General features: G+C 51.8%; 108 protein-coding genes, 1 pseudogene and 1 riboswitch (1 of these 110 cut by a window edge). Of the genes and pseudogenes, 91 read left to right on the forward strand and 18 right to left on the reverse strand.

The genetic code is table 11. The features are described from left to right. The 7 genes from ABE504_RS28150 to ABE504_RS28180 form a co-directional block, all read left to right on the forward strand. Positions 1-121, forward strand: partial view of a response regulator transcription factor gene (locus ABE504_RS28150; protein ID WP_430095262.1) — the 3' end only. The gene continues 623 nt to the left of window position 1, outside the view; the window shows 121 of its 744 coding nt (coding positions 624-744); its start codon lies beyond the left edge, outside the window; its stop codon occupies positions 119-121. 124 nt (positions 122-245) lie between these two features. Further along, positions 246-1,562, forward strand: coding sequence for an ABC transporter substrate-binding protein (locus ABE504_RS28155; protein WP_430095264.1), 1,317 nt, complete (start codon positions 246-248; stop codon positions 1,560-1,562). Positions 1,563-1,632: 70 nt separating this feature from the next. After that, on the forward strand, positions 1,633-2,574 hold the full coding sequence (locus ABE504_RS28160) for a carbohydrate ABC transporter permease (RefSeq protein WP_430095265.1): 942 nt from the start codon (positions 1,633-1,635) through the stop codon (positions 2,572-2,574). Then, positions 2,564-3,406, forward strand: a complete 843-nt coding sequence (locus ABE504_RS28165; RefSeq protein WP_430095266.1) for a carbohydrate ABC transporter permease — start codon at positions 2,564-2,566, stop codon at positions 3,404-3,406. Before ABE504_RS28160 ends, ABE504_RS28165 begins: the two co-directional genes overlap by 11 nt. A gap of 314 nt (positions 3,407-3,720) precedes the next feature. Next, positions 3,721-4,245: a phosphatase PAP2 family protein gene (locus tag ABE504_RS28170; protein ID WP_430095268.1), complete on the forward strand. Its 525-nt coding sequence runs from the start codon at positions 3,721-3,723 to the stop codon at positions 4,243-4,245. 34 nt (positions 4,246-4,279) lie between these two features. Beyond that, a complete protein-coding gene (locus tag ABE504_RS28175; protein WP_430095270.1) occupies positions 4,280-4,903 on the forward strand; it encodes a DedA family protein in 624 nt (207 codons plus the stop codon). A gap of 197 nt (positions 4,904-5,100) precedes the next feature. Further along, the gene (locus ABE504_RS28180) at positions 5,101-6,207 is read left to right on the forward strand and encodes an acyltransferase family protein (RefSeq protein WP_430095272.1); all 1,107 of its coding nucleotides are present in this window, start codon (positions 5,101-5,103) and stop codon (positions 6,205-6,207) included. A gap of 143 nt (positions 6,208-6,350) precedes the next feature. On the opposite strand, the gene ABE504_RS28185 is transcribed toward ABE504_RS28180, so the two are convergent. Beyond that, the gene (locus ABE504_RS28185; protein WP_430095273.1) at positions 6,351-7,256 is read right to left on the reverse strand and encodes a helix-turn-helix domain-containing protein; all 906 of its coding nucleotides are present in this window, start codon (positions 7,254-7,256) and stop codon (positions 6,351-6,353) included. Between the two features lie 247 nt (positions 7,257-7,503). On the opposite strand from ABE504_RS28185, the gene ABE504_RS28190 reads away from it, so the two are divergent. The 8 genes from ABE504_RS28190 (at position 7,504) to ABE504_RS28225 (ending at position 24,065) form a co-directional block, all read left to right on the forward strand. Further along, positions 7,504-13,572, forward strand: coding sequence for a family 43 glycosylhydrolase (locus ABE504_RS28190; RefSeq protein WP_430095275.1), 6,069 nt, complete (start codon positions 7,504-7,506; stop codon positions 13,570-13,572). A gap of 101 nt (positions 13,573-13,673) precedes the next feature. Beyond that, on the forward strand, positions 13,674-15,401 hold the full coding sequence (locus ABE504_RS28195) for a cache domain-containing sensor histidine kinase (protein ID WP_430095277.1): 1,728 nt from the start codon (positions 13,674-13,676) through the stop codon (positions 15,399-15,401). Between the two features lie 16 nt (positions 15,402-15,417). After that, a complete protein-coding gene (locus ABE504_RS28200; protein ID WP_430095279.1) occupies positions 15,418-17,007 on the forward strand; it encodes a response regulator transcription factor in 1,590 nt (529 codons plus the stop codon). Positions 17,008-17,151: 144 nt separating this feature from the next. Beyond that, entirely contained in the window at positions 17,152-18,753 is a 1,602-nt protein-coding gene (locus tag ABE504_RS28205) for an extracellular solute-binding protein (protein WP_430095280.1), read from the forward strand. A 71-nt stretch (positions 18,754-18,824) separates the two neighbouring features. Continuing rightward, the gene (locus ABE504_RS28210) at positions 18,825-19,784 is read left to right on the forward strand and encodes an ABC transporter permease (protein ID WP_430095282.1); all 960 of its coding nucleotides are present in this window, start codon (positions 18,825-18,827) and stop codon (positions 19,782-19,784) included. Between the two features lie 12 nt (positions 19,785-19,796). Further along, positions 19,797-20,696, forward strand: a complete 900-nt coding sequence (locus ABE504_RS28215; protein WP_430095283.1) for a carbohydrate ABC transporter permease — start codon at positions 19,797-19,799, stop codon at positions 20,694-20,696. 53 nt (positions 20,697-20,749) lie between these two features. Beyond that, positions 20,750-22,273 (forward strand): sulfatase family protein, encoded by a 1,524-nt coding sequence (locus ABE504_RS28220; RefSeq protein ID WP_430095285.1) that lies wholly within the window; start codon positions 20,750-20,752, stop codon positions 22,271-22,273. A gap of 16 nt (positions 22,274-22,289) precedes the next feature. Continuing rightward, positions 22,290-24,065: a glycoside hydrolase family 2 protein gene (locus tag ABE504_RS28225; protein ID WP_430095287.1), complete on the forward strand. Its 1,776-nt coding sequence runs from the start codon at positions 22,290-22,292 to the stop codon at positions 24,063-24,065. A gap of 94 nt (positions 24,066-24,159) precedes the next feature. Here the strand turns inward: ABE504_RS28225 and ABE504_RS28230 are convergent, their stop codons facing one another. Both ABE504_RS28230 and ABE504_RS28235 read right to left on the reverse strand, forming a co-directional pair. Then, entirely contained in the window at positions 24,160-25,782 is a 1,623-nt protein-coding gene (locus tag ABE504_RS28230; RefSeq protein ID WP_430095289.1) for a response regulator, read from the reverse strand. Beyond that, positions 25,757-27,589: a cache domain-containing sensor histidine kinase gene (locus ABE504_RS28235; protein ID WP_430095290.1), complete on the reverse strand. Its 1,833-nt coding sequence runs from the start codon at positions 27,587-27,589 to the stop codon at positions 25,757-25,759. Before ABE504_RS28235 ends, ABE504_RS28230 begins: the two co-directional genes overlap by 26 nt. A gap of 66 nt (positions 27,590-27,655) precedes the next feature. On the opposite strand from ABE504_RS28235, the gene ABE504_RS28240 reads away from it, so the two are divergent. From ABE504_RS28240 to ABE504_RS28290, 11 genes are all read left to right on the forward strand, one after another. Beyond that, positions 27,656-29,095: an ABC transporter substrate-binding protein gene (locus ABE504_RS28240; protein WP_430095291.1), complete on the forward strand. Its 1,440-nt coding sequence runs from the start codon at positions 27,656-27,658 to the stop codon at positions 29,093-29,095. 106 nt (positions 29,096-29,201) lie between these two features. Beyond that, on the forward strand, positions 29,202-30,734 hold the full coding sequence (locus ABE504_RS28245; protein ID WP_430095293.1) for an ABC transporter substrate-binding protein: 1,533 nt from the start codon (positions 29,202-29,204) through the stop codon (positions 30,732-30,734). A gap of 103 nt (positions 30,735-30,837) precedes the next feature. After that, positions 30,838-32,865 carry an MGH1-like glycoside hydrolase domain-containing protein gene (locus tag ABE504_RS28250; RefSeq protein WP_430095294.1) on the forward strand — a complete coding sequence of 676 codons (2,028 nt, stop codon included), beginning with the start codon at positions 30,838-30,840 and terminating at the stop codon, positions 32,863-32,865. 144 nt (positions 32,866-33,009) lie between these two features. Next, on the forward strand, positions 33,010-33,933 hold the full coding sequence (locus ABE504_RS28255; RefSeq protein ID WP_430095296.1) for an ABC transporter permease: 924 nt from the start codon (positions 33,010-33,012) through the stop codon (positions 33,931-33,933). Positions 33,934-33,946: 13 nt separating this feature from the next. Further along, entirely contained in the window at positions 33,947-34,909 is a 963-nt protein-coding gene (locus ABE504_RS28260; protein WP_430095298.1) for a carbohydrate ABC transporter permease, read from the forward strand. A gap of 94 nt (positions 34,910-35,003) precedes the next feature. After that, positions 35,004-41,003, forward strand: coding sequence for a sugar-binding protein (locus tag ABE504_RS28265; protein WP_430095300.1), 6,000 nt, complete (start codon positions 35,004-35,006; stop codon positions 41,001-41,003). Positions 41,004-41,018: 15 nt separating this feature from the next. Further along, the gene (locus ABE504_RS28270) at positions 41,019-42,740 is read left to right on the forward strand and encodes an S-layer homology domain-containing protein (RefSeq protein WP_430095302.1); all 1,722 of its coding nucleotides are present in this window, start codon (positions 41,019-41,021) and stop codon (positions 42,738-42,740) included. Positions 42,741-42,882: 142 nt separating this feature from the next. Next, entirely contained in the window at positions 42,883-46,119 is a 3,237-nt protein-coding gene (locus tag ABE504_RS28275) for a hypothetical protein (RefSeq protein ID WP_430095303.1), read from the forward strand. Between the two features lie 167 nt (positions 46,120-46,286). After that, positions 46,287-46,949 (forward strand): prolyl oligopeptidase family serine peptidase, encoded by a 663-nt coding sequence (locus ABE504_RS28280; RefSeq protein ID WP_430095459.1) that lies wholly within the window; start codon positions 46,287-46,289, stop codon positions 46,947-46,949. 23 nt (positions 46,950-46,972) lie between these two features. Next, on the forward strand, positions 46,973-48,319 hold the full coding sequence (locus ABE504_RS28285) for a hypothetical protein (RefSeq protein WP_430095305.1): 1,347 nt from the start codon (positions 46,973-46,975) through the stop codon (positions 48,317-48,319). 313 nt (positions 48,320-48,632) lie between these two features. Then, positions 48,633-49,802, forward strand: a complete 1,170-nt coding sequence (locus tag ABE504_RS28290) for an MFS transporter (RefSeq protein WP_430095307.1) — start codon at positions 48,633-48,635, stop codon at positions 49,800-49,802. Positions 49,803-49,866: 64 nt separating this feature from the next. On the opposite strand, the gene ABE504_RS28295 is transcribed toward ABE504_RS28290, so the two are convergent. Continuing rightward, positions 49,867-50,412: a TetR/AcrR family transcriptional regulator gene (locus ABE504_RS28295; RefSeq protein ID WP_430095309.1), complete on the reverse strand. Its 546-nt coding sequence runs from the start codon at positions 50,410-50,412 to the stop codon at positions 49,867-49,869. Positions 50,413-50,582: 170 nt separating this feature from the next. Between ABE504_RS28295 and ABE504_RS28300 the strand changes: the two genes are divergently transcribed. The 3 genes from ABE504_RS28300 to ABE504_RS28310 all read left to right on the forward strand — a co-directional run bounded on the left by ABE504_RS28300 (position 50,583) and on the right by ABE504_RS28310 (position 54,057). Then, positions 50,583-52,313, forward strand: coding sequence for a Rieske (2Fe-2S) protein (locus ABE504_RS28300; RefSeq protein ID WP_430095311.1), 1,731 nt, complete (start codon positions 50,583-50,585; stop codon positions 52,311-52,313). Positions 52,314-52,491: 178 nt separating this feature from the next. Beyond that, complete coding sequence (locus ABE504_RS28305; protein ID WP_430095313.1) at positions 52,492-53,541, forward strand: NAD(P)-dependent alcohol dehydrogenase; 1,050 nt, start codon at positions 52,492-52,494, stop codon at positions 53,539-53,541. A 90-nt stretch (positions 53,542-53,631) separates the two neighbouring features. Then, positions 53,632-54,057, forward strand: coding sequence for a cupin domain-containing protein (locus ABE504_RS28310; RefSeq protein WP_430095315.1), 426 nt, complete (start codon positions 53,632-53,634; stop codon positions 54,055-54,057). 131 nt (positions 54,058-54,188) lie between these two features. Here ABE504_RS28310 and ABE504_RS28315 read toward each other — a convergent pair whose 3' ends face one another. From ABE504_RS28315 to ABE504_RS28325, 3 genes are read right to left on the reverse strand one after another with little or no spacing between them, the layout of a single operon-like run. After that, the gene (locus ABE504_RS28315; RefSeq protein WP_430095461.1) at positions 54,189-55,373 is read right to left on the reverse strand and encodes a CynX/NimT family MFS transporter; all 1,185 of its coding nucleotides are present in this window, start codon (positions 55,371-55,373) and stop codon (positions 54,189-54,191) included. Positions 55,374-55,408: 35 nt separating this feature from the next. Continuing rightward, a complete protein-coding gene (locus tag ABE504_RS28320; protein WP_430095317.1) occupies positions 55,409-56,101 on the reverse strand; it encodes a FadR/GntR family transcriptional regulator in 693 nt (230 codons plus the stop codon). A gap of 56 nt (positions 56,102-56,157) precedes the next feature. Beyond that, positions 56,158-57,069 carry an AraC family transcriptional regulator gene (locus ABE504_RS28325; protein ID WP_430095319.1) on the reverse strand — a complete coding sequence of 304 codons (912 nt, stop codon included), beginning with the start codon at positions 57,067-57,069 and terminating at the stop codon, positions 56,158-56,160. 157 nt (positions 57,070-57,226) lie between these two features. Here ABE504_RS28325 and ABE504_RS28330 point away from each other — a divergent pair, with 157 nt between their 5' ends. Together ABE504_RS28330 and ABE504_RS28335 are read left to right on the forward strand one after the other, a co-directional pair. Beyond that, entirely contained in the window at positions 57,227-58,471 is a 1,245-nt protein-coding gene (locus ABE504_RS28330; protein WP_430095321.1) for a hypothetical protein, read from the forward strand. After that, positions 58,472-58,609, forward strand: a riboswitch (cyclic di-AMP (ydaO/yuaA leader). A gap of 219 nt (positions 58,610-58,828) precedes the next feature. Beyond that, complete coding sequence (locus tag ABE504_RS28335; protein WP_430095323.1) at positions 58,829-59,986, forward strand: KamA family radical SAM protein; 1,158 nt, start codon at positions 58,829-58,831, stop codon at positions 59,984-59,986. Positions 59,987-59,995: 9 nt separating this feature from the next. Here ABE504_RS28335 and ABE504_RS28340 read toward each other — a convergent pair whose 3' ends face one another. Next, a complete protein-coding gene (locus ABE504_RS28340) occupies positions 59,996-60,565 on the reverse strand; it encodes a GbsR/MarR family transcriptional regulator (protein WP_430095325.1) in 570 nt (189 codons plus the stop codon). Positions 60,566-60,797: 232 nt separating this feature from the next. Here ABE504_RS28340 and ABE504_RS28345 point away from each other — a divergent pair, with 232 nt between their 5' ends. The 14 genes and pseudogenes from ABE504_RS28345 (at position 60,798) to ABE504_RS28410 (ending at position 77,603) form a co-directional block, all read left to right on the forward strand. Then, the gene (locus tag ABE504_RS28345; protein ID WP_430095327.1) at positions 60,798-62,021 is read left to right on the forward strand and encodes a quaternary amine ABC transporter ATP-binding protein; all 1,224 of its coding nucleotides are present in this window, start codon (positions 60,798-60,800) and stop codon (positions 62,019-62,021) included. Next, entirely contained in the window at positions 61,996-62,829 is an 834-nt protein-coding gene (locus ABE504_RS28350) for an ABC transporter permease (RefSeq protein WP_430095329.1), read from the forward strand. Before ABE504_RS28345 ends, ABE504_RS28350 begins: the two co-directional genes overlap by 26 nt. A gap of 2 nt (positions 62,830-62,831) precedes the next feature. After that, the gene (locus ABE504_RS28355) at positions 62,832-63,716 is read left to right on the forward strand and encodes a glycine betaine ABC transporter substrate-binding protein (RefSeq protein WP_430095331.1); all 885 of its coding nucleotides are present in this window, start codon (positions 62,832-62,834) and stop codon (positions 63,714-63,716) included. A gap of 106 nt (positions 63,717-63,822) precedes the next feature. Then, a complete protein-coding gene (locus ABE504_RS28360; protein WP_430095333.1) occupies positions 63,823-64,845 on the forward strand; it encodes a stalk domain-containing protein in 1,023 nt (340 codons plus the stop codon). A 206-nt stretch (positions 64,846-65,051) separates the two neighbouring features. Then, positions 65,052-66,098: a galactose ABC transporter substrate-binding protein gene (locus ABE504_RS28365; protein WP_430095335.1), complete on the forward strand. Its 1,047-nt coding sequence runs from the start codon at positions 65,052-65,054 to the stop codon at positions 66,096-66,098. A gap of 53 nt (positions 66,099-66,151) precedes the next feature. Next, positions 66,152-68,524 (forward strand): EAL domain-containing protein, encoded by a 2,373-nt coding sequence (locus ABE504_RS28370; protein WP_430095337.1) that lies wholly within the window; start codon positions 66,152-66,154, stop codon positions 68,522-68,524. A gap of 72 nt (positions 68,525-68,596) precedes the next feature. Continuing rightward, positions 68,597-68,761: pseudogene (locus ABE504_RS28375) on the forward strand (group II intron reverse transcriptase/maturase); the annotation flags it as partial. 76 nt (positions 68,762-68,837) lie between these two features. Next, positions 68,838-69,923: an amidohydrolase family protein gene (locus ABE504_RS28380; protein WP_430095339.1), complete on the forward strand. Its 1,086-nt coding sequence runs from the start codon at positions 68,838-68,840 to the stop codon at positions 69,921-69,923. Between the two features lie 27 nt (positions 69,924-69,950). After that, a complete protein-coding gene (locus tag ABE504_RS28385) occupies positions 69,951-70,874 on the forward strand; it encodes an ABC transporter permease (RefSeq protein ID WP_430095341.1) in 924 nt (307 codons plus the stop codon). Then, positions 70,874-71,749: a carbohydrate ABC transporter permease gene (locus tag ABE504_RS28390; protein WP_430095343.1), complete on the forward strand. Its 876-nt coding sequence runs from the start codon at positions 70,874-70,876 to the stop codon at positions 71,747-71,749. The genes ABE504_RS28385 and ABE504_RS28390 overlap by 1 nt, the downstream gene beginning before the upstream one ends. Before the next feature lie 19 nt (positions 71,750-71,768). After that, entirely contained in the window at positions 71,769-72,164 is a 396-nt protein-coding gene (locus tag ABE504_RS28395; RefSeq protein ID WP_430095345.1) for a Rieske (2Fe-2S) protein, read from the forward strand. An 81-nt stretch (positions 72,165-72,245) separates the two neighbouring features. Beyond that, entirely contained in the window at positions 72,246-73,733 is a 1,488-nt protein-coding gene (locus ABE504_RS28400) for a hypothetical protein (protein WP_430095347.1), read from the forward strand. 98 nt (positions 73,734-73,831) lie between these two features. Next, positions 73,832-76,141, forward strand: coding sequence for a helix-turn-helix domain-containing protein (locus ABE504_RS28405; protein ID WP_430095349.1), 2,310 nt, complete (start codon positions 73,832-73,834; stop codon positions 76,139-76,141). A 13-nt stretch (positions 76,142-76,154) separates the two neighbouring features. Further along, positions 76,155-77,603, forward strand: a complete 1,449-nt coding sequence (locus tag ABE504_RS28410) for a glycoside hydrolase family 88 protein (RefSeq protein ID WP_430095351.1) — start codon at positions 76,155-76,157, stop codon at positions 77,601-77,603. A 59-nt stretch (positions 77,604-77,662) separates the two neighbouring features. Here ABE504_RS28410 and ABE504_RS28415 read toward each other — a convergent pair whose 3' ends face one another. The 3 genes from ABE504_RS28415 to ABE504_RS28425 form a co-directional block, all read right to left on the reverse strand. Further along, positions 77,663-78,343 carry an ABC transporter ATP-binding protein gene (locus ABE504_RS28415; RefSeq protein ID WP_430095353.1) on the reverse strand — a complete coding sequence of 227 codons (681 nt, stop codon included), beginning with the start codon at positions 78,341-78,343 and terminating at the stop codon, positions 77,663-77,665. Then, the gene (locus ABE504_RS28420; protein ID WP_430095355.1) at positions 78,343-79,464 is read right to left on the reverse strand and encodes an ABC transporter permease; all 1,122 of its coding nucleotides are present in this window, start codon (positions 79,462-79,464) and stop codon (positions 78,343-78,345) included. The genes ABE504_RS28415 and ABE504_RS28420 overlap by 1 nt, the downstream gene beginning before the upstream one ends. Positions 79,465-79,602: 138 nt before the next feature. Next, positions 79,603-80,166, reverse strand: a complete 564-nt coding sequence (locus ABE504_RS28425; protein WP_430095356.1) for a TetR/AcrR family transcriptional regulator — start codon at positions 80,164-80,166, stop codon at positions 79,603-79,605. Positions 80,167-80,591: 425 nt separating this feature from the next. Between ABE504_RS28425 and ABE504_RS28430 the strand changes: the two genes are divergently transcribed. Both ABE504_RS28430 and ABE504_RS28435 read left to right on the forward strand, forming a co-directional pair. Beyond that, entirely contained in the window at positions 80,592-83,393 is a 2,802-nt protein-coding gene (locus tag ABE504_RS28430) for a cohesin domain-containing protein (RefSeq protein ID WP_430095358.1), read from the forward strand. Position 83,394: 1 nt separating this feature from the next. After that, complete coding sequence (locus ABE504_RS28435) at positions 83,395-85,194, forward strand: S-layer homology domain-containing protein (RefSeq protein WP_430095359.1); 1,800 nt, start codon at positions 83,395-83,397, stop codon at positions 85,192-85,194. Between the two features lie 69 nt (positions 85,195-85,263). On the opposite strand, the gene ABE504_RS28440 is transcribed toward ABE504_RS28435, so the two are convergent. After that, positions 85,264-86,862 (reverse strand): response regulator transcription factor, encoded by a 1,599-nt coding sequence (locus ABE504_RS28440; RefSeq protein ID WP_430095361.1) that lies wholly within the window; start codon positions 86,860-86,862, stop codon positions 85,264-85,266. 374 nt (positions 86,863-87,236) lie between these two features. Here ABE504_RS28440 and ABE504_RS28445 point away from each other — a divergent pair, with 374 nt between their 5' ends. From ABE504_RS28445 to ABE504_RS28535, 19 genes are all read left to right on the forward strand, one after another. Further along, positions 87,237-88,880: an extracellular solute-binding protein gene (locus ABE504_RS28445; protein WP_430095363.1), complete on the forward strand. Its 1,644-nt coding sequence runs from the start codon at positions 87,237-87,239 to the stop codon at positions 88,878-88,880. 80 nt (positions 88,881-88,960) lie between these two features. After that, on the forward strand, positions 88,961-89,866 hold the full coding sequence (locus tag ABE504_RS28450; protein WP_430095364.1) for an ABC transporter permease: 906 nt from the start codon (positions 88,961-88,963) through the stop codon (positions 89,864-89,866). Between the two features lie 12 nt (positions 89,867-89,878). Continuing rightward, positions 89,879-90,760, forward strand: coding sequence for a carbohydrate ABC transporter permease (locus ABE504_RS28455; protein ID WP_430095366.1), 882 nt, complete (start codon positions 89,879-89,881; stop codon positions 90,758-90,760). A gap of 43 nt (positions 90,761-90,803) precedes the next feature. After that, a complete protein-coding gene (locus ABE504_RS28460; RefSeq protein WP_430095368.1) occupies positions 90,804-92,039 on the forward strand; it encodes a TolB family protein in 1,236 nt (411 codons plus the stop codon). Between the two features lie 3 nt (positions 92,040-92,042). After that, entirely contained in the window at positions 92,043-93,539 is a 1,497-nt protein-coding gene (locus tag ABE504_RS28465) for a sulfatase-like hydrolase/transferase (protein WP_430095370.1), read from the forward strand. Positions 93,540-93,565: 26 nt separating this feature from the next. After that, positions 93,566-94,558, forward strand: coding sequence for a hypothetical protein (locus ABE504_RS28470; RefSeq protein ID WP_430095371.1), 993 nt, complete (start codon positions 93,566-93,568; stop codon positions 94,556-94,558). Continuing rightward, entirely contained in the window at positions 94,555-96,597 is a 2,043-nt protein-coding gene (locus ABE504_RS28475; RefSeq protein ID WP_430095373.1) for a serine hydrolase, read from the forward strand. The genes ABE504_RS28470 and ABE504_RS28475 overlap by 4 nt, the downstream gene beginning before the upstream one ends. Then, on the forward strand, positions 96,594-97,508 hold the full coding sequence (locus tag ABE504_RS28480) for an AEC family transporter (RefSeq protein ID WP_430095375.1): 915 nt from the start codon (positions 96,594-96,596) through the stop codon (positions 97,506-97,508). Before ABE504_RS28475 ends, ABE504_RS28480 begins: the two co-directional genes overlap by 4 nt. A 28-nt stretch (positions 97,509-97,536) precedes the next feature. Next, a complete protein-coding gene (locus tag ABE504_RS28485) occupies positions 97,537-98,760 on the forward strand; it encodes an MGH1-like glycoside hydrolase domain-containing protein (protein WP_430095377.1) in 1,224 nt (407 codons plus the stop codon). Further along, positions 98,757-99,569: a sugar phosphate isomerase/epimerase family protein gene (locus ABE504_RS28490; RefSeq protein ID WP_430095378.1), complete on the forward strand. Its 813-nt coding sequence runs from the start codon at positions 98,757-98,759 to the stop codon at positions 99,567-99,569. The genes ABE504_RS28485 and ABE504_RS28490 overlap by 4 nt, the downstream gene beginning before the upstream one ends. A 63-nt stretch (positions 99,570-99,632) precedes the next feature. Further along, a complete protein-coding gene (locus ABE504_RS28495; protein ID WP_430095380.1) occupies positions 99,633-100,595 on the forward strand; it encodes a hypothetical protein in 963 nt (320 codons plus the stop codon). 15 nt (positions 100,596-100,610) lie between these two features. Beyond that, on the forward strand, positions 100,611-101,615 hold the full coding sequence (locus ABE504_RS28500; RefSeq protein ID WP_430095382.1) for a hydroxyacid dehydrogenase: 1,005 nt from the start codon (positions 100,611-100,613) through the stop codon (positions 101,613-101,615). Positions 101,616-101,631: 16 nt separating this feature from the next. Beyond that, the gene (locus ABE504_RS28505) at positions 101,632-102,822 is read left to right on the forward strand and encodes a Gfo/Idh/MocA family protein (RefSeq protein WP_430095383.1); all 1,191 of its coding nucleotides are present in this window, start codon (positions 101,632-101,634) and stop codon (positions 102,820-102,822) included. A gap of 14 nt (positions 102,823-102,836) precedes the next feature. Further along, positions 102,837-103,556, forward strand: a complete 720-nt coding sequence (locus ABE504_RS28510; RefSeq protein WP_430095384.1) for a gamma-glutamyl-gamma-aminobutyrate hydrolase family protein — start codon at positions 102,837-102,839, stop codon at positions 103,554-103,556. Continuing rightward, the gene (locus ABE504_RS28515) at positions 103,553-104,677 is read left to right on the forward strand and encodes a mandelate racemase/muconate lactonizing enzyme family protein (protein ID WP_430095385.1); all 1,125 of its coding nucleotides are present in this window, start codon (positions 103,553-103,555) and stop codon (positions 104,675-104,677) included. The genes ABE504_RS28510 and ABE504_RS28515 overlap by 4 nt, the downstream gene beginning before the upstream one ends. Positions 104,678-104,782: 105 nt before the next feature. Next, on the forward strand, positions 104,783-106,390 hold the full coding sequence (locus tag ABE504_RS28520; protein WP_430095387.1) for an extracellular solute-binding protein: 1,608 nt from the start codon (positions 104,783-104,785) through the stop codon (positions 106,388-106,390). A gap of 22 nt (positions 106,391-106,412) precedes the next feature. Next, the gene (locus ABE504_RS28525; RefSeq protein WP_430095389.1) at positions 106,413-108,518 is read left to right on the forward strand and encodes a beta-galactosidase; all 2,106 of its coding nucleotides are present in this window, start codon (positions 106,413-106,415) and stop codon (positions 108,516-108,518) included. Beyond that, complete coding sequence (locus ABE504_RS28530) at positions 108,515-109,633, forward strand: type I phosphomannose isomerase catalytic subunit (RefSeq protein ID WP_430095391.1); 1,119 nt, start codon at positions 108,515-108,517, stop codon at positions 109,631-109,633. Before ABE504_RS28525 ends, ABE504_RS28530 begins: the two co-directional genes overlap by 4 nt. Before the next feature lie 75 nt (positions 109,634-109,708). Beyond that, positions 109,709-110,698, forward strand: a complete 990-nt coding sequence (locus tag ABE504_RS28535; RefSeq protein WP_430095393.1) for a Gfo/Idh/MocA family protein — start codon at positions 109,709-109,711, stop codon at positions 110,696-110,698. Positions 110,699-110,700: 2 nt separating this feature from the next. Here ABE504_RS28535 and ABE504_RS28540 read toward each other — a convergent pair whose 3' ends face one another. Next, positions 110,701-112,512: a sensor histidine kinase gene (locus tag ABE504_RS28540; protein WP_430095395.1), complete on the reverse strand. Its 1,812-nt coding sequence runs from the start codon at positions 112,510-112,512 to the stop codon at positions 110,701-110,703. 206 nt (positions 112,513-112,718) lie between these two features. On the opposite strand from ABE504_RS28540, the gene ABE504_RS28545 reads away from it, so the two are divergent. The 8 genes from ABE504_RS28545 to ABE504_RS28580 all read left to right on the forward strand — a co-directional run bounded on the left by ABE504_RS28545 (position 112,719) and on the right by ABE504_RS28580 (position 126,532). Continuing rightward, positions 112,719-113,858: a Gfo/Idh/MocA family protein gene (locus ABE504_RS28545; RefSeq protein WP_430095397.1), complete on the forward strand. Its 1,140-nt coding sequence runs from the start codon at positions 112,719-112,721 to the stop codon at positions 113,856-113,858. Positions 113,859-114,176: 318 nt separating this feature from the next. Further along, positions 114,177-117,155, forward strand: coding sequence for a fibronectin type III domain-containing protein (locus ABE504_RS28550; protein ID WP_430095399.1), 2,979 nt, complete (start codon positions 114,177-114,179; stop codon positions 117,153-117,155). Positions 117,156-117,207: 52 nt separating this feature from the next. Next, positions 117,208-119,280, forward strand: a complete 2,073-nt coding sequence (locus tag ABE504_RS28555; protein WP_430095401.1) for a sulfatase-like hydrolase/transferase — start codon at positions 117,208-117,210, stop codon at positions 119,278-119,280. A 26-nt stretch (positions 119,281-119,306) separates the two neighbouring features. Beyond that, the gene (locus ABE504_RS28560; protein WP_430095402.1) at positions 119,307-120,884 is read left to right on the forward strand and encodes a sulfatase family protein; all 1,578 of its coding nucleotides are present in this window, start codon (positions 119,307-119,309) and stop codon (positions 120,882-120,884) included. 1,062 nt (positions 120,885-121,946) lie between these two features. Beyond that, positions 121,947-123,260: a spore germination protein gene (locus ABE504_RS28565; protein WP_430095404.1), complete on the forward strand. Its 1,314-nt coding sequence runs from the start codon at positions 121,947-121,949 to the stop codon at positions 123,258-123,260. A 25-nt stretch (positions 123,261-123,285) separates the two neighbouring features. Further along, positions 123,286-124,377, forward strand: a complete 1,092-nt coding sequence (locus tag ABE504_RS28570) for a GerAB/ArcD/ProY family transporter (protein ID WP_430095406.1) — start codon at positions 123,286-123,288, stop codon at positions 124,375-124,377. Continuing rightward, the gene (locus ABE504_RS28575; protein WP_430095408.1) at positions 124,374-125,441 is read left to right on the forward strand and encodes a Ger(x)C family spore germination protein; all 1,068 of its coding nucleotides are present in this window, start codon (positions 124,374-124,376) and stop codon (positions 125,439-125,441) included. Before ABE504_RS28570 ends, ABE504_RS28575 begins: the two co-directional genes overlap by 4 nt. Before the next feature lie 125 nt (positions 125,442-125,566). Further along, entirely contained in the window at positions 125,567-126,532 is a 966-nt protein-coding gene (locus ABE504_RS28580; protein ID WP_430095410.1) for a GNAT family N-acetyltransferase, read from the forward strand. A 465-nt stretch (positions 126,533-126,997) separates the two neighbouring features. Here ABE504_RS28580 and ABE504_RS28585 read toward each other — a convergent pair whose 3' ends face one another. Next, on the reverse strand, positions 126,998-129,232 hold the full coding sequence (locus ABE504_RS28585) for a helix-turn-helix domain-containing protein (RefSeq protein WP_430095412.1): 2,235 nt from the start codon (positions 129,230-129,232) through the stop codon (positions 126,998-127,000). A gap of 210 nt (positions 129,233-129,442) precedes the next feature. On the opposite strand from ABE504_RS28585, the gene ABE504_RS28590 reads away from it, so the two are divergent. The 4 genes from ABE504_RS28590 (at position 129,443) to ABE504_RS28605 (ending at position 138,221) form a co-directional block, all read left to right on the forward strand. Further along, a complete protein-coding gene (locus ABE504_RS28590) occupies positions 129,443-130,348 on the forward strand; it encodes an ABC transporter permease (RefSeq protein ID WP_430095413.1) in 906 nt (301 codons plus the stop codon). A gap of 19 nt (positions 130,349-130,367) precedes the next feature. Next, the gene (locus ABE504_RS28595) at positions 130,368-131,228 is read left to right on the forward strand and encodes a carbohydrate ABC transporter permease (protein ID WP_430095415.1); all 861 of its coding nucleotides are present in this window, start codon (positions 130,368-130,370) and stop codon (positions 131,226-131,228) included. Positions 131,229-131,314: 86 nt separating this feature from the next. Next, positions 131,315-132,868 carry an extracellular solute-binding protein gene (locus ABE504_RS28600; RefSeq protein ID WP_430095417.1) on the forward strand — a complete coding sequence of 518 codons (1,554 nt, stop codon included), beginning with the start codon at positions 131,315-131,317 and terminating at the stop codon, positions 132,866-132,868. A gap of 73 nt (positions 132,869-132,941) precedes the next feature. Next, on the forward strand, positions 132,942-138,221 hold the full coding sequence (locus ABE504_RS28605; protein ID WP_430095419.1) for an S-layer homology domain-containing protein: 5,280 nt from the start codon (positions 132,942-132,944) through the stop codon (positions 138,219-138,221). Between the two features lie 637 nt (positions 138,222-138,858). On the opposite strand, the gene ABE504_RS28610 is transcribed toward ABE504_RS28605, so the two are convergent. The 4 genes from ABE504_RS28610 to ABE504_RS28625 all read right to left on the reverse strand — a co-directional run bounded on the left by ABE504_RS28610 (position 138,859) and on the right by ABE504_RS28625 (position 144,397). Beyond that, positions 138,859-140,121: a carbohydrate-binding protein gene (locus ABE504_RS28610; RefSeq protein ID WP_430095421.1), complete on the reverse strand. Its 1,263-nt coding sequence runs from the start codon at positions 140,119-140,121 to the stop codon at positions 138,859-138,861. A 442-nt stretch (positions 140,122-140,563) separates the two neighbouring features. Then, the gene (locus ABE504_RS28615; protein WP_430095423.1) at positions 140,564-141,751 is read right to left on the reverse strand and encodes a Ger(x)C family spore germination protein; all 1,188 of its coding nucleotides are present in this window, start codon (positions 141,749-141,751) and stop codon (positions 140,564-140,566) included. Continuing rightward, positions 141,748-142,851, reverse strand: coding sequence for a GerAB/ArcD/ProY family transporter (locus tag ABE504_RS28620; protein WP_430095424.1), 1,104 nt, complete (start codon positions 142,849-142,851; stop codon positions 141,748-141,750). The genes ABE504_RS28615 and ABE504_RS28620 overlap by 4 nt, the downstream gene beginning before the upstream one ends. 10 nt (positions 142,852-142,861) lie before the next feature. Further along, complete coding sequence (locus tag ABE504_RS28625; protein ID WP_430095426.1) at positions 142,862-144,397, reverse strand: spore germination protein; 1,536 nt, start codon at positions 144,395-144,397, stop codon at positions 142,862-142,864. A gap of 405 nt (positions 144,398-144,802) precedes the next feature. Here ABE504_RS28625 and ABE504_RS28630 point away from each other — a divergent pair, with 405 nt between their 5' ends. From ABE504_RS28630 to ABE504_RS28690, 13 genes are all read left to right on the forward strand, one after another. Further along, entirely contained in the window at positions 144,803-146,191 is a 1,389-nt protein-coding gene (locus tag ABE504_RS28630; protein WP_430095428.1) for a PLP-dependent aminotransferase family protein, read from the forward strand. A gap of 111 nt (positions 146,192-146,302) precedes the next feature. Next, the gene (locus ABE504_RS28635; protein ID WP_430095430.1) at positions 146,303-147,409 is read left to right on the forward strand and encodes a flavin monoamine oxidase family protein; all 1,107 of its coding nucleotides are present in this window, start codon (positions 146,303-146,305) and stop codon (positions 147,407-147,409) included. A 38-nt stretch (positions 147,410-147,447) separates the two neighbouring features. Continuing rightward, positions 147,448-148,755: an MFS transporter gene (locus ABE504_RS28640; protein WP_430095432.1), complete on the forward strand. Its 1,308-nt coding sequence runs from the start codon at positions 147,448-147,450 to the stop codon at positions 148,753-148,755. Positions 148,756-149,089: 334 nt separating this feature from the next. Continuing rightward, positions 149,090-155,104, forward strand: a complete 6,015-nt coding sequence (locus tag ABE504_RS28645) for an S-layer homology domain-containing protein (RefSeq protein WP_430095434.1) — start codon at positions 149,090-149,092, stop codon at positions 155,102-155,104. Positions 155,105-155,312: 208 nt separating this feature from the next. Then, positions 155,313-156,353 (forward strand): SGNH/GDSL hydrolase family protein, encoded by a 1,041-nt coding sequence (locus ABE504_RS28650; protein WP_430095436.1) that lies wholly within the window; start codon positions 155,313-155,315, stop codon positions 156,351-156,353. Positions 156,354-156,680: 327 nt separating this feature from the next. Beyond that, positions 156,681-160,016: a right-handed parallel beta-helix repeat-containing protein gene (locus tag ABE504_RS28655; protein ID WP_430095438.1), complete on the forward strand. Its 3,336-nt coding sequence runs from the start codon at positions 156,681-156,683 to the stop codon at positions 160,014-160,016. Positions 160,017-160,255: 239 nt separating this feature from the next. Further along, positions 160,256-161,215 (forward strand): carbohydrate ABC transporter permease, encoded by a 960-nt coding sequence (locus ABE504_RS28660; RefSeq protein WP_430095440.1) that lies wholly within the window; start codon positions 160,256-160,258, stop codon positions 161,213-161,215. Beyond that, positions 161,212-162,051, forward strand: coding sequence for a carbohydrate ABC transporter permease (locus ABE504_RS28665; protein ID WP_430095442.1), 840 nt, complete (start codon positions 161,212-161,214; stop codon positions 162,049-162,051). Before ABE504_RS28660 ends, ABE504_RS28665 begins: the two co-directional genes overlap by 4 nt. Positions 162,052-162,120: 69 nt before the next feature. Further along, positions 162,121-163,824 carry a cache domain-containing sensor histidine kinase gene (locus ABE504_RS28670; RefSeq protein ID WP_430095444.1) on the forward strand — a complete coding sequence of 568 codons (1,704 nt, stop codon included), beginning with the start codon at positions 162,121-162,123 and terminating at the stop codon, positions 163,822-163,824. A 23-nt stretch (positions 163,825-163,847) separates the two neighbouring features. Further along, positions 163,848-165,410, forward strand: a complete 1,563-nt coding sequence (locus ABE504_RS28675) for a response regulator transcription factor (RefSeq protein ID WP_430095447.1) — start codon at positions 163,848-163,850, stop codon at positions 165,408-165,410. A 121-nt stretch (positions 165,411-165,531) separates the two neighbouring features. Continuing rightward, positions 165,532-166,857, forward strand: coding sequence for an ABC transporter substrate-binding protein (locus ABE504_RS28680; RefSeq protein WP_430095449.1), 1,326 nt, complete (start codon positions 165,532-165,534; stop codon positions 166,855-166,857). A 76-nt stretch (positions 166,858-166,933) separates the two neighbouring features. Beyond that, a complete protein-coding gene (locus tag ABE504_RS28685; protein WP_430095451.1) occupies positions 166,934-169,024 on the forward strand; it encodes a glycosyl hydrolase 115 family protein in 2,091 nt (696 codons plus the stop codon). Positions 169,025-169,044: 20 nt separating this feature from the next. After that, a partial coding sequence (locus ABE504_RS28690; RefSeq protein ID WP_430095453.1) for a glucuronate isomerase occupies positions 169,045-169,266 on the forward strand: 222 nt, incomplete at its 3' end.

Consider the following 169,266-nt stretch of genomic DNA (forward strand, 5'->3'; position numbering starts at 1 on the left):
ATCCAGCCTGAAGATTCATGAAATAGCTCGTTTGACCGGGTATGTGAGCGCCAAACATTTTATGAACGTATTTAAGCAAAGAGTGGGAACGACCCCCTCCGATTACCGGAATCATGGATGAACACCTTAAAATTTCGCACCTTTTCACAATTGCCGGTGATTTCTGGTTTCCAAGAGAAGCTTTATAATTAACAATTGAAAGCGCTTTACAAAATGTTTGGAAAAACGGAAGGGGTTTTGAACAGATGAAAAAAGTTTGGACTGCACTCACAGCCAGCGTTATTCTCCTGTCGGTAACAGCAGGCTGTACCTCCGCGACAAATAGTAAATCGGCGACCCAATCAAATGATCAGTCGGGCACAACGAACAAACCGAAGAAAGATGTCACCCTCAAGCTGAGTATTTGGGGGGATGACAACCGTAAGAGAGTGTTTGAAGACTTAGGAAAAAAATTCACTGAGAAGCATCCGAATATTAAGGTAGAAGTGATGCTGATTCCGTACGCGGAATATCCGAAGAAAATGTCCATCATGGTTGCCAGTAAGACAGTGCCTGACGTTGCTTGGTTATACGATGCGATCATTCCTCAGTTGCGGGATTCGAATCAACTGATGGATTTGTCGGAGTTGGCTAAGGATGCGGATTATGATCTAAACGATATTTACCCTTCGAATATGGATATTTACCGTAAGAACGGCAAACTATATGGCATCCCGTTTTCAGCCGGACCTAAAGTTCTATACTACAATAAAAAGCTGTTCCAGGAAAAAGGATTGAAAACCCCGAACGAGTTAGCGAAAGAAGGAAAATGGACGTACGATGAATTCATCAATACGGCCAAAGCTTTAACTGATCCATCCAAAGGCATTTATGGCGTGAAGCTAGGTGACGGTGGGAACTGGAAAGATGCGTTCACTGATACGATCTGGTCTTACGGCGCAGATGTTTTCAATGAAGACGCATCGAAATTTTTATTGAATTCGCCGGAAGGCGCACAAGCTTTTCAAATGATTGATGACATGATGTTTAAAAATCTCATTCATCCGAAACCGGGCGATCAGCTTCCATTCGAATCCGGGAAAATAGGCATGTACCGCGGCACCTTCAGTTACTCCGCAAGCGCCCGTAAGGCAGAGGGACTGGAATTTGATATCGCTCCGATGCCGAAAGGTCCCAAGGCGGACGCCCCGTTCTATAATGGAGTCTCCGGCTATTCCGTCATGAACGATTCGGAGAATAAGGCAGAGGCGCTTGAACTGCTCAAGTTTTTCACAAGCAAAGAAGGGATACAAACGCTGCAGACCACGTTCCCGCCTACGCGTAAATCGGTGCTTGAATCCGCCGAATTCGCTAATTTGAATAAGCAGCCTTCCGCTGAAGGCATTAAGCTAGCCATGTCTCAACCGATGCTAGCAGGAGGACGTATCATACCTACCCCATCTAATTGGCAGCAGATTGATACAAAAATGCAAAACGCGCTGGATATGCTGTATACCCGGAATGCTACGGTCAAGCAGATGCTGGAGCAGATGGAAAAAGAAGTTGCCCCTCTCTTGAAGTGAGAAATCTGATTTACGTCCTTATCGCTAAAACAGCTGATTTTGGCGATAAGGACGAAAGGCGGGAATAGTTATGATAAGACTCGAGGCAAGTCAACAGATAAACGGTAAAACGCAGGCTCGTGAACGAAGCAATCGGCTGAACCGAAGTGAGAAGTGGTACGGCTACGCGTTTGTCTTGCCGATGTTGCTGGGATACATCCTGTTTCTATTTGGACCGGTCATCGCTTCATTCGCAATGAGCTTCACGAATTGGAATTTGATGGATGATGTAAAGTTTGTTGGATTGGCCAATTACCGGATGGCCTTTTTAGGGGATCCGGTGTTTCTGAAGACGATATGGAATACGTTATATTTTACCCTGCTCTTCGTTCCGCTAAATATCGTAATCACTTTGGCTTTGGCCTTGCTTACGCAAAAGGCCATTCCCGGAATCGGCTTTTTTCGGACGGCGATCTTTTCTCCGGTGGTCACATCGATCGTTGTATGGGCCATCATTTGGAAATACATATTTCAAACCGATAACGGATTGATCAACGCTACACTGAAAGTATTCGGTATAACCGGTCCGGCCTGGTTGTATAATTTGGATTTGGCGATTCCCGTGGTTGTTATCGTCTCCCTGCTCAAAAGCTTAGGGATGAATATGGCCATCTTTTTGGCCGCTTTAAACGGCGTTCCTGCCATGTATTACGAAGCTGCGCGAATTGATGGCGCTTCCCGTTGGCGATCATTCCTGCATGTTACGCTTCCGATGATTTCTTCGTCGATGTTTCTTGTTGTTATGATGACATTGATCAGTTCGATGAAAGTGTTCGGACAAATTTATATTATGACGAAAGGCGGGCCGGGAACGAGCACGAATGTCATGGTATTTTACATTTACGAGCAAGCTTTCAAATATAATGAGTTCGGTTACGGCTCCGCTATTTCATTTATCCTGTTTTTTGTCATTCTGCTGTTAACCTTGGTTCAGTGGTACGGGAGAAAGAGGTGGGTTCATTATGAAGAGTAGCTCCCGCAAAAAAATACTGAGCAGTTTACCGCAATATATCGTGCTGTCCGTCATCGCTTTCGTTAGTCTTATCCCGTTTTACTGGATGGCCGTCACTTCGCTCAAAGATTATTCACAGGTTTTTATAACGCCGCCGCAATGGATTCCAAATCCGGTCAAGTGGAGCAATTATGTGGAGCTTTTTCAGCGTTACCCGTATCATCTTTATTTTTTCAATAGCCTTTATATTGCTGTCCTGGTGACGGTAGGAACCATTCTGGTTGCCTCACTGGCCGGATATGCGATTGCCAAAATATCGTTTCCTTTCAAAAATGTGATTTTTCTTTTTCTGCTTAGCAGCATGATGATTCCGACCGAATCCACCGCAATCCCGTTATTCATCTGGTTCGGCAAGCTCAGGGTTGTCGATACTCATTTTCCGTTGATTGTTCCGGCTATTCTCGGGGCGGGGGGGACATTTGGCGTTTTCTTAATGCGTCAGTTCTTCGTCACAATCCCGGATGAACTGAGCGAGTCAGCCAAGATTGATGGATGTACGCCGTTTCGAATCTATTGGAACATGATGTTGCCTTTGGCCACTCCTGCTATTGCCACACTATCCATATTGACGTTTCTGCACAGCTGGAATGAATTTTTCGAGCCGTTAGTTTACTTGAATTCGAGTAATTTGTACACGATACCGTTGGCTTTATCCATGTTCACGGATGAAGGCGGAACCAAGGGGCACCTAATCATGGCTGCATCTATGGTGGCGACGGTTCCGCTGCTGGTTGTGTTTTTTTCGGCTCAGAAAAGGTTTATTGAAGGTATCACGATGACCGGGTTGAAATAGGACCTTGAGTCCTCTAGGAACTGCCCCCCAATCATTTGACCCCCTGTCAACAGGACTATACTGCGGACAGGGGGTCATCATGTTATTTTAGTTATTCGTAGGCATGCCCCGCTTCTTTCCAAAATGGACCAAGACCAAAGTCCAGCACTAAACTAAACCTCAGACAGTTATGGCTACTTTGTTTATTTGCTAATCTTAATGTTGTAGACAACAACAAGAGAAACAGCATATACGCTTGGTTGAGGGATACGAGTCCAGATGGAGGAACAATGAACAAACTGTATAGGACGAATGGATTTATGAGGAAGAGGAACATGCAAAGGTTAAGGAAGTTCGATCACAGCCTATTTATCTGGTGTAATCAAAGGGTAAATCACATTGTTCTGGACTGGTTGTTGGGATTGATTACTCATATGGGCGGCGCGACGTTTACGATTCTATGTACCGTAGTCGTCATATGGCTTGCACCCCATAATTGGGGACCGGTAGGTCTGCAATGTTTAGCGGCTTTGACTTTCAGTCATGTGATTGCCTTTCTCGTTAAGAAAAAGATGCGCAGAATTCGCCCATTCCACGCCCTGCAACAAGTGAAAGTAGGGAGATTTCCGCTTAAGGATTACTCGTTTCCATCTGGACATACCACCGCCATTTTTGCAATCGTCACCCCCTTTCTTTTTCTAGCGTCACAGGGAGTTGCCCTGTTTTTGATTTTTTGTGCAGGATTGGTTGCTTTTTCACGTGTTTATTGGGGGTATCACTATCCAACGGATTGCCTAGCAGGAGGCGCGATTGGCACGGGTTCTGCGATGCTGATGGTTTATATAACGAGTTCTCTATGATATGACATGAATGAAGCCCTTGAGGAGTGTAAATATGGAGTGGATTAGCAATCTCTTTGAGCAGTACGGATATTTCGTTTTAATTTTTGGCTTGTTTGCCGAATCATTAGCCTTGCCTTTCCCAGGAGAACTGGCAATGGCGATAGCTGGTCACATATCATCTTTTGGGAGTTTGAATATCCTAATCATCATCTTCTGCTCTTATTTTGGAGCTATAGCCGGTACAACGGTTACTTATTATTTGGGTTATAAACTTGGCACACCATTTTTTGAAAAACATGGAAGGTTCTTTTTTCTAAACCAAGAACGAATCGTAAAGATTACAAAATGGTTCAATAAATATGGGAACAAGCTCATCCTTGTCAGCTACTTTATCCCAGGGTTGCGGCACTTCACTGGCTATGTGTCCGGCATTCTAAGAGTTCGGTTAGGCACCTTTCTCTTCTTTAACTTCACGGGCGGGATAGTTTGGGTCTTAACTTATGTCATGATCGGTAAAATTTTTGGTGGACAAATTGAGCAAATGCTTCACATCGTTTCGAAATACGCCATAGCGGCAATTATTGTTGTGGTGGTTGGCGTCGTGATCGGATTTTATATTAAGCAAAATAAACAAGCAATTAGAGATTGGCTGCGAACATTAAGCTGGCATAAATGACAAGGACGAGTTGTTATCTGGAGATAAACAGCTCGTCTTTTGCTTGTTACCTTTTTTGATTGTGTAGCTTTTAAAAAATGATTGACCGGAATTCAACTCTAGTATAAAATCAAAATGATACAATTTGTATCAACTTAAAAAGTTTACAAGTAGGAGCAGAACGTCGCGCATGTCTTGAATCCCTTGAGGAGGTATTTATGAAAAGATATGAAGAACTCGACTCTCTTAGAGGCTTAGCCGCACTGACTGTCGTACTTTATCATCTAGCCGCAATCTTTCCTAGCTTTGATCAATGGGACAAGAATCCGTTGTTCCACTTGTTGTTCGCAGGTCACGAAGCTGTGTTATTCTTCTTTGTTTTAAGTGGATTCGTGCTTTCTATTCCTTTTTTTAGTGGAACTCAGCCACCCTATTCCATATTTATTTTAAAAAGATTCTTTCGGATATACATCCCTTATATCTGCTGTATTGTTCTAGCTATCCTATGTTGTCTATTGTTCTCCAGAGGTGGGATACCTGCATTAAGTGATTGGTTCAATCTCTTCTGGGTGACACCATACTCGAATGGGTTATTGTTGAATCACGTATTTCTTATTGGTAACTATGCTACAGATGCGTATAATCCGGTCATTTGGTCTTTAGTTCATGAAATGAGAATTTCCCTTATTTTCCCTCTCCTCATGATTTTTATCAAGAAGTCTCCCACGTGGTTCGTTATCATGGTCGGATGCTTCATAACCATCTTGGAGCTAGTTCTAAGACATAAATTCGGAATCAATAACTTAGGTCTAATGTATGTATTCATGTTTATGATTGGTGCCCTTCTAGTAAGACATCTAAGCTTACTTGTTTCGTTTATTTCATCTTTAGGAGCATGGCTTAAATTTATTGTTTTCGCAGGAGCCCTACTTTTATATAACTACTCGGTTTGGTTTTTTCCTGAAATTGCGTGGCTGCATCGAGGTGTTATTCAAGACGCCTTCACGACGATAGGAGTCAGTATGTTGATCATTCTCTCCTTGTCTTCGACGTTAGCGGGTAAGATGTTGCTCTTAAAGCCTGTTCATTTTCTAGGCAAAATCTCGTACAGTTTTTACTTATATCATTTCATTGTTAACTTACTAATTATAAATCTCTTGTATGGGATCTTACCGATGTGGCTCCTTTTAAGTATAAGCTTTGTTCTGTCAGTTTTAGTTTCCGTATTGGCTTATTATGTGGTCGAGAAATTCTCGATTGAAGCAGGTAGGAAGCTAAAAAGCATAAAACATAGAGATGTCATCGTTACAAGTCGCACAACCTAACAAGGAAAAGGATAAAGTTGTGTATGAAAAGGGATGGCAAGGCGTATTTGAAATATCACCAGTCTCGGGACGAAAGACCGGAGAAAGCTCGAAGAATTATGCGAGCCTTCTCCGGTCTTTTTTCATATGTCCAGTCCTCTCAGCTAACCCTGCATGTTGCCATAATAACGTTTTCTATACTGAAGAGCTGGAACGGACTCATATGTGCTGAATACTCGGCTGAAATGGTTCAACGATTCGAATCCGGATAGCTCGGCAATTTCCTTGAGTGAGTAGGAGGTATTGACAAGAAGTTCCTTCGCACGCTGCAAACGTAGCTGCCGCAAATAGGTGGAAGGCGATATGCCGAGTGTCTTTCGGAATAAAAGACGCAGGTGACTTTCACTGATGTACAGATACTGGGCTAGATCGGGCAGCGTAAGCTTCCTGTCTACATTTTTCTGCATATAGGCGCATAGTTTGCTGATGCGAGGGTCAATATCCTGGGGTTCGCCCGGCAAGTAACACAGCATCATTTCAAAAAAACGGGAGAACCAAAGATGAAACGACGCATTAACGGCGAGCAACCCGGCGGTTTCATACGTATTGACTTTACTGATGACCAATTCGGGCTGATCCAGTGCCTGAAGCTCTTTAATCATGTCAAGAGATTGCGTTAACAGCATCGAGGTTAAATTTATTAGATTTCGGAAGTTGACTGAATCCTTGATGCTTGTCACTAGAGGGAGCTTGTATAGCTCGGCAACATGTAAGGGACCGATTTTAAGATCACAGCCAATCGTATAAAAATGAAAGGGAACAGAAGCCGGGTCTCCGGGTAGGAGTGTTCTAGGCGTCAATGGCGGTATGACGACAATATCTCCGGCCTGTACCTCATACAGAGATCCGTTGACTTCAATCCTTCTTCTTCCTGTCATGACAACCCAAATAATCGTTTTCTCGTAACTTGCTCGAGTGAACTCGGTTTCGGCGTTCACTGTATGTTCAATGACCCAAGCGATCTGCATAAAAAGATCCTCGACAAATTTAATTCTGCTGAGTATTGCCAAACGGGCCGGCCTCCTTCATCAACTGCCAACTGCAGAAACATAATCGAAAATGCATAATAGTTAATCGGTTGGTCGACAACCTCCTATGCTACTATTCTATTGTAGCACATTCGCTCAGCGAAGCGTGGCAGCGTTTACAAGGACACGAGAAAAAGGGGAGGTAAACGGAATTAGCAATGTGAACGCGCATGGATACGCAATTCGTAGGGGAGAACGAAGAAACTTACGGAATAGGGGGCACAAAGGAATGAAGAGAAGGGCTAGTCTGCTGCTAATTGCGCTGCTAGTAAGCAATATGCTGCTGTTTGTTCTGGGCAATGAAAGTTATGCTGCACAAATCGAAAGCGGAAAATCGCTTACAGCGGTCGCGTATAACGGCAATAGCGACAATCCGGTGTATATTGCGGTGGGTGCGAGCGGGGTTATGTATAGAAGTGAAGGAGCGGACTTGTCCGCGAATCAGTGGGCTCCAATTCAGGCCAACAGCATTTTAAATGGAACGGGTCAGCCGTTAAGTACGTTTACAGCCAATCTGAATGGGGTTGTCTATGACCCGGATGAGGGCATCTTCGTTGCGGGAGGGCAAAATTCGACGATCTTGGTATCAGGGGACAATGGTCTTACCTGGCGGGATAAATCGACAGCTCTTCGTACCGCCAGCGGTTCGAGAGCTGTATGGGGACTAAGTTATCGCAAGCTGAGCAACGGGACGAAGGTCTTTATTGCGGTTCTTCCCACCAAATCGCCTGCGAATAACGAGCAAGCTTTTGTCGGACAATGGAACGGTTCAGGCTTTGTATGGAACGGCTTATCCCTATCTCCGAACAACTCGCATTCATTGGGCTGGAACGGAGATCAACTGCTGATCGGAAGCGCTTCACAGGGAGCACGGGGCATGCTTCATTATTTTGATTTTACCGGGTATACCGGCGGGACACCGCCTATCTCTCCAACCGGCACTTCACTTACGAATTTCAATGTATATCCTGGAGATACGCTCACAGGAGACGTCAGGCCGATTTATGGGATTGCCTGGTTTAAAACGAAATGGATCGCGGTTTCGGGCAATGGCGGTTCGGGACGAGCAGGTATTTATATCTCGAAGACAGGTGACGGAAAGCCAAGTGGAACGAACGGTGTTTGGTCTGAAAATGATTTTGATGTACGACAGTCAACGGACTACCCTGCACAATTCTATAGTGTTGCCAGCAGTGAGACGGCGGTCGTTGCTGTAGGATCGGCTGGAGCAGTCTTTTATTCAACGGATGGGGTCAATTTTACGAAAAAAACATCCGGCGTGTCCGCCGACCTCAAGTCAGTTATTTATGATGGCAGCAGATTTGTTGTCGTTGGCGCGAATGGGCAGGTCATTTGGTCAACTGACGGTGAGGACTGGTCGTCCTCGCAATCCCCCGGAAGCGTGGCAGAGCCCTATGCATATACGGGGAAAATGGACGGGAACCAAATGGTTGTGGACGAAACATTTGAAAATCTTGATTTCACAGTTTTAAGTGAAACGTATCGCTATATTCCGCCTCGAAATCCGAGCGGTTTGAGCAATACACCGCCAATTACGATTACCCCTTCGGCCGTTACGTTATATGATCAGGGGGACGAGGCGAACCTTCAAGCGACCACGGTCAAGCTGGCGTTAAACAACGATGTGTATTTGCAGCCGGCTGTCAGTCAAGCAGGAAGTACTTTTGTCAATCAGATTGAGACAGTAACGAGAAATAACGGAGCAGCGAGTAAAGCATTGAGAATTAAGTCTTCGGACGGTTATGGGAATGCTGTTCTAGGATTCGGTTTTCAGGAGCCCCAACAAGGCACGATTGATCTCGAACTTGACGTCTTTTACCCTAATGTCCAAGCTAACGATGCCAGGCTTCCGCGTTTATATGCCGAATCGAGTGTGTCAATCGGTACGAAAGATCAGCTCTCCGCACTGATTTCTCGTGCAGATATGCCATATTTTCAGCTTAATAACGATGGAACAGGAACGATTACCGGGGGATTGACAACGGGAGAATCGCTAACGGATGGCAAATGGCGCAGGGTGAGATTTATTGTCGACACAGAGACCGGAAAAGTCAGAACGATTATTTATAATCTGGATGGTCGGTATGCGCAGGATTTTGAAACGTACGAATTGAACCAACCCGGCAATATCAGCTATGACTTTAAAGACGGGTTGCTTCATGTAGGCTTTGCGGCCAATCAATTTGGCCACGAGGGCATTTTGATTGATAACCTGAAGATTTATCGGGAACTTTACTATAAAGATCCTGTCAAGCCAGGCACCATCAGTGTGTTCCAGATCGACGGGAAATATTATCAATACGCTGTTGACGGAGCGAATCAACTGATTAAAGTGCGCTCCTCCGAGGATATGATTGTATGGCGGGACGAACCTGATGTCCAATTAAATGGATCGTGGGCATCGTGGAACAATGTCTGGCATGATTTCTGGGCAGTTGAAGTATACAAATTCAATGGAAAATATTATTTGGTGTATTGTGCAAAAAAAGACACAACGTTACTGAATGAAAACTTTGAAAACTATGATTTTACGGCTTTTCCTGAGATAAGCAACAGCGATAACGGTTGGACAACGATTACGAAAACATCCCAGAAATTGGCCTTGACGGATAACGGCGCAGAAGATCATTTGGATGTTGCAACTGTCGAGTTGGAGTTAAATCCAAGTGTCCGGCTTAAACCGGTGCTTGGGACGGCGAACCGCACATTGAATGCTGAGGTGATTACAGCGCCAAAGGGGTCCGATTCAACCAATAAAGCGTTACATATTTACAATGATTCGGATGTGGCTGCGAACAGCGCTTTATCCTTCTTATTCAATACGAATTACAGAAGAGGAGAGACCGTATTTGAGGCGGATGTCCAATATCCGGGAGGTATCAACCGCAGAATGTACGCGGAGTCTTCCGTGCCGCTCTTGACACAGGATCAATTGACAACGGTTATCCATGATCCGGGCCGGCCCTATCTGGATTTTGGCGGATCAGGTAACGCCGTCATGTCGGGAGGTGCTACTTTGGGGAACTTCAATTCGGACACTACATGGTACCATCTTGTGCTTAGAGCGAATTACGAGACCGGAGTGGTGACAGCAACTGTTCGTGATGAATCCGGCAACAATGTTCTAGGGACAGGACAGTATACATTTTCACTCACAGATGCCATAAAAAATGGCGTGTTTCATCTCGGCTTCGCGGACTCCCAATTGGGCACAGCGGGAATGATTCTCGATAACATCAAGGTATGGAACACCGATAATAAGTCCTTTCACCGTATCGGGATAGCGGAAAGCGACAGCATTTCGGGGCCGTTCACAGACTCGGGCAGGCCTCTCTTTGATTCGTACGCTGCTATTGATCCGCATATCTTTCAAGACACGGACGGAAAGTACTATCTCTATTATTCCAAGGACGTGTCTGGAAATTACGTGATGGTTAACGGTGTCGAGGAGCGTCAGAGCAATATTTACGGCGTTGAGATGAGCAGTGATTTGAGGTCGATCATCGGGGAACCGGTATTGCTGTCGGCGCCGACAGAGCCTTACGAGCGCAAATCAACGGATGTTGGCGTGTACTGGAATGAAGCGCCTTGGGTGCACAAATATAACAACAAATATTATTTGTTCTACTCCACAAATAACTATAACTCCATGTATTATAATTTGGCTTATTCAACTTCGGACAGTCCGTTGGGACCGTTCACCAAGTACAGTAACAATCCGATTGCCCAGAGTGATGGTTTGTTCCCAAGCTCTTTGATGCGGGGCCTCGGACATAACAGCATTGTTGCCTCGCCGGATGGCAGTGAGTTGTTTATTACTTACTGTCCGAATCAGGGGGACGGCAGTTCCGGAAGCTTGTCGGTGCCGGAAGAAAACAAGGGGTCATTTTTTAATCGAATGGGTTTCAGAGAAGATGGAACCGTGTATGTGAACGGGCCGACGCTTCAGCCGCAGCCACTGCCTTCTGGGATATACGGGTACACGAATATTGCGCGTTCCGCTAACTTCACCGCCTCCTCCACCAAATCGGGCTACAGCCTTGAAAACCTGAAAAATGGAGAGATTGGCATCTATCCTAAGTTCGCCGACTTCTATGAGTGGATGAGCGATAACGAGAAGATCGGAGCCTGGACTCAGCTTGCTTGGCCGCAGGACAAAACGATAACAAGCGTAGCCGTCTATGACAGCGCTTCGCCTGATCGTAAAATTTCAACAGGAAAGCTAACGTTCAGTAATGGCACATCGATACAGGTGACATTTCCAAATGAGCATGGGGCAGCGGCTATTGCAACTTTCCCGCCGATGCACGCAAGTTGGGTAAAGTTTGAGGTGACAGGCATGCTCGGCTCCGGGGATGCAGGATTGTCGGAGATCATGGTTCTGGGTCAGAATGATCGCGACGTGGAGAAGCCTGTTTGGCCGCATGCTGAACTAACACCATCGGGCATTACGCAGACGGGACTCACGCTTGCCTGGCCTGCTGCAATGGATGATACAGGTACAGTCAATTACGCTGTGTATATGGATGGAACGTTGTATAAGACGGTTGAGGGAGACGTCTACCAAACCGATATAGACGGCCTGCTCGCAGGCAAAACCTACATGTTCAAGGTAGAAGCAGGCGATGCGGCAGGCAACTGGACAACAGATGGCCCTTCGGTTTCGGTTACGACTCAGGATGTATCGCAAGTTTCATTGCTAAAGCTTGCGTTAAGTGCTAACCATGGGTCAGCGGGGGATACGATTGGGGTGACAGGCACGACGGCTGCCCACACGGACGTATTTATTCGGATCGTGGATGCAAATGGAACACCGATTGCAGTTACGGCTGCTCCGACCTCGGATGCTAATGGCAGTTTTACCGGCTCGTTCGTGATTCCCTCAGATATGACTTCCGGCTTGCTCTACGGAACAGCAATGGCGGGAACCCGCCAAGCGGTTGCGAATGTGCTTGTGGTTCCTCCCGGTACGTCATACAGAGAGCCTGAACCGATCGAATCGAACGAAATTTCGGTGAGTGAAGCCAATAAGAACCTGGCGATAACAAGCGCAACATTCGCTCTGTCTGAGCCGGTCACGGTCGTTGTACCAGGTTCTGTCACCGACGCATCGATCAGCGTCACCCAACTGATCTACGCGCCGTCGGGTGGGATCGCCATTACCGCTGGGCTTCCGACGTTGAACACGTCGACAGCCACCTCCATCAGCTCATCGCCGATATGGATGGCCATTCCGCAAGGAACAACGATCAGCGCACCTGCAAGCGGCCTCTGGGACGGCACCGTTCATTTGCCGCAAGTCGAGACGGCTCAAACGATAAATCTAGTGCCCGACCCTGGAAAGACAGCAGCCGTACATGCTGTAATCGAAGTAGGTTTTGGTGACGTTCCGCTTACGTTAAGCAGGGCGGCTAGAATCGTCATTCCAGGCGCAGCAGGGAAAGAAGCAGCCTACGTCAGAGATGGAAATTTGACGAAAATTACAAATACAATCAGCGCGGATAACCAAGCTGCAGCTGATGCCGAAATCGCGGCAGCAGGGGATGCGGCGCTGGATGTCGGGGTGGATAAGGTGATTTGGACGAAGCACTTCACACGATTTGTCCTTTACACCCAAACCGCAATTGTACCCGATAGCACAAATAACGACGGTTCTGATAATATTGGAACAGGAGGAGCGAACGGCAGCGCTTCAACTGGAAATGAAACAGATGGAAATGAAACAGAGACGCCTCTTACACCCCGTGTACAGTTTTCGGATATTGCCCTACACTGGGCGAATGCGAATATTGCCAAATTGATTGCACTCGGGGCTGTAGAAGGTTATCCGGACGGAACCTTCCGGCCTGACAGCCGCATCACTAGGGCGGAATTCACAAAGTTTCTTGTTACAGCCTTGAAGCTTTCGCCAAAAATCGGTAACAACTATGCGGACACTGGCTCGCATTGGGCGAAAGATTATATCGCAACGGCAAGTGCCTATGGGATTATTGAAGGTTTCAGCGGTAACCGATTCGGGCCTGATGATCTGATCAGCCGAGAGCAGATGGCTGTAATGGTCGTCAAAGCTGCGAAGCTGCCAATGTCCGAAGAGGCTATCCCCTTTGCAGACAAGGCAGAAATCTCAGCATGGGCAGCGGCAGCTGTTAGTGCGGCGAGCAAGCAAGGTCTCATCGACGGCTATCCGGATCATCGCTTTGATCCTGCGGGACATGCGACGAGGGCGGAAGCGGTAACCGTCATCACAAAGTTGCTTCTCCTTCATATTCCATTATAATGAATTGAAGTAATGCCCAATTGAAACACAGTAAGCCACCTCTCCGAAATGTGTCGGTAGGTGGCTTTTCAAGGTTAGTGGAAAGCCGAGGTGAAGAGCGTATGCGCACAATTCAGGGGAAAATGTTTCTGGCCTTCAGTATCATGATCTGCTTGGCCATTATTCCGATTGCCTACAGTACTTACCATAATGCTTCAAATGTCATTGAAGATAATGCGACGACATTTATTTCCGATAGCATCCGCAGAGCAGATGAGAAGCTGCGGTCCACGATGGAGGAAGCGGATCAAATCGCTAAAGTTATCGTTACACGGGATATCGTCGCGCAAAGCTTGCTTAGCAGCACGGAAGCGCCTTCTTACGAGTGGTTTCAAGAGAAAAAGCTGATTGAGGATTACATTGCTTCCCTGACAACCTACAAAACGTATATTCAACGTATTTCCGTCATCGGTTATAACGGGAAAGTATTCCAGAGCGGATATGCGCAGATCAGCCAGTCGAAGCTGCAGGGGCTGCTGGAGAAGAAGGAGCTGCAGGAGAATCGAAGACATGTGCTGCTCGACGCTTCGATGGAGAATTCGATTCTGCTTGCTCGACCCTTGCTTGCGGGAGGGAAAAGCATCGGGCTGTGCGTCATCGAATTTCAACCCGATTTTATGAAGATGGTCTTTGAAATCCAACCGCTGAAAGGGAGTCTTATCGGGGTTGTTGATGACCAAGGCCAGGTTATTTATCATACGGGTTCAAATTGGGGCGGCACCCCTGATTTGTCCTCAGTTATTGAGGAAATCTACAGAGACCAAACAAAAGAAGAGGGAAGGAGCTTAAAAACAGTAAGCGGAGAAAAATACTTGACTGTACAGATTGTTTCGAATGCTATAGGCTGGACAACCATTGGTATGGTGCCAACGAAGGAACTGCTGCGCGAGGTGCATCAAATCCGAAACGACATCATTTTGGTTACGGTACTGGTGCTGTTGGCTGTACATGTCGTTTCCATGGTGCTTTCCAAGCAAATCACCAAAAATCTCAAGCGGCTGCATAATACGATGAAACGGGTGCGTGAAGGACAGTTGAAAGCGAGGCCACGTATTGACACAGAGGACGAGGTCGGGCAGCTCAGCGCGATGTTCTCTTCCATGATGACGCATGTGCAGGAGTTGATGGAAGAGACAGAAGAGCGGGGCAGACAAAAGCGGGAGGCTGAGTACCGGGCGCTGCAATCTCAGATCAACCCCCATTTTCTCTACAATACGCTGAATACGATTAATTATTTATCCAAAATTCAACAGGTGCCCAATATCGGCGAAGTATCGGCAGCGTTGGTGGAGCTGATGCGATTCGCGGTAGATCAAAAGCGGGATCTGATTCCGATTCGTGAGGAATTGGAGCTGCTGCAGAGGTATCTGAGTATCCAGAAATATCGTTTTCTGGATCGTGTGACCATAAGCATCGACGCAGAGGAAAGTACGCTGGACTGTCTGATCCCGAAACTGGTGCTTCAGCCGATTGTAGAGAATGCCTTGCTGCATGGCTTTGGCATTTCGCCGGAACGAGCGGGAAGCATTGCCATAAAGAGCTACAGTCAGGCGGATGCTACGGTGATCATTGATATAACGGATAATGGTGCGGGGATTTCGGAAGAGCAGATTGCTGCCATTTCCAATCCGGCATCCGAGCGGATGACGCAGGAGGGAACCGGTGTAGGCATTCGCAATGTACAGGACCGCATCAGGCTGACCTTTGGTGAAGAATACGGACTAACGATTGTAAGTGTCCCAGGTATATTGACGACTGTGGAGCTTCGGCTTCCGCAATACAGAGTGTGAAAGGCGGAAAGGATGTATGAACTGGAAAATCGCATTCATCGATGATGAGCCGCTTGTGCGCAGTCACCTTAGATCCTTGTTGGAATGGGAGAAAGAAGGTTTTGTGATCTGTGGGGAAGCAGGAGACGGCTTGCAGGGGCTGGAACTTGTCAGGGCTCAGCAGCCGGATGCCGTTATTGTGGATATGAGCATGCCGGGAATGAACGGTCTGGAGCTGACCCGATATTTGCTGGAAGAACTCCCTCGGTTAAAAATCATTGTGCTTAGCAGCTACGATTCCTTTGAGTATGTGCGAGGCTCCCTCAGCCATGGAGCTGTTGATTATTTATTAAAACACAAGCTTACTCCGGAAATGCTGCAAGGGGTAATCGGAAAGGTTCGTCGGCAGCTAGAAGAGCAGCAAGCGAAATCACGGGTGAAGGAGCAGGCGGACATCGCGCTGTCTCGCTCTGTGCTGGGCGATCATCTCATGGGGGTCGACATTGATCTGCAGCTCCTCGAGCAATATTTCTCCGGGGATAAAGCCAGCGTGAATAATCCGAGGTGGATGCTTATGCTCGTGCAGCTTGCCCATTACGACGTACTTCTTGCACGTATGAACGAACAGGAGCTGACCCGATATCTTCGATCGGTGACTGATTTATGCGACCAGGCGGCGGGAGGTTACCCTTGGAGTTGTACGGTTGCCATGGATCGCGGGCGTTGGGCGGTGTTGCTGACCTGCGGCACTGAGCGAAGCGAGCATGCGGTGGCCCAGCAGGTCGCTGCCAAGAGCGCGCGTTTAACTTCTTCGTTGAAGCTGTATATGAATCTGGCGGCTACGATCCTGCTGAGTCCGATTTTCTCATCGCTGCAATATAGTCGTGAGGCGTATCGCATCTTGATTGAGCAAGTGGAAGGAGAGGCGCGGCAGCCGGTCCAAGCCGGCCTGACCGTGAAATCACCTTCTGTGACCATTGGACAAGAGAAGCGCCTCCTCGCGGCAATGGAGGCGGCCGATGCCCGAGAGGCAGTTGTGATTATTCAGGAGACGATGGGAACCACCCCGCAGCGGCAAGAGAATGCGGTGCAGCTGGAGCGAGTGTCCGCGGAGCTGGTGCAGCTTGCCGCGAAAATTGCCCGAAAGGCAGATATACCGACCGATTGGATGGTGCAAGAACTTTCCATTTTCCAACGTCCTGGCTTGACAAGCGAGCAGGCGGTAACTGCGGTGTGCGACATCTACACACGACTGGCGCTGGAATTGCAAAAACTGAACGTCTCTCCTGGCCACTCGCGACATGTGAAGCAAGCCTTGCAAATTCTTGCGACCCGCTATCGGGAAGGCATTACGCTTGAGGAGACCGCTGAAGAGTTAGGCATCACATCTTCCTACTTAAGTCGGTTGGTGAAAGAAGAGTGCGGCCGCACGTTCACGGAGTTATTGACGGAGCATCGTATTGAACGAGGCAAGCAGTTACTGCTCGAAGGGGTTACACCGCTGAAGGAAATGCATGCCAAGCTGGGATTCAGTTCCAGCAGTTATTTTATCCGCGTATTCAAAGAAGCGACAGGGGAGACGCCATTCGCCTTCATGCAATCCAAGAGAGAACGTTACGACTCGTAACCGCTGCATAAATTTGATATGAAAGTGCAAAAATATGAAACGCTTTCACTTCGGTATACAGCTTATAATCAGATCAGATTCCTGAGTGAAAGCCTTTCCATAAAGGCAGAGGAGCCTAAGAATGAGAAAAGGGGATGAACGTTAATGAAGACAAAGACGAAAAAGCGAATGACTCTAATGCTTGCAGCCGTTTTGACAGTAACGGCACTTACTTCCGCCTGCAGTAGCTCCACGGAGGAATCAGGTGGAGACAAGGGCAGTGCAGATGAAGGGACAAACCTTGCGCAGACGGGTTTTCCTATCGTAAAGGAGCCCGTCACACAGAAGGTATTCGGCTGCAAAGACCCGAACCATGCGGAGTGGAAGGACGTTCTTATTTTCCAGGAATATGAGAAAATGACCAATGTCTCGCTGCAATTCGATCAGTTGCCATCGAATGCGCAAGGCTGTGACGAGAAGCGGAACCTGCTTTTTGCAGCCAACGAACTGCCGGATATTTTTCTGCGGGCTAACCTGACCAACACAGACATTGCGCGTTACGGCCAGCAAGAGCATATGCTGATCCCGCTGGAAGGCTTAATTGATAAGTATGCCCCGAATTTGAAAAAGATATTCGATGAGTATCCTGAGGTCAAGAAAACCGTAATGGCAGCGGACGGCCATATTTATTCTCTGCCCAGCGTTCGTCTGCAAAGCTCGGGCCGCTCGGAAAAGCTTTGGATCAACAAAGAATGGCTTGCCAAGCTAAATATGAAAGCGCCTACGACGGAAGATGAGCTGTTTACTGTGCTACGCGCATTCCGTGACAATGACCCGAACGGGAATGGCAAGAAGGATGAGATTCCACTTGGTCTAAGGGATATTGGCATGGTGTACTCGATGTTCTCCGGCTCTTTTGGCTTGGAGCAGCAATTGGGTTATCAGATCAACATCAAGGATGACAAGGTTAAAATCTGGCTGACGGACGACCGCTTCAAAGAACTTCTACAATTCCTTAACAAGCTTTACAGTGAAAAACTGTTGTGGCAGGACTTTTACTCCGGTGATTTGCCAAAGTGGAGAAGCAACCTGTCGCAGGCACTGATCGGTATGTTCCTTATTCAGGCTTCTGATCCGTTCTTGCAAGTGGAGAACCAGTTTACGGGAATGAATCCGATCAAAGGGCCTCACGGGGACCAGGGGCATTCAGCTACAGGCCCGATCGCGGCGCCGATCGGTACGTTTGCCATCTCGAAGGAGAACAAGCATCCGGAAGTCGCTATTCGCTGGGTTGACTATTTCTTCAGTGAAGAGGGCTCGAAATTTTTCCAATACGGCGTAGAAGGTAAAACGTATACGATGAAAGACGGCAAACCGGTCATTAACGATTCAATCAAGAATGACTCTCGCGGTTTCATGGCGGCGCTTGGTCAGGTGAATCTTGTGCCGGGCGGCAGCTTCCCGTTTGTCGTCACAGAGAAATTCGGCAACATTGTTGAGAACGACAAGGTACTGGAAGTTAACAAATTTATTGAAGACTACTTGCCTAAAACAGTCTATGGCGCTCCGATCTTCGACAAGGAGACCTCGGATCAAATTATCCCGATTAAAGCTGATATTGACAAATATGTGAAGGAATCGGTTGCTAAATTCATCATCGGCGAACTGAGCTTCGATAAATGGAATGAATATGTAGCGACATTGAAAAAAATGAAGATTGACGAGCTGGAGAAGGCGTATCAGAAAGCATACGACGCCAAGAAATAATGGAGGCTCGCCGCGGGCGGCAGATTAGGCGCCGCCCGGGCACTGCCTATGAGTGATAGGAGTGTGAGGTCATGCAAGCGGAGACTGCAAAAGCGACAACATCAACGGATGCCGAATGGAAGCCAAAGCATGTCCTGTGGAAGCGGATGAGGGTTCGATACGAGCTCTACATTATGCTATTGGTTCCTGTTGTCTGGTACATCCTGTTCAAATATGTTCCGATGTATGGGATCACGATTGCCTTCAAGGATTTCTCTGCAACCAAGGGGATCTTGGGCAGTTCTTGGGTGGGATTGAAGCACTTTGACCGCTTCTTCTCCTCGGTTTATTTTTGGGATCTGCTGTGGAATACGCTCTCTCTGAGCTTGTTTCAGCTGGTGGTGGGCTTTCCAATTCCTATTCTGCTGGCGCTGCTGTTGAACGAGATTCGAAGCCGGTGGATTCAGAAGTTGCTGCAAAATATGACCTATATTCCACATTTTCTCTCGATTATCGTGCTGGTCGGAATGATGAACATCTTTCTCGATCCCGATACAGGGAAGCTGAATCAAATATTAGCTATGCTCGGGCTGGATACAATTGATTTTATGAAAAAGGCGGAATGGTTCCAGACGATCTTCGTCACATCCGGGATCTGGCAGCATATGGGCTGGGGCTCCATTATTTATCTGGCAGCGCTCAGCGGCATTGACCCTACCTTGTACGAGGCGGCCAAAATTGACGGCGCTTCGAGATTTAAGCGGGTTCTGCATGTTTCGATTCCGGGGATTATGCCGACGGTCATTATTTTATTCATTTTGCAAATCGGTCAGTTGATGGATGTCGGCTTCGAGAAGGCGCTGCTGATGCAAAATCCGCTTAACGCCAGCCGAAGCGATATATTGCCGACTTTCGTCTACAAGAACGGGATTCAGGGGGGGCAGTTCAGTTATACGGCAGCTGCAGGCTTGTTCAATGCGGTAATCGACTTTACCCTTCTGGTGCTGGTGAACTGGTATGCACGGAAAAAGACGGAATCGAGTCTATGGTAGGGGGAGATACGAATGCATACAACCAACGAAAACAAACTGCGATCGCGCGATGACAAGCTATTCGATGCCGTTATGTATATCCTTGCCGCCGTGCTGCTGGTCATGGTCGGGTACCCGCTGCTGTTCGTAGTCAGCGCTTCATTCAGCAATCCGATCGACGTCGTGGAAGGGCGGGTTTGGCTGTTGCCTGAGGGCTTTACCCTGGCGCCGTATAAGCAGGTATTCGAGAACAGGAGCATATGGCAAGGGTACGGAAACACATTAATCTACGCGTTCGTCGGCACAGCGATCAATCTGGTGATGACGGTGTTGGCTGCATTTCCGCTATCCCGCAAAGATTTGCCAGGTCAACAACTACTCATGTTCTTCATCACGTTTACCATGTTTTTCAGCGGAGGACTTATTCCTACGTATCTGTTGGTCAAAAGTCTCGGCATGAACAATACGGTGTGGGCCATGCTGATTCCCGGCGCTATTGCGACCTATAATCTCATCGTCATGCGGAGCTATTTTCAGAACAGCATACCGGGCGAGCTGCAGGAGTCCGCTTGGCTGGACGGCTGTTCGTTCTTCCGAATGCTGTGGAGCGTGATTCTGCCGTTATCCAAGCCAATACTAGCTGTCATGGTGCTGTTCTATGGCGTAGGGCATTGGAACGCATATTTTAACGCATTAATTTATCTGAAGGATCGGGATCTCTTTCCGCTTCAATTGATATTGAGGGAAATTCTAATTCTGAATCAGGATGACATGGCAAGCGGCGGCGCCGCAGGGATGACGGAGCGTGTCATGATGGCGGAAAGTATCAAGTATTCGGTCATTATTGTCTCAAGCGTTCCGGTGCTGCTGCTCTATCCATTTATTCAACGCTATTTTGTAAAGGGCGTCATGATCGGCTCAATCAAAGGCTAGCTGACTGCATGGCCGGCGCCATCGCAAACAGCGCGCCAGAAAGGAGAATCATAATGGACAGCAAACCCAATTTACTTCTTATCCAGACGGATCAGCAGACGGCGGAGACGCTAAGCTTGTACGGCAACCCTGCCTTGCACACGCCGGCGTTGGAGAGTCTGGCCGAACGAGGAGTTGTTTTTGAATTCGCTTTTTGCAATTATCCGGCTTGTTCTCCATCCAGATCATCGATGTTTACGGGAAGATATGCTTCTACCATCGGCGTTCAAGCGAACCACATGATGATTAATCCTGCGGAGATAACACTTCCTCAAGTGCTCAAGCAAAATGGCTACCAGACGGCGATTATCGGAAAAAATCATGCTTTTATGGAAACGACCAAGACCTATTATCCGGCTGAAGTCGCGGATCGCGAACAAGCCAGCGTACTGAATCAAGTGTTCGATTATGTCCGCTTGGCCGATCACGGGCACATGGTCGACGGTTACAGGGATGACCCCGAATGCAAGGCAGCTCATGCCTGGTCCCACACTTGCTGGGTGAGCCCGATGGGGCATGGCACGAATCCAGGCCGACCGGAAAAGTGCGGCACTTATCTTCTTGGAGATACGATGATCGATTATCTGGAGAATCGCCGCGATCCTGCCAAGCCATTCTTCACCTGGCTGTCGTTTCCGGATCCGCATACACCGTATCAAGCTCCGGAGCCTTATGCCAGTATGATCGACCCTGCGAAGGTACCGCTTCCGCCAAAGGACTGTCTTGACGGGAAACCGGAGCGTCAGCGGGTGGCCTATCTGATGGATGCCATGGATACAGCGGACGATGAGCTGATTCGCAAGGTTCGGGCGATTCACTACGGGATGATTCGCTTTATCGACGATACGCTCGCTCGCGTGTTCGCCAAGATGGAAGAGCTGGGTCTCACGAATAATACCGTCGTTGTATTCACATCCGATCATGGCGATTCAATGGGCGCCCACGGATTAATCCAGAAGCACAACCTGTTCTACGACTCCTTCACCCACGTACCGTTTATCGTCTCGGTTCCGGGCTATCAGGGGGCAAAGAGAACAAAGCATCTTGTCGAGCTAATCGATATTATGCCAACCTTTCTGGACATGGCCGGTATCCCGATTCCTCCGGGCGTGCAGGGCAGAAGCCTGGCGTCGTACCTTAGCGGTCAGGCGTATACGCCGCGCGATTATGTCGTTATCGAAAGCGGAGAGGAAGGAGAGCCGCTGGGCATCGCTGATCTTACTGTCCGTCCGGAGCATCCGCTCGATGACCGCTATTTCGTCTGGTGTGCCTACCGCGAGGCATGGGTAGGGAAGGGCAAGAGCATTCGCACATTGGCGTGGAAGTTGAACATTTACGCCAATGGAGAGGGAGAGCTCTATGATCTGGTGAACGATCGCGATGAACTTCATAACTTGTTCGGCAACCCTGACTTTACGAACGTTCGCTCAGAGCTCGAACGCAAGCTGCTGCATTGGACAATGAAGAAGGAGGATCGCCTTCCGCTGAACACCACTGTGAAACTGCACTATGCGGATGTTAAAGCCAAGCATGCTTAAGGAGTGAAAGACCTAGATGACAACCAAGAAATATACAAAAAATTACCCAAGACCTCAATTTGTGAGAGAGCAATGGGTCGATCTGAATGGCGAGTGGCGCTTCGGTTTCGATGATGACAACCTCGGTGAAGCCAAGGGTTGGCAGCGCGAGTTCGCTGGAGACCGGAACATTATTGTCCCCTTTACTTACGAGACGAAGGCAAGCGGCATTGGCGAAGAAGCTCACCATCCATTCGTCTGGTACAATAGACAGCTCGATATTCCTGCGGAAGCAAGCGGCAAGCGGATTCTTCTGCATTTCCAAGCCGTAGATTATATAGCGAAGATTTGGGTGAACGGTGAATATGTCGGCCGGCATCAGGGCGGCTATGCGGCCTTTTCCTTCGATATCAGCCCGTATGTAACGCTCGGGGCTGTGAACGAGCTTACAGTCAAGGTGGAAGACAGCAAGGACGCTACGCAGCCTCGCGGCAAGCAGCGCTGGGTGGAGGAGAATTTTGAATGCTTCTATGTCCAGACGACGGGCATTTGGCAGTCGGTTTGGCTGGAGTTTGTAGAACGGGAGTACGTGGATGCAGTAAAGATTACACCGAATCTCGACGCGTCGACCGTTCGTTTCGATTACCAGATCAAGGGGGAGGCGAGCGCCGGCACCAAGCTTCGACTGGAAACTGTGATCTCGATGAAGGGGCGCCAGGTTAAGCAGGCAAGCCTCGCGATCGACAGGCCGTGGCTCACACTCGAGGTTGATCTCGTCCATGAAATGAACGGGCCATGGAAGCGCCGCTACTGGGCGCCAGGACGGCCGAACTTGTATGATGTCGAGTTTATTCTGTATCGTGACGATGTGGTAATAGATCACGTGTACACATATTTTGGCATGCGAAAAATATCAATTGAAAAAGGGCAGATTCTACTGAATAATGTGCCTATCTATCAGCGGCTGGTGCTGGATCAAGGATACTGGACGGATACCCATTTAACACCGCCATCCGAAGAAGCGCTGATTGAGGACATCGACCTTCTGCTTCAGATGGGGTATAACGGTGTGCGCAAGCATATGAAAATCGAGGATGCCCGGTTCCTCTACTGGTGCGATGTCAAAGGTGTGCTGGTCTGGTCGGAAATGGCGGCGACCTTTGAATTCAACGACCATGCCGTACAGAAATACACGGAGGAGTGGATGGAAATTGTCCGCCAACAGTACAATCATCCATCGATTATCACATGGGTTCCGTTTAATGAGTCTTGGGGCATCATGAACATTTTCAAAGATCGGCAGCAGCAGCAATTTACGGAATCCATCTATCACTTGACGAAGGCGTTCGACCCGCACCGCCCGGTTGTGACCAATGACGGTTGGGAGCATACGGTTTCCGATATTCTGACCCTGCATGATTACGTGGAAACGAAGGAGGAGTTCCTGGCTCGCTATGCGGATAAAGGTGCTATCGTGAATAACGAGAAGTCGTTCAACGCCTTCAAATACGCATTTGCCGACGGATATGGCTACAAAGGGCAGCCCGTGATCGTCAGCGAATTCGGCGGAATTGCGTTTACTTCTGACAAAGGGTGGGGCTACGGCGGCCAAGTCGCGTCGGAAGAAGCGTTTCTCGCGCGTTTCCGAGGCATCCACGAAGCGATCAAGGCAACGGACTATATTGTCGGCTACTGCTATACGCAAATTACTGACGTCCAGCAGGAAGTGAATGGTCTCTTGACCGAGGACCGCAGGCCGAAAGTGCCAATGGAGAAGATTCGGGAAGTGAATCTCTCCCAAGGCGAAAGATAGTTGTGCATCAATCATATATAAACAGACCCGCTTAATGCGGGTTTGTTTGCGTTTGCAGCGATCTCCAGCAAAGAGAAACAGCCTTGTTCCTCAATCAATCATGCGGGAACAGCGAGCGGTATTTTTGCGGGTGAATGCCCGTGTATTTTTTGAAGACGGTGCTGAAATAAGTGGCGTTCTCGTATCCGACCATTTCGGCGACTTCCAAAATTTTCAAGTCATTATCTTTCAGCAGCTCTTTGGCCGCTTCCATGCGCACCTTCGTCACGTATTCGGTAATATTTTCGCCGGTTTCCTGTTTAAAAATCAAGCTGATGTAGTTCGGAGACAGGAAGACTTCCTCGGACAGCCGGGCAATCGTCAAGTTTTCCATATACTTTTGCGCGATAATGTCTTTGATTTTTTTGATCGTGTGGCTGTTCTTCTGGCTATGTTTCAAGGAGAAGTAGTCGGTTAGGCGGCTGAAAAATGCTTGCATCATGTCCTGCAATTCGGCAGCGTCCCGTTTGTTGTACACCTCGCTGAATATCGCCGAGAAATTGTCAACGATCGATTCAATGTTTTCGCCGAGCTCGTACAACGTTTTCGACGCCATATTGATCAGCTCGATGCAGATGCTCTGAACATATCCCGCCGGACTGTTGTGGCTGGCGCAGACGGAGTCGAATATGTCCTGCAATTTGTTCGCAACTTCCTCATGATTGCCTAATTTCATGAAGTTCAGCAGCTTAATCTGCTCTTCGTATACCGAATGATATTCCGAGCCGACGCGATTCGTAGTGAAGTCGCTGATTTGGAGTACGGAATTTTTCCCTGTGAAAAAGCGGTACTCGATCGCCGAAGACGCTTCATGGCAGGAGTGGTGCAGCTCGAGAATTTTTTGCACCGGATTGCCGATGCCGGCGGAGATCGGAATTTTCAGAAATGTGTTGATGCAGTCGATCATTTCCTGGCACAAGTCGACATGTTGGCCGCTGCTCAGAGCGGTCTGGTTGAAAATAACGACGAACTCGTTCTCGCTCATGGCGAAGGCGACGCCGACCCGGCTGCGGTTCACGATTTCCTCCAAAATATTCGTGATCGAGAAGCTGAGCAACTGCTTGTACTCCTCGCTGTAGCGCTTGATCGCTTCCTCGTACTCGTCGACCCGCAAAACCGCCACCCGCCAGGAACCGACCATGGCGAGCGGGAGATTAAAAAAGATCAGCTTCTCCTGCACCTCTTGCTCGGTTTTGTAGATACCTTGCATCAGGCTGGCAAGGAACTTTTCGCGCAGCGCCGGCATATTTTCCTGCAGCTGCTGCTTTAACCGCAGCTCATGCTCCTCGCGATTGCGCTCCATCGTAATGGAGGAAACGACTTTGCTGACCGTTTCCTGCAGCTCATTGATTTTGATCGGCTTCAGAATGTAGCCGTCGGCATTCAACTGCAGCGCCGTTTTGGCGTAATTGAAATCCTGCGCCCCACTTATGATAATGAGACGGACTTGCTCATCCAGCTCCTTGAGCTTCAGAGCCGCTTCCAGACCGTCCATCATCGGCATGCGGATGTCCGTAAGCAAAATGTCGGGCTTCAGGGAGCGGCACAGATCGAACGCTTCCTGGCCGTCCGCAGCGACGGCTACGACCTCGATGCCCATGTCCTCCCAGGGTATAAGCTCCTTCATGCCTTCCCGCACGTTGTATTCGTCGTCAGCTATGATCATTTTCAGCGTCATGTTCCAAGCCCTCCAAAGTTGTTGTACACGGAAACGTCACAGTGACGGTAACGCCCGGGCCTTCGTGGTTGCTGTAACGAAGGCCGGAGCTTGAGCCGAACACTTGCTGGATCCGTTGATTCACATTTTTCATGCCGAACGAGTTGCTGTTGCGGTCATTCTTCAGCATGTCATTCAGCTCGTCGATATCGGCACCTACGCCGTTGTCGCTGATCTCAATGACAATCTGGTCGTCTTCTTTGCGCGCTTTGACGGTAATGACGCCATTTCCGCGCCTTCTTTCAATGCCGTGCAGCAGCGAATTTTCGACCAGAGGCTGCAAAATCAATTTGACCGCATAATGTCCATACACCTCCGGCTCGATCTCAATGCTGTATTCCAGTCTTTCGTTGAAGCGCACTTTTTGAATCGATAAGTAGCTATCTACCTGACGCAGCTCGTCCTCGATCGGGATGATCGTACGGCCATTGCTTAAGCTGTAGCGGAAAAAGTCCGACAGCGACGTGACCATCTGGCTGATCTCAGGCACGCGGTGCCGCAGCGCGATCCAGTTGATCGAGTCCAGCGTATTGTACAGAAAGTGCGGATTGATTTGCGATTGGAGCGCTTTCAGCTCGGCTTTCTTCTTCTTGACCTCGCTGATGTACAATTTATTGATCAGTTCCTTGATTTGCTTTATCATTTTATTATATTGGCTGAACAAATACGTAAACTCATCTTTGCGCTTGTACTGGATCGGGATGTCAAAGTTTCCTTCCTGCGCGTAGGACATCGTTTTGATAAATTTGCGGATCGGGTTCGTGATGTTGTTGGATAAGAGCAGCGCGATCGAAAAGGCGAGGATCATACACAGCGCCATCACGACGTACATCGCTCTTCGAATCGAAACCAGCTTGCCGTTCAGATCGCTGACCGGAGAAACGGAGACGATCATCCAGCCTAACGTATCGATTTGCCGGTACGATACAAGCTTGGATTCGTCCTGAATGTCTTCGGTGTAGGAACCGCTGTGGCTCGCCTTCTCGTTCAGCAGCTTTTGAATGTAAGGCTCTGCGGACAAATTTTTATTCACAAAAGATTGGTCCGGACTGACGATGACGTTGGCGTTGTCGTCGATCACGACGATCGTGCTGTGCGTCGAAGGCTTTAATTGATCAAGAATGCTGACGAAATTACCGATATCGGCTTCGACTGTCAGCAGGCCGACGTAAGGAATGATCGCGTTTTTCAAGCCGTACAGCCGCTTGGCCAACATAATCGTCGCTGTATTTTGCAAGGCCGATGCAGGACGCGGTCCGACGATCGTGTAGCGGGCTTTTGTGGGCAGCTTGACATACCAGTCCTCCGTCTCAATTTCGCTGATCGTCGAGATGTTGCGCGAGAAGTTATACTGCAAATATTCGGGCCGGTCTTGCATGTACAGTTTCGGCATGAACTTCCGGTCGTGATCGCCGGGCAGATCGTAGCTTTTGAGGATCTTATCCAGATTCGTCAGCTCGTTCACAACGGCGACCTGATCGATCGGGCGCTCGGCGGAGAGCAAATCCGTCATTTCCGGATTCAAATAGATGGAGTCGGCGATTCCATCCATCTCTTCGAATTTATTAATGAAGATCGTCTCCACCATGTTCAAGTTTTTTTGCACAGCCGTATTAATATTTTCGGTGATCGTCCGGTACGACTCATTGTACAGCGTAATCGAAATGATCGACGTGGGCAAAATAACGAGAAACAGGAAGTAGAGCAATAGCCGGTATTTGAGGCTAACATTGTAAAACGGCAGATAAGACGCCAATTTCCGCAGCATACGCAAGGCTCCCTTGCAATCAAGTGGGAATATCTTGACATCATTATAAAGGAAGGAAACTTAAAAATGAACTCTAGCTTTCGGTGTATTTCCGTGAACCTGATTTTGACCGGCGTCCTCGCAAGCTGCTTGGCCGGCTGCGACCGGCAGAGCGACAATGTTCAGATCGACGGACAGCAGGCTGCGGCTCAGGTGAAGTCGCTGACGCTGGCCGTGCAATCGTATGCCGACGAGAAGACGCTGGAAAGCTTGCTCGACCGGTTCCGGGAGACGCATCCTGGATACGAGGTCAAATTGCTCAATTTGCCCAAAGATCGTTATGACGAGTTTCTGAATATGCGGATGACTTCGGGCGAGGGTCCCGATGTATTCCAGCTTGCGACTGGTTGGCTGGCGGCGTATACGGATAAAAACTATCTGCTGGATCTGTCGAAGGTCGTGGATGAATCCGTTCTGAAAAAATTTCCGGAGTGGGCAGTGAATTACTCGATGGATAAAGGTGATCGCATCTATGCGATTCCTTCCGACGTAATGACGCTGCGGCTTATTTATAATAAAGATTTGCTGAAATACGCCGGGCTGAACCCGGACGTTCCTCCCCAAACGCTGCAAGAGCTGCGGAGCTATGCCAACAAAATTTCCGACGCGGGAACCGGCTACCGGAAATACGGATTCGCGCTTCCGGCTGGCGATGACGAGACGTTTCGCAAAGCGATGGAAATCGCCGGTACTTACAGCGGCGTGTACTATTACAATTTTGCCGACGGCCGGTATGATTTCAGCGGTTACGAGCCGTGGTTCCAAACGATGAGCGCCATGAAAAAGGAGGGCGGCTTGTTCCCGGGGGAAACCTCGCTGCAAACCGATACGGCGCTGGCGCAATTCGCGGAAGGGAACATCGGCATGATGCTGGTGACCAACCACGATTTTGCGATGCTGGGCCGCGTCAAGCCGCTGCAATTTGCGTGGGGAGTCGCGATGCCGCCGCTCCTGGACAAGTCCGGCCGGGGGCAAGGTGCTTTAATGGAATACCCCGAACCGCCTTTTGTCATCAATGCGTACACGGCGCACAAGACGGAGTCCGTGGAGCTTTGGAAATTTCTCCAATCGCCCGACTTTCTTGGCGCTTTGTACCAGCAGGGAGACGCCATTCCGACGCAGGCCGGCATTACGGCGGATCCGCAGTACCGGCCTTTGCTGCCCCAATTCAGCGCCTTTCTCCCGACTAGCGAAGAGTCGCCGTATCCAAGGGAGCCGAAGTTCATTTTGAAAAACTTTCCGACACTGTTCTCCCCCAAAAATTTGGGCGACGCGATGCGCATGAAAGCCTACAGGGAAGTGATGCAGGGCGTTCATTCGCCGGAGGAAGTGCTGGGAAGCCTTACGGCGCAGTACAATGAGTCGCTTGAGATTGCGATAGGTCAGCAACTGGTTAATATGCACGATTTCGTGGATCCGTCTTTCGATTTTCGATTTCCACTTAAGAAAAAAGTGATAGAAAATTGAATGTCGCTATAGATAATTTTATTCAGTTCCACCAAGTAAGCGTCTACAATGAAAACTGTAAAGCAAGCCACAACGCCAAAATTATTTATATCAGGGAGGGTTTTGTTTGAAAAACAGAAATAAGATCGCAACGTCACTTCTTTCCACTGTGGTCGTAACTTCCATCGCACTGACAGGCTGCGGCAAAAGCGATGAGGGGCAGAACGCACAATCTACGGCTGCGGCCTCGACGGCGCCTACAGCGGCAGCAGCTACGCAAAAACCTCTTGATCCGGTCGAGTTGTCCATCTACTATCCGGGTACGGCTCAGAAGGATGTCGCTGCTGTTGAGGAAGAAATGAACAAGCAGCTTAAGGACAAGATCAATGCCACTGTCAAGATCAATGCTGTTGACTGGGGGAACTGGGCACAAAAAATTAACCTGATGTCAGCTTCCGGCGAGCCGTTCGATCTCTTGTTTACGGCTGGCTGGGACAATTTCAGCGGCAACGTAGCGAAGGGTGCGTTCCTTGATCTGACTCCGCTGATCGACAAATATGCGAAAGAAACGAAAGCGCAAATGAATCCGCTACTGCTGTCCGGTACGGCCGTGAACGGAAAAAATTACGCGATTCCAGTAGAAAAAGAAATGGCTCAAGAGTTTGGTGTTGTGCTCAATAAAGACCTGGTGGACAAATATAAGTTCGACATTACGAAAATCAAGACACTTGCGGATTTGGAGCCGATGCTGCAAACGATCAAGGAGAAGGAGCCGGGCGTAACGCCGATGTGGGGCGGGAAAAACAATATTTCTCTGATTCCATTCGAGCAAATCGGCAACGGCGCCGTTCCTGGAGCTATCAAAAACAATGATGGATCGACGAAAGTCGTTGATCAGTGGGAAACTCAAGAAATGAAGGATCAGTTGAAGCTGCTCAAAGATTGGAATGCGAAAGGGTTTTTCCAAAAAGATCCTGCTACGCAAAAAGACGCTGGTCCGTCTAATAAAGCGGGTACGACATTCGCGCAATGGCAGCAGTTGACACCTGGGAAAGACGCCGTTCTTAGTCAGCAATGGGGGCATCCAATGGTGCAAGTTGTGCTGACTCAGCCTTACACATCCAGCGGTGACCTCAATGGCGCCATGACCGCGATTTCCAGAACGTCCAAAAATCCGGATCGCGCTATGATGCTGATCAATCTGCTGCATACGGATGCCAAATTGCTCAACACACTTGTTATGGGTGTAGAAGGCAAGCATTATGCGAAAGTAAACGATACGACGATCAAAGTTCCGGACGGCATGAAAGCAGGACAAACCGGCTACGTGCCAGGCAACAACTACATGTTCGGCAATCAGTTCCTGAACTATCTGTGGGATAACGAAGATCCGAAAAAATGGGATCAATACAAGCAATTCAACGCATCGGCGAAGCCTTCCGCGATCGTAGGTTTCAGCTATGACGCAGAACCTGTTAAAAACGAAGAAGCCGCTATCGTCAACATTTACAACGCGTATATCGATGGCTTGAGCACAGGTGTTATTGATTACGAGAAAGAACTGCCGGTCTTCATCGATAAAATGAAAAAAGCCGGACTGGACAAAGTTATCGCCGAGAAACAAAAGCAAGTTGATGAATTTTTGAAAACTAAAAAATAATCAGGTACGGGCACTGCGCGAGCCGGCAAATTGATTGCCGGCTTCTTGCGTATGCGCGAAAATGCCGGTGCGAGACATAGGTGCAGAGGGAGAGGGTATACAGATGACATACGAATTACAGGAATTTGCTTTAGATTTGCGAAAAAGCACGGCTCCAAGCAATTACATTTGGGTTAACAGTGGGTTTTCGACGGCAGCGCCGCTTGCGCACACGGTTATGGGCGTGAACGGCTGGTTTTCACCGCCGTTTGCGGCACGTGATTCCGTTCTGCATGTGCAAATCACAGCGGACGGACATGTGATTGAAGATACGGGGAACTTGGGCAAAGGCGATTGCGGCTTGCTGTTTGCCGGCGCCGAGTGGCGTCCGGACCGGATCGCGAGAAAAGGCACTTACCACTATTATGTGAACGATCAGCTGCTGTCGCTTGCGCTAGAAAGCGAGTTGACGCCGCTTTCCGATCAGGCTGGCTTCGTCTTGAGCGTTCGCGTGAAAAACAGAACGCAGCGCAAGCTAGACGTCACACTCACGCCTAAGCTGATGCCCGGCTGTCCGAACCGCGTCCCGCTGGACGAGTGGGACTTTGTCTTTCCACGGCAGGGGGAACCGGCGCAATTGCTTGAAGATTCCGTGTGGGAGAATGAGGCCGTACGGTTGACGTTGTTGGCCGATACGCCGGACAGTGTACCGTTGCAGCCGAACGAAGAGAGAATCGTGCGGTTTGCCGCTGTTGTTACACCTAAAGGAGAAGCGGTATCCGGCGCGTCTGATTTGGCCGCTTGGGTGAAGGCTACCGAAGCGTTCTGGCAGCAGCGACTGGATGCGGCGAATCGCCATGTGCCAACGCTGCGCAGCGACATTCCAGGACTCGAAGACTACTATCGCCGTTCGCTGATCAGCGGCATGGTTTGTCTATGGTACAAACCGGAGTTAGCGATGCAGCCGTTTCCTGCCGTAGCAGGTATGGAAGGTGCAGGCGTATGTGTGTATCCATGGGACGTGGGCGGCTATGCGGGCAAAGCGATCAATCTGCTGCTGGGCAAAGACAAGTCGATCGAGCTGGCTCGTCTGATGGCGGTTGGCGGCATCGATCGTCATTCCCGTTTTTCACCGAGCGGCAAGGGACTTGACGGCGTATATTCTTACAGTCTTTGGTCGTTCTATAACTTGATGTGGTGCGTGACAACGCAGCATGGCCCGATTACCGAGATGTTCCCGCTCTTGAAGGAGATGCTGCTGAAAGACGAAGAGCGACTGCCGCATCGCGGGGAGTTGCTTGATTACGGCGACCAGCGCCAACTGCTGGAAATGCGTACAGCCGCTCATCAGCATGTCGTCTCCAGCCCGAACGCGGAGCGCGCCTGGTGCTACGACCGGCTTGCCGATTTGGCCGACCATCTGGGCGAGGAAGGCGCAGCGGAATGGCGTGACAAAGCGGAACGCATTCGTGCGGCAATTCGCGAGCAGCTGTGGGACGCGGACAAAGGCTGGTTCAAATGTATTTACCCCGATGAACATATCGAATATGTGTATACCATTCAGGCATTCGACTCGCTGCGTATGGGTGTGTGCACGCCGGAGATGGAGGCTGCGCTGCTCTCCCACCTGCGGGAGGGCGCTTTCCTCGGCGAGTACGGGGTAAGCAGCATCTCCGCCGAAGACGAACTGCATTACGAGCTGAACGACCCTGACTGGTCGGGAGGCGGCAGTTACACGGGCGAAGCACCGGTGCTTGCGCATACGCTCTGGGAAATCCAGAAGCCCGAGCAGGCGTGGGACGTGCTGAAGCGGCTGTTCTGGATGGGCAAGCAGCTGCCTTACTACCCGCAGGAGCATTACAGCGACCGTCCGATGGCGCCAGCGCATAAGCGGGCCAATATCGTGGCCGGGCTTGCCGGCGTGGAAGCGGTTCTGTTCGGCATGGCCGGGCTGGAGCCCCGGTTGAACGGCGAGCTGTGGGTGTCCCCGCAGCCGCCTGCAGAGGGCAGCGTCTCCATCACCGGTTACCCGCATAGGGGCCAGCGTGTGGATGTGCACATGTCGCCTGGCATGTGCCGGATCGTCTGCGATGGGCAAACCGTGTACGAAGGCGCGCCGCAAAGCGTGCTGGCGTGCCAAGGCAATCAATGATCGACAAGCACCGGCGACCGATGGAGGGTCGCCGGTGTTTTTCAATTTCAAATAGATATTTTAAAGTTATCTTAGATTATTTTATTCATTAAACGCATGGCTGCTTTTACAATGGAAGAAACGACAGAAAGAGGAGTGGGCTTTATGAGAAGTACCCCGGGGTTCCTGCGCAATATAATCAAATATCGGGCCTTATTCCTGATGATATTGCTTCCGGCAGCCGTCTTGATTTTCAATAACTATATCCCGATGTTCGGTGTCATCGTCGCGTTCAAAAACTATAACTTTGTCGACGGTATTCTGGGAAGTCCATGGGAAGGATTTTCGAATTTCAAATATTTGTTCCAGACTGAGGACGCCTGGTCCGCTACGCGCAACACGGTGCTCTACAACGCGCTGTTTATCGTGTTGAACACGGTTTGTGCGATCTTCTTGGCCATTGCGCTCAATGAATTGAGAAATAGAAGGCTGGCGAAATTTTTCCAAAGCAGCTTGTTGTTCCCGTATTTCTTGTCCTTTGTTGTTGTCAGCTATTTGGCTTACGCGTTTCTCGGCGGAAATGGATATATCAACAAAGCGATTCTCGAGCCCCTCGGCATCGACACCGTTTCGTGGTACACAGAGTCGAAATATTGGGTCTTCATCCTGCCGCTGGTCAATCTTTGGAAAAATATCGGGTACAGCATGGTGGTGTATCTGGCCTCGATCGTCGGGATCGATCAGGAGTATTACGAGGCGGCCGTCATCGACGGGGCATCAAAGTGGCAGCAGATTCGCAGCATCACCATCCCGCTCATGGCGCCGGTTATCGTGATCTTGGTCATCTTGCAGATCGGAAGAATTTTCAATGCGGACTTTGGTTTGTTCTATCAAGTGCCTCTGAATACAGGTGTGTTGTATCCGACGACGAACGTTATCGATACTTTCGTATACCGATCCCTGCTCGTCAGCGGAAACGTCGGCATGTCGGCTGCGGCCGGTTTGTATCAGTCGACAGTAGGTATCGTGCTTGTACTGGTGACAAACCTCATTGTCCGTAAATTCAGCAAAGAAAATGCACTGTTTTAGGAGGAGACGCTAGATGGCTGCACATATAGATTCCCAAACGCAAACGATCGAATCCACCGGGCAAACCAGCAAGACGGAGTCGAACAATTACAGTAATCGGATTTCAGGTCTGGCGAACTTCCTGCTCGTTGTCATGTTTACGGTGCTCAGCATCGTCTGCTTGTATCCGCTGTTGCTCGTCATCGCGGTTTCGTTCACGGACGAGCATACGATTATAACGAGTGGTTATAACATTTTTCCCAAAGTGTTTTCCACTTTTGCCTACGAGTATTTGTTTCAGGATGCCGAAAAAATTTTTCGCGGATACGGCGTGTCCATTGTGGTGACGGTCATCGGGACGATCGTCAGCTTGCTGCTGACAGCGTTGTTCGCTTACCCGATCTCCCGAAAAGATATGCCGTACCGGAATTTTCTCTCGTTTGTCGTGTTCTTCACGATGCTGTTCGCCGGGGGGCTCGTTCCGTGGTATTTGACTTACTCGGCTGCGGGACTGAAAGATACGCTTGCAGCGCTCATCATTCCGCATCTCGTTGCGCCGTTTAACGTGATCATCATGCGGACATTCTTCGCCAATACGATTCCCGTTTCCTTGATTGAATCGGCCAAAATCGACCGCGCCGGCGAGCTGAGGATTTTCGCCCAGATCGTCATGCCGCTGTCGCTGCCAGTGCTGGCGACGATCGGCCTTTTCCAGACGCTGGTCTATTGGAACGATTGGTTCACTAGCTCGGTATTTATTAGCAACGACAAGCTGGTCAGCTTGCAGTACTTGATGTACAAGGTCATTTACAATATTCAATACTTGAATTCAGGGCTGGTTGATACGTCTGTAGCCGGTGAGGCTGCCGCAGCGATACCGAAAGAAACCGTACAGATGGCAATGGCCATTATCGGGATCGGTCCAATTATTTTCGTCTATCCGTTATTACAAAAATATTTTGTCAAAGGCTTGACCATTGGAGCCATCAAAGGATAGATATGAGTTTCCAAGCGGAGGTAACCAAAAAAGGGGGGGAGTGCTGATCGGAAAGTTAGGAGGGGTTCATATTCATATGAGGAGGATGAAAAGCTTGAAACGAACCGTGTTCCGAAGGGCAATCAGCGTCATGCTGGCGATGTTTATCGTGTTATGCGCTTTTCCAATATTACCGGCAAATGCTGCAGCTTCATCTGAAGTTTACGATTTGACGGTTTCCGGCACCGACCAGCAGACGGTCAAAGGATGGGGCGTGTTCCCATCCTGGAACCGTGCCGACTGGACCCGTAATTTTATTGATAAAACAGGGGCGCAGGATGCACTATTCAACGACTTGGGCGTCAATATGTTCAGGGTCATGATCCCGCCTCTGGCTGGGGATGGCAACGGCAATCTGGTCGATGCGAAAATGCAGGAAATTTCCGATCTGATTCAAACCGGGGAAACGAGAGGGCTTCACGATTTTATCATTTCCGTGTGGTCCCCGCCGATCGATATGAAAACGATTCCAACCGTGAACGGCTGGACAGGATCGGAGCATGTGCGTCTTAAACCTGAAAAAGAAGACGCTTACACGTCTTATCTGGTGAGAGCGATTCAATGGCTGACCGCTCATGGGGCAAGCGTGCCTAAGGCGCTTAGCTTTCAAAATGAGCCGCTTTCGCAAATCGTCAGCGAATGGTGTTATTGGGGCGGCGACAACGGCATGCAGTATCAGCGCGTCGCCAAATTGCTGCGTTCCAAGCTCGATGCCGCCGGGTTGACGAACATTCAAATTCTGGCTCCGGAAGGCGCAGCCTACTTTGAGAACGAGCTGCTGCTCGGTCAAAATTTCTCGGCGTTGAGCGCAGACCCGGCGCTGAATAATGCGATTGGCGCTTTTACTTCGCACAGTTATTTCTCCAAAGGCTATGACACGACGGAAGTGTACCGGGCGTACGTGGACGCATTGGATCATTTTCCGGAAAAGGACAGATGGGAAACCGAGTACAGTACGTTGATCGCCGGCGTTTCCGATATCGATATGGCGATTAACGCTTCCCGCAGATTGTCCAGCGACATGGCGTTCATCCGCAACAATTACTGGTTCTGGTGGCTCGGCTGGGCGGCGAACAGACATCCAAGCGATGTCGGTGAAGTGCTGCTGGATGGCGACGGCTATACAGTAACCAAATCCAAAACATTTTATGTGCTCAGCAAAATTTTCAATAATGTTCCTGCCGGTTCCAAAGTCCGACGCATTTCCGCAGACCCGGCCTCCGGCTTGACGACGGCGGATTCGGTCTGGATGGACGGCGTTGCCTTCGTGAATGGCAACAAAACGGTCGCGTTGGTCGTTAACCCGACGGATCAAGCTAAAACCGTAAATGTGAAAGGGCTTACGGGCTCGACGGCGAGCGTCTATCAAACGACTTCCGATATTCCGGTTGGGCAGGATATGAAGACAGCCGCTACAAGAAACGTTTTGGGAGGAACAGCTTCGGACATTCAATTGCCGGCCAAGAGCGTATCCGTCGTCGTCACTTCCACGACAGATACGGCGGCTCCGCATATCACCTTTGATCAAGCCAACAGCACGTCGACAACAGATGCCGGGTATGCGGTCAGAAGCTCGCAGTTTACAGTTTCCGGACATTTGGATGAGCCGGGCACACTGTTGATTAACGGAGAGGCTGCAACGATGGCGGGCGATCTTAGCTTCAGTAAAACGGTAACACTGCAGCCCGGGATGAACACGATCTCGGCCGTAGCGACGGATACGTTAGGCAACGCGGGTGCTCCGCAGCAACTGACGATTCGGTATGACTCCGCTTATTTGGGACTGACCTTGGATCAGAGCGGCTTAATTTATGTGAACCAAAATAATTATGCTGTAACAGGCAGAACGAACGGGAACGCAATGGTGACCGTCAAGCAGCAGGTAGGCGGTTCTACGGTGAGCCAAAGCACGTACAATATCGTGACGGAAGCGAGCACGCACCAAGTAGGGGATACGATCCGGCAAATTATCAATGACAACTACGTATCTTCCTCAGCCGGTTTGGCTACGGGTCAGGGCGGTTTCTCTGTCAACTCGCAAGTCGTTTGGGACAGCAGTACGGTGTTAACGCCTGCTGAGGGCGCCAAATCACTGCGCTTAAAATTAACGCAAGGGCTTGCGCGTGTCGGTCTCGCTTTTGTCGATACGGCGAATAAAGCGAAAACGGAAGATTATTCGGCAGCTGTAAGCTCAGCCGGGCTTCAGTTCTGGGTGTACACGAAAAGAAATGAGAGCACCTTCTCCGCTGTACTGGAATCGGACAATAACGGAACGATTGTGGAATCAAGGGTTCCATTGTCCAACTATTTGACCCCATCCGATTATGGGAACAAGTGGGTCAAAGTGACGATACCGCTTTCCGCTTTTGATGCGGCCGTACATTATGACGTCGCAGGAGAGATTACCAATACGCCAATACTATGGAACCAGATGAAGGGCATCGGATTTTTAAGTAACGCTGCGACGTACTATGATCCGAATGTGGACGATATCAAAATTGTATACACGAGCGTGCCGTCAACGACAATAACGCCTCCGACGTTCAGCGCAGGCATGGTCTTAAGCGTCGGGGAAAATGTGGTGAACGTCATGGCAAGCAATGAACTGGGCCAACAAGCAGCGCCTGCGTCCGTTCGCGTCGTTTATGATCCCGCAGCTCCTGTGCTCACGGTGCCGGCGACAGGATCGACGACAAGCACCAGTTATGTCTTAAACGGCAGTGTCGATGAAAACGTGACAATTAAAGTCAATGGCGTTCCGGTTACGCTTAAGGCAGACAACACGTTTACGGCTGTCGTACCGGTCACCAAAGGTGTGAACACGATTACCGTCGTAGCGGAAGATCTTGCTGGCAACGTGACGCAGTCGGTGGTCAGCGTGACCTGTAATCCTGTCGAGGACGGGGCCGTAGCGCCGGGTGTTGCGGTGGGCAACAAAACGGTGGCGGCTCCGACGATTGACGGCAATATTGCGGAATCCGGTTGGATTGTCAATAACCGCGTGGAAAGAATGATCACCGGCACATCTGACAACAATATTACATTCGGCACGATGTGGGATGCCGACAAACTGTACGTTGCTGTGAAAGTGTTGGACGCTGATTTGAAAAATGATTCCGAGCAATCGTATCAGGACGACTCGGTTGAAATTTACATTGACGGCGACAACAGCCGAAGCACCGTATACGGCAGTGACGACCATCAAATTACGCTCGGCTGGCACGACGAGCAGCTTTCCGTCGGCGGCAATATTACCGGAATCACCTATGCGCAGCAAGATATCGCAGGCGGATTTACGGTGGAAATGGCCATTCCTTGGAGCGGCATCGGCATTGCTCCGCCTAAGGTTGGCAGCGTAGTCGGCTTCGACGTCGCCTATAATGACGATGACGGCCGCAATAGCGGCAACCGCGAAAGCCAGCTCATGTGGCGGGGCACCGGCGACAACTGGCGCAGCACGGCCGCATTCGGCAGCTTGTATTTGAACGACGGGAAAAATGTGACAGTCGCCAGAGAGCCATCCGGCGCGCTGACGACGGACGGAGCGCTCGATGAACCGTATTGGTCGCTCAGAAGCAACGTCACCAGAAGCATCACCGGTTCGTCGAATAACAGCGTCCGCTTCGGTACGCTGGGCGATTCGCAAAACTTGTATGTCGGCATCGAAGTGCTGGATACCGATTTGAAAAACGATTCGGCGCAATCCTATCAAGACGACTCGGTAGAGGTTTATATCGATGCCGATCATAATCAAAGCACCGCTTATGATGCGAAGGATCATCAAATTACGCTGGGATGGCATGACAGCCAGCTTTCCATGATCGGAAACATAGAGGGAATCCAATATGCGCAGCGGGATATTAACGGAGGTTACTCCGTCGAGATGGCGGTTCCGTGGGCATCGCTCGGTATCACGCCGGCCCGTGACATTTCGTTAGGATTCGATGTCGGCGTGAATGACGATGACGGTCATAACGGCGGCAACCGCGAAAGCCAGATGATGTGGAACGGCAACGGTGACAACTGGCAGAACACGTCCGCTTTTGGCCATTTGCTGGTGCATAACTTAAGCTTGTCTTTACCGGTCGTTACCGTGCCGGAGCCAGAAGGATTGGTCGAGTTTACGGACGACAACTCCACGTTGAATAAAGTGTATGCGAAAACAGGGGCTATTGCCGTTCAGACCTCGCATCCGGAAAATTTTGCGAATGATGCGGCATCGTTCATTCATATTAATGACAACCCGGTGAACCCTGAGTATGTCATCTATAAATCACCTTATGGCAATATCTACTCGTTTGATATTGCGACAGGACTGTACTCGACTACGCCGCAATTTACGTTTTACGGTTCGGCCGACGGTGTGAGCTTTACGCCGATTACGGTTAAATCGAAGGTGACCGGCGGGGCCAACAGCTACAGCGTATCCAGCAACACAGCGAGCGGCTTGCCGGCCGGGACGCAATACCTGAAGATCGTATTCCCTGGCAAGCTCAACTGGTATGAACGGCTGCTGAACGTATCGTTCAAATATTTTGCCGAGCCGACACTGCCTGAAGATCCGATCAAGGTGCAGCTCACGGATGATGCAGTAGATTTATCCAAACTTTATGATAAATCCGCCCATATTGTGAAGGCAGTCGCCACTACAGGTTTGGATAAATACGGCTTCGACGCAACCCAGTTCAGACACACGAACGACGACATTATGGATCAGGAATACGTCGTTTACAAGTCACCGGCTAACGATATTTATTCGTTTGATATTAATGCCTCCGCATGGACCAGTTTGCCGTCGACGGTCGGCTTCTCGGTGTATGGCTCCGGAGATGGCGTGACGTATACCAAATTGACGCCTGAGCAAAAAATTATCAGCTCTTCGAACGGCTTTAACACGCTGCAAATTAAAGCGGACAGCATCGCCAGAGGCATCCGGTATTTGAAAGTGGTATTCCCGTACGGCGATGTCAATTGCGACAACTGGACTGCCACCATCAATAAGGTGTCGTTCGTTTACGGCATGCCGGGCGCGGATATCGACAAAACGGCGCTGAGTGCCGCAATCGAATCTGCTCAGTCGCTGCATGAAGCCGACTATACGCCGGCGACTTGGGCGGCACTGAGCACCGCGCTGAATGCCGCTTCCGCTGTGAATAGCGATGCGGACGCCACGCAGGAGCAAGTGGATGCGGCAGAGGTTGCCTTGCAGGCTGCCATTGCTGAACTGGCGCCGCAAGTTCAGGCGCAGAGCGCCGGCTTGTCTGGACCGGCTTCCGTTCAGGCAGACCAAACGCTGGATGTGACGTACAGCTTGCACAACGTGACGTCCAACGTGTATGCGAAAGAAGTCACCGTGAATTACGATCCTGCGCAGTTGGAATTCGTTTCGGCTACTTCGCTGCTGCCTGACAGCTTTAACGTTGTCGGAGACACCGAGCTTCCGGGCAGCGTGCGCATCCTGGAAGCCAGCACCAAGCCTAACAGCGCGGTGACAGGCTCGGTCGATTTGCTGACGCTGCGGTTCCATGCGCTTATTCCGGCGCAAACCGTAACCAGCACAATCGCTGTGTCGAACATCATGATTGCCGACCAAGATGGCAACCGGACGCAATTAAGCGCCAGCCCATCTTATGAGGTGCAAATCGTTGTGCTGCAAACCGACAAGACGGCATTGACGGCAGCGCTAACGGCAGCGCAGACTGCGGCGTCAGAGGCAAAAGTGTATGATGAACTTGAGCGTTGGGGTTACTACCCTCAAACGGCTCTTGATACGCTGAATGCGGCGATCACCAGCGCGAATACGGTACTGGGCAACGCCATGGCTTCGCAGACCGAGATTGACGCTGCGGCTGCGAGCCTAACGTCCGCGCTGCAAACGTTCAGCAATTCGGTCAGTACATCAGCGAGTGTCGGTGAATTGGCGATTATCGCGTCCCATTACGGTGCGACGACGGAGAGCGCCGATTGGGCAGCGCTGCAAATGTACGACTTGAACAGCGACGGCAAGCTGGACATTGCCGATCTGGTGGCGATGGCGCACAAAATTTTGGACTAACAGAGAGGTCGCCTTATGATTCGCAAACTTGTGGCAGTATGCATTGCTCTCCTGCTTGCCTCTGGGCTATCCATCGCTTCTGCTGAAGGGGCGCAAGCGACAGATGTGATTCGTCTGCAGCCGCTCGGCAGTACGCTTGAGCCGGGCGGCACGTGGACGGTCAACGTCCAAGGGGAACAATTAACCGATTTGTACGGATATGAACTTCAATTAACGTTCGATTCCAGCAGGCTCGCCTTTACGGGAGCCTCCAGCGGGATCGGTGAAGGATTCCGTTGGGAACCGATCGTCAAAGGAAACACGATAACGCTAATTTATACGCTGACCGGCAATAAACCCGGGAAAACCGGAGAGGTGGCGCTGCAAACGCTGCATTTTCAAGCGCTCGCCGCAGGCAGCGCAGCCGTCTCTCTGAGCCATGTGCAGCTCGTCGATCACGAGGGCGTGAGCCATGCGGGAAGCTTGGGCGGCAGCGCCTCCGTTGAGATCCGCACGGACGATTCTTCCTCCTCCGAGCCGACGCCAACGCCAACGCCAACGCCGACGCCGACGCCAACACCGGAGCCACCGACCAAGCCGGTCTCAACGATCGAGCTTCAAGCATCGCCGGACGCCCAAGGCGTCGCCTCGGTAACGGTCGATTCGCAGCAGCTGCAAGCAGCGGTCAACAACGCTTCAGGGAACAAGGTCGACATTGTCGTGAAGCCGGGCGAGGGGACCAAGGTAGTGCAGCTGCAAATTCCGGTCGCCCCGATAGCGGCAGCGCAAGAGAGCAAGATTGGCGCGATTGCGATCGATACCGGGCTGGCGACAGTTACGCTCAATCCGGACATTTTGAACAAAAATGGAGGCTCGGCTTCTGCGAATTTACAGCTTTCCGTCGCGAAGGTGGAGGCGTCCGCCTTGCCGAAGAGCGTGCAGGAGCAACTGGGCGGCAATTCGGTTGTGTACGACTTTAACCTAAGCGTGGACGGCAGCAAGATCAGCAAATTCGACGGTAACGATGTGTCCGTCGGGATGCCGTATACGCTCCAACCCGGCGAGAATCCGCATCAAATCGTCATTTACTACATGGCCGACGACGGCAGTCTGGCGATCGTCAAGAACGGTAAGTACAACTCGGCAACGGGGCAAGTCGAATTTAAGCCGCACCATTTCAGCACGTATGCCGCCGCTTACCATCCGGTCTCCTTTGGGGATATAGCAGGTGTGGCGTGGGCACAGGAAGCGATCGAAGGCTTGGCGGCCAGAGACGCGGTGAGCGGCGTCGGCGACGGGAAGTTCAACCCGGACGGTGAGGTGACGCGGGCCGAGTTTGCGACGATGCTGCTCCAGGCGTTCGACCTGGTCGATGCGGGAGCGGCTTCAGCGCTCAGCGATGTGCAGCCGGGCGCCTGGTACTACAGCGCGGTCGCCTCGGCGCAGCAGCGAGGCATCGTGCAGGGCAAGGACGACGGCAGCTTCGGCGCGGGCGACCCGATCAGCAGGCAGGACATGGCGGTGCTGATTGACCGGACGGCCCGGCAGCTGCAAGCGACGCTCGGCCAAACGGCGGCGCCGATTGCCTTCATGGATCGGGCTGACATATCCGCCTATGCCGCCGAAGCGGTAACCGCCCTGCAGCGGGCGGGGATCGTCAGCGGCGTGAGCGGCGGTGCGTTTGCGCCGCAGGCGCATTCGACACGCGCGCAAGCGGCCACGATGATTTACAGGCTTTTCTCGGTATGGAACGGTTGATCGAGGATACGAGAGGCATGAATGCTTGCTGGGCAAATCATGCCTCTTTTTTATGTGTAGGAAAGGAGGTGGTGGATGGGAAACGGGGGATTGGGACTTGGAATCTGACGTACCAGTCTAATCGAAAACAGGAGGATTGCTAATGAACAAACGGCTTCGTGTTGCGGTTCAGGTGTTGTGCAGCAGTATGTTTCTGTTCTTTTGCGCATTTGCAACAGTTTTGGTCCAGCCGGTGCAGCCGGTGTTCGCAGACGGAGCTTCCGACACACTAAGAGATATTTACAGCACGCAGCCGGGGAATGACCGGTTTTATATGGCGACGGCCGCCGATTTTGAGAACGCCCAGGCGGTGTCGAACAGCACAGCGCCGTATTACAGCGCGCCGTATGGCTTGCGCTTGAAATTTACGGCGGGCTTTAGTCGCAGCGTCGTCGGTGTCCGGTTCGTCAAGGCCGACTGGACGGCGGATACGTTCGCGATCACGCCGCAGATGCGCATCGCCGGCGGTTTGGAGATGTGGGTGAATCCGAAAGCGTCGCCCCGGGTTCCCAGCTTTTCGGTCGGGCTGGTGAGCGACAGCGGCGGGCAGTTGATCGAGACGCGGCTGCCGATCTCAAAATATTTGAAAGATGACGACTACGCCGACACATGGACGCGAATCGTCATTCCGTTCCGGGATTTTGCGGACACGGGATTTTATTATAATCCCGCCACCACGCTGTCCACGCCGCAGGCGTTCGACTGGAGCAAAGTGCGGGGCGTCAATTTTTTCGCGGATACGACTGTAAGCGGTTACTATGATCCTAGTGTCGACAACGTCCGCTTCCTTACAACGACGATCAAGCCCGTCCATGTACAGGGGCAAAATATGGTGACCGACTCCGGGGATACGATCCGATTTTGGGGGATGAATCTGGCTTCGGTGTACCCGACCCATCAACAGGCGGAGAACCTTGCAGCGAACCTGTCTGCGATGGGCGTTAACGCCGTTCGGCTGCATCACTTGATGAGAAACAGTCTGGACTGGAACAGGATTTCCAAAATCGGGGCGCTGACCGCCTACACGACGAATACGCGCGATCCGAACGTCGAGGCGTGGGATCGTTTCGATTACTTGAACGCTCAGTTGAGGGCGCGCGGTATCTATGTTCAGATCAGCCTCGATTCCAGTCGTAAATTTTTGCCGGGCGACGTGGACATTATGCAAACGACCGCCCAGGACCGCACGGATTGGATGGACGCCATGGATGCGCTGAACAAAGTGCCGAGCAACGTCGACATGGTGCGCATGCTGCCGATGATCGACGAGCGGGCGGCGAGGCTGATGGAAGAGTACGCGCGCAACATGCTGACGCACGTCAACCCGTATACGGGCATCGCCTACGGCAGCGATCCGCAGGTGCTTTACCTGGAAACGATGAACGAAACGTCATCGGAATACGCGGTCGTTGCCGGCAACAAATTTGAGAGCACGGCGTACCCGAAGGTGTCGTACTGGAAAACGCTGCTGAACAACAAATGGGCCGCCTACACTGCCGCGCATGGCATTGCGCCCGTCGATATTTACGGCTCTTTGACCCCAGCGCAAAGCGAGGCGCGCGTCGACTTTTTGCGGGAGCTGGATCAGAACTACTATAACCGGATTAAAAATATGGTTCGGGGTCTGAACGTACAGACGCCGATGATCTTCTCCAATCTATGGCGGGGCGAAAGCTTCCAAAAAATGCAGAACAGCATTTCGGATGTGATCGAAGACCACAATTACGTCAATCCGCAAGTCGTCAAAGATTTCGACGATGTGTTCAATGCGGCATCCCGTTCGATGATGGCGGGCAAGCCGTATTTTATCGGCGAGTTGAACCAGCAGGAATCGGATGCCAATCTAGCGGCGAATGCGCCGTACCGAAGCATGCTGCTGCTCGCTGCCAGCGCCTACGGCTCGTTCAACGACTGGAGCGGCATCGACTGGTTCGCCTGGGCGCATGGCGACCATATGCTCGGCAAGGACGGTTGGTCGATGTGGGAAGAGCGCACGCCGAACGTCTTGTCCGATATGGTGGGCGAGATCGAGTCGGACGGCATGAATATGGATCACCTGCGGACGACGGGGTTCCTCTTCAAGAACGGACTGACGGCGAAAAGTCTGAATCCGCTTACCCTGTATGTGGATGACCCAACAGACAAGACGACGTATTCGACGCTCATGACGCCCAAGTACCAATTCAAGCCGGGCTGGCAAAATATAAACAGCATCCGCCGGGCGTTCGGCCCTGTGCCGCCGTCGCAGCCGACGGCGACATGGATGACGACGTCGCCGACCAATCCGCTCGTCTCCGATACCGGTCAAATTATTAAAAACACGGCGCGCAAACAGCTTACCGTCGCTGCGCCGCAGGCGGAAGCGTTCAGCGGCAGCTTGGACGCGCAGGCGCCTGCCGGTTTGAGCCACCTTCAATTGACGGGAACGAGCGGCTCCGCCACAGTCATTGCGGTAACGAACGACGGCAACGACTTCGGCAGCAGCCAGAAGCTGATCGTCAGCAGAACCGCGCTGGATACGGCGAACAAAGAAGTGGCTGGGCCGACCGTCACGCTGAAACAACTCAAGGCAGCGAACACCAGCATGGCCTGGTACCTCAAGAGAACGCGCCCGCGCGGCGAAACGGGGTACGAAGAGCTGGCGATGACGGTGCCCGGACAGCTGACGCTTCCGGCCGACGCCTGGCATGAAGTCGAGCTGGAGTACGCGCCGAAAGGCAGCCTGCCGGTCCGTCAATCGACGCTGTATGTCGGGGATTCGATCCGGCCGGTGTTCGACGACAGCTTCCTGATCTCCGGCGTGCTGGGGACTGCAGCCGGGGGATATTCGCTCAATTCGGGCTACGCCATCGACCCGAACACGACGTTGGTTCCGGCAGAAGGCACCAAATCGCTGCGGCTGAAATTTACTGCCGGTTTCGATCCGTCGCGCGTCGGCGTGAACTTCACGAATTCCGCGTCCAAGTCGGTGATGCTCGATTACACGGCGCTGAAAACCAAGGCCGGGCTGCACTTATGGGTGTACACGAAGCGCAAGGTCAACAGCTTCTCCGTCGAGCTGGTGAGCGACAATAACGGGAAGCTGGTTGAAAGCCGTGTTCCGCTCTCCAACTATTTGACTACTACCGATTACGGCAACAAATGGGTTGAGGTGACGATTCCGTTCTCGGCATTCCCGAATACGGGCGTCTATTACGACACCGCGACCGGTCAGACGACATCCATGCCGTTCTTGTGGGACCGGGTCAAAGGGATCGGGTTTTACAGCTCGACCGTAACGGACGGCTACTATGATCCGTACGTGGACGACGTTCGCGTCGTTTACACTTCTGTGCCGTAAGCCATTTGCCATCCACAAGCCGCTTCGGGGAAACTTGAAGCGGCTTGTGCTTGCAAAAGGATAGAAATTTTAATGAAATCTTAGATTATTTCATTCAATAACGGTACAACCGGAGGTAATATGAAAGTGCATTTTTGTCAAAAGGGGGCTAGCCGCACGTGTCAGGCATGAAAACGATTGAAATTAACGAACGAAAGGTGATTTCGCAAGAGCGCGAAGTCCATTATAGAATTTATTTGCCAGACGGTTATGAAGATGACGCGGATCAGTCGTGGCCCTTGGTCGTTTTCCTTCACGGCGCAGGCCAGAGAGGTGCTGACTCCGCGGTGCTGGAGCTGCACGGGCCTCCGAAGGAAGCGGCAGCGGGGAGATCGTTTCCCTTTATTTTGTTAGCTCCGCAATGTTCGGAGGATACGGTTTGGATCATGCAAAAAGAGCTGGTCATGTCCCTTATCGGTGACATTCGGCAGCAATACAGCGTAGATGCGCAGCGCATATATTTGACCGGACTAAGCATGGGCGGATTCGGCACCTGGGAAATCGCTATGGAGCATCCGGATGTGTTCGCGGCCATTATGCCGGTTTGCGGCGGTGGCATGTCCTGGCGGCTGAACAACTTGCTGGACAAACCGATCTGGACGTTTCACGGCGCAAAGGACACGGTCGTTCCGATTTTGTATACGGATGAAATGGTGCGGGCATTGAAAGCGCTCGGTAATCCGGCGAAGTACACGGTATATCCCGACGCCGAGCATGACTGTTGGACGGAAGTATATCGCAGAGAAGACGTATATGCGTGGCTGCTCAGTCATGTTAACCCCAATAAGTAATAGAATCACAGGAGATGGTAGGAATGGATAAACGGATCAAGCTTGCCTATGTCGGCGGCGGAAGCTATCAATGGGCTCCAAGGATCATTAAAGATATTATGCTGAAAGAAGACTTGAAAGCGATCGATTTTATGCTGCTGGATCGGGAGCTGGAGAGAGCAGGCGACATTAAGCGTCTATGCGAGCGGATGAACGAGGAATTGAAAACCGATCATACGTTTACGGCGACGATGAGCGAAGAGGAAGCTTTTGCCGGATGCGACTTCGTCATCATTTGCATCTCTACGGGCGGCCTGGAAGCGATGCGGCACGATATTGCGATTCCGGAAAAATACGGCGTTTACCAGACCGTGGGCGACACGGTCGGCCCCGGTGGCTGGAGCCGCAACCTGCGCAACGTCCCCGTCTTCAATGCGCTGGCGGAAAAAATTGCACGGCTGTCAAACGACGCCGTCGTGCTGAATTACACGAACCCGATGGCCTGCCTGACCAAAGCGTTCGCGGCCAAAACGAATTTAAGAGCCGTGGGCTTGTGCCACGGCTTGTACGAGAACTACGAGGTGCTTCTGGACGTATTCGGGCTCCAATCGGAGAGCGAGCTGAACGTCCGCTTCGGCGGCGTCAACCATTTTTTCTGGATGCTGGATTTCAAGGTGAACGGTCAGGATGGTTATGCGCTGCTTCAGGAAAAGCTGGGGGCGGATAAACGGTTTATCGACCTGATCAACGAGGCGCATTCGGATGAAATCGGGTTTTCGTCCAATAAATATTTGACCAGTGAGCTGTTCGAGACTTACGGCTTTTTGCCGTACTTCGGGGATCGGCACACGTGCGAGTTTTTGCCGAACATCATTACCGGAACGGGAGAGCGGTTAGACACTTACCGCATCCATCGGACGACCATCGAAGAGCGGTACGACATGCTCCGCAAATGGAAGGACGAAGTGATGCAAATGATCGAGGGGACGACACCGATCACGTACGAGCGCACGCGGGAAACCGCGGCGGACATCGTGGAGGCGGTCGCGCTCGGCAAGACGTTCATCGATATCGTCAACATCCCGAATCAAGGGCAAATTCCGAATCTGCCGCTCGGCGCGATCGTCGAGACACTCGGCGTCGTCAATTCGCTCGGCTTTACGCCTGTATGCACAGGACCGCTGCCGGAACCAATCCGCCAAATGGTGCTGCCGCATGCGGAGAACTCGGAAACGATCTATGAAGCGGCGTCGACCGGCAATTACGAGCTGGCGCTGCAAGCGTTATACAACGATCCGACTTGCAAGCATCTGGACTATACCGACATTCGGCGCATGGCGCAGGAGCTGTTGGAAGCGAATCGGCCGTACGCGCCACAGTTTTTCAAATAGCGCGTTGTTCGTGCGGCCTCCCCTTTGAGTGTCATTTTAGCCTCAAAGACAACCGTTACGCATAAACCAACAAAAGGCATCAAATCCTTGTTCATATAAGGATTCGATGCCTTTTGTTTTATGTTTGGATATATATGGTCACTTTCTTAGATAATCGGCAATTCTGGAGGCGTTGTTGATTAATCCACATATCGTGAGGAATTGATTATTGCAAGCACCTGGATTCTGTTTACAATTATAAACAAGAGTTGATTAAACGATTTATGTCTTTTATTTAAGGGCAATTTTGTACTATGAAGAAGGAGCTGTAATTTTGCAAAAACGAAGTCAGCTGCTCATTTTTATATTAACTGTTGGCGTTTTCGGCATCTTAAATACCGAAATGGGTGTCATCGGGATATTGCCTTCCATTGCGGATCACTATCATATCAGTATTTCCCAGTCAGGATGGTTGGTGAGCTTTTTCGCCATCGCTGTTGCCGTTTCTGGTCCAACCATGCCGTTATTGTTTTCGGGAATCAATCGGAAGAAGGTCATGCTGCTCGTACTTGGCGTTTTCGTAGTGGGCAATGTGGTCTCCATTTTTGCTTCAAACTTTACCATTGCTTTAATTGCGCGTGTAATACCAGCTTTTTTTCATCCCGTTTATTGTTCGTTGGCGTTCACTGTAGCCGCTGACTCGGTCAATGAGGAAGAAGCGCCAAAAGCAGTTTCCAAAATTCTTATTGGCGTATCGGCCGGTATGGTCATCGGGGTACCCATCGCAAGTTTTATTGCGAATACAGCTTCCCTTCAAATGGCGATGGTCTTCTTTGCGGGTGTCAATGTTATTGTATTCCTCGCTACATTCTTATTTATACCATCTATGCCTGTTGAGAAAAGACTTTCTTACGGGGCTCAATTGTCTGTATTGAAAAAAACAATGACCTGGATTTCCATAGCGGCCGTCATTTTATTAAACTCAGCCGTGTTTGGCGTGTACAGTTATCTTGCGGAGTATCTGAAAACCGTGACGAACATGTCTCCCAATACCATTAGTTTCATGTTATTCATGTACGGTGGAGCCAATATCGTCGGAAATGTGATCGCTGGTAAACTGCTTACGAATCGTGCCATCAGATTTATCGTATCTTTTCCCTTTATTTTGGGGATTGTCTACATCATGCTGTTCTTCTTTGGAACGTTTAGCCTTCCAGTGGCGATCATTACTTTCATCTGGGGAATACTTGCGGGTATTGGAGGGAATATCAATCAATATATCATGGTGTCGGCAGCTCCAGAAGCGCCTGATTTTGCGAATGGCTTGTTTTTAACATCAGCGAATTTAGGGACAACCTTGGGGACGGCCGTGGGTGGGTTATTTATTTCAGGAATGGGTACGCAATACGTCGTAATCGTGGGAGTACTTTCATTAATATTAAGTTCAGTGACCCTATTGGTAAGAAGATACAGGTTTCCCCCTGCACAACAACCGGCTAGATAATTTCGCCGTTCACGACGCTAAGAGCGCCCTGACAATTCGGCAGGACGCTCTTGTTTTACATAGGCTACAGGCTTCTTTCTAACAGGGCTCCAACTTGTTTGGATATTGCTTGAGGCGGGGATGGCATGCCATTCCGGATCCACCATTCAATGACTGCTACATAAGCGTTGCCGGCATACTGGAGCATAACGTCTTCGCTTAAATCCGTATTTCTTCCACTTTCACGGTCAATCTCATTTTTGAATCCTTCTGTCACATAATCAAAAAGCCGACTTCTGAACGATGGGGCCCCTTGGCTCGCTAGCATGGTCGAAAAGAAGACATAATTTTTTTCGAAATATTCGAAAAAGGGTAGAAGAGCATTGCTCCAATCCAGTTTGCAGGCCCATTCCCCCATCTCTCTTAATTCGTTAATGTGTGCTTCTATGAGTTTGTCCAATAGATCATATTTGTCCTGATAATGCAGATAAATGGTGCCGCGGTTAATGTCGGCCTTGTCGGCAATATCCTGAATGGTGATGTCATCGAATTTTTTTTCAGCCATTAATGCAATAACAGCTTTTTTCATCGCTTCTTGTGATTTAAGAATTCTTCGGTCTACTTTGGCCATCGTATCTTCACCAAGCTTTCATAGATAATTAACGTTTCTATAATAATAGACAATAGTTGAGTAATCAATAAGGTTAGGTTTATGGGATGGTGTTTCAGAATCCAACTATGATAAGCGATAACCCAATGCTATATACTTAAGAGAGTACATATGGAAAGGAAGGCGACGTTATGAGCATGGAGGAATGGATTCACGCAGGTACTTTGGAGGAGTTGAAGCAAGTAAGTTCCAAGGTTATCAAAGGTGGTATCGCCGTATTTTACCATGAGGATGAAGTCAGAGCGTTAGACAATCGATGTCCTCATCTCGGTTTTCCGCTTCATTTGGGAAGCGTTTGCAATGGCATGCTGACATGTCACTGGCACCATGCTCGTTTCGATATTTGCAGTGGCGGGACATTGGATCCTTGGGCGGACGATGTTCCCGCTTACGACGTCAAGGTTGAGAATGAGATCGTCTGGGTCAACGCAAGACCTAGGAACATCGGCAATGCCGAGAAGCTTAAGCGCCGTTTGCGGGAAGGCCTTGAGCAGAACATCGGTATCGTGATTGCCAAGGCGGTGATTGGACTGGTCGAATCGAAAGTACCGGTTGATGAAATCGTCCGCATCGGCATCACATTCGGTACGTCGCAAGGGAATGGCTGGGGAGCGGGTTTAACCATTTTGACCGCGATGAGCAATGTGCTGCCCAAGCTGGATACCTCTGGGCAAATTCTCGCCTTATACCACGGCTTGGTTCAAGTAGCTAGAGCCAGCTCAGGACGTGCTCCCCGCCACCTGCTCGGGGCGCTGCCTTCCTCGCCGGCTTCCACGGAAAGACTGATGGCATGGTACCGCAACTGTGTCGAAGTGCGCGATACGCAAGGCGCGGAGAAGGTATTACTGACGGCAATAGCCAATGGTTCTTCATCCGAACAACTCGCCAACATGATGCTGATCTCGGTGACGGACCACTTTTATTTGGATGGCGGCCATACCTTCGATTTTCATAATAAAGCATTTGAGGCACTGGAAAGCTTGGGAGCTTCGCTCACGGAGCCCATCCTCGCTTCACTTGTTCCGCTCCTCAGATCGCCAACTCGCAGCGAAGAACTTCATCACTGGCAGGCGCCGGTTGATCTGGTAACTCCGCTTCAGAATGCTTTCGAGAAGCTGCAACAGCCTGCAACTTCGGAGCCATCCTTTCAGCTGAATGAACAAGCTTTCGTGGAACAACTGCTTAGTGATAATGCGCTAGTGACGATCGATCAATTATCCCGGCTTTTGCTGGGGGGAGCAGCCCCTGAACGGTTGGCTCAATTGATCTGTCTGGCCGCGGCTGAGAGAATTGTGCGGTTTCACACTCAAAATGAGTTCAGCGATTGGGTGGCGGTGCTGCATACCTTTACTTACGCTCATGCCGTACACGAGCGGCTGAGCCGTTCCAAGGAACCGCTTCTCTTTCGGGCGCTCTATTACGGGGCGATGGCCCTTTATCATGACCGTTTCCTTAATGTGCCGCGGGCGCCGAAACCGAGACCCGTTAGCGGGCGCAGCTTTGCGCCGGAGGAGCTGCTCGAGCTTATGGATCGAAGGCAGCAGGTGGAGGAGGCAGCTGGCTGGGTAGCCGGATACCTTGGGGAGCAGCGGGACCCTCATGTTCTGCTAGGCACGCTGGGCCTGAGTTTGCTTCGTGAGGACGCTGAATTTCACTCATTTCAACTATACGAGGCTGCCGTCACCGAATATGATCGTTGGGATCAGCGTTCGGATGATTTTGCCAAGCAAGCCAAGGAAACTTGCCTGCTTGCCTGTACCCGATATTTGGCAGCCCATGCCCCAAGTGCGCGGGAACTGCCGCATACGGCTAAGATTGCTTGGCGTTTGTACCGCGGCGAGAGGCTGTTTGAGGAAGAATAATCAAAATGAAAACCTCAAACCCTCTCAAAAGTTAATAGTCAATATGTCTCCATTTGTTTAATAATCAACGAATTCCTCTCTTTTAACCATTGATAGTATCTTCGTTTAACTTATAATTATAGACAGGTGTTGATTAATAATAGAGTGTTCATTTAACTGAGATTACAGGAGGCTATATATGATTACTGCTCATGCACGCGCTGCATTCAGTCCAGAAGGACCATTTAGACTAACTACGATCGAGCGTAGAGATCTTCAACCACATGATGTCCTCATTGAGATAAAATACGCTGGTATTTGTCACTCCGATATTCATACTGCCCGCGGCGAGTGGGGGCCGGTTCAATATCCGCTTGTTCCAGGCCATGAGATTGCCGGAATCGTCGCCAAGGTTGGTTCGCAAGTCACCAAGCATGCCGTTGGCGATCGAGTAGGAGTAGGCTGTATGGTTGACTCCTGCGGGGAGTGCGTGAACTGCCATAAGGGGGAGGAGCAATATTGTCTTAGTGGCAATACGGGCACTTATGCAGCTATTGATCGGTACGGACAATATACGCAAGGCGGTTATTCCACCCACATCGTCGTAACTGAGGATTTCGTGGTTCGAATTCCTGACGGTATCGACCTTGACGCTGCCGCACCACTCTTGTGTGCCGGCATCACAACGTACTCGCCCCTGCGCCATTGGGGTGTAGGCCCTGGCAAGAAGGTGGCGGTTGTTGGACTTGGCGGGCTTGGACATATGGCGGTGAAGCTTGCTCATGCCATGGGGGCGGAGGTAACGGTATTATCACAGTCATTGAAGAAGAAAGAAGACGGTTTGAAGCTTGGTGCGGACCATTATTATGCCACAAGCGATCCGGAGACGTTTAAGGAGCTGGCGGGTTCATTTGATCTTATCGTGAATACCGTGAGTGCGAAGATCGACATTAGCGCCTTCCTTTCGCTGCTGACGCTGGACGGTACCTTGGTCAACGTCGGTGCACCGGCAGAGCCGTTGTCGGTTAACGTATTCTCCCTTATCGGCCATCGCCGTTCGTTTGCCGGGTCGATGATCGGCGGCATTCGCGAAACGCAGGAAATGCTTGATTTTTGCGCTGAACACCGCATCGCTCCCGAGATTGAAGTGATTTCCGCCAAGCAGATCGATGAAGCCTGGGAGCGCGTACTAGCATCAGACGTACGGTATCGATTTGTCATCGACATCAGCACGATGGAGAATGAATAAGTCCTCCTTATCAAGATGAAAGGGCACGCCTAAACAGGTGTGCCTTTTCACTTGAAAGGGAGGGAAATTAAAGTAAACGGAGGAACCAACATGGCCAAGTATGAAGAAGTACAAAATGGCGTGATTTTCCCAGTGGGCGAAAAAAATGAAGCATTTGCCCAATATTTTGTGGGGCAGAGTTATCTGAAAACATTAGTTGCTGATCCTAACGTGAATGTTGGTGTTGGGAATGTGACCTTTGAACCAGGATGCAGGAATAACTGGCACATTCACCGCGGTGGATTTCAACTTTTATTAGTAACCGGCGGCGAAGGCTGGTATCAAGAAGAAGGCAAGCCTGCTCAATTCTTAAAAGCCGGTGATGTGATTGTCACTCATGATGGTGTAAAACATTGGCACGGCGCCGCAAAGGACAGCTGGTTCGAGCACATCGCAATCACTGCCGGTAAACCCGAATGGTTGGAACCCGTAACAGATGAGGAGTATAACAAATTAAAGCACGGTGAGTGCGATTAACGGACGCGGCGTCGGTACCTACGAGTACCGAGGTGAGTTGGTCAATGCAAGCGGAGTAACTTGCTGTAATTACCTTTACGCGACAGAAAAAAATCCCGATGCGACCCAAAGCCTGGGTACATCGGGATTTTTTATACGGAATCCACAAACCGATCGCGAGCCGCACCCACCCCAAATATAAAGATGAACACACTTGCAACAATAAGCAGCATGAGCGGCAAATCCCAGCCATGAGTCATGTCGTGCAGCCAGCCAAACAGCATCGGGCCAATCGCGGCCATAATGTAGCCGACCGTCTGAGCCATTCCGGACAGTTCCGCCGCTTCATGAGCTGTTCGCGTGCGCAGGCTGAAGAAAATCATGGCCAGCGTGAACGAAAAAGCGCCCGCAATGCCGATAATGACCGCCCACAATGGAACGAGCGCGTTGCTGTTGATAAATAAGCCACCAATGCCAATGATATACAGAATAACGGTTAGCAGGACCAGGGGTTTCTGGTTGCGCATGCGCCCAGCTAAGATCGGCACGATCAGGGTGAAAGGCAGCATGGATAGCTGCAAAAGGGATAGCATCCAGCCGCCCGCGCCCTGCGACATTCCGCGGCTGACCAAGATTTCGGGCAGCCAGGCCGCCAGCATATAAAAGATTAAAGATTGCAGGCCCATAAAGGCTGTGACCTGCCAAGCGAGCCCGGAACGCCATAAATTTGGCTTCTTGCGGGCTGCGGCAGAGGAGGTTGTCGCTGCTTCCAGTCCCGTCCCGCGCAGTCGAGGAGACCAGAAGATGATCGCCAGGACCGTCAACAGGCTCCAGCAAGCGAGAGCGCCTTGCCAACCGAGGCCGGTGCCCCGCGCAAGGGGAATGCTAATGCCGGATGCCAGGGCTCCGCATAAATTCATTGAAACGGAATACACGCCTGTCATTAATCCCACTTGCTTGGCAAAGTCTCGTTTCACGAGGCTCGGAATCAGCACGTTGCAGACGGATATCGCAAGTCCAATGAGTATCGTGCCGGCAAATAATTGTCCGGCGCCGTTGAGCGAGCGGCAGCATGTACCGAGCAGTAAAACGATGAGCGCAGTAAAGATCACCCTTTCCGTGCTGAAGCGCCGCGCCAGCCTTGCCGCGAAAGGTGACAACAGGGCAAAAGCAAGTAAAGGTACCGTAGTCAGCATGCCGGCGACGGTATTGGAAATTCCGGTGGATGCCCGGATATCGCTAATCAACGGCCCAACTGAGGTAATCGGAGCCCGCTGATTAGCGGCGACCAGCATGATGCCAAGGACAATCAACCATCTTCTGTTCGTGATGTTCATGCTGTCTTTGGCGTAGGCAAGAGATTGTGAGGTACTCATGATTGTTCATCCTTTTGCTGCTGAAAATGGTGTTTCGATTGTTCGATGTAAATGCGTACGGCTTCAGCCGCCAGAGTTTCGTCGTGCCGTTCAATCGCGTCCAAAAGCATTTCGTGGTTTTGCAAAAAATAGGCGGCGCTGCAAACTTCAGCGACGTCTATGATCGATTCGGACACGCCTTCGATAATATGGTCGTAAAGCTCGGAGAGCAACGGATTATGCGCAGCGGTAATTATGGAGCGGTGAAAAGCCGTATCTGATTGCGCATAAACGGTGTAGTCTTGCTGTTGCGCGGCTTGTTTGCAGGATGCTAAACATTGCCGAATGTCGTTCAAATCCTCCGCCGTTCGGCGGGCTGCCGCCAAAAGCGCTGCTTCCCGTTCGAGGGCATGGCGGACCTCCAGCGTTTGCAAGGCGTCTGTCTGTTGGACTTTCTTTTTTAAAACAGGCCCAAGCGCGCTCGATGCACATACGTAGGTGCCGTCTCCTTGCCTCGTCTTTAACAGTCCGGCATGCGTTAATGCACGCATGGCTTCTCTCAGTGTATTGCGGCTAACTTGCAGCTCCTCCATCAGTTCAGGCTCAGCTGGAATCTTCATGCCGACGGGCCATGCGCCAGTTTCGATCAGCTGTTCGATCTGCATGGACGCTTGCTCGGCTAGTGAAAGGCGTGTTGTTTTCTGTAGCAATGTTTTAGTCCTCCTCAAACGTAGGATGATTGGTCTTTTTGTATCATAACACAACTTTAGGATTTTAACAATTTCCGTTTATCGCCATCGCCGCTCCGATATTGCAACGGTGTGATGCCGAAAGAGGCCCGGAATGTCTTGGAGAAATAGCTGGGCGTAAATCCGAACAATTCGGCAATATACTGAATGGTTAACTCGGTTGTGCGAAGCAAGACCTTCGCTTGGTCAAGACAGCTTTGCCTTCTTTTATCTTTAAAAGAGAGCCTGTAGTACTGTTTCAGCACACGATCGACTTGTCGGGTACTAATCCGAAGCAGCTTAGCAAGCTCCACAGGTGATTTGCTCAGGTGAGGGGCGTTAAAGTATTCGTCAGTCAAATGACGCCGGGAATCGTCGAGTATTTTGGTCGGAATATGCTGTCGCGATTTTTGTCCGCTCAGCAGGCTCCGAATCGCATTCACAATAATTAAAGAAATAAGGCTGCGAGCAGCGGTGTAGTGCCCAATCAGTTCATTTTTAAACTCGGTGAATAACATCTCGAACAAAGGGATGCAGGCGCGGGCATCCTCACCGAACCAAAATGGATGCTCCCGCAGTGCTGTCAGAAATTCGCGGGTTTCCTCCCCTAGATCCATCTCCCCTTTACGCGAAGAGCGTTTGCGAACCGCCTTGATTTCAAAATTGATACAATACTCCGACATCGGGTCATGCAAATCTGCCTGCTGTTCGTGATATATACCAGGTCCCGTCAAGTAGAACACGCCAGGCACAATGTTGAAGTGCCGGCCTTCGGCCTGCAAAGTACCTAATCCATTCGGAATAAAATGCATTTCGTAGGAGCTGTGGCAGTGATTAGGGTACGTCCAACCAGGCGCAGAAGGCTCGTAAGTGATGTAAAGAACGTTAATATCCAACAGACCTAGAGAAAGTGTGATATTGAGATGGGTATAACGGACACTGCTCGTCACGGGTAACATCTCCTTTAAGAGATCCTAAAATATAGTGCTATAACAAATCAGACGTAACTTTAAATAGACGTCCTGGATGTCTCTTTTATTATAAGGCATCTCTCCCGTAAGATAAAAAAAGGAACTTGCCGACTATAAGGATAAAGGAGCAATAAGCATGACAATTCCTCAATTTCGATACTCGCCTCAACCAGCTTTGGTGCCGCTGGAAGGGTGCGATTGGGCGAACAAAATGGTTCTGAACCCGGCGATCGTTCAGGATCCGGCTGGCCCGCGTCTTCATATGCTTTTTCGGGCGACAGGTCCGTGGCCGCAGAAGCAGCGGGAAGGCAAATTGCCGCCTTACCCTATTTTCCTTGGTTATGCCTATAGCGATGACAACGGCGCAACCTGGGAAGCTGATTTCTCCCGGCCGGCGCTGGCACCTGCCCTGGGGTGGGAGAAACAGGAAATGTACATAACGGACATTCACGGGAATCGTGTTCTGAATTATGCGAACGGTTGTATTGAAGATCCGCGAATTTTTCCAGTTGAGGGAGAACTGTACATGTCTGTGGCTTGCCGCCTGTTTCCGCCGGGACCGTATTGGATGATTGATCAGGATCCGCCGATTAACACCAGATACGATTATGTGCCGGAATGGGTTCATGAGGGAGAGGGGCCCTTCTACGAGACATGCAGAACGAACGATACCGTGACTGTTCTTTTCAAGTTGAATCTTGACAGGCTGAAGCAGGGGCTGTACGAGGAAGCATTCGCTTATATCGGTCCCTTGACGGAAGGCCATATCAGCGATAATCGCGATGTGTTTCTGTTTCCCGAGAAAATGAAAATTGAAGGAAAAGAGCAATATGTGATGCTCCATCGCCCGATGAATTCAAAGCCTTTTCCTGGCGGGGAAGCGATAGGTCCTTCTATTTATTTGGCTGCAGCAGAGCGAATTGAGGACTTTGCTTCTCCGAAAGCAACGCATCGCCTGTTGGCGACTCGCGTGTTTGATTGGGAAGCGAATCGAGTCGGCGCGAGCTGGCCGCCCATTGCGATTGGTGAAGGCCAATGGCTGGTCGCTTACCACGGCAAGAAAGACGTTCACTTTGGCTACACGCAGTCGTTTATGATCGTGCAGGAGCGTGAAGACGACTTCCCGGAGGTGGTGCACCGCTGTCCGGACCGGCTGATGTATGCCCATCAGGATTGGGAGATGCCTTCGGATTATCCGACCCCATGCCTGTTTACGACGGCAGGCATCGTAGTGGAAGGCGAACTGATTATGGCCTATGGCGCTGCGGATCAGAAGATTGGCATTTCCTGGGTGAAGCTGGACGAGCTGATTGCGCATGTTCGTCAATATAATGCCGTCGGGGGAGGCCGCAAGTTTGACGAACCCCACCATGTTGTGTAAGATAGAGCTACGCTTAATTTCCGGTATCGAGCAGATCCGGAAAGCGGGGGAACCATTTTTTGGGGCGAATCAGTGATGTAGGGAACCATCTTTCCCGAGCCCGTCAGCTAACCTCGTCAGCAGTGGATGGGTCGAACTTTTACTCAGCATAACATTGCACAAATGACCCGTGGAACGGGTTAGCTGTGTCTATACACGCAGGCCCGTTTTGGAGTCTGGCCGCAACGTAAGTTGTGGTCGGTCTCCCGTACGGGTCTATTTTTGTTTGCGGCGATCACCCATCTAACTTACTGCGGGAGGAGGGACATTTTAGCTCTATCGAAGGACTTATCATCATTTATTCGAGGAGGATCATCTATGGCACAACCGAAATACATGACCGATATTGATAAAATTACGGCGATTCCGGAAGACGAACGCAGAAGGCTGAAAGTCATTACGGAAAAGTTCGTATTTCGTGTGAATGATTATTACTTGAATCTCATCGATTGGAACGATCCGGAGGATCCGATCCGCAAGCTGATTATTCCGAATGAAGGCGAGCTGTTGGAATACGGCAGATGGGATGCGTCCGATGAAGATACGAATTATGTCGTACCTGGCTGCCAGCATAAGTACCGTACAACCGCTTTGCTGCTGGTTTCGGAGGTATGCGGCGCGTATTGCCGCTATTGCTTCCGCAAACGATTGTTTCGCCACGATGTGAAGGAAGCGATGACCGATGTGGCGCCAGGGCTAGATTACATTGAACGCCATCCGGAAATCAACAATGTACTCTTGACGGGCGGAGACAGCTTAATCCTGGCGACACCGAAGCTGAGAACGATCATTGAACGGCTGCGGAGTATCGAACATGTGAAGATTATTCGGTTTGGCTCGAAAATTCCGGTATTCAATCCCATGCGGATTTATGAGGACGAGGGCTTGCTGGAGCTGATTAAAGCATTTTCAACGGTGGAGAAGCGGATCTATGTGATGGCGCACATCAACCATCCGCGGGAAATTACGAAGGAAGCCAAGCGCGCTTTCGAGGCGCTGCACCGCGCCGGCGCGATTGTGGTGAACCAGACGCCGGTGCTAAGAGGCATCAACGACGATCCGGCTGTACTAGCCGAGCTGCTCGACAAGCTGTCTTGGGCGGGCGTCACGCCTTATTATTTCTTTGTGAACCGCCCTGTCGCGGGGAATCGGGATTTCGTGCTGCCGCTCGAGCAGGTGTACCGGATCGTGGAGCAGGCAAAAGCCCGCACATCGGGCCTCGGCAAACGCGTACGTTTATCGATGAGCCATACGTCGGGCAAAATTGAAATTTTGGCAATTGAAGACGGCAAGGCGTATTTGAAATATCATCAGTCCCGAGATGACCATTACGGCAAGTTTATGATGCTGGACTGTCCGAAGGACGCCGCGTGGTTCGATGATTTGCCGGGCAGCGAGGAGATGTGGGAGAAGCCGAGCAAAAAAAGCGCGGATGTCGTGTCGGTTAACGAGCTGCCGGATTCGCCGCGTTTCTAAACGAGCTGCTTAGCCCTGCGGCGGCACATCTTTCGGCACATAGTTGAAAATATCGCCGGATTCGAAAGAATCGATCAGGCGGTCCAACCACATATAATAACGGATCGCCTCGTCAATTTTGGCCAAATCGACCTGAACAACCGCATGCAGCTGCGAATCCTCAGAGCCTGGCTGGAGCAATTGCGACAGCTCTGACTTGGATTTGCGCAGCGCGCTCAAATTAATTTCCAAGGCTTTGCGCCATTTTAACGAGAAGAAATCGGAAAAGGTCTGGAACCAGTCCATTTCAACCTCATACAGATCTTTACGCGCCCCTTTTTCCCATACTTTATTGACCATTTTCAAATCGACCAGCGTACGCACACCTGTGCTCATGCTGGTTTTGCTCATTTCCATGGCTTCTCCCATTTCATCGAGTGTCATGGGCTTATTCTGGAAGAAAAGCATGCCGTAGAGATGGCCGATCGACTGGGTGATCCCGTATAAATCCATATTTTTGCCGATAGAAGCGATGACGCGTTTCCGGGCATTTTGAAGGATCAGTTCCTGTTCTGCGCTGATCGAATTGGCTTGTTCCATTGACGTATTCACCCTGCCTTTATAGTTACATCGCTATTGTAAGAAACAATTGAACGAATGTAAAGATGGCCTTGCTATAGGAAGGAGCAGGGTTATGAAGGAAAACGTTTATTTTATACAGTTTTTTCTGTACAAACGGATTAAACGGTATTTAGTGTTGACATATCGCGAAGAGTTTCTTTACACTAGATAAGGAAAGCGGGAATGAACACATACAGAAAGGAGTGAGCGTATGGCCATCATTGATGTGCAGGGGGTAACGAAGATCTTCGGTTCCGATCCCAAATCTGTTCTGCCGCTGCTTGCAGACAAGGTTACGAAGGAACAGATCTACAAAGAGACCAAGCATACCGTAGGGGTCAACGAAGTCAGCTTTTCCGTACAGCCCGGGGAAATTTTTGTGATCATGGGGCTTTCGGGCAGTGGAAAATCTACGCTGGTCCGGCTGCTGAACCGGCTGATCGAGCCGACGCAGGGAAGCATCCGCATTCATGACCGCAATATCGTGGAGATGAATGAGGAAGAGCTGCGGCAGGTCAGGAGACAGTCGATTTCCATGGTTTTTCAGAAATTCGCTTTATTTCCCCACAGAACCGTCATTCAGAATGTAGAGTACGGCCTTGAGGTTCAAGGCATGGCCAAGACAGAGCGGCGTTCGAAAGCGCTGCAAGCGTTAGGTCTGGTCGGTCTTGAGCAATGGGCGGACAGTCCGCCTTCTCAATTGAGCGGGGGCATGCAGCAGCGTGTAGGGCTCGCCAGAGCGCTTGCCAATGATCCCGACATTTTGCTAATGGATGAGGCGTTTAGTGCGCTTGATCCGCTGATTCGCAAGGATATGCAGGATGAACTGCTTGATCTGCAGGAGAAAATGAAAAAAACGATCGTATTCATTACGCACGACCTGGACGAAGCGCTTCGTATCGGCGACCGCATTGCACTCATGAAAGATGGGAGCATCGTGCAGATCGGCAAGCCGGAAGAGATTATGATGAATCCCGCGAATGAATATGTAGAAAGATTCGTCGAGGATGTCGACCTGTCCAAGGTGCTGACCGCATCGTCCGTGATGCGCAGGCCCGAAACCATCGCCGTCGACAGGGGCCCGAGGGTGGCGCTGCAGTTGATGCGCGAAAGCGGCATTTCCAACCTGTTTGTCGTAGACCGAGGGAAAAAGCTCATCGGCGTCATTACGGCAGAGGACGCTTCCGAGGCGGTGAAAGCGGGGCAATCGCTGGAGCAGATCGTGATTCGCGAGGTGCCGACGGTTGAGCCTGAGCAGCTGCTTCATGAATTGTTCGAGGTGTGCAGCCAAGCGAAATACCCCGTCGGCGTCGTGGATGCCAACCGCCGCATTATCGGCGTGATCGTGCGGGGAGCCGTACTCGGAGCGCTTGCCGGGCAGCCGGCCAATCCGGAGGAGGTGAGCGAGCATGTTTCCCAAAATACCGCTGGATGAATGGGTGGAAGCTTTCGTAGATATGCTCGAGAGCGGTTTGTCGGGTCTATTCGATGTCGTATCCACTTGCATTGAAGGCACAGTTCATGGATTTTCTTCTTTCTTCCATTTTATACCGGACTTTTTATTGATTCTCTTGGTCACGGCATTAGCCTATTACTTAGGAAAATGGGCGTTTGCGCTGTTTGCCGCTGTCGGGCAGCTGCTTATACATAATCTTGGCTTCTGGGATCATACGATGGATACGCTCGCGCTTGTACTGACCTCAGCGTTAATTTCAATCATCATCGGCATTCCGCTGGGCGTCTGGTGTGCCCAAAGCAATCGCGTCCGCAGCGTGCTGACTCCGTTACTGGACTTCATGCAGACGATGCCCGCATTTGTGTACCTGATCCCGGCGGTTACGTTCTTCGGCCTGGGCGTCGTTCCCGGCGTCATCGCCTCGGTGATCTTCGCTGTCCCGCCGACCATCCGGCTAACCAATCTGGGCATCCGGCAGGTGCCTGCGGATTTGGTGGAAGCGGCGGATGCGTTTGGCTCCAAGCCTTCGCAAAAGCTGTTTAAACTGCAGCTTCCGCTGGCGATGCCTTCCATGATGGCGGGCATTAACCAGACGATCATGCTGTCGCTGTCCATGGTGGTCATCGCGTCGATGATCGGTGCGCAGGGCATCGGGGCCGACGTGTACCGGGCCGTGACGCAAATTAAAACAGGCGAAGGGTTCGAAGCCGGGCTTTCGATTGTCGTGCTGGCGATTTTGCTGGATCGCATGACGCAATACATTTTGAAAAGAAAAAGGAGTGCATGAGAATGCGTAAACATATGGTTAAAACATTGATGGCGGTTAGTCTGATCTCATTATCGGTGCTGGCAGGATGCTCGAAGGAGGCTGCTTCGGATGCCAGTGTGGGCGATCAAGTGAAGCACGAAATCATCGGCATCGATCCCGGTGCGGGCTTGATGAAGCAGACCGCGCAAGCGCTTAAGGACTATGACCTCAAGGACTGGAAGCTGGTGGAAGGCTCCAGTGCAGCGATGACAGCGGCGCTCGACAAGGCGTACAAGGACAAAAAGCCGATCATTGTCACGGGCTGGACACCGCACTGGATGTTCGCCAAATATGATCTGAAATATTTAAGCGATCCGAAAGGTGTGTACGGTCAAGACGAGCAGATTCATACGGTTGTGCGTACTGGGCTCAGCAAAGACGCGCCGTCGGCCTATGCGATGCTGGACCGCTTCGAATGGACGCCGGAGGAGATGGCTGTCGTGATGTCCGCGGTTGCGGACGGTAAGAAGCCGGAAGAGGCGGCTGCGGCGTGGGTGAAGGACAATGCGGCCAAAGTCGACGGCTGGGTGAAGGATCTGGCCCAGGACAAAGGCAAGAAGCTGAAGCTGGCCTACGTCGCGTGGGACTCGGAGATTGCGAGCACGAACGTCGTGAAGACGGTGCTGGAGCAGAAGCTGGGCTACACCGTAGAGATGCTGCAGGTAGAAGCGGGCCCAATGTGGGCGGGCATCGCCGATGGCAGTGCGGATGCGATGGTGGCCGCCTGGCTGCCGACGACGCATCAGGATTATTTGGAGAAGTATAAAGGGAAGTTCGAGGATCTGGGTCCCAATCTGAACGGGACGAAGCTGGGGCTTGTCGTGCCGAGTTATATGACGATTGAGTCGATTGAGGATTTGAAGTAGGAAACAAGTGGGTTCCCTTTCCTTCATTTACCAGTTGATTCCTGGCAACTAACTTGTGGTGAGAAGCGTCTATATACTACTATAGTGAGCCAAGGAGTCTTTTGCGATGAATATAAAAAGTCGTTTATATGCAGGAGCAGCGTTGCTATTGCTTTCTATAGGGATGCTCCCTGCTGCACATGCGTATGCGGATGCAGACACTGCACCGTCTGTGTTTCTGGATGGTCACTTGTTGAGTTTTGAAACGCCTCCCATCATCGAGGATGGTTACAGCCTTGTGCCTCTCCGTACTATTTTTGAAGCGGAGGGGGCCGAGGTTTCGTGGGATGCGAATACGGGAACGGTGACAGCTTCGAAAAATGATATCGTCTTGACCTACCGTGTTGGAGATCAGACCGCTTATAAAAATAAGGACCTGATCGAAATGCCGATTGCGGGTAAAATCATCGACGGTACGACGATGGTACCGCTTCGCATCATGAGTGAAACACTTGGAAATCTCGTCCAATGGCATGACTATGCGCATTCGATTACGATTTCCACGGCTGACGAGTATGAGACCCAGATCGAATACGGCGTGAATCTGCGTGACGCTCCGAATACGAGCTCTCTCATTCTGCGCATGATTCCTAAGAATGAGAGCATCCACGTGATCCGGGAAGTCGATGCTAACTGGCTGGAGGTTCAGACGAAGGACAAGGTCATCGGATTTCTATCCGCCTCGTCCCAATATACGGATTATGCTTCAGCGGATAAGCAGGGGGATGACTTGCTCGCGTTCGGGGCAAAATTTCTGGGAACGCCTTACGAGTTCGGAGCAGCATCCGGTCAAACGCAAACGTTCGACTGCTCTTCTTTTGTTCAGTATGTGTTCAAGGAAGTGTTGTCGATCGCTCTCCCGCGAACTTCATACGATCAAGCTTTAAAAGGAAAAGAAGTGCCACTGGATGAACTGCGCAAGGGCGATCTGCTATTCTTCCGGGCTCGTGGACTCGACATTGGGCATGTGGGTATCTATGCGGGGGACGGGCGCATTCTTCATACGTACTCGAAAGAGCAGGGAGTCCACTTTGAAGCGTTCGACGACACATGGAAAAAACGTTTTGTTACGGCAAGGAGAGTATTCTGATTGTGAATTGAAGGCTGTTCGGGGACATGAACAATTCCCGGGCGGCCTTTTTTTGTTGTAATCGAAATATCCGGCGTTAGGTAACTCGCCCATATAGGCCTTAAGTCTAATTTTTAATTTATGATATAGGCCTTCTTGGGGAGGAATCTCTAAAAAAGTTGTCGAAGTACACACACAGCGAGATTAACCATGAAGGTGGTAACAGCATGAATAAAAGGGTAATTGGCCTTCTCATCGCAGGACTTTCGACAGCCGCTGCAAGCTGCAGTCCAATAGATCACTCGGAAGGGGCGCAAATTGGAGGCGCTTCCAACGGGGCTTCCAAGAAAATCGGCTTTTTAGTTTACAATTTAGGTGATGCGTATATTTCTCAAGTGCAGAAGTTCTTCGCTGGAGTGGCAGAGAACCAAGCAACCGTCTACTTTAAGGACAGTCAAAACTCACAACAGATCCAAAATAAGAATATTGAAGATTACATTAATAAAAAGATCGATGCTTTGGTCGTTAACCCTGTGGATCGGACTGCGACGAGTATTATTATCGATAAAGCCAAGCGTGCAGATGTACCCGTTGTCTTTTTTAATAGGGAACCACTGCCGGACGATATGAAGAAATGGAATCGAATTTACTATGTAGGTGCCAAAGCCGAACAATCCGGTGCAATGGCTGGTGAGATTATGGCCGACTATTTTAAAAATCATCCGGAAGCGGACAAGAATAAAGACGGTACGATGCAATACGTCATGTTAAAAGGACAGCCTGGTCACCAGGACGCTGAGATTCGCACGAAATACGCGGTCAAAGCAGTGGAAGATGAAGGCATTAAAGTCGAGAAGTTGGCTGAGGATACTGCTGGATGGGACCGAGATAAGGGGCGTGAGAAGATGGCTGCTTTCCTGTCAACGCATGGTGACCGGATCGAGGCCGTTTTTTCAAATAATGACGAGATGGCATTAGGTGCGATTGAGGCCCTCAGATTATGTGGATATTTTAAAGAAAATAAATATATACCGGTTGTTGGCGTCGATGCGACACCCGATGCGATCAAAGCGCTGGAGGAGGGCACCTTGCTCGGAACGGTATTAAATGATGCGAAGAATCAAGGGAAGGCGCTATTTAATTTGGCACAGGTTCTTGCTAATAAACAAACACCAACCAAAGAAAATATAGGCGGATATGAGCTAACGGATGGAAAATATATCTGGACTGCCTATAAAAAAGTAACAAAAGATAACCTTTATGATACTAGATGAACGGATTTTACAAGCCAACTTAGAGGATCAACGGGTCATTGGGGGATAAAGTTATGACTTTACGCAAGAAAGTATTGATTTTTATCGGTATGATTGTTCTTTTTGGACTTGGTTGTACTTATTTTTCATTAGACCGGATTTTGCTGAAACGTTTTGCTCAATTGGATGAACGAGCTCTCAATGCGGATATGAAAAATATGATATTAACCGTGGAACATGAAACGGAAAATATGAAAACAAATATGATCGACTATTCGGCATCCAACGCGATATACGATTTTATGAAAAAAATCATGAAGTCTGCGCCAATAGAAGATGATCCTTACATACAAAATAAATTCAACGATGCATTCTTTCAGACGAACACGATTCACTTTGCTGCGCTGTTCGGAACAAATGGGCAGGTGGGTTACGATCGTTATTATGATGTAGCAGCAGGACAGCAGACCAAGCCCCCAGCAGGCATGATCGATTCTGTACTGGCCAACGGTGGAACCTTAATTCATTTCAATGGAGAATTTCAGAGTAAAACAGGGATTATCGCAACCAGTGAGGGACCTATGTTTGTAGTTTCACTTCCCGTTATTAAAAGCACGATGGAAGGACCTATACAAGGTGCTTTGGTTGTCGGCCGTCTTTTAGATGCGATGGAAATTGAACGTTTGACGATTTTAAACCATTCTCCATTTACATTCCAATTAGCGAAAGATTTGCACATTCCGGAATTCCACGAAAATGCGGATGGAGCACCCATCATCTGGATGGATACGATTTCAAATGAAAAAGTTGTTGTCCATTCGTTATTAAAGGATGTTTTTGGGAACCCTTATCTTGTTCTATCCTCAGAGAAAATACGGAATGTATACAATCCAGGCCAAGCCGCTGTAAAGCTGTATGCGCTTGTACTGATCCTTATTGTTCTTTTAATTTCCGCAGGTATTATGATTGTTATCGATCGGATGATCCTGAAGAGAATGAAAGGTCTGGTCAATAACTTCCGTTCTATCACGCAAAAACAAGATTTTACATTGCGGATTAACAGTCAGGGCTCTGATGAGTTTGCGCAATTGGAGAAAGAATTTAATACCATGATGTCTTCCCTTGAAGGTTCCAGAAATTTATTGGAGAAGCAAGCGATTTACGATCCATTAACCCTTTTGCCGAATAGAGCCCATTTTTTTAATCGCTTAGAAAGCGCTATCAGAGTGGCCAAAGAGCAAGAAGTGCCACTTGCCCTTTTGTTCATAGATCTCGATCGATTTAAATGGGTGAATGACACCTGGGGCCATGATTGTGGGGATGAGCTTCTTAAAGTGATCGCCTCTCGGCTTCAAGAGGGATTGGAGCCGGAAAATACGGTCTCGCGATTAGGCGGGGACGAGTTTACTGTGCTGTTGACAAAAATTTCTGGGAAAGAAGCGGCTTATTTAAAAGCAAATCAGATTCATACCGCATTAGCTTCTTCCTATACAATAAAAGGGCGGCAATTTCATACAACGGCCAGCATCGGAATCAGTATATACCCGGACGATGGGAGTACTCCCGAAGAATTGGTGAAATATGCGGACATCGCTATGATTAAATCCAAAGAATCGGGAAGAAACCAGCTGAGTGCTTACTCGAATCGAATGATGGAAGATCTTGAGCGTAAAATTATATTGGAAACTCAGTTGGCATCGGCTATGGTCAACAACGAATTTCATGTATTCTATCAACCGATTGTAGACGCGCAGTCGTTACAAGTCGTCAAGGTGGAAGCCCTGCTTCGATGGAAGCATCCTGAAATGGGGTGGATTTCTCCTTCGGAATTTATCCCCATTGCCGAAACGTCAGGGATTATTATACCTTTAGGCAATTGGGTGCTTTGCCAAGCTTGCGCTGACATCATAAAGTTGAAGCAATGCGGATACCCGGATTTAATTGTTACCGTGAATGTATCCGTTCTGCAATTGGAGCAGGATCCATTCTTGGAGGTCATCTCGAGGATTTTGTCGGAGGCCCAGATTCGAGCGGAAGACATTGAGTTGGAAATCACAGAGAGCACAACCATGTCACAAGGCAAAGCCGCAGAAACGCTAATGATGCTCTTGGATCTTGGTGTGAAAATTTCAGTCGACGACTTTGGCACTGGCTATTCATCACTCAGTTATTTGCGCCGTTACCCGCTTCATACGATAAAAATCGATAAGTCGTTTATTAATGAAATGACTGTTGTTGATTATGACAGGACCATCTCCAAGGCCATTATTGATCTAGGACATCATTTGCAGCTTAAGGTCGTTGCGGAAGGGATAGAGACGGAAGAGCATTTTAATTTGTTAAGAGCGTTAGGATGCGATGAAATTCAGGGTTATTTTATTAGCAAACCCCTTGATTTTGCAACCATGTGTAAATTTTTGCAAAATTTCAATTTAAAAGTTGGCTGAAATCCCTCGGATAAAGGCTGGCAAGATGAGCTGTTTTGAAAGTTGTAAGTTGACTTTCGGAACGGCTTTTTTGTAGTTGAACAATGGATTCGCCGGAGGTTACGAATGTGCCTATGGAAACAGTGGAAACGGGGGCTCAGCTCAAATAGTCATATAATGATTCTCCATGTGAAGATAAGGATTATTTACGTCTCCAAACCCGCGTGCGGCCTGCGTTCGAGGACTGTCAGGTATTGATTATAGGCGGTAAGTGCACGAGACGCTAAGATAAATAGCAAGCAAGCGACAACCACAACGAAGAAAGGTGAATCAGATGAATCGCAACGAGATAAATGAAAAGACAAAGCTGATGCTCATTGATACGGATGTGCACAATGGGATCAGGCACCCGCAGGATTTGCTTCCTTATTTAGATAAGCCATGGCATAAGCAGTGGATTGGCGGTGGGAGCGGCGTAGGACAACCGTATTTCTCGCCAGTAGGCGTATTAAGAAGAGATGCTGTGCCTGATCGCGGAGGCCACTCTGGCAGCGACCCGGACTTCCTGGTGAAGGACCACATCGAACGCTATGGCTTTGATTATGTCATTCTCACAGGGCAGAATGTGCTGGAAATGTCGCTCAATCCCGATATTGATTATGGGAATGCGGTCATATCGGCCTATAACGACTATTTAATTGATGAATGGCTGTCGAAAGATGAGCGCTATAAAGGCGCGATGGTGATTAACCATTCGGATCCCCAGTACGCGGCAAAGGAAATTATGCGGGTCGGCGGACATCCGGATCTGATTCAAGTCATCATGTGCAGCGGCAGCACGCGATTATATGGCCATCGGTTCTTTCATCCGATATATGAAGCGGCCGAGAAGATGGGACTGCCGGTCGCCATTCACCCGGGGACGGAAGGACGCGGAATGGCGGGAGCGCCAACACCATCCGGGTATCCATCCCGCTATATGGAGTGGCATAATATTCTCCCGACCAATTATATGGCACATGTAAACAGCTTGGTGTGCGAGGGTGTTTTCGAGAAATATCCCGGCTTAAAGATCGTTGCGATCGAAGGCGGTATTGCTTGGTTGCCGCATCTGATGTGGCGTATGGACAAAAATTACAAAGCCTTGCGGGATACGACCCCCTGGCTGACAAAGCTCCCTTCGGAATACATTCGGCAGCATGTCTATGTAACGACACAGCCGATTGAGGAGCCGGACGAGCCGGCGCATCTCGTACAAATCATTCAAATGTGCAAAATGGAGGATCGGATCCTGTATTCCAGCGATTACCCGCACTGGGATTTCGATCACCCCAAGATGGTGCTGTCCGCTTTTCCCAAAGCGCTTCGACTGAAAATTCAAGGTGACAATGCGGCGGATTTATATGGTCTGCATAAGTAAAAAATGTGAAGTGAGGGGGGACTATCGGTGAAGGCATCCGGAACCCGATTAACAATACTCAAAGACATAAGGCGTGATCGCTGGCTGTATATCATGGCCTTGCCGGGAATTCTCTTTTTTATCTTGTTTAAATATTGGCCGATGGGCGGCGTCATTATCGCCTTTCAGAATTTTCAGCCCTTCACGGGGTTCTTCGGAAGCGAATGGGTAGGATTGAAGCATTTTCATCGCCTATTCACGGATCCTGATTTCTTCATGCTGCTTCGCAATACGTTGATGCTGTCGCTCTATCAATTGGTGTTCGCCTTTCCGGCACCGATCATTTTGTCCTTAATGCTGAATGAATTGCGCCGGGAGTGGTTCAAGCGCTGGCTTCAAACGCTCGTCTATATCCCGCATTTTATGTCGTGGGTCGTTGTTGTCGCTATGTTTTTTGTAATTTTCGAATCTGAGCAAAGCTTCTTTCAATCTTTTATCGCATCGCTGGGCTTCCAAAAGTTTTCACTTATGATGGATCCTGACATGTTCCGACCCATGTACATTTTGCAAGTAATCTGGCGGGACAGCGGGTGGGGGACGGTTATTTATCTGGCGGCGCTCGCGGCTATCAGTCCGGAGTTGTATGAGGCAGCCAAAATGGATGGGGCAGGCCGGTTCCGCCAAATATGGCACATTACACTGCCGGGCATTCGCAGTACGATTGTGATTTTACTTTTGCTCAAAATTAGCGACATTCTGGAAACAAGCTTTGATCATGTCTTCAATATCGTCAACTCGCTGACGCGCGATGTAGGGGAAGTCTTCGATACGTATGTGTATCGGGTGGGCTTAGTGAACGGACAACTCAGCTACGCGACGGCAGTCGGCCTTTTTAAAGGCGTTGTAGGACTGATCCTCGTTGTATTGGCCAACTGGCTCGTGAAAAAATCAGGCGAGGAGGGGCTGTACTAATGAAGAGTAAGCATTGGGGCAACTACTTGTTTGATGGCGTAAATGTCGTCTTGCTCAGTTTGTTCGCGCTCATTACCGTTGTGCCGTTTATTCATGTGATCGCCAGTTCCTTCGCATCTGTGGCTGAATATAATTCACGGTCGTTCCTGCTCTTCCCGACCGAGTTTTCGCTGAAGGCTTACGCTTATATTTTCACAACCAATGCGCTGCCCAAAAGCTTAGGCATTACGGTTTTCATTACCGTTGCCGGCACGCTGACCAGCTTATTGTTTACGACGCTGTTTGCTTATCCGTTGTCCAGAAGGCGCTTTCATTTCCGGCGCGTCCTCATGTTTCTTATCGTCGTCACGATGATTTTCCAGGGCGGTATGATTCCGGATTACCTTGTCGTGAAGGAGCTCGGATTGTTGAATTCGTATTGGTCGCTGATCCTGCCGAAGGCGATTATTGCCTTCTATCTCATCATCATGATTAATTTTTTCAAGAACATTCCCGAGGAGCTGGAAGAATCCGCCAAGATGGATGGATGCGGAGATCTGCGGATGCTGTTCCGGATCATCATTCCCCTTTCCTTGCCGGCGATCGCGACCCTGACGTTGTTCTATGCCGTGCTGCAATGGAACACCTACATGCATGCGATTTTGTACATTAACGACACGGAGAAGTGGCCGATCCAGGTGCTGCTCAGACAGATTGTCATGGTTTCCCAGGCGGGCTTTGTCGAGCAAGGCTCGATTGAGGGGGAATCCGCCATTCCTCCGGAGACGGTGAAGATGGCCGTGATCACAGTGGCTACATTACCAATTTTGATTGTTTATCCGTTCTTGCAAAAGTATTTTGCTAAAGGTGCTTTGGTTGGCTCAGTGAAGGGCTAGTATACAGGAGGAAATGGTTATGGAAAAGGTTTGGGTTGCTGCACAGGATGAGATTGTAGAAGGTACCTGTAAAATCGTAAAAGTCAAAAATGCCGAATATGGCATTTACAGGGTGAAGGGGAACTATTACGCCTGGCGCAATGCCTGTCCGCATTTCGGAGCGCCGGTCTGCAAAGGCGTCATAACTGGGACGCGTCTGCCTTCACTTGTTTACGAATATAAGCTTGGCCGAGACAATGAGATCGTCAGGTGCCCGTGGCATGGCTGGGAATTCGACCTGATCACAGGCGAGCATCTGGTGGATCCGCAGACGAAGCTTCGTCAAGGAAAGCTGGAAATCGCCAAGACAGATCCGGATAGCCTAGAGAGAGCAGAGCTGGAGTTGCAGCCCGACGGCATTTATATGTGGGTATAACGGTGTCATTGCGGCTATAATTAGATGTATAGCCTATAGCCGCCTTAAATAGACATGCTTAACAACTAAGGAGGAGTCAATGTGAAAAGTAAAAAAGCGGTTAAGTCTATGGGGATCTCTCTTACTGCGGTTCTAGCCATTTCTGCTCTGCTATCAGGCTGCTCGACATCGGACAGCACAACGGGGACGGCAAGCGCGAGTCCAGGTATAAGCGCCAGTCCTGCTGCGCCGGCAGGTCCGGTTAAGGTGTCGATGTTGAATGTGTATTTATCGAACACGGCACCGAAGGCCGACGGGCCTGTGGTCAAAGAAACGGAACGGATTTCGAACGCGAAGCTGGATATTACTTATGTGCCCTTTAATGTATACAGCGAGAAACTAAACGTCACGATGACCTCCGGCGAGATGCCGCAGACGATTATGGTCGAAAATCCATTTATTACTTCGGTGCTTAACGGCGTAAGGTCCGGCATGTTCTGGGATATCACGCCATATCTGAATGATTATCCAAATTTGAAAAAATATGATTCAAAAATCTTGAACAATCTCGCGATTGACGGGAAATACTATGTCATCCCGCGTCCGCGTCCGCTTGTACGGCTAGGCACGATCATTCGCAAGGATTGGCTGGATAACGTCGGACTGTCAGAGCCCAAAACGGTCGATGAGTTTTACAATGTACTGAAAGCGTTTAAAGAGAAGGACCCGGACAAGAATGGGGTCAACGATACGTACGGCCTTATGATTTATGAAAATAATATCCCGGCAGACATGTTTGCCTGGTTTGGCGCGCCAAACAATTGGATGGTGGATAAGAACGGAAGCTTTATCAAGGACGTGGAAACCAAGGAGTACCGGGAAGGATTAGCCTTCCTTCGCAAATTGTATAACGAGGAATTAATGAATAAAAACTTTGCCATCGTGGTGCGGAATGAAGCCAGAAAAGATCTTTACAATAATAAAGTGGGACTTAGTATCGAATCCATCGATGCCGTCGTACCGTTCTACTACCTCCAGATGGCGGATACGAAAAATAATTATCCGATGACGGTTAGTCCGCCAATCAACGGGAAAACGTTTGCCGCTTCAGGTCATTACGGGGGTGCCTTAATTCCAAAAACGAGTGTGAAGACGGAAAAAGAGCTCCGTGAGGTGCTTACTTACTTCAATGCACAGAACAGCGATGAAGCCAAAACGGAATTTGTCCGTATCGCGCAAGAAAATGATAAAAGGCCTGCGGCAGAGCAGTTCAATATCGATGATCTGAAAAACTTGATTACGACAGACGCGATTGTGTACCCGACAGGTACGACAGATACCGATACCTTGTTGAAAAATCGGATGAAGGAATATGCGGACGTGAGCATCCTAGACCCATCCATGGGGCTGATTTCGCCTACGCAAACAGAGAAGGACGCGCAGTTGAAAACCATTTTGACGGATGCGCGCACCCAATACATTATGGGGAAAATCGATGACGCGGGCTTCGATGCAGCGGTACAGCAATGGAAAAAAATCGGCGGCGACCAAGTAGCCAAAGAGCTTGCCGAACTTTACAAGAAAAAGTAGGATGGGCCATAAGGGGCGTATCGAAAGATGCAGCCCCTTATCTCTACTCCGTGGTATGATGAGTGATATAGGAAATAGGGGGAGGCGCCTTGGGGCACATGATGAATAAATTTCAAACATCCAGATTTTTCAAAAACCTAGTGTTGCTTAGCTGCATTATCGGCATCCTGCCTGTTGTGCTCTTAGGCTATCTCTCCTTTAACAAATCCTCAGCCATTCTGGAGGAAGAGATCATTGACAGCAATCGGCTCATTCTGAAGCAGAACAAGGAGAAGGTCGAGTACTTACTGAAAACTATTGATACGTTAGCGACGCAAACCGTCAGCGGCACCGTCATGACGAACGCCATCTCGATGCAAACGATCCTGGACGTGCCTTTTGATTACGACTATCATGACCTCTTCGAGAAGCTGCTGTATGAGTTGGTTCATATTCAAGTGTTTGAATTGGGCATCCAAGATGTCAATTTAATGAGCTACCGGCAAAATTGGATCGTGGATGGCGGCGCGGTGTATCCGATGAAGGATCGGCCATTGATCGAGACGCATGATGCGCATCTATATGAACTGCAAAAGCTCCTGATTTCCTATCGGGATGACACTCGCCGCTCCTACTGGAAGCTGACGGAGGACGGGAAAGGCGGGTATCTGTTTAAGCTGATCAAGCATATTCCGTTGAATGCGATCAACCCGGATGGCCTGATTACGATCAATGTGCCTCTGCAGGAGTTGAGCAAACGTCTTTCCGGCGATGTCAGTAAAGGACGTACCTTGATCATTGATGCGGCAGGGTCTGTCGTGGCCAGCTTAAACAGCCGTGACATCGGTGCGAATGTGCAAGGCGAGAACTATTATCAGCAAATGCTGGCTAGCGGCAAGGAGGAAGGCTATTTCTTCTTTCAACAGGATAACGAAGATTATGTCCTTCATTACAACCATGCGCTCTACAATAATTGGATGTATGCGTCCATTACACCTTTGAAATATGTGATGGGCAAATCCAATGATATCAAGCTGTATACGATACTTTTCGCGGCGATCTTGATTACACTGGTCATCACGACTTCCTTCTTTTTTTCACACAGGCTGTCTACGCCGATTCATCGGATCTATCGTTCCATTCAACCGGATCATAAGCATAAGCAGAATAACGAGCTGATCTATATCGGCGAGCATTTGAACGATTTGACGAAATCCAGTACGAAGCTGAAAGAGGAAATGGTGCTGCTGCATAACCAGACGCGCGAGTTTTTTGTATTCAAGCTGCTTTCAGGCGATATTCGGCTGGAGTCGGTGGAGGAGCAATTAGCCCGGCATGACTTTCCGACCAATTGGGACCGTTGGTTTGTCGTGGCGCTGCAGATCGATACGCTGGAAGGGACGCGTTATTCCGAAAAGGACTTGGATCTGATGCTGTATGCCATTCATAATATGATTGAAGAGCTTGTCCCCCAGTCGATGCGGCTCAGCTCCATTGTTCAGAACCAGGGTGTGGTGCTGATTCTGGGCGGCGGTCTGGAGGATGAGACTCCGATCAAGGTGCAGGTTTACAATAAATCCGAAGAAATCCGCAATAGCGTCAAGCAGTATTTGAATCTGAAGATCAGCATCGGGATCAGCAGAAGGTACTCGAATTTTATGTATGCGCCGCTCGCTCATCAGGAAAGTCTGGATGCGCTGGCTTACCGCGTCAGACTCGGTTCCGAGTCTATTCTGTTCATTGACGAGGTGGAGCCCAACACGGCGCTGTCGTTCCGTTATCCGAAGGAGCTGGAATTTCAGATCATGGAGGCGATCAAGCAGTCGAACGAGGAGCAGGCGAAGGAGAGGCTGCGGTCGATCATTGCAGATTTCCTGAAAAACCCGATGAATCATTACGATTATCAGCATTTTATCGGACGGTTGTTTAATAACTTGACCGGGCTTGTTCAGGATGCGGGTGAATCCGTACAGGAGGTTTTTCAAAAGGAAATCTTCTCCTCGGAAATTCTTGTCCGTATGCATACAGCCAAGCAAATTGAGGAATGGTTCTGGAAGCAAATTATCCAGCCGCTTCTTGCTTGGACAGGCGAGCGTCTGCGCAAACAGGAAGTCAACATATCGATGCTGATGATATCGGAGATCGAGCAAAATTATGACCAGGATTTAAGCGTTGAGATGTTTGCCACACGATTTCATTACCATCCCAGCTATATCAGCCGCGTGTTTAAAAAGGACACCGGGGTCAATTTCTCCGAGTACTTATCGAACTACCGCATTGAGGTTGCGAAGCGCTGGCTCCTGGAGACGGATATGAAGATCGCGGACATCGCTGAAAAGCTGCAATACAGCACCGCTTCGAATTTTAATCGGAATTTTAAGAAGGTCGTCCAAGTGACACCGAGTCAATATCGGGATCAATTCAAATAAGGAGCGGGATTGAATGAGGCAGATTCAGTATTTGCCGGCTCACGTAATCAGCGAGTCGAAGGCAAGCGTGCCCGCGGGTAAACAGATAACCAGAGGATGGCATGCGATTCATGTGGGAGAAGGTCAAGAGCAGCTCAATTTACAGTGGGCGTTGCCGGAGGAGCAGCGGCAGCAGGTTGCAGGTCAAGCAAGCCGATTGCGAATCTCCATTGCGTTAGACTACCGGGACGCCGGGCTGGTTGAGGTTTACCTGCAGCAATCCCATGTCAGGCTTGGGGCCATTGATATTCGATACGCGTATGTCTTTCAGCTCTTTGAACTGGCGTTATCGAAAGCGCAGACGGCCGCCGTTCTGAATGAAGGTATACGCCTGGAGCTTAAAGAAGGCAAGGTACCGCTATGGGTATTCGATGTTCAGGAGGACGCTCCGGGACGGGAGGTGTTTGCTCCCCATCTGCTGATGGGAGAACCGGGTTCTCGCGTCGATGAAGCGCTGAATACGCTGCTGTCCCTCTCCTCTTTACAGCCATTTGGGTGGATGGAAGGCTGTGTACTGGATGGGATTAACAGCTTGCAGCCCGTGCTGGGGGAAAACCAGGTGAATCCGATCCTGGACTTGCATTTTAGCCAGTTTTTTAACGAGCAGGGAGATTTGCTTTACGAGGATTTGCATGGTCAACAGGCAGACGGGACGTTTACAACGATTGAAGCCACGCTGCCGCTGGCCGTCATTGCACAATATCGCCCGGATCATTCCGTGATCGGCAAAGCGCTCGATTTCTTTGAGGCTGCGAGCCGCAACAACAACGGCGCTGTCATTGATAGAAGTATAGTCTCCGCGGAAGGTTCTTATACGGTAGCCTATCCGCTTGCCGTGATGGCCAAGCAGTTCCAGCGTCGGGAGATGGCCGAGCAAGCGATCGCCCAGGTACGGATCCGGAGGGACTGCCTGACGCGCGAGCAGCATGTTTACCTGCGCTATCAGCTGGACACGCAAACGCATACATTTCGCAGCTGGGCCAGGGCGTTCGCTTGGTATTGTCTAGGCCTGGTCAAAACGTGTGTCGAGCTGAAAACTTCCCCATTCGCCGATTTGGCGGGGGTTGAGGAGCTCGAAGCTGAAATTGTCCGCATTGCGCAGGTTGCGGTGAATTGGAGACAGCCGAATGGGCTATGGTCCTGCTTCGTGGATGATCCTGCAACTGGCATCGATACCTCCGGCTCGGCAGGCATCTCCGCCGCGCTTGCTTTGGCGGCTAGTCAGGGCCTGCTGCCAGACGCATATATGGCGGTCGCCCGGTATAACCTCGCGGAGCTGTCCGCCTCTCTCTCACCGGACGGCATCCTGACTGGCGTAGCCCAGCATAATGCCGGAGGGATGGCGCTGCAGCGGAGCGGGTACCGCGTCCTCTCGCAGATGGGGTTAGGCTTATGGGCGCAGCTTTATGCATATACCCAATGACGCCAAAGAGAGATACAAGCACATCGACTTGTATCTCTCTTTGGGCATTCTTGATGCAGTTAGACGAACAAGCTCATTTTGCCGTCTTCCATTCGGTAAACTTTGTCGCAATAGGCAAGCATCCGCTCATCGTGAGTCACCATGATCGCCGCTTTTTGGCGTGACTTCACCTCTTGGGCAATCAGACCGACGACTTCATGAGCTCGTTTGGTATCTAGGCTTGCTGTCGGCTCATCGGCCAGGATGACGTTAGGATTGTTGATGAAAGAGCGGGCGATGGCGGTACGCTGTTTCTCCCCACCGGAGAGTTCCTCCGGGAAGCTCTTCAGCTTTGCGCCAAGTCCCAGCTCTTCAAGCAGCTTGACGGCGAATTTTCTATCCTCCGCTGTTGCCTTCCCGGACATCTTTTTCACGAGGAGCAATTGATCAAGGACGTTTAAATAGGGAACCAAATTCGATGATTGCATAATAAAGCCGATTTCCTTCAATCTGATGTCGGATAACTGTTTATTGGAAAGATGAGAAATATTATGCCCATTCAACATGACTTCGCCTTCGGAAGCCTTGAGGAGTGCTCCTGCAATGGACAAGAAGGTGCTCTTCCCGGAGCCGGATGGTCCGACGACAGCCACAAACTCACCAGGCACAACGGAGATCGAGACATGATCGAGTGCAGCAACCCGATTGGAACCTTCGGTATAATACTTTGTGATCTGACTTAGCTGTAATCCTTTATTCATTATTCGATCCTCCCGAGCGCTTTCAGCGGATCAATTTTCATAATTCTGCGAACCGACACTAATGAACTGAGCAATGCAATAACAAGAAGGATGATGGAATATCCAATGACTAAATTCGTTTCAAGCTTGAATGGCATACCCTTTGGCATAATGGCAGCCGTCCCGTAGGTAAGCGCAATACCGACAATAATACTGATCAGCGACAGCACAAAGACTTGCGACAAAATCGCTTTGCTCAAGAAACCGTTCCTAGCACCGATCGCCTTCATAATGCCAAATTGGTTGGTCTTCTGGATCGTAATTACATAGAAGAATACGCCAAGAACGAAGGCGGATATCGCCAAAAGAAAACCTAGCATCATCAGAATCGAGCCGTTCTCTTCTTTATATCCAGGCATCCCTTGCACGGCTCCGCCACGAGTAACGGTATCCGTATTGGTTAGCTGACTGTCAATTAAGGCTGCATCGATATTTTCGCCTTGAAGCATAATAGCATTAACTGGATCCTTTATGCCTTTATCTGAGCCGGGTGCCGCAAAGGCGATTTTACGCCATTCAGGCATTGGTGTAAAAATGGCGGAAACGTGATTGTACGTTTGATTCTCGACAAATCCGATAATCGTTAACGACTCGGTAGAACCGTCTAATTGAAAAGTATCCTTAAGTTTAAACCCTTTATCCTTCATCGTCACATTGGCAACGACTAGCTTCGGGTTATCGGAAGATAAAGGCTTTCCCTCAATAACGGCCGGCTCCAAGAAGCTGCCAGGGTTGATGCCGATAATGGCGATATCGACTTTATCTTCATTTTTGTTGCTTTGTGCCTTAAGCGCTGTCGCCATCGAGCTACCCATCGGTGAAGCGGCTGTTACGTTCGGTAATTTCGATACTTCAGCGACGACCTGTTCGGACAACAGCGATTTGCTCATGGAAGACTGCGACCCTTGCTGGAAGACGACATAATCGGCCTGCATGTTCTTGAATGTTGACGCAGCAAGCGTTGATAAACCATTCCCCAAGCCAGATAGTATGAACACCAGCCAGGCAATCAGCACGAAAATGATGATGATCATGGAAAACCTCATTTTACTATGCAGTAATTCTTTCATAGCCAAAAACATTTCTCTCTCCAACTCCCTTACCGCGGAATATTTGACACTTGTGTCATAATTGGTCGATGAAAAAAGCTTCGTGTGTCATTAGCTATTAAACCACAAAACTGACACGAGTGTCAAAAAACAATAATTGGTCTATACCTGCTAGCTCCTCGAGCCCCCGATCCATAATTGAAACAAGAGATGGCTCCATTGCTGCGCAGGGAGATTCATCATATTCGGGGTATTGATCAGGTTAAAAAATGTGCTGATAAGCACGGGGAGCGGGATATCCGCTCTAAGGCTGTTCTCTTTTTGAGCACGTTCAAACAAGCGTGCCAGTTGAACTTTGAGAACCGCATGCGCTTGATCCACGTATGCAAGATCTTCAAGAGCCTTTGCATGCTCTGTCTTAACTTTATGCGCATCTCCAAGGAGCTGATGAAGCTTGGATTCCTGTACATAAATGTGAAGCAGCTGCTCGAGAGCTGCCATCGCGTCCGTCTCATCCACGGAGGAGGCGTTTGTGATTACGTTCGTAATCACTCGTTTCATACAAGCTGCAACCATCTCTTCTTTATTGGAATAGTATTGATAAATCGTGCTTCTGGCTCCGGGCAAATGCTCGGACAGCAGTTTGAGATGAAATCCGTCGTACCCATGTTCAAGCAGTAATCTTTTTGTCATGTCAAGCAGTTCTGTTTCCGTAAAGGATTGTTTTCTTCCCATGCTGAGACGTCTCCCTTCCCATCCTGTACCATCAGTTTATCAAAAAAATAGGATAAACAGCAATGGGGGGCTTAAAGTGTATATTCGACATTTTAGTTGAAAGCGATTTCAACTAAAATGTCAGATCATTATACCTCATCGAAAGCAGTTGTCGGATAAAGATACCAAATAACGGATTTAGTTCCTTTCGAATGACCGGAAATAGGGAATAAGATACGCTTACACAGGTGAAATGGAGGTGAAAGGGGTTCGTTTGCGGACAGATGGGGTGGATTGGCAGTGATTGCATCAGCACCTAGATCAGCAGCTAGAAGGAGCGGAAACAATGACAGCAAGGAACCATTTCTCAGCAGCTATAACGAAGGAGTGATAGAACAGGTATGGGACGAAATCCAGTTGTTCGAAAGATGATCAGAAGAGGCATCATGTCGGTCATATGTCTCGTTGTTGTGATAGCCTGGTTTGCACCGCAAGCGGCCTACGCTTTGCCGGCAATCCCGCAGGCGGCGGGTTATGGAATGGAAACGCCCGGCGGCCGGGGAGGCGCCGTCTTTAAGGTGACCAGTCTGGCCGACACAAATACGCCGGGAACTTTGCGGTATGCCCTCGGTCAGCCGGGAGCGCGGACAATTATATTCGAAGTATCGGGGACGATTGAGGTGAACGGCTTCCTGGACATTGCGTATCCATATGTTACGGTAGCCGGTCAAACTGCGCCTTCGCCGGGCATTTTTCTGAAAGGCGCGACGATCCGCCTCATGACTCACGATGTGCTGCTGCAGCATCTGAGGGCGGCTCCGGGCGACGGGGAGACACCAGTTGCGCCTAACAACCGGGACGCACTGGCGATTACCAGCCCGTACGGAGAGAAGGCCGAGAACATTGTCATCGACCACTGTACCTTCACTTGGTCGATTGATGAGATGTTCGAAACGTGGGGGCCCGCCGGTAACATTACGTTCAAACAGGTGCTCGCTGCCGAGCCGTTAAACGACTCGATCCATATTGATGAGGGGCAGACGGTCACGGCGCCGCACGGCTTCGGTCCGGTGTTCGATAATCAGGAGGATTCGCCGATTACGATGTACGGAAGTCTGTTCAGCCACGTTGAAGGGCGGCTGCCGTATGCGATGAACAGCGATTATGTGCAGGTAAATAACGTATTCTACGATCGGATTAATACGTTTAACCGGCTTGCCGCCCAGCGAGGCGTGCCAACCCGCAGCTCACTGGTCGGCAATGTATTTAAGAACGGCCCCTCGCTGGCTGACTGGGCTTCCGAGCACGGGGTCATTGAGATTTCCTCCACTTTTACTAATGGGGGACAGGTATATTTGGAGGACAACGATTTAGTAGGCTTTGAGGAGCAATCGCAATGGGATCTCGTATCGAATAAAACGCCGTTCACGCAAGGGCAACTGATCGCCTCGGAGCGACCGGCCTGGAACGAGGGGCTTGCCGTCAAGCCGTCCGGCGAAGTGTTTGATTGGGTGCTCGCGAATGCGGGCGCAAGACCGGCCGACCGGCTGGACTATGAGAAACGCATCGTGCAAAATGCCAGGGAAGGCACCGGCCGCGTCGTTAACTCGGTGAGAGACGGTGCAGGCAATGTGATTCCGCTTGGCGATGTCGGCGGCTGGCCTGTCGTCGCGGAGCATGTCAGGAAGCTGGTGATTCCGAAAAATCCAAGCGCCGACGATAACGGGAACGGTTATACGAATCTGGAGGAATGGCTGCAGAGTTATGCGGCGTTCGTGGAAGGAACGGGCGGCGAGCCGCCGCTGATCGATCCTGCCGACGGCGAGCCCGAGCAGGAGCCCGATCCTGATACAGAACCGACGGACCCGGTTCTAATCAGTAATCTGGCGGTGAACAGCAAAGCGGCGAAAGCCGATACGTGGGCCATCAAGACGAATCTGCAGCCGGGTGATTCCGTGTATACGGACAGAGCGTTTACGTTTCAGCAGATTCCGCCGAAATTTAGAGGCAGCGAGTGGATCATCCCCTCCAACGATGCGAAGACGTTCGTCGGACCGGAATTGTTCAGCTTCAAGGTTGTGGAGGATTCGGACGTCTATGTCGCTTTCGATGACCGGCATAGTCCAAGGCCGGCCTGGTTGTCTGAATGGCACGCGACTGGGGAAGACTTCATCATTGCAAGTCCGCCGATTTTAACGTTCAGCCTGTATAAGAAAAGCTTCCCTGCGGGATCGACGGTATCGATGGGGGATAACGGGAATAAAAGCAATCTGCTCTATTTAACGCTGGTCAAAGAGCAATCCGTGCCTGCGGCTCAAACGGGGACTGCCGTCATTACCGCGCCGGCGGACGGCGTTTCCTTGAACGGCGGCCCTGCCGCGATGACCGGCGAAGCGTATGACCCGGATTCGTCGAACATGGCGATTACGGATATCGCCGTTGCGATCAAGCAGCAGTCGACGAACCGCTACTGGAATGCGGCGACGCAAGCTTTTGATGCGCCCAGCGCTGTCGTGCAAAGCGTGTACGGCAGCTACCAGGCGAATTCCGGCCGCTGGTCGCTGGATACATCGGGGATTCCATTTACGAATGGAACCTATACGATTACGGCTGTCGTCCATGACGGAGGAGCCGGCATCCCGGCTGTCAGCACATTTACGGTAGCGGGACCTTCCGTTGTACTGGAAGGAGCAGACTTGCCGGTGGCGGCAGGCCAATCGTTCCACGTCGGCTTGAAGCTGGCGAATGTGCCGGTGGGCGTGCGCGCCGAGGATCTGTCACTGCAATACGATGCGCAGCTGTTCGAGCTTGTTGACGTGCAGCCTGCGGCGGCGGGGACGTCGGTCGTCAGCGCAACTTACGATACGCCGGGGACTGCGCATATTATTACGATGAACGAAACTGCGCTTAGCGGCAGCGCCGACCTGTTGGATTTGACTTTCAAAGTGAAAAATGGAGCGCCAGCCGCGGCTGGAGCGATTCGCGTACTTAAAGCGGAGCTTGGCATTCCGCCTGAAGGCAGCGTTATTACGGCTGAACCCGATGACATTACGGTGCGGGTAATGCAAATGGATATTAACGGCAGCGGCGAAGTCAATATCGGCGATCTTGCGATTATCGTCTATCACTACCGCAAGGACAGCAGCAGTTCAGACTGGGAACAGGCGAAAGCGGCGGATATTAACCAGGACGACGTCATCGATGTGATGGACCTTGCGCTGGTTGCCGCTCAATTGCTGAATGAATAACATGAGAAGACGAGGACTCCTTTGGATTGTTGTCGCAGTTTTGCTTGTGAGCTGCTGGCTGCCGGCAGACCGCACCGGTGCAGAAGTGCCGGCACAGGAGGTTTCGTTCCTGCTGAACAGCAGCTCCCCTACGTTGAATCCCGGCGGGCGCGTAAGCGTATCAGTAACCGGGATGGACCTGGCGGATCTGTATGCCTATGAACTGGAAATCCAATATGATGCCAGTCGTCTGACCTTCGTTCAAGCCGTGCCTGTACTGAGCCAGCAGTCCTCCACGAAAGCTGTTCGGGTTATCGGGGATACGGTCTATGCCGCGTATACTCGAACTGGCGATGCCCCTGTCGATAACGGCAGCTTGAGCTTGTATACGCTGATGTTTGAGGCGAAGGCGGCGGGAGAAGCCCTGATTCACTTGATAAGCGCAACCGTCGTCACGCGAACGAATGAATCGGGCTTACAGAAGCGGGTATATCCCGTTGACGAAGATGTATCCGTCATGGTGCAAGCGGCCGGACCCGGCGGTTCCACACCTGAAGCTCCCGGGGATTCGGACCATTCTGTCGGGTCTTCCGCGCCCTCCGGCCCCGCAGGCGGCAAGGCAGAGCCGGAGGAGGTAAGCGGCATCCTTGTGCAGACGCCGGAACTGGACCGAGCGAGCGGCATTGCCGTCGCCAGACTGGATGAAGCGGCATGGCGGCAAGCGCTGGAGCGAGCGCAGGCAGATGCTTCAGGCGCGAGAACAGTTGTCCTGAAGATGAATGAAATCGTCGGGGCGGAACACTACGCCCAGGAGCTAAGCGCGGACATGCTGAGATCGAATGGCGCCGATGTGAGGATCAGGATCGAAACGCCGTACGGCACGATCGAGGCGCCGGGCAATATGCTGAATCAGGCAGCGTGGGAGAGGCTGGACAAGGTACAGCTCGTGATCGGCCAAGCGGATCGTTCGGGTTTGACGCAAGAGGTTTTGCAGCGAATCGGCAGCAGGCCGATTGTGCAAGTTGAAGTTGCGGCCGATGGCCGGAGATTTGCCTGGAGCAATCCCGATGCGCCGGTCACCGTCTCGGTCGGCTACGTCCCGACAGCGGAAGAACGGACGAACAGCGAGCATATCGTCGTTCTCTATATCGACCCGCAAGGCAATATGGTGCCGGTGCCGAGCGGAAGCTATGACGCTGACACGGGCGAGGTTACGTTCCGAACGACCCATTTCAGCTCGTACGCCATCGCCTTTGTCCAGAAAACATTTGCAGATCTGGAAAGCTATCCATGGGCTCGGAAAGAGATCGAGGTGCTGGCGTCAAAAGGTATTATTAACGGCATGACCGAGGATGCGTATCATCCGGCGGAAGCGATCAGGCGCGCGGACTTTGTGCTGCTCCTGATGAAGACGCTGGAGCTGTCCGGACACGGACACTCGGATGCCGATGCCGTCTTCGCCGATGTCAGCCGTGACGCTTATTACTATGAGGCGGTATCGGCTGCCAAGGCGCTTGGTCTTGTTCAAGGCTCGGGAGACCATGCCTTTGAACCGGAGAAGACGATAACCAGGCAGGACATGATGGTGTTGACCGCCAGGGCGTTGAGGCTGACAGGCAAGCTGGAAGGAAGCGCGTCAAGCTCGGCGCTGGATGGATTTGCCGATCACGCCGAAGTGGCGGCCTATGTGGCTGATGATCTGGCGGCCCTTGCAGCGGCGGGCCTTGTGCAAGGCGGCGCAGGCCGGCTTCATCCGTCAGCTCAAGCTGCGAGAGCGGAAGCGGCCGTCTTGCTATACCGGATGCTAAATATGAAACAATAGCGGAATAACACAGAAAGAGGCTGCGGGATGAAACCGCGGCCTCTTTTTAAATGTTCGGATACGTGGGCTCTACAGCTCCGTTCCTGCCGATTTGCGCCTATATTCCGTAGGGGTGTATCCGGTCAGTTTTTTGAACAGCTTGAAAAAATATTTGGTGTTTTTATAGCCGACCAGATCGCCGATTTCGTAAATTTTATACTGCGGGTCCTGCAAGTACTGCATCGCTTTATGAATCCGCGTCTCGGTCACGTAATCGGTAAAGCTGCTGCCGGTATGCTGTTTGAAGATGCGGCCGAAATAATCGGCGCTTAAGTACACATAGGAAGCGGCGCTTTCGAGCGAAATGTCCTTGTCGAACTGCAGGTGCACGTACTCCTTCGCTTTCTGGACAACGGAAGGCTCGCTCGAGCTCCGGGCCTCCATATAGTCGGCAATTTCCTTCAGCAAGGCGCAGCCCCATTCCAGCAGGTGAGGATAACCGTTCATTCGCAAAATCGCTTCGTACCGGAACGGCTTGTCCGTTATTTTGCCAATGGGCGAGCCGAGCTCGTTCAGCTTGCCGCAGATGGACGAGAACAATTCGATCAGCATGTTTTTGGCCACATGTTCAGGCATGGATTCCTGGATGAAGGCGTTCAACAGCTGATCGTACAGGTCGGGCAGCACTGAGAAATTGCCCGCATGTACGAACGTATGAAACTGCTTGTGCAAATCGGCCAAATAAGGCAGATCGCGGATTGAGATTTCAGTCGGATTGTGTTCAAGCAGATTGTCTTGAATCGGATGGTGCGTTTGGCTTGCCTGCATCATGGCGTTAAGGTGGTCGAAATCCCGTACGATGCCCCCGGCCGCTTCCACGCTGAGCAAGCTGGCCAGGCGCGCCGCCGCCGTGCGCATGTGCACCAAGACGGCTTCGCGAAAGGCGCCGCCGTCGCGGTCAGCCTGAAGATCAAGCGCAAAAATATAAAGCTGCCCGGAGCTCCAGTTCAAAGGAATGTACAAGACACCGTCATGCTCGCTCTTGACCAGATTCTCGATGGCTTCGGCGGGAATATGCTCGTTCGGGTCCTCCTGCTGCGCTTCTGCAAGCAGGCAGGATAGACGGAGCAGGGCGCACCTGTTGTTCTGTGTTGTGGCGTGGACTCCTGTAAGACGAAGCAAATTTTCGGCTTCCTGCTGATCGATCAGTCTGCCGGTGGACAGATCGTGGAACAATTGCTTGCGGATCGTCGGCAGCAGCTCGTTATTTTGCTTCATCACCATGGCGATCCGTTCCCTGTCTTCCTTTTCCTTATCCAGTTTTAGCTTGAGCTCTTGAAAGACGCTGACGATTTGACTGAGCTTGGTCGGTTTCAATAAATAATTGACCACATTATAAGCGATCGCCTGCTTGGCAAATTCGAATTCTTTGAAGCCGGAGATCAGTACAACCTTGGTTGCGGGATATTGCTCGTACACGTATTTGGCCAGCTCGAGGCCGGATATAAATGTCATGTTGATGTCCGTTAATATAACATCGACATCTGTTTTCTGCAACCATTCGAGCGCCTGTTTCCCGTCTTCCAATTTGGCGATCACCTGAAAGCCGAGCGAATCCCAGTTGACCAGGTCGCACAGTCCCTCTCGAATATGTTCTTCATCGTCTACAATTATGAGTCGGTAGGTCATCAACGAGCCTCCTTGAAAACGGTATCATGAAAAGTGTGGTGAGCTCCCCATCCGCTAGTTAATTCACCGGACCGTCCAAGAAAGGACAGCGGAGTCGTTTATCTTAGTTTTATACTACTCCGTCTTCCAAATGTCAATGTGGGATCACAGCGGAATATCGACCCCGTAGAGAAATGTAAGCGGTTTATTATACGCTTTGCCTTCATAGTATACCATTTCCCCGCGGAATCGGCGCCATACGATACCAAAAAGCGGATTTGTGTCATTTTTATTCACATTGTTAGAGCGGATAATAGGTGCTGAGGGCGCTTACAAGTTTCTCGTCGCGTGTTCTCAGCAAATGAATAGCAAATGAATAAGGGAGGGTTCTTTTCATGCTTAAAAAGAAAAACATCGCTTATGCCAGTGTGGTCTCCTTACTCTTTACAGGCGTACTGTCCGCGTGCAGCGGCGACAAAGCCGAGCCCGGCGGTCAAAATGCGGCAGGCGGGGAAACCGCTTCACCGACGGCGGCAGCGTATACGCTTCCAATTGTCAAAGATGGCTCCGTCACCTTAAAAGTGGCTGTACCCGATAATGGCTATGCGCCCAAAAGCTATACACAGAACCTGCCGGTGTGGCAGGAATTCGAGAAAAAGACAGGCGTCAAAATCAACTGGGACGTGACGGCATCGGCGCAATACAACCAAGCGATGAATATTCGGCTGGCTGCAGCCTCGGACCTGCCGGACATTCTGAAGCTGCCGGCCAATCCGGTTACCCACGCGGATGACGGTCTCATCATTCCGCTTAACGATTTGATTGACAAATATGCGCCGAATATTAAAAAGTATTTCGAAACGTACCCGCAAATCCGCAAGCTGCTTACCGCGCCAGACGGCAAAATCTATGCCTTGACCAACGACGTCAGCGGTTCCGGCGTGGCCGACCCGCAAGGCTGGCTGATCCGGAAGGACTGGCTGGATAAGCTTGGACTCAAAGAGCCGACAACGCTGGATGAGTGGTACACAGTGCTGAAAGCGTTTAAGGAGAAAGATCCGAACGGCAACGGCAAAGCCGATGAAATTCCACTTGCGCCGAACTATTCATGGGGCGGCTTGTCGAACTTCGGCAAAGCGCTCGGACTTCACCTCGGGGACTACAGCGACGACTATTCGGTAGATGCGAACGGGAAAGTGAAATACGACTGGCTGGACCCGAAAGCCGGAGAGTTAGTCACCTGGTTAGCGAAACTGTACAAGGAAGGCTTGATTCATCCCGAATTCGTGACGAAGAAAACGCCGGCCCAGGTGCTGCCGGATATTTCGCTCGATAAGGTAGGCGCGACGCAAGGCTTTGTGAACGCAACGGCCAAATTTGAAGCCGCGGTCAACAAGCCGGGAGTCGACTGGATCATGACCGTGCCGCCTGCGAATGCGGGCGTTAAAGGCTGGTATGAGAAGTACGGCCCGATCAGCGGGTATTACGGCATTACGAAGGATGCTAAAAATCCTGAAGTCGCGATCAAATGGCTGGATTACATTTTTGCCAGCGAAGAAGGCGCACGGATGCAAAGCTATGGGGTAGAAGGCATCAGCTATACGATGGTGAACGGTAAGCCGCAGTTTACCGACTTCGTGAAGAAAAATCCGGATGGCCTCGATCCGACCAGCGCTTTAAGAAGTCTGGGCGCATTCCCGACAACGCCGTGGATTCGCGACGACAAGGGTGTGTATTCCGATCAGGCGAAGGATCTGACGAAGATGACACCGGCGCTTGAAGAGCAGGCGAAGAAAATCGAGCCTTATCTCAAAGACGGCATCCCGTTCCAATATATGCTTTCTACGGATAAAGAAGCGGCAGAGATCAAACGGATCAGCACGGATCTGGATACGTTTCATGAGGAGACCGTTCTCAAAAATATTACGGGCAAGGAACCGGTCAACTGGGATGCCTATGTAAAACGGAGCAAAGAGCTTGGCGTGGACCGACTGATCGAGATCAGACAAGCGCAGTACGACCGCTTCATTAAAAATTAATGCCTGTTTAATAGAAGGCAAGGCGTGTGACGTGTGTGACGCAAGCACGCCTTGTCCTCGGATATATTGAGGTGAACATCATGCGACATGTAGCAAAAGTATTAAACAGGGATAAGTATTTGTTACTGCTCATTTTGCCCGTCTTGCTGTACTATTTAGTCTTTCATTATATTCCAATGTATGGGGTCATTATCGCATTTAAAGATTTTAAGCCGCTCAAAGGAATTCTCGGGAGCGCATGGGTTGGATTCGAAAACTTTCAGCTCTTCTTCAACTCCGTCTATTTCTGGAGAATTTTGAAAAATACGCTGCTGCTAAGCATTTATTCCCTCTTATGGGGCTTCCCGGTGCCAATTCTGTTCGCGCTGCTGCTCAATGAGCTGAAGGAAGGCATATTCAAAAAGTTGGTACAGACGATCAGCTATCTGCCTCATTTTATTTCGATTGTCGTCATTGTCGGGATGATTGCCAATTTTACTTCGGTGAACGGGGGCATCATCAATACGGTGATCCAATGGTTCGGTGGACAACCGATCAATTTCTTGAGCGAACCGGGCTGGTTCAGGGACATTTATGTATCGTCCTCGATCTGGCAGGGCTTCGGCTGGAGCTCGATCATTTATTTGGCCGCGATTGCCGGCATTGATTCTCAATTATACGAGGCCGCGGAGATGGACGGTGCGAATCGCTGGCAGAAAATGTGGAAGATTACGCTGCCGAGTCTCGTGCCGACGATTGTTATTTTGTTAATTTTGAACGTAGGGAATTTGATGGATGTCGGCTTTGAGAAAATCAATCTGCTGTACAATCCGACTACGTACGAAACGGCGGACGTCATTTCCACTTATGTATTCCGGCAAGGGATTCAGCAAGCGGACTACAGCTATTCGACGGCCATCGGATTATTCAACAATGTCATCAATCTGATCCTGCTGATCAGTGTAAACCGGATAAGCAAAAAAGTATCGGAAACGTCTTTATGGTAAGGAGGGGAACGTATGGTTGCAGGAACCCGAAGAAGAACAGGATCCGTATCGGATTGGCTGATCGTGCTGGGCATGATTGTCGTCATCATCATTACGCTGTATCCGTTTGTGTATGTGCTGAGCATGTCGATCAGCGCGCCTAGATATGTTGTATCCGATTCCGTGTGGCTGTTCCCCAGAGGATTTTCGCTGGAAAGCTACAAACGGGTGTTTGAGAATGAAGATATTTGGAGAGCGTACTCGAATACGATTTTTTATACAGTCGTGGGGACGGCGCTCAATATTGTGTTTACCGTGCTGGCAGCGTATCCGTTGTCCAGACGAACATTTTTTGCCCGCAACTGGATCATGACGATCATCGTGATTACGATGTTTTTCAGCGGAGGGCTGATTCCGACGTTTCTGCTGATCAAAGAGCTCGGCATGTATAACACGCGGTGGGCGCTGCTGATTCCCGGTCTGACGACCGCCTTTTACATTATTATTACGCGTTCATTTTTGCAGGGCATTCCCGACAGTCTGACGGAATCCGCGAAGATCGACGGTGCCAACGACGTTCATATTCTGGCTCGTATTATCGTACCGCTTTCGAAGCCGATTCTGGCTGTGCTGGCGCTGTTTTATGCGGTCGGTCATTGGAACAGCTACGTGCCGGCGATGATTTATTTGTCCAATGCCAAGCTGCAGCCGATGTCGCTGTATTTAATGAAGGTTCTCGTGCAAAATAACGACTCGATGCTGGAGGGAATGGCGGATCAGTTGGACCGCGCCATGTTCGGCATGCAGTTGAAGTATGCGATTATTATCGTTTCGGTGCTGCCGATTCTGTTTGTGTATCCGTTTCTGCAGAAGTATTTCGTGAAGGGCGTTATGATCGGGTCCTTGAAGGAATAAAGGCGCAGCGAGAGTTTTCGATACAGAATGGAGGCATAAACCGATGAGAACGGTAAAAAAGTTCCGCTTCAGGACCTACGATTCCGGGAAATGCGCTTTTCCGGTGACGATTGTGACGCCTGAGGATGGCTATTATATTCATACCTTTTTTGATGTCAGGCCGTGGAGCCCGTCGGGCAGGCTGATGGCGTGCCTCAAGCTGCCGTTTCAGGATCGTCTGCCGGGGGCTGACGATGCGGCGGTCGTCTGCATCATCGATCTCCAGGAACAGACGATTGAGGAGATTGGAGAGACGCGGGGCTGGGGCTTGCAGGTCGGCGCTCACATTTGCTGGGGAAGCGATGAGCTGTTGTACTACAACGATCGGGATGGCTGCGAGATTTTTGCCGTAGAACATCACGTGCCGACAGGCACAAAAAGAAGGATGTCAGGGCCGGTGTATCAAATTTCGCCCGACGGCGCCTACTTGCTGAGCCCTTCGCTTTCGCTCATCAACGCTGCGCAGAACGGTTACGGCGCTTCCATGCCGGACGGCAGCGATTGTACACCGCAGCTTGGCGCACCGGATGACGAAGGGCTGTGGCGGGTCGATGTGCGGACCAACCGACGAAGCCTGCTGTTCAGTTTGAAGGACGCTTACGAGCTGCTCCCGGATAAACGGCCGTTCGAGGGTTCGCGGTTTACTTTTTTCCATACGAAGATCAACCGGCAGCAGGACCGGATTATGCAGGTCGTTCGCTGCTTGTTCGATGACGGCAGACCGCAGAAGAAGTTTATCGTGACGTTCAAGCCGGACGGGAGCGAAGCGCGGATTGCGCTGCCGTACGAAATGTGGCTGGAAGGCTCGCATCACCCCGACTGGCATCCGGACGGCAGACGTATTCTGATGAATTTCAAGCTGAACGAAATGAGATTTGGCGAATTTGGCGGCGATGACGATACGTTCAGGCTTGTTGCGCCGCAGCGGCTTGGCGGCGGGCATCCAAGCTATGACAAGGATGGACGGTATATCGTGACGGACGCCTATACCGGGGAGCCGTGCGTCAATGAACGCCATGAGGTTCCGATCCGGCTGATCGATACGAAGTCCGGTGCGGAAGAGGCGATCTGCTGGATCTGGACGCTTGGCGGCACGGATATTCCCGCGGAACTACGCTGTGACCCGCATCCGGTGTGGAGCGCCGATTGCCGATACGTCCTCTTTAACGGGACGCCGGAAGGCAACCGGCAAATAATGATCGCAGACGTAAGCGAACTAGCGCATCGAGAGGAGACTTGACAGATGAGCCAGCCGAATATCGTGCTGATTACGGTGGACCAGATGCGGGCCGATCTGTTGGGCTGCGCAGGCCACCCCATCGTTCAGACGCCCCACATGGATAATATGGCCAGACAAGGCGTCCGCTTCGAGCAGGCGTATTCCACGACGCCGATCTGCATTCCCGCCCGGGCTTCGATTATGACGGGGATGGAAGGTCACCGTATGGGCATTACGACCTATGTGGAAGGCTTCCAACTGCCTACCGGCGAAACGCTGCCGCAGCTGCTCAGCGATGGGGGCTACGAGACGCGGGCCGTAGGGAAGATGCACGTGTATCCGGAGCGCTGTCATTACGGCTTCGACAGCATGCTGCTCTGTGAGGAAGGGCGGATGTTCGGCGCCAAATCGCCGCACAAGCGCGGGTATGACGATTACGAGATGTGGCTGGCCGAGCAAGGGTATCCGGGGCAAGGCTTTGCTCACGGCATGGCCAATAACGAATATGCGATGTCACCTTGGCATCTTCCGGATCATCTGCATCCGACGGAATGGATCGCGGACCAGAGCTGCAAGGCGATCGTCCGCCGAGACTGGACGCGCCCGTTATTTCTGTGGGCTTCATTCACGGCGCCGCATCCGCCGCTAACTCCGTTAATGCGCGATTTGTATCTCTATGAGCGGGATGCGATGCCGCAGCCTGCGGTCGGCGATTGGGCAAAAAGCCATTCGTTGTATCACGAACGTCTTGCGGCGGCCTACGGCGCAGATACCCGCACCGCCAAGCAGGCGGATCTCGCCTACCGCGGCTTCTTCGCCTCGATCACCCAAGTGGACCGGGCGATCAACCGTCTGATCGGAACGTTGCGCGAAGCGGGCATGCTGGATAACACATGGTTGATCTTCACGTCCGACCACGGAGACAGCATGGGCGATCACCGCATCTGGTTCAAGGCCAACTTTTTGCAGGGAGCGTGCCGGATTCCGCTGATCATCGTACCGCCGGCAGGCGCTGGGCGAGAGGGGCTGACCGCTGGAACAACGTGGACGCCCGGGCTGATCGACTCGTCGCCCGTCGGGCTTCAGGACCTGATGCCGACGTGCCTGGACATTGCGGGCATCGCCGCTCCCGATGAACTGGACGGCCGCAGCTTGCTGCCGATAGTCAGGGAACCCGGCCAGTCGGCCGTTCGCGAGATGATACTCGGCGAGTTCGGAGTAACTGGCAAGCGCTCGCTGATGGTGACGGACGGCAAATGGAAATATATCTGGTATGAGGAAGATGGCAGGGAACTGCTGTTCGATATAAGCCGTGATCCGCAGGAGCTGACGGACCTTTCCGGCAGCGAACGTGGGCAGCTAAAGCGGCTCAAAACCGATCTGACGGCAAGGCTGGCGGCTCGCGAAGCCGATCCGGCTGTGCGAGAAGGCGCGCTTGCGGCGTCCGGCCCGATCCGCTCCTTGAGCGAACGGGAGAAGGCGCTCATGGCGCAATACTACAATCCCCGGGGCCTTCATTAGCTGCCGGGACGGGAAGGACAACGACGATGATCCCTTTCATAGCGAAGCAAGACCAGCTGGAGCGTAAAATGGCGGAGTGGCAGCGGCTCGCCGGTCCCTTGCTGACAACGGATGCTATCCGTTCGTACAGCGGCCATCCCGTATATGCGCTTACGTTAACGGATCCGAGCGTACCTCGATCGGACAAAAAGGCCGTCTATGTCGCGCAGCCGCATGCGCACGAGCCGGGGACGACCGCGGGGATGGCGGACGTCATCGAGCAGTTGATCGCCGGGAAAGATTTGGCCGGGAAGCCCACTGCTTTAGACCGGGAGCGAATACTCGCGAACACGGTCATTACGTTCAATCCGATCGGTAATCCGTTCGGCAGGGAAAACGCGCCGGAGCTGTATTACGACGGAACCAAGTATGATCCGGCTGCGTTCCGCTGCCTCATCTTTGGCGAAGATCCGGAGCAGCCGGGCTGCCAGTGGAAACGTGTTGATGTGTGGGACCTCAGACAAGAACAGGCACCGGATCCGGTAGGGATCGTCTATGAACCGATTGACGAATTTCACTATGCGGAGCCGAACCGGACTCGGCTTTCTTCCTATTTTCAGCTGTTCGCCAAGATGGACGCCATGCATCGTTACGAGTATTGGCTTGATTTGCATCAGATGATGTTTATTGACGGGAACTTTGAAGATACAGGCTACAGCTGTCAAATATTTCTGCCGATCGCCGGGCTTGAAGCTGAAGCGATTGCGGCGGAGAACGAAGTGTGGGCTTCCGATATTACGGAGGCCTGGCTTGCGCGCGGCTTCGCTGCGGCTGCTCCGCATCGTTCAGGCTATACCGGCGCGCAGGCGGAATACTTCAGGAATACGTTTGGGGACCTGCATCGGCGGATGCACCGGATTACGACTGAGGTCGTGACGAACCGGCAGAAGTACCCTGTTGAGGTTCAAGTGAAGGCGCAGTCGGCTGCTATCGAGGCGACCCTGATGCGCCTGCAAGGAAAGGGGATTCATTCAGCATGATCGTTGATTCGGATACTGGGGAGAACCAGGGGTTGGCTGCGAGCCAACTGGACCTGTACGCTGCACGTCTGACCGAGCGGGGCACAAAGTCGCTGCTCGTCTTGAGAAATGAACGGCTTGTGCTTGAGCAATATGCAGGCGGTTTTTCTCAGACGACGCCTCATTATACAGCTTCGCTCGCCAAGACGCTCGTAGGAGGCCTCGCGTTGGCCGTTGCGGTCAGCGAAGGGTACATGGCCTACGATGATCTGGCGTGCACATATATCAAAGCTTGGCAGGAAGATCCGCTCAAATCTCGCATCACCGTCCGCCAGCTTGCTGCACATACTTCGGGCCTGGACAACGCCGCACAGGGCACCGAAGCGGGCTGGGAGCGCATGTTTTGGCAAAAGGATCCGGGTCCGGATGCGCTCGACCCGATCACCTGCGCCCTGTACAAGGCGCCGCAGATTCACGAGCCAGGCACCTCATTTCTGTACAGCAATCCGGGCTTTGCCGCATTGGCTTACGCGATTACGGCGAGCTTGCAGCCTACGCCTTACCCGAATATCCGTGAGCTGCTGCGCGAAAAGCTGATGCTGCCGCTCGGCATTGCTGACGCGGAGTGGAGCATCGGTTACGGCAAGCCTTTTCCGCTGGACGGCATGGAGGTTTACGCCACCTGGGGCGGCGGGGAATTTACGGCCCGGGCCGTGCTCCAGCTCGGTCGGTTGCTGCTGCACACAGGGCGCTGGGAAGGCCGCGAATTGATTCGTCCGCAAGTGCTCAGGCCGATGATGGCCGGCAATTACAAGTCGGTGCTGCGCGACGAATTCCCGGAAGGCTTCCTGCCGACCTCGTCGGTAGGCGGCTTTGTCAATCATTACAACGTATTTCCGAGCGTTCCGGATTGTACGTTTATCGGCGCAGGCGCAGGCCATCAGCTGATGATCGTCATTCCGAGCCTGGATATGGTCATTGTCCGGATGGGCGATTCTTTGCTGCAAGGCGCAAAGCGCGCCGATGAGGACTTCTGGAACGCGATCAAGGAGCTGCTGCTGGATCCGATTCCGGCGATGCTGCTGCACCAAAGCCCGTTTCCGCAGAGCGACCGCGTCCGCAGCGTCTCCTTCGAACCGGCGGCAAGCATCCGGATCACCGGGGAGGACAGCGATAATTGGCCCTGCACCTGGGGGGAAGACGGTACTTTGTTTACCTCTTACGGAGATGGATACGGCTTCGTGCCTCATACGGAGAAAAAACTGAGTCTCGGACTGGCCGTTCTTCACGGCACGCCGCAATCGTTCGAGGGCGTCAATCTGCGCACGGAAACCGGCGAGCGGGAAGGAGACGGACCGCATGGACTCAAAGCAAGCGGTCTGTTGGCGGTGGACGGCACGCTCTATATGCTGGCCCGCAATGCAGGCAACTCGCAGTTGGCCTGGTCGGAAGACAACGGCCGCACCTGGGAATGGGGCTTTACGTTCGAGACCAGCTTCGGCTGTCCGACCTTTGTCAACTATGGACAGCATTACGAAGGGGCTCAGGACAATTATGTATATATTTATTCGCCTGACGGCCCAAGCGCCTATGAAGAGTACGATCATATCGTGTTGGCGCGGGTGAACCGCGACCATATCCGCAGCCGGAGCGCTTACGAATTTTACCGGGGAACGGATGAAGCGGGTGCGCCCATCTGGACAACCAAGCTGGAAGATCGAGGACCGGTGTTCACCTTCCCTCGCCACTGTCACCGGCTGGAGGCGCTCTATCATGCAGCGACCGGCAGGTATTGGCTCGTTCCGGCCTGCAATCACGAAGGAAGCTGGGGCATCTTCGATGCGCCGACTCCGTGGGGGCCTTGGAGTACGGTCTATTATACCGAGTATTGGGGGCTGGGCCGGACGCATTCGTACCGTTTCCCAACCAAATGGATCAGTACGGATGGCACGCAACTTCAGCTTATTTTCTCCGGAAGACGGTTCAAAGCGACGGATTACGATGCGTGCTGCGTACGCACGATGACGCTGCAGCTTGCAGGCGATGACATCCGTCCATGAGCTACTTTGTCCATATTTTACTGTTGAATGTCGTTCCAATCGGCATTATGATCGCCTTTGGCTTCGTCATGGGCAAGAAGTATTCGCTTCACGCCCAGACGCTGTCGAAGCTGGTGTTTAACCTGTTTATGCCAGCCTTCATGTTCATACTGCTGCTGGAGGCTTCGATTTCGTGGGGCTTGGCCTTCAAGGTGCTTGGCTTTAATCTGGCCTTCGTCATTGTTCTGGCGCTGGCTGCGGCGGCCGTTATCCGGTTGCGCCGTTATGAACCGCGGATGGCGAGCGCGATGCGCAACAGCATTATGTTCTATAACAGCGGCAATTATATGATTCCGTTAAATCAGCTTGTGTTTGCAGGCAATCCGAATACGCTGGCCGTTCAGGTGATCGTGTCGGTATTTCAAAATCTGCTGCCGGGCACCTATGGCGTCTACAACGCCAATGCGCACAAAGGGCGGCTGCTGGCGGCGCTCCGGACGACGCTGACCTATCCCGGCATTTACGCGGCTGCGGCCGCCGTTCTGATCCGGAGCTTCCACATCCCGATTCCCGAATCGCTGCATTTGCCCTTTGATTACATGGCGAACGGGACGGTCGCTCTGGCGCTAGTGACGCTGGGCGTCCAGCTAGCGGGCTTGAACGGGAACATCCGGTATAAGGATGTCGTTATTTCTGGCTCGCTGCGGTTGCTGGCGGGGCCGCTCATCGGCTTCGGGCTGGTGAAGCTGATGGCGTTTGAGGGAGACATCGCCAAGGCGCTCGTCTTGTCCTGCGCCGCACCTACGGCGCTGATCAGCGCGCTGATCGCGATTGAATACGGAAACGAGGCGGAATTTTCGTCGCATGCCGTGTTGTTCTCGACGATGGCGAGCATGCTGACCGTGACGCTGACGATTTTCATGATCACTTGATGCAATTGGGAAAAGGAGGAAACCCACTGTGTTGGAACAATTGAAGCGGCATGCGGCATCCATCGGCAAAGAAGCTTGGCGGCCGATGCTCGTGTATACGGCGGAGCTGCACGAGCGGAATATGCATCCGGCCAGCGCTCCGTTCCCGTACCCGTGGGAGGAAATCGGCATCGGTTACTTCGCGTCTCCGGCCTTCGGACATTGGGATCTCATCCACCAGGTCATGGATTCGCTGCCCTGCGAACCGCTGCACGCCAGGCATCAGCTATTGAATAATCTGGCGCTGCAGGGGGCGGACGGACATGTGCCGGGTACGATCTGGCTGTGGAACAATCAGGTAAAATGGAGCACTGTCACCGGCAATCCGCCCGTCTGGCCGATCGCCGTGCAAGAGCACTATGAGCTGCACGGCGACCTATCGCTGCCGGAGGCTTGCTACGAGCCGCTACTCCGCCAGCTAGGTTGGTTCGAGCGCAAGCGCAAGGCGGAGGGAGAGGGCTACTTCTATACGGACATCCTGACACATTCCTGGGAAAGCGGCATTGACGACGGCGTCCGCTACGACGCTGTGCAGACCGGGGCTTTCGCCTGCATCGATGCGACCTGCCACGTGTATCAAATGTACGAACACGCTGCAAAGTGGGCGGAGCTTCTGGGGCATGAAGCCGACAAGGCGCGGTTTGCAGCCAGGGCGGAGCAGCTCGGGGCTTACATCCGGGAACGGCTTTATGCCGAGGATGCGGGTTTCTTCTACGACAGCTGGTCGGTGAACAACCCCGCATTGCGCCGGACGACGATGGACGGCATGTGGCCGATCGTCGTCGGGGCGGCAACGAAGGAGCAGGCGAATTCGGTCATTGACCGTTATTTATTGAATCCCGAGCGATTTTTCACTGCGCATCCGATTCCCGCCGTCAGTCTGGACGATCCCGGGTTCGAATTGCGCATGTGGCGCGGACCTACGTGGAACAGCATGACGTATTGGGCGGCCCGCGGCTGCGTACGGTACGGCCGGACCGATGCGGCGTTGAAGCTGCTAGAGAAAGCCTTGGACGCCACGGCCGAACAATTCGAGCGGACCGAAACGGTCTGGGAGTTTTATCATCCGCATCTCGGCGAGCAGACGGCGCTGGCAAGAAAGCCGTATACGGACGTCAACGAGCCGTGCCGCGATTATTTGGGGCATAACCCGGCGATCGCCCTGGCCCGTTTGTGGACACAGTTGCAAGCGAGCGGGGAGGTATTTCAATGAGCGCGGGACCGTATTCGTTCTCAGTATTTACGAAACCGTGGAAGTCATTGCCGGCGGAGCAGCTTGCGGAGAAAGTTCGCACGCTCGGATTCGACGGCATTGAGTTCCCGATACGCGAAGGCTTCCAGGTCGAGCCGCACAATGCGGCTGAAGCGCTGCCGAAGTTAAGCCGCCTGATGGCGGATTACGGATTGCGCATCTACAGCGTGGCCGCTTCGACGGAGGAATCCGTATTCGCCGCCTGTGCAGAAGCCGGTGTACCGGTGATCCGCATTATGCTCGACATCGACTTCGACGAAGGGTATTGGCAATCGGAGAAACGAATCCGAGCGTATATAGCCGGCTTGCAGCCGCTCTGTGAAAGGTACGGCGTGAAGGTAGGGGTTCAGCAGCATACCGGCAGGACCCGTGTCAAAACGGCCGCAGGGCTGCTCCGCTTTCTCGAACACACGGACCCCCGCTGCTTCGGGGCGATCTGGGACGCCGGTCACGACGGCTTACGCGGAGAAGGGCCGGACATCGGCCTGGATATGCTGTGGCCGCAACTGTGCATGGTGAACTTGAAGAACGCCTACTACCGGCAGACGAACCCCGAAGACGAGCAGCAGGCGCAGTGGGAAACGGTCTTTACAACCGGACGCAGGGGTATGGCTTCCTGGCCGGCCGTGGCCCGATGCCTGGAGCAGCGGCAGTATGAGGGCGTGCTTTGTTTAACGGCGGAATATGAGGATGAGCGACTGATCGACCGGCACATTGCCGAGGACATCGCCTACGCGAAGGAAGTATTCAGTATGAAGCGCGGCGATTGACCCGGGTTCGCGGGATGCGAGCAGGCAAGGCGCTAGTTGACGGGAGAGGAGCGACGGAAAGCGATGGGGAGTGTATTTATATCGAAGCCGGCGCAGTTGGAAGAGAAGCTGAAACAATGGAGATGCAATGCTCCGGATAACCTGCGGGTTGATGCTGAAATGGCCTACACGAGCCATAACGTTTATGCCATTACGATCACCGATTTTACCGTGCCTGACGATCGGAAGAGCAAGCTGTACGTTGCGCAGCCGCATGCGCATGAACCGGCGACGACGGCAGGGATGATCGATGTCATCGAGCAGCTGCTGACCGGGAAAGACTTGGCTGGCCGCCCGACGAGCCTGGATGTGGAGAAGGTGCTGGCGACGACAGTGTTGACCTTCAATGCAATTGGCAATCCGGGAGGGACGGAGCGATCTCCCTATCCGTACTGGGACGGCTCCAATGTGAGCAATGAACGATTCCGGTGCATCATGTTTGGGGAAGACCGGGCTACGCCGCTGAAAATATGGAATCGAGTGGACAAATTCGATATTAGGGAAGTTGAAGCACCCGATCCGATCGGCATCGCCTATGAACAGATTGATTCGTACACGTATGTTGAGCCGAACCGGAGCCCGCTCTCCTCGTATTCGAGGCTGTTTCGGCGTATGCACCAAGTCTACAACTACCGTTATTGGCTCGATCTTCACCAGACGGAGTTTGATGGCGCACCGACGCAATGCCAGATTCTGCTGCCGAATCCGTCGCTGCAGGAAACGATTATGCAAGCGGAGCAGCAGCGCTGGGCGGACCAAATATCGGATGACTGGCGGGAAGCCGGATTCAGGGTTGCGCCTCCGATGCCTTCGGGGTATACGGGCGCTCAAGCCGACTATTTCCGGAAGACATGGGGCGACGTGTACAAGGTGATGCACAAGATCGTCATAGAGGTCAAAAATAATGCGGCCGATATGCCGCCGGAACGACAGATGGCCGCCGAAGCGTCGGCGATCCTGACGACGATCCGTAAATTAAGCGAATAAAAGGGGGAGCTTATCGTGGCCCATAAAGCAAAAACGTACATTCTACCGTCAGGTCCGGCCTTGGATAAAGTGTGCCCGCCTGCCTTTCGCGAAGTCATGGACGACACGTTCGACACGGTATGGAACTTGTCCGACGAACCCTATACGACGGAGCAGTTAGCGGCGATTATCGGCGATGCGGAGATTATCCTGTCCAGCTGGGGCTCGCCCCGCATCACGCTGGATATGTTGAATAAAGCGGAGCGTCTGCGGTATTACGGCCACGCTGCAGGCTCGGTGAAGGGCTTCGTGCCCGGCGAGATTGTGGAGCGCGGGGTGAAAGTGTTCTCCGGCGCTCCGAGGCTGGCGCAAAGTGTCGGCGAGTATTGCCTGACGGTACTGTTGGCCATGCTGAAGCAACTGCCGGCGTGCAGCGAGGCGGTTCGGAGAGGAGGCTGGTGGGACATTGCCAACCAGCATCTCGGACAAGAGTTGGCAGGCCAAACGATCGGCATCGTATCGGCTAGCTCTACCGCTCGCGCTTTTTTGCGGCTGCTAGGTCCGTTCGGGGTGAAGGTGCTCGTTTACGATCCGTATCTAAGTGAAGACCAGGCGCAGCAGCTTGGCGTGGAGCGGGCATCGCTCGAGCAGGTGATGCATTGTCCGATCATCTCGCTGCATGCGCCGGCGCTGCCGTCAACGGTCAATCTAATTGACGAGAGGTTGATTCGTTCCATTCCGGATCACGCCATCCTGATCAATTCGTCGCGCGGAGCGGTGCTCGATGAAGGTGCCTTGCTCGCTGAGCTTCAGACAGGACGCTTCCGGGCTGTGCTGGACGTTCTGCAGCAGGAGCCGCCGGGCTTGGCGTCGCCTTTCCTGCAGCTGGACAATGTGCTCCTCACGCCGCATATTGCAGGCAATACGGAGCAGTGCAAAAGGGCGTTAATGCCAGAGATCGTCGGCGATATTGTCAGAAGCATGCGCGGGGAGCCGACACGTTACGAAGTCGCTCCTGGCACTTGGAATATTTTGGCATAGAATTGGGGTGGTGTACATGGAGCCAGTTACAATCGTGTTAGCCGGCATTGGTGGATACGGGGTCAAGTATGTCAAAGATTTGTTGAGCGGGGGAGGCGACTGCCCGTTTACGCTTGTCGGAGCGGTTGACCCATATCCGGACCAAAGTCCTTTCCTAGGTGAGCTGATGGAAAGAGGAATCCCGATCTATGCTTCGCTGGAGCAATTTTACGCGGCATCACGTGCGGATTTGGCTGTCATTTGCACGCCGATCCAATTTCATTGCGAGCATACGTGTCTGGCCTTATCGCACGGAAGCCACGTATTGTGCGAGAAGCCGGTCAGCGTTACCGAGGATGAAGCCCTGCGCATGATCGCTGCAAGGGAGCGTGCGGGACGCTTCGCGGCCGTTGGGTATCAGTGGAGTTACAGCGCGGGGATGCAAGCCCTGAAACGGGATATTCTCAGCGGCCTGTTCGGAAAACCGAAACGGCTGCGTACGATGGTGTTATGGCCGCGCACCGACCGTTACTATGCGCGGGGCTGGGCAGGCCGGAAGCGCGACGACAAGGGAACCTTGATTCTGGACAGCGTCGCGAACAATGCGACAGCGCATTACCTTCATAATATGTTCTATGTGCTGGGACGGGACATCGGGGCCAGTGCGCAGCCAGCGAAGGTTACGGCGGAGCTTTACCGCGCGAACCCCATTGAAAATTATGATACGGCGGCGATGAGATGTTATACGGAAGACGGCACGGAGCTGCTGTATTACGGCTCTCATGCGGTAGATCGACGAGTTGGCGCTTTGTTTCACTATGAATTTGAGCAAGCTGAAGTTACGCTCGACGACGGACAGCCGGGCTCTCCCATTATAGCCCGTTTCCATAGCGGAGGTACGAAGGAATATGCAAATCCGAATGTGGACAGCAGCGTCAAGCTGTGGGCGGCAATCGCCGCCGTTCGCGGCGAACGGGACCGGCTTGTGTGCGGGATTGAAGCGGCCCTATCCCATACGTTGTGCATCAACGCGATGCAAAGGTCGGTGGAGGATATCGCCGAGTTCCCGGCAGAGCTGGTCAAACGAGGAAGGCCGCTTTGGAATCATGAGGACGGGAACTACGTTGCGGGTCTGGCAGACCAATTGGAGCTTGCTTTCGAGCAAGCGGTGCTGCCTGTTGAAGCGGGATTCGAATGGGCGCGGCGTGGAAGAGAAGTTGATGTCTAAAAGGGGGAAATGGCATGAGCGGGAAACCGGTCATTGCGGTCACATCCGTGTATGATAACGGAAATACGTTTTTGCATAAGGACTACTCGGCATCCGTCCGTTTGGCCGGAGGGGTTCCGCTAATCGTTCCTTATGTAGCGGAATCCGAATTGCTTGACACGATTTGCGAGATCGCCGACGGGCTGCTGCTGAGCGGTGGCGAAGATATCGATCCGAATTTGTACGGTGAAGAGCCGCTGCCAGGCTTAGGTACGCTGACGCCCGAACGGGATCGGGTGGAGGTGCTGCTGACGGAAAGATTTCTGGCTGCGGATAAGCCGATCTTCGCGATTTGCCGGGGCATGCAGCTTCTGAACGCCGTCTGCGGCGGAACGCTGCTGCAGGATATTGCGAGCCAGCGTCCGAATGCGCTGCAGCACCGGCAGCTTGCGCCGCGAGACCACTTATCGCACCGTGTCGCTGTCGAAGCCGGATCGCTGCTGGAACAAGCGGCGGGCTCGGCGCAGCTGCGCGTGAACAGCTTTCACCATCAGGCGGTGAAGCAAGTCGCGCCTGGATTTCGCGTGAATGCGGCCGCTGCGGACGGCATCGTGGAAGGGATGGAAAGCATAACGCACCGGTTCGTACTGGGTGTACAATGGCATCCGGAAAATTTGACCGGAGGCGACGAGGCGGCAAGCCGGTTGTTCTCCGCATTTATTGCGGCATGTGAGCGAAAGGAGAACGGCTTATGACAACGATTGCGCATATTGAGCTCTATCCCGTCAACGTACCCTACCGCAAAGCGTTTACACTCGGCAACGGGGTGACCAGCGATGCGTCGGGGCCGGGCAAGCCGGTACTGTTCGTACGTATGGAGACCGACGACGGGCTGGTCGGCTGGGGCGAGCAGCGGGCGGAGCCGCGCTGGAGCTATGAGACGATCGAAACGATGGCAGCGGCGATTCGTTACCATCTCGCGCCGCTTGCAATCGGGCTGTCTCCGTTTGACGTCGCCCTCTTTCACGAACGGGCGGATGCCGCGCTAAGCGTCTCCGTTTCGAACGGCATGCCGTTCGCCAGGGCGGCTATGGACATGGCTTTTCACGACCTGGCCGGTAAGCTGGCGGGTGTGCCGCTGCATGCCTTTCTGGGCGGCGCTCTCGCTTCCGAGGTGGCGCTGTGCTCGGCCATCGGCGTATCCTCGCCCGAGGCGATGGCCGCGCAGGCTCAGGAGTCGTCCGCCTATTCGGCGTACAAGATCAAAGTCGCCGGGGACGTGCCCGAAGATAGCGAACGCATTCGCGCCATAGCCGGGGTGACGGCCGGCAAGCCGTTGTGGCTCGATGCCAATCAGTCGTATACGCCCGGGACGATGGTACGGCTCTTGCGCTCCATTGCTGACGTAGAGCAAGTTGTCTGTGTTGAGCAACCGGTCAAAAGTACCGATTGGTCCGGCATGGCGGCCATCCGCCAGCGCAGCCCGCTGCCCCTTGCACTGGATGAAGGGTGCTTCTCTGCGAGCGATTTGGCTAAGGCGGTACGTTTCTCCGCCGCCGACATGGTGGTGCTGAAAATTTGCAAATCGGGGGGCATCCGCAAATGTCTGGAAACAGCGGCTGTCGCTAAGGCGAATGGCCTGGAGCTATTAGGCAGCGGATTGACCGATTGCGGTGTCGCGTTCGCTGCGTCCGTTCACTTGTTCAGCACGTTGAAGCTGGCGCTGCCTGCGGAGTTGAACGGTCCGGAGCTGCTGCAGGACATGCTGGTTCAAGGATTGGATATCCGCGATGGCGTTGTTCGCGTTCCATCCGCTCCGGGGCTGGGCGTTGAGCCCGAGGTGGAGAAGCTGCTCGATCTGCGCATCAACGTGTAGATGAATCGAACGGCCTCTGGAGGGAACTTCATGATACTCGAAATCGGCCCTTTGTGGGATAATTGAGAAATAGCTCTCAAGCCCATACAGGGAGGTACTAACAACATGAACGCAAAGAAAACAAAATTGCTTGCCTGCGTGCTGCTGCTCGCTTGCGGCTTGTCCGGCTGCCAAGATACCAGTCCGAAGAATGACAGCGCGGGCGAACCCGGCGACGCGAAGGCGACGCCGCTTGGCAAAGATGGCTCTACGCTTACGATTGGAGTAACGGACAACTATTACTCCCCCATGAGCTATACGAAAAATCTACCGGTGTGGCAGGAAGTGGAGAAGCAAACCGGGGTATCGATTGAATGGAATGTCAATCCGACCGAACAATATAACGATGTCATGCGGGTACGTCTGGCTGCGGCCAGCGGATTGCCTGACATTTTGCAGCTCCCGGATTCCCCCGTATCCTACGGGAAAGACGGGCTTATCCTTCCGCTGAACGATTTGATCGACCAGCATGCGCCGCACATCAAACAGTTTTTGGACGATAATCCGTATATCCGCCGCTTGCTGCAGGCGCCCGACGGCAATATCTATGCACTGTCCAGTGTGGTCAGCGGCACCGATTATACCGACCCGAGCGGGGTGCTCATTCGCAAGGATTGGCTGGATAAGCTGGGCTTGCAGGAGCCGACTACGCTCGATGAATGGTACACCGTATTAAAAGCATTCAAGGAGAAGGATCCGAACGGCAACGGGAAAGCAGATGAAATTCCGTTCTCGCCGAGATATTCCTGGGGCGGAGCCGCCGAAATATTCGGGCATGCGCTTGGCCTGCATGTGGCTGGGTACTGCCGAGGCTTTGATGTTGATGAGAACGGTCGGCTGCAGTACGGCTGGATGGACCCGAAAGCGGAGAAGCTGGTTGGCTGGCTGCGGAAGCTGTTTGAAGAGGGACTGCTGGATCCGGAATTTATGTCCAAAAAGGCGGACAAAATTTTGTCGGACATCGCCTTGGAACGCGTAGGCTCCACCAATCATTTTCTGAATGCAACAGCCAAATTCAACGCGGCCGTTGGAACGGGCAAGGCCAACTGGATGCTTGCGCTGCCTCCGGCGGATCCCGGCGTTGAGCGATTTTATGAAAAATCCGGGCCAATCGCCTCTTATTACGGCATTAGCAAGGATGCTGAAGACCCGGCGCTGGCGATCCGTTGGCTTGACTATATCTATGCCAGTGAAGAAGGGGCGCGTTTGCTCGCATTTGGCGTGGAGGGGCTCAGCTATACGATGGTCGATGGCAAACCGCAGTTTACCGATTTTATCGCGCATAATCCGGACGGGCTGGACCCGGCCAACGCCTTGAGATCGATCGGGGCATTCCCTACACTGCCCTGGATTCGCAGTCAGTACGGACCATTCTCCCTGCAGCCGAAAGCGCTGCTCAGCCTTGATCCGGCGATGATGGCGCAGGCCGATCGGGTAAGACCTTATCTGGTAGACACGCCGCCGATCCGGTTTATGCTGGCAACCAATGAAGAAATCGAAAAAGAAAAAAAGCTGAGCGTCAATATTGAAACCTACGTTGAGGAATCCGTTCTTCAGTTCATCTATGGCAGGAAGACAATCGACTGGGAAGCGTTCAGGAGCACCTTGATCAAGCTCGGAATTAATGATTGGCTTGCGATCAAACAGCAGCAATACGACAGAATCCAATCCTGACGCTTAAAAGGGGACAATAAGGATGCATACATTTCCATACGGAGCCGTGTTGAAAATACAGCGGGAGTTCTCGCTTGCCGATATTTATCAGAAAATGGAGGCGATGAAGCGATGCGGCATGAATACCGTCGTCGTCTGGCCTGCCGTTTTCTGGTGGGAAAACAGAGCCCATGCCCACTACCCGTTCCAGACGGGCATCGCGATTCTGGAGCATGCCGAACAGTTGGGTATGAAGGTCATTATGGAACTGGCCGGGCAAATTACATCGCTGGAGTATGCGCCCGATTTCTTGATGAAGGACGACTACTACGCCGTCAAGCAGGACGGCAGCCTTAAGAACGACGCTCGCGTCTTCGATTGTCTCAATTATAATCACCCTGAGATTAAGCAGCTGGTGAAGCAAAATTTCACTGCCGCGGCTGGGGCCTACAAAGGTTTCTCCGCGCTGTACGGCTACGATATTTTGAATGAGACGATGTTCACTTCGTATGACCGCTATACGCTGCAGCTTTTCCGGCAGTGGTTGGAGACTAAATATGGAACGATCGAGCGGTTGAATGAAGTGTGGGACCGCGCCTATTTCGGTTGGCATCAGGTCGAATTTACTTCCTGGCTGTGGCCCAGCGTTATGCCGTTCGTAGACTGGCAGCAATTCCGCAAAGCGAATGTGGGCATGATTCTGAGCGAGTGGAGGGGGTATGTGAAGGCCGTCGATCCGGATCGTCCGACGATTGCCGACAATATTCATTCGATGGTCGCTTCCGATCAATTTTATGATCGTCCGCATGATGATTGGAACGTTGCGGAGCATGTGGATGAGTTCGGCATTTCCTTTTATCCGAAGGAGAATGTGGCGGGAATGCCGCACTACAAGCGCTGGGAGACGTTCGTCGGCGCTCACTCGGCAACCCGGACGGGAAGGTTCTGGATATCGGAGATGCAGAGCCATCATCGGAACATGTTTAATCCGGGCAGCACCGTACTGCCTCATGAGCTGAAATGGTGGGTACTGGAAGCGATTTCACATGGGGCCAAAGGTATGGTATTTTGGAAATGGGATCCGTTCATCAAAGGCAACCAAACGTCCGGCCGAGGGCTGGTCGACGCCAAAGGAGCGGTGACGCCTCGGGCGGAAGCGGCTGCGGAGCTGGCAGGCATCCTCAAGGAGCATGCGGCTGAATTTATGACTTATGAGCCGGAGCAGCCTCATGCCGCTATCGTTTACGATAAGCTGACCCACGATTTTACCAAAGTGTTTACGAACGCGGTTCCGGAGGAAACGAACCTGTATATTGATTCGATCGCCGGTCTGTATGAATGCCTATGGGAGCTGAACATTCCCGTCAAATTTATTACGCCGGAGGATGTGAAGAGCGGCAAAGCGAACGCATTCCGCGTGCTGTTTCTGTCCAATCAGATCGTCATGGACAAGGAATTCGCCGCTGCGCTCGCGCATTTCGCGGAGCAGGGCGGCACCGTAATTGCCGATGGCAAATTCGGCGAAATCCGTGAAGACGGCATTCTGCACGAGGATTTGCCGGGAGGGGCGCTGAACCCGCTGCTTGGCTATCGGACGATCGATATCGATCCGCTGCAATTGGCGATTACGCTGCAGGAGGCGGGGACGAATGAAGCTGGGGGACTGCCGGGATTTTTCGAACGGAAGCTCTTGCAGGTTGAGAGCGAGCACGTTGAGGTGTGGGGCCGCTATGCGGACGATGCGCCGGCTGTGCTTGCTTCGCCGGTCGGGCAGGGGCGGATGATCTACCTTTCTACCTTATTGTGGTATGGCTATCATAAGAAACCGGACCCCGACATCCTGCGTTTTCTGCAAGGGTTGGATGCTGAGCTCGGTCTGTCACTGCATGCCAGCAGCGATCCGCGATTGAGGCTGTGCACGCTGCGGGGAGAGGATGGCCTACTGCTGTTCGTATTTAATTATCACGACGAGCCGATTGCTTCAGATCTTGTTGTGAATGGCGTCGATGCGCCGGCGGCAGAGGTTGCGGAGCTTGTGCGGCGGAGCGCTGTGGACGCGGTTTGCGAGGACAACCGGCTGCTGCTAAAGGCAGCGATTCCGAGCAAAGCTACGGCCATCTATCACGTTTCCTGGGGGAATAAGCGATGAAAGCAGGGGATTACCAATCGTTAGCGCAACAACCGATCCGGCTGGAACGCAATCGGGTATGGCGAACCTATTCGGGAGGCAAGCTGATTGACGCGTTTCAAGGAAATGAGCGGCAGGAAGACGGCGAAATGCCGGAGGAATGGGTAGCTTCCGTTGTCCAGGCGACCAATGTTGGTCGCGAGCACGTCCGGAACGAGGGGCTGAGTGAAGTTCGTCTGCCGGACGGCAGCAGGGTGACGCTCAAAGAAGCCATCGCTTCGGATCCGTGCGCGTATCTGGGAGAAGCCCATGTCCAGCAGTACGGGAGCCACCCGGCCGTGCTCGTCAAATTGCTCGATGCCGGCGAGCGGCTGACGATTCAGGTCCACCCGGACCGGGAATACGCCATGACAAAATTCCAATCCCGTTTTGGTAAAACGGAGGCTTGGTACGTTATCGGCGGCAGAGAACTCGATGGGGACGCGCCTTACGTTTTATTCGGCTTTAAGCCCGGCGTTACACCGGAGAAGTGGAAGGCATTGTTCGACAAGCAGGATATTGCGGGCATGCTGGATGCCCTGCATCGAATTCCCGTTCGCGAAGGCGACGTCTTCCTTGTCGAGGGTGGTGTTCCGCATGCGATCGGCAGCGGCTGCTTCCTGATCGAAATCCAGGAGCCGACCGATTACACGCTGCGGACCGAGCGGGTGACCCCGCGCGGCAATCCCGTGCCCGATCAGGCTTGCCATCAAGGACTGGGCTTCGATGCGATGCTGGAGTGCTTCCACTATGAAGCGCATACGTTGGAGGAGATCAAAGCGAGATGGCATATTGCGCCTGATCTTGTTCACGAAACAACGGGCGGCAGCCTCACCTCGCTGATTAAAGAAAGCGATACGGACCGGTTCCGGATGGATCGTCTGACAGTCGTCTCGGACTATACGATGGAGCCGAGCGGGACGTTTGCGATCGCGATTGTTGTGGAAGGGACGGGCGTCGTTCGTTGGGCGTCGGGAGAGCTTGGCGTCGCGCGAGGAGATACGTTCTTTTTACCGGCAGCTTTGCCTGCTTTGAATTGGAAGTGTGCGGACGGGGAGCCGCTTCAAGTCATCCTTTGTTATCCGCCTCGATCCTAAAACATGCTGAAGTCTCTCCGGATAGGGGGGCTTCGGCTTGTTTCATTTTTATCTATGCATAGGGAGGTAATCATAATGAAGGTTTGTATCATTGGATCAACGGGACATACGGCATATGTCTTGAAAGGGTTGAAAGAGCTGCCGGAGGTGGAGCTCGCCGGCATCGCTCCGGGTTCATCCGCCGAAGATGTCGAGCCGTTACTCCGAAGCGCTGAGGCTTACGGTTGGATGCCTGCGCAATTCGCCAGTTACACGGACATGCTGGATCAACTGAAGCCTGATATTGCTGCTGTCGCCTGCGGCTTTCACGATCATGCGGCTGTTGCGATGCAAGCGATGCGCAGAGGCATTCATGTTTTTGTCGAGAAGCCGCTCGCGCTGACACTGGAGGATCTGGAGCAAGTCAAAGCGATCCATCGGCAAAGCGGCGTTCATCTGGCTGCGATGTTCGGCATGCGGTATATGTCCTGTTTTCTCACGGCAAAGCAGTTGATTGGAGAAGGTGTTATCGGGGACGTCCGGTTAATGACCGCACAGAAGTCCTACCGCCTCGGGGAGCGCAGCGAGTTGTACCGGAGCCGGGCCACGTATGGCGGCACAATTCCCTGGGTCGGCAGCCATGCGATCGATTGGTTGTATTGGTTAAGCGGGGAGTCCTTCCATTCCGTGTACGCGTCTCATTCCTGCCGAGCGAATAACGGGCATCGCGAGCTGGAGGCGTCGGCGCTGTGCCACTTCACCTTTTCGAATGAAGTATTCGGTTCGGTCAGCATCGATTACTTGCGGCCGCGGCAGGCGCCAAGCCACTCCGATGACAGAATCCGCATCGCCGGATCCGAAGGGGTGTTGGAGGTTCGGGAACAGAAAGTGCTGCTGATGCGCAATGGGCTGGAAGGCGTCCACGAGATGCCGCTGCTTGCGGAGGGTCAGAGCTTCGTCGATTTCGTCCGGCAAGTGCGCGGAGAAGCCGCCTGCCTGGTAAGCGCCGCAGACTCCTTCGCTGTGACGGAAGCGGCGCTAAAGGCCAGGCAATCGGCCGACGAGGGCCGGATCGTTTATTTTTAGAGTTAGGCCTGAATCGCGGAAATCCGTACCGTCACGGTTGTGCCGTGACCGGGAACGCTTGCCATATGCAGGCCATATTGATCGCCGAAGGTCAGCTTGATGCGCTGATTGACGTTGCGGATCCCGATATGGTTGTTGGCGGTGATCCAATTTTTATCAGCCAGCTCTTGATTGATGCGCTCGATTTTGTCCGGATCGGCCCCGACGCCGTTATCGGCGACCCGAATCACAATCGAATCGCCCTCCAGTTGTCCGCTGATCGTAATCATTCCTTCCTGGGACATCGGCCGGATGCCATGGTAAATGGAATTTTCGATCAGCGGCTGCAAGGTAATCCGCGGAATTTTGTAGTTCATGATTTTCTCGTCGAGGTGCCATTGCACGTCGACTTTTCGCGGGTACCGGATTTTCTGAATATCGATGTAATGCTTGCAGTGCTCAATCTCTACGCGGATCGGCACCAGATTGTCCTCGCCCTCCAGTGAAAACCGGAGCAGCTGCGAGAGGGAGGAGATCATATCCGACACCACATTCTCTCCGCCCGATAAGCGGATTGCCTGCCAGTTGATCGTCTCCAACGTGTTGTACAGAAAGTGCGGATTGATTTGCGACTGGAGCGCGATCGCATAAGCGCGGTCGAGCAGGGACAGGCGGTAGCGCAGCTCGTTTTCCAGTTCGCGCTTCTCTCCGTAAGAGTCAAGGATGCTGGACGTAATATATTTAATCTCATTCACCCGCTTGGGAGGCGGAGATTCCTCCAGCCATTCTCCCGGGCGGCTGACGACGGACATAATCTGCTTGATCGGCATGTACATTCTCCAAGATACGACCAGCGAGATGATCAACGCGACCACAATGCTGAACAAGGAAGAGATGTACAAATAGTTGCGGATGTATTTGGCTTTGTCCTCATAGAGCTTCAACGGAGCGATGGAGACGAATTTCCAGTCGTTATACAAGGAATGAACATAAGATACCGATTGCTTGGATTCATCCTCATACACAAAGACCGGTTCATTCGGCTTACCCTCGGCTATGTCTTTCACCGGAATGACATCCGAGATGGGACGATTGATCAGGGTAAGGTCGTTGCTGCCGAGAATGGTGCCGTCTCCCCCGATGATAAAGACGCTGTCGATGTAATCGCTGCCGGTCTGATTAATCATGTTCATGAACCGGGCCGTATCGATATTGATAATGACGCTGCCGAGCTTGGAAGTTTCGAGCAGCGGGGCGAGCCGGAATAAGGTGATCAGTGTTTTTTCCTCGGACTCCGACTGGAACGTCTTCGCTTTGCGGGCTACGGTCCAAGCTTTACGCTGAGATTTGTTCGTGTTATAACTGTCCAGCCAGCCTTGATCGAGAAACTGCTCCAGATCCCATCGACCCATCTGGGACGAGATCACGCTGCGGTTTTGTTCGGAATACACGTACACCGACTCGACGAAATTCCGCATCGTATCCATCATATTCAGCTCAGCAGACATCTTGAGCACATTGACATTCAAATCGTAATTGTGCATCGGTGAGGGGGACATGAGTGTAGCAAGCGTCTCGCTGGACGCGATCCGGATGGAATAGTTGTCAGCCTCGCGGATCGTCATATCGATCATGTCCCGGATTCGGGATAAGGAATGAAGATGCGCCGAACTGATTTCTTCGGTCACGGTTTTGCTGTACAGTTGATAAATGCCCACACTGAAGCCGGTGACCGGCAGCAGGATCAACGACAAAATAATAAAAAAGTTTTTAATAAAGACGCTGCGAATCCGATAGTTTTTCACGATAAACCATAAGCTCAGAGAATCCCTCATGCTAGTCCCCCATGTATCGGTGTACGCTCGATCCTTTTCGTGAAAGCGGTTTATTATACGATTTGACTTCATTGTATACCGCTTGTCGACCAAGTAGTCAGCGGATGTGACTAAATGGCGGGATTACACCATTTTATCATAAATCCGCCGCAGCTAAAATGAAGATAAGCAGTCAAATTCATGCAAAGTCTGGGGGAACAAGAGAGATGATCAAATTAGGGGTAATCGGTTACGGATCGCGGATCGGCAACATTATCAGAGTGATGCAGGAGCAGCGCCCTGAATGCAAAATTCAGGCGATCACCGATATTCGCAACGATGAGCTGAAAGCGCAGAACAGCGCCTTGCAGGACGTTCATTTCTATGCCTCCTTCGAGGATATGTACAACAACGAGGAGCTTGACGGCGTGTTGATCGGTACGAGGTGCTCGCTTCACACGGAAATGGCGCTGAAGGTGCTGCCGACCGGCATCCCGCTGTATCTGGAGAAGCCGGTATCAACGACGATGGCGGATGTACACAGGCTGAAAAAAGCAAGCGATGCTTCTTCCTCGGAGGTCGTCGTCTCCTTCCCGCTGCGCGTGTCCAGAGTGGCCCGGATGGCTAAGGAAATCATCGATTCGGGCAAAATCGGTACGGTTGAGCACGTGCAAGCAACGAACAACACGCCGTACGGGAGCGTTTATTATCATAGTTGGTACAGGGATGAGAAAGAAACGGGAGGCTTGTTCCTTCAGAAAGCGACGCATGACTTCGATTACATCAACTACATTGTCGATCAAAGTCCGATTGCCGTATGCGCCATGACCTCCAAGCAAATCTTCAAGGGAACAAAGCCGGCAGGATTAAAATGTATGGATTGCGAAGAAAATAGGACCTGCGAAGAGAGCACGATTAAACTGCCCGAGAAAAAACGGGAAAGATGGGCCTACTGCTCCTTTGCCGAAGACACCGGCAATGAGGATTCCGGCAGCGCCCTGGTCCGCTACGAAAGCGGCATGCATGTCGCGTATTCGCAAAACTTTTTCGTCCGCAATAAAGCCGGTTACCGTGGCGCGCGCTTCATGGGGTATAAGGGCACGCTGGAGTTCAATTTCTACACAAGCCAGCTCAAGGTGTACATGCATCATACGAACAGAGTGGAAACGTATGATGTCGATGCCGGGAATGATCATTTCGGCGGCGATACCATGCTGGTCAACAACTTCGTCGACGTGATGCAGGGCCTGGACAAGTCGCACAGTACGTTGGATCACGGTCTTACCAGCGCTTTGATGTGCCTGAAGGCGAAGCAATCGGCCGAAACGGGGACATTCCAGACGATCGCCTGGGATGACAAATTCTAATAAGATGGAAAGCTGCCTGATGTGCTGACGCGCATTCAGGCAGCTTTTCTTTTATTGTGGCTGGCCGAGTCAATACAAGGTGGGTGGTATGTATTTCTCTTTTGACTTGAAAGCGTTTTCAACGACATGGCAATTTCACATATTTACCTCTCCCCAGTGCATCAGGCATAGTGATAACGAGTGCGGCTTCATCTTCGTGGTGCGCAAAGCTTGCGGAGCCGCCATCTGTACGGGGAGGTGAGCACTTCCTTTTTAAGTAAGCGATTACTGCTTGTCCGGGAAAGGCAACGCCATAACGATGAAAGGATGGAATGTCTAATGATGAAAAAGACGTTTTCCGCTTGCTTGTCGGTTACGCTGCTTGGCGGATTGGTCAGCTTGGGGCTGCCTAGTGCTGCGCATGCGGCGGATTTTACGGCGACGGTGAATGTGGACACGACGACGGAATACGATTTGCAAGAGGGATTGATCGGATACAACATGCATATCACGAACCGGGCGTATCAGTTTACCGATCCGGCCTATGTGAATATGGTGAAGGATTTGAACGCGAAGTGGGGACGCTGGTCGGCGGGGACGGCGAATGACGTATTTAACGTGAAGACCGGCCAAATGCCGGAGGAACGCAACGCCCAGATGTTCGATAACCGCAAGCTGTACTACAAATATGAGTGGGAACGGGAAATTGCGAGCGGAAAAGGGTACATGGACCTCGTGGCCTATTATGAGTTTTTGCGCAAAACGGGTTCCCGTCTGACGATTGTCGTGAACGGCTTCACGAGTACGCCGGACGAGATTGCTGATCTGGTGAAGTTTTGCCAGGACAATAACATCATCGTCGACTACTGGGAGCTGAGCAACGAGCCTTATTTGTTTAACGGCGGTACTTCGGCGATTCCGAAGTTCTATAACAGCGCGGTCGATTACTTGAACAAGCTCAAGCCGTTCCGCGATGCGATCAAAGCGGTCGACCCGAATGCGAAAACGACCGTCGCGTATACGCCGAAAGGCAACAATACGTGGGATACGAGCATTCTGAACTACACAGCGGGCACAGCCGTGCCTTGGTGGGATGCGATCGTGTGGCATACGTACGAAGCGAATGATCCGGATAGCTCCAACGGCGTTACGTTCGACGAAAGCATGAAGAACGGCAACTGGCTGCTGCCGCAGCTTCGCAGCCGGATCGACAACAATTACCTCGCGAACAGCGAGCTGAATCCGACGCCGATCATCCAGAACGAACTGGACGTCAAAGTGTCCGGACCGCTCTACAATACGCAGTATAATGCGATTTTTAATGCGGAAGCGATGATGCGCCTGTCCACGGTGCCGAAGGCGAACAACTATATGCTGACGGGCACGGGCGGCATTCCGCTCTGGACAATCGATGCTGCCGTCGATTACAACGATCGGGTGCTGGACGCTTATCAGAAGGATCAGGTGTTTGATTCCGCATCCGTCGATCATGAGCTGTATTTTAAAACGGCCGGTCTGTCCAATAAGCTGGTCAATCAAGCGATCAACAACAGCACGAAGCGCTGGAACGCCTCGGTAAGCGGAGGCACGACGGTCGCGACGCTGAGCGATACGCTGAATGCGTCCACAATCCCGGCGCTGTACGCGACGGCTTACAAAGGCAACTACAATAACAACAATAAGAACTACGTACTGATTACGAATAAATCCGATAAATCTCACGACGTGACTCTTCAAATAAACGGCACGAACGTGAACGCGGCCAAAACGGCGTACTATACGTCGTCGACCAACCCGCAGGCGGGCAACTCGTCGAGCGCGCCGACGGCGGTCTCGATCCAGACGGCGTCGTATACCGGCACGAATCCGATTCTGGTGCCGCCTTACAGCGTGATGCGAGTGGAGTGGAATCGCAGCGACGCGCTGATGGTTCCAGTGCCTACGCGCATTACGTCGGCCGAAACCGGAGCGGGCAACACGGTGGACCTGAAATGGTGGCCGATCGACGGGGCGACCGGCTATACGGTCAAGTACGGGACGGCGTCCGGCTCCTATTCGAGCACGGTGTCCGCAGGGACGGCTACGCAGTTTACCGTGAGCGGGCTGAGCGCGAATACGGTGTATTACTTTGCCGTAACGGCGAATAATGCGTCCGGCGCAAGCGGCGTGTCCAACGAAGTGAAGGCGCGGACGGCGATTCCGGCGGTGCCGACGGCGACGCGAGCTTTCGGGCAGCGCGGCAACATGGCCCAGGTGGAATGGCAAAGCGTGCCTTACGCCACCGGCTATAAGGTCAAATACGGCACGTCGCCTGGCGTCTACACGAACACGTTGGATGCGGGCAACCGCATGGGCATGAACGTGGAGGGGCTGACGTCCGGCACGACGTACTATTTTGTCGTGACGGCTTATAACGGCAAAGGCGAAAGTGCCGCTTCGTCCGAACTGAGCGCGAAGCCAGTGCTGGATCTGGCGTACACGCCGAATAATTTGCAGAGCGCCGGAGGCACTTCCACGAGTGTGAAGCTGACGTGGGAGCCGTCGTTCGTGCGGGCGTTCAAGGACTATTTTGAGGACGGTGTGGCGACAGATACGTGGACGGAAACGAAAGGCACTTGGGCGGTCATCGATCATCCGAGCGCGCAGCGGGATACGAAGGTTTACCAAGTGACGTCAACCGGAGGGCTGGCACAGTCGAACACGGGCAGCGCGAGCTGGCAGGACTATTTTGTGGAAGCGAATGTCGAGGTCAGTTCCTGGAACGCCGACGGCACGATCAGTATTCTGGGGCGGTATACGGACGACAGCAACTATTACCGGTATGTGTATGACAACAGCGACCAGACGTTTAAGCTGATCAAAAGCGTAGGCGGCACGTTCACGACGTTAGCCACGACGACCTTGGCGTCGCTGCAGGCGACGAGCTATTTTGAACCTTTTGACATCAACAATATGCATATGATTATGGAATTTGTCGGCTCTTCGATTAAGTGCTACATCGACAGCCGCGAGATTTTGAGCGCAACGGATTCTTCACTGACATCCGGCAAAATCGCGCTGGCGGCCAACAAGCAGCAGGCGATGTTCGACCGTGTATATGCATGGGTCGATAACATGACAGGATCGGCCGGCACCTACAAAATTTACCGGAGCACGTCACCGCAATCCGGCTTCAGCGTCGTTGCTTCCGGGCTGACCAGCCCGACTTACACGGATACGGGACTTGCGACGGGCACCACGTATTACTACAAAGTGAAGGCCGTTAAATCCGGCGTGGAGAGCACGGAAAATTCCGATGTGCTGACGGTTGTGAAGTAGGTCAGGGGGCAGCCTGAAGGGGCTGCCCACCTTCAAGAGGAGGGACGATGGCATGAATAAAAAACAGTACTACACGGCCGCGAAGTATACGTTTGTCGCTGCCGCTGCGGCGGTGGCCGTCGGCATGTCGCATCCCAAGGAGGCAGAGGCCGCGCCGAACGTCATCATGATCTATGCCGACGATCTGGGCTACGGCGATACGCGTCTGACTAACTCGACGTCGATCTCCACGACGCCGAATCTGGCATCCATTGCTGCCAACGGCATCAATTTTTCGGAAGGCTATGTGGCTTCGCCCGTATGTTCGGCTTCCCGGGCGGCGCTGATGTCGGGGCGGTATCCGGCGCGTTTTGGCTTTGACAGCAATTTTCTGGCGCGGACGTACGACGATCGAAACCCAACGTACTCGATTGCGAGCCTGCTCAAAAACATTTCGTCCGTCAATTACAAAACGATGATGATTGGCAAATGGGACATGGGCAATACGAACGCGCTGATGCCGGTGGCTCGCGGTTTTGACAGTTTTTATGGCATTCCGGGCGGTATCTCCAGCTACTATCCGACGAACGGCACAGCGCCGAGCGACGCGACGTTCTGGCAAAAGAGCACGAATACCGTGGTCACTAGCCAGGCGGTCGTTTCCGATCAGACACTGAACGTCAAGGAATATGATGCGGGGACAGGCACGTATGTCAAGCGGACGCCAACGAACTATTTAACGGATGTGTTTACGGACAAGGCGGTCGATTATATTCAAAATAACGGGGGGGCTGCGCAGGATCCATTTTTCCTGTATCTGGCCTTCAATTCGCCGCACGTGCCGATGCAGGTGCCTTCGAGCTACTATGCGCCGTACGCGAGCCGAACCGATCTGACGAATCAGCAAAAAGTGTACAACGCGATGGTCGACAATCTGGATCATAACGTCGGGGAAGTGTTGAATGCGCTCGGCTCTCATTCGGGGTACAAGTGGAATAACACAATGGTCGTTTTCGTTTCCGACAACGGGCCGGAAATCGGCTCCGCCGGACGGTTACAGGGCGGGAAGCACGATGTGTTCGAAGGCGGCATCCGCGAGCCGTTTGCGATCCAGTGGCCGAGCCAGTATACGAATGCGGGCACGACTTACACGAAGATGGTGGGCACGCAGGACCTGCTGGCGACCATTCTGCGGGCTGCCGGCTCGACGGCCACGCTGCCTACGCAGGCGAGCACGGATTTGTCGCCGTATGTTAAGGGGACCAGCAGCGGGAACCCGCACGATTACCTGTACTGGCGGTATATCAACGAGGACGGTGAAGGTCAGACAGATCAGGTACAGCTTGCCGTCAGCAACGGTACGTACAAATATATCCGCACGATTGATCCCGACACGACGGTGAACGAGTATTTGTACGACGTGACAGAAGTGAATCCGGAGCAAGCAGGCGATAACCTCATCGGCAGCAGTGGCTTGACGGCGACGAAAAACGCCTTGATTGCTGCGCTGAACGACTGGAATGCGAACAATCCGCTGCGGGAGGATTTTAACGACGACCTGTCGGGTGCGGGTGACACCGACCCGCCTTACGGTTACGCGCAGGGCTGGTTCGCCTATAACAAGGATGCGGACGCGCCGAATCCCGATTGGTCGGTGAACAGTGCGAACCAGTGGGAAGGTACCGGCAAAGGGGGCATCCGCTCCGTGCAGGCGGGCTCGTATTTTACCAATTTCACCTATGATGCCGATGTGATGCTGAAGACGTCCGGGAAATCCGGTGTCATCTTCCGCAGCTCCGATCACGCGAACGGCTCGTTCATGTTCAAGGGCTATCTCGCGCAAATCGAATACGGCGGCGCGTTCCGCTTGATCCGGATGGATGCGAACGGCACGTCGGGCACGGTTTTGGCGGAGAAAACGTCGGGGCTGACGGTTAATACGAATGAGACGTATCACCTTCAAATTGGGGCGAACGGCAGCGCGCTGACGGCCACGCTCAAAAACGCCGCAGGCACGGTGATCGCCACCTTGTCGGCAACCGACAGTACGTACAGCGGCGGCTTGGTCGGCCTGCGGGTCGGAAGCCCGAACAGCACGACGAATGCGACGACCGCTTTTGACAATATTGTCGTTCTGCCGCAATAAACGGCGAAAAGAGAGGAGAATCCGGCTTGACACGCAAACCGAACATCATCGTGATTACAACCGATACCCAGCGCTGCGACACGCTTCGCTGCATGGGCAGCGAATTCGCGTTCTCGCCGAATCTGGATCGGCTTGCGGCGGAGGGCGTCCTGTTCACGCAGGCGCACACCGCCTCCCCGGTCTGCTCGCCGGCGCGCACCTCGCTGCTGACCGGGCTGCACACGCACCTTCACGGCTGCATCGAGAACGGGATCGACCGTTTGGCGAACTTGCCGGTTTTTCCGGATAGGCTCAAGGAGCAAGGCTACTACACCATCATGGTCGGCAAAACCCACTTCGGCCCCGTGCCGGATTCCTTCGACGTCGTGCATACCGCGATGGAAAAAGGCCTGGACGTCCAGGACAGCTATGCCACTTACCTGGCCTCGTTCGGGATGGCCCGGACGGATGAAGCGATTCCGGAAGAGCATTATCTCGACCGGTTTCTGGTCAGTACGGCGATTGCGGAAATCGAGAGGGCGGTGCGGGGGGAAGGGCAGGCGGAGCGTGGGAGTGGGCAGGCGGAGCTGCGTGAGGGTGAGAGCGAGAGTGAGCAGATCGAGGAGCAGGGCCGGGAACGGGCGGAGCGCCCGTTCTTCCTCTACTGCTCGCTCGTGAGCCCGCACGATCCGGTGGATCCGCCAGGCGAATGGGCGACGCTGTTCGACGGCGTCGCGCTGCCGCCGCTGAACTACACGCCGGGCGAGGAGACGGCGTATCCGGCGTACATGCGCCGGCTCGTCGGCCCGCTCGATGAGGCGGAGCGGGCGTATCTGGGCGAGGCGCAGGCCGGCTACTTCGATGCGCACTGCGGCGTCGAGCGCATCGGGCAGGCCGCCATCGACCAGCTGCGGCGCCGCTACTACAGCCTCGCCGCGTACTGCGACGCGCAGATCGGCCGGCTGCTCGCCTATCTCGACAGCGCCGGCCTGCGGGAGAACACGCTCGTGATCTTCAGCTCTGACCATGGTCAGGAGTATTTCGATCACGGCTTCAACAACAAGCACAACTACCACGATGCGTCGTGGCGGGTGCCGCTCATTCTGAGCCAGCCGGGCACGCTGCCGGCCGGCGAAAAGCGCGATTACGCGGTGTGGACGGACATCACCGCGACCATTCTCGGCGCGGCCGGTGCCGCTGTCGATGCGGTGCAGGGCTTCGACCTGTACGCGCCGCTCAGGGAAGGTCTGCCGTCGCCGCGACGCTGCGCCGTCGGTACGCTGTACCGCTCCGCCGCTGTCGCCACCGACCGGTGGAAGCTCGAGTACGACTTCGACGAAGGCGTCGGCCGCCTGTACGACCGCATCGCCGATCCGCGCGAGCAGTGTGATGTGTATGGGGCGGCAGCGTACCGCCAGGTACGGGATGCGCTGCTCCATGCGCTGCTGCTGTGGCGGGCGGAGACAGTCGACGTTTGGCACCTGAAGCACCACCGTCATGGCGGTGGGCCGGTCGCCCGACGACTGGCGTTTCATACGCAGTCGCTGCAGGCGGCGGATGCGGAGAGACGGCTGCAGGAGAGGCTGCAAGCTATGGAAAGTCTGCAACCAGCAGCTGAAGCTTGAAGTTTGAAGCTTGAATTCTGAATTTTGGTAAACTACGTAGCTCGCCATCCTCATGATCCACAGTGAAACGGTTGTAGGGAGAGTGTCGATTAATTGTGGACAGTATCAACGTGAACGGACACATCCAGAGAATGTATATGATTTTTCGGACACATAGACAGAATCAGGGCTCAAATCACGTTTTGTACATGAAATTTCGAATAGAATCGACGGATTCTTTGTGTAGCCACACAATTATGTATGATTTTTCGCATACATTTTGTAGTCGCTCACAGATTTGCGAAGTTATAAACAATTAATAGACTGCCTCGTAGGAGAGGCTATATCAGGGAAAACGGGTGGTCATGCGTGGCTAGCGGTTGTCAGCGAGGCTATTTGCTCGGAAATGGTGATTTTGGGATGGTTTTGGGCCAAATAGCCGCTGCAACCATTAAGCTCGCAATCGTGGCTGTTTTAGCCCAAATAAGCTCGCTGGTATCCGTTAGGCGAGAACCCGGCCTTCGGTTGCTCCTCCTACCTAAGTAATAGCGAATGCTGAAGCCATCCCAAGGGTAGATTTGCTGACTTTCGGGCCGGCTTCTTTGGTATTTTTGTGAGTAGGGGAACGTCAGTACGCTATTTGCGCAAAATTGACGGATTTGGCGCGGTAACGGAACGAGAGGCCCTTATTTGAGGTTTTTTGTGCCAAACCGGGGACAAGGGGCCTGAATAGCGTCTTCTCGCTCCGCTTCTCGCGCTAATCGGCCCGGATCAGCCCAATAGAGCCTCTATGTTCCGCTAACTATTCGCCCGAGCATGCCTTGCCACGCCAGCGTCCCTAGCTACTCATCCACGTCACCATTCACCCGCGGAATCCCGCAACGAGCTATTCATCCATGCCAGCATCTCCCCGCCGAATCCCGTCACCAGCTACTCGCCCCAGCCACGCCCCCTGTCCCCGCCGAATCCCGTCACCAGCTACTCACCCAGCCACACCACCGCCCCCAAGAAGCCCAATCGCTCCAGCTCCTTCGCCTGCATACTTTCCGCTTCTCAAGAAAATACTACGCTTGGAGGTATTTTATGGGAAATTATATGGATAATCTCATCCACAAATCAAGAACACAGCAGGACTTGGTGATCGAATCCGTCCAAATCGGCTCGCTATCGTTCTGGATGGCGGGCTATGAGTCCATCGTGAATTGGCAGGAAACGTTGACGGCTATCTCCCTGTGCGACATTCCTTCCGGGGCGGGCTTTGAGGAAATTTGCCGCCATTTGCTTGGCAAGCCGTGGGCGCCGGAGTCGATGGATGAGCTGCTGCAGGGGAAAGTCGTCCTGGTCCACGCGGACACCAACCTCGCCTTCAGCATGCAGGGCAAGCTCAGATCGCTGATCAGGCCAATTGATGCGGCCCAGAATGAGCCGATGCCGTTTGCGCCAGCGATTGCCTTCACGGAGCTGCTGGGTACGAATCTGGGACTTCTTCGCACTTCGCTGAAATCAGGCTCTCTGGAGGTAGAAAGCTTTCAGTTCCAGGGCGTGGGAACGAAGGAAGCGTCCTTGATCTATCTGGCGGATTGCGTCGACCGCGAGTTGCTGGACAAGGTTAGACGCGCTTTGCGGAATGCAACTGCGCAGGAGCTCCGCAACGGCCAGGATCTCAATCGGATTTTCGGCTTCCATCGCTTTCATCTGCTGTCTCCTTACCATAAAACAGAAATTCCAATGCAAGCCATTACCTCCTTGATGCAGGGGCGGGTCGTGCTGCTGATCGACGGCGAGCCGACAGCGTATGTACTCCCGCTATTGTCCTCCGACTTTATTATGCTGGAGTGGGATAGGCAGTTTCCGCTGTTCATCATGGTGGTACTGCGGGCTTTACGGCTGCTCAGCATCCTGGTCGCGCTGCTGATGCCGGGGCTCTATGTCGCGCTGGTATCGGTGAATCCGGAGGCGCTGCGCATCGAGCTTGCCCTCTCCGTCGCAAGCAGTAGAATCGGTATTCCACTGCCGACTTTTCTGGAGATGCTGATGCTTCTGCTGATCAGTGAAATCATCATCGAAGCGACACAACGTTTGCCAAGAGGCATTGCGGCGACGAACACCCTCATCGGAGGGATCATTCTCGGACAATCCATCGTTGAAGCCAAGCTGGTTAGCAGCCTTGTGCTCATTGTGCTGTCCGCTTCTGTAACCGCAAATTTTGCCTTTCCTACCTATTTGAATACACTGGTCATCCGGTTGCTGCGATCGGGTATCGTCATTCTTTCCGGTGTTTTCGGCATTATGGGACTATTCGCGGGGGTTGTGGCTATCGGTTATTACGCTTGCAGCCTGGAGCGTTTCGGGGTGCCTTTCATGAGCTTTCTTTCGCCCAAGAAGCTGGGGCAATGACCAATGAATCGAGGTGACGTGTGTAATGCATCGCTGGATCTCTACGATGACGGCGCCGGTATTTTTTATCGGGGCGCACTGCAGCATCCTGTTTATCGCCTATCCTAGAGCGATTCTGTCGACGACCAATTACGGCCACTGGGAGCCGGCAACGGTCATCATGCTGATCGAGCTGGCGCTGATGCTGATTTTGATGAAAGGTCTGCGCAAAGGGGGCAATCGGGACTATGGCGACTTGTTTCTGCCACTTGGCAGGTGGGTGGGCGCAGTGCTGCTGCTGCCTCTGACCTGCTATTTCATGTTGGTTCCGATTCTGGCGGTTCGCAGCTTTGCCGAGTTGATGGTCATTGTCTTCATCGCCAATTCACCGATGTATGCCATTCTCGCGCTTCTCTGTCTGCTGATGTGGCTGGGGGCTTCGCTCGGCCCGCAAGGTATCATGCGGGCGAGCACGCTGATGACGCTCATTTTTTTGCCTGTGCTGTTGTTCGCCCTGCTGGCCTGCTTGTCGAACACCAGTTGGCTGCAAATCCGACCGCTGCTCAACCCACATCTGCACTACCTCATGGAGAAAAAATTTCTGACCACGCTATTCTCCATCTGTCCTTTTTTATTTCTCGGCATGCTGCCGCCGGTGTGCAAGGTCCGAGTCAAGCCAATGTTGCTGGGATGGGCGCTTATCGGCCTGCTGTACATTTTTATTGTCTATCTTCCGATTCTCGTCTATGGCGTGAATGCGGCGAGGATCATGAACTTTCCGTTGATGACAAGTTTGGATTCCGTCAATATCACTTGGTCCATATTTGATCGTGTGTCCTTGTTCTATGCCGTTGCGCTGCTTGCCTTCGTCATGACGATATCGTCGTTTGCGTTGTGGTCGTGCGGTCTCCTCCTTCACAAGCTCGTGCCTGTCTGCAAGGAAACCTATATCAGAGGCGGGCTGTGCCTGATTGTGTATGTGGCGGCCATGCTGATTCCGACGTGGGAGCGGTATGTGGAAATTTTCTCCGCGGATACGTGGCTGCGATTGGCGATCTTCGTGGTGATTCCGTTTGCCGTCTACCTGCGTGGGAAGCGAATTGAGCGGCAAGGCAGAAGGCAGGTTGGGCTAAAATGATGCGCAAATTCCGCACGATGCTTCTCCTCTGCGCCAGTATGTTGATGCTGACCGGTTGTTGGAATATTAAAGATGTAAACCACCGCGTGCTGCCGATCATCATGGGCGTATCCTACGGGAAAACGGCCAAATACCGCGTATACATCCAGCTTCCGCTGCCGATCAGCCGGGGGCTGAATTCCAAGGTCTATTACAAAGAGGCCGATACGATTAGCAAAGCTTTGACTGATATCGACACGGACATTGAATCCGGCATTGATTTTATGCATCTTCAACTGATTGTCTTTGATCGACAAGTCGCCCAAGACGGCATTCGGAAGGAGATCGCTTTTATTATGCGCAGCCAGCATATGCCGACGAAAGCGCTGCTTGCCGTTACCTCCGAGGATATCGGGGAATTTCTGAATCATACAGGCAAAGCCATTCAAACCGATGGCAACGCGTTACTCAACTTTTTTAATAAAAATGCGGGCTGGAGTCCTGAGATTAATCTGGTCTATCTCTGGGAAATGTTCGGGGCGATCCATTCGGATACGCAGGACGTGAGCATTCCGATATTGCGTTCCGGCAAATCGACCATGATGGAGTTCATCGGCTCCGCCGTCATGTCGAAGGATAAAATGAAAGACGAGATCGTCAAGGAGCAGTCGCTGTTAGTGAATTTATTTGAAGAGCTGTTTCAGGGATCTGTCATTCAAGTAACCCATCAAGCAAGCGTGTCGATCATGAAATGTCAAAACCACATTCACACCGCATGGGACGGGGATCGTCCCGTGCTGCGCATGCGGATGGAGCTTGGATTGCACCTCATCGAAAATAACGGCGAGCAGAGTGTTGAGCAGATCGAAACAGAATTTTCCAAGGATATGGAAAATCGCTATCAGGCGCTGTTCCGGCAGTTGAAGGCTGCGCGGTCGGACGTGCTCGGTACGGGCCAGTATTTTAGAGGTAAGCTGCCCTTTGAGCGGCTGCCCGATTGGCGAGAGGTGTATTATCCGCGTCTGCTGACCGAGATCGAGATTAAAAGCCGGATCACAAATATCGGGGATATTGTGGGGAATTAAATAGGGCTTCGTCTTATGATCCGCCAACTTTCGAAAGATTTGCTTATAGGCCTCCTCCTCCCGATGTTCTATAGTAGCGATAGAGGTATGTGACATGCCGCAACTGATCCTGGAGGAGGAGCATCATGAACGTTGAACGCATGGACGAAGCCCATTTGGAAGCGATTCTGCATCTTTGGAATGGGGAGTTGGCGGAAACATTTCCGATGAGGCATAGGCTGCTCCAGCAAAATATCGCCGAAGACCGCAACTGGCTGCGCGAAGGGTCCTGGGTGGCGCTGGAGGAAGGGACGAAGCGCGTTATCGGCTTCGTCGTCGCGAAGATCGCGCGCGAGGACGCCGTGCGCGCCGGCATTCCGCAGGGCCTGGGCTGGATCCAGGCCCATCTCGTCAGCAGCGCGCACCGGGGGCGGGGCATCGGGCGCGCGTTGTTGCTTCGCGCCGAGGCCGCGCTGCGGGAGGCCGGCGCGACGCGCATTCAGCTGGGCAATGACTTGCACAGCCGGATCTTTCCGGGCATCCCCGACGACTTCGGGGATGCGCGGGGCTGGTATGAGCGGCAGGGCTACGCTTATCAGGAGACTGTGCACGACCTGCTGCACGCGTACGCCGCGGCGGAGGAAGTGCCGCTGCCGGCGGCGGCAGGAGCAGTGTTCCGCGTGGCGGAGCCCGCGGACCGGGAGGCGCTGCTCGCGTTCATGGCGCGATGCTTCCCAGGCGCGTGGGCGTACCAGCACCGCGACTACTGGGCGCGCGGCGGCACGGGCCGCGAGTTCGTCCTGCTTGAGCAGGGTGGCGCGATCGTCGGCTTCTGCCGCATGAACGACAGCGCCTCGCCGCTGCTCGCGCAGAACATCTACTGGGCGCCGCTATTTGACGGCGAGCTCGGCGGCATCGGGCCGCTCGGCATCGACGAAAGCTGTCGCGGCCTGAAATACGGCATCGCGATCGTGCAAGCCGCGATCCACTATTTGCGCGAGCGGGGCGTGCGCCGCATCGTGATCGACACGACGCCGTATGTCGATTTTTACGGCAAGCTGGGCTACCGCACCTGGAAAAGCTACGCGAAGTACGCCAAGGTGCTGGAGTAGAGCGGCGCGGCGGCGTGCGAGATTCAAAAAGTCCTTCGCTTCCCGTTAAGGGGGGCGAGGGACTTTTTTTGATGAAGCGCTAAGCGGGCTTTACGTGTGTATGAACTGGAAAACCTGCAGCTCATTTGGTCTGGAAACAGCTCTCGAGTCAGCTGAACTGGAAAACCTCCAGCTTATTTGGTCTGTAAACAGCTTCCGAGTCAGCTGAACTGGAAAACTTCCAGCTCATTTCAGCAGTTTTCGGAGAATAGCTGCCAAACAGGCAAATGTACGGGAGAAATTCCAGTTCAGCACCTCAATTTAGGCGAATATGCGAAAATGTACAGGAGAAATTCCAGTTCATTGAGACGCGGCAACAGGCGGCGATGACGAAAATTAACAACGCCCATGCCCGACTACTCAACCACCGTAACTCGCTCTTGCGCACCACCCGCCACCACCCGTGGTTTGTCTCCCCTCGCCAGCTCACTCCCCATGCCGACTATTCAGCCGCCGGAACTCGCTCGGCGTAATCCCCGTGTGCTTCTTGAACACGCGATTGAACGAAGCGGCGGTGTAATAGCCGATCAGCGAGGCGATCTCCTGGATTTTCAGATCGGTGTCGCGCAGCATGTCCATCGATTTGTTCATCCGCACGGTAAAAATATAGTCGGAGAAATTTGTACCTGTCTTTTCCTTGAAATACGTGGACAGGTAGGGGCCGGTAATGCCGAGCTTCGCCGAGATCGCATCCAGCGACAAATCTTCGCCAAAATTCGACTCCACGTATTCCATGACGAACTTGGTCATGACATCGGTTTCGGATTTTTTGTCTTGAATGGCTTCCCCTGAGCGCTTCAGGAACCAGTGGAAAAAGTCCTTGTATTGCTCCAAAGTGTAGCAAGCCTTCAGATGATCGTACGGCGAGCCTTTGTCCGAGAACGCTTGGATGGAGATGTTCTGGGCGTACATCATTTTAATCGCTTTGTTCACGACGTCCTGGGCGAAGTCCTGGAACTGCCAAGCCAGCGCCCCTGCTTTTGCAAGCTGATCGAGCAGCCGGTCCACGAGCGGAAGGGTGACCGAATCCGATCCGGCCTGGAGGTTGGCGACAAGCTCGCTCTCTTCGGATGGCGTGGGGATCATGAGCGCCGGCTGCGGCTGCCACTCGGTAATCACCTGCACGCCTTCGCCGAGCTTCCGCTGCCGGATCAGCTCCAGCGCATTCTGGTAGGCCTCCACGAAGTCGGAGGAGTGCGCGTGGATCGGGCTCGGCACGATCGTGAAATTGCAGAAGAGGCTGTCGGTTGCCAGGGTGCGCAAGAGGGCGTCGAAGTCGGCGGCGTGCCGGTCTTCGTCTTCTTTTTCAAGAAAGAGAATGGACAGAATTTGATCTTTCTCAATCTGGAACGTCAGTGATTCGCTGTGCAGCTTGGCAAAATGCAAGTCTATCAACTCACGATACGTATTGAACGCGCGATGATGCACGTTGGCGAATTCGGAGAGCAGCTGCGCTTTGAAATCGATTTGAAACAGGATCAGCTTGAACGGCCGGTTCGCGTCTACCGAGGTCAAGAGCTGGGCGCCTTTGCCGTGGATGTTCTTGAGTCTGGTCATATAGGCGAACTGCTGGAGCAGCGAGTTTTTGGAGTGCAGATCGTTGTGCAGCACGTTGAATTCCTTAATGCGGCTCTTGCCTAGCAGAGGCAGGCCGACGCCATAGTTCTCAATGGAGCGCAGCAGGCTGGCGAGCGGATTATGAAATCGTCTGGCGATAAAGGTAGAGACAGCCAACGAGATCAGCAAAGAGAGGAACAATAGCACGGCCATGATCGCATTCAAATGGCGAAGCTGCTTAGCGAGCCCTTTGTCGGACACGGATTCGATATAGGTTAGTCCGGTTTCGGCACTCGTTTTATAGAAATAGTACGCCCCGCCAATTCGTTCGTACCCATCCCCCTTTTTCGCCATCAAGCTCTGCGGCAGTTCAATCCCTCTCTCCGAAGCAAAAACAAGCTGGCTGCCTTCCAAAATCATCAATCGACTTTCCGGCTGCGGCTGATGGAACGCCTCGTACAGTGCACTGCTCTTCATCAGCACGATAAAAGCAAAATTATGTTCAAAAGACCCTTTCACAAGAATCGGCATCAGTGGACCGAGCGATTTTCGTTCAAAAGCCGTCTCGGAGGTGAATGGGGCCGAAGGGTAGATTTTGAAGCTGTCTGTGCCCTCCAATTCTTTGTTCCAGAAATTGACGCCGTAGGCCGGCTGCACATAAAACTTGCCGAACATGGTGGCAGCGTCCCGGGTACCGTCTTTTTCAATGATAAAACCGCTGTCCTTATAATAGTAAATAATGTTGTCCAGATAGAGGAGCGAGTTGTTCAACGAATGCTGCAGCTCGTACTGCGCTTTGACGACGGTATCGTAGTGCGACAGCGGGTTGCCGTTTTTCAAAATTTCCGTATCGGTCCCGAAGAGATAGCCGACCATGTAGCTGCGAATGAGCCGGATATGCTTCTCGTAGTTCGCGACCGTTGTATTCAGGTTCATCGCGCTGTTCAAGATAATTTCATCTTTAATGCGATTGCGAAAGAAGGAGTAGGACCACGCGTGAATCGAGAGAAGCAGCACAATAATGGAAATGAAGCTGATGAGCAAAGTGTAAAAGAGAGAGACCTGATTCTGGTTTCTTGTCCGAATTCGTGTAATCCACTTCATCGTGTCATTCCTTCCACGGTGCATTGTTAATCTTTCATTAAGTATAGCACGGCAAACTAGGGGAGCTTCAATACGCAGAGTTTAATAAACTTGTCTGATCTTCGGACAGACGGAAAAAGGTGAACGATCCAAAGCATGCCTCATTGTCGAGGCGGGCCCTCTCCGGTACAGTTTGGACATAGCAAGATCACCCAGACTGGAGGCCAAGGCATGCAGCGATTCCAAACAAGATGGAATAACAGCAAATATTTATTGATCCTGTTTTTGCCGGCACTACTTTATTACGTGATGTTTAAGTACGTGCCTATGTTCGGCATTATGATTTCGTTTAAGGACTACAACACATTCAAGGGCGTATGGGCGAGCGATTGGGTAGGCTTCAAATACTACTCCTTATTCTTCCATAGTCCGGATTTTCTCAAATTAGTGAAAAATACCGTGCTGCTCGGGTTGTACAAAGTCATCTTCGGCTTCCCGGCGCCGATCATTCTGGCGCTTCTTTTAAATGAAGTTCGCCTGGCGGTACTCAAGCGGTTCGTGCAGACGATCTCCTATTTGCCGCATTTTATTTCGAATGTCGTGGTTGTGAGCATGATGTTCCTCTTCCTCTCGCCAACGAGCGGGGTCATCAATAAGGTGATCAAGCTGTTTGGCAGCGATGCAGTGAATTTTATGCAAAATGAGCATTATTTCCGCGCGATCTACGTGCTTTCGGAAATTTGGCAGCATGTCGGCTGGGAAACGATCATTTATTTGGCGGCGCTGAGCGCCATCGACCCGCAGCTTTATGAAGCCGCACGCGTCGACGGGGCCAGCCGCAAGCACCAGCTTCTGCATATTACACTGCCGGGCATTCGACCGGCGATCATCATTCTATTTATTTTGAACATTGGCCATGTGCTGGATATTGGATTTGAGAAGGTGCTGCTGATGCAAAATCCATCGATTTACGCAACGGCCGACGTGCTTTCGACTTATGTGTACCGGACAGGGATTCAGTCCATGAATTACAGCTACGGCACGACGATTGATTTGTTTACGAGCGTCATTAATCTGATTTTTATTTTAACGGCAAACTGGATTAGCCGAAAGACGAGCGAGACAAGCTTGTGGTAGAGGGAGAGGAGGCTTGGCTGTGAAACCTAAATTTGGATGGTTCGATGTTGTATTGTATCTAATCTTGCTCGGTGTGGTGCTTTCCGCACTTTATCCGTTCGTGTATATGATTGCGGTTTCATTCAGCGGTGTCGTACCGGTTCTGAAAGGGCAGGTGTGGCTGTGGCCGAAGGATTTCAATGTGGCTACGTATGCATCGGTGTTTGAAAAACCGGAAATCGGACGCGCTTACCTGAACACGATTTTGTATACGGTGCTCGGCACGGTGATTTCCCTGTTGGTGACTGGGGCGGGCGCTTATGCGCTATCCAAAAAGCATTTAATTTTCCAGAAAGGCTTTATGATCATGATCGTCATTACGCTGTTTTTTAGCGGGGGGATGATCCCGACGTTCCTCGTCGTGCGCAGCTATCATCTGATCGATACGATCTGGGCGATGATTCTGCCTACGGCGGTCAGTTCGTGGAACTTGATTGTGATGCGCACGTTTTTCTCGGGCATTCCGCAAGAGGTAGAAGAGTCGGGCAAAATAGACGGGCTGACAGACATCGGCATTTTCTTCCGGCTGGTGCTTCCGCTGTCCAAGGCGATTCTCGCCACGATCGGGCTGTTCTACGGCGTTGCGATCTGGAACAATTTCTTCTCCGCGCTCCTGTATTTACGGGACGCCGATTTATTCCCGCTTCAAGTCATCGTGCGCAACATGGTGCTGCAAGGTCAAGGCACAGGCGCCGGCAACATCGGCGGCGATACGCTGATTGTCGACGAAGCGATCAAATATGCAGCAATCATTATTACCACCGTTCCCATCCTGCTGGTCTACCCGTTCCTGCAAAAGTATTTTGCGAAGGGCGCGTTAATCGGGTCGATCAAAGGTTAACATAAAGTTAGCTTAAAGTTAGGGGAAAGCAAGGAAAAGAGCAAGAGGCAAGCGAATTTAAGACAATTAGGGAGAGTGGGGCAAGTATGAAGAAAAAGTCAGCCGTGATGTTAGCAACGATGATGAGCGTGAGTCTGATCGTGGGCGCGTGTTCCAAAGAAACAAGCGAGGTCAAGCCTTCAGGGGCACCAGCAGATTCAGCACCGGCTACAGCATCATCTGCACCGAAAGAGATGACGTTCAAATTCCTCGATTACAGCAACCCAAGCTGGCCGTATGATGCAAACTGGAAAGTGTGGTCGTACATGAAAGAGAAGACGGGCGTAAAGCTCGACGTTCAACTGCCTCCCGGCAACTTGCTGGAGGATGCGCTCAGCATGACGGTAGCTTCCGGCGATATGCCGGATCTGATGTGGACGCAGAGCAAAGCGATCGCCGATAAATTTGGTCAGCAAGGCGCGTTGGTCAATATTTTGGACTACGTGAATGAGATGCCGAACCTGAAAGCCTGGATGGCGAAATATCCGACAGAAGCGCAGAACGTTCTTTCCTCCGACGGCAAAATGTACGAGTTCCCGAACGAAGGCTTGGGCGAATCGAACCGCCGCACGTGGATGTATCGGGAAGACGTGTTCAAGAAGCTCGGCTTGCAAACGCCGAATACGTGGGATGAGCTGTACGACGTGCTCAAGAAGCTGAAAGCCGAATACCCGGACAGCTACCCGCTCACATTCCGCAACGGTCTGCGTTATTTGTTCGACTTTGGCGCAAGCTTCAACGTGCCGGCTGAGGTGGAGAAACGCAAAGCGAGCGTCTACTTCGACAAAGCGTCGAACCAATGGAAATACGCGCCGATTCAGGATGAATACAAAACGATGCTGACCTACCTGAACAAGTTCTATAAAGAGAACCTGATTCCGAAAGATTTCCTGACGATCGATACGAAAATGTGGCAGGACATTGTATCCACGAACCGTGCATTCGTTACGCTGGATTACATCGGCCGCATCGACTTCTATAACAGTGCGCTGCGCAAAGATAACCCGCAGTTCACAATGAACTTTATGGCGCCGCCTGCCGGGGTGCCAGGTGTAAGGAAGAATGCCTACACTTCGTTCACGGAAGAGGGCTTCATGGTTTCCTCGAAGTCTAAGAATATTAAAGATGTCATGAAATTTATGGACTTCTTCTACTCGGAAGATGGCAAGAAGCTTGTTTCTTGGGGAAAAGAGGGCGACACAGCGAAAGGGAATGCGTTTGTCGACAAATACACCGACATCGCCGATATGAGAAAGAAAACTGGTCTGTCCACAGATGGCACGTACACATGGTTCGACTTCAACGCACACATCTCGGTGTCCTCGCCGGAGCTGCAAAGCGCGTATAAAGAAGCGGTGAAATATGACGGCGACAAGAACGTCTCGCTGGCGTTCACGCTGGATGAGCAGCAAGTGCTCAGCACGAAAGGCGATTCGCTGAACGCCAATCGTGACGAGAACTTTGCGAAATTTATCATGGGCACGCGCAGCTTCAGCGAGTGGGATAAATTCATTGATGAGCAGAAGAAGCTTGGTTACGAGGAAATCGTAAGTATTTATAAAAAAGCGTACGATCGTGCGCAAGCTGCTGTGAAAAAATAGGCAATTCCGTCAATCTCAAAGCCCCGTTGCAATAGCGGGGCTTCTATCTTACCTGCGGAAAGGAAGATTCGTGATGGCTTTACATCGATGGAAGACTCAATTGTCCGGCATGCTTGTCTCGCTGCTGCTCGCCAGCCTGCTTCTGGCACTCTTGCCTCAACCGGTTGCCCGGGCGGCTGTGCAGTCTTTTCCGATTTCCCTGCAGCTGAACAATATGGATTCGGCGACGAATTCGACCGGCGATACGGTCGGAACGGCAGGCGTAGCCGTCGTGGCGAACACGTACGGCGATTACGTGAAGGAGGGCACAGGCTCGAAGAAGTGGCTGCTCGCCTTTAATGACGGCACGACGGATATTGCTGGCTCGGCGCTCATTTATCCGAAGCTGGCACCGAACGTCGATTTGAACGGCTACTCTACGCTCAAAGTGTGGGCGTATTCCGTGAAGGCGAGAACCGGCGATCAGGCGGAGAAGCCGATTCAGATTCGCTTTTTTATGAAGGGCGATTCTCAATATTACTATTACCGCCTGCCGCTTGACTGGACGGGCTGGAAAGAAATCGAAGTACCGCTTAGCGTCGTGCAGAACCAGAAGAGCAGCGATTCCGTCAAAGCATGGGGGCCGCTTGATTATGTCCGCTTCGACCAGGCTGGCGTATCGGGTACGACACTCGATCTTGGCTTGCAGATCTATTTGGACGACCTGCGGCTGACCAACGATGCGGAAGTGCATCCGGTGACAGCGGATAAGCCGTCAGGCGAGTATGTCAACAAAGTAACGGTCAGCTTGTCTTCGCTGACGAAGCCGTCCGTGCTGGCAAAGCTGTACTATAAGCGAGTGGGCATAGACAGCGAGTTCCAGCTGTACACGGGGCCGCTGACGCTGACCTCCGATACGACGTTGGTGACGAAATCGTCGCTGAACAATGTGGAGAGCGAGGAAACGACGTATCAGTATACGTTCGTGTATCGCGACTATACGGAAAATGTGACGGCTTCGCCGCCGGCCGGTACTTATGCGGAGGCTAAGACGGTGGCTCTCGCTTCTGCAACTGCTGGCGCAGCCGTGTACTATAAGGTGGAAGGCGTAGACAGCGTATATAAGCTGTACACGACACCGCTGCTCGTCGATCATTCGCAGACGATTGTAACGAAGGCCGAAGAGGGCGGCAAGGTGAGCGAAGAAGTTAGCCACGCGTATACGATCGACCTGTCTGGCAGCAGTTCGACGCCGATCGGCGATACGGAGACGTTCGCAGGCTGGACGAATACAACGCCGGTGACGACGCCTGCCGTGTTGGGAGCGAAGGCCGGTCGTTGGACCGATCCAACGACAGCGATTAACATTTCGGGCATTACGGCGCCATGGCAGCAAAACGATCAGATCGAATTCTGGCTGTATTCGGGCAAGGCGTCGGGGAAAAAGATTTATTTTATCCTGGAGTGTAACATTCCGGACCCTGGCTTCGATTACTTCATGTCCTCCTTCTACGTGGACTGGGTCGGCTGGAAGAAAATTGAGATTCCGTTCAACAAAATGCTGAATTCCACGGGGCTGGCGGACTTCGCCAACTTCCACCAGATTATTATTCATCCACGGTGGTACGATTCCGACCCTGTGCCGGATCCGACGGATGAGCTGATCTTTGACAACTTTGCACTGGCCAAAAATGCGGTGGAGCCTTCCATCAAGCAGATCGACAAAAGCGCGTTGCCAGGCAGCACGGTGCACTACACGTTCTCGCTGAAAAATATCAGCGATGCCTCGACAGCGTACGGCATTTCGCCGAAGACAACGTTCGGTGCTGGCTACACCGCAAATGTCGTGTCGACGACGCCTGTTGTCGCGAAAGGCGCGGAGACGGATGTTGACGTCGAGGTGCAAGTACCGGCTGGAGCGCAGGCTGGGGATTCGCTGAAAGCGAGCTATACCGTCACTCCGCTGCAGGGCGGCAAAGCTGTGACGATTGAGCTGGGGCTGAAAGTTGGGGCGCCGAGGGCTGCGACCATGCAGCATCCGTACATCATGGCGTCGCAGACGCAGCTGGATGAAGCCAGAGCGAAGATCGCAAGCTTCGGTTGGGCGCAGGATTATTTGGACGCGATCAAGGTGAAAGCCGACAGTTGGCTGGACAAAACGGTGTACTACCCGTCGAAGCCGGCGGGCGAGAGCACGCTGTACGTGTGCGGCGATACGCCGCTTGTGTTTGACTACGACAAGCCTTTCGAGCACTTATGCCCGACCGACAATACGTGGGTCAAAGGCGATGCGGTAGATGCCGCATGGCGGTTCACCGCCCATACGGTCAATATCGAGGCGATCCGCAACCTCGCGATTACGTATGCGCTTAGCGGAGACACGCGCTTTGCGGTGAAAGCGAAAGACATGCTTTTGCATTATGCAGAGCTGTATCCGAGCTACTCCTTGCAAGCGCTGAACGGCAGACTGTACTATCAGTCGCTGGACGAAGCGGTGCAAATGATCGAGCTTGTGCAGGCGTACGATTTGATTGAGCCGAGCGGCTTATTCAGCGCAGCGGAAAAGTACAACGTCGAGCAAAATTTGTTTGCGCCATCGGCGAAGACGCTGCAAGGCTACGATGTCGGGAAATCCAATTGGCAAACTTGGCATAATGCCGCCATTGGCGCGATCGGCGCCGCTTTGGAGGACCGGACGCTGATGGACTTCTCCGTTTCGGGTCGAAGCGGGTTCAACTTCCAGATGGCGAACAGCGTATTGTCCGACGGCTTCTGGTACGAAGGGGCCATCGGCTACCATTTCTACGCGCAGTCAGCGCTTTTCTTCCATGCGCAAGCGTTGAAGAATATGGGCTATGACTTGTTCGCGAACGCGAATTTTAAAAAGACGTTCGATGTCACCTTGCAGTACGCGTTCCCGGATCTCGGCATCATCAACAGCAACGACTCCGGCAAGTATCCGACGAGCTTGGCGGCGCCGGGCCGGGTTGTGCCGATGGATTACGAAGGCGTCTACGCGGAGTATAATGACCCGACGTACGGGGCGCTTCTGAGCAAGCTGTATAACGATAAGGGCCGGGTACGGGGCGGCTTCGTAGTACCGGGGAATTCCAGCTCAGGCATCGTCGGAGAGCAGGCGGTTTTCTACGGAAAATCGGCCATTCCAGCAGGCGGTACGTTGACTTCGGCGAGCAATAATTTCACGGGGCTGGGCCACTCGGTTATTCGGGCGGGTACAGGTGACGATCAACTGTACACTTTGGTGGATTACGGTCTGCATGGCGGTTATCATGGACACCCGGACTTGCTGCACCTGGAGATTTTCGGCAAGGGCGAGCGTTTGGCACCGGACCTCGGCATTCCGCCTTACAGCAATTCGATGTACACGACGTATTATAAAAAGACGTTCTCCCACAACACCGTAGCGGTGGACGGCGATACGCAAGTGACGCCGATGGTGAACAATGTGGAAGTGTATGAGCCGACGAAGCTGTTCCTGCAAGCGGGGCCGCTTGGCATTATGACGAACTCGGCAAAAAAAGCGTACGACGGGCTGAACCGTTACGAGCGAACGGTTGCGGTGACGAAAGATTATGTCATCGATCTGTTCTCGCTCGATTCGGCGACAGAACGGCAGTATGACTGGATTTTGCATGGTATGGGCGACTTTACGCCGGGGACGGAGATGGCGCCGTTTGCGGAGCCGCTGGGCGCGAAGGATGCGTATCCGTTCTTCAGGAACGGCAAGTCGGTCGGCTTGACCGGCAGCTGGGAAGGCGTCTGGAAGACGGCGAACGGCAACGGGCTTAAGCTGTTCAGCTTGACAAGCTCGCAGGGCGCGCCTTCGACGATGATCGTCGGCGAAGCGCCGGGGCCGGGCAACGACACCAGCGTGTATACGCCGACCTTGGTCAATCGTGTCGTCGGCAAGAGCGCGCAGTTCGTCAGCGTGCTGGAGCCGTACAGAGGCACGAGCGGGATTGCGAGCGTAACGAAAACGGACGCTTCACATGTGGAAGTGAAGCTGAAGGACGGCCGCAAGCAGCTGTTCTACTATAACAGCGGGGCGGAAGCTGTCGGTGAGCTGCAGTACTACTTCGTCGACGGCAAGCAGTATGTGCCCGACGACGTTGCGGTAACGTCGAGCTTGAACGCTGGCGAGCTCAGCCTGACAGCCGAACTGGCGGATGTCGACAGCTTGACGGCGGTCGCTTATGCACCAGCGGTGACGAAGGTGCTGCTTAATAGCACAGAGGTACCGTTCACGACGGACAACGGCTTTGTGATGGTGACTGTGAGCAATGGAACGGATCCGGGCACGACGGACCCAGGTACTACGAATCCAGGCACGACCGATCCAGGTGACTCCACTCCGTCTTCCCCATCGGGGCCGTCTGCACCTTCGACGACCGCTGGTCATTCGGAGAAACAGGTGGCTGTGGGTGAAAGCGGTCAGTTAGAGATGACGAAGGAACTTGTCGTACAGATTCCTGCGGGAGCCATGCCTCAAGCGACGAAATACGTGGTTGAGAAGCTGAGCGATCCGGCTGTCGTTGAGGGGCTGCTCAAGGGCGGGGTTGAAGCGCTGAGCCCGATTTTCGAAATTACGAAAGATCAGGCCGGACAGTTCACCGTGCCGATCAAACTGGTGTTTACGTTCGATCCATCGAAAGTGAAGCAAGGGCAAAAGCCTTCGGTTCATTACTACGATGAGACGAAGAAAGTGTGGGTGGACATGGGCGGCACGGTCAATGGCGATACCATCGAAGTGACATCCAACCATTTGACCAAATTCGCTGTGCTGAACGTGGAGGCGAAGACGCCCGAGCAGCCGCTTCTATCCGATATTGCCAATCACTGGGCGGCAGCGGACATTCGGGCGGCGATGAAAGCCGGCATCGTGCACGGGTATGAGGACGGCAGCTTCAAGCCGGATCAGGCCGTGTCCCGTGCGGAGTTCGTCGTGCTGCTGATGAACGCGCTGCATCCAGACGTAGAGCCGGCGCAGCTGACGGCCTACGCCGATCAGGCAAGCATCGGCGCCTGGGCGCAGCCGGCGATTGCGCTGGCCGCTCAGCTCAAGCTGGTGAGCGGCTATGAAGACGGCAGCTTCCGCCCGGACGCGGAGCTGACGAGAGCGCAGCTGGCCGTGATGCTGGCCGGCGCGCTGGGCGCTTCGCCGAAGGACGGGGCGCAGCCGAATTTTACGGACAGCGCCGACATCCCGGCGTGGGCGCTGGCAAGCGCAGCCGTGGTGCAGGAGCAAGGCCTCATGCAAGGCTATGAGGGCGGCCGCTTCGCCCCAGGCAAGACGGCGACGCGCGCAGAAGCGGTTGTGGTCATTACCCGCTTGCTGGAAAGCCTGAAGCAGTAAGCATAAACAAGAAGGTACAGCTAGCCTCGCAGGGCGGGCGCTGTACCTTCTTTTTGTTCGTACGTCCTCACGGCGAATTGGATGAACCTGCATGATGTACAGCAAAATCAACGAATTGGTGCGATTGTCGAGGGTAATCCTGCATTTTATACAGCAAATTTGTTGCGTTGGGCTTCAGATGGGGCATTTTGGGCAGACAAGTGGAGATTTTAATGTACTTTTTACAAGATTATAGCTAGTTTGCACCGTCTACTGGGAAATTTCCTGTAGTTTTTGCAGGTTCGGTGGAAAAGCGGCGGGAATGTGAGGGGAACAGGAGAGTGGTGAGCGGGCGGCGGGAATGCAAAGGTAGCGGGAAGGCAGTGAGCGGGAGGTGGAGATGTGAAGGGAGTAGGAAGGCGGTGAGAGGCGGCGGGATGTGGAAGCAGATGGAAGACGGCGGGGAGGCCGCATAGTGAAGGGAGAGCAGGAGTATGCAAGGTAATCGGGAGTCCCTCGAGCATTAGGCCCCAACAGCCAAAAGCCGGCTCCGAAGAGCCGGCCTTCCACCGTGGGAATTCGACCGCCGCCATGCGTCGGTGCCGCAACATGAGCGCGGGATTCACATGCGTTGCAGCACGCCGCCTGGCGATCGCCCCTAATACAGCTTCGTAATTTTCCACCAGTTGATGTCGAACCCGCCGGTGACGGCGTAGAGGCCGAACTGGTAGGTTCCGGCAGATATATTCACCTCATGAGAAACGGTTCGATACGTGGAGAAGCTGCCGGTATTCGGGATATTGATTTCGCCCAGGACGGTAGCGCCGCCGTTCAGATCGAGCGACAGTTTGCCGCCGTCGTTCGGCGTTGCGATCCGGTACTCAACCAAATATCGACCCGACGTCGGGATGTTCACGCCCGTAAAAGCGATCCAATCCTGATTGTCGATGCCGCCGACGTTTTGCCCGCCGCCGGTGTCTGGCGTCGTTTCGGTCATGACGCCGCTCATGGCGTTATAGCTCTCTGCCTGGAAAGTGCGGGTGAAGCAGCCGCCAGGACTCAGCTCGCAGATGTCATTCTTGTTGGTAGACACTTTCAGATCGTCATACCAGATGTAGGAGTCGTTCTGTGGCGCAAAGGCTGAGGTGGCGCCGCCGAAGAAGGAAGAGAAGTAGGCGGTGTCGACCAAATCGCTATTGCGTACGAAACGCAAGCCGGTAATGTTGGCGGCGGAGACGCCATTGTACCAGATTTGAATTTCACCGTCGGGATTTGCGTTGCCGCCTGTCACGGTATTTACCTTCAGGCGCTGCACGATGTTGACCCAGGAGCCTCTTGGGTAATAAATGTCGTTTCCATTGTTTTTCAACACGGCATAAGAGCCGTAATTTCCGGAATTGCCGGAGTTGTTCATGTCATAATAGTAGATCGCAGCTTGGCCGCCTGCGCGCCAGATCATCCGGGAGCTGAAGCCATTATAGCCCGTGCATACATTACCGCCTGAGCAAGCGCTTGCGCCACCTCCGGCGAGGCCCAGCCCTAATTTGCCTGCATGCTCGGTCGAGCCCCAACTGAAATCGCTGCTGAACCTTACCCAATACGATAAGTAGTATTCCTGTCCGGGTGTTAGCGTGAAAGGAGCTTGCGCACCGGAATTTTGAGGATCAATTTGCCCGGCCGGATAAAAGACGCGCAGCGACTGGCCCCCGGAGTGATTAAAGTTGTAGCCGTCCATCCACGTTCTCGTGCTCATCCCGAGGTCCCACGGCGCACTCCAGCCGTCGAGGCCCCATTGTGCGAGTGTGTAAGCGCTTCCTCTTGCGGGCCGCTCAAACGTATTGTATTTTGGTGCCGCTAACGCGCTCACAGATCCCATGAGCAGAAAAAGAACAAGTGCGAGCAAACCTACTTTGATTTTCATAACCTTCCTCCTAGTCGTTAATTGGCCAAACGGACAATCCATGCGAGCCGCTCTTGCTGTTGTTTCACTTTCTTGACCTGCAAGCGAGGTGTATCACCTTCCTCCTTCATCTGGGATTTCTCTCCAACGCGCAAAAACACCAAGATTACGGAATGCCGCGAGTTCTTGGTGTTTGCGTATTTCTATTGTAGCTGCGGAGTCGTGTTCCCACTATCGTCCGATGTTTGGAAAGGTCGCCATTCTCATAGGAATGCCGCCGAATCGAGTTGTCATTTTTTACGATTCTTGTTCAGTTACTTCCCCTTCCAGGGGGGATCGCCGTATTTATGCAGCGCTTCATTGATTTTGTTCACGGTGTACGGAATGACAAAGGCCAGTATCGTACAGAGGTATACCTCCCAAGTTGGCAGAAAATGCAATAGCTTATGCAGCACGGTGTTCATCACTCACTTCGATTAATATCTCCGATTCTGCGGATATCAACGCTGGCATGGACGTCAATCGGAATGTTGGCGAAGCGATGCTCGCCGCTGTTCCAATCGGCTTCCAAAGCGGTCCATAGACGGTAGTGATTTTGATTCAGATATTCGCCTAATCCGATCACATCTTTTTGGTAACGGCTCTGCAGCGTATGAATCGTTGCTTCGCAGACGTGCACGATTTGCTCTTCAATCGCTTTTTGGAGCATCGTGATGTTGTTTAGTTTGGTTAGGTCAAGTTGCTCGGCCGTCTTCCCAATGTAGCCTTCCGCAGTGATGGCGATCATAAACTTTTGAATTTCATTGCCTTCCAGGACGGCAGTGATACGGCTATGTTCATTATCGAAGCCGAAATCAAGAAGTTGTCCGTCCAATTTGACTTCGAGCGTGCCTCCCTTGACATCGCCTTTCAGCAAATTCAGCCCCTGCGTTTCCTCATCGGACAAAAAGCCGACAAACCGGTTTTTATTATCGATGACGGCCGCGCCGGTAAGCGACATTTTGCCATGGGATGATTTGATTTTTTGAACGACATAGGCGTTGTTCTTCAGCAATTGTTCATGCAGATCACCGATTCGCGTTGCCGGCACCATGGCGTTGTTGTTCTTGATGTTGTTAATGGTCGATTCAATGTAAGCAATCGGGTATTTTTCGTTGAGCGAGTCGACGGAGAGCACTTCTTTGGCCGGCCCATCGGTTATTAATATTTTCACGCCCCGGCGAATCTCGTTGTCCCGAAGAAAATAGTCCATAATATCCGCGATATTGTTTGATCCTTTGGCCAGGTCAGAGGAGATGGCGATGATTTTGAGATGCTCAAAATACGGCGATCGGCTCGTTTCCGCCGCGATCTTGGAGGAGATTGCGGGCATAGAATTGCCGAATGCACTGATATTAAAGTAGGTGCCTCCTGTTGAAGCGGTAGAGACTTCTTTGCTGCTGCCGCTTTGTTTAAGCCCGGCAGGGACGATGATCTGATAAGTGCTCCTGTAGGTGGGGACGCTCTTTGGCGCTTCCTGATCTTGTTTTTCTGTCACGTTCCCCATATCCACGGCTACGCCGGTAACGAATCCTCGTTGGTCGATTTCGACACGATCCCAACACCCGGATAGGAATAGCATCAGGAGAATCAGGCCGATTTTTCGAATCATAGCGATTTCACCCCGCGAAGTTTGGCCAAGACGAACAGCAGACTGGGAAGCAGAATGCCGATAAGCAGACCGAGATAGCTGACGTAGGCCCCAACCTTGGCGAATTCCGTTACATTACGGGGAAGCATGCCAATGAAATAGATGAAGGGGCTGAGCGTAAACGCAAGGGATTTGCGGGAAGCCTTCGGAAACAGATGGCTGAGATTGTACACGGCGAGATCGACCGCCATGCTGGATGTGTTGAAGATGGTCATCATCCATATGGCGAAAAAGATCGACTCGAATCGTTCGAAAAATTCACCGGGAATTTCAATCTCTTTAGCGAGCTCCACAGCGGGATAACCGATTTCTCTCAAGGCGTAATGCGTAAAGACGCCAACACCAATCACATAAACGGCCAGGTACAGGATGACCGGCATGGCTACGCCAATGAGAGCCGCCTTTGGGGCATCCTTCGGATTGCGCATCATGGTGATATAGAACAGGACCAATTCGAAGCCAAGAAAGGAGAGCACCGAATCCTTGGCTGCGACGAATAATCCTTTCCACCCCGTCACAAAGAACGGCTTCAAATCTGCGACGTGAAAGATGCTCAGGCTGAAGATCAAGACGATGCCGATAATGGCGAGTACAATGGGCAGAAACAGCATATTGAGGCGAACCAGCCCGATGCGTGTACCCGCCACCGCATAAATGACGACGAGCAGGAAGATCAAGGCAACGACCTCGACAGGCGTACGTTCAAATAAATATTGTTTGGAAATATTGGAAATCGCTCGAATCACGTACGCTGCGAACAAAAGGTAGTACAGGAACATGCCGCAGACGATCACGGCGGCGACAGGCTTGCCGACAAGCCTTGACGTGAAGGCAAAGAAACCCTCGGCATGATACAGCACGGCAAATTTGGCCAGTATATACGCAGCGCCGAGCATGACGATGCCGGCAGCAAGAATGGACATCCAGCCATCGGAGGCTTCGGTAGAGGTTGCTACTAGCCTGGGCAAGGTTAAGATGCCTACGCCAACGACCATAGATGAGATGGAGACGGCCATATCCCGGAGCTTCATTTCTTTGTCGCCATACGTAAAGTTATTCATTGCATCACCGTCATTCTTTCTGTAAGCGGTCCGGATCCTCGGGCTGATCCAGCTGTGGTCGTGTTTTCATAAACGTGAGAGGTGCCCGTAAAACCATATCCTTCAAGTCCTTTAGAAATAAAGGAGCAAGGGGCGCAGAATACGGAATCCCGAAACTTTTCAAGTTGACAAAGTGAATGCTGATCATGATAAACGCCAGGATGATTCCGTATAATCCGAAGAAGGCGGCCGTGATCATGATGCCAAAGCGAATCATACGCAGCGAAATGGCAAAAGAATAGGACGGATACGAAAAGGAGGCAATCGCTGTGATGGCCACGACGATAACCATGACCGGACTTACGATTCCCGCCGACACCGCCGCTTCCCCGATGACCAATCCTCCCACGATACCGATGGTTTGACCGATTGCCTTGGGGAGGCGAACTCCCGCTTCCCGGAGTAATTCCAGTGTCGTCTCCATGATGAAAGCCTCCACAACCGCTGGAAAGGGAACGCCCTCCCGCGAGCCTGCGATAGAGAAAGCAAGCTTGGACGGAATCATACCATGGTGATATTCCAGCAGTGCGATATACATCGCCGGCAAAAAGGTTGCGATCAGCCCCGCAATCGTGCGCAGCAAGCGAGTTAATGTCGCGATCAGCCAAGTCTGATAAAAGTCTTCCGGCGACTGGATGTTGGAAACGAACGTTACTGGCAGAAGCAGCACGAAAGGATCACCGTCCACGAGAACGGCTGCTTTGCCCTGCAGCAGAGCTCCCGAGACTTTATCGGGTCTTTCCGTGTTGGCAATGACCGGAAAGGGGCTGAGGAAACTATCTGTAATCCATTGTTCGACCGTGGCCGAGCCCGCAATGTCATCAATATCGATCGAGTTGAGCCTGCGCTCGGCTTCCCGGACAATCTCGGGATGGATAATGTCTTCAATATAAGCGAGAACGACTTGTCTTTTGGATCTGCGGCCTATCGTAAATGCCCGGTATCGCAATTTTGGATCGTGAATTCTGCGCCGCAGCAATGCCGTATTGGTTCGAATATCCTCAATAAAGCCTTCGCGCGGCCCGCGGATCACGGATTCGGTTTGCGGCTCTTCGATGCCTCTGGTTTTCCAACCTTGGCTGTCGATCAGCATGACGGTGTCGAGTCCGTCGATAAAAACCGCTGTATTGCCCGAAAGCACGCTATATAATGCATCGTCGAGGGAGAACCCATCATCGAGATTAAAGGTAGCCACAATATGCGCGGCGACTCCCTGTGGCAGCTCCGACACTGCAATATCCTGGAAGTCATGCAGCAGCGGCTTAATCAGTTCTTCATTAATGGTATATTTATCGACGAGTCCGTCGAGATAAACGGCAGCGCACGGATGCAGCGTCTGGCCGATGGAAAACTTGCGGATCACCAGATCGATCGGTGTGGACAGCACATTTTGAATATAGGCGATATTATCTTCCAGACTGATGGACACCGGCGTTTCGGCGGATTGTGGAGAATTGGCAGGAGGCTGCCCTCCTCCGTTCCCGAACTTGAGAGATTTCAGAAGCACAGCATCCCTTCTTTCTGTCACCTTTCCATCAGTTATCTCCAAAAGCGAGGGAAATAAAACCATCGTCAAGGCGCGGAAGAGCGGCTGTTAGGCAGGGAATGGGAAGTGGGCGCAAAAAAAGCGCAATCCCTGACTGCATCAAGCAGTGGGGTTTGCGCTTTTTGTCGCCGAAATGGTCAGAATCGGAAGCACGACCATCGTAAACAGCAGGATATAGAGCGTAGTTGACGTTCGCCATGGTTTACGGAGCAGGCTCATCGCTGTTCGTCCTCTTTTTCGGGATGGGGGAGTTGTAGTGTTTTTTTTACACGCTTTTATTGAACATATAATTACGTTAAACTTATTTATGATAAGCTGTTTGCAAAGAAGTTTTATTGTACTCACCATATGAAGAGGATGCAGATCATGCCGATTAATTCTTATGATAACTATCCAATGAGCTGGAAGCCTTCGATTGATAAAACCCAAAAACCTATCTATAAAGTACTCGCAATGCAGTTGAAGCAGGATATTTTTAACGGAGTTTTACTACCTGGAACAAGGCTTCCATCGCAGCGAGAGCTGGCCGATTATTTAGACTTGAATTTGAGCACCATTTCCAAGGCATTCAAAATGTGCGAGCTAAAAGGTTTGTTAAGTGCAGCGGTTGGCAGTGGGACATATGTCTCATATGATGCTTTATCGAATGCTTATTTACTCGAAGATACCAAGCCGGGTCATTTAATTGAAATGGGAGCAACACTACCAGATAATGCTTCATACGAGCCACTGCTTCTCCAACTTAAAAGTATGTTGCAAGAGACGGATTATGAAAAATGGTTTGGTTATGGTCGAGCTGGAGAAAACCTTTGGCAAAAGGATGCGGCGCTCAAACTCATCCGAAGAGGTGGCCTTATAACAACAGTCGATCGCATTTTATTTGCGAATGGCGCTCAAAATGCTATTGCTGCAGCTCTTGCGAGTCTATGCAGGCCCGGAGACCGCATTGGTGCCGATACGCATACTTACCCTGGTCTAAAAACGGTTGCAGCGATGCTGAGTATACAAATCGTACCAATAAAATCAGAAAACGATGAAATGAGTCCATTTGCGTTGGAATATGCATGTAAAAATGACAATATTAAAGGTATTTACGTGATCCCGGATTACCATAATCCAACAGCTAATATCATGTCTGTAGAGAATCGAAAGAAGATTGCAGCTATCGCCAAAACGTATAATCAGTTCATTTTAGAAGATACGTCATATAGTCTCCTTAGTGAAAAACCGCTTCCGCCAGTTGCCTCATTTGTGCCTGAACAGACCATTTTCATTGCGAGTTTGTCGAAAATAATCGCACCGGCGTTACGGTTAGCCTATGTCGCAGTGCCGGTTCAATTCAAGGATTCAATGTCAAAGGCGCTTTATAATTTAAATGTTTCAGTTTCGCCGTTATTTGTAGAATTGGCAGCTCGTACGATTGTATCTAACCAATTCGAATTGATCATTAAGGGGCATCGGGAACAAGCCATTCGAAGAAACCAACTGGTAAACCGATATTTAGCAGATTACACCTGCATTGGAGCTGAAACAAGCAATTTCCGTTGGCTGCTGTTACCAAGCAAGGTGACTGGTTTTGAGTTCGAAAGGTTAGCCGCGCAGCAGGGAGTACAAGTGTATGCTGCTGATCGATTCGTCGTTGGAAATAGTTCTCCAGAGCGGGCTGTAAGGATTGCAGTTTGCGCACCAGAAACACTTGAGGAGTTGGAGGAAGGATTAATCATTCTTCAAAAGGTACTTGATGAGCTTGCATAATATTGTTTGCCATACAATTTAATTATTGTATGGCTTTTTTTCGTGTGCTATGATGGGGCAAACTTGTTGAAGGATAACAGGCAATCCTCATGATAGGAAAGAGGAATCGTGATGTGCACTTCTATTGTTATTGTTGGAGCTGGATTAAGCGGCCTTCGGGCAGCGTCTTTACTTCATTCACATGGCATCAAATGCAGAGTACTGGAGGCTAGGGATCGGATTGGGGGAAGGGTATTGAGCGCCTCCGACCTGAATAGACCTGACTTAGGGATTTTTGATCTGGGACCGACATGGTTCTGGCCGCAGTATGAGAGCAAGATCTCCAATCTTGTAAAAGAATTGAATTTGAAGACCTTCACTCAGTACACCAAAGGGGCAATGCTTTTGGAACGGTTCCCCAATCAACTCCCAGAGCGATATATACTTCCAGAAAATTCAAATGAGAGGTCGATTCGATTCACAGGAGGGGTGAAGTCGCTTGTTGATGCGGTTGAAGATACGCTTCCCTCCAGTATCGTCGAGTTAGGAACACGAGTAACAGCCATTCGGCTGGATAAAACAGGTGCTGTAAAGGTTGAAGCAACCCTTGCAGATGGAAAGACTGCACAAATTTCAGCAGACACTGTGATTCTTGCGATGCCGCCTAGAATAGTGGCGCGGCAGATTGAATTCTTTCCTCCACTGCCCCCTGATCTGATGGATGACCTTGTGGGCAAACCTACGTGGATGGCAGGGCAGGCCAAGGCGGTTATCATCTATGATCGTCCTTTTTGGAGAGACTCAGGACTTTCCGGGTTTGTATCTAGTCGGGTAGGACCCTTGCAGGAAATCCATGATGCCTCTCCCGATCAGGGCTCTGGAGCATTATTTGGCTTCTTAGGCATACCGGCAGAAGTACGCCATGAAATGCGTCAAGACCAAATAAAAAAGACGGTGATTGAGCAATTAATAAGGCTTTTTGGAGCTTCGGCTGAGCAGGTAAGAGCTTTTCTTTACAAGGATTGGTCGGAAGATGCGGAAACTGCTGTTGGGCAAGACTTGGAACCGCTTATGAATTATCCTTTGTATGGTCAACCTCGGGTAACGGGAGTATGGGAGAAGAAAGTGCTTTTTGCCGGAACAGAGACAAATTCGCAATTCGGTGGTCATCTGGAAGGTGCCCTTCAGTCAGCAGAAAAGGCTGCTCTCGATATTATTCAAACGAAAAATAAAACTTAATTCCCTGTGCTCTTATATAGAATAGGAGGAATAGATTGATGTCGAGCGAAACGTCGATCGTGAAGGAAAAAATAGAAGGCATGGAGGAATCTCTGAAGATTTATGTGGATTCTCCCGAGAAGCAGCGTCAGTTGCACAAAAGAACAATGATCGTCGTCATTGCTTCCCAAATTTTTGGCGGGGCTGGATTGGCGGCTGGGATCACGGTAGGGGCTCTGCTAGCGCAGGATATGCTTGGCACAGACGGCTTTGCCGGAGTTCCGGCTGCCATGTTTACGTTAGGTTCTGCTGCCGCGGCGCTAATCGTCGGCCGTCTGTCTCAACGCTTGGGGCGTCGTGCAGGGCTGTCTGCGGGTTTCTTCACAGGCGGTCTTGGAGCTGCGGGTGTCGTCCTTGCAGCCGTCTTTAATAATATAGCCCTACTATTCCTTTCGTTGCTGGTCTATGGAGCAGGCACCGCTACCAACTTGCAGGCACGATATGCCGGTACGGACTTGGCACTCCCGACGGGGCGGGCCAAAGCGATTAGTGCGGCCATGGTTTTCACAACGTTTGGCGCGGTTGCCGGACCGAATCTCGTGACGGTTACGGGTTGGATAGCTGTTTCTATGGGTGCTCCTGCATTGTCCGGGCCATTTATGCTGGCAGCTGTCGCTTATACGGTAGCGGGGTTGGTACTGTTCATTTTCCTGCGACCTGATCCTTTAATCGTGGCAAAGCGCATTGCAGAAGTGCAACGCATCAAAGATAGTCAGAGTAACACACAGCAACTCCATTCGCAGGAAGCGAGCCTTAACAAACGAGGAATCCTCGTGGGTACATCGGTTATGGTGCTAACTCAAATTGTCATGGTAGCCATTATGACCATGACACCGATTCATATGAAGCATCATGGACACGGGCTTGGTGATGTTGGGATCGTAATCGGTATTCATGTTGCTGCCATGTATTTGCCTTCGCTGCTCACAGGGGTTCTCGTCGATAAGTACGGACGTAAGCCGATGTCCTATGCATCAGGCGTTACCTTACTTTTGGCTGGTCTGTTGGCTGCACTTGCACCAGGTGATTCAATGGGATATCTCATTCTCGCTCTTGCGCTTCTCGGATTAGGGTGGAATTTCGGTTTAATTAGCGGGACAGCTGCAATCGTGGATGCGACTACGCCTCAAATACGGGCGAAGACACAAGGAACCGTGGACGTTCTGATTGCATTGTCAGGAGCATCTGGAGGTGCATTGTCTGGAATGGTTGTGGCTCAGTCCAGCTATTCGACACTCGCTTTAGCTGGGGGATTTTTGTCTTTATTGTTAATACCGATTGTTTTGTGGTCCCGGAGAGAGGCATGATTCTAATAATTCGGAGTTGAAAATGGAACCTCTGCGGGCTGACTGCAGAGGCTTCTTTTTATTTCATCCATTCATAAGGATTCCCTTATCGTATTTTAGCATGTCGACCGTATTTTCGAGATAAAGTGAAGACTTTTTGTTCGAATCCGTATGTAAACGTTCTACATTTTTAACTATACTGTGCTTGATTGGTCAGGCCCCGATGAGCCTGTTTCCGTCTTGGCTGGAAGGAAGTACAGAAAAGAAGGAGGTTCAACGCAGATACGATTTTGGCTATGACGGCATGGCAGGGTATTGGGGGTAAATGTAAACGGATGAAAGGAAGTGTTTAATTTTGAAACGTGCCTTATACGGCTTTCTATTTATGCTGATCTGTTTCGGTATGACACTACAGTTTATTGCCGGGAATCCGGCTGTGGCGGCAGCAGAAGAAGCCCCATTGCATGAAGATTTTAACTACACCACAGGGCCCTACAGCAGCGGCAGTTTGCTAGGAAGCCTTTGGACCGTCTACAACCAGAACGACAGCGGCGTAGTAGAAATCAAGGAAGAAAGTGACGGGAACAAATATCTGCACTTGCAGAATTACAACGGAAGCAATAAAGGGAAAGTAAGCGTATACAACACGGCGCCATTGGCCCAGCAGACGGGGACGGTCACGATGGATCTCCGCGTGCGGCGGATGGTTGGCGTTAGCGCAACGAATTCTTATCCTGAACTGCGTATCTTCAATAGCCAAAGTTCCTTCAAGACAGCTTTGGCCTCGTGGGACACCAACCGGCCAAACGCTGGCGTAGTCGCAATCAGCCAGGGATTTTGGACAATTAACAATGCTTACTACAGCAGTACACCACAGGGCAATCACAAAAATTCAGGTGCTCTCATGGAAGCAGGCAAATGGTACAACCTCACGCTTGTGGGCAATTTGAGCACCAAAAAATACGATTTTTATGTGAATGGCCAACTGTATCAGAAAAATGAAGATATGCGGGAATATTCTGCTTCCGGCAGTACGGTTGATTGGTTTGCCCTCCTGGGGCTGCAAATCCTTGATACCAGTTCCAATGCAGATATTGACTTTGACGATCTGTCTATCTATAGTGGTCAGCCTATCCAGAATGCCGCTGTGAGCAGTATCACGGCAGCGGGTAGCGGCGGGTCAATCGTTTTGACGTATTCGGAAAGCACCAAGACGTACAGTGCAAGTGATATCACCGCAGATTCGGTTAATCTGACAATTAACCCGCAAGCCCAAAGCACCAATGCGAAAGGGATAAACGATTCGCTGCCGGTGACCGGCGTGACCGTCAACAGCCAAGCAGCGACCAAAGAAAGCGATACTTCTTATACCGCTACGGTCTCTTTGGTGGAAGGTGACAATACGATTCCGGTTACGCTCACGGCTGCGGATGGTCAGACGACGATGACGTATTTTGTGAAGATCACGAAATCGCTGCCTTCGCATACCACGCCAAAAGCTTATTATGTAAGCAACAGCGGAGATGACAGTAATCCAGGTACCGAAAGCCAACCTTGGAAAACGATTGAGCGGGTGAACACAGAAACATTCATCCCTGGGGACAGTATCTTCTTTAAGGCCGGGGACGTGTGGGAGGACGTTGCGCTAATACCGAAGGGTTCGGGTTCAACTGAGGCCGCGATTACCATCGGCAAATATGGCACAGGCAAGAGGCCTTATCTGAAAGGCAATGGCATAACTTACGACGATCCTTATTTTGATGCTAATGTAAAAGATAATTACAAAGATGCCAGCGGTACTACGCAGACGGCGTACTTGAATCAAAATGTCGGCAATGTCATCCGATTGCATAACCAACAGTATTGGACCATTCAAGACCTGGAGATTTCCAACACGGTTGCAGGCTTTACAGGCACTCGCGATGATTCTGCAGACGGGAACGGAAGCAAGCTGAGGGATCTTCGAGGTATCCACATTTCAGGCGATAATGGCCAGGAACTCACTGGCTTCACGCTGCAGCGCTTATATATTCATGATGTCACCGGGTTTGTTCGGTGGATTGGCGGCAATTTCGCTTATCCCGGTATTATCGGCAGGGGCGGATGGAACGTTTCCAAGCGTACCGGGGGAATCCTGATGGAGACCATGCTAGGCGACGGTGTTCATCCCACGACATTTAAAGATGTTACCTTGCAGGACAGCCGGTTGGATAATAACTCCTTCGGCGGCTTTACAATCAAGCAATGGAGTAAAGAATCGCTGACCATTGGCAACGGCGGCACTGCGCAGAACGACTGGGCTGCCCGCAGCAGCAATACGCCGCCGACTTATTTCGATTCGGCATGGGCGCCGCATCAGAATATTCAGGTGCTCAATAATACCTTTGACCAAGGCGGCTCCGATTATGCGAACGACGCGGTATACATCACCAGTGCCAGAGACGTCCTGGTTCAAGGCAATACCATACGCAATCCTGGTGTTTGCGGCATCGAACTCTACTATGTTGACAATGGGACGATTCAACTAAATGAGGTATGGGGCTCACGGCAGAAGGCCGGCGGCGGAGATTCCAATGCGATTGACCCTGATGGCTGGACGTCAGATATTATCATCCAATACAATTTCATCCATGATAATGGTGACGGTATTCTATTTTGCGGATTCGCATACAATTCGGTTATCGCCCGGTACAATCTGATTAAAGACAACTCCGGTATCGTTCTTCGGGATTCGACGGGAGACGGACTAATTCAGATCTACAACAATATTATTTATCAAGATAAGAAAACGCCAAGCACGTTCATTAACAGTGGTGGTGGCAACAACGACCAATGGTATATAAGAAATAATGAATTTTATAGCACCACACCTATTTCTAGCGATAAATTTACCGGTTCTGCAAATTTCAGTTATGGTACAACGAATTCCAACCATTTTTATAACGTAACACCCCCTGCGAAATTAGGGGCAAATTACCGATCTGGTGACCCTCTGTTTGCTGGTGCTGCCCCTTCGGGTTACGACACGCTGCCAAACAATGGAGAGCATGTAGCTCCCAACCTGGACTGGACTGCCCTTAAATTGCAAGCTGGCTCGCCGCTCATTAGCAACGGTGTGGTCTACGGAGATATGCCTGCTGAAATCAATGTGCAGCCCAACGGATTGGACGTTGCCGGCGTACAAGTCGGAAGTCCGCCAAGTATCGGCTTGTTTGAATTCACTTTTAACGGCACCTTGGCAGGTATTGTGACTAATGCGTATGGAGAAGCAGTGGAAGGCGTCGCAGTAACCATGAAACAAGGCACTGACACGTACAAAAGCGGTGTGACGAACGCCGAGGGACGCTATGAATTTACCGGCGTTGACAATGGGACCTATACCATCATCGCAGAAAAGATTGGTTACGAAGGTTCAAGCCAAGCCATCACGATCACAGACAGCACCGGAGCGGTTAATTTGTCTGTGGGGGCGCTGCTGGACAGCAACCGCACCGTGACCGGTACCGTGTCCATTCGGGACGGCGGACCGCTGGACAATGCAACGGTGACCATTACGAAAGATGGCAATGTCATTTCTTCAACGACGACGAATGCATCCGGGCAGTACACCTTGAGTGCTCCTGTTGGCGAGGGTTACGTCTTAACAGTTTCGAAGATCAACTACCGGTCGAAGGACCAACAGAACGTCACGGTGAAGGCCGAGAGCGGGAATGTGTTTGACTTCGTGCTGCGAGACGATGCTTATAAAGTATTCTTTGCCGACGATTTCAACAGCTATGCCGATGGGGCATTTAGTGGCAGCGACTTGTGGGGAGTCATCGGCACTAGCGGCAATGTGCTGGAGATCGTTCAAGACCCCGATGATCCGAGCAACAAGGTGCTGCATATGAAGCGGAACACCGGCAGCTATTTTGGCGTCTACAACAATGCAGCGCTTGGGGCAGACGGCCGGTTTACGATCAATATGCGTCTCAAACGGGGAGCGGGAAGCAGCAATCAGTATGCCTTGTATTCTTATATCGATTCCGCATTTAGAACGGATGGAGTTCCTGCTAACCCGATGGCGACGATTGTCACCAATGCCGGCCAAATCCGGACGCATAATGTAAGAGGCAGCTCCAACGTGGTGAATGCGGCTCCTTACACAGCCGATACCTGGTATGATGTCAGCAATGTTGTGAACTTGGATACCGGTACATTTGATTTCTATATAAACGGTGTGAAGGTCCTCGAGAACCAGCCGCTGCGGACTTGGAACAATACGCTGGATCGCTTGTTGATCTTTGCTTCGGACGGTACGGGAGATTTCTATGTAGATGGAATTAAAGCCTATTTCGGTACGCCTGCTGATGCCGCAGACCAACAAGCCGTTCTGGCTGCTAAAGGTATCATTGAGTCCGGCACCTATCACATAGACGCAGCTTCTGATGCAACGCAAGTACAAACTTGGCTGACTCAAACGATTAGCGGTTTGGATGGCTTGAGCAGCACGGGGGCGGTTGTAGGACAAGTGAATGTGACTTCGTTCCAACCGGCTGCTGCGGGATCTGCGGGAGCGTTTGCTTTCAATGTGTCCCTGGCGAAAGGCAGTGCAGCGCAAACGGCTGCTGGACAAGGAACGATTACAGCTTTGAATGTTCCAGATACGGAAAAACCTGTGATTACCTTGATTGGTGACTCGACGATCAATTTGGCGACAGGCTCCGTATACAGCGATGCGGGAGCGACTGCCGCGGACAACCATGACGGAGACCTCACTGGCTCGATCATGACGACCATTATCTATGGAGGGAATGTTGTTCCTTCCATCAGCACAGTGACCGAAGCGACGTATGCCGTTCATTACAACGTGAGCGATTCGGCGGGGAACGCGGCGCTGGAAGTCATCCGCACCATTCACGTCACGGTAGATCCTGATACGGCAAAACCAGAGATCACGCTGCTTGGCAATCCGGTCGTAACGGTACCGAATGGAACGGCTTATACAGATGCAGGTGCCATAGCAACGGATGACCGTGACGGAGACATCACTGGTCTGATTGTGACGACGATTACGTATGGCGGGAATGTTGTTGATACAATCAACACGGTGACCGGTGCAACCTATGTGTACCACTACAATGTGAGCGACACTGCGGGCAATGCAGCATTGGAAGTCGTGCGGACTGTCATCGTGCTGCCAAGAAACGATTCCTCTACTTCGGATCCGCAGCCAGAGACGCCATCTTCACCGCAGACGCCTGTCACATCCACGCCTGAACCGGATACGACGCCGATTCAGATCGTGAAGGCGGACGATTTAAAAGTGGAAAAGGACGGTACGATTTCAGTCGCCTTGCAAGAAGGCAAAGAAGCGGTACTGCTGCCAAACAATCTTTCGAGTGTGATTAACGACAACCGTCTGCTTTTAAGCAAGAATAACTTGACGGTTGAATTTTCCAGTCAGTTGCTTAACGATATTCAAAAGTCGCAAGCGGGTGAAGTTCAGATCAAATTCTCGATTACGCCAGCCTCCAAGGATGCAATCACCACCCAAATCAATCAGGGCACAGCTGGCAACTCGACGAAGATCGCGCTAGCTGGTGAGCTCTATGATCTTAGTTTGCATGTCGTTGCTGCAGATGGCAGCGAAGTAAAAGTGTCGACGCTCAGCGAGCCTATCGTGCTCACGTTTAAAGTAGATCCGAAGGCGAACCCCGATTTGTTGGGCGTCTATTACATCGCGCCGGACGGCAAGCTTGAATACATGGGGGGCACGCTTGCAAATGGCTTCATTAGTGCCAAGATTCCTCATTTGAGTCCATATGCCGTTTTGGAATACAACAAGGTCTTCACGGATGTAAATGATACGTTTTGGGCTCATGATGTCATCAAAGTAATGGCCGCGAAGCACATTATTGAAGGCGTCAGCGAAACGCAATACAATCCGCAGGCGCAAGTGACGCGGGCCGAATTCTCGGCCATGATTGCCCGTACGCTAGGCCTGGAAGTCACCGGCAATCTACAACCCGCATTCGCTGATGTGGACGCTAACGCTTGGTATGGCGGAGTTGTTGCTGCGGTAAGCAAGGCAGGCATCGTGCAGGGACGTGACGCTCAGACATTTGCTCCTAACGCTGCTATTACGCGTGAAGAGATGGCCGTCATGATCGTTCGCGCTTATGAAGTGATGAAGGGCAAGAAAGCGTCTGCCGAGCCGTCAAGCTCGTTCAGCGATGGCGAGCAGATTCAAGCCTGGGCTCAATCTTCCGTAAGCGCCGCACAAGCCTTAGGTCTTGTCTCCGGTCGCGAAAGCAATGCTTTTGCGCCGCAGGACTTCATGAGTCGGGCTGAAAGTGCGCAAATTCTATTTAATCTGTTGCAAAAATAAAATTTAACGTCAAGCAGGACACTTTGTCCTTCTGCCGGCTAAGAATCCCCTTACATCGCAATTAGCGAGTAAGGGGATTTCGTTTCTATCGAAAACACACGGTTAATTCAATACTGAAAGATTTTTATGCAAGTCCCTTATATACCTGACTATCCATCAACAGTACGATAAAGTAACACGAGAAAAAAGGGAGAGACGAAGAGGAGACATGGAGAAATTGAGAAACATTGTTCCGGGAGATAACAGCCGCCCTACTGAGATACCACCTGGAGACTCTAATATAGCGTATTATGGCCGGTGGGATAGAAGTGACCCAGGTTACTATCACAGTTATTGGGGAGGGGCATATTTAAAAGTCAGATTCACAGGGACGAGCGTAAAAATCAACTTGAACAAATCAACCTCTCTTCTTGTGAACATTGACAATACTGGTGATAAATTATTCCACAATGTTAATGGAACCGTAAATTTAACACCTGATGAACTCCTTCCGGGTACGCATTCCATAAAGGTCGCAGCTCAATACGATGAGATGGAGCTTGTATTTCAAGGTTTGATTCTTGACCCAGAAGCGGAAACGTTAGCTCCTTTGATATCTCAAAATAAGATTGTCGAATTCATCGGCGATTCAATTACAACTGGCGCAGACAATCCAAATGGAGACGGAGATGCTTTCGCATGGTTGGCAAGCGACTTATTAGGCGTTGAGCATACTCAGATTTCGGATCCCGGTATAGCACTCGTAGATGGATACGGATCGTCTCCTTCAGGGATGGAAACGGCATACTTCAAACTGAAAACACCTAATTACACAACAACAAATTCAGACTGGGACCATTCAACATATACGCCAGCAGCCATTGTTGTGAACCTTGGCTCAAACGACCATTACAGCAATATTGATCCGGCTTTGTTCCAAAGTCGTTACATTGTATTTTTGACAAACCTTAGGGGAAAATATCCCGATGCTGAGATATTCGGACTAAGACTTTTTAATGGATGGTTTGAGACTGAAGTTCAAAATGCTGTAGAAGCCAGAATTGTTGCTGGCGATGCCAAGGTTCACTATGTTGATACGGCAGGTTGGCTTCAAGGGTATGGAACAACCACTACAGTAGATTATGTACAGAAATCTACCGGATTTAGTGTTCACCCCTCTCGTTTAGGACACTCGAAGGCTGCTAAGCAATTGGTTCCAATTTTAAAGCCGTACTTAAACCTGCCTTTCACACAACAGCAATATCCATGAAGTGACCTTTAGAATTCATGGATCAATCGAAAGACCCATCGCAACACTCAAATAGTGAAGGCCCATGGCGCACATGCCGAGGGGCCTTTTTGTATTATTCATCAAATCTTCTGAAATAGACGGACACTTCAAAGCACATCCGATTTTGCAAGATTTTAGTTGAAAACTGAAACATTTACGTTCGATCCCCTGCTATACACTTTTTTGATGGATCACTAAAGTAAAGCTCGAAGGGAGTTGATAAGGGAACTCGTGTTGGAAGCGTGTGTTTGATAAAGATGTGAGAATGAATCTTTTTGTAAATATGCCAAGAAAGGATTGAGGTTTATGTTAACGATTCGATTTAAAAAGTTTACGCAATCATTTGCAATCGCTTTCATTTTGGCTGTATTGTTGTTCTTCACTTTACAACCCGCGGGAATTGTACATGCGGCGAGCACCACATACTATGTTGATTCGGTTAACGGAAGCGACAATAACAGCGGGATGTCTCCATCTTTGGCATGGAAGTCACTCAGTAAGGTGAATAGCAAGACTTTTAATCCAGGAGATAAGATCTTATTCCACGCCGGAGAGATGTGGACAGGCATGCTCCATCCGTTGGGATCAGGTGTAAGCGGTTCCCCAATTGTCATTGACATGTACGGAGATGCATCAGGCGGCAAACCTTTAATCCAAGCAAATGGTTTGACCAACGATGCCGTGCTTCTGCAAAATCAGCAGTATTGGGAAATCAACAACTTGGAAGTCACGAATACCGCGACTACTGTAGGCGACTTCAGAGGCATTCATGTCTATGGCGTCGATTACGGCGGCACATTGAACCATATTCGTATTAATAACGTATACGTTCACGATGTCAGAGGCGAGGTTTTATGGGTCAGTTCTAACGGATGGGATGCTGCCAAGAATACAGGTGGAATCGTAATCAATGCCGGCACAAACAACCCCACGAACCCTATAAAAAGCATCTTTAACGACATTGTGGTCGAAAATTCAAGGATTGAAAATAATTCATTCTCAGGGATTACCACGAAACAGTATTTCGGTGACAAATCAGGTGCAACACTTGTTAACTGGGGCAAACGTTCGTCTGCCACTGACACCAATTGGTCTCCGTTTACGAATATCACGATCCAGAATAATTACATCGACAATTCCAATTACAGCTTCGGTTCCAATGGCATGCTCTTGGAAGACGTTCAGTACGGCACGGTTTCAAACAACGTGATCAATCACGTAGGGACTTGTGGAATCGAGTTGGGTCAAAGCGATAGCGTAGTTGTCGAGAAAAACGATGTGCGCGATACAGTCAAAAGTTCATCTGGCGGCGTTGATTTCAACGCCATTGATCCTGACTTGGCCACAACGAATATCACTGTGCAATACAATTACATGCACAATAACGGAGAGGGAGTTCTCCTTTGCCAAACTTGTTTCAATGGCTTCGGGGGCACTGCTGTAGTTCGCTACAATATCTTCGAAAACCAAACCAGCAGTGATATTCATCTTGCTTCGGGCGCTGGCGTGAACGTGCAGATTTACAACAACACCTTTTATAATAACAAGGGCACTTATTTTGTAAGCGGAAATACCGGAGGTACCTATACGTTCAAGAACAATATCTTTGATTCCACAGTAAGCGGTGCGAATTTGGCTACCGGAGGCGGAGTTACCTATAGCTACAACAGCTACAACAATGTAAGTGTTCCAGCTACGGATACCCATGCGGTTGTTGGTGATCCGAAGTTTGTCAACCCTGGAACGGGCGGTACGGCTACAGCAACATCAGGACCGGCATTGTATAGCTTGGGGGGCTATCAATTGCAGTCGACTTCTCCCGTTAGCAATGCTGGCGCATCCATTTCGGGCAATGGAGGCGTGGATTTCTGGGCAAATCCCTTATATAACGGTCTCCCAGCGATCGGGGCAAATGAATACTATAGCGACACAACATCACCAACTTCACCAACCAATTTGACGGTGACTGCTGTGTCAAACAACGAAAACGATCTGAATTGGACCGCTTCGACGGACAATATGTTCGTGTTTGCGTATCTTATTTATCGCAACGGAACGCAAGTTGGCACAACATTGGGCTTAACCTCGTATAAGGATACAGGCTTGACCGCATCGACCTCGTACAGCTATACGGTGTATGCTAAGGATTCAAGAGGAAATATTTCACCGGTAAGCAATACATCAACGGCTTTAACGCAAGCAACTAGCGAAACACAAGCGCCCACGGTACCGACCAATCTTGCGGCGACTGCCGTGTCCAACAAACAAATCAACCTGAGCTGGACTGCTGCAACGGACAATGCAGGCGTGGCTAAATATCTGATTAAACGCAATGGTACACAAGTCGGCATCACGGATGGTTCGACGACCTCGTTTATGGATAAGGGCTTGCTGGCATCGACCTCGTACAATTATGCCGTGTATGCAAAGGACGCGGCGGGCAACATTTCATCAGTGAGCAATACGGCTGCAGCCACGACTCTAAGCGCACCAACTATTGCGACCTACGCCATTAACAGTAATTTCGATAACGATACGGTAGGGGCGGCACCGTCTGGCTGGACCATCAGCAACGCCAGCACCAGCAACTCGGTTACAGTTGTGGCAAACCCAAATTCAACCAATCATAGCGCTCAAATCAATAAGCCCAATACGAGCGGATTGACGGGGATGTACCAAACCTTTACGCCTTTAAGCGGGCCAGTGATCGTGAAATACCGTGTAATGAGAGGCGATACATCAACGTTTTTCAGTCTACCGTATATCTACGATAGCGCAGGTAATAAAGCGATATCCGTCGCCTTCAATAACGGCAGCATTCAAGCCTATGAAGGAGCCACAATGGTGACGCTTCGGCCCTTCACTGCTAATACATGGTACGATATCGAAGTGGTGCTCGATACAGCTACTGACATCTTTGATCTTTATATCAACGGGATACAAGTAGTTTCTGAAGCACCAATGCGTACCGCGGTATCCAGTGTCAACAAGATCCAGTTCTATGCAGATAGTTCTAATTCAGGAACAGCTTATATCGACTATATTCAAGTAGGGAAGCCGTCAGCCGTCGCGCCAACCATTGCGACCTATACCATTAACAATAATTTTGATAGCGATACGGTAGGTTCGGCACCGTCTGGCTGGACCATTGACAACGCCAACACCAGCAATTCGGTTACAGTTGTCGCAAACCCAAGCTCAACCAATCATAGCGCTCAAATCAATAAGCCCAATACGAGCGGATTGACGGGGATGTACCGAACATTTACTCCTTTAAGCGGGCAAGTAATCGTGAAATACCGTGTGATGAGAGGCGATATCTCAACCTACTTCAGTCTCCCGTATATCTACGACAGCATTGGTAATAAACCTATTTCCGTAGCCTTCAATGCAGGAAACATTCAAGTCTTTGAAGGAAGCACACTGACGACGATTCAACCATTTACTGCTAACACATGGTACGATATCGCCGTAGTCCTCAATACAAATACGGACACATTTGATTTCTATATCAATGGTACGCAGGTCGTAGCGGGAGCTGCACTGCGTACCGCGGTAACGAATGTGAGCAAGATTCAGTTCTACGCCGATAATGTCAATGCAGGAACAGCCTTTATCGACTATGTTCAAGTAGGTCAGTAAAGAGGTCTCCTGTACAATAAAAATGTAAGAACACTGAGGCGCTGCCGTAACTGGCAGCGCCATCATTTTGTTTAAAAGTGTGGTCTTATCATCAATAAGCGCTGAAGAAATTCGTGTGAAATAGTGAAAGAACTTCATTCGATGCATAATGTAACCGCCGAGCGAAGCCTTTTATAATACAAATATAGACGACAAGCGACAAGTACGTACTAGCGCTTTGAACAGGAGTTGAGCTATCGATGAAAAGTACTGTACTGCAAACGGACAGTTTGCCGGCAGGCAAGAAAAAAGTAAAAATCCCGTTTTTGAGCCGTTGGGAATCGCCTGTAGCCGGATATTTGTTTTTATCTCCGTGGCTGCTTGGCTTTTTCTTACTGACCCTGGGGCCGATCTTGATGTCCCTCTATTACTCGTTCACGAACTACTCGTTGTTGGATGCGCCGCATTGGCTTGGCACCCAGAATTATCAGCGAATTCTGACAGAGGACGATACGTTTCGTCAATCGATTAAAGTAACGCTGCTCTTCGTGCTGTTCTCGGTGCCGGTGAAGCTGATTGCCGCGCTGCTCGTGGCGATGCTGCTGAACAAGAACATCAAGGGAATCTCCTTTTACCGGACGATGATCTACTTCCCTTCCTTGATCGGGACAAGTATTGCTGTGTCGATTCTATGGAAAAATATTTTCAGCAAAGACGGCTTTATCAACCAAGCGCTTGCGCTCGTCGGCATCCACGGGAAGTCCTGGATTGCAGATCCGGATACGGCGCTCGGCACACTCGTACTGCTGATGGCGTGGCAATTCGGCTCCGCGATGATTATTTTCCTTGCCGGTCTCAAGCAGATTCCGCGGGATCTCTATGAAGCGTCTTCGGTGGACGGAGCAAACAAATTTCGCCAATTCTTCACGATTACCCTGCCGATGTTGTCGCCGATTCTGCTATTCAACTTCGTGCAGTCGACGATCAACTCGTTCCAGATGTTTACACAGGCCTTCATCATTACGAACGGCGGGCCGGTCAATTCCACGTTCGTGTATGTGATGTACTTGTATGAGAGAGCATTCTCGAAGTTCCAAATGGGCTATGCTTCCGCGCTGGCCTGGATCTTGCTGGTTATCATCGCATTGGTAACGGCGCTCATTTTCGCGACGTCCAAATACTGGGTGTATTATGAAACGCAAGGAGGAAAGGGGAAATGATCGCACAGCGCAAAAGCTTCACACATCTCCTTCTCATTATTTTCAGTTTGCTTATGATGTATCCGATCTTCTGGTGGCTAGGCGCTTCGTTGAAAACCAACGATGAAATGCGTTCTCCGAACTTATTCCCGGATACGTTGCACTGGTCGAATTACTCCGAGGGCTGGGTTTCCGTGCCGAACTATCATTTCGGCGTGTTCTACTGGAACAATGTGGAGCTCATTGCAGGCGTCCTTTTTACGAGTATCATCTCCTGCTCGCTTGTCGCGTTCGCGTTTGCCCGGTTGGATTTTCCGCTTCGTAAAATATGGTTTGCGATCCTGTTGGTCACGCTGATGCTGCCGACGCAGGTTACGATTGTGCCGCAGTATGTGCTCTTCAGCAAGCTGAACTGGATCAATACGTACTTGCCGTTTTACGTGCCGCATCTGTTGGCTGGCGGTGTCGGCGGACCGTTTTTTATCTACCTGTTGGTCCAGTTCATCCGCTCCATTCCGAAAGAGCTGGACGAGTCGGCTAAAATGGACGGCTGCTCCTGGTTCGGCATCTATTGGCGGATCGTCATTCCGCTCACGAAGCCGGCGCTCGTGACGGTAGGCATTTACTGCTTCCTCTGGAACTGGGACGATTTCTTCGGTCAACTGCTTTACATCAACTCGGTCGATAAATACACCGTTAACTTGGCGCTCAAGTTGTTCATCGATTCGCAAGGTACAGTGCCGTGGGGACAAATGCTGGCGATGTCGCTCGTATCGGTGCTGCCTGCCGTCGTGATCTTCTTCCTCGCGCAAAAGCACTTTGTGGAAGGGATTGCTTCGGGGGCGTTAAAAGGATAAGCTTGAGCATATGAAGGAAGCTGCTGCCTGTGCTGCAGCTTTCTTTGCATCATAATCGGAGGAACGGCTATGCTGAAAAATCCATTTAAAACATACCGCATTACCGGGGTTTATTTTTTTAGCTCGGCGATTATTATCATCTTGCTTATTGGCATTGTGAGCGCGGTCAGCTATTCGGGGACGTCCAGGCAGGTGGCGAGCAACACGTCCTACTATCAGCAGCGACTGCTGAACGAACTGAGCAAAAAGGTGAGCACAAGTCTCATCGGCATCGAACAAACGTCCTTAACGGCGGCCAAAAACCTGGATCTTCTCTACAATCGGTTGCAGGACAGTGATGCCTATGAGCGGTTGCGCGTAGAGAACGAGCTGAGAAGCCAGCTGAACTACCTTGTATTCGGAACGCCGATTCTACAATCGATTCATGTTTACGCCAACTATCCCTTCACGTCCGATACGCAAGCGCCAGTGACGTTTAATACGCTCAGCAAACTGCAGCAGGAGCCTTGGTACGCCAGCATTGTGGATACGGACAGCGCTTGGCTTGGCGAGCATACGATCATCTCCAACGGGCGTGAAGAGTCGGTGATAAGTTTCGCGCGAAAGGTGATTAATAATAGCAATCAATATTACAGCCTGATGGTGTTTAACATTAAAGTCAGCTCCATCAAGCAACTGATCTCCTCGGAGGACGACATGGCCAAAATGGCTTTGTTGGACGCGGCTGGCCGGTTGATTGCGCATTCCGGCGAGGAAGCTAACCTGCAGGCCGCTACCCGGACGCTGAACGGCGAAATGGTCCAACCGAGCGGTTCTTTGCGTTCCGGCGACGATTTTTTTGTCTGGGCAAAGTCGCCGGATGCGCAGTGGACGCTGTTCGAGGTGAGTTCATGGAACGAAATGACCAAGGGCAGCAAAAGCATGGCCAAGCTGTTCCTGCTGCTCGGTGTCTCGACGATCGTGCTCGTGCTGCTCATCACGCTCTTTCTATCCCGCCGGTTCATGAAGCCGATGAACCAACTGGTACGTGCGATGGGCGAATTCTCGCCCGGCGAAGCCCAGACCTTGCCGACCGACTACACGAACGAGTTCGGCAAACTGTTTCATGGCTATCGCAAGCTGACGCACCGGATCGAGGATTTGTACGATTCGCTGGACGAGAAGCATAAGCAGCAGCGGGCGGCGGAGCTGAAATCGCTGCAAACGATGATTAATCCGCATTTTTTATATAACACGCTGGATCAGATTAATTGGACGGCAATCGAAGCCGGGCAGGACAAAATTAGTGCGATGCTGGCGCAGGTGGCGAGCATGTTCCGCCTGGTTCTGACGAACACGGACAGCCTTGTCGCGGTGTCGGAAGAGATTGCGCACATCGACTGCTATCTGAAGTTTCAGCAGCTTCGCTGGGAGGAGCGGCTGACGTATACGGTGGAGATTGACGATGACGCCAAAGATTGCTTGATGCCGAAAGTGATGATGCAGCCTTTTATTGAAAATGCATTCGTGCACGGCTTTCATGGCGTTCGGGCGGCAGAACTCCGGGTTCGCATCTCTCGCGAGGACAATCAACTGCATGTGCAGATTACCGACAACGGCCGCGGACTCGCCGACAATTGGCAGCATAAGCCGCGAAAGCGCGGGGGCTACGGGCTGCGCAATGTTCGGGAACGGCTGGATGCGCTGTTTGGCTCGCAGTATCGTCTATCCCTCGTCAACCGAGAGCAAGGCGGCGTACAGGTCGATATTCTTTTTCCAATCTCAGAAAAATAGGGACTTAAAGGAGCTGACAAACAATGTGGAAAATTGCCATTGTCGACGACGATTTTCAAGTGCTGCGCGGACTTCGGCATATCATCCCGTGGGCGGAGCTGGATGCGGAGTTTGCCGGGGAAGCGATCGACGGTGAGGAAGGACTCGAGTTGGTTCGCCGCGTGGGGCCGGATATTGTCATTACGGATTTATATATGCCCGGCATCAGCGGGATTGAAATGATTGAGAAGCTGCGCGGGGAAGGCTTTGCCGGGCGATTCGTTATTCATAGCGGATATACGGATTTTGAGTACGCTCGCCAAGCGATTCGGCTCGACGTCGACGATTACTTGAACAAGCCGATTACGGTGGATCAGATTCGTGAGGTACTGTTTCGCACCATTGGCCGGCTGGAAGACTCTTATCTGGAAAATATGGAGAAAAAGAAGCTCATTTCGTTTGTCCAAAATTACGAGAAGCAGACAGCCTCGGAACAACTGGCCGGTTTGCTGAACGGCACCGTGCAGGCGAATGCCGCCGCCGAGCTGAAGCTGCCGGGCCCCCGCTCGCACTGGGAAGACCGCGACCAACTGACAGCCGTGGTTGAACTGGTCAAAACCGACCGCATCACCGATATTTCGGTGGCAGATTGGCACTTGTTCCGTTTTGCGATGTCCAATGTCGCGAAGGAACTGACGTTAACGGAATGGCCGGAGGCTGAATTCGTTTGGTTGCTTGGCGCCTATTCAGCTTTTGTGCTGCACATTTCCCGCGAGGAATCGCCGGAGAGCTTAGCGAAACGGCTCGCCCATTTCACGGAGCTGGTCACGGACAGTATGCAGCGCTATCTGGGGCTAACGGTCAGAATTGGGCTCGGTCAGCGTAAATCGAGATGGACCGATCTGAAAGCTTCCGTTGATGAAGCCTTCGAAGCGTTGAACGCATCTTCCCCAGGCCAAGGTGCGATGGAGCTTGTTCGCAGGCTCTCTCATGCGCTGCAAAGAAACAGTGAAGAAAACTTATGGAGCCATTTGCAAGCATACATGGACAAGCAGGAGGCCGCTGCTTTGGGTGGAGATACCAAGCTTTTCTATAAGGTGCTCGCTACCGAGCTGTGGACGCTACTGCAGTATGCGGCCGGACAGGTGGATATGGCGATCACGGAAGAGGAAGATAACGGTGCTGCGATCGCGATCGTAGATACTGTGATGAATCGGCACGATCTCGAGAGCTACCTGAATGCCAAGGTGAAAACGATCGGAATCAAGCGTCAGCCGGTCATTTCCCAGAAGCATAAGGCGGCGGTAGATTTTATGATCGGCTACATTCACGAGCACTATGCCAGCGATCTGACGATGGACGAGCTAGCTGGGAAATTGTTCATTTCCAAAAACTATTTAAACCAATTATTCAAAAAGGTGACCGGCGAAACGTTCATGAACTATGTCATTCGGGTGCGTCTCGAGAAAGCGAAAGCGCTGCTGCTGGAGGGCAATTATTTGATTTATGAGGTCGCCGAGCAGGTCGGATACCAGAATGTGCCGTATTTTAGCACGCTATTCAAGAAATACTGCGGGATGAACCCGAGCGATTTGCTGAAAAAATAACGATTTCGCGCTTTAGTTTGAAATACTGAAAGAAATGAGTTCGATACCCTCATGTACCATTTCACCTTTCGGCGTTACGATAAACATGTAAATTCGACATATGCGAGAGGGGATTCTACCAATGAAGAAAAGACTATTAACAGCAGCGGTTTCACTTGTGGTAATGGCTTCACTATCGGCTTGCGGCAGCAATAACAGCTCCGAGTCTTCGGCAACACCAAGCAGCTCGGCCAAGCCGGCGGAGACGCAAAAAGCGGCAGAATCGACAACGCCTGTCAAGCTGCGGATTGCATGGTGGGGCTCGCAGGAACGCCACGATGCGACACAAAAAGCGCTTACCCAATATACGGCGCTGCATCCGAACGTTACTTTTGAAAGCGAATTCTCCGGTTGGGACGGCTACTTCGATAAGCTGGGCGTGCAGTTTGCAGCGAAAAATGCACCGGACATCATTCAGATGGATGCCGCTTACCTGAACGAATATGTGGCTCGTAACTTGGTTGCCGATCTCGGCAGCATCAACGTGGCTGACATGGACAAAGGCCTCATCGAGTCTGGTAAAGTGAATGGCAAGCTTTACGCGATGCCACTCGGTACTGCAGCTTTCGGAATGGTTTACGACAAGACGGTGATTGAGAAGCTTGGGCTAAGTGCTCCAGCATGGGATTGGTCGTGGGACGATTACTACAAATTTGGACAGGAAGCCAAAGCGAAGTTAGGCAAGGATAAGTATGTGTTCGCAGATCAAAGCTCCGACCTCTACGATTATACCGCCTATCAATTGAGTCAAGGTAAAGGTCAGGTGTTTACTGATAACAAGCTTACCATTGATAAGGATACATGGATTAAATATATGACGAAGCAGGATGAGCTGCGGAAGGCTGGAATCGTCACGCCTCCTGACATGACGGTAACGGATAAAGAACTCGATCCGAAGCTGGATAACGTCGTGAATGGCAACGCAATTGCAAGACATCTATTTTCCGCTTCTGTAGGTTCCATCAACACCCTTAAACCAGATTCCTTTGGATTTACAAGCCTTCCTAAAGCTGCTCAGGCAGGAGGCTGGCTCAAACCAGGCATGTTCTGGAGCGTAAACGCCGGTTCGAAACAGCAAGAGGAAGCGAAGAAATTCGTCGAGTGGTTTATTAATGATCAGGAAGCCGGCAAAACACTCGGGTTGACGCGTGGCATTCCGGGCAATGCGAAAGTTGTTAGCACGCTTTCTCCAACGTTTAGTGCAGCAGACAAAACGTCGCTCGAATTCATTAATAAAGTTGCACCGACTGCGCAAAAATTCGTTGCGGAGCCGCAAGGCTGGGGCAACTTCAAGGTGGATTACAAAAAGATCGTAGAGAAATTAATGTTCGGTAAAGCAACGCCGGAGCAAGCGTACGACGAGATGATGAAAAAAGCGAAAGAATACGATGATGCAGTGAAAAAATAAAGGCAGATGAAATCATGGCGTTGTCGCTTCGGACGACGGCGCCATGGTTTTTTTATTCGGAGAGGACGTGGGCAGGATGGAAAAGAGGAGTTCAGACCAGGTTGTGCGCTGGCAGGGGGCAGTACGGATTCACGTACAGATGGAGCAGACATCTCCGGTGCAGCATGCGCTGCGGATGCTGTTTCGCGATTTCGCTGCGGTGTTGGGGGTGGAACCTGAACTGGTCGATAGCCCGGCCCAGGCGGAGATTGTTGTACGGCAAGATGTGGATGGCGATGCATGTCCGCCGCATCCGGAGGCGTTTGCGATTCGTTTCTCGGCGGCGGCCGAGACGAGCGAGGCAGTTCTTACGATTGCGGCGCGGGATGATTTGGGGTTCGTATACGGCATTTTACATGTGAGCAGGGTGTATTTGGGTATTGAGCCTTTCTGGTTCTGGGCGGATCAAACCATCGTGAAGCGTGAGACGGTTGAGGTCCCTTGTACAGCGTACGACGCACCAACCAGCAAAGTCCGCTTCCGCGGCTGGTTCGTGAACGATGAGGTATGCCTCATCGGCTGGAAAGAGCCGTACCCGCCATCCCGCGAGGTGTGGCTGCCGGTGTTCGAGGCTTTGCTTCGCTGCGGCGGCAACATGGTCATTCCGGGCACGGATTTGCCGAAAACCGGCGTTCATGCCGAGCTTGCGGCGGAGATGGGGCTGTGGCTGACGCATCATCATGCAGAGCCTCTGGGCGCGGAAATGTTCCTGCGCGCCTACACCGGCCGTTCGGCCAGCTACAAGGAGGCGCCGGAGCTGTTCGAGCGGCTGTGGCGCGAGGCGATTGAGAAGCAGAAGGACGATAACATCCTGTGGGTGCTCTCGTTCCGCGGGCAGGGCGACAAGCCGTTCTGGGAAAACGATCCTTCCTTCGATACGCCGGAGAAGCGCGGCGGGATGATTTCTTACGTCATTCAGCGGCAGTATGACATGATTCGCGAGAAGGTCGCCGATCCTGTGGCATGTGTAGCGTTGTACGGGGAAATCGCGGAGCTGTATAAGGAAGGTCATGTTAAAATGCCGCCTGATGTTATTAAAATTTGGGCCGATAACGGTTACGGCAAAATGGTGTCGCGCCGGCACGGCAATCTGAACCTGCGAGTTCCGGCTTTGCCGGCACAAGGGGATGGAGGTCGTCACGGCATTTATTACCACGTGACGTTCCATGATTTGCAGGCGTCGAACCATCTTACGATGTTCCCGGGCAGCGCCGATTTCCTGAAGCAGGAAGTGGAAGGGGCTTTTGCGTCCGGCGCAAACGAGTACGTGCTTGTGAATAGCGGCAACATTCGCATGCACGTCTACACGCTCGATATTCTTCGCGAGCTGTGGCAGCACGGCGAAATTGACACCGCGGAGCATCTGCGTCAGTTCACGTCTCACTACTATGCGGGACATCATGCGGAGATTGCGGAGCTGTACCGCAGCTACAGCGAGGCGGCAATCCCGTACGGGCCGAACGCCGACGACCTGGCCGGGGACGAGTTCTATCACCACCCGGCGCGGCGTATCGTCGGGCACTGGCTGCAGGGCCGGAGCGGCGAGCTGGACCTTGGATTGATCTGGGCGGCGCCGGGGGCGGAGACTTTTGCCGAGCAGGTGCGCCGGTACGAGGCGCGGTGCGAAGCGGGAGCTGCAAGCTGGGCGGCTTGGCTGGAGCGGTGCGACGAGTTGGTCGAGCATCTGCAGGAGGACGATCGCAGCCGTGTGATCGACCAGCTGCGGCTGCAGGGCGTACTGCACCAGTCGGGCGCGGAAGGCTTCTTCTGGCTGTGCCGGTCGTTCGCGGCGGCAAGTCAGGGCCAGTATCCGCAGGCGTTCGTACACGCTTCGCAAGCGATGTGGAGCTATCAGCGCGGACTGCAGGCGCTCCGTGAATCCGAGCATGGCAAATGGGAACGCTTCTACAGCGCAGATTGGCTGACCAATGTGCAAAGCACAGTGGATAATATGGACACGCTTCGCCGGTTCTTGCGGATGCAAGGAGATAGCCCGGACTTTTTCTTATGGTACAAGGAATATCTCATGCCGGAGACGGAGAAGTACATCTATCTCGAGAATACGCACCGTAATCCGTTGTCGGATGATGAATTGGCGGCGCAGTTGCAGCAGTTTTTCGGGCTGTAGAGAGGATAGTGAGAACAGAAATGAAATCCTTTTTAAATGAAAATTTCCTGCTAAAGAACGAAACGGCCATACGATTATTCCATCAATACGCCAAAGAGCTTCCGATTATTGACTATCACTGTCACCTCAGCCCCCAAGAAATTTATGAGAATAAACAATTCAGCAACATTACGGAAGCTTGGCTGTATGGCGATCACTACAAATGGCGTTTGATGCGTGCTAACGGCGTCGAGGAGTCCAAA

It is taken from the genome of Paenibacillus oryzisoli (assembly GCF_050467285.1).
Taxonomy (GTDB): Bacteria; Bacillota; Bacilli; order Paenibacillales; family NBRC-103111; genus Paenibacillus_E; species Paenibacillus_E oryzisoli_A.

What these genes read in the sequence shown, in the direction of transcription:
- ABE504_RS28155 (WP_430095264.1), top strand. Translation starts at nt 246, where the DNA reads ATGAAAAAAGTTTGGACTGCACTCACAGCCAGCGTTATTCTCCTGTCG.
- ABE504_RS28160 (WP_430095265.1), top strand. Translation starts at nt 1,633, where the DNA reads ATGATAAGACTCGAGGCAAGTCAACAGATAAACGGTAAAACGCAGGCT.
- ABE504_RS28165 (WP_430095266.1), top strand. Translation starts at nt 2,564, where the DNA reads ATGAAGAGTAGCTCCCGCAAAAAAATACTGAGCAGTTTACCGCAATAT.
- ABE504_RS28170 (WP_430095268.1), top strand. Translation starts at nt 3,721, where the DNA reads ATGCAAAGGTTAAGGAAGTTCGATCACAGCCTATTTATCTGGTGTAAT.
- ABE504_RS28175 (WP_430095270.1), top strand. Translation starts at nt 4,280, where the DNA reads ATGGAGTGGATTAGCAATCTCTTTGAGCAGTACGGATATTTCGTTTTA.
- ABE504_RS28180 (WP_430095272.1), top strand. Translation starts at nt 5,101, where the DNA reads ATGAAAAGATATGAAGAACTCGACTCTCTTAGAGGCTTAGCCGCACTG.
- ABE504_RS28190 (WP_430095275.1), top strand. Translation starts at nt 7,504, where the DNA reads ATGAAGAGAAGGGCTAGTCTGCTGCTAATTGCGCTGCTAGTAAGCAAT.
- ABE504_RS28195 (WP_430095277.1), top strand. Translation starts at nt 13,674, where the DNA reads ATGCGCACAATTCAGGGGAAAATGTTTCTGGCCTTCAGTATCATGATC.
- ABE504_RS28200 (WP_430095279.1), top strand. Translation starts at nt 15,418, where the DNA reads ATGAACTGGAAAATCGCATTCATCGATGATGAGCCGCTTGTGCGCAGT.
- ABE504_RS28205 (WP_430095280.1), top strand. Translation starts at nt 17,152, where the DNA reads ATGAAGACAAAGACGAAAAAGCGAATGACTCTAATGCTTGCAGCCGTT.
- ABE504_RS28210 (WP_430095282.1), top strand. Translation starts at nt 18,825, where the DNA reads ATGCAAGCGGAGACTGCAAAAGCGACAACATCAACGGATGCCGAATGG.
- ABE504_RS28215 (WP_430095283.1), top strand. Translation starts at nt 19,797, where the DNA reads ATGCATACAACCAACGAAAACAAACTGCGATCGCGCGATGACAAGCTA.
- ABE504_RS28220 (WP_430095285.1), top strand. Translation starts at nt 20,750, where the DNA reads ATGGACAGCAAACCCAATTTACTTCTTATCCAGACGGATCAGCAGACG.
- ABE504_RS28225 (WP_430095287.1), top strand. Translation starts at nt 22,290, where the DNA reads ATGACAACCAAGAAATATACAAAAAATTACCCAAGACCTCAATTTGTG.
- ABE504_RS28230 (WP_430095289.1), bottom strand. Translation starts at nt 25,782, where the DNA reads ATGACGCTGAAAATGATCATAGCTGACGACGAATACAACGTGCGGGAA.
- ABE504_RS28235 (WP_430095290.1), bottom strand. Translation starts at nt 27,589, where the DNA reads ATGCTGCGGAAATTGGCGTCTTATCTGCCGTTTTACAATGTTAGCCTC.
- ABE504_RS28240 (WP_430095291.1), top strand. Translation starts at nt 27,656, where the DNA reads ATGAACTCTAGCTTTCGGTGTATTTCCGTGAACCTGATTTTGACCGGC.
- ABE504_RS28250 (WP_430095294.1), top strand. Translation starts at nt 30,838, where the DNA reads ATGACATACGAATTACAGGAATTTGCTTTAGATTTGCGAAAAAGCACG.
- ABE504_RS28255 (WP_430095296.1), top strand. Translation starts at nt 33,010, where the DNA reads ATGAGAAGTACCCCGGGGTTCCTGCGCAATATAATCAAATATCGGGCC.
- ABE504_RS28260 (WP_430095298.1), top strand. Translation starts at nt 33,947, where the DNA reads ATGGCTGCACATATAGATTCCCAAACGCAAACGATCGAATCCACCGGG.
- ABE504_RS28270 (WP_430095302.1), top strand. Translation starts at nt 41,019, where the DNA reads ATGATTCGCAAACTTGTGGCAGTATGCATTGCTCTCCTGCTTGCCTCT.
- ABE504_RS28275 (WP_430095303.1), top strand. Translation starts at nt 42,883, where the DNA reads ATGAACAAACGGCTTCGTGTTGCGGTTCAGGTGTTGTGCAGCAGTATG.
- ABE504_RS28280 (WP_430095459.1), top strand. Translation starts at nt 46,287, where the DNA reads ATGAAAACGATTGAAATTAACGAACGAAAGGTGATTTCGCAAGAGCGC.
- ABE504_RS28285 (WP_430095305.1), top strand. Translation starts at nt 46,973, where the DNA reads ATGGATAAACGGATCAAGCTTGCCTATGTCGGCGGCGGAAGCTATCAA.
- ABE504_RS28295 (WP_430095309.1), bottom strand. Translation starts at nt 50,412, where the DNA reads ATGGCCAAAGTAGACCGAAGAATTCTTAAATCACAAGAAGCGATGAAA.
- ABE504_RS28300 (WP_430095311.1), top strand. Translation starts at nt 50,583, where the DNA reads ATGAGCATGGAGGAATGGATTCACGCAGGTACTTTGGAGGAGTTGAAG.
- ABE504_RS28305 (WP_430095313.1), top strand. Translation starts at nt 52,492, where the DNA reads ATGATTACTGCTCATGCACGCGCTGCATTCAGTCCAGAAGGACCATTT.
- ABE504_RS28310 (WP_430095315.1), top strand. Translation starts at nt 53,632, where the DNA reads ATGGCCAAGTATGAAGAAGTACAAAATGGCGTGATTTTCCCAGTGGGC.
- ABE504_RS28315 (WP_430095461.1), bottom strand. Translation starts at nt 55,373, where the DNA reads ATGAACATCACGAACAGAAGATGGTTGATTGTCCTTGGCATCATGCTG.
- ABE504_RS28330 (WP_430095321.1), top strand. Translation starts at nt 57,227, where the DNA reads ATGACAATTCCTCAATTTCGATACTCGCCTCAACCAGCTTTGGTGCCG.
- ABE504_RS28335 (WP_430095323.1), top strand. Translation starts at nt 58,829, where the DNA reads ATGGCACAACCGAAATACATGACCGATATTGATAAAATTACGGCGATT.
- ABE504_RS28340 (WP_430095325.1), bottom strand. Translation starts at nt 60,565, where the DNA reads ATGGAACAAGCCAATTCGATCAGCGCAGAACAGGAACTGATCCTTCAA.
- ABE504_RS28345 (WP_430095327.1), top strand. Translation starts at nt 60,798, where the DNA reads ATGGCCATCATTGATGTGCAGGGGGTAACGAAGATCTTCGGTTCCGAT.
- ABE504_RS28350 (WP_430095329.1), top strand. Translation starts at nt 61,996, where the DNA reads ATGTTTCCCAAAATACCGCTGGATGAATGGGTGGAAGCTTTCGTAGAT.
- ABE504_RS28355 (WP_430095331.1), top strand. Translation starts at nt 62,832, where the DNA reads ATGCGTAAACATATGGTTAAAACATTGATGGCGGTTAGTCTGATCTCA.
- ABE504_RS28360 (WP_430095333.1), top strand. Translation starts at nt 63,823, where the DNA reads ATGAATATAAAAAGTCGTTTATATGCAGGAGCAGCGTTGCTATTGCTT.
- ABE504_RS28365 (WP_430095335.1), top strand. Translation starts at nt 65,052, where the DNA reads ATGAATAAAAGGGTAATTGGCCTTCTCATCGCAGGACTTTCGACAGCC.
- ABE504_RS28370 (WP_430095337.1), top strand. Translation starts at nt 66,152, where the DNA reads ATGACTTTACGCAAGAAAGTATTGATTTTTATCGGTATGATTGTTCTT.
- ABE504_RS28380 (WP_430095339.1), top strand. Translation starts at nt 68,838, where the DNA reads ATGAATCGCAACGAGATAAATGAAAAGACAAAGCTGATGCTCATTGAT.
- ABE504_RS28390 (WP_430095343.1), top strand. Translation starts at nt 70,874, where the DNA reads ATGAAGAGTAAGCATTGGGGCAACTACTTGTTTGATGGCGTAAATGTC.
- ABE504_RS28395 (WP_430095345.1), top strand. Translation starts at nt 71,769, where the DNA reads ATGGAAAAGGTTTGGGTTGCTGCACAGGATGAGATTGTAGAAGGTACC.
- ABE504_RS28405 (WP_430095349.1), top strand. Translation starts at nt 73,832, where the DNA reads ATGATGAATAAATTTCAAACATCCAGATTTTTCAAAAACCTAGTGTTG.
- ABE504_RS28410 (WP_430095351.1), top strand. Translation starts at nt 76,155, where the DNA reads ATGAGGCAGATTCAGTATTTGCCGGCTCACGTAATCAGCGAGTCGAAG.
- ABE504_RS28415 (WP_430095353.1), bottom strand. Translation starts at nt 78,343, where the DNA reads ATGAATAAAGGATTACAGCTAAGTCAGATCACAAAGTATTATACCGAA.
- ABE504_RS28420 (WP_430095355.1), bottom strand. Translation starts at nt 79,464, where the DNA reads ATGTTTTTGGCTATGAAAGAATTACTGCATAGTAAAATGAGGTTTTCC.
- ABE504_RS28425 (WP_430095356.1), bottom strand. Translation starts at nt 80,166, where the DNA reads ATGGGAAGAAAACAATCCTTTACGGAAACAGAACTGCTTGACATGACA.
- ABE504_RS28430 (WP_430095358.1), top strand. Translation starts at nt 80,592, where the DNA reads ATGTCGGTCATATGTCTCGTTGTTGTGATAGCCTGGTTTGCACCGCAA.
- ABE504_RS28435 (WP_430095359.1), top strand. Translation starts at nt 83,395, where the DNA reads ATGAGAAGACGAGGACTCCTTTGGATTGTTGTCGCAGTTTTGCTTGTG.
- ABE504_RS28440 (WP_430095361.1), bottom strand. Translation starts at nt 86,862, where the DNA reads ATGACCTACCGACTCATAATTGTAGACGATGAAGAACATATTCGAGAG.
- ABE504_RS28445 (WP_430095363.1), top strand. Translation starts at nt 87,237, where the DNA reads ATGCTTAAAAAGAAAAACATCGCTTATGCCAGTGTGGTCTCCTTACTC.
- ABE504_RS28450 (WP_430095364.1), top strand. Translation starts at nt 88,961, where the DNA reads ATGCGACATGTAGCAAAAGTATTAAACAGGGATAAGTATTTGTTACTG.
- ABE504_RS28455 (WP_430095366.1), top strand. Translation starts at nt 89,879, where the DNA reads ATGGTTGCAGGAACCCGAAGAAGAACAGGATCCGTATCGGATTGGCTG.
- ABE504_RS28460 (WP_430095368.1), top strand. Translation starts at nt 90,804, where the DNA reads ATGAGAACGGTAAAAAAGTTCCGCTTCAGGACCTACGATTCCGGGAAA.
- ABE504_RS28465 (WP_430095370.1), top strand. Translation starts at nt 92,043, where the DNA reads ATGAGCCAGCCGAATATCGTGCTGATTACGGTGGACCAGATGCGGGCC.
- ABE504_RS28470 (WP_430095371.1), top strand. Translation starts at nt 93,566, where the DNA reads ATGATCCCTTTCATAGCGAAGCAAGACCAGCTGGAGCGTAAAATGGCG.
- ABE504_RS28475 (WP_430095373.1), top strand. Translation starts at nt 94,555, where the DNA reads ATGATCGTTGATTCGGATACTGGGGAGAACCAGGGGTTGGCTGCGAGC.
- ABE504_RS28480 (WP_430095375.1), top strand. Translation starts at nt 96,594, where the DNA reads ATGAGCTACTTTGTCCATATTTTACTGTTGAATGTCGTTCCAATCGGC.
- ABE504_RS28490 (WP_430095378.1), top strand. Translation starts at nt 98,757, where the DNA reads ATGAGCGCGGGACCGTATTCGTTCTCAGTATTTACGAAACCGTGGAAG.
- ABE504_RS28495 (WP_430095380.1), top strand. Translation starts at nt 99,633, where the DNA reads ATGGGGAGTGTATTTATATCGAAGCCGGCGCAGTTGGAAGAGAAGCTG.
- ABE504_RS28505 (WP_430095383.1), top strand. Translation starts at nt 101,632, where the DNA reads ATGGAGCCAGTTACAATCGTGTTAGCCGGCATTGGTGGATACGGGGTC.
- ABE504_RS28510 (WP_430095384.1), top strand. Translation starts at nt 102,837, where the DNA reads ATGAGCGGGAAACCGGTCATTGCGGTCACATCCGTGTATGATAACGGA.
- ABE504_RS28515 (WP_430095385.1), top strand. Translation starts at nt 103,553, where the DNA reads ATGACAACGATTGCGCATATTGAGCTCTATCCCGTCAACGTACCCTAC.
- ABE504_RS28520 (WP_430095387.1), top strand. Translation starts at nt 104,783, where the DNA reads ATGAACGCAAAGAAAACAAAATTGCTTGCCTGCGTGCTGCTGCTCGCT.
- ABE504_RS28525 (WP_430095389.1), top strand. Translation starts at nt 106,413, where the DNA reads ATGCATACATTTCCATACGGAGCCGTGTTGAAAATACAGCGGGAGTTC.
- ABE504_RS28530 (WP_430095391.1), top strand. Translation starts at nt 108,515, where the DNA reads ATGAAAGCAGGGGATTACCAATCGTTAGCGCAACAACCGATCCGGCTG.
- ABE504_RS28535 (WP_430095393.1), top strand. Translation starts at nt 109,709, where the DNA reads ATGAAGGTTTGTATCATTGGATCAACGGGACATACGGCATATGTCTTG.
- ABE504_RS28540 (WP_430095395.1), bottom strand. Translation starts at nt 112,512, where the DNA reads ATGAGGGATTCTCTGAGCTTATGGTTTATCGTGAAAAACTATCGGATT.
- ABE504_RS28545 (WP_430095397.1), top strand. Translation starts at nt 112,719, where the DNA reads ATGATCAAATTAGGGGTAATCGGTTACGGATCGCGGATCGGCAACATT.
- ABE504_RS28550 (WP_430095399.1), top strand. Translation starts at nt 114,177, where the DNA reads ATGATGAAAAAGACGTTTTCCGCTTGCTTGTCGGTTACGCTGCTTGGC.
- ABE504_RS28555 (WP_430095401.1), top strand. Translation starts at nt 117,208, where the DNA reads ATGAATAAAAAACAGTACTACACGGCCGCGAAGTATACGTTTGTCGCT.
- ABE504_RS28565 (WP_430095404.1), top strand. Translation starts at nt 121,947, where the DNA reads ATGGGAAATTATATGGATAATCTCATCCACAAATCAAGAACACAGCAG.
- ABE504_RS28570 (WP_430095406.1), top strand. Translation starts at nt 123,286, where the DNA reads ATGCATCGCTGGATCTCTACGATGACGGCGCCGGTATTTTTTATCGGG.
- ABE504_RS28575 (WP_430095408.1), top strand. Translation starts at nt 124,374, where the DNA reads ATGATGCGCAAATTCCGCACGATGCTTCTCCTCTGCGCCAGTATGTTG.
- ABE504_RS28580 (WP_430095410.1), top strand. Translation starts at nt 125,567, where the DNA reads ATGAACGTTGAACGCATGGACGAAGCCCATTTGGAAGCGATTCTGCAT.
- ABE504_RS28585 (WP_430095412.1), bottom strand. Translation starts at nt 129,232, where the DNA reads ATGAAGTGGATTACACGAATTCGGACAAGAAACCAGAATCAGGTCTCT.
- ABE504_RS28590 (WP_430095413.1), top strand. Translation starts at nt 129,443, where the DNA reads ATGCAGCGATTCCAAACAAGATGGAATAACAGCAAATATTTATTGATC.
- ABE504_RS28600 (WP_430095417.1), top strand. Translation starts at nt 131,315, where the DNA reads ATGAAGAAAAAGTCAGCCGTGATGTTAGCAACGATGATGAGCGTGAGT.
- ABE504_RS28605 (WP_430095419.1), top strand. Translation starts at nt 132,942, where the DNA reads ATGGCTTTACATCGATGGAAGACTCAATTGTCCGGCATGCTTGTCTCG.
- ABE504_RS28610 (WP_430095421.1), bottom strand. Translation starts at nt 140,121, where the DNA reads ATGAAAATCAAAGTAGGTTTGCTCGCACTTGTTCTTTTTCTGCTCATG.
- ABE504_RS28615 (WP_430095423.1), bottom strand. Translation starts at nt 141,751, where the DNA reads ATGATTCGAAAAATCGGCCTGATTCTCCTGATGCTATTCCTATCCGGG.
- ABE504_RS28620 (WP_430095424.1), bottom strand. Translation starts at nt 142,851, where the DNA reads ATGAATAACTTTACGTATGGCGACAAAGAAATGAAGCTCCGGGATATG.
- ABE504_RS28630 (WP_430095428.1), top strand. Translation starts at nt 144,803, where the DNA reads ATGCCGATTAATTCTTATGATAACTATCCAATGAGCTGGAAGCCTTCG.
- ABE504_RS28635 (WP_430095430.1), top strand. Translation starts at nt 146,303, where the DNA reads ATGTGCACTTCTATTGTTATTGTTGGAGCTGGATTAAGCGGCCTTCGG.
- ABE504_RS28640 (WP_430095432.1), top strand. Translation starts at nt 147,448, where the DNA reads ATGTCGAGCGAAACGTCGATCGTGAAGGAAAAAATAGAAGGCATGGAG.
- ABE504_RS28650 (WP_430095436.1), top strand. Translation starts at nt 155,313, where the DNA reads ATGGAGAAATTGAGAAACATTGTTCCGGGAGATAACAGCCGCCCTACT.
- ABE504_RS28655 (WP_430095438.1), top strand. Translation starts at nt 156,681, where the DNA reads ATGTTAACGATTCGATTTAAAAAGTTTACGCAATCATTTGCAATCGCT.
- ABE504_RS28660 (WP_430095440.1), top strand. Translation starts at nt 160,256, where the DNA reads ATGAAAAGTACTGTACTGCAAACGGACAGTTTGCCGGCAGGCAAGAAA.
- ABE504_RS28665 (WP_430095442.1), top strand. Translation starts at nt 161,212, where the DNA reads ATGATCGCACAGCGCAAAAGCTTCACACATCTCCTTCTCATTATTTTC.
- ABE504_RS28670 (WP_430095444.1), top strand. Translation starts at nt 162,121, where the DNA reads ATGCTGAAAAATCCATTTAAAACATACCGCATTACCGGGGTTTATTTT.
- ABE504_RS28675 (WP_430095447.1), top strand. Translation starts at nt 163,848, where the DNA reads ATGTGGAAAATTGCCATTGTCGACGACGATTTTCAAGTGCTGCGCGGA.
- ABE504_RS28680 (WP_430095449.1), top strand. Translation starts at nt 165,532, where the DNA reads ATGAAGAAAAGACTATTAACAGCAGCGGTTTCACTTGTGGTAATGGCT.
- ABE504_RS28685 (WP_430095451.1), top strand. Translation starts at nt 166,934, where the DNA reads ATGGAAAAGAGGAGTTCAGACCAGGTTGTGCGCTGGCAGGGGGCAGTA.